154 protein-coding genes, 4 tRNA genes, 1 rRNA gene, 4 pseudogenes and 1 riboswitch are annotated in these 165871 nt (G+C 44.2%); of the genes and pseudogenes, 91 read left to right on the top strand and 72 right to left on the bottom strand.

What is annotated here, in order from left to right; all coding sequences use genetic code 11:
* Window positions 1-226 precede the first annotated feature (226 nt).
* From rrf to RJ01_RS16725, 7 genes are all read left to right on the top strand, one after another.
* A 5S ribosomal RNA gene (gene rrf, locus RJ01_RS05375) occupies window positions 227-341 on the top strand.
* 511 nt (window positions 342-852) lie between these two features.
* On the top strand, window positions 853-1086 hold the full coding sequence (locus tag RJ01_RS15615) for a hypothetical protein (protein ID WP_052209072.1): 234 nt from the start codon (window positions 853-855) through the stop codon (window positions 1084-1086).
* 23 nt (window positions 1087-1109) lie between these two features.
* Window positions 1110-1718, top strand: coding sequence for a hypothetical protein (locus tag RJ01_RS15610; protein ID WP_152606024.1), 609 nt, complete (start codon window positions 1110-1112; stop codon window positions 1716-1718).
* 11 nt (window positions 1719-1729) lie between these two features.
* Entirely contained in the window at window positions 1730-2314 is a 585-nt protein-coding gene (locus RJ01_RS15605; RefSeq protein WP_161792057.1) for a GGDEF domain-containing protein, read from the top strand.
* Window positions 2315-2457: 143 nt separating this feature from the next.
* On the top strand, window positions 2458-3612 hold the full coding sequence (locus RJ01_RS05365) for a PQQ-dependent sugar dehydrogenase (protein ID WP_034170286.1): 1155 nt from the start codon (window positions 2458-2460) through the stop codon (window positions 3610-3612).
* A gap of 378 nt (window positions 3613-3990) precedes the next feature.
* Window positions 3991-4149, top strand: a complete 159-nt coding sequence (locus tag RJ01_RS16730; protein ID WP_264673484.1) for a hypothetical protein — start codon at window positions 3991-3993, stop codon at window positions 4147-4149.
* On the top strand, window positions 4150-4344 hold the full coding sequence (locus RJ01_RS16725; RefSeq protein ID WP_264673483.1) for a tautomerase family protein: 195 nt from the start codon (window positions 4150-4152) through the stop codon (window positions 4342-4344).
* A gap of 297 nt (window positions 4345-4641) precedes the next feature.
* On the opposite strand, the gene RJ01_RS05355 is transcribed toward RJ01_RS16725, so the two are convergent.
* From RJ01_RS05355 to ribF, 5 genes are all read right to left on the bottom strand, one after another.
* Window positions 4642-5184, bottom strand: a complete 543-nt coding sequence (locus RJ01_RS05355; protein WP_034170285.1) for an NADPH-dependent FMN reductase — start codon at window positions 5182-5184, stop codon at window positions 4642-4644.
* A gap of 133 nt (window positions 5185-5317) precedes the next feature.
* Entirely contained in the window at window positions 5318-5800 is a 483-nt protein-coding gene (locus tag RJ01_RS05350; RefSeq protein WP_034170284.1) for a peptidylprolyl isomerase, read from the bottom strand.
* On the bottom strand, window positions 5793-6332 hold the full coding sequence (lspA, locus tag RJ01_RS05345) for a signal peptidase II (protein WP_004781354.1): 540 nt from the start codon (window positions 6330-6332) through the stop codon (window positions 5793-5795). The genes RJ01_RS05350 and lspA overlap by 8 nt, the downstream gene beginning before the upstream one ends.
* Window positions 6325-9171 carry an isoleucine--tRNA ligase gene (gene ileS, locus RJ01_RS05340; protein WP_034170283.1) on the bottom strand — a complete coding sequence of 949 codons (2847 nt, stop codon included), beginning with the start codon at window positions 9169-9171 and terminating at the stop codon, window positions 6325-6327. Before ileS ends, lspA begins: the two co-directional genes overlap by 8 nt.
* A 64-nt stretch (window positions 9172-9235) precedes the next feature.
* Window positions 9236-10237: a bifunctional riboflavin kinase/FAD synthetase gene (gene ribF / locus RJ01_RS05335; protein ID WP_034170282.1), complete on the bottom strand. Its 1002-nt coding sequence runs from the start codon at window positions 10235-10237 to the stop codon at window positions 9236-9238.
* 255 nt (window positions 10238-10492) lie between these two features.
* Here ribF and RJ01_RS05330 point away from each other — a divergent pair, with 255 nt between their 5' ends.
* A complete protein-coding gene (locus RJ01_RS05330) occupies window positions 10493-11056 on the top strand; it encodes a 5'-nucleosidase (protein ID WP_034170281.1) in 564 nt (187 codons plus the stop codon).
* Window positions 11057-11128: 72 nt separating this feature from the next.
* Here RJ01_RS05330 and RJ01_RS05325 read toward each other — a convergent pair whose 3' ends face one another.
* The 9 genes from RJ01_RS05325 to RJ01_RS05285 form a co-directional block, all read right to left on the bottom strand.
* The gene (locus RJ01_RS05325) at window positions 11129-11752 is read right to left on the bottom strand and encodes a TetR/AcrR family transcriptional regulator (protein ID WP_005232857.1); all 624 of its coding nucleotides are present in this window, start codon (window positions 11750-11752) and stop codon (window positions 11129-11131) included.
* 350 nt (window positions 11753-12102) lie between these two features.
* Window positions 12103-12909 (bottom strand): ABC transporter ATP-binding protein, encoded by an 807-nt coding sequence (locus RJ01_RS05320; protein WP_034170280.1) that lies wholly within the window; start codon window positions 12907-12909, stop codon window positions 12103-12105.
* A gap of 25 nt (window positions 12910-12934) precedes the next feature.
* Window positions 12935-13750, bottom strand: a complete 816-nt coding sequence (gene ssuC, locus RJ01_RS05315) for an aliphatic sulfonate ABC transporter permease SsuC (protein WP_004781365.1) — start codon at window positions 13748-13750, stop codon at window positions 12935-12937.
* Window positions 13750-14925 (bottom strand): FMNH2-dependent alkanesulfonate monooxygenase, encoded by a 1176-nt coding sequence (gene ssuD, locus RJ01_RS05310; RefSeq protein ID WP_034170279.1) that lies wholly within the window; start codon window positions 14923-14925, stop codon window positions 13750-13752. Before ssuD ends, ssuC begins: the two co-directional genes overlap by 1 nt.
* Window positions 14926-14961: 36 nt before the next feature.
* Complete coding sequence (locus RJ01_RS05305) at window positions 14962-15957, bottom strand: aliphatic sulfonate ABC transporter substrate-binding protein (RefSeq protein ID WP_034170278.1); 996 nt, start codon at window positions 15955-15957, stop codon at window positions 14962-14964.
* 24 nt (window positions 15958-15981) lie between these two features.
* Window positions 15982-16938 (bottom strand): sulfonate ABC transporter substrate-binding protein, encoded by a 957-nt coding sequence (locus RJ01_RS05300; RefSeq protein ID WP_034170277.1) that lies wholly within the window; start codon window positions 16936-16938, stop codon window positions 15982-15984.
* 336 nt (window positions 16939-17274) lie between these two features.
* A complete protein-coding gene (argA, locus tag RJ01_RS05295; RefSeq protein ID WP_034170276.1) occupies window positions 17275-18618 on the bottom strand; it encodes an amino-acid N-acetyltransferase in 1344 nt (447 codons plus the stop codon).
* A 132-nt stretch (window positions 18619-18750) separates the two neighbouring features.
* Window positions 18751-19125, bottom strand: a complete 375-nt coding sequence (locus RJ01_RS05290; RefSeq protein ID WP_034170275.1) for an RcnB family protein — start codon at window positions 19123-19125, stop codon at window positions 18751-18753.
* Window positions 19126-19348: 223 nt separating this feature from the next.
* A complete protein-coding gene (locus RJ01_RS05285; protein ID WP_004781371.1) occupies window positions 19349-19744 on the bottom strand; it encodes an RcnB family protein in 396 nt (131 codons plus the stop codon).
* A 44-nt stretch (window positions 19745-19788) separates the two neighbouring features.
* Between RJ01_RS05285 and RJ01_RS05280 the strand changes: the two genes are divergently transcribed.
* On the top strand, window positions 19789-19998 hold the full coding sequence (locus RJ01_RS05280) for a hypothetical protein (protein WP_034170274.1): 210 nt from the start codon (window positions 19789-19791) through the stop codon (window positions 19996-19998).
* Between the two features lie 53 nt (window positions 19999-20051).
* Here the strand turns inward: RJ01_RS05280 and RJ01_RS16355 are convergent, their stop codons facing one another.
* The 5 genes from RJ01_RS16355 to ubiG form a co-directional block, all read right to left on the bottom strand.
* Window positions 20052-20207 carry a hypothetical protein gene (locus tag RJ01_RS16355; protein WP_004781372.1) on the bottom strand — a complete coding sequence of 52 codons (156 nt, stop codon included), beginning with the start codon at window positions 20205-20207 and terminating at the stop codon, window positions 20052-20054.
* A gap of 183 nt (window positions 20208-20390) precedes the next feature.
* Window positions 20391-20810, bottom strand: coding sequence for a hypothetical protein (locus RJ01_RS05275; RefSeq protein ID WP_034170273.1), 420 nt, complete (start codon window positions 20808-20810; stop codon window positions 20391-20393).
* A 226-nt stretch (window positions 20811-21036) separates the two neighbouring features.
* Window positions 21037-21783: a YciK family oxidoreductase gene (locus RJ01_RS05270; protein ID WP_034170272.1), complete on the bottom strand. Its 747-nt coding sequence runs from the start codon at window positions 21781-21783 to the stop codon at window positions 21037-21039.
* A gap of 49 nt (window positions 21784-21832) precedes the next feature.
* Window positions 21833-22522, bottom strand: a complete 690-nt coding sequence (locus RJ01_RS05265; protein WP_034170271.1) for an HAD family hydrolase — start codon at window positions 22520-22522, stop codon at window positions 21833-21835.
* Entirely contained in the window at window positions 22519-23247 is a 729-nt protein-coding gene (gene ubiG / locus RJ01_RS05260; protein WP_034170270.1) for a bifunctional 2-polyprenyl-6-hydroxyphenol methylase/3-demethylubiquinol 3-O-methyltransferase UbiG, read from the bottom strand. The genes RJ01_RS05265 and ubiG overlap by 4 nt, the downstream gene beginning before the upstream one ends.
* 226 nt (window positions 23248-23473) lie before the next feature.
* Between ubiG and RJ01_RS05255 the strand changes: the two genes are divergently transcribed.
* Window positions 23474-24091 (top strand): thiol:disulfide interchange protein DsbA/DsbL, encoded by a 618-nt coding sequence (locus RJ01_RS05255; protein WP_005232804.1) that lies wholly within the window; start codon window positions 23474-23476, stop codon window positions 24089-24091.
* Between the two features lie 98 nt (window positions 24092-24189).
* Here RJ01_RS05255 and RJ01_RS05250 read toward each other — a convergent pair whose 3' ends face one another.
* Entirely contained in the window at window positions 24190-24819 is a 630-nt protein-coding gene (locus tag RJ01_RS05250; protein ID WP_034170269.1) for a TetR family transcriptional regulator, read from the bottom strand.
* A gap of 194 nt (window positions 24820-25013) precedes the next feature.
* Here RJ01_RS05250 and rph point away from each other — a divergent pair, with 194 nt between their 5' ends.
* Together rph and RJ01_RS16720 are read left to right on the top strand one after the other, a co-directional pair.
* Window positions 25014-25730 (top strand): ribonuclease PH, encoded by a 717-nt coding sequence (gene rph / locus RJ01_RS05245; RefSeq protein ID WP_004781384.1) that lies wholly within the window; start codon window positions 25014-25016, stop codon window positions 25728-25730.
* 149 nt (window positions 25731-25879) lie between these two features.
* A complete protein-coding gene (locus RJ01_RS16720; protein ID WP_005232802.1) occupies window positions 25880-26002 on the top strand; it encodes a hypothetical protein in 123 nt (40 codons plus the stop codon).
* Between the two features lie 87 nt (window positions 26003-26089).
* Here the strand turns inward: RJ01_RS16720 and nadC are convergent, their stop codons facing one another.
* Window positions 26090-26935: a carboxylating nicotinate-nucleotide diphosphorylase gene (nadC, locus tag RJ01_RS05235; protein WP_034170267.1), complete on the bottom strand. Its 846-nt coding sequence runs from the start codon at window positions 26933-26935 to the stop codon at window positions 26090-26092.
* A 181-nt stretch (window positions 26936-27116) separates the two neighbouring features.
* On the opposite strand from nadC, the gene ampD reads away from it, so the two are divergent.
* Together ampD and murJ are read left to right on the top strand one after the other, a co-directional pair.
* Complete coding sequence (gene ampD, locus RJ01_RS05230) at window positions 27117-27689, top strand: 1,6-anhydro-N-acetylmuramyl-L-alanine amidase AmpD (RefSeq protein WP_004781387.1); 573 nt, start codon at window positions 27117-27119, stop codon at window positions 27687-27689.
* 77 nt (window positions 27690-27766) lie between these two features.
* Window positions 27767-29317 carry a murein biosynthesis integral membrane protein MurJ gene (gene murJ / locus RJ01_RS05225; RefSeq protein WP_171248451.1) on the top strand — a complete coding sequence of 517 codons (1551 nt, stop codon included), beginning with the start codon at window positions 27767-27769 and terminating at the stop codon, window positions 29315-29317.
* An 83-nt stretch (window positions 29318-29400) separates the two neighbouring features.
* On the opposite strand, the gene RJ01_RS15760 is transcribed toward murJ, so the two are convergent.
* Window positions 29401-29559, bottom strand: coding sequence for a DUF1328 domain-containing protein (locus tag RJ01_RS15760; protein ID WP_004647174.1), 159 nt, complete (start codon window positions 29557-29559; stop codon window positions 29401-29403).
* A 192-nt stretch (window positions 29560-29751) separates the two neighbouring features.
* Here RJ01_RS15760 and RJ01_RS05215 point away from each other — a divergent pair, with 192 nt between their 5' ends.
* Entirely contained in the window at window positions 29752-30204 is a 453-nt protein-coding gene (locus RJ01_RS05215; RefSeq protein ID WP_004781392.1) for a YcgN family cysteine cluster protein, read from the top strand.
* A gap of 43 nt (window positions 30205-30247) precedes the next feature.
* On the opposite strand, the gene RJ01_RS05210 is transcribed toward RJ01_RS05215, so the two are convergent.
* Window positions 30248-32410, bottom strand: a complete 2163-nt coding sequence (locus tag RJ01_RS05210) for an EAL domain-containing protein (protein WP_034170265.1) — start codon at window positions 32408-32410, stop codon at window positions 30248-30250.
* A gap of 237 nt (window positions 32411-32647) precedes the next feature.
* Here RJ01_RS05210 and RJ01_RS05205 point away from each other — a divergent pair, with 237 nt between their 5' ends.
* Entirely contained in the window at window positions 32648-33922 is a 1275-nt protein-coding gene (locus RJ01_RS05205; RefSeq protein ID WP_034170264.1) for a replication-associated recombination protein A, read from the top strand.
* Window positions 33923-34189: 267 nt separating this feature from the next.
* Here the strand turns inward: RJ01_RS05205 and purC are convergent, their stop codons facing one another.
* From purC to dapA, 3 genes are read right to left on the bottom strand one after another with little or no spacing between them, the layout of a single operon-like run.
* Complete coding sequence (purC, locus tag RJ01_RS05200) at window positions 34190-34909, bottom strand: phosphoribosylaminoimidazolesuccinocarboxamide synthase (RefSeq protein ID WP_004781395.1); 720 nt, start codon at window positions 34907-34909, stop codon at window positions 34190-34192.
* A gap of 38 nt (window positions 34910-34947) precedes the next feature.
* Window positions 34948-35553 (bottom strand): hypothetical protein, encoded by a 606-nt coding sequence (locus tag RJ01_RS05195; protein WP_004781397.1) that lies wholly within the window; start codon window positions 35551-35553, stop codon window positions 34948-34950.
* 12 nt (window positions 35554-35565) lie between these two features.
* On the bottom strand, window positions 35566-36465 hold the full coding sequence (dapA, locus tag RJ01_RS05190; protein ID WP_004781399.1) for a 4-hydroxy-tetrahydrodipicolinate synthase: 900 nt from the start codon (window positions 36463-36465) through the stop codon (window positions 35566-35568).
* Between the two features lie 728 nt (window positions 36466-37193).
* On the opposite strand from dapA, the pseudogene mhpT reads away from it, so the two are divergent.
* The 4 genes and pseudogenes from mhpT to ppk1 all read left to right on the top strand — a co-directional run bounded on the left by mhpT (window position 37194) and on the right by ppk1 (window position 42560).
* Window positions 37194-38400: pseudogene (gene mhpT, locus RJ01_RS16095) on the top strand (3-(3-hydroxy-phenyl)propionate transporter MhpT).
* Window positions 38401-38633: 233 nt separating this feature from the next.
* Window positions 38634-39263 (top strand): bifunctional nicotinamidase/pyrazinamidase, encoded by a 630-nt coding sequence (pncA, locus tag RJ01_RS05180; RefSeq protein ID WP_034170263.1) that lies wholly within the window; start codon window positions 38634-38636, stop codon window positions 39261-39263.
* A gap of 107 nt (window positions 39264-39370) precedes the next feature.
* A complete protein-coding gene (locus tag RJ01_RS05175; RefSeq protein WP_034170262.1) occupies window positions 39371-40318 on the top strand; it encodes a bile acid:sodium symporter family protein in 948 nt (315 codons plus the stop codon).
* 178 nt (window positions 40319-40496) lie between these two features.
* Window positions 40497-42560, top strand: coding sequence for a polyphosphate kinase 1 (ppk1, locus tag RJ01_RS05170; protein ID WP_005232769.1), 2064 nt, complete (start codon window positions 40497-40499; stop codon window positions 42558-42560).
* 95 nt (window positions 42561-42655) lie between these two features.
* On the opposite strand, the gene RJ01_RS05165 is transcribed toward ppk1, so the two are convergent.
* Window positions 42656-43909 (bottom strand): hypothetical protein, encoded by a 1254-nt coding sequence (locus tag RJ01_RS05165; RefSeq protein WP_034170261.1) that lies wholly within the window; start codon window positions 43907-43909, stop codon window positions 42656-42658.
* Window positions 43910-43986: 77 nt separating this feature from the next.
* On the opposite strand from RJ01_RS05165, the gene serB reads away from it, so the two are divergent.
* The 3 genes from serB (at window position 43987) to RJ01_RS05150 (ending at window position 46580) form a co-directional block, all read left to right on the top strand.
* Complete coding sequence (gene serB, locus RJ01_RS05160; protein ID WP_004781413.1) at window positions 43987-45207, top strand: phosphoserine phosphatase SerB; 1221 nt, start codon at window positions 43987-43989, stop codon at window positions 45205-45207.
* Window positions 45208-45624: 417 nt separating this feature from the next.
* Entirely contained in the window at window positions 45625-45960 is a 336-nt protein-coding gene (aciT, locus tag RJ01_RS05155) for a ciprofloxacin tolerance protein AciT (protein ID WP_004781415.1), read from the top strand.
* A 140-nt stretch (window positions 45961-46100) separates the two neighbouring features.
* Entirely contained in the window at window positions 46101-46580 is a 480-nt protein-coding gene (locus tag RJ01_RS05150; protein ID WP_004781417.1) for an SCP2 sterol-binding domain-containing protein, read from the top strand.
* A gap of 100 nt (window positions 46581-46680) precedes the next feature.
* Here the strand turns inward: RJ01_RS05150 and dtd are convergent, their stop codons facing one another.
* Complete coding sequence (gene dtd, locus RJ01_RS05145; protein ID WP_034170260.1) at window positions 46681-47121, bottom strand: D-aminoacyl-tRNA deacylase; 441 nt, start codon at window positions 47119-47121, stop codon at window positions 46681-46683.
* Between the two features lie 227 nt (window positions 47122-47348).
* Between dtd and RJ01_RS05140 the strand changes: the two genes are divergently transcribed.
* The 5 genes from RJ01_RS05140 to asd all read left to right on the top strand — a co-directional run bounded on the left by RJ01_RS05140 (window position 47349) and on the right by asd (window position 52786).
* The gene (locus tag RJ01_RS05140) at window positions 47349-48863 is read left to right on the top strand and encodes a catalase (RefSeq protein ID WP_004781420.1); all 1515 of its coding nucleotides are present in this window, start codon (window positions 47349-47351) and stop codon (window positions 48861-48863) included.
* A 186-nt stretch (window positions 48864-49049) separates the two neighbouring features.
* Window positions 49050-49577 (top strand): ankyrin repeat domain-containing protein, encoded by a 528-nt coding sequence (locus tag RJ01_RS05135; RefSeq protein ID WP_034170259.1) that lies wholly within the window; start codon window positions 49050-49052, stop codon window positions 49575-49577.
* 128 nt (window positions 49578-49705) lie between these two features.
* Entirely contained in the window at window positions 49706-50911 is a 1206-nt protein-coding gene (gene pncB / locus RJ01_RS05130; RefSeq protein WP_004781423.1) for a nicotinate phosphoribosyltransferase, read from the top strand.
* A 178-nt stretch (window positions 50912-51089) separates the two neighbouring features.
* Window positions 51090-51938, top strand: a complete 849-nt coding sequence (locus tag RJ01_RS05125; RefSeq protein WP_034170258.1) for a sulfurtransferase — start codon at window positions 51090-51092, stop codon at window positions 51936-51938.
* The gene (asd, locus tag RJ01_RS05120) at window positions 51935-52786 is read left to right on the top strand and encodes an archaetidylserine decarboxylase (RefSeq protein WP_004781426.1); all 852 of its coding nucleotides are present in this window, start codon (window positions 51935-51937) and stop codon (window positions 52784-52786) included. The genes RJ01_RS05125 and asd overlap by 4 nt, the downstream gene beginning before the upstream one ends.
* 163 nt (window positions 52787-52949) lie before the next feature.
* Here the strand turns inward: asd and RJ01_RS05115 are convergent, their stop codons facing one another.
* Both RJ01_RS05115 and argS read right to left on the bottom strand, forming a co-directional pair.
* Window positions 52950-53564 carry an SPOR domain-containing protein gene (locus RJ01_RS05115; RefSeq protein ID WP_004781427.1) on the bottom strand — a complete coding sequence of 205 codons (615 nt, stop codon included), beginning with the start codon at window positions 53562-53564 and terminating at the stop codon, window positions 52950-52952.
* Between the two features lie 313 nt (window positions 53565-53877).
* Window positions 53878-55668, bottom strand: coding sequence for an arginine--tRNA ligase (gene argS, locus RJ01_RS05110; protein WP_034170292.1), 1791 nt, complete (start codon window positions 55666-55668; stop codon window positions 53878-53880).
* Between the two features lie 254 nt (window positions 55669-55922).
* Here argS and RJ01_RS05105 point away from each other — a divergent pair, with 254 nt between their 5' ends.
* Entirely contained in the window at window positions 55923-56210 is a 288-nt protein-coding gene (locus RJ01_RS05105; protein ID WP_034170291.1) for a DUF2798 domain-containing protein, read from the top strand.
* An 87-nt stretch (window positions 56211-56297) separates the two neighbouring features.
* Here the strand turns inward: RJ01_RS05105 and RJ01_RS05100 are convergent, their stop codons facing one another.
* From RJ01_RS05100 to RJ01_RS05090, 3 genes are read right to left on the bottom strand one after another with little or no spacing between them, the layout of a single operon-like run.
* Entirely contained in the window at window positions 56298-57599 is a 1302-nt protein-coding gene (locus tag RJ01_RS05100; RefSeq protein WP_004781431.1) for a DUF445 domain-containing protein, read from the bottom strand.
* Between the two features lie 11 nt (window positions 57600-57610).
* A complete protein-coding gene (locus RJ01_RS05095; RefSeq protein WP_034170257.1) occupies window positions 57611-58180 on the bottom strand; it encodes a hypothetical protein in 570 nt (189 codons plus the stop codon).
* A 41-nt stretch (window positions 58181-58221) separates the two neighbouring features.
* A complete protein-coding gene (locus tag RJ01_RS05090) occupies window positions 58222-58761 on the bottom strand; it encodes a DUF924 family protein (protein ID WP_004781435.1) in 540 nt (179 codons plus the stop codon).
* A gap of 212 nt (window positions 58762-58973) precedes the next feature.
* Here RJ01_RS05090 and gshA point away from each other — a divergent pair, with 212 nt between their 5' ends.
* Window positions 58974-60551 (top strand): glutamate--cysteine ligase, encoded by a 1578-nt coding sequence (gshA, locus tag RJ01_RS05085; RefSeq protein WP_034170256.1) that lies wholly within the window; start codon window positions 58974-58976, stop codon window positions 60549-60551.
* 18 nt (window positions 60552-60569) lie between these two features.
* Window positions 60570-61097 carry a disulfide bond formation protein B gene (locus RJ01_RS05080; protein ID WP_034170255.1) on the top strand — a complete coding sequence of 176 codons (528 nt, stop codon included), beginning with the start codon at window positions 60570-60572 and terminating at the stop codon, window positions 61095-61097.
* An 88-nt stretch (window positions 61098-61185) separates the two neighbouring features.
* Here RJ01_RS05080 and RJ01_RS05075 read toward each other — a convergent pair whose 3' ends face one another.
* Complete coding sequence (locus RJ01_RS05075) at window positions 61186-62517, bottom strand: alpha/beta hydrolase (protein WP_004781438.1); 1332 nt, start codon at window positions 62515-62517, stop codon at window positions 61186-61188.
* Between the two features lie 247 nt (window positions 62518-62764).
* On the opposite strand from RJ01_RS05075, the gene RJ01_RS05070 reads away from it, so the two are divergent.
* Window positions 62765-63358 (top strand): YqiA/YcfP family alpha/beta fold hydrolase, encoded by a 594-nt coding sequence (locus RJ01_RS05070; RefSeq protein WP_004781441.1) that lies wholly within the window; start codon window positions 62765-62767, stop codon window positions 63356-63358.
* 1 nt (window position 63359) lies between these two features.
* Window positions 63360-65240 carry a DNA topoisomerase IV subunit B gene (gene parE / locus RJ01_RS05065; protein ID WP_004781443.1) on the top strand — a complete coding sequence of 627 codons (1881 nt, stop codon included), beginning with the start codon at window positions 63360-63362 and terminating at the stop codon, window positions 65238-65240.
* Between the two features lie 62 nt (window positions 65241-65302).
* On the opposite strand, the gene RJ01_RS05060 is transcribed toward parE, so the two are convergent.
* The 5 genes and pseudogenes from RJ01_RS05060 to RJ01_RS16280 all read right to left on the bottom strand — a co-directional run bounded on the left by RJ01_RS05060 (window position 65303) and on the right by RJ01_RS16280 (window position 68706).
* Window positions 65303-66031 (bottom strand): hypothetical protein, encoded by a 729-nt coding sequence (locus RJ01_RS05060; RefSeq protein WP_034170254.1) that lies wholly within the window; start codon window positions 66029-66031, stop codon window positions 65303-65305.
* Between the two features lie 119 nt (window positions 66032-66150).
* Window positions 66151-66654, bottom strand: a complete 504-nt coding sequence (locus RJ01_RS05055; protein ID WP_004781446.1) for a GNAT family N-acetyltransferase — start codon at window positions 66652-66654, stop codon at window positions 66151-66153.
* A gap of 97 nt (window positions 66655-66751) precedes the next feature.
* Window positions 66752-67486, bottom strand: a complete 735-nt coding sequence (locus RJ01_RS05050) for an outer membrane protein OmpK (protein ID WP_004781448.1) — start codon at window positions 67484-67486, stop codon at window positions 66752-66754.
* Between the two features lie 193 nt (window positions 67487-67679).
* Window positions 67680-68500, bottom strand: a pseudogene (locus RJ01_RS15740) (IS5 family transposase).
* A 62-nt stretch (window positions 68501-68562) separates the two neighbouring features.
* Window positions 68563-68706 (bottom strand): hypothetical protein, encoded by a 144-nt coding sequence (locus tag RJ01_RS16280; protein ID WP_155757201.1) that lies wholly within the window; start codon window positions 68704-68706, stop codon window positions 68563-68565.
* Window positions 68707-68947: 241 nt separating this feature from the next.
* On the opposite strand from RJ01_RS16280, the gene RJ01_RS05035 reads away from it, so the two are divergent.
* From RJ01_RS05035 to dsbD, 4 genes are all read left to right on the top strand, one after another.
* Window positions 68948-69316: an HPF/RaiA family ribosome-associated protein gene (locus tag RJ01_RS05035; RefSeq protein ID WP_004781451.1), complete on the top strand. Its 369-nt coding sequence runs from the start codon at window positions 68948-68950 to the stop codon at window positions 69314-69316.
* A gap of 128 nt (window positions 69317-69444) precedes the next feature.
* Complete coding sequence (locus tag RJ01_RS05030) at window positions 69445-69987, top strand: ankyrin repeat domain-containing protein (protein WP_004781453.1); 543 nt, start codon at window positions 69445-69447, stop codon at window positions 69985-69987.
* 24 nt (window positions 69988-70011) lie between these two features.
* Window positions 70012-70779 (top strand): transporter, encoded by a 768-nt coding sequence (locus RJ01_RS05025; protein ID WP_034170253.1) that lies wholly within the window; start codon window positions 70012-70014, stop codon window positions 70777-70779.
* Between the two features lie 17 nt (window positions 70780-70796).
* Window positions 70797-72641 carry a protein-disulfide reductase DsbD gene (gene dsbD / locus RJ01_RS05020; protein WP_004781456.1) on the top strand — a complete coding sequence of 615 codons (1845 nt, stop codon included), beginning with the start codon at window positions 70797-70799 and terminating at the stop codon, window positions 72639-72641.
* A 55-nt stretch (window positions 72642-72696) separates the two neighbouring features.
* On the opposite strand, the pseudogene RJ01_RS05015 reads toward dsbD, so the two are convergent.
* Window positions 72697-73886, bottom strand: a pseudogene (locus RJ01_RS05015) (GGDEF domain-containing protein).
* A 267-nt stretch (window positions 73887-74153) separates the two neighbouring features.
* Here RJ01_RS05015 and RJ01_RS05005 point away from each other — a divergent pair.
* Complete coding sequence (locus RJ01_RS05005; RefSeq protein WP_004781461.1) at window positions 74154-74723, top strand: FMN-dependent NADH-azoreductase; 570 nt, start codon at window positions 74154-74156, stop codon at window positions 74721-74723.
* A gap of 71 nt (window positions 74724-74794) precedes the next feature.
* Here the strand turns inward: RJ01_RS05005 and RJ01_RS05000 are convergent, their stop codons facing one another.
* Complete coding sequence (locus tag RJ01_RS05000; RefSeq protein ID WP_034170252.1) at window positions 74795-75706, bottom strand: alpha/beta hydrolase; 912 nt, start codon at window positions 75704-75706, stop codon at window positions 74795-74797.
* Between the two features lie 155 nt (window positions 75707-75861).
* Between RJ01_RS05000 and RJ01_RS04995 the strand changes: the two genes are divergently transcribed.
* Entirely contained in the window at window positions 75862-76299 is a 438-nt protein-coding gene (locus RJ01_RS04995) for a DUF2147 domain-containing protein (protein WP_004781465.1), read from the top strand.
* 85 nt (window positions 76300-76384) lie between these two features.
* On the opposite strand, the gene RJ01_RS04990 is transcribed toward RJ01_RS04995, so the two are convergent.
* Both RJ01_RS04990 and RJ01_RS04985 read right to left on the bottom strand, forming a co-directional pair.
* Window positions 76385-76735, bottom strand: coding sequence for a Spx/MgsR family RNA polymerase-binding regulatory protein (locus RJ01_RS04990; protein ID WP_034170290.1), 351 nt, complete (start codon window positions 76733-76735; stop codon window positions 76385-76387).
* A gap of 474 nt (window positions 76736-77209) precedes the next feature.
* Window positions 77210-78028 (bottom strand): exodeoxyribonuclease III, encoded by an 819-nt coding sequence (locus RJ01_RS04985; protein ID WP_004781469.1) that lies wholly within the window; start codon window positions 78026-78028, stop codon window positions 77210-77212.
* Between the two features lie 41 nt (window positions 78029-78069).
* Here RJ01_RS04985 and pyrE point away from each other — a divergent pair, with 41 nt between their 5' ends.
* Complete coding sequence (gene pyrE, locus RJ01_RS04980; RefSeq protein WP_004781471.1) at window positions 78070-78720, top strand: orotate phosphoribosyltransferase; 651 nt, start codon at window positions 78070-78072, stop codon at window positions 78718-78720.
* A 417-nt stretch (window positions 78721-79137) separates the two neighbouring features.
* Window positions 79138-79449, top strand: coding sequence for a hypothetical protein (locus RJ01_RS04975; protein ID WP_004781472.1), 312 nt, complete (start codon window positions 79138-79140; stop codon window positions 79447-79449).
* 122 nt (window positions 79450-79571) lie between these two features.
* On the opposite strand, the gene RJ01_RS04970 is transcribed toward RJ01_RS04975, so the two are convergent.
* Window positions 79572-79766 carry a DUF3565 domain-containing protein gene (locus tag RJ01_RS04970; RefSeq protein ID WP_004781474.1) on the bottom strand — a complete coding sequence of 65 codons (195 nt, stop codon included), beginning with the start codon at window positions 79764-79766 and terminating at the stop codon, window positions 79572-79574.
* 130 nt (window positions 79767-79896) lie between these two features.
* Between RJ01_RS04970 and gshB the strand changes: the two genes are divergently transcribed.
* Entirely contained in the window at window positions 79897-80844 is a 948-nt protein-coding gene (gshB, locus tag RJ01_RS04965) for a glutathione synthase (RefSeq protein WP_004781477.1), read from the top strand.
* 40 nt (window positions 80845-80884) lie between these two features.
* Here gshB and RJ01_RS16090 read toward each other — a convergent pair.
* Window positions 80885-81754, bottom strand: a pseudogene (locus tag RJ01_RS16090) (MFS transporter).
* A 411-nt stretch (window positions 81755-82165) separates the two neighbouring features.
* Here RJ01_RS16090 and murG point away from each other — a divergent pair.
* The 7 genes from murG to lpxC all read left to right on the top strand — a co-directional run bounded on the left by murG (window position 82166) and on the right by lpxC (window position 90275).
* Window positions 82166-83263, top strand: coding sequence for an undecaprenyldiphospho-muramoylpentapeptide beta-N-acetylglucosaminyltransferase (murG, locus tag RJ01_RS04955; protein WP_004781480.1), 1098 nt, complete (start codon window positions 82166-82168; stop codon window positions 83261-83263).
* 12 nt (window positions 83264-83275) lie between these two features.
* The gene (murC, locus tag RJ01_RS04950) at window positions 83276-84724 is read left to right on the top strand and encodes a UDP-N-acetylmuramate--L-alanine ligase (protein WP_004781481.1); all 1449 of its coding nucleotides are present in this window, start codon (window positions 83276-83278) and stop codon (window positions 84722-84724) included.
* Window positions 84725-84777: 53 nt separating this feature from the next.
* Window positions 84778-85707, top strand: a complete 930-nt coding sequence (locus tag RJ01_RS04945; RefSeq protein ID WP_034170251.1) for a D-alanine--D-alanine ligase — start codon at window positions 84778-84780, stop codon at window positions 85705-85707.
* 3 nt (window positions 85708-85710) lie between these two features.
* Entirely contained in the window at window positions 85711-86565 is an 855-nt protein-coding gene (locus tag RJ01_RS04940; protein WP_034170250.1) for a cell division protein FtsQ/DivIB, read from the top strand.
* Between the two features lie 71 nt (window positions 86566-86636).
* Window positions 86637-87899, top strand: a complete 1263-nt coding sequence (ftsA, locus tag RJ01_RS04935) for a cell division protein FtsA (RefSeq protein ID WP_034170249.1) — start codon at window positions 86637-86639, stop codon at window positions 87897-87899.
* Between the two features lie 159 nt (window positions 87900-88058).
* On the top strand, window positions 88059-89246 hold the full coding sequence (ftsZ, locus tag RJ01_RS04930; protein ID WP_034170248.1) for a cell division protein FtsZ: 1188 nt from the start codon (window positions 88059-88061) through the stop codon (window positions 89244-89246).
* Window positions 89247-89372: 126 nt separating this feature from the next.
* Window positions 89373-90275: a UDP-3-O-acyl-N-acetylglucosamine deacetylase gene (gene lpxC / locus RJ01_RS04925; RefSeq protein ID WP_034170289.1), complete on the top strand. Its 903-nt coding sequence runs from the start codon at window positions 89373-89375 to the stop codon at window positions 90273-90275.
* 99 nt (window positions 90276-90374) lie between these two features.
* Here lpxC and RJ01_RS04920 read toward each other — a convergent pair whose 3' ends face one another.
* On the bottom strand, window positions 90375-90815 hold the full coding sequence (locus RJ01_RS04920; protein WP_004781492.1) for a DciA family protein: 441 nt from the start codon (window positions 90813-90815) through the stop codon (window positions 90375-90377).
* A gap of 110 nt (window positions 90816-90925) precedes the next feature.
* On the opposite strand from RJ01_RS04920, the gene RJ01_RS04915 reads away from it, so the two are divergent.
* The 10 genes from RJ01_RS04915 (at window position 90926) to recJ (ending at window position 104589) form a co-directional block, all read left to right on the top strand.
* Window positions 90926-91615 (top strand): M23 family metallopeptidase, encoded by a 690-nt coding sequence (locus tag RJ01_RS04915; protein ID WP_034170247.1) that lies wholly within the window; start codon window positions 90926-90928, stop codon window positions 91613-91615.
* Window positions 91616-91972: 357 nt separating this feature from the next.
* Window positions 91973-94675, top strand: a complete 2703-nt coding sequence (gene aceE, locus RJ01_RS04910; protein ID WP_034170246.1) for a pyruvate dehydrogenase (acetyl-transferring), homodimeric type — start codon at window positions 91973-91975, stop codon at window positions 94673-94675.
* A 2-nt stretch (window positions 94676-94677) separates the two neighbouring features.
* Complete coding sequence (locus RJ01_RS04905) at window positions 94678-96705, top strand: 2-oxo acid dehydrogenase subunit E2 (RefSeq protein ID WP_034170245.1); 2028 nt, start codon at window positions 94678-94680, stop codon at window positions 96703-96705.
* 88 nt (window positions 96706-96793) lie between these two features.
* Window positions 96794-96991, top strand: a riboswitch (yybP-ykoY riboswitch).
* Window positions 96992-97008: 17 nt separating this feature from the next.
* A complete protein-coding gene (locus RJ01_RS04900; protein ID WP_004781499.1) occupies window positions 97009-97587 on the top strand; it encodes a TMEM165/GDT1 family protein in 579 nt (192 codons plus the stop codon).
* A 181-nt stretch (window positions 97588-97768) separates the two neighbouring features.
* The gene (locus RJ01_RS04895; protein ID WP_034170244.1) at window positions 97769-98566 is read left to right on the top strand and encodes an MBL fold metallo-hydrolase; all 798 of its coding nucleotides are present in this window, start codon (window positions 97769-97771) and stop codon (window positions 98564-98566) included.
* 98 nt (window positions 98567-98664) lie between these two features.
* Complete coding sequence (locus RJ01_RS04890) at window positions 98665-99030, top strand: YkgJ family cysteine cluster protein (protein ID WP_081402643.1); 366 nt, start codon at window positions 98665-98667, stop codon at window positions 99028-99030.
* Between the two features lie 260 nt (window positions 99031-99290).
* Window positions 99291-100757: an IMP dehydrogenase gene (gene guaB, locus RJ01_RS04885; RefSeq protein ID WP_034170242.1), complete on the top strand. Its 1467-nt coding sequence runs from the start codon at window positions 99291-99293 to the stop codon at window positions 100755-100757.
* A 122-nt stretch (window positions 100758-100879) separates the two neighbouring features.
* Entirely contained in the window at window positions 100880-102211 is a 1332-nt protein-coding gene (gene glmM, locus RJ01_RS04880) for a phosphoglucosamine mutase (RefSeq protein WP_034170241.1), read from the top strand.
* Window positions 102212-102226: 15 nt separating this feature from the next.
* Window positions 102227-102883 (top strand): pyridoxamine 5'-phosphate oxidase, encoded by a 657-nt coding sequence (gene pdxH / locus RJ01_RS04875; RefSeq protein WP_004781507.1) that lies wholly within the window; start codon window positions 102227-102229, stop codon window positions 102881-102883.
* A gap of 2 nt (window positions 102884-102885) precedes the next feature.
* Window positions 102886-104589: a single-stranded-DNA-specific exonuclease RecJ gene (recJ, locus tag RJ01_RS04870; protein WP_034170240.1), complete on the top strand. Its 1704-nt coding sequence runs from the start codon at window positions 102886-102888 to the stop codon at window positions 104587-104589.
* A 51-nt stretch (window positions 104590-104640) separates the two neighbouring features.
* Here the strand turns inward: recJ and RJ01_RS04865 are convergent, their stop codons facing one another.
* Together RJ01_RS04865 and RJ01_RS04860 are read right to left on the bottom strand one after the other, a co-directional pair.
* Window positions 104641-105393 (bottom strand): putative porin, encoded by a 753-nt coding sequence (locus tag RJ01_RS04865; protein WP_034170239.1) that lies wholly within the window; start codon window positions 105391-105393, stop codon window positions 104641-104643.
* 172 nt (window positions 105394-105565) lie between these two features.
* The gene (locus tag RJ01_RS04860; RefSeq protein ID WP_034170238.1) at window positions 105566-106345 is read right to left on the bottom strand and encodes a putative porin; all 780 of its coding nucleotides are present in this window, start codon (window positions 106343-106345) and stop codon (window positions 105566-105568) included.
* A 500-nt stretch (window positions 106346-106845) separates the two neighbouring features.
* Between RJ01_RS04860 and prfB the strand changes: the two genes are divergently transcribed.
* The 5 genes from prfB to RJ01_RS04835 all read left to right on the top strand — a co-directional run bounded on the left by prfB (window position 106846) and on the right by RJ01_RS04835 (window position 111841).
* A protein-coding gene (gene prfB, locus RJ01_RS04855) for a peptide chain release factor 2 (RefSeq protein WP_122959107.1) occupies window positions 106846-107941 on the top strand; the annotation gives its coding sequence in 2 pieces (ribosomal slippage) (window positions 106846-106917 and window positions 106919-107941; 1095 coding nt in all).
* Window positions 107942-108087: 146 nt separating this feature from the next.
* Window positions 108088-108387, top strand: a complete 300-nt coding sequence (locus tag RJ01_RS04850; RefSeq protein WP_034170237.1) for a helix-turn-helix transcriptional regulator — start codon at window positions 108088-108090, stop codon at window positions 108385-108387.
* Window positions 108388-108402: 15 nt separating this feature from the next.
* On the top strand, window positions 108403-109488 hold the full coding sequence (locus RJ01_RS04845) for an alkene reductase (RefSeq protein ID WP_004781517.1): 1086 nt from the start codon (window positions 108403-108405) through the stop codon (window positions 109486-109488).
* A gap of 81 nt (window positions 109489-109569) precedes the next feature.
* The gene (locus RJ01_RS04840) at window positions 109570-110850 is read left to right on the top strand and encodes a 3-deoxy-D-manno-octulosonic acid transferase (RefSeq protein ID WP_034170288.1); all 1281 of its coding nucleotides are present in this window, start codon (window positions 109570-109572) and stop codon (window positions 110848-110850) included.
* Between the two features lie 277 nt (window positions 110851-111127).
* A complete protein-coding gene (locus RJ01_RS04835) occupies window positions 111128-111841 on the top strand; it encodes a 16S rRNA (uracil(1498)-N(3))-methyltransferase (protein ID WP_005232660.1) in 714 nt (237 codons plus the stop codon).
* On the opposite strand, the gene RJ01_RS04830 is transcribed toward RJ01_RS04835, so the two are convergent.
* Together RJ01_RS04830 and RJ01_RS04825 are read right to left on the bottom strand one after the other, a co-directional pair.
* Window positions 111815-112795, bottom strand: a complete 981-nt coding sequence (locus tag RJ01_RS04830) for a mechanosensitive ion channel family protein (RefSeq protein WP_004781520.1) — start codon at window positions 112793-112795, stop codon at window positions 111815-111817. The genes RJ01_RS04835 and RJ01_RS04830 overlap by 27 nt on opposite strands.
* A gap of 107 nt (window positions 112796-112902) precedes the next feature.
* On the bottom strand, window positions 112903-113478 hold the full coding sequence (locus RJ01_RS04825) for a DUF805 domain-containing protein (RefSeq protein WP_034170236.1): 576 nt from the start codon (window positions 113476-113478) through the stop codon (window positions 112903-112905).
* Between the two features lie 261 nt (window positions 113479-113739).
* On the opposite strand from RJ01_RS04825, the gene acs reads away from it, so the two are divergent.
* Complete coding sequence (acs, locus tag RJ01_RS04820; protein WP_034170235.1) at window positions 113740-115686, top strand: acetate--CoA ligase; 1947 nt, start codon at window positions 113740-113742, stop codon at window positions 115684-115686.
* Window positions 115687-115816: 130 nt separating this feature from the next.
* Window positions 115817-116998 (top strand): acyl-CoA dehydrogenase family protein, encoded by a 1182-nt coding sequence (locus RJ01_RS04815; protein WP_005232654.1) that lies wholly within the window; start codon window positions 115817-115819, stop codon window positions 116996-116998.
* A gap of 62 nt (window positions 116999-117060) precedes the next feature.
* Here the strand turns inward: RJ01_RS04815 and RJ01_RS04810 are convergent, their stop codons facing one another.
* The 4 genes from RJ01_RS04810 to msuE form a co-directional block, all read right to left on the bottom strand.
* Entirely contained in the window at window positions 117061-118470 is a 1410-nt protein-coding gene (locus tag RJ01_RS04810; RefSeq protein ID WP_034170234.1) for a deoxyribodipyrimidine photo-lyase, read from the bottom strand.
* Window positions 118471-118598: 128 nt separating this feature from the next.
* The gene (locus RJ01_RS04805; RefSeq protein ID WP_034170233.1) at window positions 118599-119213 is read right to left on the bottom strand and encodes a riboflavin synthase; all 615 of its coding nucleotides are present in this window, start codon (window positions 119211-119213) and stop codon (window positions 118599-118601) included.
* A gap of 152 nt (window positions 119214-119365) precedes the next feature.
* The gene (sfnG, locus tag RJ01_RS04800) at window positions 119366-120481 is read right to left on the bottom strand and encodes a dimethylsulfone monooxygenase SfnG (protein WP_034170232.1); all 1116 of its coding nucleotides are present in this window, start codon (window positions 120479-120481) and stop codon (window positions 119366-119368) included.
* 28 nt (window positions 120482-120509) lie between these two features.
* Window positions 120510-121244, bottom strand: a complete 735-nt coding sequence (gene msuE / locus RJ01_RS04795; protein ID WP_034170231.1) for an FMN reductase — start codon at window positions 121242-121244, stop codon at window positions 120510-120512.
* Between the two features lie 367 nt (window positions 121245-121611).
* Between msuE and RJ01_RS04790 the strand changes: the two genes are divergently transcribed.
* Window positions 121612-122262 carry a response regulator transcription factor gene (locus tag RJ01_RS04790; RefSeq protein WP_004781530.1) on the top strand — a complete coding sequence of 217 codons (651 nt, stop codon included), beginning with the start codon at window positions 121612-121614 and terminating at the stop codon, window positions 122260-122262.
* A 66-nt stretch (window positions 122263-122328) separates the two neighbouring features.
* Here the strand turns inward: RJ01_RS04790 and RJ01_RS04785 are convergent, their stop codons facing one another.
* Window positions 122329-123096 carry a hypothetical protein gene (locus RJ01_RS04785; protein ID WP_034170230.1) on the bottom strand — a complete coding sequence of 256 codons (768 nt, stop codon included), beginning with the start codon at window positions 123094-123096 and terminating at the stop codon, window positions 122329-122331.
* Between the two features lie 417 nt (window positions 123097-123513).
* Complete coding sequence (locus tag RJ01_RS04780; RefSeq protein WP_034170229.1) at window positions 123514-127005, bottom strand: PAS domain-containing hybrid sensor histidine kinase/response regulator; 3492 nt, start codon at window positions 127003-127005, stop codon at window positions 123514-123516.
* 182 nt (window positions 127006-127187) lie between these two features.
* Here RJ01_RS04780 and RJ01_RS04775 point away from each other — a divergent pair, with 182 nt between their 5' ends.
* From RJ01_RS04775 to RJ01_RS04760, 4 genes are all read left to right on the top strand, one after another.
* Window positions 127188-127520, top strand: coding sequence for a DUF485 domain-containing protein (locus tag RJ01_RS04775; RefSeq protein ID WP_004781535.1), 333 nt, complete (start codon window positions 127188-127190; stop codon window positions 127518-127520).
* 1 nt (window position 127521) lies between these two features.
* Complete coding sequence (locus RJ01_RS04770; RefSeq protein ID WP_034170228.1) at window positions 127522-129237, top strand: cation acetate symporter; 1716 nt, start codon at window positions 127522-127524, stop codon at window positions 129235-129237.
* Between the two features lie 233 nt (window positions 129238-129470).
* The gene (locus tag RJ01_RS04765; RefSeq protein ID WP_004781539.1) at window positions 129471-130187 is read left to right on the top strand and encodes an ion channel; all 717 of its coding nucleotides are present in this window, start codon (window positions 129471-129473) and stop codon (window positions 130185-130187) included.
* Between the two features lie 178 nt (window positions 130188-130365).
* Window positions 130366-132330 (top strand): choline BCCT transporter BetT, encoded by a 1965-nt coding sequence (locus tag RJ01_RS04760; RefSeq protein ID WP_034170227.1) that lies wholly within the window; start codon window positions 130366-130368, stop codon window positions 132328-132330.
* A gap of 65 nt (window positions 132331-132395) precedes the next feature.
* On the opposite strand, the gene omp33-36 is transcribed toward RJ01_RS04760, so the two are convergent.
* Window positions 132396-133292 carry a porin Omp33-36 gene (gene omp33-36 / locus RJ01_RS04755; protein WP_034170226.1) on the bottom strand — a complete coding sequence of 299 codons (897 nt, stop codon included), beginning with the start codon at window positions 133290-133292 and terminating at the stop codon, window positions 132396-132398.
* Window positions 133293-134416: 1124 nt separating this feature from the next.
* Here omp33-36 and RJ01_RS04750 point away from each other — a divergent pair.
* Together RJ01_RS04750 and RJ01_RS04745 are read left to right on the top strand one after the other, a co-directional pair.
* Entirely contained in the window at window positions 134417-136126 is a 1710-nt protein-coding gene (locus RJ01_RS04750) for a GGDEF domain-containing protein (RefSeq protein ID WP_034170225.1), read from the top strand.
* Between the two features lie 126 nt (window positions 136127-136252).
* The gene (locus RJ01_RS04745; protein WP_034170224.1) at window positions 136253-136720 is read left to right on the top strand and encodes an HIT family protein; all 468 of its coding nucleotides are present in this window, start codon (window positions 136253-136255) and stop codon (window positions 136718-136720) included.
* Window positions 136721-136794: 74 nt separating this feature from the next.
* Here RJ01_RS04745 and uvrA read toward each other — a convergent pair whose 3' ends face one another.
* Both uvrA and tenA read right to left on the bottom strand, forming a co-directional pair.
* Entirely contained in the window at window positions 136795-139626 is a 2832-nt protein-coding gene (uvrA, locus tag RJ01_RS04740; protein ID WP_034170223.1) for an excinuclease ABC subunit UvrA, read from the bottom strand.
* A 293-nt stretch (window positions 139627-139919) separates the two neighbouring features.
* Window positions 139920-140591 carry a thiaminase II gene (tenA, locus tag RJ01_RS04735; RefSeq protein ID WP_034170222.1) on the bottom strand — a complete coding sequence of 224 codons (672 nt, stop codon included), beginning with the start codon at window positions 140589-140591 and terminating at the stop codon, window positions 139920-139922.
* Between the two features lie 222 nt (window positions 140592-140813).
* Between tenA and RJ01_RS04730 the strand changes: the two genes are divergently transcribed.
* From RJ01_RS04730 to ssb, 3 genes are all read left to right on the top strand, one after another.
* Window positions 140814-141905 (top strand): DUF475 domain-containing protein, encoded by a 1092-nt coding sequence (locus RJ01_RS04730; RefSeq protein WP_004781554.1) that lies wholly within the window; start codon window positions 140814-140816, stop codon window positions 141903-141905.
* Between the two features lie 154 nt (window positions 141906-142059).
* Complete coding sequence (locus RJ01_RS04725; RefSeq protein ID WP_034170221.1) at window positions 142060-143424, top strand: MFS transporter; 1365 nt, start codon at window positions 142060-142062, stop codon at window positions 143422-143424.
* A 51-nt stretch (window positions 143425-143475) separates the two neighbouring features.
* Window positions 143476-144060, top strand: coding sequence for a single-stranded DNA-binding protein (gene ssb, locus RJ01_RS04720; RefSeq protein WP_034170220.1), 585 nt, complete (start codon window positions 143476-143478; stop codon window positions 144058-144060).
* A 68-nt stretch (window positions 144061-144128) separates the two neighbouring features.
* On the opposite strand, the gene RJ01_RS04715 is transcribed toward ssb, so the two are convergent.
* Window positions 144129-144593, bottom strand: coding sequence for a hotdog fold domain-containing protein (locus RJ01_RS04715; RefSeq protein ID WP_034170219.1), 465 nt, complete (start codon window positions 144591-144593; stop codon window positions 144129-144131).
* Between the two features lie 138 nt (window positions 144594-144731).
* On the opposite strand from RJ01_RS04715, the gene RJ01_RS04710 reads away from it, so the two are divergent.
* The 5 genes from RJ01_RS04710 (at window position 144732) to RJ01_RS04690 (ending at window position 149781) form a co-directional block, all read left to right on the top strand.
* Complete coding sequence (locus tag RJ01_RS04710) at window positions 144732-145376, top strand: TetR/AcrR family transcriptional regulator (RefSeq protein ID WP_034170218.1); 645 nt, start codon at window positions 144732-144734, stop codon at window positions 145374-145376.
* Window positions 145377-145527: 151 nt separating this feature from the next.
* Window positions 145528-146091 carry an alkyl hydroperoxide reductase subunit C gene (ahpC, locus tag RJ01_RS04705; protein ID WP_034170217.1) on the top strand — a complete coding sequence of 188 codons (564 nt, stop codon included), beginning with the start codon at window positions 145528-145530 and terminating at the stop codon, window positions 146089-146091.
* Window positions 146092-146337: 246 nt separating this feature from the next.
* A complete protein-coding gene (locus tag RJ01_RS04700) occupies window positions 146338-147216 on the top strand; it encodes a pirin family protein (RefSeq protein ID WP_034170216.1) in 879 nt (292 codons plus the stop codon).
* Between the two features lie 414 nt (window positions 147217-147630).
* Window positions 147631-148938 (top strand): FAD-dependent oxidoreductase, encoded by a 1308-nt coding sequence (locus RJ01_RS04695; RefSeq protein WP_034170215.1) that lies wholly within the window; start codon window positions 147631-147633, stop codon window positions 148936-148938.
* A 3-nt stretch (window positions 148939-148941) separates the two neighbouring features.
* Window positions 148942-149781: a cyclopropane-fatty-acyl-phospholipid synthase family protein gene (locus RJ01_RS04690; protein ID WP_034170214.1), complete on the top strand. Its 840-nt coding sequence runs from the start codon at window positions 148942-148944 to the stop codon at window positions 149779-149781.
* Window positions 149782-149862: 81 nt separating this feature from the next.
* Here the strand turns inward: RJ01_RS04690 and RJ01_RS04685 are convergent.
* The 4 genes from RJ01_RS04685 to RJ01_RS04670 form a co-directional block, all read right to left on the bottom strand.
* A tRNA-Thr gene (locus RJ01_RS04685) sits at window positions 149863-149938 on the bottom strand.
* A 204-nt stretch (window positions 149939-150142) separates the two neighbouring features.
* Window positions 150143-150370: a hypothetical protein gene (locus RJ01_RS04680; protein WP_004781576.1), complete on the bottom strand. Its 228-nt coding sequence runs from the start codon at window positions 150368-150370 to the stop codon at window positions 150143-150145.
* 438 nt (window positions 150371-150808) lie between these two features.
* Window positions 150809-151009 (bottom strand): hypothetical protein, encoded by a 201-nt coding sequence (locus RJ01_RS04675; protein ID WP_004781578.1) that lies wholly within the window; start codon window positions 151007-151009, stop codon window positions 150809-150811.
* Between the two features lie 206 nt (window positions 151010-151215).
* Window positions 151216-151306 (bottom strand) — tRNA-Ser (locus RJ01_RS04670).
* Window positions 151307-151427: 121 nt separating this feature from the next.
* Between RJ01_RS04670 and RJ01_RS04665 the strand changes: the two genes are divergently transcribed.
* The gene (locus RJ01_RS04665) at window positions 151428-153308 is read left to right on the top strand and encodes a potassium transporter Kup (protein ID WP_034170213.1); all 1881 of its coding nucleotides are present in this window, start codon (window positions 151428-151430) and stop codon (window positions 153306-153308) included.
* 65 nt (window positions 153309-153373) lie between these two features.
* On the opposite strand, the gene RJ01_RS04660 is transcribed toward RJ01_RS04665, so the two are convergent.
* On the bottom strand, window positions 153374-153931 hold the full coding sequence (locus RJ01_RS04660; protein WP_034170212.1) for a hypothetical protein: 558 nt from the start codon (window positions 153929-153931) through the stop codon (window positions 153374-153376).
* A 266-nt stretch (window positions 153932-154197) separates the two neighbouring features.
* Between RJ01_RS04660 and RJ01_RS04655 the strand changes: the two genes are divergently transcribed.
* Window positions 154198-155295, top strand: a complete 1098-nt coding sequence (locus RJ01_RS04655) for a DNA/RNA non-specific endonuclease (protein ID WP_034170211.1) — start codon at window positions 154198-154200, stop codon at window positions 155293-155295.
* Window positions 155296-155380: 85 nt separating this feature from the next.
* Window positions 155381-155626: a hypothetical protein gene (locus RJ01_RS04650; protein ID WP_034170210.1), complete on the top strand. Its 246-nt coding sequence runs from the start codon at window positions 155381-155383 to the stop codon at window positions 155624-155626.
* Window positions 155627-155698: 72 nt separating this feature from the next.
* Here the strand turns inward: RJ01_RS04650 and RJ01_RS04645 are convergent, their stop codons facing one another.
* Window positions 155699-156769: an AraC family transcriptional regulator gene (locus RJ01_RS04645; RefSeq protein ID WP_034170209.1), complete on the bottom strand. Its 1071-nt coding sequence runs from the start codon at window positions 156767-156769 to the stop codon at window positions 155699-155701.
* A gap of 108 nt (window positions 156770-156877) precedes the next feature.
* On the opposite strand from RJ01_RS04645, the gene RJ01_RS04640 reads away from it, so the two are divergent.
* Window positions 156878-157471, top strand: coding sequence for a hypothetical protein (locus tag RJ01_RS04640; protein ID WP_005232599.1), 594 nt, complete (start codon window positions 156878-156880; stop codon window positions 157469-157471).
* Between the two features lie 337 nt (window positions 157472-157808).
* Here RJ01_RS04640 and hisF read toward each other — a convergent pair whose 3' ends face one another.
* Window positions 157809-158567, bottom strand: coding sequence for an imidazole glycerol phosphate synthase subunit HisF (gene hisF, locus RJ01_RS04635; protein ID WP_004781588.1), 759 nt, complete (start codon window positions 158565-158567; stop codon window positions 157809-157811).
* 113 nt (window positions 158568-158680) lie between these two features.
* Here hisF and RJ01_RS04630 point away from each other — a divergent pair, with 113 nt between their 5' ends.
* The 3 genes from RJ01_RS04630 to RJ01_RS04620 are packed head-to-tail and all read left to right on the top strand — an operon-like array spanning window position 158681 to window position 160697.
* Window positions 158681-159628: a homoserine kinase gene (locus RJ01_RS04630; protein WP_034170208.1), complete on the top strand. Its 948-nt coding sequence runs from the start codon at window positions 158681-158683 to the stop codon at window positions 159626-159628.
* Between the two features lie 26 nt (window positions 159629-159654).
* Window positions 159655-160281, top strand: a complete 627-nt coding sequence (locus RJ01_RS04625) for a DUF1294 domain-containing protein (protein WP_034170207.1) — start codon at window positions 159655-159657, stop codon at window positions 160279-160281.
* 20 nt (window positions 160282-160301) lie between these two features.
* Entirely contained in the window at window positions 160302-160697 is a 396-nt protein-coding gene (locus RJ01_RS04620) for a hypothetical protein (RefSeq protein ID WP_004781593.1), read from the top strand.
* A 65-nt stretch (window positions 160698-160762) separates the two neighbouring features.
* On the opposite strand, the gene RJ01_RS04615 is transcribed toward RJ01_RS04620, so the two are convergent.
* From RJ01_RS04615 to hisB, 5 genes are all read right to left on the bottom strand, one after another.
* On the bottom strand, window positions 160763-161692 hold the full coding sequence (locus RJ01_RS04615) for a DMT family transporter (RefSeq protein ID WP_034170206.1): 930 nt from the start codon (window positions 161690-161692) through the stop codon (window positions 160763-160765).
* Between the two features lie 68 nt (window positions 161693-161760).
* On the bottom strand, window positions 161761-162495 hold the full coding sequence (gene hisA / locus RJ01_RS04610) for a 1-(5-phosphoribosyl)-5-[(5-phosphoribosylamino)methylideneamino]imidazole-4-carboxamide isomerase (RefSeq protein WP_005232592.1): 735 nt from the start codon (window positions 162493-162495) through the stop codon (window positions 161761-161763).
* A gap of 223 nt (window positions 162496-162718) precedes the next feature.
* Window positions 162719-163381 carry a 3'-5' exonuclease gene (locus RJ01_RS04605; RefSeq protein WP_034170287.1) on the bottom strand — a complete coding sequence of 221 codons (663 nt, stop codon included), beginning with the start codon at window positions 163379-163381 and terminating at the stop codon, window positions 162719-162721.
* Between the two features lie 151 nt (window positions 163382-163532).
* A complete protein-coding gene (hisH, locus tag RJ01_RS04600) occupies window positions 163533-164150 on the bottom strand; it encodes an imidazole glycerol phosphate synthase subunit HisH (protein ID WP_004781601.1) in 618 nt (205 codons plus the stop codon).
* Window positions 164150-164743 (bottom strand): imidazoleglycerol-phosphate dehydratase HisB, encoded by a 594-nt coding sequence (gene hisB / locus RJ01_RS04595; protein ID WP_005232589.1) that lies wholly within the window; start codon window positions 164741-164743, stop codon window positions 164150-164152. The genes hisH and hisB overlap by 1 nt, the downstream gene beginning before the upstream one ends.
* Window positions 164744-164839: 96 nt before the next feature.
* Here hisB and RJ01_RS04590 point away from each other — a divergent pair, with 96 nt between their 5' ends.
* The 3 genes from RJ01_RS04590 (at window position 164840) to RJ01_RS04580 (ending at window position 165706) form a co-directional block, all read left to right on the top strand.
* On the top strand, window positions 164840-165217 hold the full coding sequence (locus tag RJ01_RS04590; protein ID WP_004781604.1) for a GNAT family N-acetyltransferase: 378 nt from the start codon (window positions 164840-164842) through the stop codon (window positions 165215-165217).
* Between the two features lie 201 nt (window positions 165218-165418).
* A tRNA-Phe gene (locus RJ01_RS04585) sits at window positions 165419-165494 on the top strand.
* 136 nt (window positions 165495-165630) lie between these two features.
* Window positions 165631-165706 (top strand) — tRNA-Phe (locus RJ01_RS04580).
* Window positions 165707-165871 lie beyond the last annotated feature (165 nt).

Here is a 165871-nt window from a genome sequence, read left to right as displayed (position 1 = left end):
CAAGCAGTTGTATATAAAGCATCAATTGATTTCATATTGATCTAACGATCAGACGAAGCCTTGATTTAGTTAAGCTAATCGAACAAATGAGAGTATAATTAAGCACTGCTTAGTTCTACTTGCAAGAACTCAGATACATCTGTTAATGCATTCTATTTGAAGAAAGCTAGGCAAACGAAGCGCAAGCAACGTAGATAAGACCATAGCGAGTAAGCATACCAGTTGTGCTGGCGACCATAGCAAGAGTGAACCACCTGATCCCTTCCCGAACTCAGAAGTGAAACCTCTTAGCGCTGATGGTAGTGTGGGGTTTCCCATGTGAGAGTAAGTCATCGCCAGCTCATTATTCCAAAAGCCCTCTGCTCACGCAGGGGGCTTTTTTTATATAATATATAAACCTTTCTTATCTTTAACGACTAATTTTTACGGCTGTATAATCTCTGATCAGTTGTGAAATGTTATACTACTCGTGTAAATATTTTTTATTCTCTGAGTCATATGCAGCAGATTCTCATAAACATATTTGTGTTGATATGGCTCAGTTTGATTTCTCCACAGCTATACGCTGTAACAGAATTAAATTTTGATCATCATCAGTATGTCAAACTTGATGGCGAATGGGATTTCTACCCCAATCAGCTGATTGATCCCACTTCTGGGCAGTGACCATCTCAGTTAAATTCCCCTAGTCAGACTCTTGCTGCTGAAAAAGTTCATTTACCTAATTCTTTCCTGCCTTTAGCAGGTTATAAAGACCATATTGGAACTTTTCAAAAAACCTTCAGGCTGCCTGAGTCAGCCATTAATCATGCGGTTTATATTTACGTACCATATCAGTATGGGGCTTATCGTATGTATGTCAATGATCATCTCCTGATAGAAGTAGGGAAAGTAGGCATACATGGTCAGCATCAGACCATGATGGCGCCAAAGCTGGCTTCTTTCTTTCCCTCACCGCGGGAAGTGATAATTACCATTCAGGCTTCAAGTTATCACCATATCCGTGGCAGGCTAGAAAACAGCATGTTTATTGGCTTTAACCAGCCTGTTCTGGATAAGTTTTATGATCAGGTAATTCCCCTTTAAGTGTGATCAGTGGCGTTCTGCTGATGATTGGCTGCTTTATGGTGTTCTTTGCAGTGTTTCGCAGCCTTAAAACGCAAGCAGGTAATTTGCTGCTGTTTCTAGGGTTATTTATTCTGTGCTTGAGCCTACGTAGCTTCTTTGCAGTCCCATTTATTTATACTTTATTCACGAATATTTCCTGGGTATGGGGCACACGATTTGAGTATTTACTGACTGAATTAGCGACTCTGTTCTTCCTGATTTATATTTATTTATTGCCATATCGACTGTTAAATCCTTATTTATTAAAAATCACAGCTTTGCTAATTAGTATCAATGTAGCTGTGACCTTGTTTACGCTGCCTTATATATTCCAGAGCTTCTTTTTCCAGAGCTTTAGTATTGCAGTACTGGTCTTTATTAATCTGCTTTATGGCGCTTACCGCATGCACAAATCGCATGTGCGTTATTCCAAGATCAATTCTATTGCGGTGGTGCTGGTCTGCCTGACCTTCCTGCATGACTATTTACTTGCGCTTAAGGTAATTGATTCAGTTGAAATTGCATTTTATACCTCCTGTGCCTATTTTATTTTAATTACCTTTCAGCTCAGTCGTGATTATGCGGTGCAAAGTATTATACCGAGTTGTTAAACAAGCAGCTTTTGCGCCTGAATAAAGAACTTGATCAGAAGGTTCAGGACCGTACGCGTGATATCACCTTGCTTAATGAGAAACTCGCGCAGCAGGTGAGGGTGGATTCGCTGACAGGTGCCTATAATCGCTTTGCCTTAAATGAACAGCTTCAGCAGCAATATGAGCATGCGATAGCAAACCAATCTTCGCTGGCTGTTTATATGATCGATGTGGATTATTTTAAAAACTATAATGACTATTATGGCCATCTCAAAGGTGACTATATTTTAAAAACACTGGTTCAAACTATTCAGCAAATATTGCCTGAAAATGACTTTCTGGCCCGCTATGGTGGAGAGGAATTTGCAGTTTTACTGGCAGATATTTCCTGGCAGGAAGCTAAAGCTTTTGCCGAGCAACTTTGTGAGGTTATTCGTCAGCTCAATTTAGAACATGCCAATCGTGGGGATGACAAAACCTGGATCAGTATCAGTGTCGGAGCAGCGATTATGGATGCAGAGTATATTTATAAAAATGTTGATCGTTTACTAAAAACAGCCGATCAGCAGTTGTATCAGGCGAAAATTCTTCGCGATTCAGCCTGTATTAAATAATAAAAAACTCAATTAATGCATCAGCTATCTTATTGAGATTATGTTATATCCGCTTACGATTCCTTTAATTTTTTATTATTTTAGCCGCTGTCTGGAATGCTAAATTGGTACTTATCTGAATGAAATTAGCATGAAGAATAACAATGAAACAGACTCAAATAGCAGCAATTTTATTATTAGGCTTAGGTTCCTATAGCCTGACTGCCTGTGCCCAAGACAAGACTTCAGCATACCCAGCTGGACAATCCGCTGCCAAAACCACACAGCAAGCTTATAAAGTCGAAGAATTTGCGCAGTTGAATGAGCCATGGGCACTGATTGAGCTGCCAGATCAGCGTTTACTGATTACCGAAAGATCAGGAAAATTAAAATTATTTAATCCAGCCAATCGCAGCACTCAAACTGTTCAGGGTATTCCTCAAGTGGCCTATGGCGGACAAGGTGGCTTAGGCGATATCGCACTCCATCCTGACTTTGCCAAGAATCAGTCGGTATATCTCAGTTATGCCGAACAGGGGCAGGGTGGTTATGGTGCAGTTGTGGTTCGTGGCAAGCTAGATCTCACTAAGAGCACGCCACAGCTCACTCAGATTAAGAAAATCTGGACTCAGGTACCGAAATTTTCTTCCGGACAGGGTCATTATGGGCACCGGATTATCTTTGGCTCAGATAATAAACTCTGGATCAGTTCGGGTGAACGTCAGCAATTTAATCCAGCCCAGGACATGAAATCTAATGCCGGCAAGATTATTCGTCTGAATGATGATGGTTCAATTCCTTCCGATAATCCATTTATGAATCAGGGCGAAATTGCCAAGCAGGTCTGGAGTCTGGGACACCGTAATCCTCTCGGTTTGGCATTTGATCCACAAGGGCAGCTTTGGGTGATTGAAATGGGTCCTAAAGGCGGTGATGAGCTGAATAAAGTGATGAAGGGCAAAAATTATGGCTATCCGATTGTCTCTAATGGGGAGCATTATGATGGCAAGCCGATTCCAGATCACAGTACCCGACCAGAGTTCGAAGCACCAGCACTAGATTGGACTCCAGTAATTTCTCCTTCAGACTTATTGTTCTATACAGGTAATATCTTTCCTCAATGGAAAAATAAAGCCATTGCTACAGGTCTGTCTTCTCAGGCAATGATCGTGATTGATACCACTCAAAATCCTGCGAAAGAAATACAGCGACTGGATATGAAAGAGCGGATTCGTGGTGCGGTTCAGGCCAAAGATGGCTCACTCTGGGTGATTGAAGATGGTCCAAAAGCCAAGTTGCTTAAGATGACCGCACCTTAGTAAAAAGCTAAATAGTTAATAATACAATGAAAGAAAAAGGCCCCAACTCCTGTGAGGGCCTTTTCAAATTTAGCTCAGATACCTTTCCTCCGGTATCGATCAGCATCCTGCCGATGTTTTATTCTTGTTTTTGCAAGGCTTCCTGTCTTGGTATGCACTCAATATAACCTGAGTCAGAAAAACCGAGTAGAGGCATTGACCGCATCTGCTGTAGGCCAGAGGCGACAAGCTCACTTAAGAATATTTATCCGATTAATTCCAGAGTTCTCAGGATAATTTTACGATATGGTAAAGATAGAAGACCTTATTGAGGCTCATCTCTCTATTCAATAAAAAATATCTAAAAGAATTCAATCAAATAATAAAAAGGAGAAGCACATGCCTACCGTTCAAATTGAAGTCCAGCAACAGTATTCTCAGGCTGATGAAGAGCAGTTACTCGACAGCGTATTTCAATGTGTGAAAAATGCCTTTCAACTGCCTGAATATGACCATAATATCCGGCTTGTGGTACATGAAGCCCAACGTTTTCAGTAGATGACTCATCTGGCCCAGCCTGAATACTTTACCTTGATCGGTATTGACTGCTTCGCTGAACGGAGTCTGGAGACCAAGCGCAAACTGTATCAGCAGATTGTAGCAAGCTTGGGAAAATTGGGCATTCCGTCTGATCATATTCTGATTCATCTGCGAGAAAGTCCATTGGAAAATTGGGGAATCCGCGGTGGGTAAGCAGCCTGTGATGTCAATATAGGCTTTAATGTAGAGATCTGATTTTATTAAAAAAAATACCAGATTTTAAATACAAAAAAGCCCCAACATCCTGTTGAGACTTTTCTGGATTTGCTTCTCAGATCTGACTCCTGTCTGACCTATCAACGTCCTGTTACTCTGCATTTTTTATTGTTGTTGTATCGCTTTCCAGACTTCCTGTCTGTCTATGAATCAAACTATAGCCTTGAACTGAAAGTGAGAATAGCCGACAAATTCTGCGCTGCCTGTAGGCTAAAGCGCACATCGCTGTCGTCCTCAGGCACTGACATACTGGATCAGCTTATCCACGACATCTCTAAGTGTTTTATTGTCGAATTCATTTCCTTCAAAGCTGTAGTCTTTATTGCGACTAAAAATGTCCCGCAGCTCTACAATCGCATTGGTATCCACCATGCCAAGCTGAGTGCCGACCTGACGGATCTGATCAATGGAACGTGAGCCGTTGGTGACGCCATAACCGATATAAGCTGCCGGTTTGCCTTGCCATTCCTTGGCTAGATAATCCAGCGCATTCTTTAATGCTGGGCTATAGCCATGGTTATATTCAGGACTGATAAAAATAAGTGCATCCGCAAGAGCGATAAAGTCGGCCCATTCCTGCTGTTTCGGTTGATCATAAATACCGGTCAATGGGGGATGAGAACCAGCAAAAAGCGGAAGATCCCATTCTTTTAAGTCGACAAGTTCGGTTTCAAGCGTGCTAAAACCATATTTTTTAATTTCCTGTAGTACCCAATGTGCGACCTTAATTGCTGTACGTCCTTCACGCACACTGCCAACCACAATATAAATTTTCATATCTTTCCCTTTCTTATCGCATGCTCATCAAATTAAATTAATCAGATTTCTGAACAGAGACTAGGGAGGATTTGTATCCAGAAACTAAAAAAGCTCCCGAAGGAGCTCTTTTAAATCATGTGATTAGCCGATATTACATCAGCTTCACGCCTTGCTGGCCAGCTGGAGTAACTTTGAAGATTTCGACTTCAAAGGTGATATTTTTACCTGCAAGCGGATGATTAAAGTCCACTTCGGTAATATCATCATTTACGGATCTTACTACGCCATACAAAGTCGATTTGGCCTTGTCTTCAAACTCGATCATGTGACCTTCGATCGGACGTTCGCCAAATTTCACCGTATCAAATTTTTGGACATTTTCAGGATTCCACGGACCAAAAGCATCTTCGGGCAGAAGGCTGACAGTACGACGGTCACCAGCACGCAAGCCCATCAAGGCTTTTTCAAAACCTGGTAATAGGTTGCCATCACCGATGGTCAGGCTTACCGGTTCTTCACGGCTACGGGTATTGTCAATTTCTACGCCACTTTCGATCGCGACAGAAAAATGAAGCTCGACTTTAGAGCCGTCTTCAACACGAGTTTCCTCGTTAGGATTAATAAAATCAGTCATGTTGCGCCTGTGCACGTTGAATTCGGTGTTTTTCCAGGAAAAACGTATCAATCAGCAGCAGAATCGTACCTAAAGTAATGGCACTATCCGCAATATTAAAAGCAGGGAAGTGGCTGTTCTGATAATAGACATGAATAAAGTCGACCACATAACCTAAAGAAATGCGGTCAATCAGGTTACCAATAGCACCACCCAGAATCAGGGCAACTGCTAGTGGCAAGACTTTCATGCTCTTTGGCATACGCATCAGCCAGAACACGAAAACCACAGACACTAAACCTGCAAGAGAGGTAAAGAAATAGCGTTGCCAGCCACCAGCATCGGACAAGAAACTAAAGGCAGCGCCATAGTTATGTAATAGTGTCCAATTTAAAAAGGGCAGGACGGGCACCGGATCTGCATATTCCAGATGTGTTACCGCAATCCATTTGGTCCATTGATCTAGAATGATCGCCAGAATAGCCAGTCCGATCCACCACAAATTGTGAGGATAGAACTGGAACAGACCCTTTTTCTGCTGTGGGTTAGGCATATTTTCTCTCTTCACCTTGGCCGCTCGGGAGGTTAATGATACAACGACCGCATAGTCCTGGATGTGAGGCATGTGTATTCACATCAGGAAGCACATGCCAGCAGCGTACACATTTCTCGCCATCTGCCGCAGATACTTTTACGCGTAGGCCTTCAAGTTCAGCGTCATTGCCTTGAGCAGCATCAAACGGATTCACGATTACCTGAGAAGTGATCAGAACGAAACGCAGCTCATCACCCAGACGGTCTAGAACAGCTTTCAGTTCATCATTGGCCCACAGCTCAACTTTGGCAGACAGGTTTGAACCCACTAGTTTCTCGTTACGCGCATTTTCAATGTGCTTGTTGACCGCAGATTTGACTGCAATCAGGGTTTGCCAGTCTGCTTCAGACAACAGGTTTTCTTGTGCTGAAACTGGAATATCGTACCATTCAGCAGTGAACACATATTTCTCGCTTTGACCTGGAATTAGTGGCCATGCTTCTTGAGCGGTGAAGCTCAGGATTGGTGCCATCCAGCGTACAAAGGCTTGTACCAGATGATATAGCGCAGTTTGCGCAGAATGACGTGCCTGCGAGTCTGCTTTAGTGGTGTACTGACGGTCTTTGATGATGTCTAAGTAGAAACCACCGAGGTCGTTAATACAGAAGTTGGTCAAGGCATTTGTCACGATATGGAAGTTCATATCTTCATATGCTTTCTTGATGGTTTCCTGTACATCATTCGCGCGTTGCAGGATGTATTGATCCAGTGCAATCAGTTGATCTACTGGTAGAGCATCAGTTGCCGGGTTGAAGCCATTCAGGTTTGCCAACAAGAAACGCAGGGTATTACGGATACGACGATAACCATCTGACGCACGGTTAAAGATTTCTTTACCTGCGGTCATTTCATAACGGTAATCTGCTGAAGCAATCCAGAAACGCAGGCCGTCTGCACCCATGTTCTTGATAATGTCTTGCGGAGTAATAATATTACCCAGCGATTTCGACATCTTGCGGCCTTTCTCATCGACCACGAAACCGTGAGTCAGCAGACCTTTGTATGGCGCACGTTGATTGATTGCCATAGAGGTCAATAATGAAGACTGGAACCAGCCACGGTGCTGGTCAGAACCTTCAAGATATAAATCAGCCGGATCGGTCAATTCTTCACGGTCACGCAGCACTGCATAGTGGGTTGTACCAGAGTCAAACCATACATCTAAGGTATCGCGAACCGCGTTGTACTGCTCAGCATCATCACCGATGAAGTCTTTGGCTTCACGGTTATACCAGGCATCAATACCTTCCTGTTCGATCAGTTTCGCGACTTCTTCGATCAGTTCAGGTGTACGAGGATGCAATTCATTGGTGTCTTTATGCACGAAGAATGGAATTGGTACACCCCAGGTACGTTGACGTGAGATACACCAGTCCGGACGGCCTTCGATCATCGCCTGGATACGGTTTTTACCCCAATCCGGTACAAAGCTGATGTCATTTTCAATGGCATTCAATGCACCCTGACGCAGACCTTTTTCATCCATGCTGATGAACCATTGTGGGGTCGCACGGAAGATAATCGGAGTTTTATGACGCCAGCAGTGCGGGTAGCTATGCTTGATAGGCTTATGTGCCCATAGCTTGTTAGCTTCGCCAAGTGCCGCAATAATTTGGGGATTGGCCTTGTAGATGTGCTCGCCTGCAAATAGTGGTGAAGTCGGTAAATACACACCATTACCGCCCACTGGATTATCTACTTTCAGGTTATACAGCAGACCAACTTTATAGTCGTCTACACCATGGCCAGGCGCAGTATGTACAGCACCGGTACCGCTGGTCGCGATGACGTGTTCACCCAAAATGACTGGCACTTGACGCTCAGCAATTAAAGGATGTTGCAGTACCAGATTCTCAAGTTTCGCACCGGCAAAATCAGCAATCACTTCAACCGCGTTAAAGCCATAACGCTCAGTTGCAGATTCAACCAGATCTTTAGCCAGAATAAAGTTTTGTGCAGCTTTATCTTCAGCACGTGCTTTAACCAGTTGGTATTCAATTTCAGCATGCAGTGCAACCGCCTGGTTCGCAGGAAGTGTCCAAGGCGTTGTGGTCCAGATCACGATATCAGTTGAGTCTTTAACTTCAACACCTAAACGTGCAGACAGATCCGCCAGATCAACCACGGTGAAACCCACGTCGATTGCATCTGATTTTTTATCTTCATATTCAACTTCAGCTTCAGCCAGTGCTGAACCACAGTCCAAGCACCAGTTCACCGGTTTAAGACCTGGCTGGATATGGCCATTTTTCGCGATTTCACCGAGTGAACGCACGATGTTGGCTTCCTGCTTGAAGTTCATGGTGAGGTAAGGATTGCTCCAGTCGCCAAACACACCCATACGGATGAAGTCTTTTTTCTGTAGCTCAACCTGGCTCAATGCATATTCGCGGCAAGCTTTACGGAAAGTAGGTGCATCCACTTTAACACCGACCTTACCGACTTTGTCTTCAACTTTGAGTTCAATTGGAAGACCGTGACAATCCCAGCCTGGCACATAAGGCGCATCAAAGCCGTCCATGATGCGGCTTTTAATGATGATATCTTTTAGTACCTTGTTGACTGCATGACCTAGGTGAATCTGGCCATTGGCATATGGAGGGCCGTCATGAAGCACGTATTTTTTCTTGCCAATTCGCGATGCACGAATCTGCTGATAAATGTCATCGGCATACCACTCTTCTAACCATTTCGCTTCACGTACTGCCAGATTTGCTTTCATTGCAAAGTCAGTACCTGGGAGGTTCAGCGTGGCTTTATAATCCACTGCATTTTCAGGAGTTTGCTTATCGCTCATGCAAGTTGTCTTCCAATTTAATCAGTCATTAGACTGACACGTTTTACAATAAAAATACGGGACATTAAAAGGGAAATGTGGGGTGTTTTCGACGAAACTCAAGCAGTTTCTCAACATCATCATCAATTCCGGCCTTTAACGCTTCAAGCGAAGGATAATCTTTTTCGCCATGCAGATAATTCAAGAAGGTTACCCGCATTAACAGGCCATACAGATTAGCAGAAACATCAGGAAAATGTACTTCTAATCGCCATTCCGGATGAGTCTGTTTGATCGCAGGGCGGGTACCCACATGACCGGCACCAAACAGGCTGCCCTGATCATAGCCGGCAATACCCGGCTGTTCAGGATTTTCCTGCTGAACCTTGGCGCTGAGTGATCCGGTTTCACAGACGACTTCAACCCCATAAATGCCCTGCAGGCAGGGTTTATGCCGGTTTAACCGGATATTAATGGTCGGGAAATCAATGGTACGGCCAATCTGGTCGCCGTATTGCACCCGGCCGGTAATACTATAAGGACGTCCCAGTAATTTGGCTGCCAGAGCCAGGTCGCCCGCTTGCAGGGTCTGACGGATGCGGGTAGAACTGACCCGTTCACCATCTAACGCAATAGTATGCAGGTTGGTGACCTTAAATCCGTAATCTCGCAGGAATTCACTATTGCCCTGACGGTTTTTACCAAAGTGAAAATCATCCCCCAAGACCAGATGTGCTGCATTCAGTTTATCTTTCAGAATGTCGGCAAAGGCTTCGGCACTCAGGCTTCGGAAATGATGATCAAACTTGGCGACCGCAATATAGTCCACACCTAGTTCACTTAGATATTCTACCTTTTCACGCAAAGAAGAAATACGTGGCGGTGCTTCATAACCTTTAAAAAATTCAAGCGGTTGTGGCTCGAAGATCATCACAACAGTTTTTAGTTGCTCAGCTTCTGCAACAGCTTTTAACTGTTTGATCATGGCCTGATGACCCAGATGCACGCCGTCAAAATTACCAATCGTAACGGCGGTTTTTGGCAATTCAGAATGGGACGCTAAAGCATTGAGACGGAGCAGCTGCATAGGCGAAATCAGGGAATTGAAAAATAGGAAAGGCTATATATTGCCATAATCTCAACGATTCGTCTTGTTGTTGTGTTTTTATGCAAAAAAATTATTGAAAAATCACGAAACACATTAAGAAGAAAGCGTGCCATTCAAGAATCTTCTGTGGTTATTTAAGTGAAAGATCTACAAAATAGAAATCTAAAAACCCGCTTTTCATTGCCCGGATTTTGCTTTCTAATGTCACGGTTTTCTCAGTCTCGGGTAGTTTGCATGTCAGATTCGGCACTCATTATGGCATTGGCCAGTGAATCCAAAGGTTTGTTCGAAGCAGAAGGTGCAGAAGTCCACTATAGTGGCATCGGCAAGGTGAATGCTGCTTTTAAGGCTTTTGAAGTGATTCAGAAAACTGGCTGCAAGACCCTGATTAATCTCGGCACCGCAGGCAGTTCCCATTTCAAAGCGCATGAACTGGTCGAAGTTAAGCGTTTTGTACAACGTGATATGGATGTTTCACCACTAGGATTTGAAGTTGGTATTACCCCGATGGATGATCATTTGCCAGGCGCAATTGATCTGGAACCGTTTTTTGCCCATTTACCGAAAGGAATTTGTGGAACAGGGGACAGCTTTGAAACAGGCTTGCCGAAAGTGGCTTGTCAGCTGGTGGATATGGAAGGCTATGCGCTGGCCAAGGTATGCAGAAAATTGAATGTGCGCCTAATTTCAGTTAAATATATTACTGACGGTGCAGATGATAGTGCTCATTTGGACTGGGAAGATAATCTGCTGCTAGGTGCGCAGAAATTATTGAATTTATATCAAACGTTAAAATAATAATAAAGGGTGAGAGAAGGGGTCGGCGACCATAAAATTTATGGTCGTATGCCAAATGCTTTTTGCGTTGACCTATTTTTCTTGTGTACGCGGAAGTACGCCGTACAGCATCATATGTACAGTATGCTGGATAATCCGTTGTTGCATGCTGCGGTTACGCAAGGTCTTACCTGTTACCATTTCCATCTGAGTCGCGAAATCTGCATAGTTCTGGGTCACGGCCCAGATATTCAGAATCAGCAGTTCAGGATCGATATCTTTAGAAATCTTGCCTTGTTCCTGCCAGTTTGAAATCACTTTGGCTTTACGCTTGACCAGTTTTTTCAATGGACCTTTTAAGATTTCTAAAATGTGCGGCGCACCCTGAATCACTTCCAGAGCAAATAAGCGCGAAGCTTTAGGCTGGGTACGCGATACTTCAATTTTTTGCATCAAATAATTGGTAATCGCTTCTTCAGGCTCAAGATCAGCTTCTAGCATTTGTAAAGGTGCCAGCCATTTTTGTAGAACGGTCGTTAAAACCTCTACATAGAGCGCCTCTTTATTTTCGTAATAATAGAAAATATTCGACTTATGCATTTCTGCAATTTGTGCGATCTCATCCAAACTCGCCCCATTAAAACCGTATAGGGAAAAAACATCGAGTGCAGCATTCAGCAGCTGGTTGCGTTTTTGAGTACTCTTTTTTTGTTCCATCAGCAAATATTAAAAACAATTAAAAAAGGGAATTTTTAATTGTACGTCAAATCATCAGATTTGTGCATCAAGTCAGGCGCTAATTTTATGAATAACGATGATTTATTCTTTAGATTAAAGATACAATTAGTATCGGTTTAAGGCGTAAGAATTAAAAACCAAGTTTTTGAAAAGGTTGATTATTTTTTAAGTACTAATTATTACCTTGAGGCATCATAAAGTTAAAATAAAATTAATGAATGAAGTTGAAATTTTGCCAATTGCTGAATAAATAATCAATAAGATGTAGGTTCTCTAGATTCGAAATAAAGAAATCCAGAATAAACAGCTATTCCGGATTCCCTCGCATTTCAGGTTGCCAAAACCGCATTCAGAACCTGTTGTTCAAGTTCGGCAAATTTCACATTCTTTTGTCGTGGACGTGGCAGATCAACTTTGAACTCTTTGGCAATATGGCCTTTATCTAGCAGGATAATCCGGTCAGCGAGTTGTACGGCCTCACTCACGTCGTGGGTGACCAGAATCGCGGTAAAGCCTTGTTCAGTCCATAATTTTTCAATCAGGTTCTGCATATCCAGACGGGTCAAGGCATCCAGTGCACCAAGTGGTTCATCCAGCAGTAAAATACGCGGCTTATGCGATAAGGCGCGTGCCAGGGCAGTACGCTGACGCTGACCACCAGACAGTTGTGAAGGCCAGAGCCCGGCTTTCTCTTTTAAGCCGACTTTCTCCAGCATTTGTGAAGCATTGTCATGCCGGTCTTTTGGTAGGCCGAGTTGCACATTCTGTTCGATGCTCCGCCATGGCAATAAACGCGGATCCTGAAACATCACACGGATATCATCAGCGGTAATGCCTTCACGGATATGACGCGCAGACTTGAATTTAATTTCGCCATAGCTCTGTTTTTCAAGATCGGCAATCAGACGGAGCAGGGTACTTTTACCACAGCCACTACGTCCAACAATCGCCAGAAATTCACCCGGCTGAATATGCAGGTCCAGATCTTCCAGTACCTTCACTGAGCCATAGAACTTGTGCAGCTGTTCAATAATAATTTCGGCACCCGCAACGGTATTGGGATTGATATCGGTTGCAGCAGGCTCCTGCACTGCAGTCGAATCATTGGCAAGACGCCCTAAGCTGAGATCAGTCATCACATGCTCCTCAATATTTTTTCAATTATTTTTGATAGCCAGCATGCCAGCGCAGCAGGAATCGTTCCAAGGCTACAGCCAGGACATCTGCCAGTTTACCGAGCAGGGCATACAGTAAAATACCTACCAGTACGATATCGGTTTGCAGGAATTCACGCGCGTTCATGGTCATATAACCGATACCGGACTGGGCAGAAATCGTTTCCGCCACAATCAGCAGTACCCAGACCAGACCGAGTGAAAAGCGTAGACCGACCAGAATTGAAGGCATTGCCCCTGGCAGGATGATTTCTTTATAAAGCTGCCAGCGAGTCAGACCATAGCTTTTGCCCATCTCGATCAGCTGTGGATCGACTGAACGAATGCCATGATAGGTATTGATATAGATCGGGAAAAACACACCAATGGCCACCAGAAACAGCTTGGCTGATTCATCAATCCCGAACCAGAGAATCACCAGTGGAATTAAGGCCAAAGCCGGAATATTACGGATCATCTGTAAGGTGGTATCCAGCAGGGTAGAAGCTGTTTTGGATGAGCCATTGAGTAGACCCAAAATCAGCCCTAGACCACCACCCACCAATAACCCACTTAGGGCACGACCAGCACTGACTTTGACATGCGTCCACAGCTCACCACTAAGCAGCAAATTCCAGAACGCGATGACTACCGCACTTGGTGCAGGCAAAATGCGGCTTTCCAGCAAACCGGTACTTGACGCGATTTGCCAGAGTAGAATTAATCCGACAGGAACTAACCAAGGCAGCAAACGCTGCCCAAGCTGTGTTCCACGTGAAACCTTTTTTTCTGCGAGGGTTTCAACTGAAACGACTTTCGACATTAAGCTGGCTCCTGAACACTCTCAGCCTTCTTGTTCTCATCTGGAGTGTAGTTATTTGCCACAATCTCACCGAATGGACCAGTCAGGTTTGGCTGAGCCAGTTTTTGTTGAGTTTCTAATGGAAGCAATGGGAATACCAGTTCCGCAAAACGGATGGATTCTTCCAGATGTGGGTAGCCTGAGAAAATGAAGGTATCGATACCTAGATCAGCATATTCCTGAATACGTGCTGCGACAGTTTCTGGATCACCTACAAGCGCTGTACCTGCACCACCACGTACCAGACCTACACCTGCCCACAGGTTCGGAGACACTTCGAGTTTGCTACGGTCGCCATTGTGCAGCTCAGCCATACGACGTTGGCCGACAGAGTCCATTTGCTTGAATTTCGCTTGTGCAGCAGCAATGGTGGCATCATCCACATACTGGATGAGCTCGTCTGCTGCTCTCCATGCTTCTTCATTGGTTTCACGCACGATCACATGCAGACGGATACCGTAGCTCAGCTTGCGACCTTTCGCTTCAGCTTTGGCACGGACATTTTCAATTTTTTCTTTGACTGCTGCAGGCGGTTCACCCCAAGTCAGGTAAGTGTCGACCTGATCAGTGGCCAGTTCAACGGCTGCATCTGAAGAACCACCGAACCAGAGTGGTGGATATGGTTTTTGGACTGGTGGATAAAGCAGTTTGGCCTCGTCCACACTTAAGCGTTCACCATGGAAAGTGAAGCTTTCGCCTGTATGTGAACGGGTCAGGATTTCACGCCAGATGGTAGTGTATTCAGCCGCAGTCTTGTAGCGTGTTGCATGATTTTCATAAACGCCGTCACCTTTTAGTTCTTGCTCATCACCACCCGTCACCAAGTTCAGCAATACACGACCACCAGACAGACGGTCAAAAGTTGCAGCCATACGTGCAGTCAGGGCAGGCGTAGTAACACCTGGACGCAGCGCGACGAGGAATTTCAGTTTTTTAGTGGCATCAATCAGGCTGGCTGCAGTTAACCATGGATCTTCACATGAACGGCCAGTCGGGATTAATACACCTTCATAACCAAGATTATCGACCGCAACCGCAATCTGCTTCATATAGGCATGATCGACCTGGCGTGCACCTTTGCTGGTACCTAAGTAGCGGCTGTCGCCATGAGTGGGGATAAACCAGAAAATTTTCATGTAATATTCCTTAAATTAAATGATCTTGTTTGCTCATCAATGTGTGGCCGCTGGCGACCAGATCTGTTGCTGGACGCTGATGGTTTTGGGAATCAGTTGAACCTGCTGGAAGAGATCGGCAATATTCTGTTGGGCTTTGATCACTTCCGTCGTTAATGGTTGTACCGGCGAAGGTTTAAGACGACGCTCAAATGCAATCTTCGCTACATCCGGTTTCAGACCGGTACTTTTCTGATAAATATCTAGGGCTACAGCCTGGTTTTTAAGAATCCACTGGTCAGATGCATTTAAAGCCTGGATAAACTTGCCGGGACTATCCGGATGCTTCTGAATAAATTCGGGGTTGCCGATGTAAAAGGAATAGGTTTGCGGAAAATCACTGGATTCAATCAGTACCTTAACCTGGCTGTCGAACTCGGCTGCACCCAGGAAGGGATCCCAGATTGCCCAGGCATCAATGGCTTTTTTATCAAAAGCAGCACGTGCATCCGCAGGAGGAAGCCAGACGGCGTGAATCTCTGACCAGCTTAAGCCGGCTTTTTTCAGGGTTTTGGCCAGAAGTTCATGCGCGCTCGAACCTTTCTGAACCGCAATCCGCTTTCCTTTCAACTGTTGAATGTTTTGAATAGCACTGTCTTTCGGCAAGACCACAGCTAAAGAATTCCCCGCCACTTTTTCAAAAGCCACATAGCTCAGGGCTTTATCTGCCGCCTGTGCAAAAATAGGTGGGGTATTTCCCACATAGCCATAATCCACTGCCCCGACTGCCAGTGCTTCCAGCATTTGTGGGCCTGCCGGAAACTCTTTCCATTCAATTTTGGCATTGGGAAATTGTTGTTCTAATAGCTTTTCATCGCGTGCCACTAGCAGATTTAAGGCTGATTTTTGAAAGCCAATTGCAATGCTTTGTACCTGTTGTGCTGCTTTGGTGTCTGCAGCAGTCGTTTGTTGTGGTTCCTGTTTCTGGCAGCCAGTCAGACTAAAGCTCAATAGCGCTAAGCTGATATAAGAAACTGTTTTTATATGACTCATCTTTATTCTCGAATTATTCTGCTGTTATTTAATAATTGCTGCATCAATATTCAGCTTTTGTGGAATCAGTTGCTGGCCATAGAAGGCATCAGCCACTTGTTGTTGTTTTTGTGCCACTTCGGGAGTGAGTGGTTTTACCCCAAAGCCCATGCGTGAAATAGACGTTTTCAATACATCAAATGCCAGACCTGTTGGTTTTTCCAGAAGTTTGGCTGCTTCATCCTGATGAGCAGAGACCCACTCAGTGGTCAGATTGAGTTCATTCACGACAGCTTCAATAATTTGTGGGTTGGCTTCAGCAAACTTGCGATCTGCCAGATAGAACTGATGGTTACTGACGATGTTCTCCCCCGTGGCGATGACACGCGCACCAATCTGATTTTCTGCTGCAGCGAAGAATGGGTCCCAGATCACCCAGGCATCGACAGCACCGCGTTCAAAAGCGGCACGGGCATCAGAAGGTGGCAGGTAAACTACTTCGATATCGCTGAGTTTCAGATTATTGGCTTCAAGGACTTTAAGTAGTAAGTAATGAACATTTGAGCCTTTATTTAAGGCAACACGTTTGCCTTTCAGATCCTGTACAGATTGAATTTTCGAGTCTTTTTGTACGATTAGCGCTTCAGCTTTCGGTGCTTCAGGCTGATTGGCCACATAGACCAGATTTGAATTCGCTGCTTGAGCAAAAATCGGTGGCGCTTCACCAGCTTCACCAAAAGATACGCTGCCGACATTCAAGCCTTCAAGCAACTGAGGACCAGCCGGGAATTCAACCCATTTCACATTCACGCCTTTTTCTTTTAATGACGTTTCTAAGGTGCCACGTTCTTTTAAGATCGGCAGTACGCCATATTTCTGGAAACCAATATTCAGGGTCACGGCTTCTTGTTTCTTGTCACAGCCAGAAAGCATCATCACGCCAGCCACCGCAGCACTGAGAACCGCAGTTTTTGTGAATAATTGAATGTGTGATTGGCGCATGAATCAGAACTCCTGAAAATTTAGAAATGTGAAATGAAGAACTTAGGCATACGCTAAAGCTTTTTACTTTTCTAAAAAAATAACTATTCAGGAATTTCTAATGAATAAAAAAGATAAATAAAAAAGTGCAAAACTTATGCAGGAAAGTGATTTACATATTAATTTAGGAAGAAAGAGTAATTAATATAAGATAATGAAATATAAAATTATTTATTCTAAATAAAGTGGCCAGATATGCTTATTAGAAAATCAGCAATAAGATTTTTATACTGAATGCAGGTTTTATGAATATCGTTATCTAAAATAAAAATATGAGAGCGCATAAAAAAAGTCACTTTAAAGTGACTTTTTACAGACAATTGAATTGCGCTGATAATTATAAAAAGCCTGTCGGGCATCAGGCAAATCATCTACTGATGCCGGTTCAAAGCCCTGTTCCAGAAACCAGTGTGCAGTACGGGTGGTTAGAATAAACAGTTGCTGAATACCCAGACTTTTGGCCTTATCTTCCAGATAATGCAGAATCTGGCTACCGCGGTTAGATTGACGGTAACTTGGATCTACTGCAACGCAGGCGATTTCTGCAGAACGCAGTTCATTGCCCGTAGTTGGAATCGGATACAGGGCAGCACAGGCCAGAATCATGCCATCACGCTCAATTACGGCGAACTGGTCAATTTCATTTTCCAGACGCTCCCGCGAACGGTAAACCAGAATACCTTCTTCTTCCAAGGGGCGGAGCAAACGGATCAAGCCACCGACATCTTGAATGTCGGCCATACGCACTTCTTCATAATGCGCATCGGTGATCATGGTGCCAGAACCATCCCGGGTGAACAGTTCTTCCAGCAAGGCGCCGTCATAGGTATACGAAATTAGGTGAACGCGATTGACGCCATTTCGGGACGCTTCCTGAGCGGCCTTGAGCTGGAGCCGAATTTCAATATCCTGTTCATCAGAAAGAATATAGTCATCCAGTTGATGTGGGGTTACTTCACGTTTTAACTGGCCCTTACTATCGAGCAGACCATGCTGTCGACCCAAGATAATCAGTTTATCGGCTTTAAGACGAGTCGCAGTTTTGGTTGCGACTTCCTCAGCTAGAAGGTTAAAAACTTCACCTGTGGTTGAATAGCCGGTCGGACCGAGAATCACAATATTATGATTGTCCAGATGACGTTGAATCGCATCGGTATCAATGGCCCGAACTTCACCAGTTAACTGAAAATCGACCCCGTCACGGATGCCATAAGGTTTGGCTGTCACAAAATTTCCTGAAACGGCATCAATGCGCGCACCATACATAGGTGAGTTGGCCAGTCCCATCGACAGTAAGGCCTCAATCTGTAAACGGATCGATCCTACTGCATTCAGTACACAACTTAAGGATTCACGAGTCGTCACCCGACGCTGCTGGTGGAAAGGGGTCTCGAAGCCACTCGCAGCCAGATTCTGGTTAATCTGCGGGCGTGCGCCATGCACCAGAATCAGCCGGATTCCTAAAGAATTGAGCAGGGCAATATCATGAATGATGTGCTGAAAGTTGTCATTCAATACCGCTTCACCATCAAACATGATCACAAAAGTTTTATTGCGATGAGCATTGATATAAGGCGCAGAATGGCGAAACCAGTGCACATATTGCAAGGTGTTGCTCGGTGAGGTTTCTGCTGCAGTCATAGCTGTGCCTATTTCAACATTTAAAGATCTAGCTTTGATTCTAATGAAAAAATACTGAAGTGGAAGTACAGATATAAAAAAACACCTGAAGCGAGCTTCAGGTGTCTGCTAGAAGGGCAGAAAAGAGAATGATTAGTTGATGATTCGAACAATCTTGTCGTTACGATCGTTGACAAGTACATAGTCACCATTGATTTTGTACCATTGCTGGTTTTTACCTGCTTTCGGCAGACGGCGTGCTTCATAGCCACTGACTTCAAAGCGACGGTTGTCGTACTGGTTTGGTAGTTTTTGACCTACGCGCCAGTCACGGCTTGGGTTAACCCCACGGTTGTTGTAACGACGGTCATCGCGGCGATCCTCCCATTTTTTCGCATCTTTATGATCCCAGTGCTGTGCTGGTTTATGCGGTGCATAACGTGGATCATGATGCTGCGGTGCTGCCATTGCAGAAGTAGCCACCAGCGCACTAAGAGATAAGGCAATTGTAGTTAAAACTTTTTTCATGGCTCTCACCTAAAAATCTCTACATGTTTTTCGATGAGATTAAATTAGCGAATAAGTGGATAGAAAGCGTGAGGCCAGTTTAGTGGAATTGTTAAGTTCATGAAGGAATTTAGGAGATTAGCCACGATTAAAAGGAAAGCTCTAAAATAAGAAAAAGCCTAAAAAGGCCCATCCGAAAAATCAAAAAGCCCAAACGAGGTTGGGCTTTGCATCAGGTTTTGAATCAGTCTCCGATGATCCGGACAATACTGTTATTTTCAGAGTTCACCAGAATGTAGTCATTGTTGACTTTGTACCATTGCTGCTTACGGTCTGGTTTAGGCAGTTTATGATCCTTATATTCGACCTTGTAGCCATTACTGCGATAATGCTGCGGCATGACATAGCCAGGCTGCCAGCGTAACTGTTGCAGACGTTTAACACCACGTTCTTCACGCATACGACGTTTATCATACTGGTCTTGGTGATCGTCATGGAACTCACGCGCTTTCTTGGCCTGATGATGACCCGGACCCCGTTCCATACGCTGTTCATCATTGAAATGAGGGGCAGCGTTTGCAACATTTGCCAGCATGAATGCACTGCAGGACATCGCTAATGCTACCAGAACCTTTTTCATGTTGAACCCTCATTCAATTGTTCATTTTCTACAGTAACTAATGTATGGAAAAATTGCAGAGAAACTGTGAAGAACTGGCTGAAGTTTTATATCAATTACAGAGAAATTATGATTATGCCATGATTTTACATAAGCTTAGGATGCACTTCAGTCAGTTGACCAGTTATGCCCAGCCCCATTGGCATTTCAGCAAAACTGGGATCAAGATGCAAGCGCAATGTCCTGAATTGTGTATCAAAACCGTCTCAAATTAGTGGAAAAAATATTCTTTTTAAGCGAAAGATCTTGATTTGGTCATTGCAATTTTTCAATTCCACTGTTCCGTTAAACCCTGTAAGGACTGAATGGCTTCAGCCACAGACTCTGCCTCGACTGCATCTTCTAAAGCCAAAATCAGGGCAGTTGATAACTGCAAGTTTTCAATACGACGAATAGTTTCAGTTTTACGTTTTTGGTCTGCCATTTAATTTTCCTTCGCTTTGATTTAACTTGAAAAGCATTATAAAAATTTTATATTAATTTGGAAAACCGAATAATTTTATATTATTGATTTGTTAAAACGATTTATGTCTGTTTTTTAAAGAATTTAAGGATAAAAAAAGAGCATCATCTGTAAATGTGCTCTTTCGGGATCTAATGAACGATCTTAATAGGCATAGTTCAGATCAGTATAGTCACTTAGGGATTTCTGTACATGTGCCTGAATAAAAGTACGCACATCTTCTGCTGTCATTGCTTTGCCCTGATTGCTGATCACATGTTCAATTTCAGGCTGACCTTCGATCTTGATGCGATAGACAAAGTGTTTCGCTACCTGATAACGATCGTCCAGCTTTTCGATACCCGTCACATAATGATAGGAATGTTCAAAATTCAGATCGGTATGGGAAAAGACAAATTGGTCAAACAGTTTCAGTTTATGACCATTTTCGAGTGCCTGAATGTCGTCGACAATGCTGGCATCAAACTTCATGCCGTATTTTTCAGAGATCGGCTGCTGATCGACCAGCAGAGAGACCATGCCATCTTCCAAAGTCGTCACGGTGATGTTGTTTAAGTCAGTCATGTTGCACTCAAATAAAAATCTGTTGGCGCTAGTATAGGGGAATTTGCAGCGAACTGAATAAAGACAGTATTGTAGAAATAAGAAAGGTCTGGCTGATTCAGTCTGAAATCTGGATGAATTGGGCAGAAGAATAAGCCAGCTTTCAAATGGGTCTTATCTTTATAGAGTTTAAAACAAACAAAAAGCCAATGCGGACATTGGCTTTTAAATAGGTGTCAATTAAAGATTAGTCCTGCGCATCAATACTTTGACCGTTCATATGCAAGCTATCTTCACCCATCAGGTACAGATAGGCTGGCATGATGGAATCCGGTGTCGGTAAGGTTTTCGGATCTTCATTCGGATAAGCCTTGGCACGCATTGCGGTACGTGTAGCACCCGGATTGATACAGTTAAAGCGGATATTCGAATTGACCCGTTCTTTGGCAAATAACTGGCTCACTGCTTCAATGGCAATTTTTGAAACTGAATAAGCGCCCCAGCATTCCCGGGCTTCGCGCCCTACACCGGAACTGGCAAAGACCACAGAAGCGTGTTTGGATTTTTCCAGCAGGGGTAACAGGGCTTGGGTAATCACAAAAGGCGCACGAAGGTTAACCGCCATGACATCATCCCAGACATTAACCTGATAATCTGCCAGTGGTACTCGCTCGCCTAAAATACCGGCATTATGCAAAATCCCGTCTAAACGGCCAAACTGGCGATCGAGCGTGTCGAGCAATAATTCATAATCACGTTCAGAGGCACTAGATAACTGTAATGGGAGAATGGCAGGTTGCGGCGCACCCAAGCTTTCAATCTCATCATAGATAACTTCAAGCTTGTTTAAGGTACGCCCGTGCAGAACTACAGTTGCTCCATGCAGAGCATAGCTGATTGCTGCTGCACGACCAATGCCATCGCCCGCACCCGTGATCAGGATGATACGATCTTTTAACAGATCGGGGCGAGGTTGATATTCTGAATGCTTCATTATCTACCTCCTCATTATTATTGTTAAGTGTCTTCAGTAGTTTCAGGAATCAAGACAGGACACTTGGCTCGCTCAAGACCAGTTTTTGAATGTGCTGATGTAACTCATTCACTGTATTCACTATATAGTCGGCTTGCCAAGCTGTTAAGTCATCTTTGTATTGCAGTGGTAAATAACCGTATGCTGCCAGTATGGTATACATCTTGGCATTGCGGCCTGCATCAATATCACGTGGATGGTCCCCGACATAGATGCAGTCCTCTGCAGCCAGCTGTAACTGCTGAGCAGCCAGATACATCGGCTCCGGATCTGGCTTGGTTCGAGTCACATCTTCCGGACAGACCAGTACGGCACAGCGCTCGGTCAAGTTTAAAGCTTTGAGTAAAGCTTCGCTCAACCAGCGCGGTTTATTGGTCACGATTCCCCAAGGGATATCATTTTCCTCTAATTCTTCAAGTAAAGGATACATTCCGCTGAACAGATCTGTATCTACTGCAATATCTGCACCATACATATCCAGAAAACGCTGGCGATGGTCCAAGAAAACCGGGTCTTCCAGTTGCAGTTCTGGATAGACCAGCTTGACCATGGCTCGAGCGCCTTCTGAAACCTGGGTGCGGATCAGATCAGCTTCCACCACGTCACGGCCAGCTTCGCGGCACATATGCTGGATAATCCGGATAAAGTCAGCCGCGGTATCAATTAAAGTACCATCGAGGTCGAATAGAACAGCCTTCATTGGGTGGCCTCTTGCGCGCTTTCTTTAACGGTATACACCATATAGTTTACATCGACATTCGGTGCCAGCCAGTAACGCTTGGTCAGCGGGTTATAATGCAGACCAGTCATATCTTTCAGTTTTAAACCGGCATTGCGGATGTCATGTGCCAGTTCAGACGGCTTGATGAATTTACTGTAATCATGTGTACCTTTGGCCAGCATACGCAGGATATATTCTGCACCGATGATCGCAAACAGATAAGATTTTGGATTACGGTTAATGGTCGAGAAGAAGACATGGCCACCCGGTTTGGCCAGTTTATAACAGGCCTGAATAATAGAGGCTGGATCAGGTACATGTTCCAGCATTTCCATACAGGTCACGACATCGTATTGACCGGCTTGTTCTTCTGCGAGTTGCTCTACTGGAATCTGACGGTATTCAATATTGCTGACACCTTCCTGCTCGGCATGGATGCGTGCCACATTCAGTGGCGCTTCGCCCATATCAATGCCCAGCACCTGAGCACCACGGCGCGCCATGCTTTCTGACAGGATTCCACCGCCACAGCCTACATCCAGCACTTTCTTGCCGCTCAAGCCACCAGCATGTTCATCAATCCAGTTGAGACGCAGGGGATTAATCATATGCAATGGGCGGAACTCGGAATGCTGATCCCACCATATAGCTGCAAATGCTTCAAACTTGGCAATTTCTTGTGGATCAACATTCAATTGCGACATCGGTGTCACCTCAATCAGTCATGATTATTTAAAATTTAAGTTCGCCCAGAGGCGGTATAAACAGATTTAACTTCTTGTAAATCAGTACACTTGTTTAGTGTAGCGATTCTGAAAAAAAAAGCGATAAAAGCTGTAAAAAAGTTCACAGAATAAAAACGAAACCGGCATAATTACTTTATAGTGAAGCCATAAATTAGACATAATGATTTAGAGGACGATAATCCCAATGAAAAAATTTATTTTAGGCACTGTAGCCGCATCTGTTTTGGCATTTTCTGGCAGTGCAATGGCCGCCAACTTTGTAGCAGGTCAAGACTATCAAGTCCTGGCGAATCCAGTAAAAGTTGAAAAGCCGGGGAAAATTGAAGTCCGTGAATTCTTCTGGTATGGCTGTGGTCACTGCTATTCTCTTGAACCACACATGCAAAGCTGGTTAAAAAAATTGCCTAAAGATGTACGTTTTGTACGTACCCCAGCCGCGATGAATCCGCTATGGGAACAGGCAGCTCGTGCGTATTATGTGTCTGAAGCTCTAGGTGTTCGTCAAAAAGCACATTTGCAGCTATTCCATGATATTCATGCGAAGAAACAGCCAATTCTGGAACAGGCTCAATTAGCCAAGTTCTATACCCGTTATGGTATTTCTGAAGCGAAATTTAATACCACTTATAAATCATTCCCGATTTCTTCAAAAATCGCACAGGCCAAAAATCTGGCTGCGACTTATCAGTTAAGCGGTGTACCAGCGGTAACTGTGAACGGTAAGTATGTAGTTCAGGGCGATGGTGCCAAAGTAGTTCAAGTGGTAAATTATCTGGTTGAGAAAGAGCGTAAAGCTAAATAACACCAGATCTGCATGAATCTAAAAACCTGCATCTATATGTGGGTTTTTTATATCAGGATAAAATTGAACTGCGAAATAGATTTCACTCAGATGAGATCTCAGGCTTGAGATAAAATTCCACGAAATAACAGTTCTAACTGCTTTAGGCTTTGGGCTTTGAAGTCATTTATCCGAGTTTGTCGCAGTTCAGGATCAGGCTGTGCCTGAAGCTGAATCCAGCCCATAGCCCAGTTTAATGCGAGAGGAACCAGAATCTGTGCCAGTGCAGTTAACTCGGCTGGAGAAGGAGATTGCTGGGTGGCTGGAATCTGTTCCAAGGTATGCCGCAAGTCTTGGGTCAGATAATGAATTTCCCGCTCAATCCCTTGTCTGAGAATATTGGAACCGCCCCAACGTTCGGCACTGACAAATGTCCAGGCTTCGGGATGAGCATCAACTGCCTGAAAAAACAGTTCGATCTTAGATGAAAGCTCATCCAGAGAAAAATCTGCAGATCCCAACTGATTCAGCACACCTTTGAGATGAATTGACACCTGATCCAGAAGTTCCAGTCCCAACTGATCCATATTCTGAAAGTGTCGATAAAATGCGGCAGGCACCAGTCCGACTTCATGAGTGATTTCGCGCAGGCTGATGCTGCTAAATGCATGGCCACGGCTGCTCAATGCCAGGGTAGCATCGAGGAGGGCCTGGCGGCTTTGGTGCTTGCGTTCTTCACGTAAAGACATAGGGATTTTCCTTCCGTAGATCTGCAGTTTAGCAAAAAACACCTGTCCATCGCAGTAGAGCAGATGGACTGAAAAATCTATACAAGCGAGGCATGCCCAGTGATTTTGTAAATGATCTGTCGTCTGTTCCAATCTTGGCGGAGGCTTCTGTTATACTGAGCCGCAATTATTTTTAGTCAACAGCAGGACCTATTATGCGTATCGACCAACGAGCATTAGATCAATTACGTGAAGTGAAAATTACCCGTAACTATACACGTTATGCGGAAGGTTCCGTATTGGTTGAATTTGGTCATACCAAAGTGCTGTGTACTGCCAGTGTGGACAGCTCTGTACCACGTTTCCTGAAAGGTCAGGGCCAAGGCTGGGTAACAGCAGAATACGGCATGCTGCCACGTTCAACACATACCCGTAGTGATCGTGAAGCTGCTCGTGGCAAACAAAGTGGCCGTACTCAGGAAATCCAGCGTTTAATCGGTCGTAGCCTACGTTCAATGGTCGATCTGAAAAAACTCGGTGAAAATACCATTACCATTGACTGTGACGTGATCCAGGCAGATGGTGGTACCCGTACTGCATCAATTACGGGTGCAGCCGTAGCATTGATTGATGCCATGAATGTATTGCTTGAGAAAAAGAAAATCAAACAGGACCCACTTAAAGGCCTGGTAGCAGCAATTTCTGTAGGTATTTTTAAAGATGAAGTCCTGCTGGATCTTTGCTATGAAGAAGATTCAAACTGTCAAACTGACTTGAATGTCGTGATGACCCAAGCAGGTGAATTTATTGAAATCCAAGGTACTGCTGAAGATAAGCCATTTACTCGTGAGCAATGCAATGACATGCTAGCCATGGCTGAAAAAGGGATTCAGGAACTGATCAAGAAACAGCAAGAAGCTTTGGGCTGGTAAGTCTTTCAAGCTGTAAAAAACGCATCTTCGGATGCGTTTTTTATTATAGCTACACATTGCCTGACAAAAGATGAACAGGATCTGTCTACTGTGTGACCCCTGTTTTAAGCGATGATCTTTCAACCAAATCTCATTCAGAGGGTTATAACATGAAAATATGGTTGATGGCTTTTTCAGTATTTGCTGTACTGGGTTTAACTGCCTGTGACTCGAATTCTCGTGATGAAAACCGCGATGGTGCAAATATGGAACGAGGAAGTGATACCAATTAACAGAGTAGAGGCCATTCAACCTCTATGATTTATATCCTTGAGAATAAGAAAAAGGGTGCTATGGCACCCTTTTTAAATAATAAGACTTTAACCATTAAAACGCATCGATAGGTCAATAGCCTTCACATCTTTGGTCAATACGCCCATCGAAATATAATCTACGCCTGTACTCGCCACTTCACGTAAGTTCTCAATGGTGATATTGCCTGAAGCTTCCAGTTTGCAACGGCCAGCCACATGTTTGACCGCATCAATCATTTGCTGCTGACTGAAATTATCCAGCATCACGATATCAGCCTCGGCTTCTAGGGCCTGATTCAGTTCATCCCAGGTTTCAACTTCCACTTCCACCGGTTTACCCGGTGCAATCTGGTGTGCCTTGGCAATCGCCTGGCGAATGCCACCAGCCGCCATAATATGATTTTCCTTAATCAAGAAAGCATCGAATAGGCCCAGACGGTGATTCTGACCACCACCGATAGCGACTGCATATTTTTGGGCAATACGTAAGCCTGGCAGCGTTTTACGGGTATCTAAGAGCTTGGTATTCAAACCTTCCAGCTCTTTGACATAGTTTGTCGTTTTGGTCGCAACTGCAGACAGCGTCTGTACAAAGTTCAGAGCAGGGCGTTCTACAGTCAGCAAGCTACGTGCAGAACCGGCCAGTTTTAGAAAAGCTTCATTGGCAGCGACATGATCGCCGTCATTTTTTAGCCAGATCACTTCTACACTCGGATCATAGGCCTGAATCAAGGCATCGACCCAAGGCTGACCAGCAAGAACCATTGTTTCACGGCTAATAATCGTGGCAGTCGCCTGTTCATCTTCAGGAGTCAGCAGGGCTGTAATGTCACCATCGCCAATATCTTCGGAGAGTGCCTGTTGAATATTGATCTGAATCGACTGTTCTAGCAAAGCCTGAGATATGCTCATGAGTATTTCCGTATCTTTTTTAGCCGTGAAAAATTGTGCGTTATCTTAACACCGTTACATTAAAATGAGCGATTTTTCATACAGCCTGCCGGGATGAATTGAGATTTGCCTATGAAAGTTTTAGCATTAAGCCGGCTGCAATCCTGATATTGCAGATTTTATTTTTGTACAGGACAGTTTTATGCAACAGGCAGCTGAGTTTCAAATCCGGGACGGGCAATTGCTCGGGGCACGCCAGATCCCTTCTCCAAATTTTAATCAGCGGCCTGAACATACCGACATCCAGTTACTGGTGATCCATAACATCAGTCTGCCACCGTCACAGTTTGGTGGTGGTTATATTGAACAGTTTTTTCAGAACCAGCTGGACTGGTCAGTGCATCCGTATTTTCAGACTGTTGAAGGCATGCAGGTATCTGCACATCTGCTGATTTTACGTTCTGGTGAAGTACTGCAGTTTGTGAATTTCAATGACCGGGCCTGGCATGCAGGTCGTTCCAGCTATCTGGCCAAAAAAGAATGTAATGATTATTCCATCGGGATTGAACTGGAAGGCAGTGATGACCTGCCGTTTGAACAGGCACAATATGATGCCTTGGTCAAAGTCACCGCCTGTTTACAAAACTATTATCCAAAAATGCAGCAGCATATTGCCGGACATTCGGACATTGCACCGGGACGTAAAACCGATCCGGGACCGTATTTTGACTGGTGTGCTTTTCGTGCCCAGTTACAACATTATAAGAACCCATGACCCTTCAGGAAGTCATGTGATTAAGCAATGAACTTCTTTTGCAAGTTTCATTACAATAGGCCCAAATTAATTATTAGGTGAATAGGATGGCGCTTTGGCGTTCGACCGTAATTGTCAGTGCGATGACCATGTTATCGCGGGTTCTGGGATTGGTCCGGGATGTGGTTTTACTGAATGTATTCGGTGCCGGTAAAGATTTCGATACCTTCGTGGTGGCATTTCGCATTCCAAACTTTTTCAGACGGCTATTTGCAGAAGGGGCATTCTCCCAAGCCTTTATTCCGGTACTGACAGAATATAAAACCAGCCGTACCCATGCTGAAGTGCAGATCCTGATCAGCCGGGTCTTTGGCTGCCTAGCTACCTTCATGACCACCCTGACCATGATTGCCATCATTGCCGCACCTGTGATCATGTATATCTATGCGCCAGGCTTCCATGGCGATGAAGCAAAGTTTGCGCTGGCCACAGACATGTTCCGTCTGACCATTCCATACCTACTGTTTATGTCATTGACGGCTTTTGCCAGCAGTATTCTGAACAGTTATGGCTCTTTTAGTACGCCAGCCTTTGCTCCAGTTTTATTGAATATTGCCATGATTGCCGGTGCGCTCTGGCTCACGCCTTTTATGGCAGAGCCGATTATGGCGCTAGGCTGGGCAGTCGTGATTGCCGGGATTTTGCAGCTGGCAATCCAAATTCCAGAGTTATGGCGTAAAAACCTGTTGATTCCACCGAAAGTAGACTTCAAGCATGAAGGGGTGGATCGCATCATGAAACTGATGCTACCCGCTTTGTTTGGCGTATCCGTCACCCAGATCAACCTGTTACTGAATACGGTTTGGGCTTCTTTCATGCAGGACGGTTCAGTGTCCTGGCTGTATAGTGCTGAACGGATGACCGAGTTACCATTGGGTCTGATTGGCGTGGCAATTGGTACCGTGATTCTGCCGTCTTTATCCACTCAGCATACAGAAAAGAATCCGGAAAAATTCCGTGGCATGATGGACTGGGCGGCGAAAGTCATCGTACTGGTGGGTTTGCCAGCCAGTATTGCCCTGTTCATGCTGTCAACACCGATTATTCAGGCATTATTTGAACGCGGACAATTCACTTTTGAAGATACCCAGATGACTGCCTTGGCACTGCAATGTATGAGTGGCGGTGTGATTGCCTTTATGCTGATTAAAGTCTTTGCTCCCGGCTTTTATGCCCAGCAGGATACCCGTACACCGGTACGCGTCGGTTTAATGGCAGTAGCAGCCAATGCAATTCTGAACGTGATCTTTATTGGTTTCTTTAAGCTGATTCATTGGGAAGCGGAACATATGGCGCTGGCACTGGCTTCGACCGGTTCAGCCATGGTCAATGCGGGTCTGCTGTATTTTTATCTGCATCAACGCAATATTTTCCGCTTTGGTGCACACTGGAAAAAAATCTTCCTGCAATTCATGTTTGCCAATGTGGTGATGATTGCAGCTTTGGCCTATGCACTGAGCTGGTACAATGGTGATGTATCACAGTGGATGCGTGTACTGGAAGTACTGATTTTATGTGTGGTCGGGGTAGTGGCGTATTTGGCCGCATTGGTCGCTGCTGGTTTCAGACCACGCCATATCAAACCGTAATCCATTTTGGGCGCATAAAAAACAAGAGCCAAATGGCTCTTGTTTTTTCTGTAGGAAACTTTTCCTTAAGCAAAAATCAGTCGCTAGACCTTGCCGCGAGAAAGGAAACCAACAATGGCAAGAATAACGGCAATCACCAATAAGATAATCGCGAAATCCTTAGATAAGCCTGCTACTCCACCGAAACCAAGTAGACTGGCAATTAAGGCAATCACAGCAAAAATAATAGCCCAGCGAAACATATCAATTCTCCATGTGTTTTTATTCTCAAATCCAGTATAGGAATATTCGATTTTGGGCACTGTTAGTGTTTTGTTGATGTACTGTCTCTGATTTAACAATAGTTTACGTGATATTAATAAGATTCACGTCCCTACATTTCCTTTGTTGAGACTTGGTATAATAAGCTGATTTTTACCATAGCCGTTTTGATTATGTCTGATGCCTTACGTCCATACTTCTGGAAAAAATATAGTCTCACTGAGCTGACACCAGAAGAATGGGAAGCGCTTTGTGATGGTTGTGGGCTTTGCTGCCTGATCAAGCTGGAAGATGAAGACACCCACGAAGTTGCCTATACCAAAGTGGCTTGCAAATTACTGGACTGTAAAACTGCCCGCTGTTCGGATTATCCGAACCGGCTGCAATATGTGCCCGATTGTATCCAGCTAACACCTGAGAAACTGGACACCATTCACTGGTTGCCATCAAGCTGTGCCTATCGCCGAGTTGCTGAAGGGAAAAGCCTGCCATCCTGGCATTATCTGAAGACAGGTTCACGACAAAGCGTAATTCAGGCCAAAAAATCTGCTGCTGGTCGCTGCTTAAGTGAAGTCGATATTGATGAAGATGAAATTGATGAATATATCGTACGCTGGGTGCGCTAGCTGTTAGCGCAATCCAACCTCGTCAAATGATTAAATAAAAAAATTAAGCTGCCTGTTGTAGCAGTTGCTGTGCTGAAGACCCCGACATAGGTCGGTAAAAATAAAAACCTTGTCCGATCTGGCAATCACAATTGATTAGCGTGTCCAGTTGTTCAGTATTTTCAATACCCTCGACCAGTACATCCAGAGAAATACTGGAACCAATCTGGGTAATGGCTTTGACAATGGCCAGCGCAGACGGATCATTGTTCATGCGTTCTACAAAGTTGCGATCAATCTTGATGCAGTCGACCGGATATTCCTGTAAACGGGTCAGGGAAGAATGACCGGTACCGAAGTCATCCAGAGAAATATGAATTCCATGTTTTTTTAGCAGGTTTAGTGCCCGGATCACATAATTGGCTCCGCCTTCGGATAAGCTCTGCTCGGTAATTTCCAGTTCAACCTTATGTGCAGGAATATCGAATCGGGATAGACGAGCCAGGAATTTCTCAGCATAGTCATCGCGCAGGAATTCAACTGGAGCTGCATTGATTGAAATTGGCAGTATATCCAGACCCTCGGCTTGCCAGCGGCTCATATCCTCAAAGACTTTTAGCTGCATGGTTTCACTGATGCGCGAAGCTAAATCATAGTCCTGGAAAGCAGAAAAAATATGAGAGGGTAACTGGATCTGATGCTGTTGATCCTGCCAACGCAGTAAGGCTTCGAAACCAATCACCTCACCATCAGAAAGGCGAACCTTAGGCTGATAATAAGGAATAATCTGATCCGCATGAATAATCTTGCGTGCCAGCGTCAGTTGTTTGGTCATGTTTTCCAGTGACCTGAACATCTCCTGATTAAACATGCGAATCCCGCCACGACCACTATTTTTCAGATCATTCAGGGCAATATCGGCACATTTCAGCAGGTTGGAACTATTCTGGGCATCACGCGGATAAACGGTACAACCGATACTCATACCGATACTCATACGATGGCCGACATAACTCACTGGTTGTTCCAGTTGGGCATAGGCCAGTTGTGCAGTATTAATCAGCTGGGCTTCGTTTTCCAGGTTTTTGACTAAAATAGCAAACTCATCGCCACCCAGACGGGCAACGACTATATTATTGGAGCCAAAACAGGCCTGAAAACGCTTGCCCAAGACATGCAGCAAATGGTCCCCGGCAATATGACTCAAAGTGTCATTGATATGCCGGAAATAGTCTAGGTCGATCAGGAGCAGGCCAACCATTATTTGCTGTTGCTTGGCTTTTAGCAGTACCTGTTTAAAGGTCTTATAAAAGGCATTGCGGTTATACAGTCCGGTCAGCTCATCACGCTGAATTACGGCTTTTAAACGGCTTTCAACTATTTTTTGCTGACTGACATTGCGTGAAACACACAGGATATTTTGGGGAATATTATTTTCGTCCAATACTGGAGTCAGTAAATGATCCCAGTATTGTGGGTCCTCATTCTCCGTCTGGGCTTTTTCTACAAAACGGCTATTTAAACCTTGAGCAGCCTGTTTTAAAGCGCGTTGTCCGGTTTTTTTAACTTCAGCGGGTAACAGGCTTAACCATGAATGCGGGGCAGGCTGCTGTTCAGGATCAATCCCTAACTTATGACAGGCTGACTGATTGATATGACGGATTTCGCCTTGTGGAGACATCACTTTAATACAATCGACACTGGCATCCAGCATGTTTTTCTGGGTAGAAATCACCTGAGACAGTTGTTGCTGAATCTCAAAATATTCATGGATATCGGTCAGTGATACCGACCATTGCAGCAGATGTTCTGCTGTATGCTGAAACTTGATGGCCAAGGCACACATACGGTAGCTGGAATCAGCCGATTTAATCCGGCACTGGGTATTAAAGCCTTGTTGCTGATTCAGGCCAGCATGCCATTGCTCAGAAAACGTTGGCTGATCATCTGGATGAATCAGGCTTTGCCATTCTTTAGGACCATATTCACTTAAATTGGTACCTAAATAATCCGAAAGTGCCTGATTAAAATATTCAATATTATCCTTGCCCAGCACCCAAAGCGGATGCGGCACATCATTGATCAGATCTTGTAATAATCTGGATTTTGCCTGTTGTTCATTAGAAGATTGTATCAAGGTTGAAATAAGCGAATCAGCGCATTCTGCAGTTGTTCGTCTAGATTTATTATGCTTCATGCATCCCCACCGATACCACCCAAAGAGCATCCAATCAGTTGCTCAAGTCCATTCTAATTAATATGAGATAATGTGAAATTTACAAGGTTATTAACCTGTAATTAATCATGTTCTATTTATCTACTTTTCATAAGATTAATCCATTCATTGTAAAAAAAATAGAGATTTCTTACATAAATTAAATTTTTCTCATAAATGTTTGAAATATTGGAATCAAAACTACCAGTGTTAGAATGAAAGCAGAATTTAATTTGAGCCAATAATAAGATGTCAGACAGTCATATCCCGCTTCCAGAACGCTTGCGGCCTCGCGACCTTGCAGAAATTATCGGGCAGGATCACTTGCTTGGAGAGAATGCACCTCTACGTCAGATGATTGACCAAGGGCATTTACCATCGATTATCTTCTGGGGTCCACCTGGAGTAGGTAAAACCACGATTGCCTTGCTACTTGCCCAAGCGGTGGACCGGCCATTTATCAGCCTGTCTGCACTCAATACCGGTGTGAAAGAATTGCGTGAAGTCATTGCGGAAAGTGGTGATCTGCTGACGCCTGTAGTGTTTATTGACGAGATTCACCGTTTTAATAAATCCCAGCAGGATGCACTGCTGAATGCCGTCGAAAAAGGCAAAATTACCCTGATTGGCGCGACGACGGAAAATCCATCTTTTGAAGTCAACAGTGCCTTGCTGTCACGTTGTCAGGTCTATACCTTGAATGCGCTGAGTGACGAAGCGATTCAGACCTTACTAACTCAGGCGATTCATACTGACAAATTCCTGCAGGAACGCTATATCCAGATTGAAGAATTTGACGCCTTATTGCAGTTTGCCGCAGGGGATGCGCGTAAGGCACTCAATCTACTAGATCTGATTGCCAGTACTTTTGAGGCTGATCAGGAAAATATCATTACTAATGCGATTGTGGTCAAAGTCGCACAGCAGAATATTGCCCGTTATGACAAGTCTGGCGAGCAGCACTATGATCTGGTTTCGGCCTTCATCAAGTCGATTCGTGGTAGTGATCCGGATGCTGCCCTGTACTGGATGGCACGCATGCTGAAAGGTGGTGAAGATCCGGTCTTTATTGCCCGCCGTATGCTGATTGCGGCATCAGAAGATATTGGCAATTCCAATCCGAATGCTTTGTTGCTAGCGGGTGAATGCTTCCGCTCAGTTCAAGCGATTGGTATGCCGGAATGCCGGATTATTCTGGGACAATGTGCGGTTTACCTGGCGACCAGTGCCAAAAGTAATAGTACCTATCTCGCGATTAACAAGGCGATGGATCTGGCTGAAAAAACGGCCAATTTGCCAGTGCCTTTACATCTGCGTAATGCAACCACCAAGTTGATGAAAGAGCAGGGTTATGGAGTGAATTATCTGTATCCGCATAACTATCCGGAACATTTTGTTTTGCAAGATTACCTGCCGCCTGAGCTGAAAGGCACCAAACTGTACGAATCGGCACGTAATAAGCGTGAAGTGGAAGGCGAACGTCTGCAACAACGTCGCTGGCAGGAACAACAACAGCAGCAGTAAACAAAAAAAAGCCCAATTCAAGGAGAATTGGGCTGAAATAGGATGTCTTGGGGGAGATACATCCTAGAGGGTAAGGGTATAAATCTAGCCGACAACACCAGATGGATTGCATCTGCTGGGGATGTTGCTGGGATGCAGTAATATTAAGGCATGCATTGAATAATGTAAAAACGATCATTTTTATTAATAAAATTCATTTTTTCGATCATAAGATTAGACAATAAAAAACCGGGCTATTTGCCCGGTTCTTTGAAGCATTATTAGTGCTTAGATATCTTCAAGATTGATACCTAAACGTGCAGCAACTTCTTCGTACGCTTCAACCACGCCGCCTAGGCCTTGACGGAAACGGTCTTTATCCAGTTTTTTCTTGGTGTCTTTATCCCATAGACGACAGCCGTCTGGAGAGAATTCGTCACCCAGTACGATACGGTCGTGGAACACACCAAATTCAAGTTTAAAGTCAACCAGAAGCATATTACCCGCTTCGAATAATGCTTTAAGCACATCGTTCACTTGGTAAGTCAGTTCTTTCATTTTTGCCAGTTGTTCAGCAGTCGCCCAACCTAAAGCAATCGCTTGAGATTCGTTCACCATTGGATCGCCTAGCGCGTCATCCTTGAAGAACAATTCGAATGTTGGAGGCGTTAACTCTTTACCTTCTTCTACACCAAGACGACGGCATAAAGAACCCGCAGCATAGTTACGTACTACACATTCTACTGGAATCATTTTAAGTTTTTTCACCAGCACTTCAGTCGGTGTCAGCAGTTTCTCAAAATGAGTTTCAATACCAGCAGCAGCCAGCTTTTCCATGATGAAGGCGTTAAAACGGTTATTCACCTTACCTTTACGATCCAGTTGTTCGATTTTTTCGCCATTGAATGCGGACGCATCGTCACGAAAAACTAAAATCAGGTGGTCTTCACTGTCCGTGGTATAGACAGATTTCGCTTTACCAGTATAGAGCAAGGTTTGTTTTAACATGAGGGAACCTTCTACAAAAAAAAATGCCTAGAAAATGTCTAGGCTGGCCAATTTTGGTAAATCTGGTTTAACAGTTCTGCTGCTTTTTCGCGGTCGGCAAAACTGTTATCGGGATTAAACACAGCCAGGGTGTTACTCGAACCTGCGGGAGAGAGTCTTAAAACATAGGTTTGCTGATCGACCTGAATCGCTACTTCATAACGATCTTTATTTTGACCAACGATAGAATGGTTAAGGCTGCTAAGCGTGGCAAGAGTGTATTGCCATATTGTAGCAGCATTTCCATCAATTTTGAGCAGTGGATTTTGATTTCCGTCAGTGACTAATTGCGGCTTTCCCGAAAAATTTTCTTGAGTTTCATCTGCTTGAGTTGAATTTACTGGCTGTGCAGTAGGACGTGGCATCGCAAAGCGGTTACCACGCTGATTTTCAAGCTTTGGTGCATTTTCCAGGGCAAGCGGATCTACGGTCGGAGCAGGGTACAAAGGCGTTGCAGGACGAACCATTGACCCTTCAGGATATTGTAATGGTTGCAGCGTGGTTGTCTCTTTATAGTCCAAGGTACCGTTTTTAAAGGCCATTGAACTACAACCTGCTAAACTGAATACTGAAAGTGCCAGGGTAAGTCCTAAACGTAATTGCATAATCGTTGCTCTTTATTTAATGACGCTCGCTTCTACAAGTGCCTCATGAAGCGGAGCGCGATATTGTTCTGCAAGTGGTGTTAATGGAAGGCGAATACCTGTACCAATTAAGCCCATATCATGGAGAGCCCATTTCACAGGAATTGGGTTTGATTCGCAAAATAGAATATTGTGTAAATTTGCAACCTGAGCATTCATCTCTTCAGCACGTGCCACATCGCCTGCAATGGCTGCAGCACATACTTCACTCATGACTTTTGGTGCAACGTTAGCAGTCACAGAGATATTACCTTTGGCACCATGACCCATTAACTCATAGGCAGTTGCATCATCACCTGAGTAAACAGTCATGTTTTTGCCTGTCAGACCTTCAATCAGGGCAGCACCACGGGCTACATCACCTGTTGCATCTTTAATGCCCACGATCTGTGGGATATCTGCCAGACGGATCACGGTTTCGTTGGCCATATCTACGCCAGTACGACCTGGAACGTTATAAAGAATTTGAGGTAGGTCAACCGCTTCAGCAATTGCTTTATAATGCTGGTATAGACCTTCCTGAGTCGGTTTGTTGTAGTAAGGAGTAACCAGCAGGGCAGCATCAGCGCCAAGTTCTTTGGCTTCCTGAGTCAGCTCGATTGCTTCACGAGTCGAGTTTGCGCCTGTACCGGCAATGATAGGAATACGTTTGTTGGCAACACGAATGATTTCTTTGATCACTTGAGTGTGCTCGCTCATGCTGAGCGTTGATGCTTCACCAGTAGTACCAACCGCGACGATACTGTTAGTGCCTTCTGCAATATGCCACTCAACCAGCTTCTCGAGACCCTTCCAATCTACGCTGCCATCTTCAAACATGGGGGTGACGATTGCGACAATGGAACCCTGAATGGTCTGTGCTTGCTGAGTCATTTTAAAAAACTATCCTATTTGTCCATCCGAAGAGAATGAGAAAACATATTTGGGATGGGTTTGTATTTTGATTTGTAGCAAATTCAATAGATTTGCACTGAATTGAATATTGCTTATGCAAATTATGACTGATCAAACGCATAAGAACAATATGCTTTAGTAAAAGCCACTGAATTCTTTATACAAAGCCTCCAGGCAACAATCAAGTTTTAATCGTTATGATTTTTTGCTGTCCAAATCATCCTTTATCCTCCAGCAGTATGAAAGCTAATGAATTCATTTTTTCAGTAAAAAATACACAGAATAAGTCACTTAAGTGAATTAGATAAATTTAGAAAACATTCTTTTATGGCGTTTTAGGGGAGTATTAATATTTATATTCGATAAATTAAGAGCTAAAATATATCGAATAATAAATCTCATTTATGATGAATAAAAAGCAAAAATGCCTGAACTAATCTTTTTTTCGTATTGGTGATCGGCCCCGAATTTTTCTCACTGTTGAATTTCCGGGTTTGATGTATAAGTCTAAATCCAAAAATACTGGGATTTTAATACTCCTCATTAATTGCTTTTTTGACTTTATCGAACAGCATCTTAAAGTCATTAATTTTCTGGATTTTTCAGTATATCCGAGCCAATTGTTCAACTTATTGGTAGTTAATTCTCTCTAGCGGCTCATAGATGATGGCCTCTCTTTTGAACGCTGATTGAACAAGGATATTCCAATGGAAAAATCACACAATAAGCACGCGATCATCACGGTAGGGATCTGCTTTCTGATCGCTGTGATTGAAGGCCTAGATATTCAGGCTGCCGGGATTGCCGCTGCTGGTATTCGTGAGCACTTTGGTCTTGATAGCTCACAATTGGGCGTGTTTTTTAGTGCAGGGATTCTGGGCTTATTGCCTGGTGCACTGGTCGGTGGTTGATTTGCGGACCGTATTGGTCGTAAGAAAGTTTTAATCTGGTCAACCGCAATTTTTGCACTATTTACCTTATGTACCGTGTGGGTGAACAGTTTCCACAGTTTGCTGGCAGTTCGTTTTCTGGCGGGTGCGGGTCTTGGCGGTGCAATGCCAATCTTAATCACGCTGGCTTCTGAAGCCGTGGCTCCACAAAACCGTGGACGTGCCGTGGGCCTGATGTACTGTGGTATGCCAGTGGGTGCTGCAATCTTGTCTTTAATCGCAGCAACTGAATTCGGTGCAAACTGGAAAAATGTTTTTTTACTTGGGTGGTTTATTGCCCATCATTGTGATTCCTCTGATGATGGTGTGTCTGCCTGAATCTAAAGAATACATAAAGGCACAAAACAAGACAGCCGCAGAACGTGCAACATCTCCTCAGGGTTCATTCAAGGATTTGTTTAACTCTGACAACCTACTTCGTACGCTGTGTATCTGGGTGAGCTACTTCTTCACCCTGATAGTGGTGTACATCATGTTGAGCTGGTTGCCTTCACTCTTTATGGAGCTGGGCTTCACCCGTAAAGATGGTTCAACTGCACAGTTCTATTTCATGGCGACTGCAACGATTGGTACCGTGATTCTGGGTATGCTGACGGATCGCCTGAAAAAAGCGTATGTCATTCTGTTGATGTACGGCGGTATCCTGGCGGGTTTATTAGCGTTGAACGGTGCAAGCTCACTTGAACAGATGTACATGGCCGCAGCATTGGCAGGTGCCTTCGTGATTGGTTGTCAGGGCGTACTCTATGCCTTTGGTAGTATCGTTTACCCGACTGAAGTACGTGGTACAGGGGTAGGTGTTGCTTCTGCAGTTGGTCATATCGGTGCCATGCTTGGCCCTGCAATTGCGGGTCAGCTACTGACAGCAGGCTTCGGTGCAGCAGGGGTGATCTCGGCAGCGATTCCATGTATCGTAATCTCTGCGGTATGTATGCTGTTCCTGGTCAGCCGTACCAAAGTTTAAAAATAAAAAGATGAATATCCAAAAAGCCTGCACTGATGCAGGCTTTTTATTTTCTAGTATCAGTTCAGCTAAAGACAAATTCTGTCTATGTTTTGCAGAGCAATAGCTTTTACAGTTAACTCATCATACGTTTTATCAGAATGCAGAGTCATTCTATTTTTACCTAAAGGGCTAAAAATTTTCTTTAGTTTTAAGCTATGCTTGGATGCAAACTCAGATTTCAAGGGATGAAAATGATGCAGAATGCGGCGCTGATTGTGGTGGATGTACAAAAAGGATTTACCCCGGGTGGAAATCTGGCTGTTACCAATGCCGATCAGATTATTCCGAATATCAACCGATTGGGGCAGTACTTTCAGAATATTGTGCTGACTCAGGATTGGCATCCGGCAGAGCATATCTCCTTTGCAGACAATCATCCTGCTCAAGCAGCCTATGACACGATTCAGCTGAATTATGGTTCTCAAGTCCTCTGGCCGAGTCATTGTGTACAAGGGACTGAGGATGCTGAATTTCATCCGGAGCTGAACCTTCCGCAAGCCCAACTGATTATCCGCAAAGGCTTTCATCAAAATATCGACAGTTACTCCGCCTTTATGGAAGCTGATCAAAAAACCAGTACTGGTCTGGCCGGCTATTTACGGGAGCGTGGCATTGATACCGTATTTATCGTGGGTATCGCGACCGATTTTTGTGTGGCCTGGACCGCGATGGATGCCTGTAAACTCGGCTTTAAGGCCTATGTCATTGCGGATGCTACCAAAGGCATAGACCTGAATGGTTCGCTACAACATGCCTGGCAGGACATGCTGGCACAGGGTGTAAAACGGATTTATCTGAAAGATATTATTAATGCTGCCTAAGCGCTGACTTAAGGCGATTAGGGCCATTTACCATTATGCAATGGTTTGTTTACTTTGAGGCATCCACAGATGCCTTGATTTCTTTTTCATGACCCCTGGATTTCCCCATGTCAGCACTCCTTCAATTTAGCCAGTTTGTCCAAAAGACCTTTGCTCTGTGGGTCATTCTATTTTCAGCGATTGCTCTGATGCTGCCGGATCTTTTCGTCTGGTTACGCGCCTATATTCCTTGGATGTTGGGTCTGATCATGTTTGGTATGGGCATGACCATGACGCCAGGCGATTTTAAAAGTATCTTGCAAAGTCCTAAGGCCGTCGCGATTGGGGTCGTGGCTCAGTTTATGGTGATGCCAGGGTTAGCCTTTTTGCTCTGTCAGCTATTCCAGCTTCCGGCTGAAATTGCGATTGGTGTAATTCTGGTGGGCTGCTGTCCAGGTGGCACCGCATCCAATGTGATTACCTATATGGCCAAGGGCAATACAGCCCTTTCTGTGGCGTGTACTTCGGTATCGACTTTATTGGCACCGCTTTTGACTCCGGCAATTTTTTATCTGCTGGCCAGCCAATGGATTGAAATTAATGCCTTGTCCATGCTGATTTCGATTCTGCAAGTGGTGCTGTTTCCAATCATTTTAGGTTTGATTATCCGCGCCCTTCTAAAAACCAAGGTAGAAGGCTATATCCAGGTAATGCCAGTAATTTCAGTGATTGCCATTGTCGCAATTGTGGCGGCAATTATTGCCGGCAGCAAAACCCAGATTCTGGAATCTGGTTTAATGATTTTAGGGCTTGTGGCTTTACACAATGGGATGGGCTATTTACTGGGTTATTGGGCCAGTCGCATATTTCACTTGGCAGAAATTGACTGTCGTGCAGTATCCATTGAAGTGGGGATGCAGAATTCTGGTCTGGGTGTGGCCTTGGCGGCGACCCATTTTGCTGCATCTCCCATTACTGCGGTTCCAAGTGCCATTTTCAGCCTGTGGCATAATATTTCAGGACCTGCTTTAGCCACTTATTGGGCTGGCAGACAAACTGAAAAAACGGACACTTAATTGCAATTTGATGACGGCGCCCAACGAGCCATAGCATGATTTTTTTATACGGTGAAAAATTAAAATATTAATTTATATGGATTTATCGAGCTTTGTAACATAAGTGTCATGAAGTCTGCCTAAGATCGCCCCTCAATGATGTGAAACAACAGACTGTAATCAGCAGCATTGAGAGGGCATGGAACAATTTCAGCATTCGTCAGCGACCTATTTTAATCGGGAACTTTCCTTATTTGAATTTCAGCGTCGTGTCTTGGCACAAGCACTCGATCCGAATTTACCGATTTTAGAGCGCTTAAACTTCCTGATTATTTTTTCCCGTAACCTGGATGAGTTTTTTGAAATCAGGATTGCCGGGCTGATGAAACAGCAAGATCTGAATGCGACTACCCGGACGCCTGATGCTGTACCCACCGAGCTGATTCTACAAGAACTGTCCCAGTCCATTCATGCCACAGTGAACAAACAGTATGAGGTTCTGAATCATGCAATTTTGCCTGAACTCCAGGCGCAGGGGATTCAGTTTCTTCAATACCAGGATCTTCTGGAAAAACATAAGGCCTGGATTGCAGCCTTTTTTGCCAAAGAAGTGCAACCGGTACTGACCCCGATCAGTCTGGATCCTTCACATCCTTTTCCACGTTTGGTGAATAAAAGTCTGAACTTTATTATCAGCTTGGAAGGTAAAGATGCCTTTGGCCGTGAAATCGAGATGGCAATTGTGCCGGCACCACGTTCCTTACCCTGCCTGATTAAAATTCCGGAAGATGTCACCGGAAACAATACCACCCAGATCTTTCTGACTGCGATCATCCAGCAGCATATCAGTGATTTGTTTCCCGGCATGAAAGCGACCGGATGTTATGCCTTTCGGGTTACCCGCAATGCCGATCTGGTATTGTCGGAAGATGTCGATGATCTGGCGGTGGCTTTAAAAGATGAACTGTGTTCGCGCCGCTTTGGTCGTGCAGTACGTCTGGAAATTGAAAATGACTCTCCACAGAACATCATCGACTATTTGCTGGATGAATTTGATCTGACGGAACAGGAGCTGTACCGGATTGATGGACCGATCAATTTGTCCCGCCTGAGTACCAGCTTTGAGCGTCCGGAATTAAAGTATCCGCATTTTAGTCCGGTCATTCCGAAAATTTTCCGTAAACAGAAAAGTATTTTTGAAATTTTAAAGGCACAGGATGTGCTGCTGCATCATCCTTTTGATTCATTCCAGCCGGTGATTACTTTACTGCGCGAAGCGGCCAAGGACCCGGCGGTGCTGGCGATCAAGCAGACGCTATATCGCAGTGGTCCGGATTCGGAAATTGTTCAGGTGCTGGCAGAAGCCGCACGGAATGGCAAGGAAGTCACGGCCGTGATTGAATTGCGGGCGCGTTTCGATGAAGAATCCAATATTATGGTGGCCAATATCCTGCAAGAAGCCGGGGCAGTGGTGGTCTATGGCATCGTCGGTTATAAGACCCATGCCAAAATGATTCTGATCGTCCGGCGTGAAAATCAGGAACTACTGCGTTATGCGCATCTAGGTACCGGAAACTATCATGCCGGGAATGCCCGTATGTATACCGATTACGGCCTGATGACCACACAGCCGGATATCTGTGAAGATGTGCACCGCATGTTCCAGGAACTGACCGGCATGGGCAAAATGGCCAAACTGAAAGCCTTGCTGCATGCACCGTTTACCCTGCATAGCGAACTGCTGAAACTGATTGAGCAGGAAAAGGCATTTGCCCTAGCTGGAAAAGCTGCGCATATCATCATCAAAGTGAATGCGTTGACTGAACCGCAATTGATTGCTGCCCTCTATCAGGCATCACAGGCCGGGGTGAAAATTGACCTCATTGTGCGTTCAATCTGCTGCCTGATTCCACAAGTCACCGGCATGTCAGAAAATATCCAGGTCCGTTCAATCGTTGGACGTTTCCTGGAACATACCCGGGTTTATTATTTTGAACATGGCGGCGCCAAGAAACTGTATTGTGCCAGTGCCGACTGGATGGGGCGCAACCTGTTTTCCAGGGTCGAAACCTGTTTCCCGGTGCTGGATCCAGAGCTGAAAAAACGGATTTATAAAGATGGCCTGATCAGCTATTTAAAAGATTGTCAAAATGCATGGGAGTTAGATGCCGAGGGTCAGTGGCATAAAGTCCCCTGTCAGGATCCGGCCCAGCCTTATAATGCCCAGCAATATCTGCTGGAACAAAAACAGTTAAAAATTTAAAGGGTAGTCCAAGACACGCTGGCGTATTTGTTTTGTACCCATCAAAAAGCCGGATATTGGATCCGGCTTTTTTTAATTGCAACATTCAGGGACATTTATGAGGCTTTGGATTGTTTGGATTTTAGAATTTCGGTTCTAAAAGTCTGTGCCAGCTCGGCGCTTTCAGCATCCATCCCATTCACCACAAAAGCATGACGGGTCAGGACATTGGTCGGATTGGGCATGCTGACCAGCTCAAAGTGGTCCGCGATTTGTTTCAACAGGGCATTAGGAACATGCAGTGCACTTTCCTTAGCGACCAGTTGCTGAACCAGACGTTCTGCGGCTTGAACTGAATTAAGCTGCATTTCTTCAACAGCTGAAGAAATCGCACTACGTGTCTGCAGGACAAAACGTTTTTCTTCACGATAACGCTTATACAGGACTTCCGAAAGTAACTGGAATACTGAACTGATCATGGTCAGACAGACGAGGGCATCTGGCTTGTCTGCCGCAATACTGATACTGGCACCTTTTTCATCAAACTTGTGCACGGTACAAATATCCGTGCTGTTCAGTTTGTAGTGCTGGATGCACAGTTCAGTGGCTTTGTTCAGGAAAATCTGGCACAAATTGAAATAAGGAACCGATACCGTTTTATTCACACTATCCAGCAACTGTTTTGGATCATAGAACTGAATGTTCAAGCTCAGGCTATCGGTATCCAGTACCACCGGTTTGCTGTCTTTTTCTTTCAGTTTGTTTTTCAGAGCTTGCTGTGCCTGGGCAATGGCGAGGGCGGCATTATGCTTTTCCTGTTCCAATGCCTGAGTCAAAGTCTGAATCTCGAATTTCAGTCGCGATTCATTATTGATACGTGCCAGATACTCGGTACGGCTTGGACGCGCTACCGCACGATAACCGACCCAAAGCAGACCATGAATAATAAAAGAAAACAGAATGGCAAGCCATTGAGTCCGCAGAATTTCACCAATACTTGGCTCAATCAGGGTGATTTCAATCACACCGACTTTTTTCTCGTTTTGTAGGGCATCACGGACAAAAACTTCCCCATTACGGGTCTTGGTCAGCCCACCAGTGGCTAAAACCTGACCATTCGCATCCAGGATGCGAATTGAAGCAACGCTTGGGTTAGTCGCATAACGGTTGGCCAGAAGTGCCAGAGAAACGCGGTTCGCCGGTTCAAGCTCCGCCAGGCTGTCTGTGACCAGTTGGCTCGTCATGAGCTGTCCCTGGTTGACACGGTTATCATTCAGTTGGTGAGTCGTTGCCAATACCAGTAAAAAGGTATGCAGAGCAAAACTTACAATCAGTAGGCTAGCAAATAGCCCTTGTCTAGGCGCATTCAACGTAAACTTCCAAGGCAATTCTGTTCAATTTCGATTATGATTCTAACAATAGTTGTAGCTCAGACCCGAGTCAATTCATGCGAGAAATCATTCTTATATCATTCTTAGGACCCGACCAGCCTAATCAATTTACACGATTAATGCAGGTTTTGTCCGCTCATTCCTTACAGATTCTAGATGTGGGGCAAGCGGTCATTCATAATCAACTGACCTTAGGTATTGTTGTATCGTCTGATGACCAAACTGCAACAGCATTAGCCATGAAGGAAATCCTGATTCTAGCACATGATATCGGGTTAACAGTGCGCTTTAAACCAATCTCTGCTGCTGAATATGAACAGTGGGTAAGAGAAGGTGGCCGCACGCGTTATATCGTAACGGCATTGGCCCCGGAATTAAATGCCTCTCATCTGCAAGCCGTGACCCAGATTGTGTCGAGTCAGGGCTTCAATATTGAAACCGTGACCCGTCTTTCTGGCCGTCCTGAGCTGGATGGTTCCAATACTGGCCCTAAACGTGCCTGTGTACAGTTTGGTCTGAAAGGCCAGATGCTGGATGCAGCAGCCATGCGTGCAGCCTGCTTAAGCCTGTCGAACAACCTGAATGTCGATGTGGCAGTACAAGAAGATAATGCTTACCGCCGTAATCGCCGTCTGGTCTGCTTTGACATGGACTCGACCCTGATCGAGCAGGAAGTGATTGATGAGCTGGCGATCGAAGCAGGTGTGGGTATTCAAGTCTCTGAAATTACTGAACGCGCGATGCAGGGCGAGCTGGACTTCCAGCAAAGTTTCCGTGCTCGTGTTGCTTTATTAAAAGGCATGGATGCATCGGTATTGCCAAAAATTGCAGAACGTCTGACCGTGACTGAAGGTGCAGAACGTCTGATTTCAACCCTGAAAGCACTGGGCTACCGTACTGCGATTCTGTCTGGCGGATTCCAGTATTTTGCAGAATATCTGCAAGCCAAACTAGGAATTGATGAAGTTCATGCCAACATTCTGGATGTGCAGAATGGCGTGGTGACAGGCGAAGTTAAAGGTCATATTGTGGATGGCGCACGCAAGGCTTTATTGCTCCGTGAAATTGCCGACAATATGGGAATTTCTCTGGAGCAGACCATCGCTGTGGGTGATGGTGCCAATGACCTGCCAATGCTTTCAATTGCGGGTCTAGGGGTGGCTTTCCGTGCCAAACCTTTGGTTCGTCAGAATGCCAATCAGGCCATTTCCAGTGTGGGGCTGGATGGCGTGCTCTACCTGCTCGGTGTACATGATAAAGATCTGAGCCGCGCGTAATACATAGCTTTGCGGTAAAATCCAACGCGGCCTTAGGGTCGCGTTTTTTTATATTTTTAGCTTAACTTTTATCGAGGGACGGCGCAGCTTGTCTATAAATACCCCGATCATCTTAAACGGAAAATATTTTTTTTAAGTCGATGAAAGGGCATATGATTTTGTAATGACACGCCAACATCGACGCAGCAATTGATCCACAAATACTGTGAAAATAAAAAATGTAATGACAAAATAATATCGCGACAGAGTATGTCGTAAGGGGAGAAAGCAGGACTTTTTTTATGTAAAAAACTCAGCATAATGCATGCATAGAGATACAAATCAACACATTCCATTTTATTGATTTAACGAAATTCAATAGGTAGTACGGTTGCAATATCAAGCATACACACTATTCTTTTGGATGGAGGGGTTTATATGGTAACAGCGAATCTAGCAACTCTCGTAGGCTTTAGTTTAGTCGCCGCGGCTGTGCTTGCTGTTTTCTTCTCGCCTTATCGTCGCTGGTTAAGTTTTATGGCTGCGGGAATGCTGGCCTGGGGCCTGATCGAAGTGATTCGAGTAGGTACTCAAGCCTTGTTTGAGCTCCCGATGACATATAGCTATCTGACAGCTTTAACGACCGTGATGGTCGTAGTGACCTTACTGTTATTGCGTGAAGATCGACGTGCAGAGCGTGCTTTGGCTAAACGCCGTTATATCGAACATACACCAGTGTATGAAGATGACCAGCAGCAGCTATCTAGCCGTTAAGTTCTCTAATATCAGCGAAATAATGCACCTGCGGGTGCATTTTTCGTTTAGAAATATGATACAAAGTCCTGCATCTGCCTAGCTTTGATCTATGCTAGGATATTTGTCAATTTTCGTACAATTAGAATAGGCATAATTCCATGAAACTGTCCTCCATTCCTGTGCTCAAACTTCCTCTTGTTGACCTCAGTACCGATCCACTTGATTTGCTGGTCGCAGGTCTTGCATTACGTATGAAGCAGTTAGCACGCACCAGCCCGAAATTTATTGAATTGGTACATGAACGCCAGTTCCGTATCCAGATCGGAACAGATGAGGGAATGGCACGTCAGATCGTTGTGAATAATGGTCATATCGATACCGTTTCAGGTGATGCAGAGAAAGCTGATTTCGTGCTGCAATTTGCTGATAGTGAACAGGGTGTAAAAACGTTGCTTAAAGGTGATCCGACGGCATTCATGACCGGTATGCAAAGTGGCACGATTAAAATGGAAGGTGATTTTGGTCTGCTAGTCTGGTTTAACCAGGTTGCGAAAATGATTCCGCCTAAACTGCCAAAACCGGTCAAAGATAAAGTGAAAATGGCACGTCAGTTTATTAAAGAGAAAACTGGTAAATAACTCCTAATCCTCCTGCTTTAATTAAAGGAGGGGGTCGGGGAGGATTATCATATAAAAGCCCCCATTTAGAGGGCTTTTTTCATTCTGAAACAATGACGGTTTATTCAACTTCCAGATTAAACGTTACCGGTCCATCATTGACCAGATGCACTTTCATATCAGCTGCAAAAATACCGGTTTGTACATTGTCGAACTGGCTTTGGGCATATTCGACCAACTGTTCATATAAGGCCTTAGCATCGCTTGGCGGCATGGCTGGACCAAAATCTGGACGTAAGCCTTTTTGGGTTTGCGCCATCAAGGTAAATTGGGACACCAGCAGTAAACCGCCATTGGCTTGACTGACATTCCAGCCCATCTTGCCTTGCTCATCATCAAAGAAGCGATATTTCAATATTTTATCAATCAGTTTTTTGCCTTTTTCCAGATTATCTTCTTTACCTAAGCCCAGAAAAACCAGAATACCTTTGCCAATTTCTCCGGTGGTTTCACCATCGACCACGACTTTGGCTTCGAGTACCCGTTGTAATAATGCACGCATAATCAATTTCAGTCAGATTCAAAATTGCCGCCATTGTAGCAAGATCAGACTCATCTATTATTAAGTTAATGTCTAAAAAATGGGCTTAATTTATTGATTATCATTGATAATATTTTAAGTTATCTAAAAACACGATCATAATAATAAAAATTATCTGTTTTATCTATTTTTTGCTCTCAAGTATCTTAGCTGCATGCAGGAAAGGTATTAAATTGAGAGATTTAGAAATGTTTAAGCGCTCATTACTTGTTGCAATGCTTGCAACGGTGACAGCTGCACAAGCTGCGCCATTAACCAAAGATAACGGGGCACCTGTCGGTGATAACCAAAACTCGATCACTGCGGGTCCACAAGGTCCAACTTTGTTGCAAGATGTACAACTGGTTCAAAAACTGCAACGTTTTGGCCGTGAGCGCATTCCTGAACGTGTGGTTCACGCACGTGGTACAGGTGCTTATGGTGAATTCGTTACTACGAAAGATCTGTCTGATTTAACAATTGCTTCTTTATTTAAGGCCGGTACCAAAACTCCAGTTTTTGTGCGCATGTCTACCGTCATTCATGGTAAAGGTTCACCAGAAACCCTACGTGATCCTCACGGTTTCGCCATCAAATTCTATACTCAGGAAGGTAACTGGGACTTAGTCGGTAACCAGACGCCAGTCTTCTTTATCCGTGATGCGATTAAATTCCCGGACTTCATCCATGCGATGAAACCAAGCCCGGTCACAAATGTACAAGATGCCAACCGTGTGTTTGACTTCTTGTCTAGCCAGCCTTGGGCAACCAACATGCTGACTTATGTTTATGGCAAGCAAGGTGTCCCAACCAGCTACCGCGAACAGGACGGTTTCGGTGTACATGCCTACAAACTGTATAACAACAAAGGCGAATACAAGTACGTAAAATTCAACTTCCGCTCTAAACAGGGCGTGAAGGGCCTGAACGTCAAAGAAGCGGCTGTTCAACAAGGTAAAGATTTCAACCACTTGACCAACGATCTTTATAACAACATCTATGCAGGTAATTTCCCGAAATGGGATCTATATATTCAGGTGCTTGATCCTAAAGATCTGAACAGCTTTGATTTCGATCCGCTAGATCCAACCAAAATCTGGCCAACCAATCTGGTTCCAGAAGTAAAAGTCGGTACATTGACGATGAACCGTATGCCGAAGAACTTCTTCAATGAAACTGAACAGGCTGCATTTGCACCAGGTAATCTGGTACCAGGTATCGAACCCTCTGAAGACCGTTTGCTTCAAGGCCGTATCTTCTCTTATTCAGATACACAAATGTACCGTCTAGGTGTGAACCATCAGCAAATTCCGGTAAACCGTCCTGTGGTGAATGTGAACAACAACAACCAGGAAGGTCACATGAATGTGTCTGAACGTGACTCTGATGTGAACTACGAGCCAAGCCGTAAAGAGCCTAAACCGGCGACTGAAAAAGCGCGTGCAGTTGAAACTCCATTGACTGGTCATGTTCAGCAGATCGGTACTAAAGAGCAAAACTTTAAGCAAGCCGGTGAACTTTACCGCTCTTATACTGCCAAAGAAAAAGATGACCTGATCATGAATCTGGCGGCTGACTTAGGCAATGTCAAAGATTCAGAAACCAAGCACATTATGTTGTCTTACTTCTATAAGGCAGATGCGGACTACGGTATGCGTATGACCAAAGCTGTAAATGGCGACATCGCCATCGTTAAGGCCAAAGCTGCAAAATTAAAAGACTAATTCCGATTGGTCTTGAGGAACTGGTGACTAGGGCATAGCGCATCACCTCCAAAAAGTCCTGTAATACTCCAAACCTTTCCTGCACCCTAGGGGGAGTTTTACAGGCACTCCGTTTTTTATTTCATCTCAGGTCAATTGAGTCTTTCAAGACTTAAATTTTCCTTTCGATTTCTGTTGGAGTTCATCATGAAAGTTCTGCCATATGCATTTTTAGCCAGTATTCTTGCCTTTAGCTCCGCATTCGCAACTGCTGCTGAAGTGAAGAATGTCTCCCCTGCAAAAACTGCGGCAAGCGTTCAGATGACCTCACAACAGGAATTGATCGATCTGTTTTTTGCTGCTGCTAAAATCGGCAATAGCGAAGTGATCAATGAATTTTTAAAACATGGCTTTCCAGTCGATGTACGTAATCAAGATGGTTATACCCCATTGATGATGGCGACCTATTATGGCCATCAGGATATTGTGACCACCTTACTGGCCAAAGGGGCAGACCGCTGCGCCCGGGACAACCGTGGCAATACGGCCTTGATGGGCGCCTTGTTTAAAATGGAATTTGCCATTGCCAAACAGCTGCGTCAGGTAGACTGTGATGCCCAAGCCAAGAAAACCGGGCAAAAAACCACAGCTGAATTTGCCAAGGTGATCGGTCAGGAAAAGCAGCTACAGAAAATTATCAAGGAACAGGAAAACGGGCTGAAAGCAGTCAAATAACCGAGCAGGAAGCAGTTTATTTTCTTGAACTTTTGTCGATAATTCAGCTAGCTGTACGTAAATCCTGCAATATTGCCTAAACTTTTATGCTTTAATGCGGGATAAGCACAGCGATATTTCCCTTAGTTATGGCTCCAATTATCCACTCTTTGTTAGATACTGACTTGTATAAATTCACCATGCTACAAGTGGTATTACACAAGTTTCCACAAACGCATAGTGTCTATCATTTCCGTTGTCGCAACCTGGAAGATACGGAATATCCGCTGACGGATATTCTGGATGATTTGAATCACCAACTGGATTTGCTGTGTCAGCTCAAATTTAAAGAAGACGAATTACAATATTTACGCAGCCTGCGTTTTATCAAAAGCGATTTTGTGGATTATCTGGAACTATTCCAGCTCAAACGCCGTTTTATTAAGGCCACCATCGATAATGAAGGCCGCCTGGATATTACTATTGAAGGCCCCATGGTTCAGGCAATGATGTTTGAAATCTTTGTACTAGCCATTGTGAATGAACTGTATTTCAGCCGCATTCGTACACCTGAAGTGCTAGCCGAAGGTGAACGTCGTTTAAAAGCTAAAATTGAACTTTTAAAACAGTATGATGCCGAGCAAAACCGGAATGATCCACCATTCCTGGTGTCAGACTTTGGTACCCGCCGTCGTTATAGTTTTGACTGGCAAAAGCATGTGGTCGAAGAATTCAATAAAGCTGCACCACACGTGTTCCGTGGGACCAGTAATGTGTATTTAGCCAAAGAGTTGGGCATTACTCCGATTGGCACCATGGCGCATGAATTTCTGCAAGCCTTTCAGGCCTTGGATGTGCGTTTGCGTAATTTCCAGAAAGCCGCCCTGGAAACTTGGGTACAAGAATATCGCGGTGACCTAGGAATTGCCTTGACTGATGTGGTCGGGATGGATGCTTTCCTGCGTGACTTTGACCTGTACTTTGCCAAACTGTTTGATGGCTTGCGCCATGACAGTGGCGATCCCTATGAATGGGGTGACAAAGCTTATGCACATTATAAAAAGCTGAAAATTGACAGTAAGACCAAGATGCTGACCTTTAGTGATGGTCTGAATCTGGAAAAAGCCTGGAAATTGCATCAATACTTTAAAGATCGCTTCCAGGTCAGTTTCGGGATCGGCACCAATCTAACCAATGATATGGGGCAGACACCGCTAAATATCGTATTGAAACTGGTGGAATGTAACCGTCAATCCGTGGCGAAAATCTCCGATAGCCCAGGCAAAACCATGACGGATAATGATACCTTCCTGGCATATTTGCGTCAGGTATTCAATATCTCAGAACCTGCCTAAAAATATCTGCTTTATTAAAAAAACCGCTTCAATCATGAGGCGGTTTTTTCTTAGAGGATGGTCTTTCTTGAATTAGCTTTAGCTAAAATTATGCTAAGGATCTAGATAAAAACAACATAATTGAAAAAATGAGCTGTGCTAAGATCAAAAGGATTTGACCGCAATGACAACTACTAAGATGACAGCTTCCGCCTTTGACTTTGGTCTGCTGATTGAAGCAGAAGATTTGGTTCCACATTTGGGGCACGAAAAACTTCGAATTATTGATTTAAGCCGGGCGTCGGTTTATGAACAATTGCATATTCCACATGCCTTACATCTGCAACCCAAGCTGCTGGTTCGCCAGGAGGAAACAGCCATGGGCCTGTTACCGGATGCGGAAGGGCTGGAAGCTTTAATTCGTTACCTGAACATTTCTCCTGACCATCATGTCGTGGCTTATGATGATGAAGGCGGTGCGTGGGCAGGGCGTCTGCTCTGGAACCTGCATTGTTTGGGCTTTGAAAATACCAGTTTACTCAATGGCGGTATCCATGCCTGGCTGGGTGCAGGACTACCGACTTCATCAGATCAGGAAACGTTTACACCTGTCGATCATCTGGTTCCGGTTAATCTTGAAAGAAAGGCTGAATTTCAGATCGATTATAATGAACTAAAACAACTCATTGAAAATGAAAATATTCAGGTATGGGATTGCCGTACAGAAGATGAATATACTGGCCTTCGTTTGGCCGCGCGACGCGGTGGTCACATCCCGGGCGCACGTCATTTTGAGTGGAGTACTGCCCTTAACCGGCAAAATCATTTAAAATTACATCCTTTACCACGTACTCAGCAGCGTCTGGAACAACTGGGATTTGATCTGGATCAACCAGTTGTGGTGTATTGTCAGTCCCATCACCGTTCAGGTCTGGCTTATATTCTGGGTCGCTTATTCGGCTGGAAAATTCGAGCCTATGATGGTGCGTGGAGTGAATGGGGCAACCGCCTCGATAGTCCAATCGCTACAGGAGAGGTGCCATCTTGAGCATCACATCGCGTCTAAAACAACAACTGTTTATCCAGGCCCAAAAGGTGGTGCCACAGCATCGCCTGTCCCGTGTGGTGGGAAAAATTGCAGCCAGCGAAAATCCGATTGTAAAAACAGCCGTGATCGCAGCGTTCAAGACCAAATACGGGATTGATATGTCGATTGCTGAGCAGACGAATGCCTTAAAATTCAAATCATTTAATGATTTCTTTACCCGTGGACTAAGAACCGGGGTGCGTGCGGTCGATGCTGATTCAACTGCGATTGTGTCTCCGGCAGATGGCGCGATTTCCCAACTGGGTAAAATTGAAAATGGCAATGTGTTCCAAGCCAAAGGTCAGAAGTTTACGGTTGAAAACCTGATTGCTGATCCGCAACTGGCAGAACCATTCAAGAATGGTGAGTTTGCGACAGTGTATCTGTCACCACGTGACTATCACCGTGTTCATATGCCATTCGCCGGAACTCTAACAGAAACCTTATATGTGCCGGGTGAACTGTTCTCGGTCAACCAGACCACAGCCGAAAATATTCCGGGCCTGTTTGCCCGTAATGAACGTATGGTATGTCTGTTTGATACCGAACTTGGTCGTATGGCAGTGGTTCTAGTTGGTGCGATGATTGTGGCTGGCATTGAAACTGTAGCGACTGGCAAAGTAAAACCCTCTGGCCGTATTGAGCTAAACCAGCATAATCTTTTCTTAGCAAAAGGTGCAGAGCTGGGCCGTTTTTACCTAGGTTCAACCGCTGTTATTCTGTTTGAAGAAAACAAGATGCAATGGGATGAGAAGTTTAAAGCCAATTCAACCGTATTGATGGGTGAGGCGCTAGGTCACACTATTTAAGTTCCCAAAGCCTCCCTTTTTTAAAGGGAGGTTGAAGGGATTAAATATTTGCTGACTCAGAATAAGTAAATCCCCCTCATTCCCTTTTTATTAAAGGGGGAGATTTTCTCTCCTTTTAGGAGAGGGAAAAAAAGCGCCATCTGGCGCTTTTTATATTTAAACCTTATCGTTTGACCACGATCGAATCAATACCACTATGCTGTAAGGTTTGCTGTGCAATAATCGCAGATTCTGCTGAATCATAAGGTCCAGACACGACACGATACCAAACCTTGCCATTTTCCACGCTGCGGACTACATCTGCAGATAAACCGTTGAGAATAATTTCTGCACGGCGGGCATCTGCCTGATCCGGGTCATCAAAACTACGAACTTGTAAAATATAGCTTGCAGAAGCAGGAGTTGGGGCTTCGGTTGTATCCAGACCTGGCTCAGTTGCTGTTTCTGATTCATCAACTTCAGGTCTTGGTGCCTCTACAATCACCACTGCTTCCTGATTTTTTGCTTCAGGAACCGCCTTTTCAGGAATCGGTGTCACTTGCTGCTGTGGCAACAGATCATAAAAACGGTAGTCTTTATTGGTATCTTCTTCTTGAGAATGCTCAGCCGTAGCCTGGTTTTTAGGTTTAACAGGTTCCCATGGCTTCCACAGCATGAGTGCCATTAAAAAACTTAACACGATTAAAATGATCACGAGTGTGCCGAGCCAGGTAGGAATAAGTGGCTTTTTGGGCTTATTCGGTCTTTCAGATACACCGCGCTGCGTTTTTCCAAACACTTGGGATTTCCTCTTATTTATCGGGGCAAATAGAAAAGGCATAACAGCAGTTATGCCCCTACTATAACTTCATCCTATGTGATCATGATAGAAAAGTCATTATCTAGATCACAAATCACACAGAATTTTAATTTATCTACATCTTCAAGCACATAGCTAACGTTACAAAATGTTTATTCAGCAGATAAACGGCAATGACTAGCATGCTTACTTTAAGCACAGCTCTCGCCTTGCGAGCATGCAAAACAGTGTTTTGCTTACATGCTCACTTCGAGCAGAGCTCTTCGTCTTGCGTCAATGTAAAAGCAGTGCTTTACATTGACTCAGGCGCAGATACACCAAGCAGTTCCAGACCGTTACGCAGCACTTGGCGAACATTTACAGATAACAATAAACGTGCCTGAGTTAATTCTGCATCATCGCCCAGAACCTTGTTGTCGTTGTACCAGCCATGGAACAGCGCAGCCAGCTCTTTCAGGTAGTTACCAATCTGATGCGGTTCATAGCTGTTTGCAGCACGAACAACAATCTCTGGATAAGCTGCCAGTTTTGCCAGAATTTCAGTCTCTGCTTCCAGCTCAAGTTTGGCTGCCAGACCACGTGCAGTGGCTGCATCAAAGTTCACACCTGTAGAGGCTGCCTTTTCTAACATACGGCAGATCCGCGCATGCGCATACTGGATGTAATATACGGCGTTGTCCTTGCTTTGAGATACGGCAAGGTCAAGGTCGAAGTCAATGTGCTGTTCAGATTTACGCATAACATAATAGAAACGCGCTGCATCATTCCCGACCTCTTTGCGCAGGTCACGTAAAGTCACGAACTGGCCTGAACGAGAGGACATCTGTACCATCTCGCCACCACGCCACAGACTGACAAACTGAACCAGAAGTACAGTCAGTTTTTTCGAGTCATAGCCCAGAGCATCAATCGCGGCTTTTACACGTGCGATATAACCGTGGTGGTCTGAACCCCAGATATCAATGATATCGGTATAGCCACGTTGTAATTTGTTCAGGTGATACGCAATATCAGAGGCAAAATAAGTGGTTTGACCATTACGGCGTTTAACCACGCGGTCTTTTTCATCACCAAATTCAGTCGACTTGAACCAGATATTGCCATCTTTTTCATACAGGAAGCCACGCTGATCTAGAGTTTGTAGCGCTTCATCAATTTTTTCAATTAAAGTCGCTTCACTGAACCATTGATTGAAAGTCACCCCGAATTCACCGAGGTCATCTTTAATATCATCAAGGATGGCTTTTAACGCAGCCTGATGGAAGACGCGGTAACCTTCATTTAATAAGGTTTGTGAGTTAAAGATCAGGCCATCAATGTGTTTTTCTTTATCGCCTGAAACAACCACTTTATTGCCTTCAGCATCCGGTTCGGCAGCATACTGTACGTCTTCAGGGACATCTTTATAAACGTCTGCAACAGGGCGAACATAGATATCGCCGTCTTTATCAATAATGCTTTGTGCGATTTCTTTAACGTAGTCACCTTGATAGGCATTTTTCGGGAACACCAGTTCCTGACCCGTCAATTCTAAATAACGTAAATAAGTTGAAGTCGCCAGAATATCCATCTGACGGCCTGCGTCATTGACATAATATTCACGGTCAACTTTGGCACCTGTCGCTTCAAGCAGATTTGCAACAGTCATACCATAAGCAGCGCCACGACCATGACCTACGTGCAGGCTGGAAGTCGGGTTCGCAGAAACAAATTCAACTTGAACGCGTTTTTCCGCATTGGCCTGGGTACGACCATACGTTGCCTGTTGAGCCTGAATCTGATCCAGCACAGCAAAACGCTGGTCTGCATTTAAAAAGAAGTTAATAAAGCCTGGGCCTGCAATTTCTGCCTTGCTGATATCCGCCACTTCAGGCAGGGCAGCAAGGATTTTTTCTGCTAAATCACGCGGTTTCATACCCGCAGCTTTAGACGCGATCATGGCAATATTTGATGCAAAGTCACCGTGGCTGCGGTCTTTGGTACGCGTCAAATTACTTGTATTGTTCCAGTCAGATGGGAGTACGTTTTGTGCCTGTAAAGTTTGCACTGCATGATCGAGAGCTGCTTGGATTGCCGTATTCATAATCAGTCGAAAATAGATATCGCAGAAAAACAGCAAATATAGCAAATTTCCGACTCTTTAGGTAAAACCATTTATGGGGAATAAAAAATATACGATTAACAGCCTATGGTTTCTATCCGTCGATCGGTCATCAATGAAGGATCACATGAGAAAGAGGAGAATAAATAAGTTGCAAACTTTGCTATAAAAAAATGAATCATCCAGCAATCAAAATGGCCTATATTAGCCTGATTGAAACAATAAAAAGAGTCAGCATGGATTCAAAACAGCGCCCGATCATCATCGGCAATATTCCCAAACTTCCAGCCAAATGGGCCTTGGTCATTGTGCCTTTTATCTTGTCCTGCCTGATGAGTGGGATTATTTCCATGATCAACATGCTGCGCAATCTGGGCTGGATTGAAGGCTTCATGGCGCTCTGGTTTCATAACTGGATGATTTCCTGGGCAATTGCTTTTCCAATTGTGGTAACGCTTTTGCCTTTTGTACGCAAATTTGCCGGATTGCTGGTCGATATGTCAGGAAATCAGCCACCCAAATAATTGTTTTCTATCAATGAGAATTAAGAAAGAAGTTTTAGAAGGTAAAAAGAATTCGCTAACAGATGGGGTCTCTAGCTAAAAAACCAATTAAATCAGATGCTCGACTGCAGCGCGGATGATCCCAAGGATCAGACCAATACAGGCTCCGACCACGACACCATTGACCCGGATCATATGCAGGTCACCACCGACTTCATTTTCAATCTTGTCGATCATCTCGGTCGAATCCCATTCATGAATACGTTCACTGATAAAACGAATCACTTTCTCACTGTACTGGTCACTTAAGTCTACAGCGATACCACTGAGACGTTTATTCAGTAACTCACGTACTGAGGTATTTGAAATAATATTCTCACCGACTTGCTGAATGGCGACTCGCAGATTCTCCGCAATCCCCGAATCCGATTTTTGCAAATCTGCTTTGATGGCATCGCATAAAATGACCACTGCACCACTGATAAAATTCAGTACTTGCGGGCTGTCGAGCAGGGCATCTTTGGTTTCATTCAGTCGCTGGCTAGCCATACTTTCAGAATCTGCCAATTGCTGCATCAGTTCTTGAGCAGTTTCTTCAATTTTAAGCCGCCAAGGATGGTCGGGATCTGCCAACATGGCTTCCACCCGCTGAATCACGGAATCGATACTGCGCTGCTGCACATCAATGCCGATCCAGCTGGCGCCTTTGGCCAGTCTCCAGACCCCCATTTCCTTGAATAAAGTGCGGGTCAGCTCACGAGTCTGTTCGGGATGTGAGGTCATCCAAGCATGCACCACATCCAGGCCGCGTTGCAGCACATCCTGATGGAAATCATTTTCTAAAACAGCGCGTAACATTTCGCTGGCCAAGGTATTGATCTGGGTATTTTTGACCCATTGCACACTGTTGCTCTGAATAAATCCGGCGATCTGTTCCTGCCCGACAAATTCAAATACTTTGGGTACGGTCTGCTGAATCACTTGTGTGACTTGAGCATTATTCTGCGGATTAGCCAGCCAGCGGCCGGCAGCCAGACTTAAGTCCGTACTGGCCAGACTGCGCTGCACGATTTGCGGAGAAAGGAAATTTTCCTGCACAAAGCGACCCATAGATTCGGCAATCCGGGCTTTATTGCGTGGAATAATTTCAGTATGGTCACGTAAAAATTTTGGAATCGGTAGCCGACCAAAAGGATTGCGGAACAGCACGGTAATTGCATACCAGTCTGCCAAACCACCGACTACACCCGCCTCAGCAGAGAGCATCAGGATATGAATCAGCCAGACATATTCAGGCAGCAGTTTGGCAGTAATCATCAGCGCCAGCCAACCTAGTGCTGCAACGACCAGTGCAATGGTCGCAAAACGTTTACTGCGTTGTAAGCTTGGTGACGGCTGCTCTTTCTGCATAAATCATCCTGTTATTGGGACGTGGCCGGCTGCGGTTGGAATACTTGGCCGGATGGACTTACTCCATATTTAGCGCCAAGTGATTGTAAAATCAAGCGGGCATCAAAGGCATCTTTCGGTTCCTGACCGGCTTTAAAGCACTCAATGGTATAAGCCACTTGAGCAGGATCTAAAGTAACAGTATAGGGCTGATCATAGAATGGATCAGGCCAGAATCCCGGATAGCGTCGGGAATAACCATAAGGACGATAATAGCCGTATGGATAGATGCTAGGCGCCGGATAGACAATTGCCTGACGCGGTGGTTGCTGGGTACGGTTACTAGGATCGTTCAATACCTGGAAAAACTGGAAGCCATTTTGTACCGTAGTTTGAGCGGCTTTCAGCAGGGTGATTTCTTCGGCCGTACCGAAACTCATATTAGGTCGCGCCTGAAAACTGATGCGGTAGGTGTTGGCGTTCAGTGGGGTGGTGCTGTACTGGCCGAGCTGGTCAAAGGTCAGCGGCTTAGACGGAGTCGTTGCACAGCCAGAAAGCAGGGCTGCCGTCGCAAGGGTCAGGGCAATGACAGTTTTTTTCATCTTCGTTCTCCTGATAGGATGATCCAGCGAATTACAGACCTTTAGAAGCTGCTATCTGGCTGGGTCAGGAAACTCAATTCTTCCTCGGTGGATTCACGACCCAGAATCTGGTTGCGATGTGGGTAGCGTCCGAAACGGTCAATAATGATTTTATGCTTAATTTCATATTCGAGGTTTTCTGGATTGCCGAGGCGCTGAAATAATTTTAGCGCAAATTCATGGATTAATTTAGATTCGCTATGCATGAAAGGCATATAAAGGAAGGAACGTTGCTCCGGGCTCAGCTGCTTGTCCAGATCCTGGCTGATGGCTTCCTGAGCCAGTGCCAAAGCCAGACTGTCTTGGGCAAAAGCACCCGGCGTATCCCGAAAAATATTCCGTGAAAACTGGTCCAGAACAAGGATTTCTGCTAACCGGCCGTCAGCATTCTTACGCCATGACCATAGTTCAGCCTTACTCGCCTGTTCCAGAATATCGCCAAATTTTTCCTTCAAACTTTGGTCGAACTGGTCACTTTTGGCAAACCAGTTGGGTTGAGTCTCAGGACTAAACCAGAAATCTAAAATATCTTGATAATTCATAATGTTTACAATTTATTAGCATTTATTTGTCAATAAAATCACAAATTTCACATGTCTTATAGAGAAACTTTGTGTTAAAAATTTGCCTAACTAAAAATCAATGGTTTGCTTGAAAACTAGGCAGGGCAGCATGTGCTGTCTGGAAATCGCGGTATACTAAGCTAAACCGATGATTCTATTTTAATAGTTACCCCCCATTAAGCGAGATTGTAATGAGTCAACCTGAATCGACTGCCCATGATGTATTACCGGAATGGGTAGATTCGTCGCTCATCAAAGGAATGCTGCGCGGTATCGAGCGTGAGAGCTTGCGTATGCAAAGCAATGGTTTCCTGTCACAGGAACCGCATCCTCATGCCTTAGGTTCAGCTCTGACACATCCGCATATTACGACCGATTATTCTGAAGCCTTGATGGAGTTTATTACTCCACCGAAAGAGAGTATTACTGAAGCCCTCAACTATCTGACTGACATTCATGCCTTTGTACACCGTCATCTGAAAAATGATGAAAAGCTCTGGCCGATGTCTATGCCGTGCATGCTCGACAGTAAGGATGAAAATATCCCGCTGGCGCAATATGGCAGCTCCAATATTGGCTTATTTAAAACGCTGTATCGTCATGGTTTAGGCGTGCGTTATGGTCGCCGTATGCAGACCATTTCCGGGGTTCACTATAATCTGTCTTTCCCGGATCATTTCTTTATAGCGCTACAAGAACAGGAAACTGATGAAGAGCTGCGCGCTTTAAGCTTGCAGGATTATCGCAGCCATCGCTATATGGGGCTGATCCGTAACTTTATTCGTTTAACCCCGTTGGTGATTTTCCTGGTCGGCGCCAGTCCAGCAGTTTGCCAGTGTTTTATGACTGGACGCGATCACCATTTATTCCCGCTGGTACGCGGTACTTTATATACGCCTTATTCGACTGCATTACGGATGGGACGTTTTGGCTACCAGAATTCAGCACAGAAACAGCTGGGTATTCACTACAATAATCTGCAGGATTATCTGGAAGGTCTGCAAAAAGCGGTTAAAACACCGTACAAACAGTTTACCCGTCTGGGTCTGGATGATGCCAATGGTCAGCCAATTCAGATCAATGACCATGTGCTACAGATTGAAAATGAATACTACAGTCTGGTGCGTCCAAAGCAGGTACCTCAAGAAGGCGAAACTCCATCACAAGCCTTGCAAAATCGCGGGATTGGCTATGTCGAGCTGCGTGCTGTCGATGTCAATCCGTATAGCGCGATCGGGATCAATGAAGATACTGCCGGCTTCCTGGAAGTAGTGGCACTGTACTGCTTATTGCAAGACAGCCCGGCGCTGCTGGATGCAGAACAGGAAATCATTGACCAGAATCAGGCAGAAGTGGTCAACCGTGGTCGTGCCTATAACGCTGCGATTATGGAAAATGGTCAGCGTTATATGATTGAAGACTGGTGTAATCTGCATTTGCAACGTATGCAGCCACTGGCCCAATTGCTCGATCAGGCTTATGAAACTGATTTATATAGCAACGCCATGCAAGCGATGCAGATCCGTGTCGATGAAGTTGATGCGACCTTGTCAGCCCTGATTGTCGGAGATATTCGTAGTCATAGCAGCATGTGGCAATTTGGCCAGCATTTGGCCCATCAGCATAGCAATCTCTATGAATCACATCGATTAAGCAAAGAAACACTTAAATATTTCAATGAATTGTCACAAAAGTCATTGCAGCAACAACAGCAGCTCGAGCAAGATAACATGATCAGTTTTACTGAATATTTAGCCCAATATCGATAATAAATAAGAGGATTAACCATGCAATGGGGTTATCGCTTCGTGAGTGGTGTGTTGTTTTTGGCATCTATTGCCGGGATGGCATTTGCTTTGTATCTTGAGCATGGACAGGGGCTGAATCCTTGCCCATTGTGTGTGTTTCAACGAATCGGATTAATCGGACTGGGGATTATCTCCCTGATTGCTTTGCTGCATAATCCGAAATCCAATGCCATGAAGCGTGGTTATGCTTTCTTAGGCTCGCTCAGTATCTTATGGTCAGTCGGTGTCGCTGCACGGCATGTCTGGTTACAGAATCTGCCCCCAGATCGAGTGCCGAGCTGTGGCCCAGGTCTGGATTACTGGCTGGAAACTTTGCCGATGAAATCGGTATTACAGCAGGTACTGAATGGGTCAGGTGAATGTGCTGCCATTGACTGGACGTTCCTGGGGCAATCTTTACCGGTCTGGTCATTGGTGTTCTTCAGTATCTTATTGCTGATCAGCCTGTGGCAATTATTCCGCAAATATCAGACTGCGCCCGTCAAACGTCTAAGAGATAAATACTGATTTTCAAAATCTGAATCAAAAAAAGCCAGTCTACAGACTGGCTTTTTTTATTACTCTCTTAGAGGCGAACCAAATTTTTTACCTTCGATCAGGTCAGGGCAATGCCTTCAATACTGTCCAGATCGGTCACATATTCATGAATTTGCGTATAGGCTTCATCTTCCACACCTGGATAGAACCAGCGCACAATCTGTTCAGCTACCAGTGGATGATACTGAATTTCAAAATGATTTAGGCCATAGAAAATCGCCTTATGGGCATCAGGTACTTTCAGGTCAAAACGCGGATGGGAATGTTCGCCCAAGGCACTTTTGACACTGACCAGATAATCGCCGATCACATTAAGCGTTTTGTTGGTATGGTGTTCAAACTCGATCGTACCTGCCACCAGATAGGCATCGATATGCGCAGGAATCGGTGCAGGTTTACGGTTATCGTCCATAAAGCCAATCCGTACCGGATTATGTTCCCAGTCATCATCCCGGACACTGCCATGACGTAAGTCCAGAATCCCGTTACTGCGAATATTCACCACATGTCCCACAATTTTCACTAAAGGAAAATGTCCAATTTTTTTCTGCAAGCTAAAACCAAAACGTTCCAATACCGCACCATGATGCGGTGAACCTAGACAGACCAGATTTTCCACCATCGGAATCCAGTCATAGACATTCTGTTTACCATAGAATAGGGCACTGCGTGACACCAGACCGCCCATACTGTGTCCGATCAGATCAATACTGGTAATTCCCGGATTACGTTTGACCAGATCTTGCAAGATATTGGCCAGACTGCGACCATTGGCTGAAATGCGGCGTCCGGTATTATAGTTCAGGTACAGCATGGTGTTATGGTCGCGCTGAGCCAGCAATTTTTCCCCAATACCCGGGTATTTACGAGTTGACCAGTCCAGATGGTTCATGCACAGACCATGCACAAATAGGGTAATGCGTCCGGTTAGCTCACCTTGTTGCAGAGAACCATAATGATCGTAAATAAGCATCGGCAAGGCGAGAGGATTCTGATATTTCAGCAGATAATCGCCAATAATCCCGTTCAGGGCACTGACCATAAAATGCATGGTCGGGGTCAGGGGTTTATTATGTAATTTGGGAAATCTTTCAATAATGCGGCGCAGTCCAGGCGCGATCAGGGTATTGCCATAATGAAAGATCATGTCATAAGACATTTGATACAGACGTACGATATAAGGAATATTCTGGAAAGTTTTGGAATTTTTTTCACTCAGCCCGAATACGCTCATTAAAATTTCACGCTGAATCGATTTAATCAGCTCCTGTACTACATCACTAAAGCGCATGGTGACCAATTGTGCCAGGCCTTCCAGGACATCTGCCTGGCTAAGCGGAGTTCGGTCCCATTGACAATAGGTTTCATGCAATGGCGTTAAACTTGGCATTTGATCCTATCCTTTATATGAGCCGTAGACATCTTTCTTTTTTGAGCACTTCGCGGTATAAATTCTTTTTTCAGTATTCTTGATTCTCAATTTATTCGGAATACTCTTAAAATAGCGAGAATTGCATAACATTAAAGGCTTTTTTGTCAGACAATTTAAGCAATTAAGTTAAGTGGTTATAAAATGAAGTGTATTTCACACTTTTAAATTAAATTTTGACATTTCGTTTGTTTTTTATTGATTGCCGATGAATATCATATACCTGCATGGGTTCAAGAGTAGTAGCAGTTCGATTAAAGGCCAGTTATTGGAACAATACTGTGCCAAGTACCCGGATATTCAGGTGCATTTACCCGATTTGAACATGCCGCCGATGGCTGCAATTCAGAAGATTTCTAAATTGATCCAGTCGATGGATCAGGTGGCATTGGTCGGCAGTAGTCTTGGGGGATTCTATGCGACATATCTGGTCGCTCAAGCGCATGTGCCGGCTGTACTGATCAATCCGGCAATGCGACCATGGCAACTGTTTCGTGAACTGTTTGATGATGAATTGCCCCTGCAGGTTCATCCGAACTGGTGCCTGAATGACGCAGATCTTGACCAGCTCGAAGCCATGGCGCTACCAACTGCGCAAGATGCAGACAAAATATTAGTGCTGTTACAACAAGGCGATGAAGTTTTGGATTATCGTGAAGCACATCGCTATTATAGTTCAGCTCGTCCACCTGCACTGCTAATGACCGAGGCCAATGGCAGCCATGGCATGGATGATTTTGCGGAGAAAATTCCGCTGCTCTTACAGTTTTTATCCGACTGCATAAAAAAGGAAACCGAATAACGTGTCTCAATATACGGCTCAATCTCTTGAAGTTTTATCTGGTCTAGATCCGGTGCGTCGTCGTCCGGGCATGTATACCGATACCTCTCGTCCAAACCACTTGGCGCAGGAAGTGATTGATAATGCGGTCGATGAGGCACTCGCGGGACATGCCAATAAAGTCACGGTCACGGTGTATAAGGATGGTTCATTATCAGTTGAAGATAATGGCCGTGGTATGCCTGTCGATATTCACCCAGAATATGGTCAGAGCGGGATTGAAATTATCCTGACCAAACTGCATGCCGGTGGTAAGTTCAGTACCGATAATTATCAATTTTCTGGCGGTCTGCACGGGGTGGGGATCTCGGTCGTCAACGCGCTTTCTAGCCGCGTAGAAGTTGAAGTTCAGCGTCACGGCAACCTGTATAAAATGGCTTTTGAAAATGGTGAACCGACTGCACCGTTAGAAGTGTTAGAAGGTAAGGCACCGAAACGTGCCACAGGGACAACTGTTCATTTCTGGCCGGAAACCAAATATTTCGATTCTCCAAAATTCGCGCTTAAAGCCCTAAAACATAACTTAAAAGCTAAAGCGGTATTGGCTGCTGGTCTGCAAATTAACTATATCGACCAGATCAATGATGAAAAGATCACCTGGCAGTTTGAAAATGGTCTGGTCGACTATTTGATGGATGAGCTGGAAGACCGTGAAATCATTCCGGCTCCTGCTTTTGTGGCGACAGGTGACGCTGAGCGTGCCAGTGCAGAATTTGCCATCTGCTGGAATGTGGAAGGTGGAGAAAGTATTCAGGAATCCTACGTCAACCTGATTCCAACCGCACAAGGTGGTACTCACGTGAATGGCTTACGTTCTGGCGTGACCGATGCCATGCGTGAGTTCTGCGAACTGCGTAACCTGTTGCCACGGAATATGAAACTGTCTGCAGAAGATGTCTGGGACGGGGTGAACTACATCCTGTCACTGAAATTCCAGGAGCCACAATTCTCTGGTCAGACCAAGGAACGTTTATCCAGCCGTGAAGCTTCAGGCATTGTACAGAATATTGCCAAAGATGCGTTTGCACTGTGGCTGAACCAGAATTCAGACATCGCTATGCAACTGGCAGAAATGGCGATTTCCAAAGCAGGTCGCCGTCTAAAAGCGGCCAAGAAAGTTGAGCGTAAGAAAATTGTCGCTGGTCCAACTTTACCTGGGAAATTGTCAGATTGCGTCGGACATGATCTGGATCAGTCTGAACTGTTTATTGTGGAAGGGGACTCTGCGGGTGGTTCAGCCAAGCAGGCACGGGACAAGAATTTCCAGGCGATTATGCCGATTCGCGGAAAAATTTTAAATACCTGGGAAGTCTCTTCGGATGAAGTGCTGGCCTCTCAGGAAGTTCATAACATTGCAATCGCGATTGGCGTCGATCCAGGTTCAGATGACCTGTCTGAACTGCGTTATGGCAAGATCTGTATTCTTGCCGATGCCGACTCGGATGGCTTGCATATTGCGACTTTGTTATGTGCACTGTTCGTAAAACACTTCCCGATTCTGGTCGAAGAAGGGCATCTGTTTGTGGCGATGCCACCCTTATTCCGTATCGATGATGCTAAAGATGTGCACTATGCGCTGGATGAAGATGAACTGGAAGGCATCCTGAAAAAATGTAAAAGCAAGAACCCGCAAATCACCCGATTCAAAGGTTTAGGTGAAATGAATGCCAGCCAGCTTCGCGAAACGACTTTAGATCCAAATACTCGTCGTCTGGTGCAACTGGATCTGGATGATGTGCACCTGACTTCAGGTTTACTGGATAAACTGCTAGCAAAAAAACGCGCCAGTGACCGTAAAGACTGGTTGGAACAGAAAGGTAATCTGGCAGATATCGTTGTGTAAACTGATTTGCTGCTAATACCTATTAAAAAGCCCGCAATCGCGGGCTTTTTTAACAACTCCATTTAGGACTCAACTTTTAAATAATGCCCATCTGCATAGACATTATGTCCAAAGCCACAACCTGAACTGCCACTGTCCTGTTTTAAAATCACCTGCTGCCCCTGTTTAGGATCAAAAGCAAAATTGAGGTTAATTTTGCAATCATCTGATCGATAGGCCGTTTGATTTTTATTAACAGGCATTGTGGTTTTAAATTCACCTATATTTGGACCATAAATCATGCTATTTAGTCCCATATATAACCCATTAAAATGAATCTGATAAGAATTTTTAATCCGTTTGACTTGAATGGTATTCCAGTGACCAAAGCCAGCATGCTGTATATAGATGCCAGCCAAGTTTTGAGTTTTTTGCGGGGGAGGAAGCTGTTTTAAATTAAATTGACTGCTTTTGGCCTGAGGAAAGACTGAAAACCAGGCCCGTGCCCATTGTGGCTTTCCTGATTTAAAATAGCTTAAGCCGACATTATTAAAAGCAGTGGTAATGGCATTTTCGGAAAAAGATACATCGCTATTTTCACTATGCATTGCACAAAAGGCAGACCAGGAAGCTTGCTGTTGAAATTGTCCTAGCGCATTTTGATACTGTTTGTGATCATAAAATTTTCTTCCCGAGTTGGCATAGCTTTTCACCTTGGCACATTCGGATCGGAGTTCAGTTTCAAAGTCTGAATTGGCGAAACTAAAACTACTCAGAGGGAGAATACTGATAAAGATAAGCCATTTATTCATAATTTTACTCAACTGACATTATTCTGGTTTTAATAGAAAATTTTATCTATCCGCAATTTTTCTAACAGATTATTGACCTGTTTATATTAAGTTTTACATAAAAAATAAAATATTTTGGTTTAGTTCAGGTTGAGTTGCATTAATACCAGATCGCGCCATTGTCCAAATTTCTGTCCAACTTCCGGCATATAACCGGTTTGTTTAAAGCCTAATTTCTCATGTAAGGCAATCGATGCCTGATTTTCATGGTCAATGGCACCGACCATAACATGGATTGCATTTTGCTGGGCATGTTCAATCAGCTTGAGCATCAGGGCTTTGCCCAGACCTTGCCCAATAAAATCTGCATGAAGAAAGACAGAATGTTCAACAGTGTGTTTAAAGCCCTGGATGGGCCGAAAAGTAGAATAATCCGCATAACCTGCAATTTGCTTGGATGCTGAATGTTCAGCCACCAATAAAGGAAATTGCTGAGCACTTAATTCACTTAGCATGTTCTGAAAATCCTGAATTGTCTTTGGCGTGCTATTCCAGGTTGAGGTTCCGTATAAGATTTCAGCATTGTAGATCGGGAGTAGATGTTCCAGATCTTGAATTTGAGCAGGACGAATAATAAAGCTCATAAGCAGATGCCAAAAAAGAAAGAGAATATCTAACCATAACCTGAATTTAGGCAATAAAAAAGCAGAACCGAAGTCCTGCTTTATTCATTCTAAAAACTTAGAAGTGGTATTTAACCAATGCGCTGACATCATGTTGATCAACGTCAGTACCAAATTTGTTATTCCAAATAGAATGTTCAATACCGAGGTAAAGTTTAGTCTCAGGAGAGATATGCTTACCAACGTTCCATTTGTATTGTGAAGTCCAGTTCAATTCGCTTTTGTGATCAGGACCTTCAGCGGTTGACCAGTCCAGGAAAGCATCTGCCAGGAATTCTTCGCCACCAATTTTAAATGGAACTGCATAAGTGATCGTCATTTGATAATCATCTTTTTGCAGGTCATTGTCAGCTTTGTAGAAGTTAATATTTGCATAGCTAGTATATGGAATATTAAGTGCAAAACCGATCCCGTATAGGTAGTTATTAAAGTCACTCGCACCGCTATTGCCCTCCCAAGTAGTGGCAATAAGTACGTCTTTAATTGGGCCAAGTTCAAGCTTTTGACCAGTGACTGCACCTAAACTTAAACGCGGTGCAACTTCGAAGTAAGTTTCATTACCGAAGTCATTATTGGTACGGTCAGCAAAGGCGAAGATATCACCATATTTTAAACCAGCTGCATATTCAGCAGTAATGGTTGATTGATCAATTTTTTCATTACCCGCTGCAAATGGTGCTTTATAGTTTTCACCATATAAAGCTGACAAACTAAAATCTTGCCAAACTGCTGCCTGAGTGAAAGCTGCTGTTGAAGCTAATGCACAAAGTGCCGCGATTTGTGTAAATTTCATTTAAATATCTCCCCCGAGAAAGCAGCTTAAGGATACAGATTAATAAGTAAAAATAAAGTCAAAATTGATCGCTGACAGAAATATTTCATCGTCTTGAGCTGATGATAATTTGAGATATTGGGAGAAGAAGGTTTATAGGATATTTAAATGAAGTTAAGTTTTTATATTTAAATTAGATCTCTTGCGAAAGTCATTATTGCAAGTTTATCCGGTTTACGAGTGCAGCAATTAAGTTAATGCGTAAACCGAATCTTTTCCGTCTATTTTGATGGCGTTCACTTAATATTCTAAATGTTTTCAATTGACTATTGATGTGTTCGATCACAACTCGTATTTTTTCCAAGCATTTTATTGTACTTTTTCTCAGCATCAAATAAAGGTAACTTCTTCTTTTTCTTGATTGGCATCAATAACTTAAATCCCTCTTGTTCTAATCCATAGTACCCTAAATCCGTCAGAACATATTCACAATGTTTAAACTTCTTAACCGTTTTTCTTGCCAGTTTAATATCATGCTGACTGCCATTTGATACATCGATCCCTATGATTTGTTTGCTCTGCGGATGATAAATCACTTGGGTTTTTAGTGTATGTTTCTTCTTTTTACCACTGTAGAACTTATTCTGGTTTTTTTTCGGGCGTTCTATTGAACATTCTGTCGCATCAATAATGACCCAGTTAAAGTGTTCGTCTGCTGTGGTAATACTTCGTTTTGGCAGTAAAACATCTCGATTTCATCAAAGCATCTTCAACCTTTTTAATGGTTCGACTCACATTACTTTCAGCGATATGGTAGTATGCCGCCAATTCTAGTTGAGTGCTGTAGTTGCGTAAGTAATTGAGCGTTAATAACAACTGATCCTCTATAGCTAAAGTATGAGGACGACCTGATTTCTTTTTAAGTGATTCTGCTTTTTCTAAAACATCGACCATTTCAGTAAAAACTTATCGAGGTACGCCAGCCAAGCGTTTGAATTCAGAATCTGAAAAACGATTTAATTTCTGATATCTCATGAAATTTATATTGAGGTGGTTTTTACTTTCGCAAGAGGTCTATTAATTTTAAGAATAGAAACTCAATTTTGAAGCTGGTTAAAGTAAAGACATAGATCCTCTATGAACAGGGCAAAGACTGCTTTAATTTTGGGAAAGTCATGTGAATAGTATTTCGATTGTCCCAAATCTGGAAGGTCAATCATGATCCGGTAAGCAGTTGTCACGATCGGTTGTCCTTTTGCTAAAAAAATCAAAATATCACTTGCATATTTTCAACAGAGGACCGATATTCGAAGTAATAGGAACACGGTTCTGCAGACTCAAAAATGTGTTCATCATTCAATCTGGAGGGTTTTATCCAAAGCGATTTGAAGATGTGAAATGCAATATAAAACAGCAAGCTATACACGTGCCAAGATAAAAATTCTGCACTAAAAAGTTAAAATGATTTGAGGATGGTATTTTATGAACATTGAACTCCGTACCGATAAAAACATTCGCAATAGTGATCGTCTAATTACTTACGTTCGTACCGAATTAAATCAGGAATTCCAGCGCCACAGTGAGCGTATTACCCATTTCTCAGTGCATCTTAGCGATGAAAATGCCGCCAAAGGAGGCGATGACGATATTCGCTGCATGATCGAAGCACGTCCTGCCGGCTTGAAGCCAATTGTCGTGAACCATCATGGTCATAATATTGATACTGCCATTCATGGTGCTATTGACCGTTTAAAACGCAGTCTGGAACATGTGATTGAGAAAAAAGATAACGTACGTAGCACTCCGCTAAAACTTGCGGAAGAAGATACAGGTACAGATCTAGAACAATAAATAATTCGCAGATGAAAAAGGCCCTACGGGGCTTTTTTCAATTTTAGATAAAATAAACGAATGAGAACAAAACAAATCCTGCTTTATTCGGCATAATAGTGAAAAACGAATTTGAAGTGAGCTCCATCATGTTAACTGCGCAACAACAGCTTTTTGTGCAAGCACTCGAAGAACTTAATCTGGGTCAGGTCAAACAGCTTTTGGCAGATGGACTTAACCCGAATTTTATTGATCTGGAAAAAGGTCCAGTCATTTCCATCTGGTCGGATGGTCTGTTCAAATGGTGGGAAGAAGTGTGCGAAGCTTATGAAGCGGGTAGTCCATTAACTGCCGAAGAAAAACAGCAACGTCTGGATGTACATTTACAGATTCTGGAAGCGCTGATTCAGGCCAAAGTCAATTTGCATCTCTGGGATGCTGAAGAGGTTTATGGCCCGCTTTGGGATGCGGCCAGTGCAGCCTGTGTACCTGCAGTGCAGCGCCTATTAGAAGAAAAAGTCAATCCAAACAGCAAGGATGAAGAAGGTTTAACCATCCTGTCATCGATTAGTGATTTATTCTTTGATTGTGATTTTGATGAAATTAACTGGGCAGAAGCACTGGAAGAAGAAAAACAGACCCTAGAATTATTGCGTAGTCATGGCGCAAAAATGACCAAGGAATTACATTAAATTTTAAGAAAGAGCTCCAGCAAGATGAAGACAACTTTAAGAATATTGGGTTTGATGGCACTAATGGGTGTGAGTGCACAGCTTTGTGCAGCGGTAGAGTTTGACCGACCAGGTGAAGGTCTGGGCACCAGTACAGTTCCAGTGGGTCAGTTAGCTTGGGAACAGGGTTTACCGAGTTTCTCTTATAGCGAAGCGACTGCGGATGGAAGCAAACTGAAAAAAACCACTTTAAATGCCGACGTCTTGTTGCGTACCGGTTTGACTGATGATCTGGAGTTACGTTTAGGCTGGGCCGGTCCGGCTTGGTCACAAACCAAGTTCAATGGCCAGACTGAAGAGGATGACGGTCTAGGCGATGTCAGTATTGGCCTGAAAAAAGCCATTGATCTGGATGATGAAAAACTCAGTATGGCGCTGATGGCTGAAGCCATTATTGCCACAGGTAATGCTAATTTTAGCAATGAAGAAGATATTTACAGTCTGAGCTCAGCAGTTGCTTATCAATATAATGATTTGGTGAATACTGCACTGACCATGCGTTATGAATGGCAGGATAGCAACTGGGCGATTACTGCGATTCCGACTTTAGGCTATCAGATTGCTGATCGCTGGTCAGGTTATTCAGAACTGATTTATCGCAAAGCCGAAAGTCAGGATAATGAATATGCGCTAGGCACTGGCGTTATGTATGTATTGAATGATCAGGTACAGCTTGATGCCAGTGTCGGGGTGGATCTGGAAGGTCAGAATAAAGGTTACTTCTCAGGCTTGGGCGTATCGTTCCTATTCTAAGCTGCTCTTATTTCGATATGACCAAAGTACTACGATTTAAGATCGGGAGAAAAGTATTTTCTCCAGTCTTATTGGGCACAGTGTTGCTTAGCAATATTGCTCAGGCAGAAGCACCTTTGCTTTCGCCTGAGCAGGCTTTCCCTCTGAGTATCAGTTCAGTCACTCAGCAACAGGCTGAACTTAGCTGGGAAATTCCGCAAAACTATTATCTTTATCAGCATAAGGTAGAGCTAAAGCAGGGAAGTCAGCCGATGACCTTGCAATTACCACCCGCTGAAGATCTATATGATGAAAACTATGGTCATACCCAGGTTTATTATCAGCAATTAAAAGTTCAGATTCCGACACAGGCGGGTCAAACTTATCAGGTCAGCTGGCAAGGCTGTGCCAAAGACAGGCTTTGTTATCCTCCTCAAACCATTGAATTCAAGACTGACTTATCCGGTCTGGTGCAATCTGAATCTACTAGCTCGGGTAATAAAAGGTTACTAGATCTAAGCAGCTCTTCCTCGCAACACAACCGGATTATGGCAAATTCTGCTGATGATCTAGAATCAGGAAATACAGACAGCAAAATCGTCGAAGTCATTTCTACACGATCCAGCAGCGACTCGGCACAAGATCAGCAATGGTCTGCACGTCTCGCTGAAAGTTCGCTAGCTTATGGATTACTATTGTTTTTTGGCTTGGGCATTTTGCTGGCATTTACGCCATGCTCTTTGCCGATGCTGCCAATTCTGACTTCACTGATTGTTCGTGATAGCAAAGGCATCAAGGCTTGGATGATTGCCCTAAGCTTTGTAAGCAGTATGGCCACAGTCTATGCGGTACTGGGCTTGATCGCGTCTTCAGCCGGACTCAACTTTCAGCGCTGGTTACAGCAACCTGCCACCCTGATGGCATTTAGTGCACTATTTGTGGTATTTGCCCTCAACCTGTTTGGCCTGTTTGAAATTAAAATGCCACAGCGTTTGACACAGCGTCTGGACCGGGTTCAGGCGATGCAGCAAGGGGGAACTCTGGTCAGCGCTGCGGTCATGGGATCTGTTTCTGCCTTGCTGGTCGGGCCTTGTATGACGGCACCATTAGCCGGTGCATTATTATTTATTTCCCAGACCCAGAACCAATGGCAAGGCGCAGTGCTCCTATTTACTTTAGGTTTCGGTATGGGTACCCCGTTGCTGCTGGCCAGTATTATGGGGGCACGCATTCTACCCCGAGCCGGGCACTGGATGAATCAGGTGAAAGTGCTTTTTGCTTTCATCATGCTGGCTCTGGCCTTGTATTTTATCCGTCCGTTGATTTCAGAAGCTGCATTGCAGTGGCTGTCGCTAGGGCTGGGCTTAAGCTTTGTTGCCTATGTTCTAGCACGATTATTCTGGAAAAATACCGGACTGCGCTGGCTTTATATCATCTGTTTGGCTATCGCCGTGCCTTATATTACATATAGTCAGTATCAACATAGTCAGCGCTTTTTTGTTGAAACTGCCCAACAACAGGCGAGTTGGCATATAGCAAAAACAGCTACTGAATTTGAACAGTTACTGGCTACAGTACCGAAAGGGCAGAAGGTCATTATTGATGTCTATGCTGATTGGTGTGTGGCCTGTCAGCCGATTGAACATAAAGTATTAAAGGCAGCTGCTGTTCAGCAGGCCTTAGCCCCTTATTTTCTGATCAAGCTTGATCTTAGTCAGTATGATACTACCCATCAGACTTTACTTAACCGATGGGAAATTCTGGGACCACCGACTTATTTATTTCTCGATACTAAGCAGCAGGAGATTCGCAGCTTACGTTTGACCGGCGCATTTAATGAAGCAGAATTGTTGGCACAGCTACAGCGTTTAGAGCAGCTCTAGCATTCACTTTAAAGCTTTTCGGGTACATGCTTTAAAGTGAATAAAGCCGAAAATATCAGGCTGGTTGAACTTTCAAAGGTTCCAGATAAGATTTCACCTGATTCCGTCCATTGGCTTTGGCCTGATAAAGGGCCTGATCGGCCTGGCTCAGGAGTTGCTGCGGGCGTAATTCTGGTTTTGAAATAGCAATACCAAAGCTGGCAGTCACCGGAATTAACTGTCCTTCATCACTAAAAATCTGTAGTTGCTGGATCGCGCTTCGGCAACGCTCTGCAACCTGCTGAGCTTTTTCCAGGCTGGAATTATTCAGGACCAGAATAAATTCTTCACCACCGAACCGGCCCACCACATCACTTTCACGTAATTGCTGGTTCAGTACCGCACTGACTTGTACCAGTGTTTCATCGCCCTTGTGATGTCCATAGTAGTCATTGATCTTTTTAAAATGATCCAGATCCAGCAGCACCAGGGCATAGTTAAAAGTCGCAGTACTATTTAACTGATCCAGACACTGATTAATGCTGCAGCGATTAAACAAGTTGGTCAAGGGATCAATCTGGCTGAGATGGTTAATCAGCTGTTCACGATAGCGCCATTGACTGAGTAAAATCTCAAATAAAATCATACAGACAGCAAGAATCGGCAGGATAAAATACAGCATTGATAATAGCCAGAAGCTATTATGGAAAAACTGGTCCTGAATATTAAAGAGTGGTGAATAAGGCAGTTGTTGGTTAAAGCTTAAATAGGCACAAGTCACCAGAAACAGTGAGGCCGGAATCAGCATGCTATAGATCAGTCTCCGGTGAAACAGGACCAGTCCTACCGTCATCAGGCAGACATAGGCAATTGTGGCTCCGGACTAATCATGCCTACGATATACGCATCCCGACACAGGGAAACCACAAAGATACCCACTGCCAGATAGGGAAAATATCGTTCTATTAGCGCATTGCCCTGAAATTTATAACAGGGATAAATCAAAAGAACCAGCGCCAGTAAAAACAGGCCATTCATGTGAACCTGGGAACGAACAACGTCAATATGGACATGCTGCCAGTATTGTGGATGTGACAGGACAAACAGATCCCAACTTAGCCAGCTTATATGTATGCCACAGCCAAGTGCCAGCATCAGGATACACTTTTTCAAAATCCCCCAGTTCATCACTACTTCATCTTCGATCAGATATTTCTTGAGTCGATGATTCTGGAATTTTTGTAATATTGCTGACATTCGCTTCATACAACAGGTCTGACCTTTATTGTTATTGCTAAGTTTTTAAAAGATAGAAAAAAAATATTGCTTTAATTATTTACAGAAATACAACATAAAATTAATTCATTGATAATCAGTAATATTTATCAAAAATTAAAAAAAAGGAGAAAAATTAAGTTGGGAATTTATTGTTCTAAATACGCAATGAAGTGTTTTATTTAAACCCATTATTTCATTATTTAAAATTTATTAAGCTATGTCTATTCCCGAACAATGAACGGACCAAATTAAGCAATGAAAATTTTACAGATCGATTCCAGTATTTTAGGTGATGCCTCTATTTCCCGTCAATTGACTCAAGCTATTGTGGGACAGCTTCAACAGAAACATGGTGAAGCAGTTGAGCTCGAATATCTGGATTTGGCTGCACAGCCGATTCCACATTTAACTGCTGAAATTTTGATGGGTCAGAATCTTGAGCAGGCGGCTTTAGGTGAACAGATTTTACAGCAGTACTTACAGGCGGATATCGTGGTAGTTGGGGCCGCTATGTATAACTTCGGCCTACCTTCTACCTTAAAAGCCTGGATTGACCGCATTAGTGTGGCAGGGCGTACTTTTAAATATACAGAAAATGGCCCAGTGGGTCTGGCAGGTGAAAAGAAAGTCTATATTGCCAGTAGCCGTGGTGGTGTTTATGGCGAACAAAGCCCAGTCGATTTCCAGGAAGCTTTCCTGAAAACTGTATTTAACTTTACTGGCGTAACTGATGTGCACGTGATTCGTGCTGAAGGCGTCAATATGGGCGATGCTGCGAAACAGCAGGCAATTGAAACGGCGATGGCGCAGGTAAGCCAGATCTAAAAAGCGATAGAAAATTAATGAACAAAAAAGGTCAGTAATTGCTGACCTTTTTTATGGCTTCTTCTAAATTTCTAGTCTCGATCTAGACGATGAGCAAACTCTGAGAGATCCGCCAGCGCTTGTCGAGCCTCTTCAAACCAGGCACTAAACATCTGAAAATTATGCCACATGCCGGTATATAACTTGAATTCAACCTCGACACCCGCCTGTTCCGCTTTTTCCTTGAAGCGTGTGGCATCATCCAGCAGAATCTCTTTAGATCCCACCTGTACATGTATCGGCGGCAAATCACTGAGATCGGCAAAAAATGGGGAAATCTCTGGATCGCCATGATCCATTGCACTCGGTACATAATACTCAATCCCGGTTTTCAGGGTTTCAATCGACAGCAGGGCATCATGTTTCTGATTATAGCGTAGTGATTCACTGGTCAGGGTCAGATCAAGGAAAGGGGAAAGTAGAATTAGCCCACTCACTTGGGGCAAGCCTTCCTGCTGTAATTTGAGTGCCAATGCCAACGCCAGATTAGCACCACACGAATCTCCGGACAGAATAATATCCTTAGCCTGAATGCCCTGATCTAATAACAGATTATAGACATCAAATAGGGCCTCCAAAGGTTCAGGATAAGCAGATTCAGGAGCCAGAGGATAATCAATATGCAGTACCTGCATCTGGGTGCGAGCGGCAATCTGGGTCATAAAGGCACGATGGGTATTTAAGGAACCGAGATAAAAAGCACCACCATGAATATGGAAAATCAGCTGGCTGGATTCCTGCTGTGGTTTGATTTCCTCGGCATGTACACCTGCCAGCCGGAGCGAACGGATTTGTACGGACTTATCTTGCGGAAAAATCTTGCACATCTGCTCCAGTGCGACCCGTAAGGAGCTTGGAGGAAGATTGAACCGACTAGGCGCGCGGATGGTCGCTTTTAAAAGACTTTCTGTAATTAATTGTTTCGTCACGGGGCTCATCTTCATCTTCTTTCCATCTTTTTCTGCTTTTATTGATTATGTTGATTATTTACCAACAATGTTTACAAGGTTACACTAAATAGTCACAGGTAAAAATTGCAAAAATGTTGTGACTTTTTAATACTACATCGGTCTATCTCAGACTAGGGAAATGAAGAAAAATGAAAAAAATTACGCTAATGTTAGGACTACTCGGCTTATCTGCGCTGGCCAATGCTGCAGATCCTTTAAATGGTACCGTTTGGAAAACGATTGACGACGAAACCAAACAACCCAAGGCTATAGTAAAATTTACTGAGCAAAAAAATGGGACATTATCTGCAAGCATCCAATCGGTATTAACACCGGGTGAAGAAAATGCTTGTACAAAATGTGAAGGTCCGTATCACAATAAATCGCTGAAAGGTTTGACGATTGTGAAAGGCCTGAAAAATACAGGCGGAACCAGCTATGACAGTGGTTCGATCCTAGATCCAAAATCTGGTAAAACTTACAAATTGAAAGGCAACCTGACAGATGGTGGCAAGAAGCTTGAGCTACGTGGTTATATCGGCGTGTCTGCTTTAGGTCGTAACCAGACCTGGATTCGTGCCAAATAATGGATCAAAACCGTTCTCTAAAAACTACCATAAAAAAAGCCTGACCTCTGTCAGGCTTTTTTTATTCTTCCCATTTATCGAACGATTAGTTTTTTAACTCCCGATAAGCGGCTTCGTCAAGACCGGCGATAAAACCAGTTGCGGTCTGTAATACAGGACGTTTGATTAAGCTGGTATGAGTAGTTAAAGTGGTAATCAGATTATTTTCATTGGCAAGCGCATTTTCCTGCTCTTCAGTAGTAAGTTTACGCCAGGTGGTGCCTTTCTTATTCAGGACTACATCCTGACCCAAGGCATCCAGCCAGGTTTTGATGGTTTCAGCATCGATGCCCTGTTTTTTATAATCATGAAATTCATAACTCAGACCTTGCTCAGTCAGCAGATCAAAGGCTTTCTTCATCGAACTACAATTTTTAATTCCGTAAATTTTTAACATAGCTGCCATCTAAAAAATTTAAATCATGAACTAGCTTAACCAAATTGGCAGCAGCAGACCATGCAAAAGCAAATGAAAAAAAGGAAAAAATTTTAAATAGCAGAAAAGTCATGTCATCAAAATGACATCAAGCAGCTTTAATATGAGCAGCAAGAAAAAGAACAATCTAAATAATAAGAAAAATAAAAATTTGGGAATGATAGAAAGAGAAAACCCGCATTTAATCATCCTGATCATGCGGGTCTCAATCCAACGTCCAATGTCACATCCATGCAAAACAAGCTAAATCTATAGTCTGTTTTATTTTCGTCCTACGGCGTCCTGTCCTTATGTTGTCGTCCTGACATGTCCTTGTGCCGTAGCGCTATAATGCTATGTTATTACATTGAGATAAACCCAAAAAATACGTCATGTCATGTAAGAGATAAGCTTTAATTGAGTGAACAACTGTTCACTCAATTAAATGATGAGGCTTTATAATTTGTAGTCGATAATCACGGGAGCATGGTCGCTAAACCATTGTTCTTTATAGACCCAAGCATTCAAAGTGCGCTCTTTCCAGTCTGGAGAGCAGGCCTGATAATCAATCCGCCAACCGACGTTCTTGGCACGTGCTTGTCCACGGTTTGACCACCAGGAGTATAATTCGGCTTCTTTGCGGACTTCACGGAACGTATCGACATAACCCAGTTCATCATAGATATGATCAAGCCACGCACGTTCATGCGGTAAGCAGCCCGATGCTTTCTGGTTACCGGACCAGTTTTTAATATCGATACGTTTATGCACGATGTTGTAATCACCACAGACAATGATGGATTTGTCTTCATCGCGCCATTGTTTCAGGATCTTTTTATACTCTTCCAGAAAGTGATCTTTACGTGCCTGCGCTTCATCGCCCGAAGAACCTGAAGGTAAATACAGGGAACAGATATGCGCTGTTTTTTCCAGACCCAAGTCAAATTCTGCCGAGATAAAACGGCCTTGAGAATCAGCTAGTTCAAAACCCAGCCCATCGGTAATCGAAACAAAAGGCAGACGGCTGTAAATCGCTGTACCGGCATAACCTGGACGCTCGGCAGGGAACAGGTGAGTATACCAGCCTTCAGGCTTGAATTTGTCAGTCCACTGCGCATGGGTAATCCGGCTTTCCTGCATGCAGATCACATCGGCATCAGACTGTTCTATCCACTCTAGCAAGCCCTTGCTGACAGAGGAACGTAAACCGTTGACATTAATTGAAACGACACGAAGAATTTTTTGATCACCTGGATAGCTACTCTTTGGTATCATGCGCAAGTCTTACCCTTAATTAATGGATTTAGGAGCACCTCATGTCAACGCTAGCTCAGTTTAACCCGCAAGCTTTTATCGAACTCGCATTATCACGTGGTGTGCTTAAATTTGGTGAGTTTACTTTAAAATCAGGACGTGTGAGTCCTTATTTTTTTAATGCTGGCTTGCTCAATGACGGTGAAGCCTTGTCATTACTGGCTTCTGGCTATGCTGCAAAATTAACTGGATGTGACAATGTTGAAGTGATTTTTGGACCAGCATACAAAGGCATTCCTTTTGTAGCAGCTACAGCAGTGGCACTGTCTCAAAATCATGGCGTGAGCGTGCCGTGGGGCTTTAACCGTAAAGAAGCCAAAGATCACGGTGAAGGTGGTGTGCTGGTAGGTGCTTCAGTGGAAGGGAAAAAAGTCTGGATCATTGATGATGTGATCACAGCTGGTACTGCGATTCGTGAAGTGGTCACTATCCTGAAAAATGCTGGTGCACAAATTGCAGGTGTACTGGTTGCTCTTGACCGTCAGGAAAAAGGCCAAGGTGAATTATCCGCCATTCAGGAAGTGCAAAAAGAACTAGAAATCCCAGTACATGCACTGATTACCATGAAAGATTTAATGAATTACCTAGATGCAAAAGGCGATAATGATGCATTGGCGAAGATGGAAGCTTATCGTGTGAAATACGGAATCTAAGACCTGATTCACCAGATAAAAAGTAAAGTCTTAGTAATCTAAGGCTTTACTTTTTATGGGAAGAAAAATTCTGTTCAGGCGACTGTATTTGAAAGAAATAATAAGATAGAAATTTTGATCTAGATAAACTTTAAATTCGATAAGTTATATTATCTTCTTCAAAATTAAATTCTATCTAAATATTCTTCTCAATATATAAATCTTGATCAAAATTTTTCTATCAAAAAAGAACAATATTTTTAAAAGGAACTCATTAAAGCATGAATTAAACCTCATAAAGTCTCTTTACAAATAAAATGAATAAGATAGTTATGATCATTGTTTAAAAATTGTAATCCGTCTATATTAAAATAAACATTAAGTAATTAATTATAAGAATTTCATAATTTTAATTAATTTAAAATAAGAGTGCTAGGAATGGATTACTGGAACAGTGTTTTATTTGTATCGATTATAATGGTGGTAGGTTTAGCCATTATTGTCATGCTAGTGGGCTACAAGATGTGGAAAAACCTAGTGGTGACTTTACTAATCTCTACAACAATTGGTTTTCTGATTATATGTACTATTAACTTTATCTTTGGGGAAAATTTGCATTTGCCTTGGATTCCCGATCAGAGCTGGCATCATAAAATCACCTTGGAAATTGCCCTGATGAGTTTACTGATTGGTGGGGTCAGTACCTTTATTATTATGCTGGGAACCATGATTTCGAAAAATAATCGTTAAATTATAAAATTAGATGCATTTGCAAACAAGGTATTATTATTTTTTATTCAGGTTTTTAATCAATTTTATATCAAGATAAAATACTCAGGGTGAGTATATATACTGATTTGATTTAGAAGATATTAATCTTCGTGTATTTCACATTTTTTGCAGTCCAATAAGACGCCCAGTTTTTCTTTACGGCCTTGTTCGGTCATGACCCAAGGACGGTTTTGCCAAGGTGGATCATGCCGCACATGCTGACCATGACCACAGGCCAGTTCAGCGACCCAATGATTTTCTTCATCCAGATGAAAGCCGACAATTGCCTGCTGCATGATAAATGCTCTTGTTGATTAAAGTATTTAAGCATTTATACAAAATTAGTCATGCAAAATCACCATAAACAAAAGAAACTGCACAGGCTATACTCCTTGCTAATGTATTTTTAAGAAAGAGCACACAGACATGCGCGTACTTGTTGTGATGGATCCCATCGAAAATGTAAACCTGAAAAAAGATTCAACCATGGCCATGTTATGGGCAGCTGCACGCCGTGGACATGAACTCGGTTATGCATTACAGCAAGATTTATATATCGACCAAGGTAAGGCCTTTGGTCTGATCTCGCCTTTGCAGGTATTTGAAGACTATAACCATTACTACGAACTGGGTGAAAAGAAAAAAGAGTCGATTGCGGCTTATGACGTGGTGCTGATGCGTAAAGATCCGCCATTCGATATGAATTTTGTTTATACCACTTATATTCTGGAACAGGCAGAACGTGAAGGGGCATGGATTATCAACAAACCGCAAAGCCTGCGCGACTGCAATGAAAAGCTGTTTGCTACTCAGTTCCCGCATCTGCAAGTTCCGACTTTGGTAACGTCGCAACAAAGCCTGATCCGTGAATTTTTAAAAGAACATGTTGATGTGATTGTAAAACCATTGGATGGTATGGGCGGCACCGGAATTTTCCGTATCTATCAGGATGGTATTAATATCGGCTCAACCATTGAAGTTCTGACCAACAATGGTAACCAGCCGATTATGGCACAGCGTTATATTCCTGAAATTGTAGAAGGGGATAAGCGTATTCTGATGATCAATGGCGAACCAGTGCCATATTGTCTGGCCCGTATTCCGCAAAATGGTGAAGTGCGTGGCAATCTGGCAGCAGGTGGCTTAGGTCAAGCGCGTCCATTAACTGAGAATGATAGAGCCATTGCAGCGCAAGTGGGTCCTTATCTCAGAGAAAAAGGCTTGGTATTTGTTGGTCTGGATGTGATTGGTAATTATGTCACTGAGATTAACGTCACCAGTCCAACCTGTATCCGTGAAATTGATACCCAGTTTGGTACCTCCATTGCAGATGATCTGTTTGATGTACTGGAAGCCGGTCTGGATCAAGCCTAAGCTTTCAATAATAAAAAAGATCCTCATCCGAGGCTCTTTTTTATTGGGCATAACGCTTGAATAAAAACAAGGTCATTAAGATTCCTAATATGGAGAGGCTGGCGGTAACTGCCGCGATATAAGCCCAATTCTGTGTGGTCGAAACCAGTGCTGCGCTCAAAGGCGGCCCAAAAAATTGAGCACAGGCTGAAAGCTGTAAAACCAGACCCATACTGGCTGCTACGGCATTGGCGCGTGGGGCATGCTGCAAAGTAATAGCAAAAACAGTGGTCGGGATGATTCCACCAATGATAATCTGCCAGAATGAAGTATTTGATGGTGTTGGTTGAGTCGTCCTGTTGGGTGCACATGCTGCTGAATCTATTTGTAGATATCGTTTAATGATGCCTGCAATGACCAAGTATAGACTGCCGAGAATAGCCCAAATATTTTGCCAGTTCAGCTATTCGAGTAAAACAGGAATACTAAAAACAGCCAGACTGACACCGACACCCATATAGGAACTCCAGAGTCCCATTTTAAAATTCAGTGTTTCAGGTCGACTGATCCGTTTTAGAGTTGCAGGCGCACACAAGGAAGTAGTTAAAAATCCGATACCTTCGGTAAAGCGGAAGAAATATAAGGCTGTGGCATGCTGAATCCAGAGGTCAGCGATACTGCTCAGTCCTAAAATGATTAATGCCAAAATCAGGCAGCGCTTTAACCTCACTTTTTCCGAAAAAGCACCAATACAAAGGGCAAACAGCATCCCAGCCCCTTGCACTAAAGATAGAGAAAACCCGGCTTTTGTAAAACTTAAACCTAAATCCTGTTGCAGAATGGGAGTAACAGCAGACAGTTTACCGACATGCATGGCCGCTAGATAACCGGCTAAAATAATCCATAAGTCACGAATTGATATTTTTGACATCTATAATGCTTGAATCCATTTAAAGAATATGCAGATCAATTTGAAAAAATTTATTTAGATATAGGAATAACATAAAATTTTATTCAGATTTATATGATTTAGGCATAAGTTAATAGGATGAATTAAATAGAAAAATAGCCAGTAAATAGCGAAAAAATGTATAGATTTAGGGAATGACTATAAAAAGATTAAATGAAAAATATTCAAAAATTATGCTTATATTTCACTTAAGTCTAAGGAAAAATACAGACCTTATAATAAAACTAGTTTAAACTTCAAATTAGTATGAAAAAAACAATGAAACGCTTGTTGAAATAAGGTAAATAAACTTTCAAGGGCAAGCGTTTGTGATTACAATTGATGACTTAAATTAGACCTCCTATTTCATTTTTTAAATTGAAGAATTAGACCGTGACCGACGCTCAGCAAAAACAGCCTAAACATGTCATGATGATGGCCGCAGGTACGGGTGGACATGTGTTTCCAGCGTTAGCCGTTGCAAAAGATTTACAACAACAAGGAATTGAAGTGTCCTGGTTGGCAACGCCAGCGGGCATGGAAAACCGATTATTAAAAAACCATAATATTCCAATTTATCAAATCGATATTCAAGGTGTGCGTGGCAATGGTTTTGTGCGTAAAGCCTTGGCCCCCTTTAAAATTCTAAAAGCCACTCTTAGTGCCATGAAGCATATGAAACAGCTCAAAGTCGAAGCTGTTGCAGGCTTTGGCGGTTATGTGGCAGGACCGGGTGGTCTGGCAGCGCGGATCCTAGGTATTCCTGTAATTATTCACGAGCAAAATGCAGTCGCGGGTTTTACCAATACCCAGTTGTCACGGGTCGCTAAAATAGTATGTCAGGCTTTTCCTAATACTTTTCCGGCACAAGATAAAGTGGTGACCACTGGTAACCCTGTACGTAAAGAAATTACAGAAATTTTAAATCCGTCCTGGCGTTATCAGGAGCGGGAAAAAGCTGGCCAGCCGCTACGAATTTTAATTGTTGGTGGTTCACTTGGGGCACAAGCCTTAAATGAACGCGTGCCGGAAGCCTTGAAACAGTTGAATGTGCCGTTAAATGTCTATCATCAGTGTGGTCAAAATCATGCTGAAGCAACGCGCGCACGTTATGCAGACAAACCAGCCTCCTTGCAGGTTGAAGTTCAGCCTTTTATTGAAGATATGGCCCAAGCCTATAGCGATGCCGATCTGGTCATTTGCCGTGCCGGTGCACTGACGGTTACTGAAATTGCAACTGCTGGCGTAGCTGCAATTTTTGTACCGCTACCAAGTGCGGTTGATGACCATCAGACTGCGAATGCCAAATTCCTGGCCAATCAGCAGGCAGCCAAAATCTGCCCACAGGCCACTTTGACGCCAGACAGTTTAAAAACCTTATTAGAGCCGATGCTTGACCGTCAGGTATTGATGGAAATGGCGGTAAAAGCACGCCGTCAGGCTCAACCCGATGCGACCCAGCATGTGGTCCGTTTAATTCAAGAATTGTAATCCGAGTAAATTATGTCTCCAGTAACCCCAGCAGACCAAGCAAAGAAATTAATTAAAGTCCCGGAAATGCGCCGGATCAAGCATATCCATTTTGTAGGGATTGGTGGTGCAGGGATGTGCGGGATTGCAGAAGTACTGAAAAACCAGGGGTATAAAGTTTCTGGTTCAGACATCAAAGCCTCTAAAACTACGGCTCAATTAGAAGAAAATGGTATCAAGGTCTATATCGGCCATGCAGCCAGCAACATCAAAGGTGCCAATGTCATCGTGGTATCTACCGCGATTGAGAAGGAAAACCCGGAAATCAAGGCAGCCCTTGAAACCCGTACACCGGTAGTCCGCCGTGCAGAAATGCTGGGTGAGCTGATGCGCTACCGTCACGGGATCGCGGTTGCAGGCACTCACGGTAAAACCACAACCACCAGTCTGATCACTTGTATGTTAGCAGAAGAAAATCTGGATCCAACTTATGTGATCGGCGGCTTGCTGAACCGTACTGGTGTGAATGCCGCTTTGGGTGCGAGCCGTTATATCGTGGCAGAAGCCGATGAGTCAGATGCATCATTCCTGTATCTAGAACCAATGGCTGCCGTGGTGACCAATATCGATGCTGACCATATGGATACTTATGGCGGTAGCTTCGATGTTTTAAAAGATACCTTTATCCAGTTTCTGCAAAAACTGCCATTCTATGGTTTAGCGGTTGTGTGTGGTGATGATGCCAATATCCGTGAAATCATGCCACGTATTGGTCGTCCATTACTGACTTATGGTTTTAATGAAGACAATGACATTCGTGCTGTCGATGTTGTACAGGAAGGTATGCGCAGCCACTTTACCGTATTACGTAAAGATCGTGAGCCGCTACGTGTGACTGTGAATCAGCCGGGTCTGCACAATGTACTCAACGCCCTGGCTGCGATTGGGATTGCAACGGATGAAGGTGTATCTGATGCGGCTATTTGCCGTGCACTGGAAGGCTTTAGTGGCGTGGGTCGTCGCTTCCAGGTACAAGGTCAATTCGAACTTGAAGGCGGCGATGTGAAACTGGTCGATGACTATGGTCACCATCCAAAAGAAGTAGAAGCCACTATTAAAGCGGCTCGTGCCAGCCATCCAGATCGCCGTCTGGTGATGATGTTCCAGCCGCACCGTTTCAGCCGTACCCGTGACTGTTTTGATGACTTCGTAGAAGTGCTTTCACAAGTTGATCAGCTGCTCTTACTTGAAGTGTATCCGGCAGGGGAAAAGCCAATTGTAGGTGCAGATAGCCGCGCATTGGCACGTAGTATCCGTTTACGTGGGGAAGTTGAACCAATCCTGATTGATCCGGTTGAGGGGAACCTGAGCCAGGTGATGAAAAAGGTATTGCAAGCAAATGACTTGTTATTAACCCAAGGCGCAGGTAATGTTGGAGCAATCTCAATCGAACTTGCTCAAAATCATTTATATGTAAAGTAAAATAGTCATGTTATGACTGATTGAACAGATTCAAAAAGTTTAAGGATATAAACGTGTCAAATGCTTCAAAATTCGGAAAAGTTGCCGTATTGCTGGGTGGTAAATCTGCAGAGCGTGAGGTTTCGCTAGATAGTGGAACCGCCGTACTTGAGGCATTAATGCGTTCTGGGGTCAATGCAGAAGCGTTTGATCCACAAGAGCGTAGTGTTACCGAACTGGTAAATTATGATCGTGCGTTTGTGGTATTGCATGGTCGTGGCGGTGAAGACGGTCAGATTCAGGGTGCGCTGGAATGGTTGAATATTCCATATACCGGTACAGGCGTACAGGGTTCTGCCATTGGTATGGATAAAGTCAAAACCAAACAGGTTTGGCAGGGTTCAGAATTACCTACTGCGCCATACCGGATCGTGACCAAGAACTCGAATGCGCAAGAAATTGTATCTGCTCTAGATTTGCCGCTGATCATTAAGCCTGTACACGAAGGTTCGAGTATTGGCATGAGTAAAGTTGAAAAAGTAGAAGACTTTGCCGATGCGATTACCAAAGCCACTGAACATGATGCCGTGGTTATGGCAGAGAAATGGATCACAGGCCGTGAATTTACCATTGTAATTCTGAATGGTCAGGCCCTACCTGTCATTCGTCTGCAACCGCCAGAAGATGTGGCTTTCTATGACTATGAAGCTAAATATCAGCGTAATGATGTGGAATATGGCATTCCATGTGGCTTAAGCGAGTCTGAAGAGAAAGAATTGCAAGCCTTGGCTCTACGTGCCTTCCAGGCGGTGGGTGCAAGTGGCTGGGGCCGTATTGATGCAATGCAGGATGAACAGGGTAAGTTCTGGTTACTGGAAGTGAATACTGTTCCAGGTATGACCAGTCATTCTCTGGTACCAAAAGCGGCAGCAGCCGTCGGCTATAGTTTTGATGCGCTCTGTGTAGCGATTCTGGAACAAACATTAAACGGTGCGGCACACTAAGTTATGGCTCAACTCCCAGCAACCATGCGCCGTAAACGTGCTGCGATTACCTCAATTCACGACAAGCCGCCGACACGCAAAGAGAAACTAACCAACCTGGGTGGTTGGGCCTTGTTGTGTGTCGCGCTGGTGGTGCTGGCTTTTGGGATTTTTGGCCTGTATAAGGTGATGACTGATGCTCAGGTAGCAGAGCTGAAAGTGGCAGGAACGCGTACAACAGCTGAAGAGCGCCAGGTCATGCAGTACGTATCACCGATTGTGACTGAAAACTATTTCACTTCGGACCTGGAATCGATTCGTGACCGCGCACTGGAATTGTCCTGGGTGGACCGTGTGGTGGTATCTCGTGCCTGGCCAGACAAGATTCATGTCCGGGTAATGCCGCATCATGCTATTGCCCGATGGGGTACAGGACGACTGCTGAGTGATAGTGGCATTATTTTCACTGAAGTCAGCCCTAAAGATTATTCAGCTTTACCGTTGCTGCATGGACCATCTACTCATGCAAATACCATGATGCGACGTTATAATGAAATCAATCAGTTATTTTTACCACAAGGTATTCGTTTAAAAGAATTATATTTAACTGAACGAATGACGTGGTTTATGCAGTTTGATTCAGGTTTGCGTGTAATTGTCGATAAAGACCAAACCATGAGCAAGTTGCAACGTTTGAGTCATCTGTCCTATAGCGAACTAAAACCGGTATGGTCGAAAATTTCAGCGATCGACCTGCGTTATCGGAATGGATTGGCGATTCAATGGAAAAATTCAATTCCGCCTAAAATTGTAAATGGTCAATTTATTGTAACCATTAATGACACGGGCGTTGAGAATAATGTAACAGTAAAGCCATAATGACCGGCTTTAAAAACTAGAGGCCTTATAAAGCCATAAATCTAACAAACACGTAATGGTAGTAGTTAATAATGAGTGAAGCTGTTCCCTCGGTTGTGGCGATTGACATTGGGACACACAAAGTTTCAGTTTTGATTGGTAAGGTACACGCGCCAGACAATATCCAAGTGATTGGGATGGCGACCGCTCGTAACCGAGGCATGAATAAAGGAAAAATTGTCAGTCTCGATAAAGTCATTACCGCCATTAAAAACGCCGTACAAGAAGCGGAAGATATGGCTGAATGTCGTGTGCATTCTGCGTGGATTTCGATCCCAAGTGCTGAATTAAAAAGCTTTTATGCCTCGGGTCGTACCACAATTGATAATAGTGAACATTCAATTACGACCAGTGAAGTGGTACGGGCACTTGAACTGGCCAAAGCCAGCCATGTCACCTCAGATCATTATCTGGTGAGTGCGGTGCCGTTAGGCTTCGAGCTGGATGATGCACCGGAATGGGTACTCAACCCGATCCGTATGTCGGCACATAGCATGACTGGACATTATCACTTGATGATGTTACCGATCAGCACCATGCAGAATATTGACCGCGCTTTAAAAGGAGCCAATATCGGTGTGGAGAAAATGGTGGTGTCCTGTCTGGCTACCGCTGAAGCCAGCCTACTCAAAGATGAAAAAGAATATGGCGTGTGTCTGGTGGATATCGGTGCGGGAACCACCAATGTCGCTGTTTATCTGGATGGCCGTTTGGCGTTAACCCATACCATTCAGCGTGGCGGTGAACATGTGACCCGTGATATTGCAGCAGTTTTACAGACCACGACAGAAGAAGCAGAACGTCTGAAATTGCTCTATGGCTGTGTTGACCTAAAAGTGGTTAAACCAGAGCATATGATTCAGTTCCAGGGCATTGATGGACCACAAACCATCAGCCGGATTGAACTGACTGAAATTATCATGGCGCGTTATGAAGAAATCATGGGTCTGGTGCGTGATGAACTGGTAAACCACGGTGCAATGCAAGGCCTGTATCATGGTGTGGTACTAACCGGTGATGCCAGTCAGATTGAAGGTATGGTCAGCTTTGTACGCCGTACCTTGGGTGTATCTGCACATCTGGGCAATCCGCCGGTACAGGTCTATGCGGATGAACAGCACCAAGCAGCTTTACGTCGTTCCCAGTACGCAACAGTGGCTGGTTTGCTGATGTTTAGCCAGAGTGATACCCAGGAAACCCTCGTTGAAACTGAAGACGGGGACAAGTTATCAGTGACACAGCGCATTAAACGGGCATGGTCAGGTTTTAACGAAACGTTAAAAGCGATCTTTTAAGCGATTTTTATTGTGAATATTGTTGGGAAGTTGTAGTTAATCGGGCTTGTACTTGACAAGTGCCTGCTTGAGCAGCATTCTTAAAAACAATTTTTATCAAGATTAAGGCAGTATACGGGCTTAGTGACTGCCAATTATGAATTAGGAATTTTATAGGTCATGGCCTCATTTGAATTTTTCGAAGAAGATCATAGCGATAGCAATGGTCAAGCCCGTTTCACTGTATTTGGTGTAGGTGGTGCGGGTGGTAATGCTGTACAGCATATGTTGCAGTCCGATATCCAGGGCGTAAAGTTCGTCTGTGCCAATACAGACAAACAGGCACTGGATCGCATGGAAGCCGAATTTAAAATTCAGCTGGGCGAGCAAAGTACACGTGGTCTGGGTGCTGGAGCAAATCCACAGGTCGGTCAAGCGGCAGCAGAAGAAAGCCGTGAACTGATCCGCCAGCAGCTTGAAGGTACTGATATGGTTTTCGTCACTGCCGGTATGGGTGGTGGTACAGGTACCGGTGCTGCGCCAGTCGTTGCTGAAATTGCTAAAGAAATGGGTATCCTGACTGTTGGTGTGGTGACTACGCCATTCAACTTTGAAGGTAAACGCCGTCTGCAATCCGCCGAAAAGGGAATTGAAGCACTAGAACAGCACGTAGATTCTCTGATCATCATTCCAAACCAGCGTCTATTGAAAGTCTTCCGTGATATTTCAATGAAGGATGCGTATAAAAAAGCGGATGATGTACTGTTGAATGCGGTACGTAGTATTTTCGATTTGGTAGTACGTCCTGGTCACATTAACCTTGACTTCGCCGATCTGAAAACTGCAATGAGTACACGTGGTTATGCCATGATGGGTGTAGGCTTGGGTCGTGGTGAAAACCGTGCACGTCAGGCAGCAGAGCAGGCGATTCGCAGCCCATTACTGGATAACGTCACCATCATGAATGCCAAAGGTATTCTGATTAACGTGACGGGTGGTGATGATGTAACCTTCGGTGAAATTGAAGAAATTACTGATGTTGTAAATCAGATCGTGGATCTAGACGAAGGTCAGGTCTTCTACGGTACAGTATTTGATCCTGATGCTCGTGATGAAATCAGCGTCACGGTGATTGCGACTGGTCTGACTCGCCATGCTGCAGATTCGGTTGAGCCGACTAAACGCGCGAATGTACAGGCAGCACGTCCATCAGCATCACAGGCAGTAGTTGAAGATGATGATGTACCGGCAATTCAGCGTCAGCAAAATGAAGCAGGTGCAGCAGCTAATCCTGCAGCTTCAGTTTCTAGCCCGCGTCCAACGCCAATGAGCATCCAAGATTATCTTAAAAATCAACAGCGTAAGTAATATGTAACAGAATGTGTTTACGATGATTGCACAGAAAAGGTGGCTTTAGAGCCACCTTTTGTTTTTTATCAATGGCCAAATATGCTAACGTATAGCGGTTTTATTGGTGAACAGATGATAAAAAGCATGTTGAAACAACGTACCCTGCAACGTATCGTGAAAGCGAGCGGAATCGGTCTTCATAGTGGGCAGAAGGTTATGATTAACTTTGTGCCACACCACGCCGATGGGGGCATTGTGTTTCGTCGTATTGATCTGGATCCACCTGTCGATATTCCTGCGGATGCCTTATTGATCCAGGAAGCCTTCATGTGTTCGAATCTGGTTCAGTCAAATGCCAAAGTGGGTACGATTGAGCATGTGATGAGCGCCATTGCGGGACTGGGCATTGATAACCTGATTATTGAAGTGTCAGCTTCAGAAGTTCCCATTATGGATGGTAGTGCCGGACCTTTCATTTATCTGCTCATGCAGGGCGGCTTGCAAGAACTAGATGCACCAAAGAAATTTATTAAAATTATTAAACCTGTTGAAGCCCTGATCGATGATAAACGGGCGATTTTCAGCCCACACGACGGCTTTCAGCTAAATTTCACTATTGATTTTGATCACCCTGCCTTTAAAAAAGAACATCAGTCTGCCAGCATCGATTTTTCTACAGAAACCTTCGTTTATGAAGTCAGTGAAGCGCGTACATTCGGCTTTATGAAAGACCTTGACTACTTGAAAGCCAATAATCTGGCTTTGGGTGCAAGCTTGGAAAATGCCATCGGTGTAGATGAAACTGGTGTGGTCAATGAAGAAGGTTTGCGTTTCTCGGATGAGTTTGTACGTCACAAGATTCTGGACGCAGTAGGTGATTTATACCTGCTAGGCCACCAGATCATTGCCAAATTTGATGGTTACAAATCAGGGCATGCTTTGAATAATCAACTATTGCGTAACGTGAAAAGTGACCCAAGCAGCTATGAAATTGTAACATTTGATGACGTAACTCAATGTCCAATTAGTTATGTAACTGTGACATAAGTCCTTGTCTTTGTGTCTTTGTGTTATAACTTAGCTGCATCTAATGTGACACCTGTCACATAAAAACAACATTGGAATTTATTACATCTCATTGCAATGTTACTTTTTATTGCTTGCCAAACGTAGTAAAGCTTGGCTAAGCTTAGGGTCGCTTATAAAGTCAGCAGCACCGCGAAGTAATTCCTGTGTTTCTGGACTCAAGGCTCTTTCAGATTTTTCTGGAACCGGTTGAACAGGGGATGGATTCCTTAAGCAAACCTGGATTTTAGTGAGATCTTTTAATTCGTTTATTTGAGAGAGTTGTGAGATGTATTGCTTTTGAAGATAAGCCAATTGAGAAATCATGGCTTGGTTTTCACCAGTAATCGTTAACACACCATTTTGATAGCAGGCAACTTGCCATTGTTCGGGTTGAGGCAATAGCGGTTGTACGAGTTTCGTAAGCTTCTGCCATGCAGAAACTTGTGATGAGAGAAACGAAAAGTTTCCTGTTTTTATCTGTTTTCTTGTTTTTTGAAAGACGTTGACAGGTTCCGACATACATAATTCCTACATGTTTATGTCTTAATCTTATGCGCTTCTTAAAGTGGATATCAAGGAAGAGATCTTCAAGAAACTCGATTAGCAGTTTAGAGAGGTTTTTTATGCATATGCCTATGCGACGTATCCTATTGGCATTTTCTATTTCGGTTTCAGCTGCTTCAGTAGCTTTTGCAGATTTAGTGGATCTGAATCAACAAGATGCTACACCTGACCGTCTTGAGCAGTTAACACGTACTTTATCGCAGGGTTCTTATACCCATCCTGAAGATATTGATATTCCCGCACAAACTAAATTAAATGTTCAGCTACGCGAAAAGCCGGTTGAACTGAATAATCAGACCATTGCCCAAAAATATGGCAATTCTTCATCCAGCAAAGTTGCATCTTCAAATAACCCTTATTCATGGTTAGTGGCTCATCCATTACCAGACATGAAGCGTGTCAGCTCAAATTTTGGCGGCCGTACCATGGGTGGTCGTGCTGAAAATCACTCAGGCCTAGATCTGGCTGCTGCAAGCGGTACACCGATCTACGCAACTGGTCCTGGTATCGTAACCAAATCGGGTTGGGGTACAGGTTATGGTCAGTATGTCGAAATTAACCATGGTAATGGATACCTTACTCGTTATGCCCATGCTTCACGCTTGATTGCACGTGTGGGAGATCAGGTGCAAGCCGGTGATCATATTGCGAATGTAGGTTGTACAGGTCGTTGTACAGGTCCTCATCTACACTATGAAGTAGTAAAAGACGGTCAACGTAAAAATCCTTCAACTTATTTAGCAATGTTACCTTAAACGTAGCTTTGCTCAAAATAACTGAAATACTTTAATGCGTCTGATACTTGATACTCATAAAATATCAATCAAACCGCTTTTAAGGCAATTAGGCTGAACATTTCTTCCAGGGAGTAGAGAAGGAGGAAGGAGTTCGGTCTAATTGCTTTTAGATATTATATTATCACCGAGAATTATAACTGTCGTATAAAAAATCGCCATCATTGACTTCTTTTTGTTACTTTGTGTAATAAAGTGTCAATGGATATTTAGATAATAAATAGTACTCCAGAACCGCATTCAGCCAGAGCCATACCTGCATAAGCCGTAAATATGATACATATAAGTGATCAATTTGGCTTTCAGGAACTGTAGATTATGGCGTTTTATGGAGATACCGACGCTCAAGAAACCCAAGAATGGCAAGACGCTTTTGACTCCGTTTTGCAGCACATGGGAACCGAGCGCGCCGCCTTTTTACTTGAAAAACTTTATCAACGCGCAATTGCCAAACATGTTCCTATTCAGCGTTTAAATACTCCCTACTTAAACACTATTTCTGTAGAAGAACAACCTGCGATGCCGGGCGACCAGGATATGGAGCGCCGTATTCGCGCGCTGATCCGCTGGAATGCTTTGGCAATGGTGCTTCGCGCAAATAAATCCGGTGATGACCTGGGTGGTCATTTGGCCAGCTTCGCTTCATCTGCCACTTTATATGATGTGGGTTTTAACCATTTCTTCCGTGCCAATAACGACAGCTTCGGTGGCGACCTGATTTACTATCAAGGTCACTGTGCACCGGGGATTTATGCCCGCTCATTTTTAGAAGGCCGCTTAACTGAAGAGCATCTCAATAATTTCCGTCGTGAAGTCGGCGGTAAAGGCCTGCCTTCTTATCCTCATCCTTACCTGATGCCAGACTACTGGCAGTTCCCGACGGTATCGATGGGTCTCGGTCCAATCATGTCGATCTATCAGGCGCATATTCAAAAGTACCTGATGAACCGTGGCCTGATTAAGGAAGAAGACCGTAAAGTCTGGGCCTATCTGGGCGATGGCGAAATGGATGAGCCGGAAAGCTTAGGCGCGATTTCACTGGCGGGTCGTGAGAAGCTGGACAACCTGATCTGGGTGGTGAACTGTAACTTGCAGCGTCTGGATGGTCCGGTACGTGGTAATGGCAAGATCATTCAGGAACTTGAGTCATTATTCCGTGGTGCTGGCTGGCGCGTGATTAAAGTTGTCTGGGGTCGTCATTGGGATCCGCTACTGGATAAAGACAAATCTGGTGCACTCAAAGCGATTATGGAAGAAGCAGTAGATGGTGATTACCAGCGCTACCAGGTGAAAGGTGGTGCCTACGCACGCGCACATTTCTTTGGTAAATATCCAGAAGCAGAAGCTTTGGTCAAAGACCTGAGCGATGAAGATATCGATAATCTGAACCGTGGTGGTCATGATCCATACAAAGTCTTTGCTGCCTATGCAGAAGCGACCAAGGCCAAAGGTCAGCCAACGGTGATTCTGGCGAAAACCGTAAAAGGTTATGGTCTGTCTGATGAAATTGAAGCGGTGAACAAGACGCACCAAATCAAGAAAATGCAGCTGGAATCATTGAAATACGTACGTAATCGTTTCAACTTGCCTTTTACTGATGAACAACTGGAAGAAATTCCATTCTACCGCCCAAGCGAAAACTCGTCTGAAATTAAATATATGAAGGCACGCCGTGAGGCACTGGGTGGTTATCTGCCAGCACGTCGCAAAGAAAGCGAATCTTTACCGATTCCTGAGCTCTCTGTTTTTGATGCTGTGCTTAAAGGTTCAAACGGTAAAGAACAGTCCACCACCATGGTCATGGTTCGCCTCATCTCTGCCTTATTAAAAGAGAAAGCAATCAAGGACCGTGTGGTCCCGATTGTTCCAGATGAAGCACGTACCTTTGGTCTGGAAGGGATGTTCCGTCAATTGGGGATCTATGCAGCGCATGGTCAACAATATACCCCTGAAGATCAGGAACAGTTGATGCATTACCGTGAAGCCAAAGACGGTCACATGCTGCAAGAAGGGATTAACGAAGCCGGTGCAATGAGTGCATGGGCAGCCTTGGCGACCAGTTATTCAACCAATAACTTGCCAATGATCCCGATGTACATGTACTACTCAATGTTCGGCTTCCAGCGTATCGGCGATATTGCCTGGGCAGCAGGTGATGCACAGGCGCAAGGTTTCTTGCTAGGTGCAACCGCTGGCCGTACTACCTTAAATGGTGAGGGCTTGCAGCATCAGGATGGTCATTCACACATTCTGGCCAATACCATTCCGAACTGTGTCTCTTATGACCCGTGCTTTGGCTATGAGCTTGCCGTAATCGTGCATGATGGTCTGCAGCGTATGTATGTAAATCAGGAACGTGTGTTCTATTATCTGACCTTGATGAACGAAAACTACGAACATCCACCAATGCCACAAGGTGCAGAAGAAGGCATCAAGCGTGGTATGTATCTGCTGGAAGAAGACGAAAAGGCGACGGTTCAGTTAATGGGTTCAGGCGTGATTCTGCGTGAAGTCATCAAGGCCGCGAAAATCCTGCGTGAGGAATATCAGATTCATGCCAATGTCTGGAGCGTGACCAGCTTTAACGAACTGGCTCGCGATGGTATGGCATGTGAAGAATATAACCGCCTGCATCCATTGGCTGAAGAAGCGAAAGAGCCATGGGTATCTCAGCAGTTACGTGACAAGGACGGTATTGTGGTATCGGCCACCGATCACATGCGCGCCTATAGTGAACAGATCCGTGCCTATCTTCCAGACAGTCGTCCGTTCGTAGCCTTGGGTACCGATGGTTATGGCCGTTCAGATACACGTGGCAATCTGCGTAGCTACTTTGGTGTCGATGCTGCGCATATTGTCGTGGCAACCCTGAAGAAACTGGCAGATGAAGGTGAAGTCGATGCACGTTTAGTGAAAGACGCGATCTCTAGCTTTGAGTTAGATACTGATCGTCCGGTGGCTTGGGCACCTCAGGCGACTCCTGAATTGCATCCAGTTGCTGACTACAAAGAGGAGAACTAATCATGCAAATTACGACTCCAGATATTGGTGTAGATAAGGCAACTGTGGCAGAAATCCTGGTGAAGGTGGGTGACACCATCGCTGTAGATGAAAGTATTGTGTTGCTGGAATCAGATAAAGCCTCTGTTGAAGTGCCAAGCACTTCAGCAGGTGTAGTTAAAAGCATCCTGATCAATCAGGGTGATGAAGTATCTGAAGGTACTGTCCTGATCGAACTGCAGGCTGAAGATGATGCCGGTACGGTAGAAAGTCAGGAAGCTGATGCTGCTGACAAAACTTCGGAAAATACCCCAACTGAATTGCCTGATGAGGAAATCCTGCAGGAAGTGGCGACACATCAGCCTAAAACCTCTAGCCAAAATGAACAGTCCTCTCAATCGACTTCTACATCTACTGTAGAAGTGAAATTGCCGGATATTGGCGTAGAAAAGGCCTTGGTGGGTGAAATTCTGGTTCAGGTTGGCGATGAAGTTGAAGTTGATCAAAGCCTGGTCGTGGTTGAATCTGATAAAGCGACAGTTGAAGTACCAAGTACAGTTGCTGGTACTGTAGAGGCGATTCATATTCAGGAGGGCGATTCAGTCAAAGAAGGAGTGCTGATTCTGACAGTGAAAACTACAGATTCGGCACCAGCTGCTGAGCAAGCAGCGCCTCAAGCGGAAGAAAAGCCAAAAGCTCAAGCAACACCTGAAGTCAAAACTGAAACAGCACCACAACAGGCGGCATCCCCTGCAGGCGATATTGAAGTAAAAGTACCTGACTTGGGTGTAGACAAGGCAGCTGTAGCAGAAATTCTGGTACAGGTCGGTGATACGGTTGAAAAAGATCAGAGCATCATTGTGGTCGAGTCAGATAAAGCGACAGTAGAAGTGCCAAGCACGACTGCCGGAGTGATTAAGGCGATTCATGTTGAGCTGGGCCAGAATGTTTCTGAAGGCGTGGCACTGATTACGATTGAAGCTGAAGGACAAGCAGCACCTGCTGCTCCAGCGGAAAAATCAGAAGCACCTGCAGCTAAAGCTACGCCTGCACCAGCCGCAGCGCCAAAAGCTGACACTGCTGCTGTGACGCCTGAAATGCATAGTGCAGACAAGCTTAGCAAAGAGCAGAATGCTGCCAATGCCAAAGTTTATGCCGGTCCTGCTGTGCGTAAACTGGCTCGTGAACTGGGTGTGGTATTGGCAGAAGTGAAAGCTTCTGGCCCGCATGAGCGTCTAATGAAAGAAGACCTGTTTGCGTATGTGAAAGATCGTCTGACTGCACCGCAAACAACAGCTGCACCTGCGGCAGCTGCAGCTCCTGCAGGCTTGCCAAAACTGCCTGATTTCAGTGCTTTTGGTGGGGTAGAAGAGAAAGCTTTGACGCGTCTGCAACAGGTTTCGATTCCGCAGTTATCGCTAAATAACTACATCCCACAAGTGACCCAGTTTGATGCAGCAGACATCACTGAGCTGGAAGCTTGGCGTAATGAGCTGAAAGGCAACTTCAAGAAAGAAGGTATTGGCCTGACCATTATGGCTTTCATTATCAAGGCTGTGGCTTATCTGCTTAAAGAAGAGCGCGAGTTTGCCGGTCACCTGTCTGATGATGGTAAATCAGTTTTGCTACGTAATGAGATCCATATGGGCATTGCGGTTGCGACGCCAGATGGCTTGACTGTTCCTGTATTACGTAACCCGGACCAGAAGTCGATTAAGCAGATTGCTATTGAGCTGGGTGAGTTAAGCCAGAAAGCGCGTGACAAGAAATTGTCACCTAAAGATCTGCAAGGGGCGAATTTTACCATTACCAGCTTGGGTTCAATTGGTGGTACAGCATTTACGCCGTTGGTGAACTGGCCACAAGTGGCGATCCTGGGTATTTCTCCAGCAACTATGCAACCGGTATGGAATGGTGAGGGCTTTGATCCACGTCTGATGCTGCCATTGTCGTTATCTTATGATCATCGGGTAATTAATGGCGCAGATGCTGCACGCTTTACCAATAAGCTGACCAAGTTATTAAAGGATATTCGTACGCTCTTGATCTGATTCATGAATGTTTAAAAATAAAGACCCTGCTTCGGCAGGGTTTTTTAATATGACAATTTGTAAATATAAACACGGTTGGCTATAATGAGCGCACTTCATTGGGGAGTAGCCGCCTTTTGCGCAAAGCAGAAGGGTGATGGTCAACATATTTGCTCAACAGGGCATGGTCATCATAGCAAAGAACCAAATGAGCTTCTCGAAGCTTTCTTTTGTTGGCAAGACCTTTGATTTACCACTCTGCAGATATGGCTGGCAGGAGGGGTGAGTCATAGGTATGTAAATTGCTGGCCAGAGAAACACATCATGCTTTCTGCTTTTCTGATCTCATTAGCTGTTGTTGCCTTATCTGAAATGGGCGATAAAACGCAACTGCTTGCTCTATTACTTGCCGCACGTTTTCGTAAACCTGTTCCAATTCTCTTCGCAATCTTTTTGGCGACAGTCGTCAACCATGGCGTTTCCGCAGTCTTAGGTCAATGGATCACCACAGTGCTTAGCCCAACAGTCTTGCTGTGGATTGTATCGCTTGGTTTTATTGCGATGGCGGTGTGGATGTTAATTCCCGATGAATTGGATGATGAATCAGAAAGTATCAATAAATGGCAAAAATATGGGGTATTCGGTGCCACATTTGTGTTGTTTTTCTTGGCAGAAATCGGCGATAAAACTCAAATTGCAACAGTCGCTTTAGCCGCGCGCTTTGACAGTATTGGTTGGGTCACTTTGGGTACTACGATCGGTATTATGTTGGTAAATGCACCAGCGGTATTTATTGGTAATAAATTGGCAGAAAAATTACCAATTTCGCTCATTCATAAAATTGGCGCTTTGGTTTTCTTAATAATTGGTCTGGCAGCATTGGCACAACACTATTTATTTTGAGTGTTAAAGATATCGTAAATCCTGAGCTAATTGCTCGGGATTTTTTGCCTAAAAATGTGACTTAATTAACTGATATTATAGATAATATTGATCTGATTTTTATTGTAAGTTTCTCTAAATAAATATATGTTATTCACCTATAGAATATACATTTTTTACATAAAAATTTTGGGGAATGGGCATGGCTTTTGAACGTACCACATCACAGGTTTTATTCGATGATGGCATCCACAAGTGCATTAGTTTTACCAGCCTGGTAAAAGGTGAAGGCGTTCAGGCCAACCAGTTTTTAATTATTGATAATAACCGTGCGGCAGTACTGGATCCGGGGGGTGACCTGACTTATGTGCCGCTCACCATGGAACTGAACAAGTATACCCGTCTGGCCAATCTGGACTATGTCATGGCCTCGCATCAGGATCCGGACATTATCACTTCGATGCCGCGCTGGTTAGTCTATACCGATGCCAAAGTGGTCGCGTCCAAGCTCTGGGCGCGTTTCTTACCACATCTGAATTCAGCCTTTATGAGTGACCGTATGAAAGGTAACTGGCTGGATCGTCTGGTTGAATTGCCGGATCATGGTCAGATCATTCCACTCGGTCAATCCAGCATTATTGCCATTCCAGCACACTTTTTACATTCAGTCGGTAATTTCCAGTTTTATGACCCGATTGCCAAGATCCTGTTTTCTGGTGATATGGGTGCGTCAATGGTCGAGGATGCTTCAAAGCCACTAGAAAATTTTGCGGCGCACATTCCGAAAATGAAGGGATTTCACCAACGCTACATGTGCAATAACAAGGTGATTCGTTTATGGGTGCAGATGGTACGTACCATGGATGTCGACATGATTGTGCCGCAGCATGGAACACCATTTGTGGGTAAAGAACAGATTAACCAGTTTCTGGACTGGATTGAAACACTGGAATGTGGCACTGATTTAATGGATGAAACTGTTTTTACTTGTCCTGAATAGTTCAAGAAAATTTTAAATTTTTTCTTGAGTAGAAAAACAACATTTTTTATATTTTCCGCCTGCAAAAAATTGTTTTTGATGACGAGAATTTATAAGAAATGTTGTCTCAAGTTCCTACACAAGATGCATGTTTAAGTTGTGGCGCATGTTGCGCCTATTTCAGGGTTTCATTTTATTGGGCAGAGGGGATTCCCATGCCTGAGCACTATACGGAACCTGTTACATCAGTGTATTCGTGTATGGCAGGGACCAATCAGAAAAATCCGCGCTGTATTGCATTACAAGGTACGATTGGTGAACAGGTCAGTTGTGGTATGTATGAGCTACGCAGTACTTCATGTAAGGAAGTACAGGTTGCTGATGTGCAGTGTAATAAAGCCCGCATGGCTCATAATATGATTCCCTTCATCCAGATCGATCGGGATGAAGCCGAGAACGATGATAATTTCGAACGGGTGAGCTAAATCCAAACTCAAGATTTAAAAAGCAGGGTATGGACTCTGCTTTTTATGGGAGAAAAAATTAGTAGGGGATTTTGTAAACCGAATAAATATGATGACCGCTCTGGCATATTTAAATTGTTGATTGAATAGTCAAATTTACAGGTTTAGATATTCGGATTAAATCTAAGTCCAGATTTAGACAAAATAAATTTTGCAATTGCAATGAAATTTAGAGCTAAATTTGTTTATAATAGCGCACGGAAATTACCAGTGAGACTGTTATGTTGACCATCGTTCAAGACGCGTTAACCTTCGATGATGTCCTATTACTCCCTGCCTACTCTACTGTTCTCCCAAAAGATGTCTCTCTAAAGACACGCCTGACTCGCGGCATTAACCTGAATATCCCACTTGTTTCAGCAGCTATGGATACTGTGACTGAGTCACGTATGGCAATTGCGATGGCACAAAATGGCGGTATCGGTATTTTGCACAAGAACATGGATATTGCTGCCCAGGCCGCAGAAGTACGCCGTGTGAAAAAATTTGAAGCCGGTATGGTGAAAGATCCGATCACAGTTACCCCAGAAACTACAGTACGTGAACTGATCGCTGTGACTCAAGCGAATAACATCAGCGGTGTGCCCGTAGTTAAAGACGGTAAAGTGGTGGGTATCGTGACAGGCCGTGATACACGCTTTGAAACCAATCTGGAACAGCCGGTCAGTAATATCATGACAGGCCAAGACCGTCTGGTGACTGTGCGTGAAGGCGAATCGAAAGAAAACATTCAGGCCTTATTGCAAAAAAACCGTATTGAAAAAGTGATCGTTGTTGGAGAAAACAACGAATTAAAAGGCTTGATCACGGTGACTGATTTCCGTAAAGCGGAACTTTATCCAAATAGCTGTAAAGATGATTTAGGTCGTCTACGTGTAGGTGCAGCAGTCGGTACTGGCGCTGAAACACCAAGCCGTGTAGAAGCACTGGTTGATGCTGGTGTAGATGTGATTGTTGTGGACACTGCACATGGTCACTCTGCGGGTGTGATCGAGCGTGTACGCTGGGTGAAACAGAACTACCCACAAGTTCAAGTGATCGGCGGTAACATCGCCACTGGTGATGCTGCGCTTGCATTACTTGATGCGGGTGCGGACGCAGTGAAAGTAGGGATCGGTCCTGGCTCAATCTGTACGACTCGTATCGTGGCTGGTATTGGTATGCCACAAATCTCTGCAATTGATTCTGTTGCGCGTGCCTTGAAAGAGCAGATTCCATTAATTGCTGATGGTGGTATCCGTTTCTCTGGTGATATGGCAAAAGCGATTGGCGCTGGTGCAAGCACCATCATGGTGGGTTCATTAATGGCGGGTACTGAAGAAGCACCAGGCGAAGTTGAATTCTTCCAGGGTCGTTACTACAAAGCTTACCGTGGTATGGGTTCTTTGGGTGCGATGGCTGGTGCGACTGGCTCTGCTGACCGTTACTTCCAGGACTCTAAAGCCGGTGCTGAAAAACTGGTTCCTGAAGGTATTGAAGGTCGCGTACCGTACAAAGGTCCAATGGGCAATATCGTGCATCAGATGATGGGCGGTCTGCGTTCTTCTATGGGCTATACCGGTTCTGCAACCATTGATGATCTGCGTCAAAATGCCAAGTTTGTGAAAATCACATCTGCCGGTATGTCTGAGTCTCACGTGCATGATGTAACCATCACCAAAGAAGCGCCAAACTATCGTATGGGCTAACTTTCGCTGATTGTTTACTCTAAAAAAGCCGTCATACTCATGACGGCTTTTTTGTTTTGGTGTACAGTGTTGCACAATGAAAAAGGATGATGTAAATCACCCGCTAAGAAGTGAGACAAAGCATGAGTTATTTTGGTACCGATGGTATTCGTGGAAAATTTGGTGAGTTACCGATTACACCTGAATTTGCCCTGAAATTAGGTTTTGCGGCAGGAAAAGTATTAAAACGAAATAGCAAAAAAAACAAGCCATTGGTGGTACTGGGTAAAGATACCCGTTTATCGGGTTATATTCTGGAATCTGCGCTACAGGCAGGCCTGAACGCAGCAGGTGTTTATGTACATTTACTGGGTCCATTACCGACTCCTGCAATTGCCCATTTGACCCGTGCTTTGCATGCCAGCCTCGGCATTGTCATTTCTGCGTCACATAACCCATATTTTGATAACGGGATTAAGTTTTTCTCGAGTGAAGGCAAAAAACTGCCTGATGCTTTGCAGGATGAGATCAACCAGGAGCTGGAAAAAGAACTGGTGATCGAAGATAACGCGAACTTGGGTAAAAGTTTCCGCGTGAAAGATGCCAATGGCCGTTATATCGAATTCTGTAAATCAACCTTCCCATACCATTTAGACCTGAATGATTTAACCATTGTTGTTGACTGTGCCAATGGTGCAGCTTACAGCGTTGGCCCTGCGGTTTTCCGTGAGTTGGGTGCAAAAGTCATTTCCATCTATGACGAACCGACTGGTCTGAATATCAATGAGAACTGTGGTTCGACTCATCCAGAAAATCTGCAAAAAGCAGTGGTTGAGCATGGAGCTGATTTAGGCATAGCCTTCGATGGTGATGCAGACCGTGTGATCATGGTCGATAAAAATGGTGAGCAAATTACCGGCGATCATATTTTGTATATCCTCGCGACTCAGGCAAAAAACAAGCCGGCGGGTATCGTCGGTACCTTGATGAGCAATATGGCGCTGGAACTGGCACTGGAAAAAGCCGGAGTAGAGCTGCTACGTGCTAAAGTCGGTGACCGTTATGTACTGCAAGGTCTGGAAGAAAAAGGCTGGTCGATTGGTGGTGAGCCATCAGGCCATATCCTGACTTTAGACAAGAGCACCACAGGCGATGCGATTATTGCTGCGCTGCAAGTCTTAACCGTGATAGTCGAGCAGAAGAAAGCACTGCACGAGTTAGTGGCTGATTTTAAATTATTGCCAAATGTCTTGGTGAATGTACGTCTGAATACCATGTTTGACCCGTACTCAGTGCCTGCTTTGACTGCAGAATTTAACAAAGCTGAAGAGCAGCTCAAAGGCCGTGGCCGTTTACTGATCCGTAAATCAGGGACTGAACCGGTGATCCGTGTCATGGTTGAGGGTGAGGATCTTGCAGAGGTGACCACACTGGCAAATTCATTGGCTGATGCGGTACGTGCCAACGCCGCTTAAATGGGGGAAGAGTAAATGAGCGATCTGATTAAGGATCTAAGCGAACTGCGTCTGAACTATCAAAAAGGCGAGCTACACGAAGATCAGGTCAATCCCAACCCGCATATGCAGTTTTTGCAGTGGTTTAACCATGCACTTGCTGCACAGCTGCATGAACCCTATGCCATGTCATTGGCAACCGCAAATGCACAGGGTCGTCCGCATGTGCGCACAGTGTTGCTGCGTGGTGCCACTGAAGCGGGTTATGATTTCTATACCAATTATGATAGTCAGAAAGGTCTGGATCTGGCCGAAAACCCGTATGCAGAATTACTGTTTTACTGGCAGGAACAGGAACGTCAGATCCGGATTAGCGGAAAGGTAGTTAAAATTTCGGAAGAAGAATCAACTGACTATTATCATAAACGTCCACGTGAAAGTCAGATCGCTGCTCATATCAGTACCCCGCAAAGCGGTATGGTTGCGAGTCGTGAAGAACTACAGCAACGTTTCTGGGATCTGCATCAGCAGGTCGCCAATCAGGAAGAGCTGGATAAACCGGGATTTTGGGGCGGCTATCGTTTGCAGCCAGATTATTATGAATTCTGGCAGGGCCGTCCAAACCGTTTACATGACCGCCTGAGTTATGAAAAAATCGATGGGGCGTGGAAACTACAACGATTGATGCCATAACAATGCCTAAACTTGAAATCAAGCAAAGACCTTTACTGACACGCCCTGAATCTTTTCAGGGCGTGCCTTCATTTGTAGCTGATATTCTGGCACGCCGTGGTGTGGAATCTGAACAGGAGCTGGAGCTTAAACTCAAGCATCTGTTGGCTCCGACCATGAAAGGCTTGCCGGAAGCAATTCAGCTAATTGATCAGGCTATAGATACTGGCCAGAAAATCGTAATTGTCGGTGACTATGATGCTGATGGGGCGACCAGTACAACACTGATGGTTTTAGCCCTGCGTGATATGGGTGCCCATGTTGAGTATCTGGTTCCTGATAGGTTTAAGTATGGTTATGGCCTGACACCTGCGATTGCAGATCTGGCTTTTGCCAATTTTACGCCGGATCTTTTAATTACGGTGGATAACGGGATTTCCAGTCATGAAGGTGTGAAGCAGGCGCAGGATCATGGTATGCAGGTGATTATTACCGATCACCACTTAACCACCAAGCCTACACCTGCAGCAGAAGCTGTAGTCAATCCCAATCAGTTAGGTTGTGATTTTCCAAGTAAGGCCTTGGCGGGAGTGGGGGTAGCTTTTTATGTCTTGGCGAATCTATCGACTCATCGTAAAAAGCTCGGTAAATCTTCAACGGTTATTACCAATTATCTGGATCTAGTGGCTTTAGGCACTTATGCAGATGTTGCAAGTCTGGACTATAACAACCGTATTCTGGTGGATGCTGGCTTAAAACGGATTCAGCAGCATCTTTGCCGACCTGGTATCAGTGCTTTGCTGGAAATTGCTGGTCGTGATGCTGCCACGCTCAAAGCGCAGGATCTGGGTTTTGTACTTGGTCCACGTATTAATGCAGCGGGTCGTATGGAAACCATGGATATCGGGATTGAGTGTTTGCTCGCTCTGGATCTGGCAACCGCTTATCCACTCGCAGAACAGCTGAATAAACTGAATGTCGAACGTCGTCAGGTAGAAAGCAAAATCAAGCAGGAAGCTTTGACTGAACTGGAAAAAATCCAGCTGGATGAGAATACTTTGCCTGCCGCACTGATCATGTTTGAACAGCACTGGCATCAGGGTGTGATCGGGATTGTAGCGGGGCGTTTAAAAGAACAGTTCCATCGTCCAAGTATAGTCTTTGCTGCTGATGAAGATGGTATTCATATCAAAGGTTCAGCACGTTCCATTGAAGGGATTCATATCCGGGATAGCATTGAACGGATAGCAGAGCAGTATCCGCATCTGGTCAGCCATTTCGGTGGACATGCGGCCGCAGCGGGATTAACCATTAAAAAGCAGCATTTTGCTGAATTTAAAAAGGTGTTTGAACAGCTAATTGCAGAGATGGATGAAAGCCTATTTACCGCTACGCTGTGGACGGATGGGGAACTACCGGCATCAGCTTTCCAAATTGAAACGGTGGATTTACTGCAAAACTTAAGTCCATGGGGACAAAAGTTTCCTCAGCCGATTTTTGAAGGCGTCTTTAAGATTCTGGATTACCGCTGGCTCAAGGAGGTACATCTGAAATTGCGTGTTGCTTTAGAGAATGGGCAGGTTGTGGATGCGATTGCCTTTAGTGCTATCGATAAATACAAATTTGATCCAATGAAGCAGCATGTACGTCTGGTCTATGAACTGGATAAAAATGTCTTTAATGGCAATGTCAGCCTACAAATGCGAATTATTCATTTAGAACAATAGGCCAAAAAAAACCGCTCGAGTGAGCGGTTTTTTTGCTTTTAATCGGAGAGATTAGAAGCGGTATGCACCACGTATGCCAAAGATATCAGCATTATCAGCAAAATTAATCGAACCTTCTAAGCTAACTTGTTGGTTAAAGAATTTCTTGGCACGGATAGTAAAAACATCATTACCTTCTAGATCAGAGTCAGAGAATCCTAAGCCAACACTGAAAGTTTTATCGAGATATAAATCCGCGCCTAGGTTGTAAGTATCGATATCACCGAAACTTGCACCACCTTCGAAGTTCATATCGTATTGACCGACTTGTGTTACATATTTGGCACGTAAAGTTGGATCTACATCATCGCCTGCGTCATTGTCATAACCAGCTAGGCCAACAGCCAGTAATAGACCAGGAACCGGTAAATAACCTAATTCTGCTGAATAAAAAGTTGTATCTCCATCGGCAAAACCGGAATCGCGGTTGATGTTACCGATAGTGCCACTTACATAGAAATCAGAGTTCGCTACAAAGTACTCAACACCTACTCCAAATGTCGTTTCATCATATAAATCGTAATCAATATAAGAAACCGCTGCATTGATATTGCTTGCACGATTTAAAAATGCTGCTTCATTAAGAGGCGAGTTCTTAACTTGAACTGGATTGAAGTAGTAAGTTCCATCAATTGCGAAACCAGTAGAAGTATCCCCATTGTCTGGATCAACCAGAGCAATCGTACCGCCTACTTCAGCTTGATAAGCGTGAGCAGTTCCTAGGCTAGCAATAAGTGCTGTAGCAAGAGTAAGTTTCTTAAGCATTTAGAGTTCTCTCTTTATTATAAAATATGGCTGTTTTATTAACAGTTGTAACAAATTGTACAGATGATAATCGCCCCGTCAATGTGCAAAAACTACCTAAATGCTTGTTTAAAGTGCAATAAAAAACCCATCCGAAGATGGGTTTCTTTATAATGAAATTTCTTAGTTTGGATTAGAAGCGGTATTTCGCTGCTACACCAAAGGTATTGTAGTCATTGTTAAACTGTTCGCCAAAGCCGACACGGCCTTCTAAGCTCACTTGCTGGTTAATGAACTTACGTGCATTGATACCAAATTCGCTCTTGTCGGTAATATCATTGTTGTGATAATCAGCACCGACACTCAAGGTTTTGTCGATGAAATAATCTGCTGCCAGATTGTATTCATCTAGATCACCAAATGCTGCACCTGCTTCCAGGTTGATGTCTTTACCGTTGCTAAGTGTAGTTACATATTTAGCACGCAATGTTGGATCTACGCCATCATCATCGTCATTATCCCAACCTTTCACACCCGCCGCAATCAATAGACCTGGCGCTGGCAGATAACCAACTTCAGCTGCATAAGTGGTTAAATCATTTTCTAGATCATCATTGTCTTGCAGATCGTGACCATTGACGTTACCGCTTAGGTAGAAGTCAGAATTGGGTACGAAGTACTCTGCACCTACGCCATAACGATGCGCTTCAGAATCACCAATTTCATTGTACTGATATTCGGCTTTTACATTGCTTGCACGGTCAAGGAATGCTGCTTCTGCTAATGGTGCATTACGTGTTTGAACTGGATTGAAGTAATATGTACCATCAACGCCGAAAGAACCACTAGTTCCACCGTTGTCAGGATCAACCACTCCTGCTGATGCACCAATTTCTGCTTGGTAAGCATGTGCTGCTGTACCAGTCATTGCTATTGCTGAAAGTAGTGCCGAAGTAATCGCTAATTTTTTCATGGTTACTACCCCTCAAATCATGAGTTAAAAACATTACACTTTTTGTTACAACTTTCAGTCTAGACCAATTCCAATAATCGTCAATCAAAGGAAAGTTACAGTAATGTGAATAGCGTAATCTTGTGTAATTTTTGCTAAACAAGTGACTGAATAATAAAATTAAATTTATAATGTAGTGTTTTATTAAAAGTGTGTAGATATTGTGGAATCTATTGAATTTGCTGATTTTTTATACAGCACACTAAGAAATCCTAGATTATAAAATCAATTGCAAAATTATATTTCGGTCATAAAAATGAGGCTAAAAAGCCGATAAAAATTTCGGATAAAAAGACGCAAAAGAGCTTATGAAATGTTGAAAATTGGATGAGGGAAATACAGGTCTAAATACTCAAGACATTCGAGCCTTAGACTGAATGGATCGTTAAAATAGCGGAAATAGACTGTGATATAATATTGACCTAAGAATTTATACCTAATTTTGATTGAGAGAAATTCACGTGGAAATTAATCCGTATCTAAACCAATTAAAAGACTTAAACGAACGTGGTCAAACACTACGGGGGTATCTTTGACTACGATCTGAAAAAAGAGCGTTTAGAAGAAGTCCTGCGTGAATTAGAAGACCCGGCAATCTGGAATGACCAGAGTCGTGCTCAGGCCATGGCCAAAGAAAAAGGCGAGCTTGAGAATGTACTCAATGTACTGGACGGCTTAACCACCCAGCTTGAAGATGCCCAGGCAATGCTTGACCTTGCGGTTGAAGCAGATGAAGAGGCCATGCTTGAAGATGTGCAGGCTGAGCTGAATGCGGCTGAAGAAGAACTGGCGAAGCTTGAGTTCCGTCGTATGTTCAGCAACCCGATGGATCCAAACCCTTGCTATGTAGAAATTCAGGCAGGTTCAGGCGGTACCGAAGCACAGGACTGGGCGTCTATGCTGCTACGTATGTACATGCGCTGGATCGAACGTCATGGTTTTAAAGCTGAATTAATGGAAGAATCTGACGGGGATGTCGCCGGGATTAAATCCGCGACGATTCGTGTCGAAGGTGAGTATGCCTATGGCTGGTTACGTACCGAATCTGGGGTACACCGTTTAGTACGTAAATCACCATTTGACTCGGGCAACCGTCGTCATACGTCATTCTCTGCCGTGTTTGTCTCACCTGAAGTGGATGACAATATTGAAATTGAAATCAATCCTTCAGATGTCCGTACCGATACCTACCGTGCGTCAGGCGCGGGTGGTCAGCACATTAACAAAACTGACTCTGCAGTGCGTTTAACCCATATTCCAACCGGTATTGTGGTGGCATGTCAGAACCAGCGTTCACAACATGCCAACCGTGACCATGCCTGGAAGCAATTACGTGCCAAGCTATATGAGCTGGAAATGAATAAACGTAATGAAGCTGCACAGGCATTGGAAGATTCCAAGTCTGATATCGGTTGGGGTAGCCAGATCCGTTCTTATGTCCTTGATGACTCACGTATCAAGGATTTGCGTACAGGGGTAGAAACCTCCAATACTGGCGCAGTTCTGGACGGTGATCTGGACAAATTTATCGAAGCAAGCCTGAAACAGGGCCTGTAAGAAATCGTTTAAAAGCTGGCGTAACAAAGCTTTAACAGACTGTGACTCTTATATCTAAATTATTCGATATATAAATCGAAAAAATACGATATAATGGTCGCAGATGCTGAATGAAGTTTCGTTGCGCCACTGATTGTGATGTGCCTATGGACCTTGATCTAATTTTTAAAGCCTTAGCCAATCCGACCCGTCGACAAATTCTGGAGTGGTTAAAATCTCCGGAGCAATATCTGTCTGCGGAAGAGTGTGGTGGCTTTCAACGTGGGGTCTGTGCAGGTCAAATTGAATGTTTGGGCCAGGTTTCCCAGTCCACCATGTCCAATCACCTGTCGGTATTACAGCAGGCTGGCCTGATCACTGCGACCAAGCATGGACAGTGGTCATATTTCTCCCGCAATGAAACTTTGATTCAGCAATTTATCGAACACCTACAACAACACCTTTAACAGGTGGGAGTAACGATGGCTGAATTAAATTCTCCTTTAACGCTCGGTGCGTTAGAGCTTAAAAACCGTGTCATCATGGCGCCGCTGACCCGTAGCCGCGCAACTGCTGATCGCGTTCCAACCCCAATGATGGTTGAATACTATGCGCAACGTGCAAGTGCTGGCCTGATCATTTCTGAAGCTACAGTGATTTCTGAAGAAGCCAATGGCTATTTAAATACTCCAGGACTGTTTACCGATGCTCAGGTCGAAGGCTGGAAAAAGGTCACTCAAGCGGTTCATGAGAAGGGCGGTTTAATCATTGCCCAGCTTTGGCATGTTGGCCGTGTATCGCATCCGGATCTGTTAAATGGTGAAACACCAGTCTCTGCAAGTGCAGTACAACAGGCGGGTCATGTCAGCTTGTTACGTCCAAAACGTCCATACGTTACGCCGCGTCCTTTGGAAGTTTCTGAAATTCACACGATTACCGAGCAATACAAGCAAGCTGCGATTCGTGCTAAAGACGCCGGTTTTGATGGTGTTGAATTACATGCTGCCAATGGTTATCTGATTGATCAGTTCCTGCAAAGTAAAACCAATCAGCGTGAAGATGAATACGGTGGTTCAGTGGAAAACCGTACACGGTTCCTGCTAGAAGCAACTGATGCACTGATTGAAGTATGGGGTGCGGATCGTGTAGGGGTGCATTTTGCGCCGCGTGGCGATGACCATGACATGGGTGATAATGATCCACGTGAAACATTTGGCTATGCCATGGAGCAGCTGGGCAAGCGCAAGATTGCCTTCTTCTTTACTCGTGAATATCTGGCTGAAGACAGTATTTCTGAATATATGAAAGAGCGTTCAGGTGGAGTACCTTATATTGCTAATATGCAACTGAGTCGTGAAGATGCGATTGAGCTACTGGCAGCTGAAAAGGCAGATGCAGTCGCATTTGGTAAAGCCTACATTGCGAATCCTGATCTATACGAGCGTCTGCTTCAGAATGCACCGCTTAATGAGCTGAAAATGGAAAATATGATCGGTAGTCAGGTGGCTGAAGGTTATATTGATTATCCAACTTTGGCAGAAGTTAAGGTATTAAGCACCATAGAATAATTCGAAATAAGAGCCACATCGATTAACATGTCGATGTGGCTCTGTTATATTTTGCCGATTGAATCTGTTTTGGGGCGCAATGTGGCTACTCCATTCTGGTATAACGCAGCCTTGGCGCTAGCGAAACCGCTTTATCAATCCCGTATACGTAAACGTGCGACCAGTCCGGAACAATTACAACAAGAACTGCTGGAACGTTTTGGTCCTTTCCAGTCCCCTAAAAACCTGCAGTCGATCTGGTTTCATGTGGTATCCGTAGGGGAAACCAATGCTGCACAACCTTTAATTGAGCATTATTTAAAATTTGGGCATCCGGTTCTAGTGACCAATACCACCAAGACCGGGCAGGCACGTGCCAAATCTCTCTTCTTGAAAGAACCTTATTTAGATTTATTCCAGGCTGTATATTTACCAGCTGACCAGAAAACCCTGATTCGTGATTTTTATCAAAAATATCAGCCTAAATTGCTGTTATTGATGGAGACCGAGCTCTGGCCAAATCTGATTGATCAGGCAGCGAATTTTAATGTGCCTTGCCTATTACTGAATGCCCGTCTTTCTGAAAAATCCGCCAAAGGCTATGGCAAAGTCAAAGGCCTAACCCGTGGCATGCTTAAGAATTTAACGGCTCTTTTGGCTCAGGATACAGCAACCCAGCAGCGTTATATTGACCTAGGTATCGCTTCAGAAAAAACTCAGGTCTTGGGCAATATCAAGTTTGATATCATGGCACCCCGGCAATTTATTGATCATGCGGCAGGGTTGAGACAGGAATGGTCTTTGCAAGGCCGGAAGATTATTACTCTCGCCAGTACGCATGCACCTGAAGAACAGCAATTGATGTCTGAGCTTAAAGCTGCGTTAGATGCAAATCCAGCATTAGTTTGTATCGTGGTGCCACGCCATCCGGAACGTTTCGATGAGGTGTTCCAAGCTGCACAGTCCTTAGGTTTAAGGACCCAGCGCCGTAGCTTGGGACAGCGCATTGAAGCTGATACTCAGGTTTATCTGGCGGATTCTATGGGCGAGATGTGGCTCTGGCATGCCTTGAGCCAAGCCTGTTATGTTGGTGGTTCTCTAAATGAACCAGGTGGTGGGCATAATATTCTGGAGCCGATTGCGCTAAATGTTCCAACGATTCTGGGTAAAAACTATTTTAACTTTCAGACAATTGTAGATGAGTTTGCGCAGGCGCATGCGGTAGAAGTGGTGCAGGATGCCACGCAGGCGGCTGAGACTTTACTAGAGATTTTGAATAATTCAGCTAAAGCTGAAAGCTTGAATATTGCTGCTCAAAAGATGATGCAGCAAAATCAGGGTTCACTTGAAAAGCATATTCAGGTGATTGATCAATATCTTTGATTATATTCTGATTTGTGAAGAAGCTGATTTTCATGGATTGACTGTATAAGGTTAAAACTAAGCCTTATCTTTATAGATTTAATGCTAGGAACTCTTCTTTCTTTTACTTTTGTTTCGGCAAAAGTAACAAAACCATTTGTCATCCACAAAACTCGTCATATACCATCTTTTTGCAGAGATATCGCAGAACCTATATCAGGCAAAAAGAGTCCTGCCTCACACAGTTGTGGATGACGTTTCCGCGTATCCAGTGATGGATTTGTTGAGTTAATTTTTTATGAATATCGTCCTGCTTGATCCCCGCCAAACCGAATCTGATCTATGGTCAATTACGTCAAAGCGGCAGCTGGAACATTTGCAACAGCATCTTGAGGTTCAGGTCGGTGACACATTAAAAGTCGGAATTCGGGAAGGGAAACGGTATGTAACTGAAGTTGTCGAAACTTCTGAAAAAGCAGTTTTATTGAAACCGATTCAAGAAGAAGCAGTTCCTGCAAAGCTGCCTGTTACTCTAATTGTAGCTTTACCACGTCCTAAAGTTTTGCGTCGTCTGATCATGGATGCTGTGACCATGGGCGTAGAGAAAATCATTTTATTGCATAGCTATCGGGTGGATAAAAGCTATTGGCAGACACCATTTTTGCAGCAGCTGAATCATTATGTAGATCTTGGTTTAGAACAGGCAGGGGATACGCTTGCTCCGAAAATTGAGCTGTATAAACGCTTTAAACCTTTTGTCGAAGATATCTTACCGGGACTCATTACAGCTGACCGTCCAGCCTTTGTTGCACATCCTTATGCGGAACAGCCGATGCCATACGCACTTCAGCATCCTTGCACGATTGTCATTGGCCCGGAAGGTGGCTTTATTCCTTATGAGGTCGATTTGTTCATAAAAAACGGCTGCCAGGCAGTGAGCCTTGGCAACCGTATTCTCCGTACTGAAACGGCAATTTCGTATGTTTTAGGTCGACTGTTTAGCGCGAGCTGAAGCATCTTCATGGCCATCGCCACGATAGATTTTCACTTCCTGCACCGGATATGGAATCGAAATGTTATGTTCAGCAAAGGCTTGAATTACCCGTTCCTGAACTGCACTGATTGAGGTACCTATGCCTGTTTCAGTGGTATTGACCCACCATAATGCTTTGAGGGTAATCGAGAAGTCTGCCAGTGCAATCACATTGACGCTAAATGCAGGTTGACTCAGGATGGTCGGATCTTTATCCAGAATTGCAGTAATAATATCCTTGGCTTTCTGGATATCATCTTCATAACCAATACCGACCGAAAATTCACAGCGGCGACGGGTATAAGCAGTATTCACCGTGACTGCACTGGTATAGACCGTAGCATTTGGAATTACGATACGACGACCATCTGGCGAGCGTAAAAAGGTTGCACGAATCTGGATATCTTCTACGGTACCCTCCAGACCATTCACGATAATGTCATCGCCAATCTTGAAGGGTTCCCCCAGCAAAATCAGTACGCCTGAGAGCAGGTTCTGGAAAATATCCTTAAATGCGAAACCGATCGCCACCGAACCAATCCCAAGCGCACTCATCAGCTGACCTGGGGTGAAGCCTGGAATTGCAATCACCAGCCCGATTAATACGCCAAAGAAAACAATCACGGTACTACCGACACGGTTCAGCACCAGCACCAGATTCTGTCGGGTATAAGTACGGTTTTCTAAAGTCTTACGGACAAAAAACTTAAATAGTTTTGACAGTAACCAGAAAATGACAATGACTATTAGCGCAATACAGAAATAAGGCACACGCTCCCAGAAACCTTCCATGATCTTATCAATGGTGCTATAGGCATCATTGTACTTGGAGGTATGTTCGATCACGGTTTGGGCAGTTTTTTCAGTCGCCTGATGCAGGAGCTCAGTCGTCCCTTCAGTTACTTGGCTTAAAGTATTTTCTTGCTCAGCCACAAAAACTCCACAATTTAAATTTCGCTTATTTTGCCTCAACTACAGCAAAAAATTAATAACAACGAAATTTATACACAATATATTTATGTAAAATAGACACAACTGTCTTAAAAGAACTCAGTCGTTTTTTGTTTCACTTCACTTGGGATTCTTGAAGGCTCACCTTCACTCATATAAGAGAATAACGCAGTCGTCGCCAACAGGCTCAGTACGGTAAAAATGATTACCAGCCAGGCCACAATTTTTTCCCAGACGGGGCTTGTACGTATCGGGCCATACTGATTGCTGCCTCTTGTTCCCGGAAAAAGCAGGATATAAATCCAGACAAACAGATTGATCAAAGGCACGAAGAATAGCAGCATCCACCAGCCACTGCGGTCTAGATCGTGTAAGCGCCGTACCGTAATCACAATACCGAAATACAGGTAGACCAGCATGATCGCCAAGGCAAACAGGCTGGATAAGCCATGCAGGGAAATTTGCCAGTTTGAATCTACCGATAGGCTGGCAATGTTCACAATATCAATACTTAAACCTAGCGCAATACTGCTGCATAAGAAAATAAACTGTAAAAATGCAGACCAGGCAATAAAACTCAAACGTCCAAATCGGCCCCTGATCGATAAGGGATGATCTGCTGCAGGAAAAGGGGGAGGGAAATAGGAAGGTTCAGTTGAATTCATGGGCAAGATCCTAAGCCTGTATAAAATACAGCGAGAGTGGGCGACTCATTTTATTTGACGATAGCAATATCTAGCTGACTTTGGCCATAGCTGAGCATTATCCGAAGTTATTCTGATTGAATTTGAATAAATAATCTACGACGAAAGCATGATTGTCGGATTTGAAATATGCAGTACATACTGCCATTATGCATAAAAAACAATCAACAAAATGCCATCAAGCTCTCGTGATGAGATAGAACAAGATCAAGGAAGCGAACAATGAAAGAAATCTATCCAGTACCAGCAGAATTTAAGAAAACCGCACGTACCACTGATACAGAGTATTTTGAACGTTATCAGCAATCCATTGAACAACCGGATCAGTTCTGGGCTGAACAGGCACAGCGCTTGGACTGGATCAAACCTTTTACCCAGGTTAAAAATACCAGTTTTGATAAAGACAATTTTAAAATTGAATGGTTTGCAGATGGCCAGCTCAATGTCACTGCCAACTGTCTGGATCGCCATCTTAAAGAACATCCTTATAAACCGGCGATTATCTGGGAAGGGGACCATCCGTCCCGTCACAAGATTATTTCTTTTCATGAGCTTTATGATGAAACCTGCCGTTTCGCCAATGTTCTGAAAAAAAACGGGATTAAAAAAGGCGACCGGGTGGTGCTGTATATGCCAATGGTCTCGGAAGCCGCAATTGCCATGCTGGCCTGTGCCCGGATTGGTGCAGTGCATTGTGTGGTGTTTGGTGGTTTCTCACCTGATTCTCTGGCTAGCCGGATTGAGGACAGTCAGGCCAAAATGGTGATTACCGCAGATTCGGGTATGCGTGGTGGTAAAGCCATTCCATTGAAAGCCAATGTGGATGAAGCGCTGAAAATTGCTGGCACCGAATCGGTTGAACATGTCATCGTTGTACATCGCACTGGCAATCCGGTGGAAATGCAACAGGGACGTGATCTCTGGTATCACATGGAAATTATGACCGTGAATGAGATCTGTCCGCCTGAGCCGATGAATGCGGAAGATCCACTGTTTATCCTGTATACCTCGGGTTCAACCGGAAAACCTAAGGGCGTACTGCATACCACAGGCGGTTATCTGACTTATGTGAATTGCACCTTCCGCGAAGTTTTTGACATCAAACAGGATGATGTGTTCTGGTGTACTGCCGATGTCGGCTGGATTACCGGGCATTCCTATGTGCTGTATGGTCCGCTTTCTAATGGTACAACCACGGTCATGTTTGAGGGGGTACCACAATATCCAAGCTGGGCACGTACCGGACATATCGTCGACAAGCACAATGTGACCATTCTCTATACCGCACCAACTGCCATTCGTGCCATGATGCGTGAGGGGGATGCCTATGTGCGGGAAAGTGATCGTAGCAGCCTGAGAATTTTAGGTTCGGTCGGTGAGCCGATTAACCCGGAAGCTTGGAACTGGTATTACTCGGTAGTTGGTGAAAGCCGCTGTCCAGTGATTGATACCTGGTGGCAAACCGAAACCGGTGGTTTTATGATTACGCCTTTACCGGGCGCGACTGACCTGAAACCGGGTTCTGCAACCCGACCATTTTTTGGTATACAACCAGCCATTGTCGATGCAGAAGGCAAGGAAATTGAAGGGGTGGCAGAAGGCAATCTGGTAATTAAAGATTCCTGGCCAGGTCAGATGCGCACCATTTGGGGTGACCCGGGTCGCTTTATTGAAGCTTATTTCTCGACCTATCCGGGAACGTACTTTACGGGTGACGGCGCACGTCGTGATGAAGATGGCTATTACTGGATTACTGGTCGTGTCGATGACGTACTCAATGTCTCAGGCCATCGTCTGGGTACGGCAGAAATTGAAAGTGCACTGGTGGCCCATGAAGCTGTTGCCGAAGCGGCTGTGGTGGGTATGCCGCATGACATCAAAGGTCAGGGGATTTGTGCCTTTGTCACCTTGCAGGCAGGGACTGAAAGTACTGAACAGCTGCGCGGTGAACTGGTAGCTTGGGTACGTAAAATTTTAGGGCCAGTGGCAACGCCAGATGCCTTGTACTGGGCACCCGCTTTACCTAAAACGCGTTCAGGAAAAATTATGCGCCGGATCTTAAGAAAGATTGCTGCCAATGAACTGGATAGTCTGGGTGATACTTCAACATTGGCGGAGCCACAGGTGGTAGATCAATTGATTGCTGAAGTGCAGCGCAATCAAGCATAAGTTTGGGACGTTCAAATACCGGCATTATTTGCCGGTATTTTTGTCTCAGGAATAAGCTCTGCATGCTTTCGAATATAGTGCCAAGCTGCAATCTGCTAAGCTAAAACCATGCTGAACTTAGGTCAAAAGAATGAATGTACGACAACAATATTTAGATCAATCTCCCCTGCAAATTGCCCAGCAACTGGCAGAAACTTTTGCCCAAACGGCCGCAGTTCGTGACAAGCAGGGCGGTAATCCTAAAGCCGAGCGTGATCTGATTCGCCAGAGTGGCTTGCTGGGCCTGTCCATTCCAAAACAGTATGGTGGTCAGGAAGCAGACTGGCAGACGATTTTTAAAACCATTCAAATCATTGCCCAAGTCGATAGTTCATTGGCACATGTTTATGGGTTTCATCATTTGCTGATTGCAACGGTTCAATTATTTTCCCAACCGGAACAATATGGTCCATGGTTTGAGCAGACTGCTCGGGAAAACCTGTTCTGGGGCAATACCTTAAATCCACTGGACCGTCGTACTACCGCAACAAAAGTTGCTGAAAAAGAATATATTTTTGATGGAAATAAAAGTTTCTGTTCTGGCTCTATTGATTCCGATATTTTACTGTGCTCAGGCTATAACGACGCTGGAAAATTACTCATTGGGGTAATTCCAACAGCACGTAAGGGCGTAAGTTTTCTCGGTGACTGGAATAATATGGGTCAACGTCAGACTGATAGCGGCACCAGTCATTTCGAGCAGGTCAAAATTCATGAAGATGAATTGCTTTTAAATCCGGGTCCACTCAGTACGCCGTATTCAAGCTTACGTCCTTTAATTGCCCAATTGATTTTTGTGCATCTGTTCCTCGGTGTAGCAGAAGGCGCATTTGAAGTGGCCAAACAAACCGTACAAACCCAAAAAGCCTGGTCAAAATCATTGGTAGAAGATGCAGTGAATGACCCCTTTATCCAGAAGCATTTTGCCGATTTTTATGTGCAGCTGGAAAGCGTGCGTTTGCTAGCTGATAAAGCGATTCAAACCTTACAAGCTGCTTGGGATCTGGGCAATGATCTCACTGCTGAACAGCGTGGTGAAGTTTCAGTTGCGATTGCCATAGCCAAAATCGCGGCCACCAATACATCTCTCTATATCACCCAGAATATTTTTCAGGTGATGGGCGCGCGTGCGACCACGGCCAAACTGAATCTGGACCGTTTCTGGCGTAATGTTCGCACCCAGACCTTACATGATCCGGTAGATTATAAATATCAGGAAGTTGGGGAGTGGATCCTGACCGGGAAAGTGCCTGATCCAAGTTTTTATTCTTGATATGAAAATAAAAAGCCTCTGATACTGGAGGCTTTTCATATTAGATGAAGTGATAGTTTCTTCTAAATCTGCTTAAAGGCTTCTATGGCTCGTACACGAGAGGCTTTTAAATCGACAATCGGTTTTGGATAATCCAGTTCCAGATCAGGATTTTTGGCATAAGGTTCATGAATGGATTTGACATCCAGATGCGCCAGTTCAGGCACCCACTCGCGGATATAGTCTCCATTGGGATCAAACTTCAGGGACTGGCTGACCGGATTAAAAATCCGGAAGTAGGGCACGGCATCCATGCCAGTTGACGCACACCATTGCCAGCCACCGTTATTCGCAGCCAGATCGCCATCAATCAGATGCTGCATAAACCAGCTTTCACCCAGTCGCCAGTCGATCAGCAAGTTCTTACACAGGAACATCGCAGTGATCATCCTGACCCGGTTATGCATCCAGCCTGTCGCCAGCATTTGCCGCATGCCGGCATCCACAATCGGAATTCCGGTCTGGCCTTGCTGCCAGGCAACTAGGTCTTCGGGAGCATTGCGCCACTGGATCTTATGGGTATTTTGCTTAAATGGTTGGTGTTTGGAGACACGTGGAAAATCAAACAGAGTCTGTAGATAGAATTCTCGCCACAAGAGTTCATCCAACCAAGTCTGTTGACCCACATCCTCAATCTGGAAATAGCCATCCTGAAAAAGTGCCTGCACACATTGACGAACTGAAACGATACCGATATTCAGATAAGGGGAGAGACGGCTGGTGCCATCAACTGCAGGCAGATCACGGTCGGTTTTGTAATGAGCCATTTTGTCCTCGATAAAATCATCGAGCAGGTCCAAGGCAGTTCGATCTTCCATAGACCAAAGTTGGGCAGCATGCTCTACTACATAATCTGCCGAGAATTTTTCCAGATCAACATTGATGAAATCAGTAGGTAATTGGATTGGATCTTGAGCTTCAATCTCAGGATAGCAGGCGGGTACATCCAGAATTAGCCGCTCATAGCATTTTTTCTTAAAGGCACTATAGACCTGATACGGTTGAGTGGACTGGTTTCGGATACTGCCGAGAGGAAACAGGGTGCGGTCATGATAGAGCTCGACCCTGATCTGTTGCTGTTCCAGTAATTGCTGCACTTGAGCATCACGTTCCAGTTCATTGACACCAACTTCGATATTGGCATGCAGGTTTTCAATTTTCAGGGTTTGACATAGATTCAATATTTCTGGTGCCAAATCTTCCCACAAAGGAATATTCAATATGACAAGTGGGATATTCAGTTGCTGTAGCTGCTGTTTTAAATATTTGAGCCGGCGCAGATAAAAATCAGTTTTGATCCGGGCATCCTGATGCCGTTGCCATTGTTCGGGAGAGAGGACTGCTAGCGCAATGCAAGGACCTTGCTGGGTCGCATGCCAGAGTGCGACATGGTCATAAATACGGAGGTCTTGGCGGAACCAGATCAACTGCATGGGAATAACGTTCTGAATTGGAATCAGATTATTTTATTCATTCCACCTGAAAATTCTGTATAGAAACGTAGACGTAGGCAGAATGATCAGTTAAAAAAACCGCCTATGGTATAAGCGGCTCTTTCATTTTAACGCTGGTGAATATTTTCTAAGGTATCTACCAAGGTACGCGTGGTCTGGTCAATTTCATAATTGACTTCATCACCTACTTTGGCATTTTTCCAGGTGGTCAGACGCAAAGTTTCGGGAATCAGATCAATCGAGATTTCACTATTGGCACGATCGACGCGATTGACGGTCAGGCTGCAGCCGTTCAGACCAATAAACCCTTTTAAGAAAAAGTATTTGATATTGCCATCCAGGATCTGAATGTCGATATGGTAGGTTTCACCGCGATGTTCCAGATTTTTAATGATCGCTGTACCTTCAATATGTCCATAAAGATTATGCCCGCCATTTTCTGCACCGACTTTGGCAGAGCGTTCAACATTCACTTCATCACCTACTTGAAGAGATTTTAAGGTGGTGAGGGCAAGGGTTACATTGGAGATATCAAAGTGAATCTGATTTAGCTTCTGATCAATAGTCGTTACGGTGAGGCAGACACCATTGATCGCAACACTGGCGCCAATAAAGACATCCTGAAAAAACTGATTTTCGTTGCTCACAACAATAGTAATGAAGCCATTGTCCTGGCGAATATCCACGACTTTTTCCAAGCCTTGTACGATACCGGTATACATAATTTAAATTTCTATCTCATCGAGTTTGGCTTCATTCTAGTCAAGAATAAAGCAGGCGGCTATCTTTATGCCGAGAACACTGTGTTGCACAAAAAAAATCCCTCAAGCCGAGCCTTGAGGGAATGAATCGTTATGCTGAGCATTATTATAGTTTAAACGAGCTCAGCTTCTTGTTCTTCTTGTTGCTGTTCAGCTTGCTGCGCTTCGAGTTCACGCACGAGTGGCAAGACTTTTTTACCGAAGTATTCCACTTCTTCAATAAAGTGCAGGAAGCCTGAAAGAACCAGATCAACACCGACTTTTTTCAGTTCGATGATACGTTCCGCAATCTGCTGTGGCGTCCCGATCAGGTTGGTACGGAAGCCATCGTTATATTGCACCAGATCTTCAAACGTAGATTTGGCCCAGTTACCTTCACCTTCCTTACTGGCTGCACCCGCTTCACGCGTTGCCTCACCGAAAGATTTCACCGCCTGAACATTGGCCTTAGCGATGATTTCTTTTAATACTGCTTGCGCTTCCTCTTCGGTATCACGTGCAATCACAAACGCATTTACGCCAATTTTCACAGAGTGATTATTCGCTTTGGCTTTTTCACGAATATCATCAATTTGTTTTTTTAGCTCTTCTGGCGTATTGCCATTGGTGAAGTACCAGTCAGACACGCGAGATGCCATATCACGTGCTGCCCGAGAACTTCCCCCCTGGAAGATTTCAATATGCGGTTTCTGTCGCGGTTTTGGACTCAAGGTATAGTCTTTGAACTGGTAGTATTTACCATCAAAACTGAAATTATTTTGAGTCCAGACCCCTTTCAGGCTGCGAATAAATTCTTCTGAACGTGCATAACGTTCGTCATGTTCCGGCCATTCTTCACCAATTGCATCAAACTCGCCACGGAACCAGCCACTTACGACATTAATCGCAATTCGGCCGTTGGTGAGATGGTCAATGGTGGCCAGCTGCTTCGCTGCCAGCGCAGGCTTCCATGGGCCCGGCAAGATCGCGGCAATCACTTTTAAGCGTTCAGTTTTTGCCAGGATGCCGTAACTGAAGCTGACTGATTCATGCTGGTTTTCAGCGTTATAGCCCGCAGTAAAACGGATCTGGGTCAGGGCATAATCAAAACCTGCTTTCTCAGCAGTTTGCGCCAGACGGACATTATAGTCATAGCTCCAGTCAGTACGCTGTTCGATGTCGCTGACCACCAGACCGCCGCTGACATTTGGAACCCAGTAAGCAAATACAATATTTTTATCTTGAGACATTATTCTTACCCTCTGAATGAAGCGGCTATTAAGCCACTTGAGTCTTTGGCGCTTTCTTGCTGTGCAAATGGGATTCTGCGGCATCCAGACTTGGCACTGCAGCTGAAGGTAAAACTTCTTCCTGTTCGATTTGCTTGTTGATGCCCAGGTTCTGGTTGGCTTGCTGAGATTTTTCTTTAATAACCTCAGCACGCTGCCCCTTTGCTGGTGCCCATTCAAGGATTGGTAGGGCACGAGCCACTGCCAGGGTAATACGGGCACGGAGTAATTCGCTGTGAATGGTGTATTCAGGCGTAAAGTCATGATCTGTGGCATATACCCCGATTGGTAAGGTTTGTGCCTGGAAGAAGCTGAATAATGGGCGTAATTGGTGCTCAAGAACCAGCGCATGACGGTCACTACCACCAGAAGCTGCTAAAAGAACCGGTACATCTACCAGCGCCGTTTGTTCTACGAAGTCAAAGAAATGCTTGAACAGGCCCGTAAATGAAGCGCGGTAAACAGGCGTACCAACAATCAGGGCATCTGCTGCTTCAACGGCTGCCAGATCATCCTGCACGCGTTGCGGTAACTGGTTACGGTAAATTGCACCACCTAAAAGCTGGCCGATTTCGCTAAATTTAATGAAATGTACATTGATTGGCGTCGCTTCACCCAGTTCATCCAGAATGGCTTGAACCAATGCTTCGGTTTTAGATGGGTGATTCAGGCCGCCAGAAACAGCCACGATGTTTAAAGGTTTTTGCTCGGAAAAATGGGACATGTGAAGTACCTAAAAATGGTTAAGCTCGGAATGACCCTATTAATCCCGATTGCCGGTGTAAAATAACGAAATGCTGAAAAGTTATCTGATTTTTCTATATAAGCGGAAAATGTGCTTCTGAAACGGATAGAGCTGGATAAATGGCTGATAACTATATTTATATTGAATAAAGATAAGCTATGCAGAATAGGAATAAATCATATATAAAAAAGTGATGAGAATTAAAGAATTATTGAAATAAGCCAAAATTTAAAAAAATTAAAGAAAAACTCCACATTATTTAAAAAATTGGCGATCTTGCATATCCATAAACTGGCTTGTGTGGTTAGAATAGGAGCTACTGTGCACAAGATCTCTCTCACGTCCTATGAATATTTTAATCGTTGATGATCATCCACTGTTTCGTCATGCTCTGATCCAAGCTGTTCGTTATAGTCTGCCACAAGCGCAGATTCATGAAACTGCAGCAGTCAATGAATTTTATGAACGTCTAGAAAATGGTCCTGAGCCTGATCTTGTCCTTCTGGATTTAAACCTGCCAGGTGCATCGGGCTTTTCTGCTCTGGTCCACGTTCGCGCACAATATCCTTCGATTCCAATTATTGTCGTTTCTGCTCACGAAGAAGCTAGCATTATCCAGCGTGCGATTGCACATGGTGCGATGGGCTATATTCCAAAATCGGCACATCCAAGCCATATTGGTGAAGCAATTCGCGAAGTCCTCGAAGGGGAAATCTGGTTACCACCCAATCTGCCAGCCAACATGAACTTCGATCCGCGTGCTGCAGATGAAACTGCATTGGCAGAACGGATTCAGTCTTTAACACCACAACAGTTCCGTGTCTTGATGATGGTAGCCGAAGGCTTGCTGAACAAACAGATTGCTTATGAACTGGATGTTTCAGAAGCCACCATTAAAGCGCACGTGACAGCAATCTTCCGTAAGCTGGGTGTACAAAACCGTACCCAAGCCGTGCTTGCTATTAATGCCTTGAATATTGAAGAAAAGAAAATGTAAGTGATGCAGCTTACATAATAAAAAAGACCTCAGAGGAGGTCTTTTTTATTGAGAGAATATTGCGGATTAAGCAATATAATCCTGTTTTTGGGTAACATCGGTACAGAACATGGGATTCAGTGCGGATTGCAATTCATCAATTTGTTCTTGAGTGACATAACCTTTGGAGATCAGATATTCTGCCACGCGGTCATCACGCAGACTCAGGAAAGTCGCATCATAAACACCAAGATCAACAAACAGGGCAGCGGTTTCCAGACTATTGAAACGGTCCAGATAAACTTCATCCTCATACATCAGGAACACATGCTCGTCTGTGCTATTCGGATCAACCTGTAGGTGCTCTGCCAGTTCATGCGGGCAAGTTTTGATAAAGAGCAGATCAGAGAGTTCGTCAAATTGGGTCGTGTCCAGACAATCTTCTTCATTCTTTACTTTACCGAGCCACGCTTTAAAGACCAGAACAGCGCCACCACGCAGCAGCATACTCCAGATCTGATGACGGGTTTTTGCTGGTAAATCTTCGGCTTCCGCTTCCAGAGAGTCAATTAGCTTATTTTCCTGTTCAGCCAGACGTTCAAATAGACCTAAACCTTGCGGTTTATAGGCATAAGGTTCAAAGACATCAAAATGCAGTTCATCAAAAACTTGCAGAGCTAAAGGAACTGCATGCTGATATAGGGTTTCGAGTGCCTGAATCTGGGTATCGTCGAGTTTGCTGTATTTAAACATTTGTGCCCAGTCGATGCTGGGTAATAAGGCATTAGCACCATATTGGCGATGGAATTGCTGAGTCTGTGCGGGAAGCTGAGCAATTGATTCATCGAGTTTCATTTTTATAACTCCTATCTAGCAGTGCAAATAGACCAGCTGCCAAAAGGATTTAGGCATTGTCAGATGGAAACTGATCGTTTCTTATATTGTCTATTTTTAGAACTAAGCTTGTTGTATTAAAAATACGACCAAAGTTCTATCTGACATAAAATAGTATTAAAAATTAATTTAAAACAATAACTTAAATAATTGTAACCAGGTGTACACATGTATATTAATAGATTTGGTGGCTTTTGCCATAGAGAATGCTGAAATGATAATTTTGAGCAATTTATCAGCAGGAATTATGTGAAATTTGGTGCTTTTAGCACATTGGCCTGATTTTTTTGCCACTCAGGTAAAGATAGGTATTTATTCAGTATAAAAAATGCCCATCTTAAATCATTAAAATGGGCATCGAGATGAAAATAAAAAGTTTTAGCTACCAGAGATTTTTAGACCGGATAACCATGAACGGAGTGAAGCGGGCTTCAACGGTTTTTTCAGCAGGACAATATTTAAATCCTTCAGGCGCTGTGGCAGTTCCGGATCAGAATCTGCGGTAATCAATGCCACCGGAATATCACTACTACGATGTTCCAGAATAAAGTCCAGACCGATCTTGTCCTGGTTTAAATGCTGATCGACCAGCCAGACCTGAATATTTTCCTGCTGGATCATTTCGGCTGCCTGTTCTGGTTCGGTGGCTTTAAAGACCTGATAGCCCCATTTGGTCAATAAGGTCGACATGCCTTCCAGAATGGTTTCATCATTGTCCAGACATAGAATCTTAAAGGCCTTGGACTTCAATGGCACAGCCTGAACAGGGGCGGCAACGACTTTCGGTGCTGCGGTCAACGGTACTTCAATCATGAAGCAGGAACCTTTGCCCAGTTCGGAAGAAACATGAACTGGATAATCCAGTAGTCCGGTCATACGTTGCACGATAGCGAGGCCAAGCCCCAGACCCTGTTCACCCCAAGGCGAAGTATGGCCACAACGCTCGAATTCCTGGAACAGCTTGATGCGCTGTTCTTCAGCAATACCGGGACCGGTATCCCAAACCCCGATCCGGATATGATTTGGCCGGTTGCTAGAACGCAGTACACCGACCACGACCTTACCTTTGGCGGTATAACGTAGGGCATTGCTGACAAAGTTCTGGATAATCCGGCGAATCCATTGTGGATCGGTGTCAATCCAGAACTGGGCATCATGCACTCGCAGTTTGATGCCACGCTGTGCCGCAATGGATTTGAATTGCAGTTCCAGATCACTTAATAAATCATGCAGTGGATAAGCCTGGCGTTTCGGCTGAATCGTACCGCCCTCCAGTCGGGCAATATCCAGCAGGGCTGAGAGCATGCTTTCTGCACCATGCAAAGCACGATCTAGTTGCTGCAGGGTCTTGCGATCTTCTTCGCTTTGTACGCTTTGCTCCAGCGCCGTACTGAACAGACGTGCAGCATGCATTGGCTGTAACAGGTCATGACTGGCGGCAGCAATAAAGCGGCTCTTGGACATATTGGCTTTATCGGCCTGTTCACGCGCCAGTTGCTGTTCAGACAGGGCATCGGCGAGCTGCTGGGTACGATCCTGAACCCGGGCTTCTAGTACCGCTTCATTTTCGCGGAAGGCAGTAATGTCGGCAAAGGTCGTCACGAAACCACCACCTTCAATCGGATTACCCCGCATCTGAATCACGCGGCCATCTTTACGGATCCGTTCAAATTCATGCGCGCTACCGACCTGCATCCAGTGAATCCGTTTACGCACATGTTCTTCAACCGAACCTGGACCACATTCACCGCGTTCAGCGTTATAACGGATCAGATCAGCGATTGGACAACCGACATAAACAATATCTTTTGGGTAGTCGAACAGTTTCAGATACTGGTTGTTCCAGGCGACCAGACACATGTTTTCATCAACCACACTCACCCCTTGGGTCATATGGTCGATCATGGTCATGATCAGGTTCTGGTTAAAACGCTGCCATTGTGATGCCTGATCCAGAATATTGGCGACCTGACCAAGCGCCAGGCCATTATTGACCATCGCTGTAGTCAACAAGGTACGTGCCGATGCTGCACCAATGGTACCGGCCAGATACTGCTCGGTGAAACGCCACCACATGCCATTGGCACTGCTATTTTCATTCAGTTCCACACTGTTTTGAGCACAGAACTGCTGGAAGGCCTGCATGGTCGGGCCTTCACCGGTAATGCGCTTGGCCAGCGTAATCAGGTCACCAACTTTTAAACGGGCCACATCCTGATGCGAGTAGCTGACATCAGTCGATGGACTTTGTGATGGAAGTGGCTTGGTTTCATAGTAGAAGAAACTTTCCGCCTGAATCTGTTCAGCCACACTTGGGCGGAACATCCGGGAGACCCAGATATATAGGAATGTGTTCAGGCCTAGTGCCCAGACCACACCATGCGTCAGAGGATCAAAAGATTCGAAACCGATCAGGGCTTCAGGGCGTAACCAGTTCAAGCCCAAAGGCCCTTGTTCCAGAAAACTCTGGCTGAACTGCTGATAGGCTTCTGGCAGACTGCGCAAAATCGTTGGTAATAGCAGGGTATAAGACCACAAAGCAAAACCGGTCAACAGACCCGCATACACGCCTTGCTTACTCCCACCACGCCAATACAGACCACCAATCAGAGCAGGGGCGAACTGTGCCACAGCACTAAAAGCCAGCAGACCAAAGACTGAGAGCTGGTCAATATCATTAAAAAAGTTGAAGAACAGAAAGCCCATCAACATCACGGCCAGAATACAGATCCGGCGGGTAAATTTGAGTACCAGTGGTAAACGCTTGTCATGCCGTGAGATCAGGTTTAAACGCCAGAGCGCTGGCATGATCAGGTCATTACTTAGCATGATGGATAAAGCGACTGAAGATACCAGCAGCATGCCGGTCGAGGCCGAGAAGCCCCCTAGGAAGGCCAATAAAGTCAGCCAGTCCTGATTATAGCTAAGCGGTAAAGACAGCACTGCGACATCAGGAATCGCTAGGTATTGAGGTGCCGCATGCAGTGCCCAGCTGGCAATCGGGATAATTGCTAGTGTGGTCAGAATCAGATAAATGGCAAACCAGCGACGTGCACCACGGATATGTTTTTCATCCCGTAATTCAACTACGGCGACATGAAACTGACGCGGTAAACAGATAATCGCCAGTGCAGCCAGCAAAGTCTGTACCCAGAAGCTTTCCGGTACACCAAACAGCTGTACATCATGGAAGGTAGACTGAATATCGCTACTGATCTGAGGCAGATTTTCTGGTGCTTCAAAAATGAAGAAACAGGCTACGGCCAGCAGGGCAAATAGCTTGACGAAGGACTCAAAGGCGACAGCCAGCATCAGACCGCCATGCTGTTCAGTGTTGGCAATCTGCCGGGTACCGAAAATCATCGCCAAGATTGCCAGGACGCCAGTCAGGAACAGTACGCTATTGGTGGTACTGGCAATCCCTGCGGAGGGTTCCAGAATGACCGCCGCACTCAAGGCAATTGCACGTAACTGTAAGGCCAGATAAGGAATGATGGCAATCACCGCCAGAATGGTGACTAGCGAAGCCAGAGGCCCACTTTTACCATAACGTGCAGCGACAAAGTCCGCGATTGAAGAAATGGCATGGTGCTGGCGTACCCGTCCCAGACGGCGCCAGATATCGTAACCAATCGCGACAAAGAGCAGGGGACCAAGATAGATCGGCAGGAAAATAATCCCTTCACGAACCGCAGCACCGGTCGCGCCATAAAATGTCCAGGAAGAACAGTAGACGCCTAAAGTTAAACTAAACAATAGCATGCGGCCACGGGTACTGAGCCGACTGGCATGTTTTTCCCCATAGAAAGCGCAAGTAAAGAGTAAAGTGATATAGAGGGCGAGCACCCCTATGATGAGCCAACTGTTCATATAGCCTGATGTGTACTGTGCATGATGCTATGATACCGCATCATGCACTCAGCAGTTTAAATTGATCATTTTTTAACGACCAAAGTCTAAATTACAAGTCATTCTAAATGTTGTTATTTTGCAACAGTGATAATTCGAATTAAAAAATAGTAAGCCCATGGTGGGGCTACAGGAGTGTAACTATGGATGAGGCACAAGTAGAAAGAATTCTACAGAATCCCAAATTCAAAGAAATGGTACGTAGAAAAAGTACGCTGAGCTGGACCTTAACCGGCATCATGCTATTTGTCTATGTCGGTTTCATGTTGCTTGTTGGCTACAACAAAGAATTTCTATTGTCTTCAATTTCTGGCGGTGTAACGACCTGGGGTGTACCTCTAGGTATCGGTATCATTATTTTGTCTTTTATATTGTGCTGGGTGTATTCCTACATTGCCAATAACAAACTTGATCAGCTGAACAGAGAAGCAATTCAGGAAGTGGAAGCGATTACAAAAGAAAAGGGGCAACACTAAGATGAAAGGGATTTCATATCAAGCGCTTGCAGCGGCAGCGCTGACCTTGCTCAGCTCGGCAATGGTATTTGCTGGACCAGATCTGGGCGCTGCGGAGCAGCAAGCGACCAACTGGCACGCGATTATCATGTTTGTGATTTTCGTTGGAGCAACCTTATTTATTACCAAATGGGCTGCCAAACAAACCACGAATACCAATGATTTCTATACTGCCGGCGGCGGGATTTCTGGTTTCCAGAACGGTCTGGCCATTGCTGGTGACTTCATGTCTGCAGCATCTTTCCTCGGTATTTCCGCGATGGTGTTCCTGTCCGGTTTTGACGGATTGCTGTACTCATTAGGCTTTATGGTAGGTTGGCCAATCGTTTTATTCCTGGTGGCAGAACGTTTGCGTAACCTGGGTAAATTTAACCTGTCTGATGTAGTGTCGTTCCGTCTGGAAGAAAAACCGGTGCGTACTTTAGCAGCATTAAGTTCACTGGTTGTGGTGGCGTTCTACCTGATCGCACAGATGGTGGGTGCAGGTCAGTTGATCAAGTTGCTCTTCGGTCTGAACTACAACATTGCTGTGGTGATTGTTGGCCTACTGATGATGGCCTACGTAATGTTTGGTGGCATGTTGGCGACCACTTGGGTACAGATTATTAAAGCAGTAATGCTGCTGTCTGGTGCGACGTTTATGGCTTTCATGGTCATGAAAGGCGTAGGTTTTAGTTTCACCAATATGTTTGAACAATCGATTCAGGTTTTCTCTAAAGTACATGACCTGAGCCTTGCAGATGCGACCAAGATTATGGGTCCAGGTAATCTGGCTTCGAATCCGGTCGATGCGATTTCTCTTGGTCTGGCGCTGATGTTTGGTACAGCAGGTCTGCCACATATCCTGATGCGTTTCTTCACGGTAAAAGATGCCAAAGAAGCACGTAAATCAGTGGTTGTTGCAACAGGCTTTATCGGTTATTTCTACCTATTAACCTTCATTATCGGTTTCGGCGCGATTCTATATGTAGCGAATAACCCGCAGTTCCTGGACATTGCAAAAATGGCAATCACAGGCAAGCTAGAGCTGGTGGGTGGTAACAACATGGCTGCGGTTCACCTGGCAGATGCTGTTGGTGGTGACCTGTTCATGGGCTTCATTTCTGCAGTAGCATTCGCAACGATTCTTGCAGTAGTTGCAGGTTTGACCCTGTCAGGTGCTTCAGCAATTTCACATGACTTGTATGCAAACGTATTCAAGAAAGGCCGTACTACACCTGAATCTGAACTGCGCATGTCTAAAATTGCGACTCTTGGTCTTGCGATCTTTGCGATGATCCTGGGAATCCTGTTCGAGAAGCAAAACGTTGCTTTCATGGTGGGTCTGGCATTCTCGGTAGCCGCATGTGCCAACTTCCCGGTACTGGTTCTGTCTATGTTCTGGAAAGGCCTGACTACACGTGGTGCTGTCATTGGTGGCGTGGTTGGTCTGGTGACTGCAGTAGCACTGATCGTACTGTCTAAAGCCGTTTGGGTAGATACTTTCGCAATTTCAGATACACCAGTCGTTCCATTTAATGGTCCTGCATTATTTGCAATGCCATTGTCTTTCTTCTGCTGCTGGTTCTTCTCCATTACAGACCGCTCAGTGAAAGCACAAGCAGAACGCAAAGCTTTCGATGCACAGTTTGTTCGTTCACAAACAGGTATTGGTATCTCAGGTGCATCTGATCACTAAGATCTGATGTCCTAAAAAAGCCTCCTGATGGGGGCTTTTTTTATAGCGATAGAATACTTGAGCTACTCAATGAAGAAGACTTTAGGATAGTTTATCTAAAATTAAATACGGCCATTTTTGACTAAGATTTCAATAATTTTTATACAATCCTGTTTCTAACCATTGGCTAGATCATGCTATGTTAAGCCAGCGATAACAATAATGATGTGCGATAGGACATCAAGACAAATCTCATGAAGCACTCTCTGCTACGATTCTGGACCCATTTTAAGTATCTGCCTTCTGCGTGGCTGCTATGCCTACAATTACTGATTCTGACCCTGTCGATGCTGAGTTATGACAGTGTGTCTTATCGCGCGGGTACATGGATGCTAGGGGTGGTGGTCTTGCTGGTAATTGCCAAGGTGATTCGTCAGACTCCGATGTTTACCATTCTGGGACTCATCTTTGTCGCAGGCGCCATCTTCTTTTCGTCATTGATTGTGCTGGGGCTACGCTATACCTGGATCATGATCGTTGCTCATCTGTTTGAAGCCAGCGCCTATTTCAGTGCAGCATATGGCTTGTTACGTTATATGTTTCATGACCGTTATCTGACCAAGGATGAGCTGTTTGCAGCAGGAGCAGTCTTTACACTACTGGCTTGGGGATTCGCTTTTCTCTATAGCATTTGCCAGTTATGGGTGCCTTACAGCTTTTCAGATCCTGAGTTGCAGGCTTATCAGCCGTGGCTGGATCTGCTCTTTCTGAGCTTTAGTGTACAGTCTGCTACAGGATTATCTGATGTGATGCCGGTCAGCCCGGTCGCACGGATGTTGGCCATTATCCAGATGTTTGTCGGGGTGATGTATCTGGCCTTAATAGTCTCGCGTCTGATTGCCTTACAGTATATTTCCCATCTTCCTAAACAGACTCATATACAACATAAGCATAGAAAGCCTGAGGAATAGAACGTACAGAGCTGTATAGCTTGGTTACAGTAACTTAACGGCTTTATTTTCCTGAATATTTTAAAATCTTAAGGTCTAAAACGTATCTTTGATCGTAATTCTCTCGATCAGAATGTTTTTACTTATCAATAATGATTCAAGCCTCCTGGCATTCAATTTATTAAAAAATGGGGGATCTATGCCTTCCAAACCTTCATCCTGGTTTGCCAATATCAATCCGAATGTCTTTATTAGTACAGTGGTGATTATCGCCATTTTTTTGGGACTGGTAATACTGGCACCTGATTCATTTGACCTGTTGACCAAGCAAATGAATGCGTGGATTACCACTTCATTTAGCTGGTTTTACGTCCTCTCCGTGGCGATCTTTCTGATTGTCCTGATTTATATTGCCCTGTCTGATATCGGGAAAATCAAACTCGGGCCCGACCATAGTCAGCCAAAATACAGCCAGGCATCCTGGTTTGCCATGCTGTTTACCGCAGGCATGGGGATCGGCCTGATGTTTTTCGGTGTTGCAGAACCGGTTATGCATTATGTCACACCGCCTGCTGGTGAACCAGAAACTGTACTGGCCGCGCAGCAAGCTATTCGCGTGACTTTCTTCCACTGGGGCCTGCATGCCTGGGCGATTTACACCATTGTGGGTCTGTCATTGGCCTATTTTGCGTATCGACATAATCTGCCTTTAAAAGTTCGCTCCGCCTTATATCCACTGATCGGCAACCGGATTCATGGCCCAATCGGAGACGGGGTAGATACTTTTGCCACCTTAGGGACAGTATTTGGGGTTGCGACAACTTTAGGTTTTGGGGTGACTCAGATTAACTCCGGACTAAATTATCTGTTTGGAGTTGAGCAAACACCTAGTACTCAGGTCATTTTGATTATTGCCGTTACTATCATGGCGTCTATGTCCGTATTTTTTGGTTTGGATAAGGGCATCAAACGTCTGGCTGAACTGAATCTGCTGCTTGCTTTACTGCTACTCATCTTTGTTTTTGCTGCCGGTCCAAGTATCTATTTGTTACAGACCACCATCCAAAATGCCGGCCAGTATGTCTCTAATCTGTTTAGCATGACCTTTAATCTGTATGCCTATCAGCCTAGTGGCTGGATTGGTGGCTGGACCATTATGTATTGGGCCTGGTGGATTTCCTGGTCGCCATTTGTCGGGATGTTTATTGCCCGAGTATCCGAAGGCCGCAGTATCCGCGAGTTTATTGTTGGGGTTCTACTGATTCCTACCGGATTTACCCTGATCTGGATGGGCTTTATGGGTAATGCTGCATTATTCAGCATCATGCATGAAGCCAATACCAATCTGCTTGAAGCAGTACAACGTGACTCCTCTGTAGCGCTGTTCGAATTTTTAGGTAATCTGCCATTTAATTCAGTCACCAGTATTATCGCTACGGTATTGGTTATTCTGTTCTTTGTCACTTCAGCAGATTCAGGATCATTAGTCACGGATTATCTCACTGCTAAAACCGAGAATTCACCGACCTGGCAGCGTCTGTTCTGGACCGTGTTAATGGCTTTATTGGCCATCATTCTGTTACTGGCAGGTGGGCTGGAAGCCTTGCAGTCGGCTACAATTATGAGTGCTTTGCCGTTTACATTTATTATGCTGCTGATTTGCTGGGGACTGATTAAGGCCCTGCATCTGGATGTAACGAAAATGCATGCGCTACAAGCTGCACGCATTACCCCACGAGCCATTCAGAACCCGCGTAGCTGGCAACAGCGACTCGGTTTAATTATGCATTATCCGCATACGCATGATGAAGTACGTGATTATATTGATACGATGGTCAGCAAAGCCTTTAACAGTTTTCAGGCTGAACTGAAACGTCGTCACATCCAGGTGAAAATCTTTAAACTAGAAGATGGGATCGAGTTACGTGTCGATCATCAGAATGAAATGAACTTCATTTATCAGGTCATTGCTACCCAAACTTTAGCACCGAGCTTTATGCCAGATGCAGATTCTCCGCAGTCTTATCAGGCAGAAGTCTTTTTAAGGGAAGGAGGACAAAACTATGATGTGATGGAATGGACTCAGGAAGATTTAATCCAGGACATCATTGACCAATATGAACGTCATCTGCATTTTTTAAGTCTGGTCCGTTCTCCAGAATAAATATTTGATCCAATAAAAAAAGGACGCATCAGCGTCCTTTTTTTATTCAGTCACTAATTCAGAAATTAGAAACGGAATTTAGCATTTAAGCCTACAGTTTGTGTATCACGAACTACAGCATTTTGAGCAAGATTTGCTTCGTAGTTTGAGTTCACATAACTAGCACCTACAGCAACTGCTGGAGTGATGAAGTAGTTTACGTTTGCGCCCCAAGCTTTGTCTGGAGAGTTAGCGTAGCTAGATTCCATATAAGATGCACCAACGCTTAATTTAGGGTTGATGTACAAAGTAGTACCTAGGTTGTAAGCAGTATCTTCACCATAAACCAAGCCGCTTTCGAAGCCAAGTGACATGTTAGTGCCGTCAATTGCGCCTACATATTTAGTACGTGCAGTGATTGCATCTTGGTCTTCATCGATTGTGCGAGACTCAAGAGCAGCTTTAGCAACGCCGTTGTTGAACATATTGAAAGCGTCATAAGAAGTTTGGTCTGCAACGCTTGTGTAACCTACAGCTACCAGGAAGTTAGGAATAGGGAGTACACCTACTTCTAATGCATAACGGTCGCCATTGTCATCATTTTGGCCACCTTTACCATCAGTAATTGTATGGCTATAAGAAGCACTTGCATAAGCAGGAACAACTTTAGTTGGGATGTAAGCTTCACCTTTCACACCGAAAGTATAAGAAGTCTGGTCTCTAGCATCAGCATCTACATCATATTCGCCATATGTATAAGCAGCAGAAACGTTAGATGCCTGGTTGATGAAAGCAGCTTCAGCTAAAGGACCTTTAGAAGCGTCTACATCTTTGAAGTAGTAAGTACCTTGAACAGCACCAGTGAAATCTTTGTCATTTACAGTGTTGTCGATGAACTCTGATTGACCTTGAACTTCGAATTGATATGCTTGAGCACCGGTCATGGCTAATAATAAAGCAGTGGCTAAACCGAGTTTTTTCATGATATTTACCATTTTGTTACAAAAGATGTACAACAGGAACGTATTGTATTGTGACAATTTATTAAGTCAATCCAATTCGAAATCGCTATTTTTTAAGCTAAATCATTGTATTAATTTTGTGTAAAATTCAAGTATCAGGCTCGGAAGCCATTTTAGATAAAAACTCTTGTATAACAAAAAGCTAGAATTTAAATATAGATTTTGACTAAAAATTAAGGAGAAATTGTGTGATTATTTAAATCACTTAGTACGATCAATTTTAATTTAATAATCTATTAAAACAATTAATAATCGGTGAGCTAATTCATAAATGTGTCAAGAAGTGCAAGATGTCTGGCGCAACATGTCTTGACTGGATTGCTTAATTTTAGAGAATAATCAGCTCAAGCTTCAGAATGAATGTCTGTTTTTTAAGCTAGATGGGCATGTTTTATAATTTTGACTGAAGCAATCGACTTTACATTTTTGGGGGAATTTTACATAATATGAAAATCAAGTTAGAGTTCACACTTTCATAGTGATTTAGCCTGATTCTCCACATATTTTTGTTTTTATTGGCTCAGCTTTCCCCAAGGTTGGGCTTTTTTTTACCTAAATTTTCTGGAAATCTCAGTTTACGGATTACTTCATAAAAGAAGATGAAAGAACAAGTATAGAAAGCCGTCAAAGATGACTCTTTAATGCACCTTAATGGTGCGTTAATTCGATTTAAAAATAGTCTTGTTCTATAAAATTGCAAAAAAAACCTCAATTTCTATAAAGAATTGAGGTTTTTTCGCCAAAATTTGCGGGTAAATCAAAAAATCTGCTGAGGAATAATTTAACTCGCCCTAATGCGGTGCATTATGCACCTAATTGTTGCACGTGTAAATAGTTCAGAAAGCGAGTTTTTTAATTTTCTTATATTTTAAATTATGAAATTTTCATTCCTATTTATGTTTTAGTGATAACAGATAGAAAATCCTGAAAATATAAAGAGCTAAAACCTTTAAGAACATAAGAAAAACCTTCTGAAAATCAACGTAATTGGGAAGAAATATTGATGATGAGTAGGTGTTTATTTGTATAATCTATCTACTATTAAATGGGGAGTCCTTGATTGATGTGAAGGACTAAAAATCAAGATGAATACTTTGCGCTCTGAGAAAATCAGCAAACATCTGTACTGGTCGATGTCGATCATTATTTTATGTTTATTGTGTATTTGTATTCCCTTGATTATTGATAGTACTCAACATTATTTGAAATCAAAACAAACCTATCAGCAGCTTGATGCCTTACAACAGGTCACCGATCTCGCCAATAAAATCTCCCGTGAACGGGCACCCGCCAACAAAGTTATGTCCAGTTCGGTTGAGGAATTTGCCAAACATCAGCAGGAGTTAAGCGATTACCGTCAGGAAGTCGATCAACAGATGCAGATGACAGCTCAGGCACTCGATCAGGTCGGTTTTAATCACTTAAGCCAGCAACTTTTATCTGAGTTAAAGCCTAGTCTGCAATATGGGCGTAAGCAGGTCGATCTCTATACTCATATACCTCGCCCGGAACGTACTGCACAGGAAATGGATCAGGCCATTCTCGCCATGTTTAGTGTTTGGGAGAGCAGCCGTAAAATTCTGAAAGGTGTAGTGATTGCCTCTGCGACTCCATCTGCCCGTTTGGATAATTATATGAGTGAAATCCTGTTTTTATCTGATCTCAGGGATCAATCGGGTCGGGTAGCGTCAAATGTTATGGCTCATGTGACATTTGGAACCCGGATTCCAGAGCAAAACATTACCCGTTCCTTGCAGGTCCAGCATCAGGTACGCTACCTCTGGGATATTATTGATACGCTACAGCCTGTTCAGGGCAAAACCGATGAATTTATTCGTTTACATCAAAGGGTCGGCACTGAATTTATTCAGCAAGGTTTACCGATTGTGGAGCGACTGATTGAAGATAGTCGACAACAGCGTCCTTATTATTTAACTGGAACTCAGCTGACTGAAGCCATTGTAGATAAATTTACAACAGTGATTGATTTGCAGAACTATTTACTGCAATACACCAAAGATGTGGCTATTAAGGAAATGCGCCACAGTCTGAATCATTTGATCTGGACGGTGGCCTTATCTGGAATTTCCCTGATTACGGCAATTTTGACCATGATTTTTGCGCGTAAACGCATCTTTATTCCTTTAATTCGCGCACGTAAAATTTTATTTGATTTGTCTACTGGATCTGAACGGAAGCAAACACAATCAAAACTAAAAATAGACCGGCCTACTGAATCCTTATTTACAGCAATTCAAAAACTGCAGCACATGCTGCAAGAGCGTGAAGCATTAGAGTTTCGACTGAAAAATATTGCCCATTCCGATTCCCTGACCGGACTGGCTAACCGTTTTGCGCTCGATGAATATATCCGTTTTATGGAAACGCATCCGACCCAGTTTAAGCGAACCTGCCTGATGATTATTGATATTGATCACTTCAAACAGGTGAATGATCAATATGGGCATATTATTGGTGATCAGGTCATTCAGCTGGTTGCAGAACGCTTAAAAGCCAATGTCCGTGCTTCGGATCTGCTGGTTCGTTATGGCGGCGATGAGTTTCTGGTCCTGATTGAAAATATCGAGATGCAGCATGCTTTCATGCTGGCGAATAAAATCCGGACTGAAGTCGCTGAGCATTCTATTCTGACCTCAGCTGATGAAGATATTCATGTATCGGTGAGTATTGGGGTGGCGATTGGCGCAGAGTCATGGACCGCTTTGCTGGAACAGGCTGATGAGGCGCTATTTAAGGCCAAAGCAAAAGGACGCAATGTCGTGGCTGAGGTTTAAGCCAGTTAACTGAATTTTTTAAGCTAAACATTCTGAAGAGTCATAACTTTTATAGTTTATATTATTAAAAAATAAAGTAAATTTCACTGAAATTTTTAAAAATATAAAAATTTAGGGGATATTAAAATGAGTAAAAATTGTATTTTCTGTCAAATGGTAAAAGGGGAATTGCCATGTCATTTAATCGATGAAAATGATGATTTTATGGCGTTTCTTACTATATTTCCCAATACATTAAGCGCAAGCGTAGTGATTCCAAAACAGCATTATTCCAGCTATGCCTTTGAACTGAGTGACCAGGTGCTGACAAATCTGGTTTTATATACCAAGCAGGTAGCCCTAAAATTGGATCGTTATTTTGATGACGTTGGCCGAACAGCAGTGGTGTTCGAGGGATTTGGTGTCGATCATGTGCATGTAAAGCAATTTCCAATACATCAGACTAAAAATACCCATGAAAACTGGCAGCCAATTAATTCTTCGATTGATAAATATTTTGATGCTTATGAGGGCTATATTTCATCACATGATGGTCGAAGGGCGGATGATCAAAAGCTGGCACAATTGGCTGAAAATATTTGCTCAATCGCATAGTCAAAAATAAAAGCCCCTCTTTTAAAAAGAAGGGCAATCCCTCCTTTGAAAAAGGAGGGTTGGGGAGGATTAAATTACTTTAATAATGGCTTTAAGAATTTCCCTGTATGTGAAGCCTTAATTTTCACAACATCTTCCGGAGTACCTTCCGCGACAATCATACCGCCACCCGAACCACCTTCAGGGCCCAAGTCCACGACCCAGTCGGCAGTTTTAATCACGTCCAGATTATGCTCAATCACCACGATGGTATTGCCCCTGTCACGGAGCTGATGCAAGATATCCAGCAGTTTGGCAATATCATGGAAATGTAGACCTGTGGTCGGTTCATCCAGAATATACAGGGTTTGACCGGTATCGCGTTTAGCCAGTTCACGCGCCAGCTTGACACGCTGCGCTTCACCACCTGAAAGTGTCGTCGCTGACTGACCCAGACGAATATAGCCCAGACCAACCTGATGCAAAGTTTCCAGACGACGATGAATCACTGGAATCGCATCAAAGAAATGCATGGCATCTTCAACGGTCATCTGTAATACATCGGAAATATTCTTACCTTTGTAGTTCACTTCCAGCGTTTCACGGTTATAACGCTTGCCATGACAGGCGTCACACGGCACATACATATCCGGCAGAAAGTGCATCGCTACCTTGATCATGCCATCACCTTCACAAGCCTCACAGCGTCCGCCTTTCACGTTAAACGAGAAACGGCCAGCGGTATAACCACGCGCTTTGGCTTCCGGAGTCTGTGAAAACAGTTCACGAATTGGAGTAAACAAACCGGTATAAGTTGCTGGGTTCGAACGTGGCGTACGACCAATCGGGCTCTGGTCAATATCCACCACTTTATCCAGAAATTGCAGACCATCAATCGAATCAAATTTCTCGGCAGTCAGCGTGGTTGCACCATTCAGCTGAGTCGCTGCCAGTGGCAACAGAGTCCGGTTAATCAACGTAGATTTGCCAGAACCTGAAACACCGGTGACACAAGTCATGATTCCCAATGGAATGGTCAGATCGACTTTCTTCAGGTTATGCCCGGCAGCACCCATCAATTTGATCTGTTCTTCCGGTTTTGGTGGCTGAACCCGTTTTTTCGGCACTTCAATTTTCAGTTTGCCAGACAGATATTTACCAGTCAGGGAATCTTTGTTTTCAGCGAGTTCCTGATAAGTTCCTTCTGCAATCACATGGCCACCATGTACACCGGCACCCGGACCAATATCAATAATATGGTCTGCGGCACGAATTGCATCTTCATCATGTTCGACCACTAAAACAGTATTACCGAGGTCACGCAGACGAATCAGGGTTTGTAACAGGCGATCATTATCACGCTGATGCAGACCAATCGAAGGTTCATCCAGTACATACATCACACCCATGAGGCCAGCACCAATTTGTGAGGCTAGACGGATACGCTGTGCTTCACCGCCAGACAGGGTTTCAGCAGAACGGGACAGACTCAAATAGTTCAGACCCACAGATACCAGAAAGTGCAGGCGTTCACGAATTTCCTTAAAAATCTTGTCCGCAATTTCACCGCGGGCACCTTCCAGATTAATACCTTGATAATAGCTCTCAGCATCGCCAATCGACATGCGGGTAACATCGGCAATGGTCTTATCCAAAATTTTCACATTACGCGAAATTTCATTCAGACGTGAACCATCACAAGCATCACAAGCGGCATTGGATAGATACTGCGCTAGATCATCACGGACATAATTACTCTCGGTTTCGCGGTAACGGCGTTCCAGATGCGGCAAAATACCTTCAAATGGCATCACCCGATTATGACGGCGACCACGTTCATCAATATAGCTCAGGTCAATTTTTTCTTTGCCGGTACCGTAAAGGAATTTCTTCTTGGTATTGGCATCCAGTTCATTCCAAGGCGTTTCCAGAGAAAAGCCAAAATGCTCAGCTACTTTTTGCAGCATGCTATAATAATATGGACGCTGACGGTCCCAGCCACGAATCGCACCCTGGCTGATGCTGACTTCCTGATTGGGAATCAGTTTGTCCGCACTGAAATGGCTACGGGTGCCCAGACCATCACAGACCGGGCAGGCACCGAAGGGATTGTTAAATGAAAACAGGCGTGGCTCCAGTTCAGCCACAGCGCGGTCACATTCCGGACAGGAGTGTTTGGCAGAAAACACGCGATCATCATTTTCGCCTTTCATCCAGGACAAAATCGCGATATCACCACCGAGACGCAGTGCAGTTTCAAAACTTTCTGCAATCCGGTTACCGAGATCATCACGGACCTTAAAGCGGTCAACCACGACTTCAATAGTATGTTTTTTCTTTTTGTCCAACTCGGGTGGCGGATCAATTTCCATGATCTCGCCATCGACACGTGCACGTACAAAGCCTTGGCTTTGCAGTTGTTCAAATAGCGCTGTGTACTCACCCTTACGTTCACGCACGACAGGCGCTAGCAATAACAGTGCAGCACCTTCTTCCAGTTCTTTAACCGCATCGACCATTTCAGTTACGGTCTGTGCCACCATAGGCAGATCGTGTTCCGGACAGTAAGGTGTGCCTACACGTGCATAGAGCAGACGTAAATAGTCATAGATTTCGGTAATGGTGCCTACAGTCGAACGCGGATTATGGCTAGTCGATTTCTGTTCAATAGCGATGGCTGGGCTTAGGCCCTCAATCGAATCAACTTCCGGCTTTTCCATTTGCGAAAGGAATTGACGCGCGTAAGCAGACAGCGATTCTACATAACGGCGTTGACCTTCCGCATATAACGTATCGAATGCCAATGAGGACTTACCTGAACCAGACAGTCCCGTAATCACCACAAACTTGTCGCGTGGAATATCAAGGTTCACATTTTTCAGGTTATGGGTACGTGCACCTCGAATACGGATGTGACTTTGGCTCATGCAATGATCCTAGAAAATTCATCAAAAACCTTTATATGATACCGAATGAAAAATGTTCAAGTGCAAATAAAAGTATTTTAAACGTCAAGTTGTGTCGGATATTGGTCAAAAGATCAGTACTAAAGCAACTGGGTAAAAACGTGGAGTGAATTTGCTTTCTTCAAAACGTCTAATGGGTTAAATTTTATGATGTATACCTACATCGAAATTAGCTTCACTTTTCATTATTTATGGTTTGGCTTAAAAATAAAAAAGCCCTGGATTGGACAGGGCTCAGTGAATAGACACTAAAATTAATCATCCAGACCCGGCCACTGGCGTTGTTCATAAGCACTATCCCAGAACAGCCATTCCAGACGTGCTGCATGGGTATAGGCCTGATGCATTTTTTCCAGAGTATCAGCATCGACCCGCGCTGCCACCCGATCCACAGTGGCAATTACATTGCGTACCGCTGTATGAAAATCTTCACCGGCATAGGTATCAATCCAGGCCTGATACGGGTTATTCGGCGCTACCTTATCGACAATATCCTTACCCACTTTCGCATAGATCCAGAAACATGGCAAAAGGGCAGCCAGAACCACCGGATAACTTTCTGCCCAAGCCGTTGCCTGTAAATAAGAGGTGTAATGATGGCAGGCCAGAGTCAAAGGTGTGTTTTCGAATTGGGTTTTGCTGATGCCAAAATCCTGCATAAAGCCATCATGCAGGCTACGTTCGACCACAATGGCAGTTTTAGCTGCTTCACTAAACTGGATTACGTCATCTGCTTCAAAAGCTTTGGCTGCACACACCGCCAGCGCACGGCCATAGGCCAGCAGATAATGTGCATCCTGAATTACATAATGACTAAAAGCTTCACGATTTAATGTTCCCTGCGCCAGTTGCTGGTTAAAAGGCAGCGCCAATGTCTTTTGATAAAGTCCGAGATTACGTTGCCATACGTCTTGAGAGAAACTCATACTGAAATCCTTAGCAGTTGAAGTCAAAACCTCCAGCACTATAGCAAAGATAAATCTGTTTAAAAGATCAGCAAATCTGAAAAGCAGAAAATACCTAAAAATGGTTCAGGAAGTGCTTTGGTTTATGCGGCAAAAGTTTCATAATTGGGACAACTTTGAGTTTTAGTATTTCTCTACATTTAAAGAAATGCATTTAATGAAATTTATCTAAGGTCGATATATATGTTGAAACACTTTGGTTTCTCAATCGTATTTTCGATCGTGTGCCTTGGTTTGTCTGCTTATTGGGGATTTACCCATGGTCCGGAAGCGGGCCTGCAAACCATGTTCACAGCACTGACCATCACCGCTATTCTGGCGATTATGGAAGTGTCGTTGTCGTTTGATAACGCGGTTGTCAATGCATCCGTCCTGCGCGGTTGGGATCATTTCTGGAAAATGATTTTCCTGACGGTCGGGATTCTGGTTGCAGTTTTCGGGATGCGCCTGATTTTCCCGGTGGTCATTGTGGCCGTAACTGCGGATATGGGCTTTATGGAAGTGGTGCAGCTCGCCTTAAATGCACCAAAAGAATATTCGGCCAAACTGATGGCACATCATGCCGAGATTTCTGCCTTTGGTGGTGCCTTTCTGATGCTGGTATTTCTGAACTTCTTCCTGGATGAAGAAAAAGATACCCACTGGTTCCGCATGCTGGAACGCCGTCTGGCGCATCTGGCGAACGTTCCGGCGATGTCGGTCTTTATTACCCTGATTGCTTTATTAATCATGGATTTCCAGGTTGAAGAAGCAAAACGTCTGGATGTTATTCTGGCCGGGATCTGGGGGATCGTGATTTATATCGGCGTACAGGTCCTAAGCCATATGCTAGGCGGGGAACCGGAAGTAGACGAAGAGGGTAATGCCGTTCGTCACGATGCTGAAGGTGTACCGACTGGCGTCGTAAAAGCCGGCTTTGGTGGCTTCCTTTACCTGGAAGTACTCGATGCCTCTTTCAGTTTCGACGGGGTAATCGGTGCCTTTGCGATTACGTCTGACGTGGTAATCATCATGTTAGGCTTGGCCATCGGTGCGATGTTCGTGCGTTCGATGACCATTTACTTAGTCGATAAAGGCACATTGGATGCTTATATCTATCTGGAACATGGCGCGCACTATGCGATTGGTGCTCTGGCATTTATTATGCTGGCAAGCAGTACCGGTGTGCATATTCCTGAAGTGGTAACTGGTCTGATCGGTGTGGCTTTCATTATCTGGGCAGTCATTGCTTCGATCCAATATACCAAGCGTCAGTTATTAAAAGCAGGCAAATAGTCCTGTGATCGCTGACGAGAAGCGTAGCTCCGGCTACGCTTTTTTATTTTTCAGATAGTCCTCATCTTTATTTCAAATAAAATTCATGCATTCCTTTGAGCGGAATGGCCTATAATCTGCGCATCAAGATTAACTAACTCGATCGCCAGACTTTATGATGAATGCCTTAGAACGTCGCTCGACCTTTGCCCTGAGCAGTATTTTCGCACTGCGCATGCTGGGGTTGTTTATGATCATCCCTGTATTCTCTGTAGCAGGGCAGTCATATGAATATGCTACGCCTGCACTGATTGGTCTGGCGGTGGGTATTTATGGTCTGACGCAGGCCATTTTACAGATTCCGTTTAGCCTGATTGCGGACCGCTATAGCCGTAAGCCTCTGGTGGTTTTGGGCTTGTTGTTATTCGCTCTAGGTGGCGCGATTGCTGCGATGTCTGACACCATTTATGGCGTGATCATCGGTCGTGCGATTGCCGGTGGCGGGGCAGTTTCAGCAGTGGTAATGGCCTTACTGGCCGATGTGACCCGTGAAGAAAACCGCATGAAAGCCATGGCGGTAATGGGCATGAGTATCGGCCTGTCCTTTGTGGTGGCCTTTACCATGGGGCCATGGGTGACAGGATTGGTCGGCATTTCCGGTCTGTTCTGGGTGACCACAGTGATGGGACTGGCTGCGATTGCGATGCTATTGATGGTTCCTAAAGTTACCCGTCATCATAAAAATTTTCAGCAAGGTTATCTGGAGCAGCTGAAACAGGTCTTGAAAATGGGGGATCTGAACCGTCTGCATATTTCAGTATTTACCCTGCATTTGCTGCTTACAGCGATGTTTATTTATGTGCCATCGCAACTGATTGAAGTTGCTGAACTGCCATTATCGAGCCATGGTTGGGTTTATCTGCCGCTGCTGGTCGTCAGTCTATTCTTTGCTTTTCCGAGCATTGTACTGGCAGAGAAATACCGCAAGATGCGCAGCATTTTCCTGACAGCGATTGGCGGGATTATTCTGGGTCTGTTGATCATGATTTTTGGCTTTGAATCCAAATATGTGCTGATCGGTGGATTAGGGCTGTTCTTTATTGCCTTTAACGTCATGGAAGCTTTACTGCCTTCTTGGCTATCTAAGGCAGCACCGATTCAATCCAAAGCCACTGCGATGGGCGTGAATGCCAGTAGTCAGTTCCTGGGCGCATTCTTTGGCGGGATTATCGGTGGACAATTGTTGTTACTCAACAACACTTCGCTCGGTTGGAGTATTTTATCGGCAATTGCTATAATTTGGCTGCTCATGAGTTTTGGGTTGGCTCAACCACGCTATCTTTCATCGCTCGTGCTTCGTCTGCCAGAGAGTAAACAAACAGATGAATGGACTTCTCAACTTTTGGCGATTCGTGGTATTGAAGAGGTTGTGGTCATGTCTGAACAGCAAGTCGCCTTTGTCAAGGTCGATAAACAGCAGGTTGATGATGTTTCGCGACAACAATTAACGCACTTGTTAGGTAAAGAGGTAGCCATTTAAACATAACTCTTATAAAGTAAAATATAGAAATAAATAGGAAGTGTACGTCTGATGCGTGGTGTTAATAAGGTCATTTTAGTTGGTACTTTAGGTCGAGATCCTGAGACCAAAACTTTCCCAAATGGTGGTTCTCTCACTCAATTCTCTATCGCAACCAGCGATTCATGGACTGATAAAAATACGGGCGAACGTAAAGAGCAAACCGAATGGCACCGTATTGTGCTGCATAACCGTTTAGGTGAAATTGCACAGCAATATCTGCGCAAAGGTTCTAAAGTTTATATCGAAGGTTCATTACGTACCCGTCAATGGACAGATCAAAGCGGTCAAGAACGCTACACAACGGAAATCCGTGGTGAGCAAATGCAAATGCTGGATTCTGGTCGTCCACAAGGCGAGCAGGGCGATAACGGTTTTAACCAGCCACGTTTTAATAACAATAACCAGGGTGGCGGTTATGGCAATAATCCGCAAGGTGGTTATGGCTCAGCGCCTCAGCAAGGCGGTTTTAACAATAATCAGGGCAGTGGTTATGGCAATAATAACCAAAATAACCAGGGTGGTTATGCGCCGAAGTCTGCACCTGCTCCAGTAGCAGCACCTGCAGCTGATCTGGATGATGATCTTCCTTTTTAATCCCGACATTAGAAAGGCAAATCATCATCAAAACCCGCCAAATGGCGGGTTTTCATATCGAGGTTCTTCTATTTTTTCACGGACACCCACATGGTGATCACTGCCCGAAACACGACTTCTTCTGCAGTATCTTTAATTTCTACATTGACCAGATAATCGCTGCCTTCCTTCCATATAAAGTTAGGCTCGGCGGGTGTCGCAATCGCAACTAGGTCAGTAGTAGCTTTTTTGACATATTCGACCTGCATACCCTTGGGAATCCAGCGATGAGTTTTCGGAACGGTTGCATCGGTCATGGTGCCGCCTGCCAGTTCAGCCATATTGCACATGGCAATCGCGTGTACAGTGCCTAAATGATTCAGCACGGCACGATGTTTCTTGATGTTCACTGCACAATATCCAGGCTTTAAATCTTCAAACAGTGGAGAAATGCTGCCGAAATAAGGTGCTTTTAGACAAAGTAATTTAGAAAAAAGATATTTACCGGCTGGCTTATTTTCTAGGCTTTTCCAGATTTTTAGGGCTTGGCTCATCTATAACTTCCTGTATATTATTTTTAATCAGAATAATATTCTCATACAGAATATTATTCTGTATTGGCGCATCTGACAAAAACCAGACATCAGGCTGTCAGCCTGCTTTTAAAAATAGAGAGGATTTAAATATTAAAGATGCAAAACATGGAATTGCTGGAAAGAATTTTTAAGGGAAGACGGGCTTTACTCAAACGTCAGATTCTGGAATGCGCATTGACAGAATTTCTGCGCACAGGCATTGCTGCGACTACGATTGAAATGATCCGTGATCAGGCCGATACCAGTATTGGGGCGATCTACCATCATTTTAAAAACAAGGAAGGGATCATTGCAGCACTGTATATTGCAGCACTTACAGATCAGTCGAAGCAGCGTTTACAGGCTTTGTCGCAAGTTCAGGGTATTGAACAAGGCATACAGGCGGTGATTCAGAGTTATATCGATTGGGTCGTAGCGTATCCTGATTTTGCCCGCTTTCTTTATGCTGCGCATCATACAGTTCAAAGCAGTGACTTCAAAAAGGAGTTACAGCAGTCGAATCAGCAGCGCAATCAAGACTTAAAACAATGGTTGGCTCAACAGATAGATACCAATCAATTACAAGCTGTTCCCTTGGAACTGCTTATGTCACTGATCATTGGACCCACTGAAAGTTATTGCCGGAGCTGGTTATCTGGCCGAGTTCAAACCTCTCCCAAACATTATGCAGCAGCCTTAGCAAAATCGGCTTGGAAATCTATACAGCATTTTCAAGAAAGTGAATTCGCCAAAATCGATTAAACAAATTAGAAAGATAAAAATACAAGGAATTATAAATCTAAAAAACCGATAGTTTTTATGAAAAGTTACGGTTTTACCTATTGGTGGTTTTTGCGTATTCTTAACTACATCAAATGAACACACACTTTCACGAATAGATAGGAATAGACTTATGAGTTTAATCAATACTGAAGTTAAGCCATTCAATGCAACTGCTTACCACAATGGTCAATTTATTGAAGTGTCTGAACAGAACATGAAAGGTAAATGGTCTGTAGTATTCTTCTATCCTGCTGACTTCACATTTGTTTGTCCAACAGAATTAGGCGATCTTGCTGATCAGTATGCTGAATTCCAGAAACTGGGCGTAGAAATCTATTCAGTATCTACAGACACACACTTCACACACAAAGCTTGGCATGATACGTCTGACGTGATTGGTAAAATCCAGTACCCAATGATCGGCGATCCAACCTGGACTTTGGCGAAAAACTTTGAAGTGCTGATTGAAGCTGATGGTCTGGCGGATCGTGGTACTTTCGTGATCGATCCAGACGGTAAAATCCAGATCGTTGAAATCAACGCGGGTGGTATCGGTCGTGACGCGCAAGAACTGCTTCGTAAAGTAAAAGCGGCTCAATATGTACACGCTCACCCAGGTGAAGTATGTCCTGCAAAATGGAAAGAAGGTGAAGCGACTCTTGCTCCTTCAATCGACCTGGTCGGTAAAATCTAATTCGATAACACGTTATCGAAGTTGAAAAAACCCAGCTCTCAGCGCTGGGTTTTTTATTGTCTACTGCTCATGACTACTTAAATTAACGTCTTATGAGCAAAGCTAAAGTTATAAGTAGCTACACAGAAATCTAAGAGTCGAATCGTCTTATAATTGAAATACTGCATTCTAGAAGTACGGTATTGATGACTGCTGATCAAGCTTAAAATGGCTACATGTTCATCCTATTGCGTATAGGAGTAAAAGATGAAAAAAGTCATTGGTATTTACCGTAATCAAAACATGCACTGGGTCGGTGACGGCTTCCCGGTGAAAAACCTATTTTCTTATGATCGTCTGGGGCAGGCTATTAGTCCATTTTTGTTGCTAGATTATGCAGCGCCGTATCACTTTGCATCAACTACTGAGCAGCATGGCGTAGGTTCACATCCGCATCGTGGCTTTGAAACTGTAACCTTGGCCTATCAGGGGGCAGTGACCCACCAGGACTCCAGTGGCGGTGGCGGTACGATTCAGACTGGTGATGTGCAGTGGATGACAGCGGGTGCCGGGGTGGTGCATGAAGAATTTCATTCCCCAGATTTTGCTCAAAATGGCGGTCTGTTTGAAATGGTTCAACTCTGGGTCAACTTGCCAGCCAAAGACAAAATGACCGCGCCACGTTATCAGGCCATTACTGCAGCCGAGATTCCACGGATTGAAATGGATGAAGGTGCAGGACATATTCGGGTGATTGCCGGAGAATTCGGAGGTCATTATGGCTCTGCGCATACCTTTAGTCCGGTAAATGTCTGGGACGGCGAGCTAAAAGCAGAGTATGAAACAACCTTAGATGTACCTCTCGGACATAATGCTTTGCTGGTTGTACTGGCGGGTGAGCTGGTGGTAAATGGCAGTCAAAAAGTACTGGATAACTCTATTGTCATGTTTGCGCGTGATGATAATCCTGAAATTCAGCTACAGGCTTATCAGGATACTAAATTTTTACTCTTGACCGGTGAGCCGTTGAATGAACCAATCCAAGGCTATGGCCCATTTGTGATGAATACCAAGGAAGAAATTATTCAGGCATTTCAAGATTTTAATCAGGGTAAATTTGGTGAAATCGCGGTACAGGCCGAATAATACAGACAGCCTTAAAACAAAGAAGCCTCTGCACAAGCAGAGGCTTTTTTTCTAATGCGCTGGAATTTCTTGTCGTTTTTACGAGTTTCTGGGATAAATTCATTTTGTTTATCTCTATGAATTTATCTCTTTCTTGTGCTGCATATTATAGGGTATTTTCCAGTCTTTGTAAACCGATGATTAAAAAATCGGTTAATTAAGTCATTTGTTTTTTAAAGATTTATTTTGAAATATTTAAATATTATGAGGGTTTAAGTCACTATATATAAAGACGTTTTTTTGCTATTCAAAAAATGTAATTTATTTGTAAAGTTGCGTTAACCTAGAATTACGAAAAAAAAGTATTCTGGAAGATTTTAATAACCTATTTGCCAAAAGCATGGTTCATAATTTCTTTTAGTTTTTCAATGACGGATGATCAGATTGGATATCGCAGTAATTGGTAGTGGCATGGCTGGACTGGCTACTGCCAGAATTCTTCAGGACGCAGGACATCGCATTACTATTTTTGAAGCACTTCAAGGTCGCGGCATGGACAGTCATAGTCTCGAATTTGAAGGAGGCCTCATTGACGCACCTTTACGTGTGATGAATCCTTATCTGTGGAAAAATACCTTAAGTCTGGCGACTCATCTGGGCATTAAAACTTACCCGGTACGTACCTATATGGCCTGTAGCTGGCTGTTTGAAGACCGGGTAGAAACCTGGCTAACCACGTCACGTAGCAAGATTGGTAATATTCCGATTATCAATAACCGCAAAGGCATCCAGCAATATGGCTGGCGTCTGGTCAAAGGTTTGCTGCAGCTTAAAACAGCTTTGGCAAAATTCTTTAAATCTAAAAATCAGGACATCAGCCTGGCAGAATTTATCAATCGTAATGAGATTGAAGAAGTGTTCTGGCATGGTGCGGTGATGCCGGTGCTGTATACCATTTGTACCTGTAACCCAAAAACCATTGGTGAATGGCCAGCCAAACCGCTATTGATTTTTCTGCGTCAGCTAACGGATGGTGATGCCTTGCTGCGTATGCAGGGCGGTACTCCGGCTTTGGTAGACAAGCTGATTGAAGGTATTCACATTGAAAGTGGTGCACCGATCGTTTCGGTAAAAGAGCAGGGTGAAAAAGTACTGGTAGAAAATGCAGCCGGTCTGTCGAAAACCTTCGATCGCGTGGTGGTGGCGACACCGACCAATCATATTGACGAATTCCTGGATCATGAGCAGTTTGGCCGTGATATCGAGCTGTTAAAGAAATTCAAATTTGAACAGGGTGAATTGGTTATTCACCGTGATAGCAGCGTGATGCCTCCAAAGCGTAAGGACTGGGCTGTACTCAGCTATATGATGGATCGTAAATTTACCCGTCAGCAATTTACAGTTTGGCTGAATGCGGTTGAACCGAGTCTGGTGGGTAAATCACCGGTATTTCAGACCTGGCGTCCTGTGACTGAGATCGATCCGAAAAAAGTGATTTCCTCAGTGACCTTGACCCGTGCGGTAGTAGATGCCAATACCATCGCTCTCAATAAGGAATTACAGCATCGCCATCTGGAAATGAACCGTAAAGTGTTCTACTGTGGTTCATGGTCTTCGGATGGTTTGCCAATTCTGGAATCTGCAGTGACATCTGCCATGAAAATTGCTGCAATTATGGGGGCACCGTTGCCATTTGAAGGACTTAAACCTAAGATCGAGGTAGCACCCCAACTCGGTTATTGATTGATGCAATGGTTTCAGGCACTTCGTCAGCGTCTTCCTCAACACAAATATGCAATTGATGCATCTTTGCTGGGAGACCAGTCGCAGTTGCCCTGGAGCAATCTGGGTTATTGGCGGGCAGGGCAGCAGGATTATGTAGCTGCCTGTCGAACTTTGGCCGACCGTTTGGCAGAAACGGTCGGTTTAAATTCAAAAGATAAATTGCTGGATCTGGGCTGTGGCCAGGGTGCCAGCCTGTTGCACTGGCAGCAACGCTATCAAGTGCAATATCTGGCCGGTGTGGAACTTCAGCCAGCTTGTGTGGCAAATATCCAGCAGCATTTACCTGATCTCAATGCCATCTATCCGGCTTCTTTCCTGCGTTTAAAAGACATACATTTTTCCCAGCGCTTTGATGTGGTGTTGTGTCTGGATGCTGCCTATCATAGCCCCGTTCCCGAACTTCTCGAACAGGTACGCAGTGTTTTGAACACCAATGCACGGATTGGTTTTCATCATCTGATCTTGTCGGAAAAATGGAACAGCTTGAATGCGCTGCAAAAGCATAAATATCAGTTTCTGCTGAAATCCGCCGATGTCGATTTAAAAAACCTGATGTCGGAAAATGAGCTTTATCATTGTCTGGAAAATTTTGAATTTAAGAATATTCAGATTGAAGATCTGTCCGAAGCGGTATTTTCAGGTTTTGCTGATTATGTAAATCAGAATTTAAATTCAAAGAAATTGAAACAAAAAGGCAAAAGACTGGATCAGTTTAAAATCCGGATGACGGCAAAGCTTTGCCAGAAGTTATATCAGGATGGGATCGTGCGATATGTGCAGGTGACGGCACAGGCGATCTGAGTATTCAAGGCAAAAAACAGCTATATAAAAATGCCAAGCCTAGAAACATCAAAGCCTCACTAAAAAGCGAGGCTAAGAAAATGGTGCCGGCACACGGATTCGAACTGTGGACCTACTGATTACAAGTCAGTTGCTCTACCAACTGAGCTATGCCGGCGTTGTGGAGTGCATTTTACAGATTTTTCTTAAGGGCGCAAGCCAAAAAATAACCGTTCAATCTTATAACCAATTTTTTATTGCTGATCATTGAATCATCTGCACTCAGGCATAACATTTAAATCATAAGATTGCCCACATCAGGGATATGGGCAAGGGTAAAGGGCTGATATTTAAAATCTATTATGAGTGAGTTAAAAGGGAATTATCTGCTTTTGAGTATCCGATCCAGGTCTTGTGCGCATTCCTCTAAAGTAAAGGCCATATCAAACTGCATTTGAGGTTTGAGTTCTTGAGCGAGACTTCTCCACTGTTCAATTAATTTTAGGGCTTTTTGAATCTTATGTTTGTTGACGTCTTTGGCAATGGTCGGGGTATAACCACCGCGTTTGGCATTTTTTATCTGTTTCATGTAGTTTGCGCTGTTATTCATGTCCACTCTCCGAATAGCAGTGTTTCCACTTTTTTCTAACCCAAATAAGGAAGACTCAAGCAATAACGTTTTCTATCTTTAGGTTTTTATTCTCCTTTTATCCTGTTTTGATTCCACCATAACATAGCGATGATGACAATTAAATTAAGCTATTTTTATGCCAGTTTTTGTCTCCATCATATAAATAAACTAAAAGAAGAACATAAAGTTAAGAAATTAATAAAAATGGATATATCATGGTTTTATCCAGAGAATTTATTTCAATATATCTCAACCTATATCCTTACATCTTTAAATCTATCAAAAGAAAAGGCAAGCAATACTCATCTCAAAAATAACCAGTAAAATGAATTATCCTTTTTCAATTCATCTGTCCAAGATGCTCACTTTTAAGGTTTTAGACTATAAAAAAAGCCCAATATAAAATTGGGCTAGGGCTTAAGGCTCGACTTCTAGCGGATCACCATCTTCAGGACGAAGATGACGTGTGCCATCATCCGCAGGATCTACACTTGATCCATCTTTGGTGATCGGATTGTACATTTCATCCTCTTTTTTATCGTCAGTGAACTCCTCATCTTCGAAATCCAGAGGCTCATTATCATCATCAAAATTTAGGGGTTTTTCATCATCTTTCATAGCGATCCATCATTTTTTACCAAGATAGGATCATGCTCGAATATTCCTCAGTGTCATTCAACAGCCATCCGGCATCATTTATGTAACTTGTATAGTTATTCTTTTATTTTTAATCCATTCCCTAATAATTTCGGCAACAAAAAAAGGCTTAAACCCTTTAGATTTAAACCTTTTGAGACATCATGTGGCTACATGATTATGAATCTTGGCGGTGAGAGAGGGATTCGAACCCTCGATACGCTATAAACGTATACACACTTTCCAGGCGTGCTCCTTCAGCCACTCGGACACCTCACCATGGCCGTGGATGATATAGAAAAAAAGCCAGTCTGCCAAGCTTGAAACAATTGATTTGCGGAAAAACTTTGAGCGCAGTGTTATGATTCGCGAAAATGCTTGTTAAAAACGAAGACGATATATGCAAAGCACTGCACAGAAAGCAGCTCTCCCGGTAATTACGCTGGCTGCGCTTGGGGTTGTTTTTGGAGATATTGGAACCAGTCCATTGTATGCACTACGCCAATGTTTTCTGACGTCGCACCTTGCCATTAGTGAAGCTTCGGTGTTGGGCATTTTGTCCTTGATCTTCTGGTGCATCATGCTGACGGTGAGCTTTAAATACGTCACCATTATCATGCGTGCCGATAACAACGGTGAGGGCGGAATCATGTCCTTACTAGCTCTCAATTTGCGAACCACACGCATTTCTGATGACAAGAAAATTTACCTGATTGCGCTCGGCTTTATTGGGGCATCGCTGTTTTTTGGTGACGGGATCATTACCCCGGCAATTTCTGTGTTATCTGCGGTTGAAGGGCTGAGTATAGCCACACCTGTGTTTAATCAATGGTTAGAGCCTTTATCGATCGGGATTATTGCGGGACTCTTTCTGGTACAACGTCATGGCACTGGAACCATGGGCAAATTTTTTGGTCCGTTGACTTTACTGTGGTTCCTGTCAATTGGTGGTTTCGGTTTGTGGAGTATTATCCAGACCCCGACAGTACTGGCCATGGTGAATCCATACTGGGCCTATCATTTTGTGGTCGATCAGCCTTTTGTAGCCTTCTTGACCATGGGCGCCGTGATTCTGACCATGACTGGTGGTGAAGCCATTTATGCCGATATGGGGCATTTTGGTCGCCTGCCGATTCGTCTGGCCTGGTTTATTATTGTGTTGCCCTGTCTGTTACTAAATTATGCTGGGCAGGGCGCGTTGTTGCTGCGCCGTCCTGAAGCACTGGAAAATCCTTTCTATATGCTGCTTCCGGAATGGAGCCTATATCCAATGATTGGTTTGGCAACGGCAGCTGCTGTGATTGCCTCACAGGCGGTGATTACCGGGGTCTTCTCCATGGTGAATCAGGCCATTCAACTGCGTTATTTGCCACGCCTGAGCGTAAAACATACCTCAGCCGAAGAGCGGGGTCAGATTTATCTACCCTTCATTAACTGGATGCTGTTTATTTCCGTGGTGATTCTGATTTTACTCTTTGAAAATAGCGCCCGCTTAGCAAGTGCTTATGGGGTCGCAGTCACTATGACCATGCTCTGTGGCACCATTTTAATCAGCATTCTGGCTTATGGTTTCTGGCGCTGGCCAATCTGGAAAGTAGTGTTATTTGCCACACCATTCCTGATGCTGGATCTGGTTTTTGTAGCCTCAACGTCTTTAAAAATTGCCTCAGGTGGCTGGGTGCCGATCCTGCTCGGGGCGGCATTATTTACGATTCTGATGACCTGGAAAGATGGTCGTGCACTGGTCCTGAACCGTCTGGAAAAAGATGCGCTACCAATTGACCTGTTTATTAAGAGTATTTCAATTGGAGGAGGCACCAAGTTTGTGCCGGGTGAAGCGATTTTCCTGACCGGAACCCCGACCATTGTGCCGCATGCCATGTTGCACAATATCAAGCACAACAAGGTGCTACATGAGCGCAATATTCTAGTGACGGTTATTACCCGGGATATTCCTTTTGTAGGCGATGAAGAACGGATTAAACTGGAAAAACTCAGTGAGCATTTTTATCGAGTGACAATGTATTACGGGTTTAAGGATCAGCCCAATATTCCGGAAGCATTGCAGCATGCGTATGCAGAATGGGGCTTTGAATATGACCTGATGCAGATTAGTTTCTTTATCTCCCGGGAACGGATTATGCATACGGTGGGAGAGGGAATGGCACCCTGGCGGGAAAAACTGTTTGTTTCCATGCAGCGTAATACCAGTCCGGTCAGCGACTTCTACCAGATTCCGACCAACCGGGTGGTTGAACTGGGTAGTCAGATCGAGATGTAAAAATAAAAAACCAGAGCTAGGCTCTGGTTTTTTAGGGGAGAGAATTTAGAAAGCTTTATAACAAATTATTGTTCTGTTGCTTCTGTCTCAGCCGGCATTTCAGGGGCTGCGTTTAAAGGTGCATCTACTGCAGGATCGGCTTCAGCGTCTACCGCAATTTCAGTTTGCTCAGTCATCGCAGCTGCTTCAGGTGCAGCAGCTTGCTGTTCTTCAAGAGCTGGTTGCTCTACAGCTTCACCCATGGTCATTTCCTGTTCTGTAGCAGGCGCTGCTGGTTCAGACTCAAGATTGGCTGGAGCTGGATTGGTATCCGGCATTTCTGGTTGTGCAACAGGTGCATCAGGCATGCCTGGTGTTGGCATTGGCTGATTTGGCATTGATTGTTGTGGCTGCTGGCCTGGCTGAGCGGGTGCAGACATTGGCTGGTTTACCAGACGGATCTGTCCAGAATTCACCAGGCTTTCCAGTGAGGCTTGCTGACCATTTACAGTGGTACTAATTTTAGCTTTAGACAAGCTTTCAAGTGTTTCACCCGCTTGTACAGGAGGCTCAGCGAATGCGCCGGCACTGATCACACTTGTAAATATTCCGAGACCTAATAACTTAGATAGTTTGGAATTCATAAATTAACTCCATTGCTAATAATTGTACGTAATTTGAGTAGTCAAATAGCTTTGCACACTCAAGAAGAGGTCACAATCAAAGCTACTTAAAGGTTAAAAAACCGCGCTGAAAGCTCACTAAAAAAACGACACTTTGTTACAAGATTTAAGAATATAGGGGTGGATTGTGTAATTATTAGGCAAATAAAGAGGGTAAGATATACTTCATATACATGGCTTGTTAAGCTCGCAAAATCCCCGATTTTGATCTTAAAAGCACGTGTAGCATGGCAAAGAAGCAGCGTAAGTCGAAGAATTCAGTTTTTCAGTTTTTTAATGAAAATAGCGTGAAAGTGATCCTGGCAATGGTCGCTTCCGGGAGTTTTGCGATTGCGTTTGGCCAGGAAAAAATCAGTCAGTGGATTTCTCTGCCTTCTACATCGAATTCGAGCTGTCTGGAACAGTTTTACCGGGACATCCCGCCTTACTTAATGAAAGACAGCCTGAAAAAAGACAGTTATTCACTGTGTTTTAATGGCTTTAATGTGGGTTATTCTGGGGTATCCAAAACGCCACTGTGGGTGGCGGAGGCTTTAACACCGAAGCGTCTAAGCCAGAAAATTCCACGTGAAGACAACTTCCATGAAGAAACACGACTAAATGCTGCTCATCGTGCGACTTTGGCTGACTACCGGGGTTCCGGCTATGACCGTGGTCATATGGCACCAAATGCGGATATGCCAAATAAAGCTGCACAGTCTGATAGTTTCTCTCTGGCCAATATGGTCCCGCAGGCACCAAAGAACAATCAGCAGGTTTGGCGTGAGCTGGAAGAAGCGACCCGTGCAATTGTGACCAAGCAGAAGCAGGACGTATATGTAGTGACTGGACCAGTCTTTGCTGCCAAAAAACTGAAAACTATTGGTAAGGGTGTGATTGTACCGACTGCCGTGTACAAAGCGATCTACATGCCGAAAACTGGTGCCATTGGTGCCTACTATGCACCTAATGATAATTCGCTCAAGGTTCGCATTGTCAGTGTCTGCTATCTGGAAGAGCAGCTTGGCATTAACCTGTTTCCTCAGTTAACTGAAGAACAGAAACGCAATACCTATCATCTGCCGTTAACTGCAAATGCTGTGAAGGCCAACCAGAAAATTGCCTATTCCAACTGGGATGCAGAAAGCCAGTGTGCTGAAGACGTACCTAAAGAAGATCTGGAAAAACTACAGCGTGAGTTCAAACCGTCGGCCTCAAGTTCGGCCAGTACAAGCAATACCAGCTCATCAGTTAATAAGAACGGGATCGATCATGATACCCAGGATACGATTGTTAAACAGCTGATTGAGGCTTTACTGCAATACATCTTGCAGCTGCTGAAATAATGAAAAGGAGCTTGCTGTAAAAAGCAGGCTTCAGGTAGCATGCTGAAGACAGGTGAGTAAAAATAATAAAACAGAGTAGAAATTAATGTTTAAAGCATTTGAAAATGGAACCGAATCGTATGCGATTCATGATCTGACAGTTGAGAATGATCTGGACCGTGTCAGTCTGTATGGCAATCTGCAAATTACTAAAGACCAGGCTGGTCTCAAGGCGGCCAAAGTTTTGCAGGCACTGTTAAATGATATTGTGCAGCAACTCGAAGAAACACCGGATCTGCCAGAAAAAATTGAACGCAATGATGCAGATGAAATTGAAAATCCATTTTTATAGAAATTTCTTAAATCACTATTCCTGATAGAAAAAGCTCCTTTGATGAGGAGCTTTTTTATTTTATTCAAATTTTTAAATCTGATATGGGACATTAATCTCTGCGGTAGCAGGATAGTCCAGAAATTTTTCTTGCACCTGGGTTTCCAGATATTCTGAGCGCCATTGTTGTGGGGTCTGAGCCGTCCACTGCTTGAAGGCACGCTGAAATGCACTCTGTTCAGAATAGCCGAGCAGCATGCTGATTTCCTGCAAACTCAGATGAGGATCTTTCAGATATTGCATGGCCATCATGCAGCGGATTTCCTGCATACGCTGCTGATAGGTCTGACCCTGTTTTTGCAGGTAGCGTTGTAGCTGGCGTACAGAAAAATTCATCTGTTTGGCAATATGCTCAATCTGGAACATATTTTTCTGCAGACCGACCAGAATCGCCTGTTGCAAGCGTTGATCAATCTGGGTGGAGTTCGGGAGTTTTTCCAGCACCGCTTCTGCCTGTTGCATCAGTAATTTCTGTAAGGTCTGATCACCTTTCTTTAAAGGCGTAGACATTTCACTCACAGGAATCAGTACCTGGTTTCTGGCCTGACCAAAACGGACTTTGCAGCGGAAATACTGTTCATAGACCGCAATATTTTTATTGACCGGATGTTGAAAATGGACTTCATGCAGATGCAGTTGATGCTGGTCAAGAATGCTTGAGCGAATAAATTCTGTCATGAGCGCGATAGCAATCTCATCTGTGAGTTGCGTACTCACTTTAAACGGAATCTCGCTCCAGGAAATGGACAGGTAATCTCGATCCAGACTGACCTGTAAAGGACTGCCATCATAGATCAGGCGATGATAGTCATGATAACGCATAAAGGCTTCGCCCAGCGTTTCACTGGATAATGCCAGATAGCCAATAATACCCAGATGTTTGGCCTGCACCAGTTGCGCGATTTCCAGGCCGAGTGCCGGCCGCTGCAACTCCTGGTCCAGCTGGCTGAGCAGATCACGCCAGAGAATATAATCAAAACGCTCCAGGTTCTGGATCGCAAACAATTTCTTGGGAATGTCCAGTTGTTTGAGCTGGTAATAGTCCAAAAGCAAATGTCCTAAACCACCATATACCGAACCGACATAATCTTGGGGAACGTGCATTTTTTAATTCTTTTGTTCTGTCGTTTTTTGTCAATGATATTGAAATTATCGGTCAATATCTAGCCCTTTGTTTGACCTATAGTGTAAACAAACAGGGAGGAAAAGATCATGTGGAAAGGCTTTCTAGCAGGACTGGTCGTAGCCAATGGCTTTGAATGGTTTGCGCATAAATATGTGCTGCATGGTACGCATCGAGCAGGGCAGACGCGTTATAGCCCAGTGCCGGACAGCATGCGCTCACATTGGGAACATCATCGTGAAGTTCGCAAGACCAGATTTTCTGATTATGCCTATGTTGAAGGTTTGAAAAACTGGCGAATCCGTAATGAAATCGGTTCACTGGCCGTCGCAGCGAGCGTATTCGGGCTGGCTTTTTATCCCTTGTCCAAAGGCATGTTTTTGGCCACGCTATATAGTGCAGGCAATTATTTTTATATGCATCGGCGGGCACATCTGCAACCAGAATGGGCCAGAAAAAAAATTCCCTGGCATTATGATCACCATATGAACAGTAACCAAGATGCCAACTGGTGTGTAACCAAGCCCTGGTTTGATTATTTGATGGGAACCCGGGTGATTTCTTCAGCAGATTTACAGGAAAAAAATCCCCTTGGTATTGCCTTGCCCGAACAGATCTCTACGCGCTTAACCCACTTAACCCAGCGTTATTTCCCGGCTAAATGGGCTAAAGATCGTGATTAAATAACTTAAAATTCGAGTAATCTGCCACATAAAATGTTAACCATTTCTCACTTTGGTTAGCCCTGTCGTGATTTGTCAATAAATTCTGCATATATTGTCAATATTGTGCTCAGTATTTCACCTATATTTGCGTCTGTTGATGATTGAAAGTCTTATCAACCTGCATACAGATTGAGTTATATTGTAAATGTCAAAGATACCAAGTGCTGTAGTTCTTCTTGGTTTTTATAGGGAGTCGCAAGACTCCTTTTTTTGTCCAGAATTTAAATGATTTCTAAGAATAATCCATAAAAAAAGAGCGTGATATTCACGCTCTTTTTCATTTGAAGGTGATTGTTTAGAGACGCATTTCAATACCTTGAGCAGCTAGATAAGCCTTGGCTTCAGGAATGGTATGCTGGCCAAAGTGGAAAATAGAGGCGGCAAGTACTGCATCGGCACCACCATGGATAATCCCGTCAGCCAGATGCTGCAAGTTGCCTACGCCACCAGAAGCAATCGTCGGTACAGTGACGCGGTCATTGATAGCACGCATGAGTGGAATGTCATAACCTGCTTTGGTGCCATCGGCATCCATAGAGGTAATTAACAGTTCGCCTGCGCCGTAGCTGGCCATTTTTTCTGCCCATTCCAGGGCATCAATGCCGGTCGGTTTGCGTCCGCCGTGGGTAAAGATTTCCCATTTATTCTCACCAGTTTTTTTGGCATCAATCGCTACCACGATACATTGCGCGCCAAAACGCTGTGAGGCTTCCTGTACAAACTCAGGGTTGAAGACGGCTGCCGAGTTGATGCTGACTTTATCCGCACCTGCATTTAATAGTAGACGAATATCTTCGACTTTACGCACGCCACCGCCTACGGTAAGCGGTACGAATACAGATTCAGCCATACGCTCAACGGTACGGTAAGTGGTGTCGCGTCCATGATGTGTAGCGGTAATATCAAGGAAAGTAATTTCATCGGCACCTTGTTCATTATAACGGCGTGCCACTTCTACCGGGTCACCCGCATCACGAATATCAAGGAACTGAACACCCTTGACTACGCGACCGTTGTCGACGTCCAGACAAGGAATAATACGTTTAGCTAGCATAAATTTTTCCAATTATTACAGCCGATTATGAAACTCACCCACGCAAGCGCTACACCTTGGTAGATGGAAACGGTATTCTAGCAAAAATATGTAAGTTTTTTCGCAGGTTTTCTATGTCGGTTTATACCACTTTGACTTTAAAGGAAGTTCAGGATTTCGCAGCACCTTATGGACTTGAGGTGATTGATCTGATTCCCATTCAAGGAGGTATCCAGAATACAAACTATTTTCTGGTCTGCGAAAACCAGCAATATGTGCTGACCGTTTTTGAAGATATGGATGAACAGGCCGCTGGAGAACTGGTGCCGGTCTTGCAGCATCTGGGGCAGGCAGGTCTGGCCGTACCGGTGCCTTTATCCCATTCAGGCAAAGCCATTCATACGCTAAAAAATAAGCCGGCACAAATTGCACCACGCATGATGGGCGAGCATCCGATGCCATCTACCGTTGCGCAGGCGGAAGCGATTGCCATTGCTCAGGCCAAAATGCATGTCGCACTGAAAGATTTTAAACTTGAGCGCGCCTTTGTCCGTGACCATGCCTACTGGTATAACGTAGCACAGGAAATTAAACCGAGTCTGAACGCAGCAGATAAAGTCTTACTGGGTAAACTTCTGGGCCTGTATGAAGCTTTAACCGCAGTATATCCGGATCGTCCACGTGGCTTTATCCATTCGGATCTGTTCCGTGACAATACCCTGTTTGAGGGTGACCAACTGAAAGGTATTCTGGACTTTTACGAGCTGAATAAAGATGAATTCCTGTTTGATATTGCAATTACTTTAAATGACTTCTGTACCAATTATCCGGAAGTTACTTTAAATGAAGAAAAGGCCAATGCCTTTTTAAAAGCCTATGAAACTGTGCGTCCATTGACTGAGGATGAAAAATCATGTCTGGAGCTTTACCTGGCAATGGCTGCGGGCCGTTTCTGGATGATGCGTTTACAGGTGGCACAGAAAAATGCGGCTGAAGGCCGCACCGGTGAAGATATTCTGCAAAAAAATCCGGAAGAGATGCGTAACATGCTGATTGAACGTTTAAAATTTGTGACAGCTTAAATTAAAAATAAACAGGAACAGGCAAAATGCGCGATCAGGGACGTTTGGTAGAATGGTTTGATGACAAAGGCTATGGCTTTATTCAGCCCAATGATCCGGCCAAAGATCGCGTGTTTTTGCATATCAAAGATTTTGCCCGTCCCGGTCCACGGCCAATTGTTGGTTGTGCGCTAGATTATCTGGTGATTCTAGATGAGCAGGGACGTTATCGTGCCCAGCAGGTTATGTACCTGAAAGCATCACAAACCAAAACGGCAAAAACAAAAACTAAAACATCAGGCCGAAGCCAGCCAGAAAAACTACAGCCGATGCAGGTTGCTTCTGTGGCCTATATTTTGGTACTGGCGGGACTCAGTTTAGCCGGATTGTTGAGTGGAATGATCCTGTTACTGGTGAGCCTGATGAATGTTCTCAGTTACTGGCTATATGCCCAGGATAAGGAAGCGGCACAACTGGGCAATCGCCGTATTCCTGAAAACACCCTGCATTTGGTAGCTTTTCTAGGAGGATGGCCGGCAGCCTGGCTGGCACAGCAAAAATTACGTCATAAAACACAAAAACAACCCTTCCGGCAAATTTATTTTTGTACTATAGCTTTTAACATCATTTTGATTATATGGCTGATTTCTCCCTTTAACAGCCTGAATATCTAGAAACAATCACAGGAGCGTAGATGAACTATTCAATTGATAAAGACTCAAATCGCACGCTAACCCTGATTCTTTATATCTTATATATCGTGGCCATTTTTAGTGGTGGCTTGCTGGCAGTGATTGCACTGATTATTAACTATGTGAAGCGCTCGGATGTACGAGGCTCGATTTTTGAAAGCCACTTTACCTGGCAAATCCGCAGTTTCTGGTGGTATCTATTCTGGAATATTGTAGCCTTTGTGCCGTTCCTATTCCTGTTCTTTACCCATGAAGATCCGGACCTGTTTGCAGGCGTCGCTTTTGGTGCATCTACTTTCTGTCTGGTTGTGGTCTTTGTTTCCTGGATCTGGATTGTCTATCGCGCGATTCGCGGCATTATGCGTCTGAATGACAATCGACCGATGTATACCAAATAAGATTAGCTATATTTATTTCTCTAGATAAAAAACTCCCCCTTTTCTAAGAGGGGGAGTTCATAAGCTTAGGAAAGATCTTCCTTCAACTCTTCTATTTTTTCTTTTCTAAAAAACTTTGGCTTCCATTCGCTGGCAATCACCCCAAGTACCACCATCAATCCGCCTAGAAGTGCCAGCGCAGGCAAACGTTCTCCCGCCATACGTCCAAATAAACTTGCCCAGATCGGTTCACCGGCATAAATAATTGCAGCTTGGGAAGGATCTACCATTTCCTGTGCCCAGTTCATCACCAGCTGAATACAGGCACTGGCAATACCGAGACCGACCAAAATACCTGCCAGATGCCAGTGAAAGTCAGGTAACTGAGATTCACCCAGTATCGGTGCCATCAGAAAACAAAATAGCGAGGCAAAAATGAGTTGTAGCACGGTGACACGCCGGGTATTCACCTTCGGAGCAAAATGACTGATAAAAATAATCTCAAGCGCAATGGCAATCGAGCCGAGCAAAGTCAGCGCCTGACCAAAATTCAGCTGGAGGGCACCAAAGCCATTACCGGTTAAAAAGACCAGACCAAGAAAGGCAAATAGGGCACCGACCCAGGTCATGAAATGCGGTTTCTTACGGAACAGCAGCCAGAGTAGCAGGGGCACCAATGGAACATATAGTGCAGTTAGAAAGGCCGATTCACTGCTGCTAATCGTTTGCAAACCTACCGTTTGGGTTCCATAACCGATCGCAATCACCGCCCCGATGATGGCGCCCGCTGCCACTTCTTTAAGTGTCATGCCTTTCAAGTGCTTCAGGGACAGCACAGTTACGGCAATTGCCGCCGCTGCAAAGCGTAACCCGACAAAGATCACCGGACTACTAAAATTCAGACCATATTGTACGGTAATAAAACTGCCACCCCAGATGATGGTAATCAGGATCAGAGCAAGTTGAGGAACTTTCGTCCTCCAGGTAGAGGGTGTTTGGGAAACAGATGTCGACATGGGAGAGAGGGTCAAAAAATTGAACAATAAAAAAAGAGGTCCACAGACCTCTTTTTCAGCAGATGCTATTATAGCGCTTCTTGTTCATCCAGCAATAATTGTGCTTCACGCAGATTTAAAGTGCCTTCATAGATCGCACGACCGGTAATCGCACCTAAAATACCAGGCTGATCTTTCAGATTACGCACGTCATCCATATTGGTTACGCCACCTGAAGCAATCACAGGCAGACCTGAATATTGTGCCAGATGTACGGTTTGCTCGATGTTGACACCCTGCATCATGCCATCACGGGCAATATCGGTATAAACGATACTAGACACGCCAGCATCCGCAAAACGTTTTGCCAGATCAGTCGCTTTTACATCAGTCACATTCGCCCAGCCATCAGTGGCTACCATGCCGTTCATGGCATCGATACCCACAATAATGTGGCCTGCAAATTTTTTGCATGCTTCTTCTACAAATTCAGGATTTTGCACTGCTTTTGTACCAATAATCACAAAAGATACACCTGCTTCCAGATAATGCTCAATGGTTTCCAGTGAGCGGATCCCGCCACCAATCTGGATAGGCAATTCTGGCTGTGATTTGGCAATGGCTTCTACCACTGGCTTATGAATCGGTGTACCTGCGAAAGCACCATTTAAATCTACTAAATGCAAGCGGCGAGCGCCTTCATTTACCCAATGCTGTGCTGTTGCCACCGGATCGTCAGAAAATACGGTATCGTCTTCCATACGACCTTGTTTTAAACGGACACATTTGCCATCTTTCAGGTCAATTGCAGGGATGATCAGCATGCTTTCGCTCCTTGCTCAATCTTTAGAATGAATTTCAGTGAGTTCATCTTAGCAAATAAAGTCGAAATTTCTAACTCTTAAACGGTATGAAAAAAGAAAACCTGTCTGAAGATATACTGGAGTAACAGGATTTTATTCTTCAATTTTTTTTATTCTTTGCAATACTCCTGAGGGAGCCTGATATCAAAATGATATTTCGCTAGAAAACTTATCCTTTGTTCCTTCAAATTTTTGAATGCGGGCGAATTTTCAATTTTAGTGAAGTATTGGGAACTTCCTTGGGACCCAAGCCACGGTGCAGCAATTCTTCAAAGACCAGTAAAGGTGCATAGGCATCTGCAGCCGCATATTCAATCTGTGCCTGACTGAGATGTTTTTTCGCCCAGTTCGATGTCGTGACCCGTTTCGATTTAGGAAAATTCACCTGAAATAGCAAAGCCATCGCATTTTTTAATCCAAGAGGATTTTTAATGCCGAACGCACCAAAGCACTTTGACAGTTCAATCACACTGTTTAGCTCAATGCCTCTTTTACGGAAGAGATGCGCATCATTTTTCAGGCCAAAACCGACTTTGATCTGGTCGCGATTGGCAAAAATCGGTTTCAGAAAATCCCAAATGGCAGCATTCATCTGAAACAGGTAGGCCTTTTCCAGAGTGGCCAGCTGAATCAGATGCGGACCAGTGGAAACTTCACCAACTTTGAAGGTCGGTTTGGACTCAGTATCCAGACCAAAAACCGCGATCTGCTCAAGTTCTTCGCGTAGAGCTTCACATTGCTGGATGCTGTTAATCACCACAATATTTTCAGGCGCGATATTTTGAAAAGGTGGAAAAGTCGCTATTGCCTCTTTACTCGGCAGAATATCGTTAAGCTGGGTATCCATGATTAAAGCATCTTCCATTGATGAATATTCAGGTTGAATAGAGCATACCTTAGAGAAGGAAGCTTGGATGTGAATTATTTTTCAAAAATAAAATTTTAAACTGTAGTCCATAAAAAAGCCCGCATGATGCGAGCTTTTTGAATGTATTGGATTAGATATTCCAATCCACAAAGTTTTTCAGCAATTGCAGACCTGCAGTATGGCTCTTTTCCGGATGGAACTGAGTCGCAAACAGGTTGTCTTTATGCAGGGCAGTGCAGAAATCAATACCGTAGTTACAGGTCGCTGCCACAATGCTCGGATCTTGTGGTTCCACATAGTAGCTATGCACGAAATAGAAACGAGCATCCTGAGCAATATCTTTCCACATTGGATGGCTTGGATCGGCCTGATGTACCTGGTTCCAGCCCATATGCGGCACTTTTAAACCTGCCATTTCCGGGAAGTGTTTGACTTCGCCTGCAAAAATGCCCAGTGCATCCGCACCGCCATTTTCTTCGGAACGTTGCATCAGGGCCTGCATGCCGACACAGATGGCCAATACCGGTTTGTTGAACACGGCATTACGTACGACTTCATCAATTCCGGCTTCATGCATGCCTTGCATACAGTCACGCATTGCACCCACACCCGGAAAAACGATTTTGTCGGCTTGGGCAATCAGTTTTGGATCATTGGTCACATCTACCGTTGCACCGACGTGTTCAAGTGCTTTGGCTGCTGAGTGTAGGTTTCCCATGCCATAGTCAAGAAGGGCAATACGGGTCATTACAAGGTACCTTTGGTTGAAGCAACAGTATTCGCAGCACGTGGATCAACTTCACATGCCATACGCAGTGCACGGGCAAATGCCTTAAATACACTTTCGATCTGGTGGTGACTGTTTTTACCTTTCAGGTTGTCAATGTGTACAGTCATGAGCGAGTGGTTGACAAAGCCCTGGAAAAACTCAGAGAACAGGTCTACATCAAAACGGCCAATCATGGCGCGGGTAAATGGAATGTCCATAAACAAACCCGGACGGCCAGACAGATCCACCACAACACGGCTTAAAGATTCATCAAGCGGCGCATAGAAGTGTCCATAACGACGTAAGCCTTTTTTATCACCCAAAGCCTGAGCGAACGCTTGACCTAAGGTAATACCACAGTCTTCTACGGTATGATGGTCATCAATTTCCAGATCTCCATCACAATGAATATCAATATCAAACAGACCATGTCGCTTGATTTGATCAATCATATGATCTAAAAATGGAATACCAGTATTTAAAGTGCCTTGACCAGTACCATCGAGGTTCAAACGAACTCGAATTTTGGTTTCGTTGGTATTTCTTACCACTTCACTGATACGATCTGTCATAGACACGTTCCTCAAATACGTCAAAATGATTGATGTAGAAAATATTTTCGCCGTGACGACGTCACCGCATATTAGATTGCTCAGGAGGGTTTATCAATGCCTATTACCGTACATGCTTATACTTCTCTAGAAAACGACGAAGTGCGCAGCCAGCTTGAGCGACTGTATGACACTAGCCCTGAATTTAGTGATGGGGCAGATGCCATTGAACATCTAGAGCAAAACCTTGCACAGTATACCTTACTTTATACCGCAGAATTTAACACCAAAATCATCGGCGCCATCTGGTGCACGGGACAAGGCGAAAGCCGAACCCTGGAAAATATTGTGGTGCATCCGGCCAACCGTGGACGCGGGGTTGCAGAAAGGCTGGTGAGTGAGGCATGTCGCATGGAAGAGGAAAAAGGAGTAAAAGCATTCGTACCGGGATGCGGGGCCATTCACCGATGTCTGGCAAATCTTGAAAAAATTTAAATACAGATAAATTTCAAGCAGCCTTCAGGCTGCTTTTTTGTAAATACCGGATTCAATTTGTTTTATTAGTCAGGTATTTGCTGAGAATATTGAAAATATTGCTGTATAAATATGCAAATCGATGGAAAAGTAAACATTTGATGATTTTTATACGTTATGTACTTGACGATTAAGAGCTGAAACTGTTTAATACGCGACATCGGCGTGATAGCTCAGTTGGTAGAGCAACGGATTGAAAATCCGTGTGTCCCCAGTTCGATCCTGGGTCTCGCCACCATATTCAAAACGATTTTAAAGTTTTCAATCCCTGATCCCATCAGGGATTTTTTTTAGGCCAAAATTCAGACACTCAATCTTTTTTTTCATAATTTCGATTGACTAATGTGTCCAGATACGGCTTAATACACCGCATCGGCGTGATAGCTCAGTTGGTAGAGCAACGGATTGAAAATCCGTGTGTCCCCAGTTCGATCCTGGGTCTCGCCACCATATTCGAAAAAACCTCAAACATTGTTTGAGGTTTTTTTTCGCCTGTAATTTTTGATTCAGCCCAAGAGTTAACTTGTTTTGCCATCCATCTGAACAGGAATGAGTTCTCTAAATAATCAAGGTAATCTAATAGATAACTAGGGTCTGTTGACATTTACTGTTCAT

The organism is Acinetobacter sp. YZS-X1-1, from assembly GCF_000804305.1.
Classification (GTDB): domain Bacteria; phylum Pseudomonadota; class Gammaproteobacteria; order Pseudomonadales; family Moraxellaceae; genus Acinetobacter; species Acinetobacter variabilis.
This window is presented reverse-complemented; position numbering and strand designations above follow the sequence as displayed.

Coding starts and splice junctions, on each gene's coding strand:
- RJ01_RS15615 (WP_052209072.1), top strand. CDS start 853: ATGTATGTCAATGATCATCTCCTGATAGAAGTAGGGAAAGTAGGCATA.
- RJ01_RS15610 (WP_152606024.1), top strand. CDS start 1,110: ATGATTGGCTGCTTTATGGTGTTCTTTGCAGTGTTTCGCAGCCTTAAA.
- RJ01_RS05365 (WP_034170286.1), top strand. CDS start 2,458: ATGAAACAGACTCAAATAGCAGCAATTTTATTATTAGGCTTAGGTTCC.
- RJ01_RS16730 (WP_264673484.1), top strand. CDS start 3,991: ATGCCTACCGTTCAAATTGAAGTCCAGCAACAGTATTCTCAGGCTGAT.
- RJ01_RS16725 (WP_264673483.1), top strand. CDS start 4,150: ATGACTCATCTGGCCCAGCCTGAATACTTTACCTTGATCGGTATTGAC.
- RJ01_RS05355 (WP_034170285.1), bottom strand. CDS start 5,184: ATGAAAATTTATATTGTGGTTGGCAGTGTGCGTGAAGGACGTACAGCA.
- RJ01_RS05350 (WP_034170284.1), bottom strand. CDS start 5,800: ATGACTGATTTTATTAATCCTAACGAGGAAACTCGTGTTGAAGACGGC.
- lspA (WP_004781354.1), bottom strand. CDS start 6,332: ATGCCTAACCCACAGCAGAAAAAGGGTCTGTTCCAGTTCTATCCTCAC.
- ileS (WP_034170283.1), bottom strand. CDS start 9,171: ATGAGCGATAAGCAAACTCCTGAAAATGCAGTGGATTATAAAGCCACG.
- ribF (WP_034170282.1), bottom strand. CDS start 10,237: ATGCAGCTGCTCCGTCTCAATGCTTTAGCGTCCCATTCTGAATTGCCA.
- RJ01_RS05330 (WP_034170281.1), top strand. CDS start 10,493: ATGTCAGATTCGGCACTCATTATGGCATTGGCCAGTGAATCCAAAGGT.
- RJ01_RS05325 (WP_005232857.1), bottom strand. CDS start 11,752: ATGGAACAAAAAAAGAGTACTCAAAAACGCAACCAGCTGCTGAATGCT.
- RJ01_RS05320 (WP_034170280.1), bottom strand. CDS start 12,909: ATGACTGATCTCAGCTTAGGGCGTCTTGCCAATGATTCGACTGCAGTG.
- ssuC (WP_004781365.1), bottom strand. CDS start 13,750: ATGTCGAAAGTCGTTTCAGTTGAAACCCTCGCAGAAAAAAAGGTTTCA.
- ssuD (WP_034170279.1), bottom strand. CDS start 14,925: ATGAAAATTTTCTGGTTTATCCCCACTCATGGCGACAGCCGCTACTTA.
- RJ01_RS05305 (WP_034170278.1), bottom strand. CDS start 15,957: ATGAGTCATATAAAAACAGTTTCTTATATCAGCTTAGCGCTATTGAGC.
- RJ01_RS05300 (WP_034170277.1), bottom strand. CDS start 16,938: ATGCGCCAATCACACATTCAATTATTCACAAAAACTGCGGTTCTCAGT.
- argA (WP_034170276.1), bottom strand. CDS start 18,618: ATGACTGCAGCAGAAACCTCACCGAGCAACACCTTGCAATATGTGCAC.
- RJ01_RS05290 (WP_034170275.1), bottom strand. CDS start 19,125: ATGAAAAAAGTTTTAACTACAATTGCCTTATCTCTTAGTGCGCTGGTG.
- RJ01_RS05285 (WP_004781371.1), bottom strand. CDS start 19,744: ATGAAAAAGGTTCTGGTAGCATTAGCGATGTCCTGCAGTGCATTCATG.
- RJ01_RS05280 (WP_034170274.1), top strand. CDS start 19,789: ATGGAAAAATTGCAGAGAAACTGTGAAGAACTGGCTGAAGTTTTATAT.
- RJ01_RS16355 (WP_004781372.1), bottom strand. CDS start 20,207: ATGGCAGACCAAAAACGTAAAACTGAAACTATTCGTCGTATTGAAAAC.
- RJ01_RS05275 (WP_034170273.1), bottom strand. CDS start 20,810: ATGACTGACTTAAACAACATCACCGTGACGACTTTGGAAGATGGCATG.
- RJ01_RS05270 (WP_034170272.1), bottom strand. CDS start 21,783: ATGAAGCATTCAGAATATCAACCTCGCCCCGATCTGTTAAAAGATCGT.
- RJ01_RS05265 (WP_034170271.1), bottom strand. CDS start 22,522: ATGAAGGCTGTTCTATTCGACCTCGATGGTACTTTAATTGATACCGCG.
- ubiG (WP_034170270.1), bottom strand. CDS start 23,247: ATGTCGCAATTGAATGTTGATCCACAAGAAATTGCCAAGTTTGAAGCA.
- RJ01_RS05255 (WP_005232804.1), top strand. CDS start 23,474: ATGAAAAAATTTATTTTAGGCACTGTAGCCGCATCTGTTTTGGCATTT.
- RJ01_RS05250 (WP_034170269.1), bottom strand. CDS start 24,819: ATGTCTTTACGTGAAGAACGCAAGCACCAAAGCCGCCAGGCCCTCCTC.
- rph (WP_004781384.1), top strand. CDS start 25,014: ATGCGTATCGACCAACGAGCATTAGATCAATTACGTGAAGTGAAAATT.
- RJ01_RS16720 (WP_005232802.1), top strand. CDS start 25,880: ATGAAAATATGGTTGATGGCTTTTTCAGTATTTGCTGTACTGGGTTTA.
- nadC (WP_034170267.1), bottom strand. CDS start 26,935: ATGAGCATATCTCAGGCTTTGCTAGAACAGTCGATTCAGATCAATATT.
- ampD (WP_004781387.1), top strand. CDS start 27,117: ATGCAACAGGCAGCTGAGTTTCAAATCCGGGACGGGCAATTGCTCGGG.
- RJ01_RS15760 (WP_004647174.1), bottom strand. CDS start 29,559: ATGTTTCGCTGGGCTATTATTTTTGCTGTGATTGCCTTAATTGCCAGT.
- RJ01_RS05215 (WP_004781392.1), top strand. CDS start 29,752: ATGTCTGATGCCTTACGTCCATACTTCTGGAAAAAATATAGTCTCACT.
- RJ01_RS05210 (WP_034170265.1), bottom strand. CDS start 32,410: ATGCTCTTTGGGTGGTATCGGTGGGGATGCATGAAGCATAATAAATCT.
- RJ01_RS05205 (WP_034170264.1), top strand. CDS start 32,648: ATGTCAGACAGTCATATCCCGCTTCCAGAACGCTTGCGGCCTCGCGAC.
- purC (WP_004781395.1), bottom strand. CDS start 34,909: ATGTTAAAACAAACCTTGCTCTATACTGGTAAAGCGAAATCTGTCTAT.
- RJ01_RS05195 (WP_004781397.1), bottom strand. CDS start 35,553: ATGCAATTACGTTTAGGACTTACCCTGGCACTTTCAGTATTCAGTTTA.
- dapA (WP_004781399.1), bottom strand. CDS start 36,465: ATGACTCAGCAAGCACAGACCATTCAGGGTTCCATTGTCGCAATCGTC.
- pncA (WP_034170263.1), top strand. CDS start 38,634: ATGATGCAGAATGCGGCGCTGATTGTGGTGGATGTACAAAAAGGATTT.
- RJ01_RS05175 (WP_034170262.1), top strand. CDS start 39,371: ATGTCAGCACTCCTTCAATTTAGCCAGTTTGTCCAAAAGACCTTTGCT.
- ppk1 (WP_005232769.1), top strand. CDS start 40,497: ATGGAACAATTTCAGCATTCGTCAGCGACCTATTTTAATCGGGAACTT.
- serB (WP_004781413.1), top strand. CDS start 43,987: ATGCGAGAAATCATTCTTATATCATTCTTAGGACCCGACCAGCCTAAT.
- aciT (WP_004781415.1), top strand. CDS start 45,625: ATGGTAACAGCGAATCTAGCAACTCTCGTAGGCTTTAGTTTAGTCGCC.
- RJ01_RS05150 (WP_004781417.1), top strand. CDS start 46,101: ATGAAACTGTCCTCCATTCCTGTGCTCAAACTTCCTCTTGTTGACCTC.
- dtd (WP_034170260.1), bottom strand. CDS start 47,121: ATGCGTGCATTATTACAACGGGTACTCGAAGCCAAAGTCGTGGTCGAT.
- RJ01_RS05140 (WP_004781420.1), top strand. CDS start 47,349: ATGTTTAAGCGCTCATTACTTGTTGCAATGCTTGCAACGGTGACAGCT.
- RJ01_RS05135 (WP_034170259.1), top strand. CDS start 49,050: ATGAAAGTTCTGCCATATGCATTTTTAGCCAGTATTCTTGCCTTTAGC.
- pncB (WP_004781423.1), top strand. CDS start 49,706: ATGGCTCCAATTATCCACTCTTTGTTAGATACTGACTTGTATAAATTC.
- RJ01_RS05125 (WP_034170258.1), top strand. CDS start 51,090: ATGACAGCTTCCGCCTTTGACTTTGGTCTGCTGATTGAAGCAGAAGAT.
- argS (WP_034170292.1), bottom strand. CDS start 55,668: ATGAATACGGCAATCCAAGCAGCTCTCGATCATGCAGTGCAAACTTTA.
- RJ01_RS05105 (WP_034170291.1), top strand. CDS start 55,923: ATGGATTCAAAACAGCGCCCGATCATCATCGGCAATATTCCCAAACTT.
- RJ01_RS05100 (WP_004781431.1), bottom strand. CDS start 57,599: ATGCAGAAAGAGCAGCCGTCACCAAGCTTACAACGCAGTAAACGTTTT.
- RJ01_RS05095 (WP_034170257.1), bottom strand. CDS start 58,180: ATGAAAAAAACTGTCATTGCCCTGACCCTTGCGACGGCAGCCCTGCTT.
- RJ01_RS05090 (WP_004781435.1), bottom strand. CDS start 58,761: ATGAATTATCAAGATATTTTAGATTTCTGGTTTAGTCCTGAGACTCAA.
- gshA (WP_034170256.1), top strand. CDS start 58,974: ATGAGTCAACCTGAATCGACTGCCCATGATGTATTACCGGAATGGGTA.
- RJ01_RS05080 (WP_034170255.1), top strand. CDS start 60,570: ATGCAATGGGGTTATCGCTTCGTGAGTGGTGTGTTGTTTTTGGCATCT.
- RJ01_RS05075 (WP_004781438.1), bottom strand. CDS start 62,517: ATGCCAAGTTTAACGCCATTGCATGAAACCTATTGTCAATGGGACCGA.
- RJ01_RS05070 (WP_004781441.1), top strand. CDS start 62,765: ATGAATATCATATACCTGCATGGGTTCAAGAGTAGTAGCAGTTCGATT.
- RJ01_RS05060 (WP_034170254.1), bottom strand. CDS start 66,031: ATGAATAAATGGCTTATCTTTATCAGTATTCTCCCTCTGAGTAGTTTT.
- RJ01_RS05055 (WP_004781446.1), bottom strand. CDS start 66,654: ATGAGCTTTATTATTCGTCCTGCTCAAATTCAAGATCTGGAACATCTA.
- RJ01_RS05050 (WP_004781448.1), bottom strand. CDS start 67,486: ATGAAATTTACACAAATCGCGGCACTTTGTGCATTAGCTTCAACAGCA.
- RJ01_RS05035 (WP_004781451.1), top strand. CDS start 68,948: ATGAACATTGAACTCCGTACCGATAAAAACATTCGCAATAGTGATCGT.
- RJ01_RS05030 (WP_004781453.1), top strand. CDS start 69,445: ATGTTAACTGCGCAACAACAGCTTTTTGTGCAAGCACTCGAAGAACTT.
- RJ01_RS05025 (WP_034170253.1), top strand. CDS start 70,012: ATGAAGACAACTTTAAGAATATTGGGTTTGATGGCACTAATGGGTGTG.
- dsbD (WP_004781456.1), top strand. CDS start 70,797: ATGACCAAAGTACTACGATTTAAGATCGGGAGAAAAGTATTTTCTCCA.
- RJ01_RS05005 (WP_004781461.1), top strand. CDS start 74,154: ATGAAAATTTTACAGATCGATTCCAGTATTTTAGGTGATGCCTCTATT.
- RJ01_RS05000 (WP_034170252.1), bottom strand. CDS start 75,706: ATGAAGATGAGCCCCGTGACGAAACAATTAATTACAGAAAGTCTTTTA.
- RJ01_RS04995 (WP_004781465.1), top strand. CDS start 75,862: ATGAAAAAAATTACGCTAATGTTAGGACTACTCGGCTTATCTGCGCTG.
- RJ01_RS04990 (WP_034170290.1), bottom strand. CDS start 76,735: ATGTTAAAAATTTACGGAATTAAAAATTGTAGTTCGATGAAGAAAGCC.
- RJ01_RS04985 (WP_004781469.1), bottom strand. CDS start 78,028: ATGATACCAAAGAGTAGCTATCCAGGTGATCAAAAAATTCTTCGTGTC.
- pyrE (WP_004781471.1), top strand. CDS start 78,070: ATGTCAACGCTAGCTCAGTTTAACCCGCAAGCTTTTATCGAACTCGCA.
- RJ01_RS04975 (WP_004781472.1), top strand. CDS start 79,138: ATGGATTACTGGAACAGTGTTTTATTTGTATCGATTATAATGGTGGTA.
- RJ01_RS04970 (WP_004781474.1), bottom strand. CDS start 79,766: ATGCAGCAGGCAATTGTCGGCTTTCATCTGGATGAAGAAAATCATTGG.
- gshB (WP_004781477.1), top strand. CDS start 79,897: ATGCGCGTACTTGTTGTGATGGATCCCATCGAAAATGTAAACCTGAAA.
- murC (WP_004781481.1), top strand. CDS start 83,276: ATGTCTCCAGTAACCCCAGCAGACCAAGCAAAGAAATTAATTAAAGTC.
- RJ01_RS04940 (WP_034170250.1), top strand. CDS start 85,711: ATGGCTCAACTCCCAGCAACCATGCGCCGTAAACGTGCTGCGATTACC.
- ftsA (WP_034170249.1), top strand. CDS start 86,637: ATGAGTGAAGCTGTTCCCTCGGTTGTGGCGATTGACATTGGGACACAC.
- ftsZ (WP_034170248.1), top strand. CDS start 88,059: ATGGCCTCATTTGAATTTTTCGAAGAAGATCATAGCGATAGCAATGGT.
- lpxC (WP_034170289.1), top strand. CDS start 89,373: ATGTTGAAACAACGTACCCTGCAACGTATCGTGAAAGCGAGCGGAATC.
- RJ01_RS04920 (WP_004781492.1), bottom strand. CDS start 90,815: ATGTCGGAACCTGTCAACGTCTTTCAAAAAACAAGAAAACAGATAAAA.
- RJ01_RS04915 (WP_034170247.1), top strand. CDS start 90,926: ATGCCTATGCGACGTATCCTATTGGCATTTTCTATTTCGGTTTCAGCT.
- aceE (WP_034170246.1), top strand. CDS start 91,973: ATGGCGTTTTATGGAGATACCGACGCTCAAGAAACCCAAGAATGGCAA.
- RJ01_RS04905 (WP_034170245.1), top strand. CDS start 94,678: ATGCAAATTACGACTCCAGATATTGGTGTAGATAAGGCAACTGTGGCA.
- RJ01_RS04900 (WP_004781499.1), top strand. CDS start 97,009: ATGCTTTCTGCTTTTCTGATCTCATTAGCTGTTGTTGCCTTATCTGAA.
- RJ01_RS04895 (WP_034170244.1), top strand. CDS start 97,769: ATGGCTTTTGAACGTACCACATCACAGGTTTTATTCGATGATGGCATC.
- RJ01_RS04890 (WP_081402643.1), top strand. CDS start 98,665: ATGTTGTCTCAAGTTCCTACACAAGATGCATGTTTAAGTTGTGGCGCA.
- guaB (WP_034170242.1), top strand. CDS start 99,291: ATGTTGACCATCGTTCAAGACGCGTTAACCTTCGATGATGTCCTATTA.
- glmM (WP_034170241.1), top strand. CDS start 100,880: ATGAGTTATTTTGGTACCGATGGTATTCGTGGAAAATTTGGTGAGTTA.
- pdxH (WP_004781507.1), top strand. CDS start 102,227: ATGAGCGATCTGATTAAGGATCTAAGCGAACTGCGTCTGAACTATCAA.
- recJ (WP_034170240.1), top strand. CDS start 102,886: ATGCCTAAACTTGAAATCAAGCAAAGACCTTTACTGACACGCCCTGAA.
- RJ01_RS04865 (WP_034170239.1), bottom strand. CDS start 105,393: ATGCTTAAGAAACTTACTCTTGCTACAGCACTTATTGCTAGCCTAGGA.
- RJ01_RS04860 (WP_034170238.1), bottom strand. CDS start 106,345: ATGAAAAAATTAGCGATTACTTCGGCACTACTTTCAGCAATAGCAATG.
- RJ01_RS04850 (WP_034170237.1), top strand. CDS start 108,088: ATGGACCTTGATCTAATTTTTAAAGCCTTAGCCAATCCGACCCGTCGA.
- RJ01_RS04845 (WP_004781517.1), top strand. CDS start 108,403: ATGGCTGAATTAAATTCTCCTTTAACGCTCGGTGCGTTAGAGCTTAAA.
- RJ01_RS04835 (WP_005232660.1), top strand. CDS start 111,128: ATGAATATCGTCCTGCTTGATCCCCGCCAAACCGAATCTGATCTATGG.
- RJ01_RS04825 (WP_034170236.1), bottom strand. CDS start 113,478: ATGAATTCAACTGAACCTTCCTATTTCCCTCCCCCTTTTCCTGCAGCA.
- acs (WP_034170235.1), top strand. CDS start 113,740: ATGAAAGAAATCTATCCAGTACCAGCAGAATTTAAGAAAACCGCACGT.
- RJ01_RS04815 (WP_005232654.1), top strand. CDS start 115,817: ATGAATGTACGACAACAATATTTAGATCAATCTCCCCTGCAAATTGCC.
- RJ01_RS04810 (WP_034170234.1), bottom strand. CDS start 118,470: ATGCAGTTGATCTGGTTCCGCCAAGACCTCCGTATTTATGACCATGTC.
- RJ01_RS04805 (WP_034170233.1), bottom strand. CDS start 119,213: ATGTATACCGGTATCGTACAAGGCTTGGAAAAAGTCGTGGATATTCGC.
- sfnG (WP_034170232.1), bottom strand. CDS start 120,481: ATGTCTCAAGATAAAAATATTGTATTTGCTTACTGGGTTCCAAATGTC.
- msuE (WP_034170231.1), bottom strand. CDS start 121,244: ATGTCCCATTTTTCCGAGCAAAAACCTTTAAACATCGTGGCTGTTTCT.
- RJ01_RS04790 (WP_004781530.1), top strand. CDS start 121,612: ATGAATATTTTAATCGTTGATGATCATCCACTGTTTCGTCATGCTCTG.
- RJ01_RS04785 (WP_034170230.1), bottom strand. CDS start 123,096: ATGAAACTCGATGAATCAATTGCTCAGCTTCCCGCACAGACTCAGCAA.
- RJ01_RS04780 (WP_034170229.1), bottom strand. CDS start 127,005: ATGAACAGTTGGCTCATCATAGGGGTGCTCGCCCTCTATATCACTTTA.
- RJ01_RS04775 (WP_004781535.1), top strand. CDS start 127,188: ATGGATGAGGCACAAGTAGAAAGAATTCTACAGAATCCCAAATTCAAA.
- RJ01_RS04770 (WP_034170228.1), top strand. CDS start 127,522: ATGAAAGGGATTTCATATCAAGCGCTTGCAGCGGCAGCGCTGACCTTG.
- RJ01_RS04765 (WP_004781539.1), top strand. CDS start 129,471: ATGAAGCACTCTCTGCTACGATTCTGGACCCATTTTAAGTATCTGCCT.
- RJ01_RS04760 (WP_034170227.1), top strand. CDS start 130,366: ATGCCTTCCAAACCTTCATCCTGGTTTGCCAATATCAATCCGAATGTC.
- omp33-36 (WP_034170226.1), bottom strand. CDS start 133,292: ATGAAAAAACTCGGTTTAGCCACTGCTTTATTATTAGCCATGACCGGT.
- RJ01_RS04750 (WP_034170225.1), top strand. CDS start 134,417: ATGAATACTTTGCGCTCTGAGAAAATCAGCAAACATCTGTACTGGTCG.
- RJ01_RS04745 (WP_034170224.1), top strand. CDS start 136,253: ATGAGTAAAAATTGTATTTTCTGTCAAATGGTAAAAGGGGAATTGCCA.
- uvrA (WP_034170223.1), bottom strand. CDS start 139,626: ATGAGCCAAAGTCACATCCGTATTCGAGGTGCACGTACCCATAACCTG.
- tenA (WP_034170222.1), bottom strand. CDS start 140,591: ATGAGTTTCTCTCAAGACGTATGGCAACGTAATCTCGGACTTTATCAA.
- RJ01_RS04730 (WP_004781554.1), top strand. CDS start 140,814: ATGTTGAAACACTTTGGTTTCTCAATCGTATTTTCGATCGTGTGCCTT.
- RJ01_RS04725 (WP_034170221.1), top strand. CDS start 142,060: ATGATGAATGCCTTAGAACGTCGCTCGACCTTTGCCCTGAGCAGTATT.
- ssb (WP_034170220.1), top strand. CDS start 143,476: ATGCGTGGTGTTAATAAGGTCATTTTAGTTGGTACTTTAGGTCGAGAT.
- RJ01_RS04715 (WP_034170219.1), bottom strand. CDS start 144,593: ATGAGCCAAGCCCTAAAAATCTGGAAAAGCCTAGAAAATAAGCCAGCC.
- RJ01_RS04710 (WP_034170218.1), top strand. CDS start 144,732: ATGCAAAACATGGAATTGCTGGAAAGAATTTTTAAGGGAAGACGGGCT.
- ahpC (WP_034170217.1), top strand. CDS start 145,528: ATGAGTTTAATCAATACTGAAGTTAAGCCATTCAATGCAACTGCTTAC.
- RJ01_RS04700 (WP_034170216.1), top strand. CDS start 146,338: ATGAAAAAAGTCATTGGTATTTACCGTAATCAAAACATGCACTGGGTC.
- RJ01_RS04695 (WP_034170215.1), top strand. CDS start 147,631: ATGATCAGATTGGATATCGCAGTAATTGGTAGTGGCATGGCTGGACTG.
- RJ01_RS04690 (WP_034170214.1), top strand. CDS start 148,942: ATGCAATGGTTTCAGGCACTTCGTCAGCGTCTTCCTCAACACAAATAT.
- RJ01_RS04680 (WP_004781576.1), bottom strand. CDS start 150,370: ATGAATAACAGCGCAAACTACATGAAACAGATAAAAAATGCCAAACGC.
- RJ01_RS04675 (WP_004781578.1), bottom strand. CDS start 151,009: ATGAAAGATGATGAAAAACCCCTAAATTTTGATGATGATAATGAGCCT.
- RJ01_RS04665 (WP_034170213.1), top strand. CDS start 151,428: ATGCAAAGCACTGCACAGAAAGCAGCTCTCCCGGTAATTACGCTGGCT.
- RJ01_RS04660 (WP_034170212.1), bottom strand. CDS start 153,931: ATGAATTCCAAACTATCTAAGTTATTAGGTCTCGGAATATTTACAAGT.
- RJ01_RS04655 (WP_034170211.1), top strand. CDS start 154,198: ATGGCAAAGAAGCAGCGTAAGTCGAAGAATTCAGTTTTTCAGTTTTTT.
- RJ01_RS04650 (WP_034170210.1), top strand. CDS start 155,381: ATGTTTAAAGCATTTGAAAATGGAACCGAATCGTATGCGATTCATGAT.
- RJ01_RS04645 (WP_034170209.1), bottom strand. CDS start 156,769: ATGCACGTTCCCCAAGATTATGTCGGTTCGGTATATGGTGGTTTAGGA.
- RJ01_RS04640 (WP_005232599.1), top strand. CDS start 156,878: ATGTGGAAAGGCTTTCTAGCAGGACTGGTCGTAGCCAATGGCTTTGAA.
- hisF (WP_004781588.1), bottom strand. CDS start 158,567: ATGCTAGCTAAACGTATTATTCCTTGTCTGGACGTCGACAACGGTCGC.
- RJ01_RS04630 (WP_034170208.1), top strand. CDS start 158,681: ATGTCGGTTTATACCACTTTGACTTTAAAGGAAGTTCAGGATTTCGCA.
- RJ01_RS04625 (WP_034170207.1), top strand. CDS start 159,655: ATGCGCGATCAGGGACGTTTGGTAGAATGGTTTGATGACAAAGGCTAT.
- RJ01_RS04620 (WP_004781593.1), top strand. CDS start 160,302: ATGAACTATTCAATTGATAAAGACTCAAATCGCACGCTAACCCTGATT.
- RJ01_RS04615 (WP_034170206.1), bottom strand. CDS start 161,692: ATGTCGACATCTGTTTCCCAAACACCCTCTACCTGGAGGACGAAAGTT.
- hisA (WP_005232592.1), bottom strand. CDS start 162,495: ATGCTGATCATCCCTGCAATTGACCTGAAAGATGGCAAATGTGTCCGT.
- RJ01_RS04605 (WP_034170287.1), bottom strand. CDS start 163,381: ATGGATACCCAGCTTAACGATATTCTGCCGAGTAAAGAGGCAATAGCG.
- hisH (WP_004781601.1), bottom strand. CDS start 164,150: ATGACCCGTATTGCCCTTCTTGACTATGGCATGGGAAACCTACACTCA.
- hisB (WP_005232589.1), bottom strand. CDS start 164,743: ATGACAGATCGTATCAGTGAAGTGGTAAGAAATACCAACGAAACCAAA.
- RJ01_RS04590 (WP_004781604.1), top strand. CDS start 164,840: ATGCCTATTACCGTACATGCTTATACTTCTCTAGAAAACGACGAAGTG.